At 46.3% G+C, this 230686-nt stretch carries 179 protein-coding genes and 3 tRNA genes (1 of these 182 only partly in view); 81 read left to right on the forward strand and 101 right to left on the reverse strand.

The genetic code is table 11. The features are described from left to right. Positions 1-54 precede the first annotated feature (54 nt). Positions 55-128: transfer RNA gene (locus BMZ54_RS17495), tRNA-Arg, on the reverse strand. Between the two features lie 163 nt (positions 129-291). On the opposite strand from BMZ54_RS17495, the gene ung reads away from it, so the two are divergent. Both ung and BMZ54_RS17505 read left to right on the forward strand, forming a co-directional pair. Beyond that, positions 292-966, forward strand: a complete 675-nt coding sequence (ung, locus tag BMZ54_RS17500) for a uracil-DNA glycosylase (protein ID WP_089914610.1) — start codon at positions 292-294, stop codon at positions 964-966. 141 nt (positions 967-1107) lie between these two features. Continuing rightward, on the forward strand, positions 1108-1863 hold the full coding sequence (locus BMZ54_RS17505; protein ID WP_089914613.1) for a lysophospholipid acyltransferase family protein: 756 nt from the start codon (positions 1108-1110) through the stop codon (positions 1861-1863). 31 nt (positions 1864-1894) lie between these two features. Here the strand turns inward: BMZ54_RS17505 and BMZ54_RS17510 are convergent, their stop codons facing one another. Next, positions 1895-4516, reverse strand: coding sequence for a putative LPS assembly protein LptD (locus BMZ54_RS17510; RefSeq protein WP_143081048.1), 2622 nt, complete (start codon positions 4514-4516; stop codon positions 1895-1897). Positions 4517-4938: 422 nt separating this feature from the next. Here BMZ54_RS17510 and BMZ54_RS17515 point away from each other — a divergent pair, with 422 nt between their 5' ends. From BMZ54_RS17515 to BMZ54_RS17555, 9 genes are all read left to right on the forward strand, one after another. After that, on the forward strand, positions 4939-6210 hold the full coding sequence (locus BMZ54_RS17515) for an N-acetylmuramoyl-L-alanine amidase family protein (protein WP_089914619.1): 1272 nt from the start codon (positions 4939-4941) through the stop codon (positions 6208-6210). A gap of 164 nt (positions 6211-6374) precedes the next feature. After that, a complete protein-coding gene (locus BMZ54_RS17520; RefSeq protein ID WP_089914622.1) occupies positions 6375-7373 on the forward strand; it encodes an MlaD family protein in 999 nt (332 codons plus the stop codon). 11 nt (positions 7374-7384) lie between these two features. Further along, positions 7385-9274: an OstA-like protein gene (locus BMZ54_RS17525; RefSeq protein ID WP_162277582.1), complete on the forward strand. Its 1890-nt coding sequence runs from the start codon at positions 7385-7387 to the stop codon at positions 9272-9274. Between the two features lie 39 nt (positions 9275-9313). After that, the gene (gene nhaA, locus BMZ54_RS17530; RefSeq protein ID WP_089914627.1) at positions 9314-10495 is read left to right on the forward strand and encodes a Na+/H+ antiporter NhaA; all 1182 of its coding nucleotides are present in this window, start codon (positions 9314-9316) and stop codon (positions 10493-10495) included. A gap of 170 nt (positions 10496-10665) precedes the next feature. Further along, on the forward strand, positions 10666-11091 hold the full coding sequence (locus BMZ54_RS17535; protein ID WP_143081049.1) for a hypothetical protein: 426 nt from the start codon (positions 10666-10668) through the stop codon (positions 11089-11091). Positions 11092-11134: 43 nt separating this feature from the next. Further along, positions 11135-11662, forward strand: a complete 528-nt coding sequence (locus tag BMZ54_RS17540) for a hypothetical protein (protein WP_089914633.1) — start codon at positions 11135-11137, stop codon at positions 11660-11662. A 102-nt stretch (positions 11663-11764) separates the two neighbouring features. Then, entirely contained in the window at positions 11765-13291 is a 1527-nt protein-coding gene (locus BMZ54_RS17545; RefSeq protein WP_089914636.1) for an NAD(P)H-hydrate dehydratase, read from the forward strand. A gap of 140 nt (positions 13292-13431) precedes the next feature. Next, complete coding sequence (locus BMZ54_RS17550; RefSeq protein WP_089914640.1) at positions 13432-15630, forward strand: sodium-translocating pyrophosphatase; 2199 nt, start codon at positions 13432-13434, stop codon at positions 15628-15630. A 115-nt stretch (positions 15631-15745) separates the two neighbouring features. Further along, entirely contained in the window at positions 15746-16168 is a 423-nt protein-coding gene (locus BMZ54_RS17555; protein WP_089915746.1) for an RrF2 family transcriptional regulator, read from the forward strand. 202 nt (positions 16169-16370) lie between these two features. Here the strand turns inward: BMZ54_RS17555 and BMZ54_RS17560 are convergent, their stop codons facing one another. Beyond that, positions 16371-17381, reverse strand: a complete 1011-nt coding sequence (locus BMZ54_RS17560; protein WP_162277583.1) for a helix-turn-helix transcriptional regulator — start codon at positions 17379-17381, stop codon at positions 16371-16373. 105 nt (positions 17382-17486) lie between these two features. On the opposite strand from BMZ54_RS17560, the gene BMZ54_RS17565 reads away from it, so the two are divergent. The 8 genes from BMZ54_RS17565 (at position 17487) to BMZ54_RS17600 (ending at position 27836) form a co-directional block, all read left to right on the forward strand. Next, positions 17487-17696, forward strand: coding sequence for a hypothetical protein (locus tag BMZ54_RS17565; RefSeq protein ID WP_089915749.1), 210 nt, complete (start codon positions 17487-17489; stop codon positions 17694-17696). Positions 17697-18044: 348 nt separating this feature from the next. Further along, positions 18045-20420 carry a TonB-dependent receptor gene (locus BMZ54_RS17570; RefSeq protein WP_089914646.1) on the forward strand — a complete coding sequence of 792 codons (2376 nt, stop codon included), beginning with the start codon at positions 18045-18047 and terminating at the stop codon, positions 20418-20420. A 65-nt stretch (positions 20421-20485) separates the two neighbouring features. After that, the gene (locus BMZ54_RS17575; protein WP_162277584.1) at positions 20486-21406 is read left to right on the forward strand and encodes a DUF4249 domain-containing protein; all 921 of its coding nucleotides are present in this window, start codon (positions 20486-20488) and stop codon (positions 21404-21406) included. Positions 21407-21558: 152 nt separating this feature from the next. Beyond that, positions 21559-22203 carry a hypothetical protein gene (locus BMZ54_RS17580; RefSeq protein WP_089914652.1) on the forward strand — a complete coding sequence of 215 codons (645 nt, stop codon included), beginning with the start codon at positions 21559-21561 and terminating at the stop codon, positions 22201-22203. 517 nt (positions 22204-22720) lie between these two features. Then, the gene (locus BMZ54_RS17585) at positions 22721-23590 is read left to right on the forward strand and encodes a sterol desaturase family protein (protein ID WP_089914655.1); all 870 of its coding nucleotides are present in this window, start codon (positions 22721-22723) and stop codon (positions 23588-23590) included. Between the two features lie 405 nt (positions 23591-23995). Beyond that, the gene (locus BMZ54_RS17590; RefSeq protein ID WP_089914658.1) at positions 23996-24388 is read left to right on the forward strand and encodes a BlaI/MecI/CopY family transcriptional regulator; all 393 of its coding nucleotides are present in this window, start codon (positions 23996-23998) and stop codon (positions 24386-24388) included. Between the two features lie 38 nt (positions 24389-24426). After that, on the forward strand, positions 24427-26490 hold the full coding sequence (locus BMZ54_RS17595) for a M56 family metallopeptidase (protein WP_162277585.1): 2064 nt from the start codon (positions 24427-24429) through the stop codon (positions 26488-26490). A gap of 224 nt (positions 26491-26714) precedes the next feature. Next, the gene (locus BMZ54_RS17600; RefSeq protein WP_089914664.1) at positions 26715-27836 is read left to right on the forward strand and encodes a C1 family peptidase; all 1122 of its coding nucleotides are present in this window, start codon (positions 26715-26717) and stop codon (positions 27834-27836) included. 81 nt (positions 27837-27917) lie between these two features. On the opposite strand, the gene BMZ54_RS17605 is transcribed toward BMZ54_RS17600, so the two are convergent. The 14 genes from BMZ54_RS17605 to BMZ54_RS17670 form a co-directional block, all read right to left on the reverse strand. Then, complete coding sequence (locus BMZ54_RS17605) at positions 27918-28193, reverse strand: acylphosphatase (protein WP_089914667.1); 276 nt, start codon at positions 28191-28193, stop codon at positions 27918-27920. A 697-nt stretch (positions 28194-28890) separates the two neighbouring features. Continuing rightward, a complete protein-coding gene (locus tag BMZ54_RS17610; RefSeq protein ID WP_089914670.1) occupies positions 28891-29496 on the reverse strand; it encodes a 2'-5' RNA ligase family protein in 606 nt (201 codons plus the stop codon). A 141-nt stretch (positions 29497-29637) separates the two neighbouring features. Continuing rightward, a complete protein-coding gene (gene tpiA, locus BMZ54_RS17615) occupies positions 29638-30399 on the reverse strand; it encodes a triose-phosphate isomerase (protein WP_089914673.1) in 762 nt (253 codons plus the stop codon). A gap of 72 nt (positions 30400-30471) precedes the next feature. Beyond that, positions 30472-31647, reverse strand: a complete 1176-nt coding sequence (locus BMZ54_RS17620) for a putative sugar nucleotidyl transferase (protein ID WP_089914676.1) — start codon at positions 31645-31647, stop codon at positions 30472-30474. Positions 31648-31715: 68 nt separating this feature from the next. After that, positions 31716-31970: a type B 50S ribosomal protein L31 gene (locus BMZ54_RS17625; RefSeq protein ID WP_089914679.1), complete on the reverse strand. Its 255-nt coding sequence runs from the start codon at positions 31968-31970 to the stop codon at positions 31716-31718. A gap of 116 nt (positions 31971-32086) precedes the next feature. Further along, entirely contained in the window at positions 32087-32578 is a 492-nt protein-coding gene (locus BMZ54_RS17630; protein ID WP_089914682.1) for a YajQ family cyclic di-GMP-binding protein, read from the reverse strand. Between the two features lie 137 nt (positions 32579-32715). Next, a complete protein-coding gene (locus BMZ54_RS17635) occupies positions 32716-33450 on the reverse strand; it encodes a head GIN domain-containing protein (RefSeq protein WP_089914685.1) in 735 nt (244 codons plus the stop codon). 74 nt (positions 33451-33524) lie between these two features. Continuing rightward, the gene (locus tag BMZ54_RS17640) at positions 33525-34607 is read right to left on the reverse strand and encodes a DUF4097 family beta strand repeat-containing protein (protein WP_089914687.1); all 1083 of its coding nucleotides are present in this window, start codon (positions 34605-34607) and stop codon (positions 33525-33527) included. Beyond that, entirely contained in the window at positions 34591-35151 is a 561-nt protein-coding gene (locus BMZ54_RS17645; RefSeq protein WP_089914690.1) for a hypothetical protein, read from the reverse strand. Before BMZ54_RS17645 ends, BMZ54_RS17640 begins: the two co-directional genes overlap by 17 nt. 13 nt (positions 35152-35164) lie before the next feature. Further along, on the reverse strand, positions 35165-35722 hold the full coding sequence (locus tag BMZ54_RS17650) for an RNA polymerase sigma factor (protein ID WP_162277586.1): 558 nt from the start codon (positions 35720-35722) through the stop codon (positions 35165-35167). A gap of 260 nt (positions 35723-35982) precedes the next feature. Continuing rightward, positions 35983-38451 carry a TonB-dependent receptor gene (locus tag BMZ54_RS17655; protein WP_089914696.1) on the reverse strand — a complete coding sequence of 823 codons (2469 nt, stop codon included), beginning with the start codon at positions 38449-38451 and terminating at the stop codon, positions 35983-35985. Positions 38452-38851: 400 nt separating this feature from the next. Continuing rightward, positions 38852-39283, reverse strand: coding sequence for a hemerythrin domain-containing protein (locus tag BMZ54_RS17660; RefSeq protein WP_089914698.1), 432 nt, complete (start codon positions 39281-39283; stop codon positions 38852-38854). 7 nt (positions 39284-39290) lie between these two features. After that, positions 39291-40454 (reverse strand): prolipoprotein diacylglyceryl transferase, encoded by a 1164-nt coding sequence (locus BMZ54_RS17665; protein WP_089914702.1) that lies wholly within the window; start codon positions 40452-40454, stop codon positions 39291-39293. Between the two features lie 138 nt (positions 40455-40592). After that, on the reverse strand, positions 40593-41006 hold the full coding sequence (locus BMZ54_RS17670) for a BrxA/BrxB family bacilliredoxin (protein WP_089914705.1): 414 nt from the start codon (positions 41004-41006) through the stop codon (positions 40593-40595). A 254-nt stretch (positions 41007-41260) separates the two neighbouring features. Between BMZ54_RS17670 and BMZ54_RS17675 the strand changes: the two genes are divergently transcribed. From BMZ54_RS17675 to BMZ54_RS17685, 3 genes are all read left to right on the forward strand, one after another. Further along, a complete protein-coding gene (locus BMZ54_RS17675) occupies positions 41261-41710 on the forward strand; it encodes an Hsp20/alpha crystallin family protein (RefSeq protein ID WP_089914707.1) in 450 nt (149 codons plus the stop codon). A 164-nt stretch (positions 41711-41874) separates the two neighbouring features. Then, entirely contained in the window at positions 41875-42741 is an 867-nt protein-coding gene (locus BMZ54_RS17680) for a hypothetical protein (RefSeq protein ID WP_089914710.1), read from the forward strand. A gap of 378 nt (positions 42742-43119) precedes the next feature. Next, positions 43120-43524, forward strand: coding sequence for a nuclear transport factor 2 family protein (locus BMZ54_RS17685; RefSeq protein WP_202909279.1), 405 nt, complete (start codon positions 43120-43122; stop codon positions 43522-43524). 107 nt (positions 43525-43631) lie between these two features. Here the strand turns inward: BMZ54_RS17685 and BMZ54_RS17690 are convergent, their stop codons facing one another. Both BMZ54_RS17690 and BMZ54_RS17695 read right to left on the reverse strand, forming a co-directional pair. Next, complete coding sequence (locus BMZ54_RS17690) at positions 43632-45029, reverse strand: type III PLP-dependent enzyme domain-containing protein (RefSeq protein ID WP_089914715.1); 1398 nt, start codon at positions 45027-45029, stop codon at positions 43632-43634. Positions 45030-45598: 569 nt separating this feature from the next. Then, complete coding sequence (locus tag BMZ54_RS17695) at positions 45599-46255, reverse strand: WbqC family protein (protein ID WP_089914718.1); 657 nt, start codon at positions 46253-46255, stop codon at positions 45599-45601. Positions 46256-46506: 251 nt separating this feature from the next. Between BMZ54_RS17695 and BMZ54_RS17700 the strand changes: the two genes are divergently transcribed. Together BMZ54_RS17700 and BMZ54_RS17705 are read left to right on the forward strand one after the other, a co-directional pair. Then, positions 46507-46728, forward strand: coding sequence for a hypothetical protein (locus BMZ54_RS17700; protein ID WP_089914721.1), 222 nt, complete (start codon positions 46507-46509; stop codon positions 46726-46728). A 481-nt stretch (positions 46729-47209) separates the two neighbouring features. Beyond that, a complete protein-coding gene (locus tag BMZ54_RS17705; protein ID WP_089914723.1) occupies positions 47210-47686 on the forward strand; it encodes an LEA/WHy family protein in 477 nt (158 codons plus the stop codon). A gap of 12 nt (positions 47687-47698) precedes the next feature. Here the strand turns inward: BMZ54_RS17705 and BMZ54_RS17710 are convergent, their stop codons facing one another. The 3 genes from BMZ54_RS17710 to pyrE form a co-directional block, all read right to left on the reverse strand. After that, positions 47699-48256: a hypothetical protein gene (locus BMZ54_RS17710; RefSeq protein ID WP_089914726.1), complete on the reverse strand. Its 558-nt coding sequence runs from the start codon at positions 48254-48256 to the stop codon at positions 47699-47701. Positions 48257-48319: 63 nt separating this feature from the next. Then, complete coding sequence (locus BMZ54_RS17715; RefSeq protein WP_089914728.1) at positions 48320-48697, reverse strand: heavy-metal-associated domain-containing protein; 378 nt, start codon at positions 48695-48697, stop codon at positions 48320-48322. Positions 48698-48779: 82 nt separating this feature from the next. Beyond that, a complete protein-coding gene (gene pyrE, locus BMZ54_RS17720) occupies positions 48780-49415 on the reverse strand; it encodes an orotate phosphoribosyltransferase (RefSeq protein ID WP_089914731.1) in 636 nt (211 codons plus the stop codon). 313 nt (positions 49416-49728) lie between these two features. Here pyrE and BMZ54_RS17725 point away from each other — a divergent pair, with 313 nt between their 5' ends. Continuing rightward, on the forward strand, positions 49729-50361 hold the full coding sequence (locus BMZ54_RS17725) for an NUDIX hydrolase (protein ID WP_162277587.1): 633 nt from the start codon (positions 49729-49731) through the stop codon (positions 50359-50361). 83 nt (positions 50362-50444) lie between these two features. Here BMZ54_RS17725 and BMZ54_RS17730 read toward each other — a convergent pair whose 3' ends face one another. From BMZ54_RS17730 to BMZ54_RS17770, 9 genes are all read right to left on the reverse strand, one after another. After that, complete coding sequence (locus tag BMZ54_RS17730) at positions 50445-50882, reverse strand: hotdog fold thioesterase (protein WP_089914737.1); 438 nt, start codon at positions 50880-50882, stop codon at positions 50445-50447. An 80-nt stretch (positions 50883-50962) separates the two neighbouring features. Continuing rightward, entirely contained in the window at positions 50963-51451 is a 489-nt protein-coding gene (coaD, locus tag BMZ54_RS17735) for a pantetheine-phosphate adenylyltransferase (protein ID WP_089914739.1), read from the reverse strand. A 39-nt stretch (positions 51452-51490) separates the two neighbouring features. Further along, entirely contained in the window at positions 51491-52051 is a 561-nt protein-coding gene (locus tag BMZ54_RS17740) for an RsmD family RNA methyltransferase (RefSeq protein WP_089914742.1), read from the reverse strand. Then, positions 52042-52920 carry a DUF3822 family protein gene (locus BMZ54_RS17745; protein WP_089914744.1) on the reverse strand — a complete coding sequence of 293 codons (879 nt, stop codon included), beginning with the start codon at positions 52918-52920 and terminating at the stop codon, positions 52042-52044. The genes BMZ54_RS17740 and BMZ54_RS17745 overlap by 10 nt, the downstream gene beginning before the upstream one ends. A gap of 127 nt (positions 52921-53047) precedes the next feature. Continuing rightward, complete coding sequence (locus tag BMZ54_RS17750; protein ID WP_089914747.1) at positions 53048-53806, reverse strand: tetratricopeptide repeat protein; 759 nt, start codon at positions 53804-53806, stop codon at positions 53048-53050. A gap of 215 nt (positions 53807-54021) precedes the next feature. Next, entirely contained in the window at positions 54022-54372 is a 351-nt protein-coding gene (locus tag BMZ54_RS17755; protein ID WP_162277588.1) for a dihydroneopterin aldolase, read from the reverse strand. 131 nt (positions 54373-54503) lie between these two features. Continuing rightward, complete coding sequence (trxB, locus tag BMZ54_RS17760; protein WP_089914752.1) at positions 54504-55487, reverse strand: thioredoxin-disulfide reductase; 984 nt, start codon at positions 55485-55487, stop codon at positions 54504-54506. A gap of 27 nt (positions 55488-55514) precedes the next feature. Further along, a complete protein-coding gene (locus BMZ54_RS17765; RefSeq protein ID WP_089914755.1) occupies positions 55515-56387 on the reverse strand; it encodes a DUF4249 domain-containing protein in 873 nt (290 codons plus the stop codon). A 165-nt stretch (positions 56388-56552) separates the two neighbouring features. Next, on the reverse strand, positions 56553-57410 hold the full coding sequence (locus tag BMZ54_RS17770) for a sigma-70 family RNA polymerase sigma factor (protein ID WP_089914758.1): 858 nt from the start codon (positions 57408-57410) through the stop codon (positions 56553-56555). Between the two features lie 314 nt (positions 57411-57724). Here BMZ54_RS17770 and BMZ54_RS17775 point away from each other — a divergent pair, with 314 nt between their 5' ends. After that, the gene (locus BMZ54_RS17775; protein WP_089914760.1) at positions 57725-58744 is read left to right on the forward strand and encodes a threonine aldolase family protein; all 1020 of its coding nucleotides are present in this window, start codon (positions 57725-57727) and stop codon (positions 58742-58744) included. 470 nt (positions 58745-59214) lie between these two features. Here BMZ54_RS17775 and BMZ54_RS17780 read toward each other — a convergent pair whose 3' ends face one another. Together BMZ54_RS17780 and BMZ54_RS17785 are read right to left on the reverse strand one after the other, a co-directional pair. Continuing rightward, positions 59215-61329 carry a M64 family metallopeptidase gene (locus BMZ54_RS17780; protein ID WP_089914763.1) on the reverse strand — a complete coding sequence of 705 codons (2115 nt, stop codon included), beginning with the start codon at positions 61327-61329 and terminating at the stop codon, positions 59215-59217. 37 nt (positions 61330-61366) lie between these two features. Beyond that, positions 61367-62491: a hypothetical protein gene (locus BMZ54_RS17785; protein WP_143081050.1), complete on the reverse strand. Its 1125-nt coding sequence runs from the start codon at positions 62489-62491 to the stop codon at positions 61367-61369. Positions 62492-62783: 292 nt separating this feature from the next. Here BMZ54_RS17785 and BMZ54_RS17790 point away from each other — a divergent pair, with 292 nt between their 5' ends. Then, positions 62784-65441 (forward strand): valine--tRNA ligase, encoded by a 2658-nt coding sequence (locus BMZ54_RS17790; RefSeq protein ID WP_089914770.1) that lies wholly within the window; start codon positions 62784-62786, stop codon positions 65439-65441. A gap of 247 nt (positions 65442-65688) precedes the next feature. Here the strand turns inward: BMZ54_RS17790 and BMZ54_RS17795 are convergent, their stop codons facing one another. After that, complete coding sequence (locus BMZ54_RS17795; RefSeq protein WP_089914772.1) at positions 65689-67209, reverse strand: MFS transporter; 1521 nt, start codon at positions 67207-67209, stop codon at positions 65689-65691. Between the two features lie 60 nt (positions 67210-67269). Here BMZ54_RS17795 and BMZ54_RS17800 point away from each other — a divergent pair, with 60 nt between their 5' ends. The 3 genes from BMZ54_RS17800 to BMZ54_RS17810 all read left to right on the forward strand — a co-directional run bounded on the left by BMZ54_RS17800 (position 67270) and on the right by BMZ54_RS17810 (position 69647). Continuing rightward, positions 67270-68136, forward strand: a complete 867-nt coding sequence (locus BMZ54_RS17800) for an AraC family transcriptional regulator (RefSeq protein WP_202909280.1) — start codon at positions 67270-67272, stop codon at positions 68134-68136. Between the two features lie 258 nt (positions 68137-68394). Further along, positions 68395-68895, forward strand: a complete 501-nt coding sequence (locus tag BMZ54_RS17805; protein WP_089914778.1) for a hypothetical protein — start codon at positions 68395-68397, stop codon at positions 68893-68895. Between the two features lie 35 nt (positions 68896-68930). After that, positions 68931-69647, forward strand: coding sequence for a hypothetical protein (locus BMZ54_RS17810; RefSeq protein WP_143081051.1), 717 nt, complete (start codon positions 68931-68933; stop codon positions 69645-69647). 13 nt (positions 69648-69660) lie between these two features. Here the strand turns inward: BMZ54_RS17810 and BMZ54_RS17815 are convergent, their stop codons facing one another. The 5 genes from BMZ54_RS17815 to BMZ54_RS17835 all read right to left on the reverse strand — a co-directional run bounded on the left by BMZ54_RS17815 (position 69661) and on the right by BMZ54_RS17835 (position 76925). Further along, a complete protein-coding gene (locus BMZ54_RS17815) occupies positions 69661-72531 on the reverse strand; it encodes a TolB-like translocation protein (RefSeq protein WP_089914782.1) in 2871 nt (956 codons plus the stop codon). 113 nt (positions 72532-72644) lie between these two features. Next, positions 72645-74144, reverse strand: a complete 1500-nt coding sequence (locus BMZ54_RS17820) for an L-serine ammonia-lyase (RefSeq protein ID WP_238386607.1) — start codon at positions 74142-74144, stop codon at positions 72645-72647. Between the two features lie 134 nt (positions 74145-74278). Further along, positions 74279-74773, reverse strand: a complete 495-nt coding sequence (locus tag BMZ54_RS17825) for an FKBP-type peptidyl-prolyl cis-trans isomerase (protein WP_162277589.1) — start codon at positions 74771-74773, stop codon at positions 74279-74281. A gap of 118 nt (positions 74774-74891) precedes the next feature. Further along, a complete protein-coding gene (groL, locus tag BMZ54_RS17830) occupies positions 74892-76526 on the reverse strand; it encodes a chaperonin GroEL (RefSeq protein ID WP_089914807.1) in 1635 nt (544 codons plus the stop codon). Positions 76527-76643: 117 nt separating this feature from the next. Then, positions 76644-76925: a co-chaperone GroES gene (locus BMZ54_RS17835; RefSeq protein ID WP_089915754.1), complete on the reverse strand. Its 282-nt coding sequence runs from the start codon at positions 76923-76925 to the stop codon at positions 76644-76646. Between the two features lie 385 nt (positions 76926-77310). Between BMZ54_RS17835 and nusB the strand changes: the two genes are divergently transcribed. From nusB to BMZ54_RS17865, 6 genes are all read left to right on the forward strand, one after another. After that, positions 77311-78240: a transcription antitermination factor NusB gene (gene nusB / locus BMZ54_RS17840; protein ID WP_089914810.1), complete on the forward strand. Its 930-nt coding sequence runs from the start codon at positions 77311-77313 to the stop codon at positions 78238-78240. A 102-nt stretch (positions 78241-78342) separates the two neighbouring features. Then, positions 78343-78792, forward strand: coding sequence for a DUF1573 domain-containing protein (locus BMZ54_RS17845; protein WP_089914813.1), 450 nt, complete (start codon positions 78343-78345; stop codon positions 78790-78792). A 125-nt stretch (positions 78793-78917) separates the two neighbouring features. After that, positions 78918-79268 carry a preprotein translocase subunit YajC gene (yajC, locus tag BMZ54_RS17850; RefSeq protein ID WP_238386608.1) on the forward strand — a complete coding sequence of 117 codons (351 nt, stop codon included), beginning with the start codon at positions 78918-78920 and terminating at the stop codon, positions 79266-79268. Positions 79269-79549: 281 nt separating this feature from the next. Beyond that, the gene (coaE, locus tag BMZ54_RS17855) at positions 79550-80137 is read left to right on the forward strand and encodes a dephospho-CoA kinase (protein WP_089914816.1); all 588 of its coding nucleotides are present in this window, start codon (positions 79550-79552) and stop codon (positions 80135-80137) included. 172 nt (positions 80138-80309) lie between these two features. Next, positions 80310-83204 carry a DEAD/DEAH box helicase gene (locus BMZ54_RS17860; RefSeq protein WP_089914819.1) on the forward strand — a complete coding sequence of 965 codons (2895 nt, stop codon included), beginning with the start codon at positions 80310-80312 and terminating at the stop codon, positions 83202-83204. Between the two features lie 62 nt (positions 83205-83266). Then, on the forward strand, positions 83267-84373 hold the full coding sequence (locus BMZ54_RS17865) for a glycoside hydrolase family 5 protein (RefSeq protein WP_089914822.1): 1107 nt from the start codon (positions 83267-83269) through the stop codon (positions 84371-84373). A gap of 64 nt (positions 84374-84437) precedes the next feature. On the opposite strand, the gene BMZ54_RS17870 is transcribed toward BMZ54_RS17865, so the two are convergent. The 6 genes from BMZ54_RS17870 to secDF form a co-directional block, all read right to left on the reverse strand. Continuing rightward, the gene (locus BMZ54_RS17870) at positions 84438-84854 is read right to left on the reverse strand and encodes a hypothetical protein (RefSeq protein ID WP_089914826.1); all 417 of its coding nucleotides are present in this window, start codon (positions 84852-84854) and stop codon (positions 84438-84440) included. 60 nt (positions 84855-84914) lie between these two features. Further along, positions 84915-85637, reverse strand: a complete 723-nt coding sequence (locus BMZ54_RS17875; protein WP_143081052.1) for a hypothetical protein — start codon at positions 85635-85637, stop codon at positions 84915-84917. Positions 85638-85658: 21 nt separating this feature from the next. Next, the gene (locus BMZ54_RS17880; RefSeq protein ID WP_089914831.1) at positions 85659-86498 is read right to left on the reverse strand and encodes a sterol desaturase family protein; all 840 of its coding nucleotides are present in this window, start codon (positions 86496-86498) and stop codon (positions 85659-85661) included. A 94-nt stretch (positions 86499-86592) separates the two neighbouring features. Then, entirely contained in the window at positions 86593-87360 is a 768-nt protein-coding gene (locus BMZ54_RS17885; RefSeq protein ID WP_089914834.1) for a LytR/AlgR family response regulator transcription factor, read from the reverse strand. 7 nt (positions 87361-87367) lie between these two features. Then, positions 87368-88399 carry a sensor histidine kinase gene (locus BMZ54_RS17890; RefSeq protein ID WP_162277590.1) on the reverse strand — a complete coding sequence of 344 codons (1032 nt, stop codon included), beginning with the start codon at positions 88397-88399 and terminating at the stop codon, positions 87368-87370. A gap of 279 nt (positions 88400-88678) precedes the next feature. Next, a complete protein-coding gene (gene secDF, locus BMZ54_RS17900) occupies positions 88679-91888 on the reverse strand; it encodes a protein translocase subunit SecDF (protein WP_089914843.1) in 3210 nt (1069 codons plus the stop codon). Positions 91889-92066: 178 nt separating this feature from the next. On the opposite strand from secDF, the gene BMZ54_RS17905 reads away from it, so the two are divergent. The 4 genes from BMZ54_RS17905 (at position 92067) to BMZ54_RS33175 (ending at position 96049) form a co-directional block, all read left to right on the forward strand. After that, positions 92067-93260: a serine hydrolase gene (locus BMZ54_RS17905; protein ID WP_162277591.1), complete on the forward strand. Its 1194-nt coding sequence runs from the start codon at positions 92067-92069 to the stop codon at positions 93258-93260. A gap of 57 nt (positions 93261-93317) precedes the next feature. After that, on the forward strand, positions 93318-94031 hold the full coding sequence (locus BMZ54_RS17910) for a DUF4397 domain-containing protein (RefSeq protein ID WP_089914849.1): 714 nt from the start codon (positions 93318-93320) through the stop codon (positions 94029-94031). A gap of 152 nt (positions 94032-94183) precedes the next feature. Next, positions 94184-95377 (forward strand): pyridoxal phosphate-dependent aminotransferase, encoded by a 1194-nt coding sequence (locus BMZ54_RS17915; protein WP_089914852.1) that lies wholly within the window; start codon positions 94184-94186, stop codon positions 95375-95377. A 150-nt stretch (positions 95378-95527) separates the two neighbouring features. Continuing rightward, positions 95528-96049: a DUF7935 family protein gene (locus BMZ54_RS33175; protein ID WP_202909281.1), complete on the forward strand. Its 522-nt coding sequence runs from the start codon at positions 95528-95530 to the stop codon at positions 96047-96049. An 18-nt stretch (positions 96050-96067) separates the two neighbouring features. On the opposite strand, the gene BMZ54_RS17925 is transcribed toward BMZ54_RS33175, so the two are convergent. Then, positions 96068-96943, reverse strand: a complete 876-nt coding sequence (locus BMZ54_RS17925; protein WP_162277594.1) for a M23 family metallopeptidase — start codon at positions 96941-96943, stop codon at positions 96068-96070. Positions 96944-97112: 169 nt separating this feature from the next. Between BMZ54_RS17925 and BMZ54_RS17930 the strand changes: the two genes are divergently transcribed. Beyond that, positions 97113-98660: an acyl-CoA mutase large subunit family protein gene (locus BMZ54_RS17930; RefSeq protein ID WP_089914861.1), complete on the forward strand. Its 1548-nt coding sequence runs from the start codon at positions 97113-97115 to the stop codon at positions 98658-98660. A gap of 188 nt (positions 98661-98848) precedes the next feature. Further along, positions 98849-99748 carry a class I SAM-dependent methyltransferase gene (locus BMZ54_RS17935; RefSeq protein WP_089914864.1) on the forward strand — a complete coding sequence of 300 codons (900 nt, stop codon included), beginning with the start codon at positions 98849-98851 and terminating at the stop codon, positions 99746-99748. Positions 99749-99965: 217 nt separating this feature from the next. On the opposite strand, the gene BMZ54_RS17940 is transcribed toward BMZ54_RS17935, so the two are convergent. After that, positions 99966-100790, reverse strand: coding sequence for a M57 family metalloprotease (locus tag BMZ54_RS17940; RefSeq protein ID WP_202909282.1), 825 nt, complete (start codon positions 100788-100790; stop codon positions 99966-99968). A 451-nt stretch (positions 100791-101241) separates the two neighbouring features. Between BMZ54_RS17940 and BMZ54_RS17945 the strand changes: the two genes are divergently transcribed. Further along, positions 101242-104064 carry a S8 family serine peptidase gene (locus BMZ54_RS17945; protein WP_162277595.1) on the forward strand — a complete coding sequence of 941 codons (2823 nt, stop codon included), beginning with the start codon at positions 101242-101244 and terminating at the stop codon, positions 104062-104064. 165 nt (positions 104065-104229) lie between these two features. Here the strand turns inward: BMZ54_RS17945 and lpdA are convergent, their stop codons facing one another. The 7 genes from lpdA to BMZ54_RS17980 all read right to left on the reverse strand — a co-directional run bounded on the left by lpdA (position 104230) and on the right by BMZ54_RS17980 (position 112726). Next, the gene (lpdA, locus tag BMZ54_RS17950; RefSeq protein ID WP_089914873.1) at positions 104230-105636 is read right to left on the reverse strand and encodes a dihydrolipoyl dehydrogenase; all 1407 of its coding nucleotides are present in this window, start codon (positions 105634-105636) and stop codon (positions 104230-104232) included. A gap of 180 nt (positions 105637-105816) precedes the next feature. Then, the gene (locus tag BMZ54_RS17955) at positions 105817-106488 is read right to left on the reverse strand and encodes an outer membrane lipoprotein periplasmic chaperone LolA1 (protein ID WP_089914876.1); all 672 of its coding nucleotides are present in this window, start codon (positions 106486-106488) and stop codon (positions 105817-105819) included. Positions 106489-106589: 101 nt separating this feature from the next. After that, positions 106590-109190: an FtsK/SpoIIIE family DNA translocase gene (locus tag BMZ54_RS17960; protein ID WP_089914879.1), complete on the reverse strand. Its 2601-nt coding sequence runs from the start codon at positions 109188-109190 to the stop codon at positions 106590-106592. Positions 109191-109441: 251 nt separating this feature from the next. Next, positions 109442-110875 carry an alpha/beta hydrolase family protein gene (locus BMZ54_RS17965; protein WP_089914882.1) on the reverse strand — a complete coding sequence of 478 codons (1434 nt, stop codon included), beginning with the start codon at positions 110873-110875 and terminating at the stop codon, positions 109442-109444. A 149-nt stretch (positions 110876-111024) separates the two neighbouring features. After that, the gene (locus BMZ54_RS17970; protein WP_238386609.1) at positions 111025-111414 is read right to left on the reverse strand and encodes a DUF423 domain-containing protein; all 390 of its coding nucleotides are present in this window, start codon (positions 111412-111414) and stop codon (positions 111025-111027) included. Continuing rightward, entirely contained in the window at positions 111404-111913 is a 510-nt protein-coding gene (locus tag BMZ54_RS17975; protein WP_089914885.1) for a shikimate kinase, read from the reverse strand. Before BMZ54_RS17975 ends, BMZ54_RS17970 begins: the two co-directional genes overlap by 11 nt. Positions 111914-112042: 129 nt before the next feature. After that, the gene (locus BMZ54_RS17980; protein WP_089914887.1) at positions 112043-112726 is read right to left on the reverse strand and encodes a 4'-phosphopantetheinyl transferase family protein; all 684 of its coding nucleotides are present in this window, start codon (positions 112724-112726) and stop codon (positions 112043-112045) included. Between the two features lie 124 nt (positions 112727-112850). On the opposite strand from BMZ54_RS17980, the gene dcd reads away from it, so the two are divergent. Continuing rightward, a complete protein-coding gene (gene dcd / locus BMZ54_RS17985; protein ID WP_089914891.1) occupies positions 112851-113387 on the forward strand; it encodes a dCTP deaminase in 537 nt (178 codons plus the stop codon). 373 nt (positions 113388-113760) lie between these two features. On the opposite strand, the gene BMZ54_RS17990 is transcribed toward dcd, so the two are convergent. From BMZ54_RS17990 to xseA, 3 genes are all read right to left on the reverse strand, one after another. Beyond that, positions 113761-114195, reverse strand: coding sequence for a hypothetical protein (locus BMZ54_RS17990; protein ID WP_089914894.1), 435 nt, complete (start codon positions 114193-114195; stop codon positions 113761-113763). Between the two features lie 84 nt (positions 114196-114279). Beyond that, on the reverse strand, positions 114280-114495 hold the full coding sequence (gene xseB / locus BMZ54_RS17995; protein ID WP_089914897.1) for an exodeoxyribonuclease VII small subunit: 216 nt from the start codon (positions 114493-114495) through the stop codon (positions 114280-114282). Further along, the gene (gene xseA / locus BMZ54_RS18000) at positions 114473-115912 is read right to left on the reverse strand and encodes an exodeoxyribonuclease VII large subunit (RefSeq protein WP_089914900.1); all 1440 of its coding nucleotides are present in this window, start codon (positions 115910-115912) and stop codon (positions 114473-114475) included. The genes xseB and xseA overlap by 23 nt, the downstream gene beginning before the upstream one ends. A gap of 188 nt (positions 115913-116100) precedes the next feature. Here xseA and BMZ54_RS18005 point away from each other — a divergent pair, with 188 nt between their 5' ends. From BMZ54_RS18005 to BMZ54_RS18020, 4 genes are all read left to right on the forward strand, one after another. Next, positions 116101-117447, forward strand: coding sequence for an SH3 domain-containing protein (locus BMZ54_RS18005; protein ID WP_143081055.1), 1347 nt, complete (start codon positions 116101-116103; stop codon positions 117445-117447). Between the two features lie 50 nt (positions 117448-117497). Further along, entirely contained in the window at positions 117498-117740 is a 243-nt protein-coding gene (locus BMZ54_RS18010) for a hypothetical protein (protein WP_089914908.1), read from the forward strand. 627 nt (positions 117741-118367) lie between these two features. Continuing rightward, positions 118368-118712: a hypothetical protein gene (locus tag BMZ54_RS18015; protein WP_089914912.1), complete on the forward strand. Its 345-nt coding sequence runs from the start codon at positions 118368-118370 to the stop codon at positions 118710-118712. A 456-nt stretch (positions 118713-119168) separates the two neighbouring features. Further along, positions 119169-120170, forward strand: coding sequence for a helix-turn-helix transcriptional regulator (locus BMZ54_RS18020; RefSeq protein ID WP_089914915.1), 1002 nt, complete (start codon positions 119169-119171; stop codon positions 120168-120170). Positions 120171-120188: 18 nt separating this feature from the next. Here the strand turns inward: BMZ54_RS18020 and BMZ54_RS18025 are convergent, their stop codons facing one another. After that, complete coding sequence (locus BMZ54_RS18025; protein WP_162277596.1) at positions 120189-123410, reverse strand: SusC/RagA family TonB-linked outer membrane protein; 3222 nt, start codon at positions 123408-123410, stop codon at positions 120189-120191. Between the two features lie 902 nt (positions 123411-124312). On the opposite strand from BMZ54_RS18025, the gene BMZ54_RS18030 reads away from it, so the two are divergent. The 4 genes from BMZ54_RS18030 to BMZ54_RS18045 all read left to right on the forward strand — a co-directional run bounded on the left by BMZ54_RS18030 (position 124313) and on the right by BMZ54_RS18045 (position 127227). Continuing rightward, positions 124313-124861 (forward strand): RNA polymerase sigma factor, encoded by a 549-nt coding sequence (locus tag BMZ54_RS18030; protein ID WP_089914922.1) that lies wholly within the window; start codon positions 124313-124315, stop codon positions 124859-124861. A gap of 33 nt (positions 124862-124894) precedes the next feature. Further along, positions 124895-126040: a FecR family protein gene (locus BMZ54_RS18035; RefSeq protein ID WP_162277597.1), complete on the forward strand. Its 1146-nt coding sequence runs from the start codon at positions 124895-124897 to the stop codon at positions 126038-126040. Between the two features lie 279 nt (positions 126041-126319). Continuing rightward, entirely contained in the window at positions 126320-126589 is a 270-nt protein-coding gene (locus BMZ54_RS18040) for a hypothetical protein (protein ID WP_143081056.1), read from the forward strand. Positions 126590-126624: 35 nt separating this feature from the next. After that, positions 126625-127227 carry a FecR family protein gene (locus BMZ54_RS18045; RefSeq protein WP_089914932.1) on the forward strand — a complete coding sequence of 201 codons (603 nt, stop codon included), beginning with the start codon at positions 126625-126627 and terminating at the stop codon, positions 127225-127227. 404 nt (positions 127228-127631) lie between these two features. Here the strand turns inward: BMZ54_RS18045 and BMZ54_RS18050 are convergent, their stop codons facing one another. Next, positions 127632-130331, reverse strand: a complete 2700-nt coding sequence (locus BMZ54_RS18050; protein ID WP_089914935.1) for an outer membrane beta-barrel protein — start codon at positions 130329-130331, stop codon at positions 127632-127634. 271 nt (positions 130332-130602) lie between these two features. On the opposite strand from BMZ54_RS18050, the gene BMZ54_RS18055 reads away from it, so the two are divergent. The 4 genes from BMZ54_RS18055 to BMZ54_RS18070 all read left to right on the forward strand — a co-directional run bounded on the left by BMZ54_RS18055 (position 130603) and on the right by BMZ54_RS18070 (position 137113). Continuing rightward, positions 130603-131571 carry an AraC family transcriptional regulator gene (locus tag BMZ54_RS18055; protein ID WP_089914938.1) on the forward strand — a complete coding sequence of 323 codons (969 nt, stop codon included), beginning with the start codon at positions 130603-130605 and terminating at the stop codon, positions 131569-131571. A gap of 434 nt (positions 131572-132005) precedes the next feature. Then, the gene (locus tag BMZ54_RS18060) at positions 132006-135152 is read left to right on the forward strand and encodes an NAD(P)/FAD-dependent oxidoreductase (protein WP_089914941.1); all 3147 of its coding nucleotides are present in this window, start codon (positions 132006-132008) and stop codon (positions 135150-135152) included. A gap of 10 nt (positions 135153-135162) precedes the next feature. Further along, positions 135163-136686 carry a hypothetical protein gene (locus tag BMZ54_RS18065; protein ID WP_089914944.1) on the forward strand — a complete coding sequence of 508 codons (1524 nt, stop codon included), beginning with the start codon at positions 135163-135165 and terminating at the stop codon, positions 136684-136686. Positions 136687-136855: 169 nt separating this feature from the next. After that, positions 136856-137113: a hypothetical protein gene (locus BMZ54_RS18070; RefSeq protein ID WP_089914947.1), complete on the forward strand. Its 258-nt coding sequence runs from the start codon at positions 136856-136858 to the stop codon at positions 137111-137113. A gap of 546 nt (positions 137114-137659) precedes the next feature. On the opposite strand, the gene BMZ54_RS18080 is transcribed toward BMZ54_RS18070, so the two are convergent. From BMZ54_RS18080 to BMZ54_RS18100, 5 genes are all read right to left on the reverse strand, one after another. Continuing rightward, complete coding sequence (locus tag BMZ54_RS18080; protein WP_089914953.1) at positions 137660-140335, reverse strand: alpha/beta hydrolase family protein; 2676 nt, start codon at positions 140333-140335, stop codon at positions 137660-137662. An 82-nt stretch (positions 140336-140417) separates the two neighbouring features. Continuing rightward, positions 140418-142823: a glycoside hydrolase family 2 protein gene (locus BMZ54_RS18085; RefSeq protein ID WP_238386610.1), complete on the reverse strand. Its 2406-nt coding sequence runs from the start codon at positions 142821-142823 to the stop codon at positions 140418-140420. 71 nt (positions 142824-142894) lie between these two features. Beyond that, the gene (locus BMZ54_RS18090; RefSeq protein ID WP_089914959.1) at positions 142895-143839 is read right to left on the reverse strand and encodes a tetratricopeptide repeat protein; all 945 of its coding nucleotides are present in this window, start codon (positions 143837-143839) and stop codon (positions 142895-142897) included. Positions 143840-143859: 20 nt separating this feature from the next. Beyond that, positions 143860-145350: a RagB/SusD family nutrient uptake outer membrane protein gene (locus BMZ54_RS18095; RefSeq protein WP_089914962.1), complete on the reverse strand. Its 1491-nt coding sequence runs from the start codon at positions 145348-145350 to the stop codon at positions 143860-143862. Between the two features lie 45 nt (positions 145351-145395). Beyond that, positions 145396-148731 carry a SusC/RagA family TonB-linked outer membrane protein gene (locus tag BMZ54_RS18100; RefSeq protein ID WP_162277598.1) on the reverse strand — a complete coding sequence of 1112 codons (3336 nt, stop codon included), beginning with the start codon at positions 148729-148731 and terminating at the stop codon, positions 145396-145398. Between the two features lie 466 nt (positions 148732-149197). On the opposite strand from BMZ54_RS18100, the gene BMZ54_RS18105 reads away from it, so the two are divergent. The 7 genes from BMZ54_RS18105 (at position 149198) to BMZ54_RS18135 (ending at position 157932) form a co-directional block, all read left to right on the forward strand. After that, positions 149198-149755, forward strand: a complete 558-nt coding sequence (locus BMZ54_RS18105; RefSeq protein WP_089914967.1) for an RNA polymerase sigma factor — start codon at positions 149198-149200, stop codon at positions 149753-149755. Between the two features lie 28 nt (positions 149756-149783). Further along, positions 149784-150959: a FecR family protein gene (locus tag BMZ54_RS18110; protein ID WP_089914970.1), complete on the forward strand. Its 1176-nt coding sequence runs from the start codon at positions 149784-149786 to the stop codon at positions 150957-150959. A gap of 338 nt (positions 150960-151297) precedes the next feature. Continuing rightward, the gene (locus BMZ54_RS18115) at positions 151298-152404 is read left to right on the forward strand and encodes a FecR family protein (protein ID WP_089914973.1); all 1107 of its coding nucleotides are present in this window, start codon (positions 151298-151300) and stop codon (positions 152402-152404) included. 68 nt (positions 152405-152472) lie between these two features. After that, positions 152473-152928: a MauE/DoxX family redox-associated membrane protein gene (locus BMZ54_RS18120; protein WP_143081057.1), complete on the forward strand. Its 456-nt coding sequence runs from the start codon at positions 152473-152475 to the stop codon at positions 152926-152928. 196 nt (positions 152929-153124) lie between these two features. Beyond that, positions 153125-153823, forward strand: a complete 699-nt coding sequence (locus BMZ54_RS18125) for a hypothetical protein (protein ID WP_089914979.1) — start codon at positions 153125-153127, stop codon at positions 153821-153823. A 226-nt stretch (positions 153824-154049) separates the two neighbouring features. Beyond that, on the forward strand, positions 154050-156011 hold the full coding sequence (locus BMZ54_RS18130; RefSeq protein ID WP_089914982.1) for a glycoside hydrolase family 97 protein: 1962 nt from the start codon (positions 154050-154052) through the stop codon (positions 156009-156011). Between the two features lie 160 nt (positions 156012-156171). Next, a complete protein-coding gene (locus tag BMZ54_RS18135; RefSeq protein WP_089914984.1) occupies positions 156172-157932 on the forward strand; it encodes a DUF885 domain-containing protein in 1761 nt (586 codons plus the stop codon). 266 nt (positions 157933-158198) lie between these two features. Here the strand turns inward: BMZ54_RS18135 and BMZ54_RS18140 are convergent, their stop codons facing one another. Further along, on the reverse strand, positions 158199-159065 hold the full coding sequence (locus tag BMZ54_RS18140) for a 3-keto-disaccharide hydrolase (RefSeq protein ID WP_089914986.1): 867 nt from the start codon (positions 159063-159065) through the stop codon (positions 158199-158201). Positions 159066-159478: 413 nt separating this feature from the next. Beyond that, on the reverse strand, positions 159479-159877 hold the full coding sequence (locus BMZ54_RS18145; protein ID WP_089914990.1) for a VOC family protein: 399 nt from the start codon (positions 159875-159877) through the stop codon (positions 159479-159481). Positions 159878-160129: 252 nt separating this feature from the next. Here BMZ54_RS18145 and BMZ54_RS18150 point away from each other — a divergent pair, with 252 nt between their 5' ends. Both BMZ54_RS18150 and BMZ54_RS18155 read left to right on the forward strand, forming a co-directional pair. Next, positions 160130-160870, forward strand: a complete 741-nt coding sequence (locus BMZ54_RS18150) for an SRPBCC family protein (RefSeq protein ID WP_089914993.1) — start codon at positions 160130-160132, stop codon at positions 160868-160870. 5 nt (positions 160871-160875) lie between these two features. Next, complete coding sequence (locus tag BMZ54_RS18155; protein ID WP_089914996.1) at positions 160876-161493, forward strand: hypothetical protein; 618 nt, start codon at positions 160876-160878, stop codon at positions 161491-161493. Positions 161494-161723: 230 nt separating this feature from the next. On the opposite strand, the gene BMZ54_RS18160 is transcribed toward BMZ54_RS18155, so the two are convergent. From BMZ54_RS18160 to BMZ54_RS18180, 5 genes are all read right to left on the reverse strand, one after another. After that, positions 161724-162029: a YtxH domain-containing protein gene (locus BMZ54_RS18160; protein WP_089914999.1), complete on the reverse strand. Its 306-nt coding sequence runs from the start codon at positions 162027-162029 to the stop codon at positions 161724-161726. Between the two features lie 130 nt (positions 162030-162159). Then, positions 162160-163434: a serine hydrolase domain-containing protein gene (locus tag BMZ54_RS18165; RefSeq protein WP_089915002.1), complete on the reverse strand. Its 1275-nt coding sequence runs from the start codon at positions 163432-163434 to the stop codon at positions 162160-162162. Between the two features lie 31 nt (positions 163435-163465). Further along, a complete protein-coding gene (locus tag BMZ54_RS18170; RefSeq protein WP_089915005.1) occupies positions 163466-164713 on the reverse strand; it encodes a TlpA disulfide reductase family protein in 1248 nt (415 codons plus the stop codon). Positions 164714-164841: 128 nt separating this feature from the next. After that, entirely contained in the window at positions 164842-165561 is a 720-nt protein-coding gene (locus BMZ54_RS18175; RefSeq protein ID WP_238386611.1) for a YggS family pyridoxal phosphate-dependent enzyme, read from the reverse strand. 161 nt (positions 165562-165722) lie between these two features. After that, the gene (locus tag BMZ54_RS18180) at positions 165723-166865 is read right to left on the reverse strand and encodes an acyl-CoA dehydrogenase (protein WP_089915008.1); all 1143 of its coding nucleotides are present in this window, start codon (positions 166863-166865) and stop codon (positions 165723-165725) included. Positions 166866-167147: 282 nt separating this feature from the next. Here BMZ54_RS18180 and BMZ54_RS18185 point away from each other — a divergent pair, with 282 nt between their 5' ends. Then, positions 167148-168095 (forward strand): arginase, encoded by a 948-nt coding sequence (locus tag BMZ54_RS18185; RefSeq protein WP_089915012.1) that lies wholly within the window; start codon positions 167148-167150, stop codon positions 168093-168095. Here BMZ54_RS18185 and BMZ54_RS18190 read toward each other — a convergent pair whose 3' ends face one another. Then, a complete protein-coding gene (locus BMZ54_RS18190) occupies positions 168096-169190 on the reverse strand; it encodes a DUF3810 domain-containing protein (RefSeq protein ID WP_089915016.1) in 1095 nt (364 codons plus the stop codon). Between the two features lie 19 nt (positions 169191-169209). On the opposite strand from BMZ54_RS18190, the gene BMZ54_RS18195 reads away from it, so the two are divergent. Next, positions 169210-170094, forward strand: a complete 885-nt coding sequence (locus tag BMZ54_RS18195) for a fructosamine kinase family protein (RefSeq protein ID WP_089915019.1) — start codon at positions 169210-169212, stop codon at positions 170092-170094. 146 nt (positions 170095-170240) lie between these two features. Here BMZ54_RS18195 and BMZ54_RS18200 read toward each other — a convergent pair whose 3' ends face one another. Beyond that, complete coding sequence (locus BMZ54_RS18200) at positions 170241-172301, reverse strand: response regulator (RefSeq protein ID WP_089915022.1); 2061 nt, start codon at positions 172299-172301, stop codon at positions 170241-170243. A gap of 236 nt (positions 172302-172537) precedes the next feature. On the opposite strand from BMZ54_RS18200, the gene BMZ54_RS18205 reads away from it, so the two are divergent. The 3 genes from BMZ54_RS18205 to plsX all read left to right on the forward strand — a co-directional run bounded on the left by BMZ54_RS18205 (position 172538) and on the right by plsX (position 174528). Then, positions 172538-173074 carry a YceD family protein gene (locus BMZ54_RS18205; protein ID WP_089915025.1) on the forward strand — a complete coding sequence of 179 codons (537 nt, stop codon included), beginning with the start codon at positions 172538-172540 and terminating at the stop codon, positions 173072-173074. Positions 173075-173217: 143 nt separating this feature from the next. After that, positions 173218-173412 (forward strand): 50S ribosomal protein L32, encoded by a 195-nt coding sequence (gene rpmF / locus BMZ54_RS18210; RefSeq protein ID WP_089915028.1) that lies wholly within the window; start codon positions 173218-173220, stop codon positions 173410-173412. A 165-nt stretch (positions 173413-173577) separates the two neighbouring features. Beyond that, complete coding sequence (plsX, locus tag BMZ54_RS18215) at positions 173578-174528, forward strand: phosphate acyltransferase PlsX (RefSeq protein ID WP_089915031.1); 951 nt, start codon at positions 173578-173580, stop codon at positions 174526-174528. A 118-nt stretch (positions 174529-174646) separates the two neighbouring features. On the opposite strand, the gene BMZ54_RS18220 is transcribed toward plsX, so the two are convergent. Continuing rightward, the gene (locus BMZ54_RS18220) at positions 174647-175033 is read right to left on the reverse strand and encodes a DoxX family protein (RefSeq protein WP_089915034.1); all 387 of its coding nucleotides are present in this window, start codon (positions 175031-175033) and stop codon (positions 174647-174649) included. Positions 175034-175154: 121 nt separating this feature from the next. On the opposite strand from BMZ54_RS18220, the gene BMZ54_RS18225 reads away from it, so the two are divergent. Further along, the gene (locus BMZ54_RS18225) at positions 175155-175535 is read left to right on the forward strand and encodes a winged helix-turn-helix transcriptional regulator (RefSeq protein ID WP_089915037.1); all 381 of its coding nucleotides are present in this window, start codon (positions 175155-175157) and stop codon (positions 175533-175535) included. A gap of 73 nt (positions 175536-175608) precedes the next feature. Here BMZ54_RS18225 and BMZ54_RS18230 read toward each other — a convergent pair whose 3' ends face one another. Further along, positions 175609-179385: a sensor histidine kinase gene (locus tag BMZ54_RS18230; protein WP_089915039.1), complete on the reverse strand. Its 3777-nt coding sequence runs from the start codon at positions 179383-179385 to the stop codon at positions 175609-175611. Between the two features lie 151 nt (positions 179386-179536). After that, positions 179537-180307 (reverse strand): nucleoside triphosphate pyrophosphohydrolase, encoded by a 771-nt coding sequence (mazG, locus tag BMZ54_RS18235; RefSeq protein WP_238386612.1) that lies wholly within the window; start codon positions 180305-180307, stop codon positions 179537-179539. A 692-nt stretch (positions 180308-180999) separates the two neighbouring features. On the opposite strand from mazG, the gene BMZ54_RS18245 reads away from it, so the two are divergent. Then, entirely contained in the window at positions 181000-183273 is a 2274-nt protein-coding gene (locus BMZ54_RS18245) for a Tex family protein (protein ID WP_089915047.1), read from the forward strand. A 289-nt stretch (positions 183274-183562) separates the two neighbouring features. On the opposite strand, the gene BMZ54_RS18250 is transcribed toward BMZ54_RS18245, so the two are convergent. The 9 genes from BMZ54_RS18250 to BMZ54_RS18290 form a co-directional block, all read right to left on the reverse strand. Continuing rightward, complete coding sequence (locus BMZ54_RS18250; RefSeq protein ID WP_089915049.1) at positions 183563-184144, reverse strand: chemotaxis protein CheB; 582 nt, start codon at positions 184142-184144, stop codon at positions 183563-183565. Beyond that, the gene (locus tag BMZ54_RS18255; RefSeq protein WP_238386613.1) at positions 184126-184965 is read right to left on the reverse strand and encodes a CheR family methyltransferase; all 840 of its coding nucleotides are present in this window, start codon (positions 184963-184965) and stop codon (positions 184126-184128) included. Before BMZ54_RS18255 ends, BMZ54_RS18250 begins: the two co-directional genes overlap by 19 nt. Then, positions 184949-185314 (reverse strand): response regulator, encoded by a 366-nt coding sequence (locus BMZ54_RS18260; protein WP_089915051.1) that lies wholly within the window; start codon positions 185312-185314, stop codon positions 184949-184951. Before BMZ54_RS18260 ends, BMZ54_RS18255 begins: the two co-directional genes overlap by 17 nt. 23 nt (positions 185315-185337) lie before the next feature. Beyond that, positions 185338-188940: a response regulator gene (locus BMZ54_RS18265; RefSeq protein WP_089915054.1), complete on the reverse strand. Its 3603-nt coding sequence runs from the start codon at positions 188938-188940 to the stop codon at positions 185338-185340. 10 nt (positions 188941-188950) lie between these two features. After that, positions 188951-190153: a sensor histidine kinase gene (locus BMZ54_RS18270; protein ID WP_089915057.1), complete on the reverse strand. Its 1203-nt coding sequence runs from the start codon at positions 190151-190153 to the stop codon at positions 188951-188953. Between the two features lie 34 nt (positions 190154-190187). Beyond that, on the reverse strand, positions 190188-190640 hold the full coding sequence (locus BMZ54_RS18275) for a response regulator (RefSeq protein ID WP_089915059.1): 453 nt from the start codon (positions 190638-190640) through the stop codon (positions 190188-190190). A gap of 191 nt (positions 190641-190831) precedes the next feature. Then, positions 190832-191338 carry a hypothetical protein gene (locus tag BMZ54_RS18280; RefSeq protein WP_089915062.1) on the reverse strand — a complete coding sequence of 169 codons (507 nt, stop codon included), beginning with the start codon at positions 191336-191338 and terminating at the stop codon, positions 190832-190834. Between the two features lie 91 nt (positions 191339-191429). Continuing rightward, the gene (locus BMZ54_RS18285) at positions 191430-192209 is read right to left on the reverse strand and encodes an enoyl-CoA hydratase-related protein (protein WP_089915065.1); all 780 of its coding nucleotides are present in this window, start codon (positions 192207-192209) and stop codon (positions 191430-191432) included. An 8-nt stretch (positions 192210-192217) separates the two neighbouring features. After that, complete coding sequence (locus BMZ54_RS18290; RefSeq protein WP_089915068.1) at positions 192218-193369, reverse strand: DUF3667 domain-containing protein; 1152 nt, start codon at positions 193367-193369, stop codon at positions 192218-192220. Positions 193370-193512: 143 nt separating this feature from the next. On the opposite strand from BMZ54_RS18290, the gene BMZ54_RS18295 reads away from it, so the two are divergent. The 4 genes from BMZ54_RS18295 to BMZ54_RS18310 all read left to right on the forward strand — a co-directional run bounded on the left by BMZ54_RS18295 (position 193513) and on the right by BMZ54_RS18310 (position 198110). Next, positions 193513-194379 carry an RHS repeat domain-containing protein gene (locus BMZ54_RS18295; RefSeq protein WP_089915071.1) on the forward strand — a complete coding sequence of 289 codons (867 nt, stop codon included), beginning with the start codon at positions 193513-193515 and terminating at the stop codon, positions 194377-194379. Positions 194380-194527: 148 nt separating this feature from the next. Further along, positions 194528-197602, forward strand: a complete 3075-nt coding sequence (locus BMZ54_RS18300) for a lantibiotic dehydratase (RefSeq protein WP_089915076.1) — start codon at positions 194528-194530, stop codon at positions 197600-197602. Between the two features lie 54 nt (positions 197603-197656). After that, on the forward strand, positions 197657-197854 hold the full coding sequence (locus BMZ54_RS18305; RefSeq protein ID WP_089915079.1) for a hypothetical protein: 198 nt from the start codon (positions 197657-197659) through the stop codon (positions 197852-197854). 58 nt (positions 197855-197912) lie between these two features. Beyond that, on the forward strand, positions 197913-198110 hold the full coding sequence (locus tag BMZ54_RS18310) for a hypothetical protein (RefSeq protein WP_089915082.1): 198 nt from the start codon (positions 197913-197915) through the stop codon (positions 198108-198110). A gap of 415 nt (positions 198111-198525) precedes the next feature. On the opposite strand, the gene BMZ54_RS18315 is transcribed toward BMZ54_RS18310, so the two are convergent. From BMZ54_RS18315 to BMZ54_RS18330, 4 genes are all read right to left on the reverse strand, one after another. Continuing rightward, positions 198526-200994 (reverse strand): glycosyl hydrolase family 8, encoded by a 2469-nt coding sequence (locus BMZ54_RS18315; RefSeq protein WP_202909283.1) that lies wholly within the window; start codon positions 200992-200994, stop codon positions 198526-198528. A 689-nt stretch (positions 200995-201683) separates the two neighbouring features. After that, positions 201684-201956, reverse strand: a complete 273-nt coding sequence (locus tag BMZ54_RS18320; protein ID WP_089915088.1) for a UBP-type zinc finger domain-containing protein — start codon at positions 201954-201956, stop codon at positions 201684-201686. 138 nt (positions 201957-202094) lie between these two features. Beyond that, complete coding sequence (locus tag BMZ54_RS18325) at positions 202095-203759, reverse strand: FAD-dependent oxidoreductase (protein ID WP_089915091.1); 1665 nt, start codon at positions 203757-203759, stop codon at positions 202095-202097. Positions 203760-203826: 67 nt separating this feature from the next. After that, positions 203827-205227 (reverse strand): sensor histidine kinase, encoded by a 1401-nt coding sequence (locus tag BMZ54_RS18330; RefSeq protein WP_089915094.1) that lies wholly within the window; start codon positions 205225-205227, stop codon positions 203827-203829. A gap of 126 nt (positions 205228-205353) precedes the next feature. Between BMZ54_RS18330 and BMZ54_RS18335 the strand changes: the two genes are divergently transcribed. From BMZ54_RS18335 to BMZ54_RS18355, 5 genes are all read left to right on the forward strand, one after another. Next, positions 205354-206304: a helix-turn-helix domain-containing protein gene (locus BMZ54_RS18335; protein ID WP_089915097.1), complete on the forward strand. Its 951-nt coding sequence runs from the start codon at positions 205354-205356 to the stop codon at positions 206302-206304. 334 nt (positions 206305-206638) lie between these two features. Beyond that, positions 206639-207217, forward strand: a complete 579-nt coding sequence (locus BMZ54_RS18340; RefSeq protein ID WP_089915100.1) for an outer membrane beta-barrel protein — start codon at positions 206639-206641, stop codon at positions 207215-207217. A 261-nt stretch (positions 207218-207478) separates the two neighbouring features. Then, a tRNA-Gly gene (locus BMZ54_RS18345) sits at positions 207479-207551 on the forward strand. A gap of 87 nt (positions 207552-207638) precedes the next feature. Further along, positions 207639-207724, forward strand: a tRNA-Leu gene (locus BMZ54_RS18350). A gap of 451 nt (positions 207725-208175) precedes the next feature. Beyond that, a complete protein-coding gene (locus BMZ54_RS18355) occupies positions 208176-210575 on the forward strand; it encodes a T9SS type A sorting domain-containing protein (protein ID WP_089915103.1) in 2400 nt (799 codons plus the stop codon). Positions 210576-210661: 86 nt separating this feature from the next. Here the strand turns inward: BMZ54_RS18355 and BMZ54_RS18360 are convergent, their stop codons facing one another. The 12 genes from BMZ54_RS18360 to BMZ54_RS18430 form a co-directional block, all read right to left on the reverse strand. Beyond that, positions 210662-214390, reverse strand: a complete 3729-nt coding sequence (locus BMZ54_RS18360) for an endonuclease/exonuclease/phosphatase family protein (RefSeq protein ID WP_143081059.1) — start codon at positions 214388-214390, stop codon at positions 210662-210664. Between the two features lie 31 nt (positions 214391-214421). Continuing rightward, positions 214422-215843 carry an MGH1-like glycoside hydrolase domain-containing protein gene (locus BMZ54_RS18365; RefSeq protein ID WP_089915108.1) on the reverse strand — a complete coding sequence of 474 codons (1422 nt, stop codon included), beginning with the start codon at positions 215841-215843 and terminating at the stop codon, positions 214422-214424. A gap of 31 nt (positions 215844-215874) precedes the next feature. Continuing rightward, a complete protein-coding gene (locus BMZ54_RS18370; RefSeq protein WP_089915111.1) occupies positions 215875-217944 on the reverse strand; it encodes a glycoside hydrolase domain-containing protein in 2070 nt (689 codons plus the stop codon). 76 nt (positions 217945-218020) lie between these two features. Beyond that, complete coding sequence (locus BMZ54_RS18375) at positions 218021-219811, reverse strand: RagB/SusD family nutrient uptake outer membrane protein (RefSeq protein ID WP_238386614.1); 1791 nt, start codon at positions 219809-219811, stop codon at positions 218021-218023. A gap of 18 nt (positions 219812-219829) precedes the next feature. Further along, a complete protein-coding gene (locus BMZ54_RS18380) occupies positions 219830-223135 on the reverse strand; it encodes a SusC/RagA family TonB-linked outer membrane protein (RefSeq protein ID WP_202909284.1) in 3306 nt (1101 codons plus the stop codon). Positions 223136-223524: 389 nt separating this feature from the next. Continuing rightward, a complete protein-coding gene (locus BMZ54_RS18385; RefSeq protein ID WP_089915116.1) occupies positions 223525-224694 on the reverse strand; it encodes a FecR family protein in 1170 nt (389 codons plus the stop codon). 234 nt (positions 224695-224928) lie between these two features. Further along, positions 224929-225489 (reverse strand): RNA polymerase sigma factor, encoded by a 561-nt coding sequence (locus BMZ54_RS18390; RefSeq protein ID WP_089915119.1) that lies wholly within the window; start codon positions 225487-225489, stop codon positions 224929-224931. Positions 225490-225632: 143 nt separating this feature from the next. Continuing rightward, on the reverse strand, positions 225633-226721 hold the full coding sequence (locus BMZ54_RS18395; protein WP_089915122.1) for a type I restriction endonuclease: 1089 nt from the start codon (positions 226719-226721) through the stop codon (positions 225633-225635). Between the two features lie 69 nt (positions 226722-226790). After that, positions 226791-227783 (reverse strand): DUF4407 domain-containing protein, encoded by a 993-nt coding sequence (locus tag BMZ54_RS18400; RefSeq protein ID WP_089915125.1) that lies wholly within the window; start codon positions 227781-227783, stop codon positions 226791-226793. A gap of 12 nt (positions 227784-227795) precedes the next feature. Beyond that, positions 227796-228356 (reverse strand): hypothetical protein, encoded by a 561-nt coding sequence (locus tag BMZ54_RS18405; protein WP_089915127.1) that lies wholly within the window; start codon positions 228354-228356, stop codon positions 227796-227798. A 1019-nt stretch (positions 228357-229375) separates the two neighbouring features. Next, a complete protein-coding gene (locus BMZ54_RS18425) occupies positions 229376-230041 on the reverse strand; it encodes a response regulator (RefSeq protein ID WP_089915139.1) in 666 nt (221 codons plus the stop codon). Further along, positions 230038-230686: the 3' portion of a tetratricopeptide repeat-containing sensor histidine kinase gene (locus BMZ54_RS18430; RefSeq protein WP_089915142.1), read on the reverse strand. It continues 1028 nt past the right edge of the window; the window shows 649 of its 1677 coding nt (coding positions 1029-1677); the start codon falls outside the window, past its right edge — the gene reads right to left on this strand; its stop codon occupies positions 230038-230040. The genes BMZ54_RS18425 and BMZ54_RS18430 overlap by 4 nt, the downstream gene beginning before the upstream one ends.

Raw genomic sequence — 230686 nt, forward strand, 5'->3', positions numbered from 1 at the left:
GGATGCGATATCCAGCCCCAAATAAAAAAGCGAAGCCTTTATGACTTCGCTTCGTGAACCGGATTGGATTCGAACCAATGGCCTGCTGCTTAGAAGGCAGCTGCTCTATCCAGCTGAGCTACCGGTCCATATTTAGTTTTGCGCTATCCCACCAACCTCACACTCCCAATTTTTCCAACACTTTCACCCAAACTAAAATAAACACTATATTTATCTTTCATTTTGGGAGTGCAAATTTATATAAAATTCATCCAATAATTCAAATTTAGCCGTTTTTATAATACAATAGCCATGGACGTACAAATAGAAGCCAGTTGGAAAGAAGTTTTAAAAGACGAATTTGCCAAAGCCTATTTCGGAGAGATCGTCATGTTCCTCAAACATGAAAAAGCCCTCGGCAAAACCATCTATCCCCCCGGTAACCTCATTTTCAACGCATTCAATACCACCCCGTTCGATCAGGTAAAGGTGGTAATACTGGGGCAAGATCCCTACCATGGCCCCCGCCAGGCACACGGCCTCTGCTTTTCCGTGCAGGATGGTGTGCCCCCGCCCCCATCGCTGGTCAATATTTATAAAGAAATGAAAACAGACCTGGGCCTTACGCCACCCACCGGAGGCAACCTCACTAAGTGGGCAGAACATGGCGTACTGCTGCTCAACGCCTTCCTGACCGTACGGGCCGACGAACCCGCCTCCCATAGCAAAATAGGCTGGGAAAACTTTACCGATGCCGTAATCCGTAAGATCTCCGATAAAAAAGAAAATGTGGTGTTCCTGCTCTGGGGTAAGTTTGCCCAGGATAAACAGGTGCTGATAGATGCTACCAAACATCATATCCTGAAAGCAGCCCATCCCTCCCCCTTTAGCGCCGACAAAGGTTTTTTCGGCTGCCGCCATTTTTCAAAGACCAATGAATTATTATCCAAAGCCGGCCTGGAACCGGTTGACTGGCGGCTGGAGTAAGCCATTCTAATTTGAAACCGTCAACCCAATGCCTGAGCATACACATTTTCGTGTTGATATATTAATTAAATTTATCCCTTGATATGAAAATAAACGGCCCTCAAAAGCCGTGTTCTGTGAAATACTGACTGTCAATTGTTTATGAGCAGGTTAAAGAATATTCTTGGCCGGTTATACGCTATTTATGGCTCATTGGTATTTGCCGCCAACATCCTGGTTATGTTCCTGCCAATGTGGGTGATCTCCCGGTTGCCGGAGCCTGAAAGAACACGCCGCTTTTTTCCACTGGTGCGTGCATGGATGAAGGTATTTATGCCCATGCTTTTTTGTCCCGTAAGAAGAAAAGGGCTGGAAAATTTTGAACCCGGCGTTACCTATGTAGTAGTATGTAATCACAACTCTTTAATGGATGTACCGGTCACCACACCCGGTGTACCCGGCTACCATAAAACCCTGGCCAAAATAGAAATGGCCAGCACACCCCTGTTTGGTATTATGTATAAGATAGGCAGTGTGCTGGTAGACCGTAAAGACGAGAACAGCCGCCACCGCAGTTACGAGGAAATGAAACAAGTGCTCAACCAGGGCATGCACATGACCCTATACCCCGAAGGCACCCGCAACAAAACAAACGATCCGCTGAAATCTTTTTACGATGGCGCTTTTGCGCTGGCTATAGATACGCAGCACTCCATTATGCCGGCTGTATTATTCAATACACGTAAGATCCTTCCGCCGGACCGCATCTTTTACGCGCTGCCGCATAGGGTTGATTTTCATTTTCTGCCGCCCATCTCCACAAAAGGATTAACCAAAGATGATCTGCCGGCATTAAAAGAAAGGGTATTTAAAATAATGTGGGACTACATTGAGCAGCATAACAGCAAAAAGAAGTAACACCCACCAACACACCAGCACATTCCTCCTGCTACAGATCATAGAACTGCCGCGTTCGATTTATACGGAGATCACGCAGCAGCCCCGATTTGGGGCTAATGGTAATACTGAACTGCCGGTACGTACCAAAGGGTATCAGGTTAATAGACATTTGCCAGCAGTGCAGATCGCGGGAAATATACATATTCGTATAGGCAATTGCGTGATTAATGAAATCATAACCGCTGTTCAGGCCTATCTTCCACTTGGGTGTTAAGCTGAAATCGCCGTTAAAGTTCACATACTGGTTAAAGTTCACCACCACCCCGCCGGAATCCGGTATAATAGATTTGCTGTAGGTTAAGCTGTAGGAAAGATCAATACGCCAGGGAATATCAAAGTCCACATACTCACCCGGATTATTACGCACCATCTGCATTTGCCGTTGCTGCGCCTGCATAGCAGCATCGCCGGTTTGCTGGTTTTCAAGATCGTCCTTCTGCTTTTCCTTCTCCTTGCTTTTTTTATCGGCCGACTGGAAAGAGGTGCTCATGGTGATATTCGCATTTGTTAACCGGCCCAGGCTCAGCTTACCTGCCTGCCATACATACTGGTCCAGCCGGTGCCCCCGCTTATCTACAACATACGGATCAAGATTACCACTGGCAGAGATGTTCAGCTTCTCAAACAGGTTGGTACGTGCATAAATGCTAAAGGTGCTCAGCTTAAAGGAATCCGCTATCAGGTTATAGCTGCCGTTAATACCAAAACCATCCAGCAGTTTAATTTTCTTTTCTTTATTGGCAGAGGTATCCTTCTTGGAGGCCACCTTCATTTCCAGGTTGTTATCCAAACCAAACGATATTAACCCGGCCCTCCCTTCGCCAGGCACGCCCACTACAGATCCGTCAAAATAAGATACACGGCTTACATCCTCCGGCTGAAAACCATACCGCAGGGAATCATATGCGCTGCGGGCCAGGTTAGGCTGATAGCTTAAGCTCATGGTAGGGCGCATCACATGGCGGATGGCCTTTATCTTGGAAGTCTTTTTAAACACATACATCCCGTACACTGCAGTAGATAATGACACGCTGGCGCTGGCCTGCCGGGCGGCAAAAAAGCCCGTCTGGTAAGTGGTATCTATACCGCCCAAGGTATCGGTAGCCGGGTTAAACCGGTGCGGGTTCCAGCTACGGATCATTTTACGGGTGTACCAGTATTCTGAATAGTTAATGCCGGGCGATAAGGTGAACGTACCCACCGGTATGGAAAAAGAAACAGGAATAGTATGCTGCATACCGGTTTGCAAACGGTCAAACATTTCCTTTTTCAGGAACATGGTATCCTTGAAGTTCACACTGTTACGCAGCACCGTGCTGTAGGAAACCCCTATTTTCTGGTACCACTTGGGCGTACCTACCAGCTCCTTGGGTTGAAAAGGATAAATAGTATTTACGTTAAAAGAGGCGTCCGGGAAAGAGATAAAGATATCCTTGGTGGAAAGGTTCTGCTGGTGGTTCAAACTCATGGTAAAGTTATAGGGCTTGCCCTGCCAGGTTTTTGAAAAGCTGATGGACGATCCTATGTTGTTATTTACCCTGGTATAATAATCAAATACATTGTACTGGTTGTAGGAGGAGGTACCAAAGTTCACGTTGGCGCCAAAGTTCACCCCCGGCCGGGCCTTGCTGTCCATGCTGTGGTTCCAGGTTACACGGAAGTCACGGGAACGGGTAAACTCTGATTTCACGGCCGGGTCGCCAAAACGCGTAGTGGCAAAGCTCAGGTTCAAACCACCATTATAGCGGTATCGTACGCGGTAGGTAGGGCTGGCCGTTAAGCTCCAGCTGCCGTAAGAATATACATCGCCGCGCATGGTCAGGTCAAAATACTCCCCCAGGCCCAGGTAATAACCGCCGTTTTCCAGGCCTACGCCTTTCTGCGCATTCACTACATATTGCGGCGGTAAGATGCCGGAACGCTGCCCCTGTGTGATAGGGAAAATGGCAAATGGTATAAATAAAGGGGTGGGCACCCCTTCAATTTCCAGGTTGGCCGGGCCGGATATAACCAGTTTGTCCGGTATTACCTTTATCTTGCGGGCGCGGAACTGAAAGTGAGGGGTATCCAGGTTACAGGTAGTGTAACCATTCTTCCAGCCGAAAATGCTGTTATCCGCCTCCCTTTTTGTTTGCTGGCTGTGAATAAAGCCTTCGCCATACTGGGAACGGGTATGATAAATTTTAGCTCTTTGCGTATTGAAGTTGTACCGTAAGGTGTCGGAATCAAAATTCTGCTCACCATCTTTCAGCACCGGCCGGCCATAGGCCTTACCGCTGGTATCCTGTGCGGTGGTGGCTTCCAGCACACCGGTAGCCTGGCTAAAGTTCATCCGTTCTGCCGTCAGGTCCACTGTTTTGTACTTGGTGTTGGCCGTACCATATAAATAAAAGCGTTTGGCGGGTACCATCAGTACAATGGAGTCCTTGGCCTTATAGTTCACCGGGGCATCCAGGCTGTCTTTTGATAGTTTGGGCATGTACAGGGTGTCTACCACGGTAGTGTCAGTAGCGGTGCTATCAGTAAGCCGTGGTATGGTATCCCGGCCGGTACGGGCGGTATCTCTTACCCTTGGCCTGGAAAGCGGCACTGTATCTGACTTTCCTGGCACGGTATCTGTGAAACTTTTGTTAAAATTCACATTTCTGTGTGGCCCGGCCCAGGCAAATGCATCTATAATAAGGATAAAAGCAAAGACTGCACCTGCTACGAACAGGTACTGTCTGAAAAACTTTTTATAATTATTTTTGTAGTCAGGGATCATGTGTCAAGCGGGCACAAACCTACATGTTTTTATACAAATTATTATCATTCGTAAAACGAAAAAGAACGCCTGGGGATACACTGGTTTTCTACAATTATAAAAGTATTAACGATTCAGGATGAATTACCAAATTATTAATTACGAATTGTCAATTACGAATTACGAATTTAAAATGCAGCGAAGATCACGATTTGCCGCTCTACCCAATTCGTAATTCGTAATTCCGTAATTCGTAATTAAACTAACTAATGCCCATTAAACTTTGAAACATGCGCTGGAACCGATTTTGGATCTTAGGATGCGGAACGCTATTTATCTTTACCTTATTTATCCGGGCTACGGACAAGCCCTTTAAAAGAAAGCAGGACAAACCTCTCCGTACCATTGTAATTGACGCAGGCCATGGCGGACAGGATATTGGCGCCCGCGGCAGCTACTCCACCGAAAAAGAAGTAACCCTGGATGTTGCTTTAAAACTGGGAAAGATTATAGAAGAGAATATGCCGGATGTAAAGGTGGTGTATACACGTAAAGTGGACCGCTTTGATGATCCCCGCCGCAAAGCAGAAATTGCCAATGACGCCCGGGGCGATCTTTTTATATCCATTCACTGTAACTCTGCCCCTAAAAGCCGCCATGTGACCGGGTACAAAACCGTATACCGTAAAAAGGGAAAACGGAAAATAGCCGTGAAGCAGCCCATTTATGAATACTCCCCCAGCCAGGCACAGGGTACGGAAACGTACGTGTGGGCTACCAGTAAGAACAACGCCAAAATGGAATCCCTGAAAACCAGCTCCGTAATGGTGCTGGATGGCAACTCTGAAGAAGCCAAGGAAGTGATGGATGCTGCCGACCCGGAAACCTTTATTATGCTCAATACCCTGCGTAATGCCTTTTTTGATCAGAGCCTGCGCTTATCTACCATGGTGGAAGATGAATTTACCAAAGTAGGCCGTATTAGCCGGGGCGCCCGCCAGCGTAATGAAAAAGGTATTTGGGTGCTGCAGGCAACCGCCATGCCCAGTGTACTGGTGGAGTTAGGCTTTATCAGCAACCCGGATGAGGAAGAATACCTGAACTCTGCCAACGGTCAGCAGGAAACCGCCCAGTGCATCTATAAAGCTATAAAACGTTATAAAGAAGAGCTGGAACGTTTTGGCAACTTTAAAGAGGAAGCCGCACCACCGCCGCAACCGGTAGTACCGCAACCCGTTGTGCAGCCGGTGATTGAAACCGGTTACAAACAACCCAGGAAAACCTCCGCCACTGCTGCCTCCTCCTCCCTTATGTATAAGGTACAGCTGCTGGTAAGCGATAAAAATTATTCTGCCAAGTCCCCCATTTTCAAAAAAATGGGGGGCCCTATAAAACAGGAGCGGGTGATCATTAACCGGAAAAAATTTAACAAATATATATGGGGCAGCTTCCGAACGGAACCGGAGGCCGGGGCTGCCTTGCGAAAGGCCAAGCGGATGGGCTTTAAAGATGCGTTCATCGTCCCATACAAGAATGGCCTGAAGTTAGAAGCACAGATGTAATGTAATCCCCGACCAGCAAGCACCCCAAGTAATAATTACCCCTATCCTTTTTACCCTATCACCTGATCCTTACTAAATTATAACTGACCACCGGAGCTAAAAATTGGAATTTGGTACCGGGAGTTGGATTTTCGATTACTTTTGCAGCAACGTATACGTATCTCATGATAAAAGTATCTAATGAAACCAAAGTGGGAGTGCTAACTGTAGTCGCTATTGTCCTGCTGGTATTAGGCTTTAATTTATTGAAAGGAAAAAGCCTCTTTTCATCCGACAAAACTATTTACGCTGTATACAAACAGGTGAATGGTTTACAACCCTCTAACTTTGTGCAGGTCAACGGTTTGAAGGTGGGAAGCGTATCAGACCTCAACATCCTGGATAACAATGCCGGCCGCATCCTGGTAACCCTGCGTATCACAAAAGATGTGGAAATACCCCGTAACTCCGTGGCCCGCATTACCGGCGACCTGTTAGGCACTAAAGCCGTACAGATCGACTTTGGTAACGCCAACGATTATCTGAAATCCGGCGATACCATTTATGCCGCTGTAGATGGTTCCATTACAGATGCGCTTAAAGAGCAGCTGAACCCCCTGGTTAAAAAGCTGGAAACCACCCTCTCCGCAGTAGATTCTGTATTACTAACGGTGAATGCTATATTTGATACTACCACAGAAGGCAATCTTCGTGTAGCCGTGGCTCACCTGAAAAATACCATGGGTAATTTTTCTGCCACCTCCAGCTCCCTGAACCGTATGATGGACCCTGAAAAAGGCAATGTACAGGCTACCTTTAATAACCTGGCCGCTATTTCCGAGAATCTGAAAAATAATAATGATAAGATAACCGGCATTCTTACCAATGCTGAAAAAGCCACCGGTACCCTGGCCAACGGGCAGCTGGATTCTTCCCTGCAGGACCTGCAGCATACTGTGGCCAACCTGAACCAGATGACCAGCAAGCTTAATAGCAATGATGGTTCCCTGGGTCTGCTGATGAATGATAAAAAGGTATACAACAACCTGCAAACCTCCCTGGGCAGCCTGAATAAGCTGCTGGAAGATCTGCGCGTAAACCCGAAACGGTATGTACACTTCTCGCTGTTTGGCAAAAAAGATAAAGTAAAGCCCCTCCCTTCTGATACGGTAACGGCTCAATGATGATTTGTAAAATGCAGCACTTTATAAGATATAGCCTTGTTCTCATTGGCATTTACCTGTTGGGAATAATGGGGGCGGCAGCGCAGCAGAAAACCGGGGACAGTACCTCCGTTATTCACATCCTGCATGCTGATACGCTGAACAATATTACCCGCGATTCCGTACAGCTGGCCCGTTTTATCGGGAATGCCTCCTTCCGGCAGGGTAATACCATTATTTCCTGCGACAGCGCTTTTAAGAACAGCCTCTCCAACCAGCTGGATGCCTACGGTCACGTACATATTAACCAGGCCGACAGTGTACAGGTGTATGGCGATTACCTGCATTATGAAGGCAATACCAGGCTGGCTACGCTGAAAGGGAATGCCCGCTTAACAGATGGTAAGGTGAACATCTCCGGCCCTGAGCTGCAATATGATATGAATGCCCGCATTGGTACCTACACACAGGGCGGTAAATTAATTAACGGCACCAGCACGCTTACCAGTAAGGAAGGTTTTTATTATGCAGATACCAAGGATGTATATTTTAAATATAACGTGCTGCTGGTAGATCCCTCCTATACCCTTACCACCGATACCTTATTATATAATACCGATACCAAGATTGCCACCATGGTAGCCCCTACTACCATTAATGATGGTAAAACCATTATGTACACCACCTCCGGTTACTACAACACGGAAACCGGTTATGGCAACTTTGGCAACCGCCCCACTATTGTGGACAGCGCCAGCACCATTACTGCGGATAATATTGAAACCGATAAGGTTACCGGTTACTCCTATGCTACAGGTAACATGGTGTACAGGGATACCGCCAATAAAATGTCGCTGCTTTCCAACTACGGCAAGGTGAACCAGGCTAATAAAACCGTGCTGGCCACCCAGCACCCACTGCTGATACTGGAACGCGATAAGGATACCCTGTATATGGTGGCCGATACTCTTTTTTCCGGAGTAATGAGGGGCGACAGCATTATAACGGCGCCGGTTAAACGCCCGGGTGTAGATAGCCTGGCAGAGGATACCGCCGCACCCAGGAAAATAAAGGCGCCCAAACAATTGCCGCCGCCGGATTCACTGCAGGAATTTGCGCAGATGGATTCAGCACGGCGGGCCATTGCTGATTCACTGACCGCCGTACCGCAGCAGGTGGATACTGCCTTAAAACTTACAAAAGCAGATACGCTCAAAAAAAGCAAGGATACCCTTATCACCGGCAAGCCTTTGTTAAAAAAGGATACTGCATTGGTTGCGCATAACCTCAAAAGGCCGGATTCACTGGCATTGGCGCTTCCTAAGGACACTGTAAAACCGGATACAACGGAAAAGCGCTACATACTGGCCTACCACCATGTACGCATTTATTCTGATTCCCTGCAGGGCGTGGCAGATAGTGTATACTACTCCTCCCGCGATTCTATTTTCCGCTTTTACCGCGATCCCATCTTGTGGGCTAATAATACCCAGCTTACCGGCGATACCATTTACCTGTACACAAAAAATCAGAAGGCAGATAAGCTGGTAATGCAGCCTAACGCATTGATAGTAAATGAAGCAGAGCTTAACAAGCCACTGTACAACCAGATCAAAGGCAATATTATTACCGGCTACTTTGCCGGTGATGCGCTGGACTGGATGCATGTGGATGGCAATGCAGAAAGCATTTACTATGTGAAGGATGATGACGGCGGTTTTATAAGCGTAAATAAATCACTCAGCGCTATTATTAATATTCACTTCACTGCCGGTGAGCTTAATAAAGTTGTGTTCATCAAAGACCCGGAAGGCACTATGTATCCTTTTACACAACGGCCTAAAGACGAGATGCTGCTGGAAAATTTCCGCTGGGATATTAAGCGCAAACCTAAAAGCAAGTATGAGCTAATGGGTAAATAGCCGGCCACAGACCGATCTGTAAACTAAACCTGCTTGTGAATGGCAACTTCTGTAGGACATAAATTAAAAAGGTTCAGGAAAAAACTACTCTCACCCCTGTACGAATTTCTGCAGGATAGCCGTGCAGTGGGCATCGTATTAATGGTATGTACTGTTGTTTCTCTTATAGTAGCCAACTCACCTTATCAAACTACCTATATTAATTTCTGGGAAACAGCCGTGCACATGCCGGACGGCTGGCACCTGCCCCACTCCCTGCTGCACTGGATCAATGATGGATTAATGGTGATGTTCTTTTTCCTGGTAGGTATGGAAATAAAACGGGAGCTTACCGTGGGTGAGCTATCCTCTATTCAAAAGTCCCTTTTACCGGCGCTGGCAGCCCTGGGCGGCATGGTATGCCCCGCATTGATATTCCTGGCTTTTAACGGAGGTACCGCCCACGCACATGGCTGGGGCATTCCCATGGCCACGGATATTGCATTTTCGTTAGGCATCTTATCCCTGCTGGGCAAACGCATCCCCCTTACGCTGAAAATATTCTTAATGGCCCTGGCTATTATCGATGACCTGGGCGCCATACTGGCCATTGCTGTTTTTTATACAGCTACCCTGCAGCTTACCTATTTGTTATGCGGCGCAGGCGTAATGGTTTTGCTTATTATCCTCAACCTGCTAAAGGTACAGCGGCTTATCTTTTACCTGATACCCGGCCTGGTATTATGGTATTGTATTTACAATTCCGGCATTCACGCCACCATTGCAGGTGTGCTGGTAGCCTTTTGTATACCGCTTACCAAAATAGCTGACCTCATTCATCACCTGCACGACCCGGTTAACTTTATAGTGATGCCTGTTTTTGCGCTGGCCAATACCGCTATTATTTTCCCGCAGGATGTTATGCAGGCCTTCACATCGCCGGTGAGTTATGGTATCCTGGCCGGGCTGGTGCTGGGCAAGCCGCTGGGTATTTTCTTATTTTCTTTTATAGCGGCTAAATTAAAATGGGCGGCCCTGCCGCATAAAACCACCTGGGCGCAGCTATTGGGAGCGGGTATGATAGCGGGCATTGGGTTTACGATGTCTATTTTTATTTCAACGCTGGCGTATAAAGAGGCGGAGCTGCAGATCGTTTCTATTATGTCTGTAATGGTGGCTTCCCTGCTGGCCGGCCTTATAGGATTTATTTACCTGAAGCTGTTGAAACCTAATAAGGTATAATAAGCAGGCGCTTCCTTCGTTATTTATAAACTATCTTGGCATTGTTATTGTTAAATCCTCATACCAACATGAAAGCGGGCATAACAACACATGGTTCAGGGGACAAAAAATGGTATCAGCTGCAGGTTTACCAGCGGTTTATATTATTTACCCTGATTTTAACCGGATGTATGTACGATCTCAAAGCACAATCAACAGCATCAAAAGGGCCCCAGGTAGGTATCCGCTTAGGTTTACCGCTGGGCGCTACCGCACGCTATTTCTTCACCGATGCAGATGCCGTGGAAGGCATTGCCGGTATTTATAACGAAACATTTACTGTTACAGGCTTATATGAACGCCATTTTGATCTGTCGGCGCTTACCGTGCAGGGCTTTGCCTGGTATGTAGGCGGCGGGGCGCATATGGGCATACGGAAATATGAGGGCAGTACGAAATTTATAGCAGGAGTGGATGGGATATTGGGATTGGATTATAGCTTTGCAGCTATTCCGCTGAACCTGGGCCTTGACTGGAAACCGGCAGTGCATTTCAGCACACCTTCTGACCTGGCCTCCTTTGCAGTATCGGCCAGGTATATTTTAAACAGGAAATAACCATTTGATCTTTACAACTATAAAACCAAACAATAGTATCAAAATGAAAAGAGCGGCATTAATCCTTGGCCTGGTTGCCCTGCTGGCAGTACAGGCAAATGCACAAAAGTTGAGAAGAGGCGCCGAAGCACCTGCTAATTATGGAACAGCCATCGGTATCCGGATGAACCCCTGGATCGTAGGTTTTACCATTAAACATTTCATTTCCGGCCCTCACGCCATTGAAGGATTGGCTTTCACCAACTTCGACAAAGGCAGCAACGTTACTTTTACAGGTTTGTATGAATATCACTGGAACGTGTTCGATAAGCCCGAATTCCTGATGTACGCCGGTGGCGGTGCACACGTCGGTATTTACGACCGTTTTGACTATGACCGCGACCGCTGGTTCCGCAATGGTGACGGTACGTATGTTACCGCCGGCCTGGACGGCATTTTTGGCGTGGAATACACTTTCAAAAAGATCCCGCTGAGCGTGAGTGCTGATCTGAAACCGTTCTTTAACTTCTCCGGTGGTACCCACTTCATGGGCGAAGAGATTGGCGGCGCATCTGCACGCTATACTTTCTAATAGTGATCACACTATAAATATGAATTGGTTGAAAAGCCCTGGTTAAACACCGGGGCTTTTCTTTTTGATCAAAACTTTCCCGTATTTTTATACACTACGTGTATGAAAATTTTTACGGCTACACAAATACGGGAAGCAGATGCTTATACCATACAGCACGAGCCCATTAGCAGCCTGCAGCTAATGGAACGGGCAGCCACAGCCTGCGCGCAATGGCTGTTCCGCCACTTTGATGCCCGGAAGCCCTTTTACATATTTTGTGGTATGGGCAATAACGGGGGCGATGGGCTGGCCATCACCCGCCTCCTGCTGAATAACGGGTATAAAGCTACGGCCTGCATCGTCCATCATAGCAATAAAGCATCTGCAGACCATACGGCTAACCGGCAGCTGCTGGAGCAGCAGTATCCCCAAAGCATATACGATGTGGCCGCAGTAGCCGACCTGCCTACCCTGCCGCCTAAAAGCATTATTATAGACGCTATTTTTGGCACCGGCCTGCGAAGCGCCATAGAAGGCTGGATGGCAGGCCTTATTCACCAGTTGAATGATCTGCAGACACGGCATACCCTGGTGGCCATTGACCTGCCTTCCGGTATGCTGGCAGATGCTTCCAGCGCGCATATGCCGGTAGTGCACGCCAGTATTACCCTTAGTTTTGAAGTATATAAGCTGGCTTTTCTGCTGCCGGAAAACGCAGCGCGTACCGGCCAGGTGCATATATTACCCATAGGCCTGCATCCGGATTACCTTACGCAAACGCCTACCCGCTTTCATGTAACGGATGCGCATATGATGCGAACCATTTACCAGCCCCGCCAGCCCTTTGCTCACAAAGGCACTTACGGGCATGCGCTGCTGGTAGCCGGCAGCTATGGTAAAATGGGCGCTGCCGTGTTAAGCGCTAAAGCCTGCTTACATGCCGGTGTGGGGCTGCTTACCTGCCATGTGCCGCAGTGCGGGTACCAGATCATCCAGATCAGCGCACCTTCCGCTATGTGCGTAACCGATATACAGGAAACCTACAGCAGCCACTTTCATGAAAGCGCACCGCAAACACGCGGGTTGCAACAGTATAAGACCATTGGTATAGGCCCGGGGCTGGGCACCGCTACGGGCACGGCCAAGGCCCTGGAACAGCTGCTGGAGCAGTACCGGCAGCCAATGGTGCTGGATGCGGATGCGCTGAATATTATCAGCGAATACCCGTTCCTGTTACCCCGCATACCGCATGGCTCCCTGCTAACACCCCACCCCAAAGAGTTTGAGCGTATATTTGGCAGCAGTGATAATGATTTTGCGCGGCTGGAGCTGTTGTCCCGTCAGGCAGTAAGCCTGCAGCTGTATATATTGCTAAAGGGACGGTTTACAGCCATGGCCTGCCCGGATGGCGCTGTATACTTTAACTCCACCGGCAACCCCGGTATGGCTACCGGCGGCAGTGGCGATGTGCTGACCGGCATACTTACTTCCCTGCTGGCGCAGGGTTATGCGCCTAAAGCCGCTATATTGCTGGGCACTTACCTGCATGGGCTGGCGGGCGATATTGCAGCCGCCCGTATGTCGCAGGAAGCTATGACCGCAGAGAGCATTATAGATTGTTTGGGACCCGCCTTCCTCCAGCTATGATGGTGAAAAGTAATACGTTATTCCATGTTTCCCGCTACTGGTACGGCTTTCGGGCAAATGCCGGCACATTAAATTCACATTAGCAAAAGTAGTTTGGAAACATTATTTTTGTCAACCTTGTATATTTTAAAATCGCTTATATGAGTATCGTGTACCTTGTTCCATGTTTTGGATTAATTGCATTACTGTTCACTGCTGTCAGAAGCGCCTGGGTTGTACGCCAGGATGCCGGAAACGAAAGAATGACCGAAATAGCCAAACATATCGCTGAAGGCGCTATGGCATTCCTGAAAGCCGAATACAAAGTTCTTACCTACTTCGTAATAATCGCAGCCTTGTTGCTGGGTTATATGGGAGCTTCGCATGAAAATTCCGACTGGACCATTGCACTGGCATTTATTATGGGGGCCGTGTTCTCTGCTACGGCCGGTTTCATAGGCATGCGCATTGCCACTAAGGCCAATGTACGCACCGCGCAGGCGGCACGTACCAGCCTGGCCAAAGCCCTGCAGGTATCCTTTACCGGCGGCTCTGTAATGGGAATGGGCGTGGCTGGTTTGGCCGTACTGGGCCTGGGTAGCCTGTTCATAATACTCAAAACTTATTTCGGCGCTGAAGCCAACACGCCGGAAATGATCAAAACCATTGAAGTGCTCACCGGCTTTTCACTGGGTGCAGAAAGCATTGCGCTGTTTGCCCGTGTAGGCGGTGGTATTTATACCAAAGCAGCTGACGTAGGCGCTGACCTGGTAGGTAAGGTGGAAGCCGGCATTCCCGAGGATGATCCGCGCAACCCTGCTACTATTGCAGATAACGTGGGTGATAACGTAGGCGACGTAGCCGGTATGGGCGCTGACCTGTTCGGCTCTTATGTAGCCACCGTGCTGGCTACCATGGTGCTGGGCGCTGAAACCCAGTCTGTAGACAACTTTGGCGGTATTGCTCCCATCCTGCTGCCTATGCTCATTGCAGGTATGGGAATTATCTTCTCTATCATCGGTACCTTCTTCGTAAAGATCAGCGACAGCGCCGGTTTAAATACCAGCGCCGTGCAAAGAGCGCTGAACATGGGTAACTGGGGCTCTATAGTGCTTACCGCTATTGTAGTATATTTTATGGTACAATGGCTGCTGCCGGAAAGCATGCTGCTGCGCGGCCATGAATTTACAAAAGGAGGCGTATTTGGCGCTGTGGCCGTGGGTTTGGTAGTAGGTACCCTCATGAGCCTTATTACGGAATATTATACGGCCATGGGTAAACGCCCGGTGCGCTCCATCATCCGCCAGTCAGCTACCGGCCATGCTACCAATATCATTGGCGGTTTATCTGTAGGTATGGAATCTGTTACGCTGCCCATTCTGGTGCTGGCAGGCGGTATTTACGGTTCTTATGCCTTTGCAGGCCTGTATGGCGTAGCCATTGCAGCTGCAGGTATGATGGCCACTACAGCCATGCAGCTGGCCATTGACGCTTTTGGCCCTATTGCCGATAATGCCGGTGGTATAGCTGAAATGAGCGAGCTGCCTAAAGAGGTACGTGAAAAAACGGATATCCTGGATGCAGTAGGTAACACTACCGCCGCTACCGGTAAAGGTTTTGCCATTGCATCTGCTGCGCTTACCGCCCTGGCGCTGTTTGCCGCTTTTGTGGGAATTGCTAAGATCAGCAGCATTGATATTTATAAGGCCAATGTGCTGGCCGGCCTGTTCGTAGGTGGTATGATCCCCTTCATCTTCTCTTCCCTGGCAATTGCAGCCGTAGGCCGTGCAGCCATGGCCATGGTGGAGGAAGTACGCCGCCAGTTCCGCGAAATCCCCGGTATTATGGAAGGCAAAGGCCAGCCGGAGTATGAAAAATGCGTAGCCATTTCCACGCAGGCCTCTATCCGCGAAATGCTGCTGCCGGGTGCTATTGCGTTGATCATGCCGCTGATAATAGGGTTTATTTTTGGCCCTGAGGTGCTGGGCGGTTTCCTGGCCGGTGCAACAGTAAGCGGTGTATTAATGGGTATGTTCCAGAACAATGCCGGCGGCGCCTGGGATAATGCAAAGAAGTCTTTTGAAAAGGGCGTGGAAATAAACGGAGAAATGTACTACAAAAAGTCGGAGCCGCACAAAGCCTCTGTAACCGGCGATACCGTGGGCGATCCTTTTAAAGATACTTCAGGCCCGTCTATGAATATCCTCATTAAGCTAATGTCTATTGTATCCCTGGTAATTGCGCCTACCCTGGCACAGATCCACGGCAATAATGCAGATACTGTAGCTAAAAAGAAAATGCAGCCTACACAACAGGTGGTGAAAACAGATAAAGAAAGTACACTGATCGTGAAAAAATAGTTTGGGCTATAAATATGTAAATGTGCTGGTATATACGTATACACCAGCACATTTGCATATTAGCACATTAACTAATTATCCCCTATCTTTGTACTGTAATTTCATTAATTACAGAATGGTTAAGAGTAAGTTTGCAATATCAGTACACATTTTAAGCCTGCTGAGCACCGGCGGGGAAGAGTGGCTATCATCTGACTACATTGCCGGTTCTATGAATGCCAATCCTGCCCTGGTGCGCAAAGAGCTGAGTGCATTAAGAGCAGCCGGCCTGGTAGAAAGTAAAGAAGGTAAAAGCGGTGGCAGCCGCCTGCGTAAGCCGGCCTCCCAGATCCGCATGTCTGACGTGTTCCAGGCGGTAAAGGAAGATCATGTATTTGGCTTCTCTCCCAACCTGCCTAATCCCGACTGCGCTGTTGGCGCAGGCATTAATGATGCGTTGGATGAATTGTTCACTGAAATAGATCACACTATTTATAACCGCCTTAAACGCATGACCCTGGCGGCTTTCACAAAGCAGGTCATTAACGCACAAGCCTGATTGAATTACGAATTATCAATTACGAAATGCGGAGCATTCACGAATGCCATTGAGAGTAAATTATGATATGAGTAATTACGAATGTGATCGTGTTTTGTTGATGGCATGCACCTTTACGTAATTAAATAACCCTTCATTATTACTTCTTTAATTCTTTGTGCGGCGCGCATCCTTGCATAATTGAACAACCCTTAATTATTAATTACTGGCGGTGGCGCGCCCTTCCCGGGCTGATCCCAAACTTTTTACTGAAGGCATTACTGAAATGCTGGGGAGATGAGTAACCCAGTTCATGGGCAATATCCGTAAGGGGTTTATGCTGTTGTAATAAAAGCTCCCGCGCGTGGTCCAGCCGCTGATCATTCAGGTAACCAAACACCGTAGTATCAAATACCTGTTTGAAACCGGCTTTCAGCTTAAACTCATTCAGCCCTGCCAGCCTTGATAGCTCGCGCAGGGAAGGTGGCTGCTGCATATCGCTCATAAGCAGGTCGCGGGCATAGTACACCTTTTCCCGGTCAGTGGCTGATAAGGCAGTGCTTACAGGTGTGCTCCCACTTTCCGACCTTTCATATTGCTCGCACTGTAAAGCCAGCAGTTCCAGCACTTTAGATTGCAGGAACAGCTTTTTAATACCGCCTATGAACTGGCAGCTGCGTATCTCTTCCAGCACCTTTAACATTTGCAGGGTAATGGGCTGATTATTACGCTGGTTCAGGAATACCAGCTTATTGCCGGCAACCTGCTCTGCCAAACGGTCCATTACGCGGCCATTATTTTCTGCAAACTCCAGGAAACGGTCGCGGGCAAAACTAAGCGATACCATTTCTATAGTATCCTGCTTCTTTATTTGTGCATTTTCTGATAAAGTGGGGTTATACAACAGGTTATGTTCCAGCCGGGAAAAGTTGTAGTTACGCTTACCCGGTAAATTGCTCATAAAATTGCCTTGTAGCACAAAATGCTGGGATACCATGGTGGGCGCATCCGGCGCCAGTTCTACCGCTACATTCAGGTTTTCATATACATGCGCATGGCCAAAAGCAATATGCAGCCCGTCAAAATACATTTCCCGGAAACTGGCGGTCCCAAAAGCAAACTGCATTTTCATCTCCTCTTCTATAATGCGGGGGCTTAATAACTCCTGAGAGGTGAGCAGTTTATCTTCCCTATGCAGCACATTCCGGGAATCGTTCGTAATAACTACGGGCATAAAAAATCCGTTTAGTGTAAATTTTAATCCTTTTAATGCAACAGTTCTAAATAGGCAGTCCCCAAATTTGCACAAAAATATTCCGAATATAAAAATATAATATCCATGATTGGAATATTTAGAACGAATATAGCCACCCAACATGATAAGAAAAGGGTGATCGGGGAAATAGAAGCCAACTTTAACGTAATGGCCTGCAGCATAGATATTGAGGACTGCGACCGGGTGTTACGCATTGTGGGTCAGCAGGTAGTGGAAGATGCCATTATGAGCTTTGTTAAAAGGCTGGGCTACCACTGCGACCTGCTGGACTAAGGGCCGGGAATAATATGGAACCACGCATGAAACGTCATCTACTAAGGTAGGGGGCGTTTTTCAATTTTATGAACCTACGTAATCTTGTTACAACGTACATGCACCTCCTATTCCTCTGCTGTAGTCTGTTATTCGCATTCATAATCAATTTAAAGGGTGCTCATACCCCCGCTTTGGGCGGGGCCGTAATGCGTAATTGACAATTCGTAATTAAAAATTTCCCTTCCAATTTAGGGGTACACTAATTAACTCCCGTCATATATGCAGAAACACAAAATTTAATACGGTGTTCCTAAAATAAAAGGGTAGGTACTGCCGTCTTACAATGCACATATATATAAATCTTATATGAGAAAACACCTGATTCTGCTCATGTCGCTCGCCTGCTTTATACTGCAAGGACTGACACTGCACGCCCAACAACGTTTTACTGTTAGTGGTTACGTAAAAGACCAACAAAACGGCGAAAGCCTCATCGGCATCTCCGTATCCAAAGCAGGCACCAGCCTGGGAACGGTTACCAACGAGTATGGATTCTTTTCGCTCACCCTGCCCGCCGGGGAACATGAGCTGCAATTTTCCTACATTGGTTACACTCCAATTAAACAAACCATTACGCTTAACCGCAACCAGCAGCTGAACATTAAACTGGAAAAATCCAGCAGCCAGTTAAGCGAAATAGTGGTTAACGGTAAACAGGAAAAAGCAGTTAATACACTGAATACCAGTATTAACCGCCTGGATATTGCACAAATGAAAAAGATGCCCACCTTCCTGGGCGAGGTAGATGTGCTGCGCTCCATACAAACCCTGCCTGGTGTAACCACCGTAGGAGAAGGCGCCAATGGTTTTAACGTACGCGGTGGTGCAACAGATGAAAACCTCATCCTGCTGGATGAAGCCCCCCTGTACAACTCCACGCACATGCTGGGCTTTTTCTCCGTGTTTAACCCGGATGCCGTGAAAAGCCTGAACCTGATCAAAGGCGGATTCCCGGCAGAATATGGTGGCCGTACTTCTTCTGTACTGGATATTCGTATGAAGGATGGGGATAACCAGCGCCTGGGCCTTACCGGCGGTATCGGCAACATTTTCAGCCGTCTGGCCGTGGAAGGACCTATCAAAAAAGATGAATCCTCTTTCATAATAGCTGCCCGCCGCTCTTATGTGGATGTGCTGTTCAAACCCTTCCTGAAAGGCGACATGGCAGATACCAAGCTGTATTTCTACGATGTTACCGCCAAAGGCAACTTTAAGCTGAATAAGAACAATACGCTGTTTGTAAGCGGTTACCTGGGCCGCGATGTATTTGGTTTCGGTAAAGATATAAATATGAGCTGGGGTAACACCACCGGTACTGTACGCTGGAATCACGTATTTAACGACCGCCTGTTCCTGAACATGACCACCTTTTACAGTAAGTATGATTACAGCCTGAAGTTCAGTAACGAGGATAAAAAAACGGGCAATGAGCCGGATCAGAATTCCTCCTGGACCTCCAATATCATTAACTACGGCGTAAAACCATCCTTTACCTATTACATTAGCACCAGCAACAGCCTGCACTTTGGGGTACAAGGCATCTATTACACCTTTAAACCCGGTAAAGGCGGCGGCACACAGGACAACCAACAAAGTGAAGTGCTCCTGAAAGACCAGCACGCACTGGAAGCAGCCGTGTACCTGGATCACGAGTATAAGCCCAGTAAGAAGTTCGGTATCCAGTACGGTGTTCGTTTCTCTGCCTACCAATACCTGGGTAAAGGCACTGCGTATTACTACAATGATACTACGCCGGGCGTGCGCAGAAGGTTAATAGGCTCTAAAGACTATGGTAATAATGAGCTGATAAAAGGTTACTACTACTGGGAACCCAGGGCAAGTGCCAAGTACAACATCAACGACAACCATGCCGTAAAAGTGGCTTATGCACGCACTACACAGTTCATGCATCAGCTGTCAAACACCGCTTCCCCTACCCCGCTGGACATTTGGACACCCAGCACCAATAACATAGAGCCGCAAGTAGCCGACCAATATACGTTAGGGTATTTTTATGATGCACCTTCCGGCTTACTGGAGCTGAGTGGTGAACTGTTCTACAAAACCATGAAGCACCAGGTGGATTATATTGACAATGCCAACCTGCAGCTGAACCAATACATTGAAGCAGACCTGTTGCCATCCAAAGGCCGTGCATATGGTTTGGAATTAATGGCTAAAAAAGAAGTAGGCGCCACCACCGGCTGGGTAAGCTATACCTTATCCCGCACAGAGCGTCAAACAAATGGCATCAGCAAAAATGAATGGTTCCTGAACCGTTACGACCGTACACATAACATCAACATAGTTGTATCCCACGAGTTCAACAAACGCAGCTCTCTTTCCGCCAATTGGGTATATGCTTCCGGTACGCCCGGTACGTTTGCAGACAGCCGCCTGGAATACCAGGACTGGGACATCCCGTATAACAGTTCTGATGAGCGTAACAACTATCGTTTGCCCGCCTTCCACCGCCTGGATCTTTCGTTTACCCGTAAAGGTAAGCAGCACAAACGCTGGCAGGGCGAGTGGGTATTTTCACTGTACAACGTATATGCCCGCAGGAATGCCTATACGATCTACTTCCAGCAGAATGCAGATGATCCTTCCAAGAAAGACGCCAAACGCCTGTCTATCATAGGTTCCATACTGCCGGGTATTACGTACAACTTCAAATTCTAAAGCTGAGAAAGCCAAAAGAGATACTCACTGCCGCAAGGCAAATGATAAAGACAAAAAATACGATCATGAAACAACGTTCCATGAGACAAATAACAAAGACAAAAGATACGCTCATGAAAAATATTCGCTTCGTTATATTAATCACCCTCGCAGCAGCCGGTTTTACCGCCTGCGAGGATACCATTGACCTGCAAGTACCTAATGGTAAAACGTATCCCGTGCTGGATGCGTGGATCACTACAGAAGGCGGTCCGCAGTCCATCAGGCTTACCCAGTCCGTTACCTCTTATACCAACAATACACCGGCGCCGGTGCTGTCCGATGCCACCATTACCCTGCAGGATCTCACGGATGCCAAGACGTATAACTTTGCTTTCAGCAATGGTGCGTACACTTACGATCCGGGTGGAGATCTAAGCATTGGTAAAGTAGGTCACGTGTATAAATTAACCGTACTGTATAAAGGTGAAACCTTTGAAGCTACAGACACCATTAAACGCGTACCTGAAATTGACTCCATTACTTACGAGTTCAAAAAAGCAGACGAAGCTGCCAGCGGTGAAGAAGGTTATTATGCCTACATGAATGCAAAGGATATTGCAGGTGGTAATGATTATTACTGGATCCGTTCTTACCGTAACGACCGCCAGCACCGCAATACAGACGTTTATGCTATCAACGGCGCCTTTAATGATGATGTAGCAGATGGCTGGGTATTTATACAGCCCATAAAGGAAGGCATTACAGATGATGATAAGCCTTACCAGAAAGGCGAGAAAGTGATTGCCCGTATCGCCTCTCTCTCCCATCCCAGCTATTATTTTATTCAACAGGTAATTGACCAGTTAAACAGCGGCGGTTTGTTTGCCAAAGTGCTGGAAAACGTAAAGCCCAATATGGTAAATGTTACCAACGGCGGCCAGCAGAAGATGCTGGGCTGGTTTGGCGCCTCTGCAGTAAGCTTTAAAGAAAAAGACATCCAATAATTTTTATAAAGAAGAATGAATAATTAATAATCGCACAACAGACAGGCACAAGGGAATTCAACGCTATCATCCATATACGGCAGGCTTTATTCATTATTAATTATTCATTCTTCACTCTCCTTCCTCCGCTAAAAAATTAAAATCTAAACAAGATGAAAAAAATAGGACTGGCGCTGCTGGTGCTGATTACAGCACAGCAGGCATGGGCGCAGCATGCCCCGATCGAATCACTTTTCGGCAACAATCGTACAGAAAAGAAAAAGGTAACAGTAGGCGCTTACGGCACCGCCATCGGAAAGCTCACTCCCATCAATGGCAAGCTGGGCGTGCTTACTGGCTTACAGGGCGGAGTGCTGCTGAATAATAAATGGATGTTTGGCGCCGGCGGTTATGGTTTAGCCAACAGCATTAAGGCACCTAAGCTGAATGTGGCAAATGAAAAGGATGAATACATACAAATGTGGTATACCGGCCTGATGGCGGAGTACACTCACAATTCCAATAAGCTGATCCACTGGTCTGCCGGTGCATTGTTAGGCGGTGGCGGCGTAGGCCGGGATGAAAGGCACCATGGCTGGCATAATGACGATGATGATCATCACCATGGTTGGAATGGTGGCAGCGGCTTCTTTGTAGCAGAACCTTTTGTTGGCGTGGAACTGAATATTACTTCTTACCTGCGCCTGAATGTAGGTGGCAGCTACCGTTTCATCAGCGGTTCTGAAACACCGGGTTTAAAAGACAGTGATTTAAGTGGCGGTGCTTTCCATGTAGGTATTAAGGCTGGTAAATTCTAAAATTTTTACCCATTATCCTAGCATGCTTAACACTGATGTATGAATGCTTGCTTTTCTGCATCGGATGTTAAGCATGCTTGTTTAAAGCAATAACCTGTAACCTTTCCGGTTTTTTCCGGTGTACTGCATTCCTGCAATAATTCATACAATCACATCGCCCCCTAAATATCCCTAACTCCTTATTGTTTCCGGCTTTCCCAGCATACTACATTCCTGGTATAACCTGCTCAAACACATCCTCCCTTAATATCCCTACCGCCATACTTTTCCGGCTTTTCCCTGTATACTAAATCCCTGCTATAATCCACATAGCCACATCGCTCCCTCAATATCCAGCTCGGCCCCTTTCCAACTTTTCCTGCGTACTAAATCCCTACTATAATCCATACAACCGCATCCCTCCCTCAATATCCTAACTCGCACCCTTTCTAACTTTTCCTTGCATACTGTATTCATGTCCAAGCCCGCTCAAACGCATTAAGCGTTCGGCGTTCAGCGTTTTTCCGTAAATTAGCATATGTCCCCAGACCTTATACACTACGCTATTCCGGGTTTTGTGCTGCTATTACTGGCGGAGGTGATCTTTTCTGCCATTGAAAAAAAGGACTTTTACGAAACCAAAGATGCCGCCAGCAGCATTGCAATGGGGCTGGGCAATGTGTTCCTGGGGTTATTTACCAAAGCGATTATTTTCGGCGTATACACTTTTGTATATCAATACCGGTTGTTTACCCTGGGCTTTGTATGGTGGGCCTGGGTGTTATGCTTTTTTGCAGATGATCTCAGTTATTACTGGTTTCACCGCGTAAGCCATACCGTACGCTTTTTCTGGGCTTCGCATGTCATTCACCACTCCTCCCGCAAATACAATCTGGCTACCGCCCTGCGCCAAAACTGGACCGGTAACTTCACCGGCACCTTCCTGTTCTGGGTGTGGATGCCTTTGCTGGGGTTTCATCCTGCCATGGTAATGACGATGCAGGCTATTAGTTTATTATACCAGTTCTGGATCCATACAGAAGCTATCCATAAGCTGCCCCTGTTTATAGAATGGTTCTTTAACACCCCCTCCCACCACCGTGTGCACCATGCTTCAGATATTAAATATTTAGACCGTAACCATGCCGGTGTGCTCATTATCTGGGACCGCATGTTTGGCACCTTTACTCCGGAAACAGAACGGCCCATTTACGGTCTTACCAAAAACATTTACACCTATAACCCGCTCCGCATTGCTACCCATGAGTGGATAGACATCTGGAAAGATCTGCGCCATAGCCGCTCTTTTAAGGATGCCTGGCATTATTTATTTGATGCCCCCGGCTGGAGCCATGACGGTACCCGCAAAACAACTAAACAGCTGCGCCGGGAGCAACCACTTTCCTAACTACTCATCCCCTTCAACTTTAGGATCCCTGTCTCTTTTCAGGGTTTCATCTTACCTCAACCTGCATTTTTCCAGATTCCCCCACTCACCCCCTTTGACATAAAGATCCCTGTCTCTTTTCAGGGTTTCATCTTACCTCAACCTGCATTTTCCAGACTCACCCCCTCACCCCCTTTGACATAAAGACCCTGCCTCTGTCAGGATTGCATCTTACCCAACCTCAACCTGCATTTTCCAGACTCATCCACTCCCCTAACCGCTCATCCCTTCCTTCCCTCAGATCACCCTTTTTATTTACCATTCCCGCCATCTTTTCAAGATTCCATTTTGCATTTACGAAAACTATCGTACATTTGTTTACGAAGATATTCGTATATTCATTGAAAGTATAGTATTACATTGATTATGAGCGCAGGAAAACAATTAAAACCTACAGAAAGTGAGCTGGAAATTCTGAGGGTACTTTGGGAAAAAGGGCCTAGTACCGTTCGGGAAGTGCATGAGATATTGGAACAAAGTAAAGACGCGGGTTATACCACCACCCTGAAGCTCATGCAGATCATGCATGAAAAGGGGTTGTTACAAAGAGATGCCAGCAGTAAAACACATATTTATGCTGCTGCTGTATCCCAGGAAAATACCCAGCGTCAGTTATTGGATAAAATGATAGATACCGTGTTCAATGGCTCTGCATCCCAGCTGGTGCTGCAGGCTTTGGGCAATCATAAATCATCGAAGGAAGAGCTGGAGAAGATCAAACAGTATCTGAACGAAATTGAAAAGCAACAACGCAAGTAGTTCGCCTTTTGCAATAATCATTTTAAATCATGGCTGCAATGTTCCTCCCTTACACTACAGACCTGGTAACAGCCCTTGGCTGGGCCATTCTGCACTCCACCTGGCAGGCCCTGCTCATATTTGGCTGCCTGCGTATTGTGCTCAAATTATGGCCCACTGCTACGGCCAGCACCAAATATAACCTCTCCTTTATTTCACTGGCAGGTATATTCGGCTGGTTTGTGGTTACCCTGTTCCAGCAGCTGGATGCAGTTACCCAGGTTCATGCTATTGCTAACCCGGCAGCTGCTGCATCGCCCATATTGCTAAATATACCGGTGGTATATCAGAACCAGCAGGAGCTTACCTGGGCTTTTCCTAACCTGGAGTTCTGTTTTCCCATATTGGTAGCGTTGTATATGGCGGGTGTAGGTGTAATGTGCATTAAGCTTTTTGCAGACCTGGCGCAGCTGCAGCAGATCCGCAAACAACAGGGCTTGCCTGCAGATACTGCCTGGGAACAATACCTGCGCAAATTGTCTAAACAGCTGCAAATACCCCGCAAGGTAAAATTGCTGGTATCGCAGCACATACAGGTTCCCGTGATGATGGGTTTTCTGAAACCGGTAATACTGGTACCTATCGCCATGTTCAACAACCTGAGCGCCGAACAGCTGGAAGCAATCCTGCTGCACGAGCTGGCGCACGTAAAACGCAATGATTATATACTGAATATCTTCCAATCCATTGTAGAAACAACCCTTTTCTTTAACCCCTTTGTATGGTGGATCTCTAAGTACATCCGCCTGGAAAGGGAACACTGCTGCGACGATATGGTAATAGCCCATACCGTACAGCCCCTGCACTACGCCAAAGCCCTGGTAGCGTTGGAAGAATACCGGTTCACGACCAACCCGATGGCAATGGCGGCTGCAGACAATAAACAACATTTGTTTTACCGCATTAAACGTATCATGGAAATGAAAACGTCCCATCTCAACTATAGTCAAAAATTAATGGCAGTTTTAATCATTGCCGTTGGCTTAACCGCCATAGCCTGGATCACTCCTTCCGCCCGGCAGGATAACAAAGCAGCAACAACTGCCGGAAAGCCGCTCATGGCAGCTGTTCATACAACCACCCCGGCGAACCAGGATACCGTACCGGCTAAAAGTGGTACGCCTGTCCCTGCCCCCACACCAACCAGCACGTATGACCGGGATAGCAAGGCAGACACTTCTGGTAACTCCGCCGGTCATACAGACTTTGATTATGACAGTGACAAGGACATGAAGGATGCCAAAGAAAAAATGGATGCTGCCCAGGAGCAAATGATCATAGCGCAGAAAGCCATGCAGCAGGCCATGAAGAACATTGATTGGAAAAAGATCAATGAGGAAACAGCAAAGGCAATGAAAAATGTTGACTGGAACCAGATCAATAAGAACGTGAATGAGGCCATGAAGAACGTTGATTGGAAAAAGATCAATGCAGAAATAAATGCTTCCATTAAAGAAAGCCAGCAGTCCTGGGACCCCGAAGTAATTAACCAAAGCGTGCAGCTGGGCTTACAAAGCGCTAAGGAAGCAATGGCTTCCATTAACCTGGAAGAGATCATTAAGAACAGCATGCAGGAAGCCCAGGAGGGTATGAAAAGAAGCTTTAGCCCGGAAGAAAAAGAATCCATGCGTAAAGAAATAGCTGCGGCACGTAAAGAAGCCCGGCAGGCACAGGAAGAAGCGCTGAAAGAAGTACGTAAGAACGCCCGGGAAGCAACTAAAAAAGCGAGGGAGCAAATGGATTATGCCAGGGCAGATGCCAGGCGCAGTGAAACCACCGCCCGTCAGCAGGCAGAACAGGCCCGCCGCCAGGCAGAAGTAGCCAGGCGCAAAGCTGAAGTTACTCATGCCCGGTATAATGAATTAGTTAAAAAGATGGCCGCCGATAACCTGCTGGATCCCAACAAGGCTTATTCCATCGAAAAAAAGAATGGTCAGCTCTATATTAACGGCACACAACAATCCAGCGCAGTAATGGATAAATACCGCTCCTACCTGGAAGAAGGTAACACGATAACTCTCAAGGGGGAAAAGGATAACCTGAACATTAACATACAGGATTAATACCGCTCCATCCTGGAACTAAATGCGGCATTCCATCACCAGGAAACAAAGGTTCCTTTAGCCTGGATTGTGCAGCAACAACATCACTTCTGATTATACCCGCTTATCTGCCTCACCGCCATTCGCAAATAAGCATTTTTTAAACGCTACTGCCGTTCATACAGCAGTAGCGTTTAATTTTACCAGTTACCCTATCTTTAGGATTATTAAACTCTTTTTTTCACATGCGTGTATTAGTGATCATATTAACCGTACTCTGTGCAGTACAGGTGAATGCCCAAACCAATGAAATTATTGTTCAGAAAAAAAATGCGGCTACCGCGGTAAAAAACCAGGCACAAACCGGCACCTGCTGGTGTTTTTCCACCACCTCACTGGTAGAATCAGAGTGTATCCGTAAGGGAGCACCCGGCCCGGACCTCTCGGAAATGTTCACCGTGCGTAATATGTACATGGAAAAAGCGCTGAACTACATCCGGCGCCAGGGCGCTGCCCGCTTTGACGAAGGCGGCCTGGGGCACGATGTGATACATGCCATGGCTACTTATGGCATTATGCCGGAAAGTGCCTACAGTGGGCTTATTAATGGCCAAACGCAACATAACCACACCCAGCTGGTAGGCGAGCTGCGAAGCTACCTGGATAGCCTGTTGAAAATTAAACGCCCTATCCCGGATAACTGGCAGGAGCGCGTTACCGCCATCCTGGATCAATACCTGGGTAAACCGCCGGCCAGCTTTGAATATAATGGCCATACCTATACACCGCTTACCTTTGCCAAAGAAGTAGTAAAATTTGATCCGGCAGACTATGCCTTCTTTACCTCCTTCAGCCACCACCCTTTTTACCAGTCTTTTGTGGTAGAAGTACCTGATAATTTTTCCAACGGCGCCTATTATAATGTGCCCTTAAATGAGCTGATCAGCCTTACCAAAACGGCCATACAAAACGGCTACACGGTAATGTGGGATGCAGATGCCAGCAACCGTGGCTGGATGCCCGGTAAAGGCTATGCCCTGGCCCCTGCAGAAGATGCACCCATTATGGGCAGCACCATAGATCCCGACCAGCAGGAACGGCCTAACTCACAGGAATACCGTCAACGCCTGTACGAAGAGCTGGTTACCCAGGACGATCACCTGATGCATATTACCGGCCTGGGTAAAAGTCCTAAAGGCAAAGACTTCTTCATCGTTAAAAACTCCTGGGGCACCAATGGACCTTTAGGCGGTTACGTAAATGTATCCGAACCCTACTTCGCGATCAATACTATCACGATTATTGTACCTAAAGCCGCGCTGGATAAGTCAATAAAAGAAAAGTTGGCAATGGCTATGAAGAATTAATGGGTCAACTATATTTTGATAAGTGCATATGCGGATATACAACACCCACACTTCTACACCGTTGCATATCCGCATATTCACTTAATGTACTACTTCAAATTTTGTATAGTGTTGTACAGGTGCATCTGTTAACTCCAGGGCGCTCACTACGGCATGAGGTGGCCCCTGCCGGCACCAGGCAATAAAGGCTTCCATAGCTGCAGCCTCACTTTCCGCAGCAATCCACACACTACCATCCGGTAAGTTCTTTACCTGCCCGGTAATACCCAGCAGCTCTGCAGTTTGCTTGGTACTGGCCCTGAAATAAACACCCTGTACCTTTCCTTTTACAATTATCTGCTTGTGTATCTTAGCCATAGATTGCATTTTTTAAGCTAACCATCAACATAGATACCAAAACTACAAATAATCTAAGATCCGGTATGCCCTTGCATCCAATCTTCAGCCTCTTCGTAAAACAACAGGTCATTCACCGGAACCATTATCAGACCCGGTATGCCGTTACATCTATCTACAGTTCTTCCATAAAACAGCAGATCATCCGCCGAAGCCATAACAGGCCATTCCCGGCTCTACCCTTCTATTAAACATTCATCAATCACCGCTTTCGACAATACCTTATTCTTCGCATTTACATCATGCCTGCCGGTCAAACCAGGTAACCCTTCTCCCTCCCTCAACACACATGCACACAAAGCACACAAAAAGAGAAAGAGCATAGCAATACTCCTATCGTAAATTAAATACGATCGTAGTACAACTGGTAACCCATACCCGCGCTGTGCTAGTGCTAAGTGCTACGGGAGCTGCCTCCGGGCAAGAATACAGTGGCGTCAAGAGCCCACGGGCATTCAAGCGCCCACAGATATTCAAGAACCCACAGGCATTATAGAGTTACCTGGTATTGACTGTTACTATCACATGGCAAGCAGGGTTAACAACAACAAAACAGGGTTAACAGGGGACATTAATTTTCCAGTTACATTCATGGTTACTGTTCTTTGTCAAGTCAGGCGTAATCAATATAGATATGGTGAAATAAAAACTTTATAGATCAGGCTGCGTAGTTAAACAAGGTGCGGTGCTGTTGCTCCTCGCCACCAAACGTAAATTCCTTCACCAGCTCGTAAGCGCCACCGGCAGCCGGTTTCCTCAGCAAAGCAAAGCTTCTGCAATTGAAGCTACGTACAAACAGCTGATGATCAAACATCGGATATACCTGGTCAAACTCACGGGTGCTGATAGCCCTGGCCACCGTAATATGAGGTTTGTAATCATTCGGCTTCAGCTCAAACTGCTGCAGGATCTTTTTCCGTAACTCCGTTATGGGCTTGGGATTAGCCACGTTTACATAAATAGTACGTTTTACTGCACCGTGATCAAAGTGATCAAATTTGGAAGTGTACACCGTAAAACCGGATTGTTTGCGGGCAATTTCTTCCAGCAGGTGAATACAATCCTCCTGGAATTTTTCCGGGAATACAGAACGGAATAAAGAAATGTGCGCCCTGGAATAACGGCTGGTAAAAATGCCCAGCTCCCGGGCTATTTTTTCTTTGAAGCTGCGTACTTCACCCGCAGTCCGGGCATCCGGGTTAATCACCACCAGGTAATCATAGAGTGCCGTCTCTTCGGCTGTTAATAGGATCTGTGTTTGCATAACCAACAACTTTAAACCTTCACGATTGTTGACAACACAAATATACAACCTTTTTTTGGTTTTACTAATTTTTTTAGCATTTTCTGCTAATTTTTTGCGCAACTCAGCGGCTGCGCAAAAAATTAGTATTGTTAGTATTGATTAAGCAAGTTTTGATATAATCGCTGTGAAATCAGCCGCCACCAGGGAGGCGCCGCCAATCAGGCCACCGTCTACATCCGGGCACGCAAACAGCTCGCCGGCATTCCCGGGTTTAGCACTGCCGCCATACAGGATGCTCAGTCCTAAAGCAGCTTCTCTACCATACTTTTCTGCAATCTGTGCGCGGATATATGCATGCATATCCTGCGCCTGCTGTGCGCTGGCAGTTAACCCGGTGCCAATCGCCCAGATAGGCTCATAGGCAATCACCACCTGCTTCAGCTGCTCCGCAGTCAGATGATACAGGCTTTCTTCCAGCTGTTTAGCTACATAGGCATTTTGTGTTTCCGCCTTCCGGATCTCTAAAGGCTCCCCGCAGCAGAAAATAGGTTTTATACCATAAGCCAGCGCCACATCGATCTTCTTAGCCAGCATGGCATTGCTTTCCTGGAAATATTCCCTTCTTTCAGAATGGCCCAGTATCACATAATCCACACCGATAGATTGCAGCATTTCTGCAGATACTTCCCCGGTATAAGCGCCGGATTTTTCAGAATAACAGTTTTGTGCAGCTACATAAAAACCCGGGTAGTTCTTCAGCAGGGCCTTGGCTTTTAACAGGTAGGGGAACGGCGTGGCAACCACCACTTCCTGTCCTTCCTGTAATTTAATACCGGCCTGCAGAATATCATTGATCAACTGTTCGCCCTGTGCCAGGGTGAGGTTCATTTTCCAGTTTGCCGCTGCAATTTTTTTTCTCATGATGCTGTATTAAGTTTAAAAAGAGTTACGCTTTTTCAATCGGGGGCGAAAATTATTAATTATTATCCTTAATTACTCATTTTTAACAACCGTTTCATAAACAGCCCCTAATATTTTGCGTTCCGCCTCTGTGATTTGCCTGCCTTTAAAGCCCATCCAGGCCACGGCATCCCGTGTAGCCTCCTGCAAGCGGTACACCGTGGTTCCCTCTCCGCCGCCCCAGGTAAAGGAAGGCATGAACTTGGGCGGAAAACCACCGCCAAAGACGTTACAGGACACGCCAATGACCGTACCGGTATTTAGCATGGTATTAATACCACAGCGGCTGTAATCGCCCATTAAAGTGCCGCATTTGCGTCCGGCAGGCCAGGCTTCTTTGCGGGCCTCCATCCATACCTTTACTTCGCCGGCATTGTTCTTCAGGTTTGAGCAGGTAGTATTGGCGCCCAGGTTACACCACTCACCTATTACCGCATCGCCCAGGTAACCCTCATGCCCCTTATTGGAGTAACCGAACATCATTACATTCTTGATCTCTCCCCCGCCGGTACAGCCGGGGCCCAGGGTAGTAGCACCATACACTTTGGTACCCATCTTTAATACGGCGCCTTCCCCCATAGCCAGCGGCCCTCTTACCAGGCAGCCCTCCATGATGTGAGCGTCTTTACCAATGTAAATAGGGCCGGTAGATGCATTCAGCACGCAATGTTCTACCACGGCGCCTGCTTCTATAAAAATATTTTCCGCTGCAGTTACCTGGTTAGAAGCGGGTATAGGTGCGGAAGTACGCCCGGCGGTCAGCAGGTCAAAATCTTCCCGGATAGCTTTATCATTCAGGCCAAAGATCTGCCAGGGCAGGTCCAGGGTATCTACGGGTCCGTTATAGTTCTTACGGTCCTCTGCAGGCAGGGTAAGGTCATTACCGGGCACTATCTTTACCAGCAGGTGGTTCTTCTTATACAGCTCCTGCCCGGCTTTTAAGGAGGCAATGGTATCAACCAGCGCTTTATCCGGTACAATATGCCCGTTGATCAGCACATGCTCAATATTGGCGGTACCTAACCGCAGGGGATACTTTTCCTGGAGATAAGACATTGTAAAGTGGCATACAGGCGCTTGGAGCCACTGTTCCCACTTTTCCTGAATAGTAAGGATACCGACCCTGCAGGCAGCTACAGGTCTTGTGTAGGTGAAGGGATATAAAAGATCGCGGGCGGGCGTGTCAAAAAGAATATAGTTACGCTCCATACGGGAGCTAAAAATAAAAAAATCCCACTGACAAAAGCCAGTGGGACGGAAAATATTTGTTAAAAAGCTTATTTAGCGCTTTTCGCGTAGCGTTTGTTGAATTTATCGATACGGCCGGCAGTATCAACCAATACGTTCTTACCAGTGTAAAAAGGGTGAGAAGTGTTGGAAATTTCCAGCTTAATCAACGGATACTCATTACCGTCTTCCCATTTAACAGTCTCACGGGAAGGAGCAGTAGAACGGCTTAAAAAGCTGAATCCGTTAGACATGTCTTTGAATACTACGAACCTGTAACTTTCTGGATGGATACCCTGTTTCATTATTTTATTTGTTTTTGCCAGACGAAACGATGGTTTCATCTGATTGTTATTTTTTATTTAATACGGACGGCAAAGGTAAATAGAATATTTTAAATAGCCAATACCGGGCGCCCGATTTACGATTTCATGTTCACATACTGCAGGGGAATACCCAGGTTAGCCTCCTTGCATTTTTGTATAACATCCTGCAGGTCATCTATTTTCTTACCCGTTACGCGTATAATATCGTCCATAATGGCGACCTGTACCTTTAAACCGGAGTCCTTGATCATTTTCACGATCTTCTTGGCATCTTCCTGTTTAATACCGTTACGTACAGGAACCTCCTTCTTATATACTTTCCCGCTCTGGTAAGGTTCCTTACTCTGGTCGTAAATAGTGGCATCCAGCCCCTGGCGCATGGTACGGCTGATGAGCACCTCTATTACCTGGTTCAGCTTCATATCACTTTCCACTTCCAGGTTCAGCACCAGGTCTTTTTTATTCAGCTCAATACTCACGTGGGAGTCCTTAAAGTCAAAACGGGTGGTGATCTCCTTTTTTACCGTGTTAATGGCATTATCCAGCGTTTGCAGATCTATTTTGCTAACAATATCAAAGGATGGCATAATTAAAATACTTTAATAATTGATTCCGGCAAATATAAAAAAAATTCCCGCCCTTGAGATGGACGGGAATAACCGTTAAATATTAAACTTGTTATCCAACTACCTTACCGGTAGAGACCGGCTTAGGTGTAGCGCGTTTAGCCTTCCTTTGAAATTCTGCCCATACCGGAAACCGACTGGGAGATCGCAGGATTGCCTTTATACTTTACGTTCCCCATGCCGGAAACGCCTACTTCTAATTTTTTAGCTGCATTTACACTGGCATTAGCGCTGCCGGAAATCCCAATGTGCACATCATCTGACTGCAGATCAAAAGCGGCAATATCTGCCTTGCCGGAAACACTGTAATTCGCTGCGGTAGAGCTGCCTTTCAGTTTTACATTACCGGCGCCGGAAACCGCTACTTTCAGCTTCTGTGCATCCAGGTCCAGGTCTGTATCAGCAGCGCCGCTCACGGAAATTTCCAGCTCATCGGTCTTCAGCTTGCCTTTGCTGTAAAAACCACCGGAACCGCTGGCTGACAGCTCGTTGATCTGCTCCATAGTTACATATACATTCACCGGTTTGGTGGGTTTAATGGAGTAACCTTTCTTCACCTTGATCTCCAGCTCTTTTCCATCGATCTCTGTTACTATGTAAGGCAGCAGGTTGCTTTCTGCTTCTACCTCTATAGAGTGGGTATTACCCTGTTGTATATATACCTTAAATTCGCCGGAGGTGCCAATATCTTTAAAGGCAGATGCGGTACGTTTTTCCTGCTTTACGTCGCCATTTCCTTTCACACGCTCATGCTCCTGCCGTACCATAAATGAGGAGAACACCATAATAGCAGCCAGCAACGGAAAGCTCAGGAACCATATAGACTTTTTCATGACTAAGAATTTTTTAGATCGGTGAATGTTTTTGGTTTATACAAAGATTTTAGAATGACGTATATACGTTCTCGTTATTGCTCTTTCATGTTCACATCGCTCTGTGAGCCATTGATGTTAAGCATAGGCGATTGTTCGCTACCGCTGGCCGTGGTGGCGCTGTAAGCTAAGTGCGTATTCTTTTTAACAGAGCTTACATTTTTTACCGGAAGCCCGTCTATGCCCAGATCTCCATAGTTTAAATTAACAGTCAGGCGCAACGCTGCTTTAGGTGCAAAGATCAGGTCAATATCACTATAACTAAGCTGAATATCCCCGCCTTTAAAAGTGCTCTGGATCTCTTTTACTTTCAGGTCGCCGTAAGTAAGCCGTGCATCCAGGCTTTCCCGCAGGTTAGAGACAGTGAAATCGCTATAATTGGCAGTAGCATTAAGGGTGCCCACCTGCCGGATCTTATAATCGCTGTAATTAGCTTTTGTGATCAATGTTCCCACACTGCCTAATGTATAGTCAGAGTAGTTGGATTTGGCATCCAGCTTATCGGCAGCATCACAGCGTATATCTGAATAATTGGCTCTGATCTGCAGGTCAGCGGCTTTATCTATTTTACCTTTATTGCAATAGTTCAGATCCATATCCAGCGTTTTGCCGGCTTCCCGGATAGCATAAAAACAATAGTTTAAATTCATCTTGGCAGCAAAAGGCAGCTCGTCGGTGATCACATCGCCAAAATTATTTTCCAGTGTAAGCAGGTTTAGATTTTGTGGCACATACAGTTCGTAGTCAATGTTCACATAATCCTTTGAATCTTTACGGTTGCCCCAGGAGAACCACTTACTTCCCTTGCTGGGGTTGTAGCTGGTTTGCAGGCTCACTGCGCCGGCATCTGCATTGGTTTGTATGTCTACACCATTGGCTATCTCCTGTGCTTCTGACGAGCTTTTACCGTAACCGGTAATAATAACGGTTGCCTTTATCTGGTTTTTAGCCCAGGTGTGTACGATGATCTTGCCGTACTTATTGTGAACATCCAGCTTAGCATTGCTGTTTACGGTAAATTCTTTTGCTACAGTGCGTTTGAACTCAATGTCGCCCTGGTGAGCGCAGGCCCACAACGGCAGTAAAAGAAAGAGTAGAATTTTAGATTTCACGTTCATGATGATTGAATGTTTTGGTTCCAGGCTGTTTGGCCTGCAGTTCTTCCAATATTTTATCTAACAGGTCCAGCTTCATTTGGTAATAGCGGACCATTGCAGAGCGGATGCGTTCATTACCCGGGTTGGCTTCCAGCTCTTTTTCCAGCAGCTGGTAAGTATCATTGCGCAGCTCCAGCTCCTTACGGGCAGTGCTATCCAGGCCCAGTGCCTCCGGGGAGTACTGGCGAATGTCTTCCAGCTTCTGCTCTATCTGGGAGGTATAGTACAATTTTGCTTCCTGCAGCTCCGGTGAAATGGTACCAAGGTCTTGCTGCTGTTTCTTAAACTGCAGGAACTGGTATATCATAACACTGTTCACTATCAATACCAGCACTGCTGCGGCTTTCAGCCAGTGGCGCTTTAACAGCTGCACCACCTTAGGGGTGTGCGTTTGCTGCGCTTTCAGCTGCTGCTCCAGGCCTTTCCACACACGGGCGTTTGGCCCCTGCTCCTCAAAACCGGCCCTGTGCTGCCGGATAAAATCCTCAAAATTGTGTTCTGACATGCATTTCTGATTTTCATAATTTCTGACTCACCATCTGCCTCACTTTCTCTTTTGCCCGCATATACTGGGTTTTTACGGTAGATTCCGATATATCCAGCATGCCGGCAATTTCCTTGTGGGAGTATTCTTCAAACAGGTACAGGTTCAGCACAGTTTTATACCCTACCGGTAAAGCTGCAATGGCCTCTTTTACAGCGTTCACCGTTCCGGTAAAGCCCGCCTCATCCACGGAGGGCTCCTCCTCTACTTCTACCCGGTCTACCTCTTCAAAGTATACCTTCTTACGGCGCAAATGACTCAGACAATGATTCACCACGATCCGTTTAATCCAGGCAGTTACACTACCCGCCTGCTCCAGTTTGCCAATGTTTCCGAATACCTGCATAAAGGCCTCCTGCAGGGTATCTTCCGCATCTGTTATATTACCTGTCATTCTAAGACAGATATTATACATAGCGGCGGAATAAGTGTCGTACAGCTCTTTGAAAGCACGTACGTCGCCCTTTTTACATCGGGCCACTAATTGGTCTGTTGCGGGCGTTGGATTCAAGTTGTCGGTTAATCTTTGCATTATAAAGACGATAAGGTGAGAAAAGGGTTGCATGCCCACCGGAAAAAATTTCGTGAAATAGAAACGCGGCCTACAGGGCCGCGCTTCTTCCATCCTTATATATACCTAAAAACCAGTTGGCAGTAGTAAGTGGGCAGTTTGCAGCTATCAGGTAATTTGGGGGCGGATGAAAACTATTGGTTTGATTACCAATTCTTTACCTGATTTTCAGAATGGCGGCTCTTTTAACTGCCTCCTGCCGGCCTGCTACTGCCAACTGATTAATTACCTCCTCCTTTTACACGGTTCTGCTCATCTTCCAGGCCGGTTTTCCGGTTGCGGGCGGCTTTTACATTGGTGTTACCAAAACGATAGGTGAAGTTGAGGCGTACCTGCTGGCTTTCCCACTTGGAGCTTACCCGTGTATAGTAGCCGGCGTTGTCAAACGTACCCTGGAAACGCTGGTTATTGAAAACGTCGCTCACATTCAGCTTCAAAGTACCTTTCTTATTCAGTACTGATTTGGAGATACCCCAATCCAGCGCATACATGGCTTTCATTTTAAACAGCCCTTCCTGGGATATCTGCGGCGACATGTAGAAGAACACCAGCTCTGTACTGAAGCCTTTGGGCAGGGTAAAGGTGTGCTGGGTGCGGCCAAAGAAGCCGGCAGCATTCACATTCACCAGACTATTGTTCACCACTGTCTGGTATTTGCTGTAGTTGCCGGACAGGTTGGTGAAGCTGGTCCACCATTTTGTAATGGGCATCGGTACAGAAATGTTCAGGTTAAAGTTGTCTGACTTGGCTACGTTCAGATACTTATACTTCATTACAATGGTATCGCCGGTTACTGCATCCCGGTCAGCTTCCAGCATCTGGGTGATCATATCTTTTGTATGGCTGTAACCTACAGAGGTGATCAGGAACTGCTTGAATGTATGGGTGATCTCAAAGTTGTTGGAATACTGAGGCCGCAGGTACGGGTTACCGGATGCCTTGGTATAACGGTCCAGGTAAAATTCAAACGGGTTCAGATCTTCGTAGCTGGGGCGCTGTATGCGGCGGCTATACGAAATGCCCAGCTGGTGATTCTTACCGGCGGCATAACTTACAAACACACTGGGAAACAGGTTAAAGTAAGTGGTATCATTAATGGTGTTCAGTGTTACAGAAGTACCTTTTACATGCGTTTGCTCACCACGCAGGCCTAACTGCACCCCCACCTTTTTAAACTGCTTGTTGAAGTTAATGTAACCGGCATTAATGTTCTCCTTATATATAAAGTGGTTGGAGCGGTTAGCATCATATACCCAATTTGTATTCCGCAGGGAATCAAAGCGGGCATCGTTATCAGATTCCACAAAGCTCACCTTGAAACCTGCTTCCAGCTTGGCCTGGTTCTTCAGCGGGTTTGAATAATCTGCCTTAATAGTTTTAATATCTATAGTAGAAGGCTGCAGGTTGCGGGAAGTATCGCCGCGCAGGTAGCCTTTATTATTACCTTCAAAAGTGGAGGCAAAGATGTTAGCATTTTGCCTAGATGTGTTCCTTGCATAGTCTAGGTCCACATTCAGCTCTTTACCACTGCTGTCCAGTACTCCTTTATAGTTCACGTTATAAGCCCAGCGGTCCCATTTGGAAGCATTTTGCGTACGGGTGATCAGGGTTGAATCCACTCGCTGCCCATTGCCGATCAGGGTAGTTGCCGTACCAGGGCTGCCCCAGGTGTTAAAAGAAGCATCTACCATTACACCAACTGTGTGGTTCTTGCTTACAAAAAAATCTGCACCGGCTTTGGCTGAATGATAGTCGGATTTGTTCTTCATAAAGTTGTACTGGTCAAACACATTAAGCTCTCCTTTATTAGTACCGGTGCGGTACAGGCCCAGGCGCTGGTCGTTTGCACGGTGATTGTAGTTATAGGAGCCGAACAGGTTCACCTTGGCAGCACGGTGATTCAGGTTTAACCCACCGTTGTACTTGGAGCTGCGGCCCTGTGCGAATCCCAGGTTCAGGTTACCGTTAGTACCGTAGCTGCGGTTCTTTTTCAGTTTAATATTAATGATCCCGGCGTTGCCCGCTGCATCATACTTGGCGGAAGGATTGGCAATGAGCTCTATCTGCTCAATATTATTGCTTGGCATATTTTTCAGCAGCTGGGCAACGTCTTGAGGACTCATATTGGTAAGCTTACCATCGATCATGATGATCACACCATTTTTCCCTTTCAGGGAAATGTTATCATCTTTATCAACAGTAATACCCGGTGATTTTTCCAGCACCTCCATGGCGGTACCGCCGGCAGCTACAATGCTGTTTTCCACGTTCACCACCATTTTATCGGCTCTTTGTTCTATAAAGGGCTTCTTGGCAGTTACATTCACCTCTTTCAGATTTTTGGTATCCGCCTCCAGGGTAATGGAACCGAGGTTTACGGGCTCCCCGTTCACTTCAAACGGTTTTCCGTAAGCTCTTGCCATTCCTACATAAGCGGCAGCTACCAGGTAACGGCCCTGTTTAATATTTTCAAATTCATAGCGGCCATTTACATCTGCTATGGCTCCTTTTACCAGGGAGGAGTCTTTTGCTTTTAATAAGGTAATGGTGGCAAACTCTACCGGTTTGCTATCGGCCTTTACTACTTGGCCGTTCAATTTTACGGGGTTGGATGATTGTGCTAAAGCTGGTTTCAGGGTGGCGCTGCCGATGATGCTACTCAAAGTTAACAGCACGATCAAATGTTTCATATAAGGCGGATTTAGATTTATAAACTTTTAATCATTAACGGTTTTTAGAAATGCTATAGTTCCTTTCTTTATCAACTACAGTGTAAAGGTAGGTATTATGCATTGCACAGTACATAGTATTACACAAACGGTTGCTAAATGGGGACGATTGGTAAAAACATTGAAAAGGAACATTACAAAGACGTTGATGCTACTATTTTGTTACAGACGATTTTTAAAACTACAACCTGTTGGTAGGTGGAATAACCCTTTTGTTACAGCTAAGTTTCACTTTTGTGTACTCATAACACATCAAAGGTATTCCTGCTAATGGGTTAGGACAAACCCTTTTAGGTAAAATGAGGTTTTTAACCGGTAAGTGGCAGCCGGTAGATAAGTTGCAGTAAAAAAGGCGGTAAAATTACTTGTTTTCCCAGCGGATGTTGTCCAGCAGGGCGGCCTGGCTTTGCTGCAGCTGCTCAAAGAACACCCGTTCTTCCTTACGGATATGCTCCTCCAGGCCGCGGGCCAGCTGGTCCATCGCGCTTTCCAGGTCGGTTTGCTCCGTAAGGGCGCTGTACATGCGGGAGATCTGCTGGTGCTCCAGCACCAGCTCCTGTATTAAAGCATCCAGGGCCGCATCTTTACCGGCGCAGGCTTCAAACAGGTACTCTTCTTTCTGGATATGCGGTACCATTACCTCCTGGAACACTTTTACTATATACTCCAGTTTAGCAGGTATCTCTAAAGGAAACCCTTCATACGCGGCGGCATCTTTTTTCAGATAACGGCATACAAATAACAGGCGTTTGTGCTCCTGTGATAATGGCACTAAAGCTGCATGACGGATCATAAGGAAATCAGGAAATGGTTTTTGCGGAATAGGCTTTACGACGGCTATACCAGATGAGCAGCGCTCCTCCTATTACCATTAGTGTGGAGATGATCTCTGCCTGTGTAGGATGGAAACCAAAAATGCTATACCGGGTGTTCACCCTTATTTTTTCAATAAAAAATCTTTCAATACCATTCAGTATCAGGTAAATGCCAAATATTACGCCAGGTACGGTAATTTTTTTACGGATGCTCCATAACACCAAAAACAGCAGCAGGCAGGCAATGATCTCATATAACGGTGTAGGATATACGGGAGGTTGCAGCATGTGGCAGTACCGGCCATCACAACCGGGAATAGGAATACCTTCATTCACTACATTGTGCGCGTAGTTAAAAGACCAGGCCCAGTCGGGCAGCCAGGAGAAAGGGTTCGGATGCGTGTTTGCAATACCCCAGTCACCATCGCCGGCAAAGTGGCATCCCATACGGCCCACGCCATAGGCCAGCATCAATGCTGGCGCCGCACTGTCTATTAAATGAAAAGTGTTGATCTGCTTTTTATTAGCATACCTTATTATAACAATAGCAGCTACAATTAATCCTCCATAAAAGGTAAGCCCGCTAAAAGATACCAGGGAACCAATGGGGTCCTGCACAAAATCATTCCAGTTCTCCAGGTTATGAAATATTTTGGCGCCTATTAACCCCGCTATGGCCGCCATCACCGTAAAATCCGGCACCCGCTGGTGCGGCATTACCATTATGGTTTCTTTTTTAGGCGTTGGTAAGGTTTTCTTTTTCCGGTTATTATATTTTAACCACACAAATAGCGCCGCCAGTACAATACCGGCTGCCCAGCTGCCCTGTGCTGAAAAGATAAAACCCTGCAGGTCCTGGGAAACGGCCTCCTTAGAAAGCATGGCCCCTATTACCTTAAAGCCCAGCAGAAAACCCAGTACCCCGTTCCATACCAGCTCACCGATGCTGGCCGGTTTACCCACCTCTATTACATCCGGCACCCCATGCAGCCAGCCAAGCTTTTCCCTTCTTCTTAATTCAATGGTTAATACATAGGCTGCTGCCAGGAAGGCAATGGCCACAAAAAAACCAAATGTTTGAAAGATTTTCAGGAAAGGGAGCTCAACGCCAAACAGGTCCTTAAAAGCGTAATAAAGATTAGGATACATAGTAGCTATAAAAAAAATTTGGTGATCTGAGTTTTCCTATGAACAAAGCCGAATTAATCAAAAGGAAAATCAAACCACCAAAGTAAGTTGGAAAAATCGCAATTTCCAAATTCCCCCCGTTAAGCGGAAGGGAATTTTTTAGCAGTACTGCTCAAAAGCGTCTGCCAGGTTAGCGGCGATCATTTGGGCCGGACGGCCTTCGATCATGTGACGCTCAATGAAATGTACCAGCTCGCCATTCTTAAACAATGCGATGGAAGGAGAAGAAGGCGGGTAAGGTAACAGGTGAGAACGCAGCTGTTGTACAGCAGCCATATCAAAACCTGCAAAACTGGTTGTTAAACGGTCCGGTTTCTTTTCGCTGTGAGCTACTGCCATCAACACACCAGGACGTGCGCTACCGGCTGAACAGCCGCAGACGGAGTTGATCACAACCAGGGTAGTCCCCTCTTTCTTTAAGATCTCGTCTACTGAGCCAGGGGTCAGCAGTTCTTCAAAGCCATTATCTGTTAACTCTGCCTTCATTGGCAATACTAATTCCGCGGGATACATATCACTATAGTTTTTTCTGGTTTTTAAAGATTTATTGCTTCAGCAAAGTTAATTATATAGCATCACTTTTTAAAAATCATTCAAAAAAGACTTTTTGGCACCTAAAGTCATTTTACACAGACAATCTGTCATAACACCTATATCAAAAACTGGCAAAATTGCCTTTTTTAAGGCATGGTATTTCATTTGATTAGGTAAGGGCGTTGAACAAAACAACAAATGGTTAAACTAAAAAAAATTAAAACTTAATAGCTATGACATTCGTAAAATTCAATCAACACCCGGCTCACAGAACTTTAGGCGGTCTTATGGATGAAGTATTTAACAATACCTCCAAATTATGGAAAGATGATATTTTAACCAGCGACTTCTTCGGTACCTATCCCCCGGTGAACATTACTGAAAACAAAGAAGCTTATGTACTGGACATCCTGGTGCCCGGCTGGTCTAAAGAAGATTTTAAGCTCAATTTAGAGAATAACGTGCTGACCATCAGCGCAGAAAAGAAAGCTGAACCGAAGGCTGAAGATCAGAAACAGATCCGCCGCGAATTTAACTTCCGTTCCTTTAAACGTTCCTTTACCCTGGATGAAAGCGTAGACGCTGATAAGATCCAGGCTAAATACGAAAATGGCGTACTAAACCTGCAGCTGCCTAAGAAAGAGCAGGCACAGCCTAAAACCAAATCCATTACCGTTGCATAAGTGTTGAGGATGAATAGATTTTAGTGGATTTTGCATAGTCCCGGGGCCTTACCGCCCCGGGATTTTTTATTTTATGTAACACGAAATAGTAGTCACAATTCACACAAACGTTTAACAGGTATGCTATTTTAATATGATAATTTGCCCTCTGAACCGAAAATTCTATGGCACCTAAAGCCAAATATAGGTGGGCAGTACCCGGAAAACTCTATGTTACAGTTGAAAAAGCTGTAATAGGTATAGCGTTGAGAAAGACCCTCGACAGCCGGGAGCACTATAATATTAAACTCATATTCGATTACCTTTTCTTTCATATTTTGTTGATAGTACCGGAAGTGTTCTTTACGCTGTACTTCCAGAATACAACCCAGCTGATATTATATCCCTTTTTCCTGGCTATGTGCCTGCTGGGTATGAGCATGCTGAAGAGAAGAGTAGCTACCCAGTCCGTTGGTACACTGGTATCATTTACCACCCTGGTATTTGCCATGTTATCCTCTTTCCTGAACAACCAGGATATCTCAGTAACTTATGGCACCATCTGGATATTAAGTATCCTGTTCTGCTACCTCACCACTAACCTGCCCACCACTCTGCTGCTGGGCAGCCTGTTGTGCGGATACCTGGGGCTGGCCGCATATATAAAGGTGCATCATGTAATCTCTTTTGCGGCGCCCGGCTATTCCATTGAAAATTCTTATGGCACCGCCCCGATCACCTGCGCCCTGTATATTCTATTTATTATACGGGTCATTGGCCGGCACTATAATAATATTATGATCCTGGAGCAGCGCTTAACGCTGCAAAAGCAAAAACAACATGCGGCCCTCATCCGCCAGAACCTGACCAAACAGTTTATACTGGTAAAAGGCCTGTCACGCTCAGGCAAAACAAAATACCTGGAAGGAAACCTGGAACTCCTGGAAGCCTGCCTTACCGAGATTGAAAAGCAGTGCGAAACAGCTATTGACCTGCTGCAGCATACCCATAAAACATTGGAAGTGGAATCCAATAAAAAAGCTCCTCATTAACTGAGGAGCTACTCCAAGGCATAGGCTAAGAAATTCATTTCATAGATAGAGCGGAAAAAAAGTTCCATTCCATAGGATAGATAAACTTGCAATTTCACCAGGTATAAGGGAAAATAGCATTTCAAAAGGTACAAGGAAATAGCAGAACTTCAATCGGTACAAGGAAAATAGCAAACTTCACAAGGCATACAGGAAAATAAGACGGGATATTCGGTTAGAGATACAAAGATAGGGAACCCCATAAACCCTGGTAATACCAAAAAGTTGTAATTTTTAACATTCCTTTCACTCCTCATTTATAATAATATGATGTTATTCAATGTTTATCGCCTCCTGATAATTTTACTGGCGTGCATACCACCAGGCCATTCAAATGCAGTGCTACCGCAGGAAAGCGAGGAAGCTGCCGTGAAAACCACTATCGGGCAACTGTTTGAGGGCATGCGTAAAGGTGATAGCACGATGGTAAAGGGCGCTTTTGCCCCGGGAGCTATTTTGCAGACCATTGCATCTCCTGCCGGGGGCGGTACCCGGCTACGCACGGAGTCCCTGCAGGGTTTCCTGGAAGCAGTTGGAAAGCCTCACACGGACGTGTGGGATGAGCGGATCACCTATGGCCATATTGCTATTGACGACAAGCTGGCCGCCGTGTGGACGCCCTACGAGTTTTACCTGGGCGGGCAGTTCAGCCACTGCGGGGTAAACTCTTTTCAGCTGGTTAAGCTGGATGGCCAGTGGAAGATCGTGTACCTGGTAGATACCAGGCGTAAAACGTGTAAGTAATGGAAATGAACGTGTTAGAATGCTGATATTCCCTGAAATGAGTAGGGAGCAAAAAATAAACCCCTCGAAGAATCGAGGGGTTTTCAGTGGATTACTAACCCATTTTTTTAATAACCCAAAATCTTTAACATACTCTGGGCAGTTTGCTCCTTGGCATACAACCAATCTTTGAGCTGCCCGTTTTTGTCGTATCCTACAATAACATGTTTCGGTGAAGGGATCAGGCAGTGTTTAATACCGCCGTAACCGCTCAGCTGATCCTGGTAAGCCCCTGTATGGAAGAAGCCAATATATAATGGCTCCCCGTTACTGAGCTTTGGCAGGAACACCGCGTTAATATGCTCTTCCGAAGTGTAAAAGTCATATCCATCGCAGGTAAGCCCTCCCAGGTGCACCTCCTGGTACTCCTGGTCCCATTTGTTAATGGGCAGCATCAGGAACTTTTCTCCTATGCCCCAGGTATCCGGTAAGGTAGTAATAAAAGAGCTGTCTATCATATACCAGTTCTCACGGTCGTTCTGCATCTTCTCTCCTACTACACTATATATAACCGCGCCGCTTTCGCCTACGGTATATGAACCAAATTCTGTGTAGATGTCCGGTACGGGCACCTTGTTCTTTTTACATACACTTTTAATAGAGGCTACGATCTCATTTACAATGTAATTATAGTCGTAGTCAAAACCCAGCGAATGTTTAATAGGGAATCCTCCCCCTATATTAATACTATCCAGCTCCGGGCAGATCTTCTTTAACTGGCAGTACAGGTTCAGCACCCGGTTAAACTGGCTCCAGTAGTAAATATCGTCTTTAATACCTTTATTCATGAAGAAGTGCAGCATTTTCAGCTCAAACTTCTCATTACCCTTTAGCTTGTCAACGTAAAACTCCAGTATATCACGGGAGCGTATGCCCAAACGGGAGGTATAAAAGTCAAAGGTAGGCTCTTCTTCAGCGGCAATACGCAGTCCCAGCTTCACGGGTTCTTTGGTGCGTATATGCTTCTGATACTCTTCCAGCTCCTCCTTATTATCCAGCACAGGTATCACATTTTTGAAACCGCTGTTGGCGAGGCGGGAAATAGCCCGGGTATATGCTTTGGTTTTATAACCGTTGCAAATTATGAAGGTTTCTTTATTGATCTTCTTCCGTTCGTATAATTTATTGATTATATCAATATCATATGCGAAAGAAGTTTCGATATGCACCCCATGCTTCAGGGTCTCCTCCATAATAAAGGAGAAATGGGAGCTTTTGGTGCAGTAGCAATAATAATAGTTTCCGTCGTACCGGTTCTTTTTAATGGCATCCTGGAACATCTTTTTAGCCTTATTTACCTGCATCCCGATCTTGGGCAGATAAGTTAGCTTGAAAGGCGTACCATATTTATCGATCAACGCCTTGATGTTCAAACCATTAAATTCCAGATAATTGTCGTTCACCTCAAATCCTTCCTGCGGAAACTCAAAGGTTTGATTCACGAGATCTGTGTAGGTGTTGTTCATCTAAATCTGTGAATGAATTTTAGGTTAGTAATAAAATTTAAACTCAGGTTTAGCTGGAGAAACTCCTGGTTTACACACCTACGTCAGTTCGAAACCCAGCAAAATTGGTTGCAAAGCTAAATATTTTGTTCTATTGCAGAAGCAAAAAATTTGGCCCTTTTTACAGGGAAACGTCATATCAAAGTAAATAATTACGAATCAATTATTTAAGGGGTATGTTAATTTTTGAGAGTGGGATGGGAATCAGGCTGGTGTTAGTCCAGGCAGCACACTAATATTATGTAAATCAATTAATTAAATAGCTTTGCCTTTCCTATGGCCCGTTTGGCCAGCCCAATTTATTAAAATATTAATAACCAGTTAGTTATATTTTTATCGGCAGCCAACTTCCGGCTAATATACCCCACCGGATGCTACTTAAATAAGTAACTTATTGTTGTGGTGAGGTCTGAGAATCAAAAAACGTATTGATATACAACCACTTATTATACATACAGGCTTTTAAAGAGGCATTACAAGCCCCACAGTATTAGCCCGTGTTTATGGCTGTCGGCCCGGGTCATTCTCTCCTACTGCTCAGCCTGCCCAGAGCTCTTCAATAGTGTTAAGCTGCGTTTGCCTTCATTAAAAAGCAGGTCCAGTATACTGAGGTTAGTCAGGAAACCGGTGCGGTCCTGGAACACCTGAGTGTACTCCGGTCCTTCCCAATTTTGCTCCCGCTCACCCGGCTTAAGCTGGTCCCGGGCATCGGTGATCTCCGAGGCGGGATCAACCTGTTTTTCAAACCGGTCGGTAAAGGTGGGTGTACAATCATACCCCATTACCCGGTTAGCCCATTCAAAACAAGCCATGTTCCAATCCAGCAAAAATTGGTGGGGTTGCTCAAATAATCCCTGAAGGTCTTCCTCATAATATTCAAACCATGGGGAACGGCGGTAAGCGGACACCAATGTCTTCCAATGCAGGGCCTGCCACTTCTCCTCATTACTGATCCGCACATCCTTCATAATGGTACGCTGATTTTTTCCTTTGGTTAAAGGTACACTGAGCAGGATGGTTCCATTAGGCCCGGCAATGTAACAGCGGTTACGATAACTGAGCTTTTGGTAGTGTTCATATCTCTCTATCTGTAATATGGAGTGATTAATTAAAGTTTTATAGTAGGAAATCGATGGAAAGTATTGTGATTCAATCAATAAAATTTCATTTTTTGGTATTGCTGTCATAATGTCAAAATTTGGTGCCTGCTATGTAAAAACCTATGATGTCAGGTGTTGAAGTAATTACCATTTGCTACTTAACAATTAATTGCAACTACCTCTAAAACAGTTCATAGAAAAATAAAAAATATGCTATTGTAATTAGCATTTTGCCTTTTAAAGCAAAATTTTAGTTACATGTAAAAATACTAAAGTAATTAGTAGTTTTTCTGTTCATTTTCAAGGCTTTTTTGGCTGAAGTAAAATGTAAAGCAGAAATGGCTGAACTGCCACTTATACCCCACCGTCTTTGGGGCGGAAGGTTGAAAAATGGAAAGGCCATAAATGAAAAAAGGAATAAAATGGATGGGGCTGCAGGTAGAAAGCCTATTAAAAAAGAAGATTTAAAAAAGATGGTTAATTACAAAAATCAAACATTTTTGATGTGCTCTATTTTAGGAAACCGGGAGGATAAAGTGCAGGTTTGGACGTGCGGATGAACTTTATGAAATGGCAGGTTCAGGTAAAAATGGGATTTAATGATGGGGGCGCTTCAGGTTCAATTTTTAAGAAAACGGCTTTTTTGAACTAACCCTGATCCCGGAAAACGAAAACTTCGTAGATTGGAATTTTTAGAAAAGTAAATTCCCCGGTAGGTCAAAAACCGGAAAACCGGACGCCTGAAAAAGTCATTTTTTGGAGTAATTGGTGATGAGCTTTTTCCCTGAAAAACGATCGTTAAAACAACCAAATCACTAAATGGCAAAAATGGATTTGGCTTTTTGAGGATAACTGTTGAGGCGCTGTTTATATAAAAACACTCAAAAATGCAGGCCGGTTCCGGCGCTCAAAACTGAAGCCAGGTATCGGGGGGATAAGCACATTTTTTACTACTTAAAATAGTAATATCCAATTTGTTTAGATTTTGTGAATTTATTAGCCGGCTTACCCCGGAAAAATGTATTTCGCTAATTTTGCCTCATGCAACAAATGACCCGTTTTACTCAATATATACGCCTCACCGTTTTAGTGCTGCTTACCTGGGGCATGGCCAGCTCCTGCGAAAAAATGAAGGACCTGGAATTTATCCGGGTAGCCGGCGTTAGCATTGACGAACTGGGTATGAGCACCAGCATTGTCCGCATGACCCTCGCCTATTATAACCCTAATAACTTTAACCTGCAGCTGAAAGATGCCAATTTTGACCTGTTCTTTGACGATACCCAGGTAGGCCATTCCGTGCAGGATACCCTCATCCGCATACCGGCTAAAGACACTTTTTACTTTCCTGTAAAGCTGGAGGTAAGCATGGCCAATGTGCTCAAAAATGCCTGGAGCGCTTTTGCCAATAAAGAGGTAACTATTAAGGCTACGGGTAATTGCAAGGTGGGTAAAGGCGGGTTATATTTCCCTTTCCCTATTAAGTGCGAGACCAAACAACCATTGAAATTCTTCTAAAAGACGGGCCGCCTACCAGCTGCCGGTTACTAATTCCATAATGGTTAAAATGTGCCGGCTTTCGGAAAGGTCTTTTATGGGTGGCAGCTCCACCACAGCAGCGCGTACCTGATTCAGGGCCTGCAGATCGATTTCTTTTATTAATCCATGCTTATAATAGCTGGCCAGGGCTATAGCGGTTTTTAATACCGTGGCTTTTACCCGTACGGAGTGCGGGGAATAACGGCCGGGGTGGAGGTGAATGTATTTGCCGGTTTCCTCCTGCCCCATTCTTAAGATCCAGGTGGATTGATCGGATAATGTAAGGGATTGGTAACCCTCCTCTTGATCCAGCCAGCGGGCGTATTCCGGCAAGGTATTAATGTCCCGCTCCCACAGGGCATCCAGGGTTTCCTGGCCAATTTCTGCTATTTGCAGGTGGCCCAGGTATAGGTCCATCTGGGAATTCCCCAGCACCTTCAGGTGTTGGGAAAGCTCAGCTACCGGGCAGGTAGCTATAAAATTACCTATGGCGCCCAGGTGGTGCTTGAGCGCGTTGAAATGTATATTATGTAATCCGGCGGCTGACATCTAAAAAAAGTCCCGTTCCGGAGGACCGGAACGGGAGCTATTCAATTTACAGTTACAAGAAATTTAGTGTTTTTTGTCGGGATGCCCGCCACCATCTTCAGGTTTCTTGCAGCAGGTGGGCAGCTTGGCGTATGTTTCCGGGTTAGCGGTTACATTATCCGCATCATAGCCTGCGTTGGCAATGGCTGTTTTCACATTTTCAATATTGGTACGGTCCGTGAAGAACTTTACCGTAGTAATGTGCTTTTTAACATCCACTTTGGTAGAGGCGATGCCTTCTTCCTGCAGCATGTATTTTTCAATCCTGTCCTTACATTGTTCGCATTGTACGGTCGGTGTGCTGATCTTTGCCGTTACGAGAGTGCCTTTTTTGGATTGCGCCATGGTAGCAGTGCCTACAGCAACCAGCAGCATTACCATTACGAGCTTGATGATACGCATAAAAAATTGTTTTGATACCCGAATGTAAGAAAAATTATGAATGTGCTGATGTACTAATATGGTGCATATTAGCACCTTGCAATTATTTACCCCATTGATCCGGAGCGCTGCGCCAGGATTGCAGGGTAGATTGTTCTGCGGCAGATACCATCCCTTTTTCAACCGCCAGCTCTATTAATGCATTATAATTACTGAGTGAGCGATAGGGTACACCGGCTGCTTCAAATGCCTGCACTGCTATATCAAAACCATAATTAAAGATAGATACCATGCCTATTACCTCCCCGCCTGCCTGGCGAATGGCCTGCACGGCTTCCAGGCTGCTTTTGCCGGTAGAGATCAGGTCTTCTATCACCACTACAGGCTGGCCTTCCTGCAGCACGCCTTCGATCTGGTTGCCCATACCATGTTCCTTGGGTTTGGAGCGTACATAAATGAAGGGCAGCTTTAGCTGATCGGCTACCAGGGCACCATGCGGTATGCCTGCGGTAGCTACTCCGGCTATTACAGCTGCTTCCGGGAAGTCGCTGAACACCATGTTGGAGAGCTCTGATTTAATATAGTCGCGCACGTAAGGAAAGGATAACAGCTTACGGTTATCGCAATAAATGGGCGATTTCCAGCCGGAAGCCCAGGTAAAGGGCTCGGCGGGGCGCAGCTTTACGGCCTGCACCTGCAGCAGCTTTTCGGCTACTTGTTTTTCACTGATGTTACTCATGGCAGCAAAATTAGGGGATCGGTAGTTTTTTGTATAAATTATTATACAAAGCAGCTAAGTTTTTGTACGGTTTTTATACATACCGTATAAATGGATCAAGCGGCTGATGCTTTATTTACAACAGTTTACAATCCCGGTAGCGGATCAAACGGTACCCGTGAATGATTATCAACCCCTACCTGTATATCTACGCATTCCAAACAGTATTTTACACGCAGCTGCTCCATCGCGGATCATACGGAATTTATCACAAGGGCTACGCATTCGTCGGTTACTGTTACCCATTTTGTTCACATATAGCTATTTTTGCCGTATGGAACAGACCCAAACAATATATCTCAACGAGAGACCCCTCATCCTATCTGCCAATCAAAGAGAGATCCCGGCCGGCTTTACCGAAGCGCCGGTGTGCCCTAAACCAGATGCTATTACCATCACCCAAACCCTGCTGGCACTGGAAAAGGGTGAGATACCGGCGGCTGTTTTTGTACAGTCGGATACGCAAAAGCTGCTGGATGCCATCAAAAGCCATTTTAATGTTCTTGTGGCGGCGGGTGGCCTGATCACCAACCCGGCGGGCGAAATATTGCTGATGTTCCGCCGCGGTAAGTGGGACCTGCCCAAAGGCAAGCAGGATGAAGGGGAAAGCCTGGAAGACTGCGCTTTGCGTGAAGTGCAGGAGGAAACCGGCCTGCAGCACATAACCCTGGAGCACAAGCTCACGGAAACGTACCACTACTACCCGTTAAAAGAGAAAAAGGTGCTGAAACATACGTACTGGTACAAAATGCTGTTCACCGGATCAGAGCTTACGGTGCCGCAGATAGAGGAAGATATTATGGATATACAATGGATCAGGCCTGAAAATTTAGGCAAGTACCTGAAGTTTTCCTATCAGAATATTTTGGATGTGTTTGAGAAAGCCGGATATGCGAGTAGCTTTTAGCTGTTGGCTGTTAGCTTTTAGCTGTTGACTATTGACTGCCAGCCTTTAGCTAAAAGCTGATAGCTAAAGGCTAATAGCTTAACTTATTGGTCTCGTTTAGGTAGTATAGCCACTGTTAAACGGCTGATGCATACCAGCTTATGCTGATCATCCGTAATGCGGATGTCCCATACATGAGTAGTAGAACCTAAGTGCAGGGGCCTTGCAATAGCATGCACATAGCCTTCCCGCACGCCTTTTATATGGTTGGCATTGATCTCCAACCCTACGCATATTTGCTTTTGAGAGTCTATCACCAGCCCCGATGCCATACTCCCCACCGTTTCTGCCAGGGCTGCAGAAGCTCCACCGTGTAACAGTCCATAAGGTTGTACGGTACGGTGGTCTACCGGCATCATCATCCGGAGGTAATCCGGGCCTATTTCCGTGAACTCCATACCCAGGCAGCTGCCTATGGTATTATCGCCCCATTCGTTTAGCTGATCCAGTGAAATATCGAGTGAATGCCAGATGGGTTTCATAAATAATTAATAATTAAGAATGAAGAATGAATAGATTGAAGCGAGTGTATCCGCGATCATTAATTTTTAATTATTCATTATTAATTGCGGGGCGGCTCTTTCTCCTGGGCCAGCGTTTTTAAGACCGCTTCCGGCAGGAACTGCGATACATTGCCGTTATTACGGATAATATCCCGCACCAGGGTGGATGCAATACTGGTAAACTGGGGTGTACAGGTAAGGAAGATGGTTTCTATACTGTTGTCCATAGCCCGGTTCACATCTGCAATGGCCTTCTCATATTCAAAGTCGTTCACGTAGCGGATACCCCTTAATATATATTGTGCATTTACCTGCTGGCAGAAATCAACCGTAAGCCCTTTATAAGAGGCTGCCTTGATCTTAGGCTCATCTTTATAGATATCCCTGATCCATTGTAAACGCTGCTCCAGCGCGTACATAGGCACTTTGCTGGAATTCACGCCTATGGCAATGATCAATTCATCAAACAGGTTTATAGCCCGGTCTATTACATCTTTATGGCCTAAGGTGATGGGATCAAAGGTGCCTGGAAATACACATATACGCATGGAAACAATTTAATGGTCAAATAGTTGCATACCGGGCCTTTAGCTGTGCTGCCGCAGCTCTTCCCGGTTAATGAAAATAGAAAATATAGTAGTACCGTAATTGCGTTCCGTACGGTAGTAGTTATAATGCTTGTAATTGTTACGTGGTGTATGTTCCAGCACCAGCCAGCCTTCCGGGTTCAGAAGCTGCCGTTCAAATATTACCAGCGGCAGCTGGTCTATGGTGGTAAGTGCGTAGGGCGGGCCGGCAAAAATAAAGTCGAACTTATCGGTACACTGCTGCAGGAACTTAAATACATCCATGCGGAACAGCTTCAGGGTATGAATATCCAGCGCCTGTGCTGTTTTCTCAATATAGGCGGCCATGTCCGGGTCCTTTTCCACAATGGTTTGATCTGTGGCGCCGCGGGAAGCCAGCTCGTAGCTGATGCTGCCGGTACCGCCAAAGATATCCAGTGTTTTAAGGGAAGGTATATCCAGGTTGTTTTCAATGATATTGAACAAGCCGCCTTTAGCTATATCCGTGGTGGGCCGGGTATGGGGCATGTTGGCAGGCGGCTGAAACCTTCTTCCTCCATATGCCCCTCCTATTATACGCATAGGGCCAGGGCATACAGGTTATGGAAATAGTAACCGGGCATTTCCTGCATTTTGCCAATATACTGGAACTCCGGCAGGCGCTGCACCCACTCCAGGTGGGGTACAAACTTATGCAGCTCCTGGTAAATATCTGAATCCTTGGCCAGCGGGCCACCCAGCTTTACCTTTACCTTTTGCTCATCCAGGCCCAGTACCCGTACGGCATTTACCAGGTGGTATACTATATCCAGCCCGGATTGATAGGGCAGCTCCTGCTGGTTCAGCAGCTTGCCGGCGGCATATATGGTAATGGTGAACCGGTTGCGCTGGGCCATAATATAGGCTACGCCATCGTGGTTACGGAAATCAAAATCATAAGGGTAGGCCTGCAGCAGTGCGGAGTGTGCGTGCACTACACGGTCTGTCGAGAACTCTTTGCGTAAAAAGCCCAGCAGGTCTTTATCAACCGCATACACATTCACTAAGGACATTGGTGGTGGTAAAACATCGGCCAGCACGGCTTCCTGCAGCTTTTCGGGGTATACCATATGCAGGAAATCCTTTTTCAGCTGCGGGCTGTACTGGTTTTCCGGCACCAGGGTGCTTACAGAGGCATCAAAGGCCAGCAATACGGATTTGAAGGCGGTAAAGAGCAGCTTGTCTGCATCAAATACCCGCTCGATCATTTCCAGGTCGGCCACGGCCAGCTTTTGCGGTTGGAAATTATATGACTTCAACGCCAGGAACTTTCCTCCTGCAGGATCAAATACTACGTAGCTGAAAGTGCCCTGGCCTACCAGCACCAGCAGGTGACAGGTGGTAAGGTCCGTTTCCAGCAAAGAGGCATCGTCTACTGCAAATGCCGGCTGCATATTATATGTTACGGACATATTGTACTTGTGAATGAAGCAGCAATTTAAGGCGAAAAGCTGAAAGGTGAAAGCAGAAAGCTGATCACCTTTTGCTGCCAGTGCTTTTTGAAGCCAGCTTTATGCTTTCTGCTTTGCGCTTCAGGCTTTACTGTAGTTCTTCCAGCATTTTCTTGCACTCCGCCTTAATACCGGGATCGTCCTGGGTTACAGGGCGCAGGGTAACGGCTTTGCGCAGCACATCCATAGCCAGGGTTTGCTGATCATTCTTATTATAGGCGCGGGCCAGTTCATAATAGTTCAAAATAAACCCGGGATCCAGCTTGCGGCATTTTTCATAATTGGCAATGGCCTGATCCATAGAACCATCCGGCAGCCCGCCAAATAAGGCTTTGGCAGCATTTTTTTCCAGGAAGCTGAGGTTTGCCACCTCATAGTTCCATTTGCCCAGCACATGGTATGCCTGCCCATAGTTCGGGTTGAACTTAATGGCCAGCTCCGCATACTTCTTTACATCGCGGGAAGCAGCTACTTTTTCCTTGGCGCCGGAAATAAGCGCCAGCCGGCCCATGGCTACGGCCATTGCATAGTTGGCATTGGCATCGTTAGGGGCGGCCTTCAGGGCCTCTGCGGCGTATTCTTTTGCTTCGTTAAAGTAACGGGTTTTATCTTCCTTTTCTTTCTGGCGGTTGCCTTCGCGGGAGCTTAGCTCACTGGCACCTATAAGTGCCTCCAGCTGAGTGGGTTGCGCCTTTAGTACTTCCTTGTATTTAGCCAGGGCCTCTGCCTCTTTCATTTGCTTTTCCAACTGCCTGGCCTGATCTAAGGTTTCATCCACGCTCTGGGCGTATAGGGCGCCGGTGCTAAAAAGCAGGCAAAGGGCGGCCATCATGAACTTTTGTGCCATAGGGTGGGTTAGTTTTTTTTATTTATATAAAAATAATAATAATATTTAATAAAGCGTAAAGCTGAAAGCAGAAAGCCAAAAGCTGCTTTTTTTAGGCTGAAAGCTTAAGGCAGAAGGCATAAAGCTGATTGCTTTTTGCTGCCTATGCCCTGATGAAGGCCCAGGCTTTATGCTTTACCCTTTATGCTTTATGCTTTGTGCTTTATGCTTTGTGCTTAATACTCTTTTTCCAGCGATACCAGGGAGTTCCGTACCTCTGCGCCCATGGGCGGGTTCATTTTGCGGAGGGTTACCACTGTTTTTTTAACCCGGGGGTACCTTTCCCGGATGGTGTGGCTGATGCCGGCCACCACCTGCTCCAGCAGGGGCTGAGGAACGGCCATTACCGCTTTTACAATGGTAAAAATATCCTGGTAGTTAACGGTGTCCGACAGCTCATCTACCGGGATGGTATCTGCAATGGTCACATACACATCCAGGATGAAATCATTCCCGATGATCCGCTCTTCAGGGTAAAAACCATGAAAAGCGCGGAATTTAAGTTGTTCCAGGGCGATTGTTAACATGCGCAAATGTGAAAATATGCAAATGTGCAAATGGTAAGATGCTAACATCTGCTCATTTGTACATTGCATATGAATGGATATACAAAATTGCCGGTGGACCGGGTTTTACACCCGGGTTATCAGCAAAAGACCTAATTACTGTGTTCCAGCTGGCCTGGCTGCAGGGTGCTGTGTTCCAGCGCGGATAAGTATCTTTCTGCATCCAGGGCGGCCATACAACCGCTACCGGCGGCTGTTACTGCCTGGCGGTATATTTTATCCTGTACATCGCCGCAGGCAAATACCCCTTCTACATTGGTGCAGGAGGTGCCGGGGATGGTTTTTATATATCCCTGCTCATCCATCTCCACAAAACCATTAAAAATACCAGAGTTAGGCTGGTGGCCAATGGCTACAAAGAATGCGCTTACGGGAATATCGGTTTCAACATTCGTCTGATTGTTGATCAGCCTTACTGCTTCCACCTTTTTATCGCCCAGCACTTCCTTGGTTTCGGAGTTCCAGTATACAATAATGTTGGAGGTTTTCATTACCCTGTCCTGCATAACCTTGGAGGCACGCATTTCATGGCGGCGCACGATCATATGCACGGTGGTGCACATTTTGGAGAGGTACAGGGCTTCTTCTGCAGCGGTATCGCCCGCGCCTACAATGGCTACCTCTTTACCACGGAAAAAGAAACCATCGCACACGGCGCAGGCGCTTACGCCGCTACCGTTCAGGCGCTGTTCAGAAGGGAGGCCCAGCCACTTGGCGGATGCGCCGGTGGCAATGATCACGGCATCGGCAGTGATCACCTTCTCTTCTTCGATCACCACTCTATAGGGACGAACGGAGAAATCAACGGAGGTGGCCATACCATAACGTATGTCGGCTCCCATGCGGGCTGCCTGTTTTTCAAAATCCACCATCATTTCCGGCCCCTGTATGCCCTGGGGATAACCGGGGTAGTTCTCTACTTCTGTAGTAATAGTTAGTTGTCCGCCGGGCTGAATACCCTGGTACAACACCGGTTTCAGGTTGGCCCTGGCTGCGTAAATAGCAGCGGTGTAACCTGCCGGCCCGGAACCTATGATCAAAACATGTACATGTTCCTGCTGTTGTGTGTTTTCCATACTAAATACTAATCTATATTATGTCTACTATTTCCTGATCCTAATGCTTCTGTAAGTGGTTTCATAACCGCCCCAGTAGCCTAATGCGCCCTGTATATTGCCTCTTACCTGTATGGGCGACGCGAAAACATTCCCGTTACTGGCGTATGCAAAATCCAGCGACCGCCAGAAATCAAAAGTGGCTTTGTCAATGTTGCTGAACTCTATACGTACGCTATCTCCTTTATTAAAATACCCGTAGGTATCATAGTTGATCTCCTGTGTTCTGTCGTGCCCGGCCTCCAGCATTATATTAAAGTGGGTGCCATTCACGATCTGATCATCGATGGTTGAGTTGATTCCTGGCCGGAATACTCCTCCATTCTTTGCGGTTTTATAACGTACATAATTACCACTTTGCGGCGGGTCCGCTATGCGGGCCATTAGCTTAGCTAAATTATCGCCCTGACTGGTACCGGTTGACCAGAGTGAGTCGATAACCATGCCGGTGGCCGGAATGGTGGTAACTGCCTGGTACACAGTATCTGCCACGGCTACACGAAGTGTATAACTGCTACCGTTTATTCCTTTAAAGGCACCTGCCAGTGTGGTGTCTGCAGCATAATAATACCACTTTACCTTATTGGTAGTGTCTTTAGAGAATTCCTTCAGCTGCATGGTGTTAGCACCATCTGATATGGTAATAACGGCGCCGTGCACAAAGGCTGCTTTGAGCTGATCAACTGTAATATGGCTAAAATAACTGAGGCTGCGCGTAAGTATCACTTCGGGATACTTACCGGTGGCTATTGTTCCTTCTATTACCATTTGCGCCTCTCCCTGTGGAAGGTCCACTGTCACGTCTTTTTCACAGGCGGCAAATGCGCAGCAACCAACAAGGAACAAGGTTTGGATACGCATATAGCTTACAAAAGTACGGTTACGCGGGGTAATAAAAAAACACCGGCCATGATATACAGCCGGTGTTTATATTTTAGATTTGAGATTTTAAATTTACGATCTGATAAAAGTAGTTTCCGGCCTTCATCAAATCTAAAATCGTAAATCTACAATCGTAAATCATCTTTATCCTAAATAGGATTTCAATGAGCCACTGTAACGGGCTTTTTGCAGCCGCTTAATGGCGCGTTCCTTGATTTGGCGGATCCTTTCCTTGGTGAGATCGTACTTTTGTCCGATCTGTTCAATTGTTGCTCCGTTTTCACCATCCAGACCAAAATAAGCGTTCACGATCTCTGCTTCCCGCGGGCTCAAGGATTTTAAGACCCGGCGAATTTCTTCGCGCAGTGAATCCCGCATTACATCATCATCGGTAATATCGCCTCCTTCCAGCAAATCGCCCATGGCTACATCTTCTGCCTCGTGTACCGGGGCGTCTAAAGACATATGGCGTGTATTGCTTTGGAAAATGTTGTTTATTTCCGATTCGGACATTTCCAGGATCTCTGCAAGCTCCTCTGTAGAAGGCTCTCTTTCATTCTCCTGTTCAAATGCCATGTAAGCTTTGTTCGCTTTATTATAAGTGCCAATTTTGTTTTGAGGCAAGCGGACTAATCTGCCCTGCTCTGCCAACGCCTGCAAAATGGACTGGCGGATCCACCATACGGCGTATGAGATGAACTTGAAACCTTTTGTTTCATCGAATCTCTGTGCGGCTTTGATCAACCCTAAATTGCCTTCATTAATAAGGTCACTGAGGCTCAGCCCCTGGTGTTGATATTGTTTAGCTACAGAAACTACGAAACGCAAGTTTCCGGTTGTAAGTCTTTCAAGAGCTTTCTGGTCACCCATTTTAATACGTTGTGCCAAAACAGTCTCTTCCTCAGGTGTTAACAAAGGGATCTTTGATATTTCCTGCAGGTATTTTTCTACCGCCTGCGAATCACGGTTGGTGATCTGGGTGGCAATTTTAAGTTGCCTCATATTAAAGTGAATTGGTTTATTAAATAATTAACAGCGTAGCGTTAATTTTGTTGCAATTGAGAAATTTTATATCTTGTAAAATTTCCTATTTCGCTAAAATAGCCTGCAAAGATCGTGCTAATACTCCACTCTACCAAATTCCTTACAGGTGTTACTTTGCTGTTAACAAAATACTCTATTATAACGGATTTTAATAGCCATTTAGTGGGTAATTTTGCCAGTTTATACAATTTTTAACAATTGATAATAAACCACCTTTAAATTAAAATCTTAACTAATTTATACTTAATTCCATTGCAAACCATTTAACGAAAATGACCATAGATTACAGAAGCGATACCTTTACCCGCCCTACTCCTGGTATGTTACAGGCCATGGCGGAAGCAGAAACCGGCGATGATGTATTTGGAGAAGACCCCAGCGTAAACCGGCTGGAAGCCATGATGGCAGAATTTTTTGGCAAAGCGGCAGGCCTGTACTGCCCTTCCGGCACCATGAGCAACCAGGTGGCTATTAAAGCCCATACCCTGCCCGGCGATGAAGTGATCTGCGGCCACCAGGCGCATGTATATATTTATGAAGGCGGTGGCATTGCTTTTAATGCCGGCGCCCAGGTACACCCCATTCATGGGGAGCGCGGCATGATCAATGCTGCCGAAGTAGCGGCTGCCATTAACCCCGATGATGTACATAAGGCCCGTACCTCCCTGGTATGTTTGGAAAATACCTCTAACCGGGGTGGCGGCTGCTGTTATGACTGGGAAGAAATGGTGAAGATCAAAAGCATATGCGAGGAGCATAAGCTGGCCCTGCACCTGGATGGCGCCCGCCTGTTCAATGCCCTGATCGCCACCCGGCAGGATCCTAAAGCTTATGGTGGTGTATTTGATACTATTTCCGTTTGCCTTAACAAAGGCATGGGCTGCCCCATGGGCTCTGTGCTGCTGGGCAGCGAAGCATTCATCCGCGAAGCCCGCCGCATCCGTAAAAAATTTGGCGGTGGATTAAGGCAGGCCGGATATATGGCGGCCACCGGGATCTATGCACTGGAAAACCATTTACAGCGGCTGGAACAGGATCATATACACGCCAAACAGATCGCCAACGCTTTACTGGAAAAAACTTTTACCGGTCATATGCTGCCGGTGGAAACGAACATCCTTATCTTTGAAGTAATTGGCAGCTGGAACCCAATATCTTTTGCAGAACACCTGATAAGGGAGGGTATTAAAGTAATGCCTATTTCCAGCACACAGGTAAGAATGGTAACGCATCTGGATATTACGCCGGAAATGGTAGCCAGGACCTGTGAGGTGATTGAAGGGATGGCTTAAGGCGGCCTTCGGCCGCCGTCCATGGTCCATGGTCCATAGCATAGAGCGCGGGAGTAGTTTATCTTGGATTGGCAGAGCGCCTGAAGTAGTCGATGGTTCATAGCCTGGTTCACGGGAGTAGTAGTGCGTGGTATTCAGTATTCAGTCCACGGACTACATACAACGAACGACGGTCTGGGGAATGAGTAGTGCGGAAAGAGACCTTTATGCGCTTTTACCCTGAATGGTATGCGCCTTTAACAGGGAGTGCATGCGCTTTTAACATGGGATGCACCAGGGATTCACTAGGGAAACACATGGGATCCAGTAGGGAAAGACATGAGAAACACATAGGAAAGACATGGAAAAAGGGAATGAATAATTAATAATGAATAATTAATGATTGTGTTTTATACCAGCTGAATAACCAAATAACAAAATAAAAAGCCGGGTCCTGAGACCCGGCTTTTTATTTTGTAAGAAAGGGCGGCTTACCACCAGCCTAACTTATGATACTTGAAGTTGTGAATGTAATTGGGACTAATGTACACCTGCGATAAGCTGGTGGTATTGGAGCGCAGCATCCCAAACCAGTCGGTATTGTAAATAAACAGATCGTCCCAACCGGAGCCACCATTGAAGTTGGTAACAGCCAGCTTATCTACGCTGCCCAGGTTCCAGCTGCCTATCCAGTCCTTTTGCCAGGTGCCGCTCAAAGTGGTACCGTTAGAGGTGAGGATGCCCAGGTACTCTTTATCCCAGTTGCTGGTATTAAAAATGTACAGGTCCTTTTTACCATCACCGTTGGCATCGGCAACGTATAAACGATCATTGGGGGCCATTTCCCAGCCGGGTATTACGCCATCAAAACGTTTTACGTAAGAAAGGTTGCTGCCGGTAGATTTCAGCATCAGCAGGTATTCCGGGTTCCAGTTGGTACCATTAAATATATACATATCTGCTTTCCCATCTCCATCAAAATCACCCACCAGGTGCTGATCGTTATCGGCCATGGTCCAGCCGGGCAGGGTGTTATTAAACACGCGGATGCAGTTCAGCGTGGCGCCGGTGGATTTCAGCATGCCTACATAATTGGTGGTCCAGTCTTTCAGGTTGGCCATGTACAGGTCGGCTTTTTTATCACCGTCAAAGTCGCCTACGTAGAACTTATCGTTCTTAGCCATGATCCAGTAGCCGGGTGCCCCCAGGTTGTTATCATACCTTTTTATGAAGCTCATTTTGTTGGAGGCGGCTTTCATCATGCCTACATACCTGGTACTCCAGGTGGTGGTGTTCACAATGTAGAAATCTTCTTTGCCGTCGCCATCAAAATCGCCTACATAAAAATCATCGCCTGCTGACATTTGCCAGCCTTCCAGGGTTTTATCGTAGCGTTTTACGCAGTCGAAACCGGTGCCGGTAGAGCGTAACAGGCCAAAGTAAGGGCCGTAGCTGCCCCAGTCGCCGCTGTTGAATACATACAGGTCCTTTTTACCGTCGCCATCAAAATCGGCCACATAAAATTTATCGCCGGGTTTAAACTGCCAGCTGGACCCGCCGGTGTTCACCCTTTCGGTGCCGGTGAATACGTGGTTCATTTTAGTACCATCAGAACTGTACATGGAGATGCTGTTGCCATAATGTACTACCAGGTCGCCCTTACCATCGCCGGTAAAATCACCTGCGTAAGAGTTGTTGAAATTATAGCTGCGGTAAGGTTTTACCCTTGTCTGCATCTGGTTATAACATACGGGGCAAAACAGGGGCGAGTTACCTTTCATACGGCAGTTATAGGCAGGGCGGAACTTGCCAAGGCCGGTGTACTGGGCGCCTTCAAACAGGCCGGCATCTTCATCCGTATCATTACCGGAGGGGTTAGCAGCGCTGCAACCGGAAATGGTGGGTACGGGGCGGGAAGCGGGTACAAAATTCTTCCACTCCCCTTTTAAAGTAGCGCGGTTGGTGTTCTTGGTTACATTTACCTGGGCAGGTTCTTCGCTGGTGTAGTTATCGCAGTTCACGGTATACTCATCTGCCAGCAGGCCTACCATGTGGCCCATTTCATGCGCTGCGGTAGACCATCCCGGATCATTATCATCCGAACCACGGGTAATGGCCAGCTTGCCGCCGCCGGCGCAGCCGCCAAAACCGGTTTCATTCAGAATAATGAATACATAATTGTATTGCGGCACCAGGGTGGTGAGCAGATCATTGAGGCGGGTGGCGGTGTTAGGACCGGGCTCCATCCAGCAGCGGTCCCAGATACCGCTGTAACGGTAATCCAGGGCGGTGTTGCGTGCGGTGGTTACGGTACCGCTGGCATTCACCTTGGTTACGCCGGACTGTGTGGAGTTTACGTTGATGCGGTAAATGTTATACGCATCCATCGTTTCATCGTACAGATCTTTACTAAAAAGGTTCTTTACCAGGTTTGTTACGTGGGTGTTATATGCGGCCTGGTCGGCGGCGGTAAACCCATCGCCTATGATCACCAGGTTTAGCTTGGCGCCATTGGAGCCGTTGCGCAACACTTCTGTTACGGTTTGCGCTTTTAGGGCTGCGCTTATAGTGCAGCATATAAATATGCTGAAAAGGATCTTTTTCATGACTTGTTTTCTTTGGGGTATGTGTGGTGGTTACAGGTTATTTTCTTTGTATCACTTTTTGCAGCGCTTCGGTGCTGATGAGGCCTTTGCGTTGCAGCGTGGTGGCCTGCAGCATTTTTATGTTACGGTTCTCCGGCACTACGTCACCGCGGATGCGGGAAAATTCCAGGGTAGGCGCTGCTACTGCATTCTTGTCCAATACCTGTTTGGGAAGGGTGATGTTAATGTAGGTTTCTTTGGCCTGCAATATTTTGTGGCTGCCATCGGGTGAATAGCTGTGCAGCTCCAGCGGATCATCAATAGCAGCGGTGTATACGTCCCTGCCATTATCCTTTAGCTGGTACACAAAATCGCCGGAGGCGGTGCTATCATTCACCAGGTTGCCCCGCACCTTGGTGTAGCTTACCGGCTCATAGCCATTGGGGGTTACTTTCACGGTTACTTTTACATAATAGTCATCTGTTTGCTGGGGTAAGGCTACCAGCTGTTGTGCGCGTATGCTGGTGGCAGCTACCTGTGTGGGCATATTACCGGCCCGGCTGGCTATGACGGTGGTGCGAGCGGTTCTTTTTTCTGTTACAACCGCTTCGGCCGGTCTAATGCCCATGGCCACGGGTTGTGCTTTCAGCTGCGTTTTAATGGCGGTGGCGCTGGTAATACGTGAACGTACCTGCCGGGCCTCCGGTTTGCGGTCTTCCACTTCCGTGCTCCCGTTCATAAAACGGTAAAAGAAACGGGCGGATGGCGGCAGTGCTTCGCGCAGGGCATCGTCAATGAACTTGTCCTGCACATCACAGGTAACTTTAGTATCCATAGATACTTCCATTACAAACAAGCGGATGTTGTAGGCGGCTTCCAGCTTGCTTACCAGATCTGACAAAGGTGCGTCAGTGGCTTTGATAGACATTTTGCCGCTTTTGCTGTCGTACCGGATGTTCACCTCTGCCCGCAGGTGGTAAGCGGCAGCCGGTGTGGCGTTGTGGTGCGCTGCCGTGGCCGGATAAACCAGGGCGCTGCATAATACGGCCATTAATAATTGTTTGATCCGGTTAGGGGTGGTGTTCGGTGTACGGTTGGTACCGTAGCGCTGACCGATGCTGTTGAAAGGTAGCACAGGGCTACATTTGCCATCAGCAATGGGGCTGTAGAATAGCTGTTTCATGCTTTTTGTTTGGGGTAAATGAAAAAAAATTGAAAAACAGTACATTATCCAGTTTGCAATATGCTTTCTCTTAACAAACCAGGGGTTATTAAACTTGTAAATATATATGCAATATTAGTATGCCTAAGGATATTGAGAAAAGGAAAGTACGCATTTGGCTAGAAAACTTTAATAAGTGGTGGATTTATAATGATAATTGCTAAAAAAGCATTTTTTTAGCTGACGGGGAAGGCGGGGTGATTTCCATCTATGCCTAATCTCCTTTATTTTTGCAGACTTATATTTGAATTGCATGGAAGAATTATCAAAGAATTACCTGCCGGCAGCTACGGAAGAGAAATGGTATCAGCACTGGATGGACAAAGGATATTTCAGGAGCCAGCCGGATGGCCGACCTGCTTTTACCGTGGTAATACCGCCGCCTAACGTAACCGGGGTATTACACATGGGGCATACCCTGAATGAGACTGTACAGGATATACTGGTACGGCGCGCCCGCATGAGCGGGTTTAATGCCTGCTGGGTGCCGGGTTCTGACCATGCCTCTATTGCTACGGAAGCCAAGGTGGTGGATATGCTGAAACGGGAAAAGGGCATCGAGAAATCGCAGCTTACCCGGGAAACATTCCTGCAACATGCTTTTGAGTGGAAGGAAAAATACGGGGGCATCATTTACCAGCAGATCAAAAAGCTGGGCTGCTCCTGTGACTGGGACCGGGTAACCTTTACCATGGACGACCATTATTACCAGGCTGTTATAAAAGTATTTATAGACCTGTACCGGAAAGGACTGATATACCGGGGCGCCCGCATGATCAACTGGGATCCCAAGGCTAAAACGGCCCTGAGCGATGAGGAGGTGGATTATAAGGACCTGCAGGGTAAGCTGTATTATGTGAACTATGCTATTGTAGATAGTGAGAACAACCCTACCGGCGACTATATTACCATTGCCACCCAGCGCCCGGAAACCATTATGGGCGATACTGCTATTTGCGTAAACCCCAATGATGAACGTTATGCGCACCTGAAAGGCCGCTATGCCGTAGTGCCGCTGGTGAACCGTAAAGTGCCGGTAATATTTGATGAATATGTAGACCCGGCTTTTGGTACCGGTGCGCTGAAGGTAACCCCTGCGCATGATATCAATGACTATAACCTGGGCCTGAAACATAACTTAGAGATCGTAGATACGCTGAATGAAGACGGCACACTGAGCGCTGCTGCCGGCGTATTTATTGGTGAAGACCGCTTTGTGGCCCGTAAGAAAACCGTGGCTGCTTTGCAGGAACAGGGCCTGCTGGTAAAAGAGCAGGAATACACAACCCGCCTGGGTTACAGCCAGCGTAACCCTGATACGGTGGTAGAGCCGCGCATTAGCACCCAATGGTTTGTGAAGATGGCTGAAATGGCCAAACCCGCCCTGGATGCAGTGGTGAACGGGGATGTGCGTATACACCCCGGCGACCGTTTCCTGGCTACCTACAAATACTGGATGGAGAATGTGAAGGACTGGTGTATATCCCGCCAGCTGTGGTGGGGCCAGCGCATACCGGCCTTTTACGCACCGGACGGAAACTTTGAAGTAGCGGAAACTGCGGAAGAAGCGCTGGAGAAATTACGGATTACGAATGCCGGATTACGGGTTGAGGACCTGCGGCAAGATGAAGATGTGCTGGATACCTGGTTCTCATCCTGGTTATGGCCTATAGAAGTATTTAACGGCATCAGCCAGCCGGATAATAAAGATATTAACTACTACTACCCTACTTCTGTGCTGGTAACCGGGCAGGATATTATTTTCTTCTGGGTGGCACGTATGATTATGGCCGGGCTGGAATACAAGCAGGTAAAGCCTTTCAGCGATGTATACTTTACCGGTATGGTGCGCGATAAGCAGGGGCGTAAGATGAGTAAGCAGTTGGGCAACTCGCCCGACCTGCTGGAGCTGATCCACCAGTTTGGTGCAGATGCTGTGCGTTTTGGGATCATGATCTCGTCCCCTGCTGGTAATGATCTGCTGTTTGATGATGCCAGCTGTGAGCAGGGCCGTAATTTTTGTAATAAGATATGGAATGCGCTGAAGCTGGTGAAGATGTGGGAAGGCAGACAGTCGGAAGCTGGCAGCGGGCAGTTGGCAGTTGAAGGGAACTTCGCTGTGAAGTGGTTTGAGAGCCGCTTGCTGGAAGTACAGGGCCAGGTGGCAGACCTGTTTAAGGACTTCCGTTTGAGTGAAGCGCTGAAAACCGTTTACAGCCTGATTTGGGACGATTTCTGCAGCTGGTACCTGGAATGGGTGAAACCTGGTTTTGAACAGCCTATTGATGCTGCAGTATTCCGCAAAACACTGGACTTTTTTGACCAGCTGATGCAGCTGCTGCACCCCTTTATGCCGTTTGTAACGGAAGAAATTTACCAGCAGCTGCAAGCACGCAATGCCGGTGATGACCTGATCGTAAAACAATTTGCAACCCCTGCCGCCCCGCATCATGCTACGCTGGTAGAAGGCGCGCTGGCAAAGGAAGTGATCAGCAGCATACGCGATGCGCGTAATAAGCATCAGATAAAACCTAAAGATCCTATTACGCTGCATATTGATACTGTGCACGAAAATGCTTTTAAGCAAATTGAAAGCATTTTGGCCAAGCAGGTGAATGCTAAAGCTGTTGTATATACGAAAACAGCGGTGGCCGGCAGCATTACACTGGTGGTGCAGAAAGATAAATTTTACCTGGAGACAGAACATACCCTGGATACCGGCGCGCAGAAAGAGCAGCTGGAAGCTGACCTGAAATACCAGCAGGGCTTTTTGGAATCAGTAGAAAAGAAGCTGGGGAATGAACGTTTTGTATCGAATGCCAAACCGGAAGTAGTAGCCGCTGAGCGGAAGAAGAAAGCGGATGCTGAAGAGAAGATACGGGCGATCACGGAGAGTTTGAAGACGATGTAGAGGGAGGCTGAACGCTGAACGCCGAAGGCTAAACGCTGTTTGTGTTATGCTGTGGAAGCGGATAGCTGTTGGTGTGAATGAGCTGATTTAGGCTGAACGCTGAACGCTGCTTGCGTTATGCTGTGAGAGCGGAAAGTTGTTGGTGTGAATGAGGAAGTTTCTGATGTACGGATGTACGAATATATTAATGTGCTTTATGTTAAGAAAGCCGCTACAGTCAAATACTGTAGCGGCTTTTTATTTTAGATCAAAATGACTTTTTCCTAAAAATGATAAAGCTTAGTAAAGCTAATATCCATACGCCGATACCTCCATATAGCATAACCCATTCAAAGCCGTGCGTAAAGGCAGCGTGAACGGTAAGTCCTGAAGGATCCAGCGAAGAGAGTTCCGGATATTGACTTTGCAGGCTCTCAAAACCGCCTGCTGCTGTTTTTTGAGACAGGGTATATAAACGGCCCATGGCGAATGCTCCATGGAAAGCGCCTTTCAGATGCGCCGCAATCCCCTCTACCAATATAAACCCCATCACAGCAATATTGATGGCCAGCGTGATCAGGCGGGCGCTTACATCAATGCCAGAGGCCATACCGGCACGGTCCGCCGACACAGATCCTGTTGTGGTATTGGTGACAGGCGTATTGGTTAAACCAATGCCGATGCCCGCCAAAAGAATACCCGGCAGCATAGTCCAGCCATTGGCATGCGCTACACTTCCGCCGAACTTCATGAGTATAAAGCCCAGCCCAATGGTGAACAAGCCCAGAGGAATAACAATCTGCGGCCTGTAACGCAGCAGCAATCGTTCTGCAACAGGCGACATCACAAAGTAGGGTATGGTATAGGCCAGCAGGAACAAGCCGGTGGTAATGCTGTTATAGCCCAGGCCACCCTGAAAATAGACCGGCAGATAGATCATCAGGGGCCAGAAGCTAAAATTCATTCCAATACAGCCAATAATAGCGCCTGAAAACTCCCGGATCCGGAAAACAGAAAAATCAAACATGGGATGAGGGACTTTTTTCTCTACCCATATAAAAAGCAAAAAACTAATGACAGTGGCGGCCAGAATACCCAGGGCAGGCACGCTGCCAAAGCCAAGCTGCGGCCCTTGCGTAATGTAAAACGCCAAGCCAAAAACAGCCAGCGAGAGCGTTACAATACCCCACACATCCAGCTGCTGCGCCAGCGGATCACGGGATTCCTTTACGCCTGCAAATGCAGGGATCAGGGAAAGGGCAGATAAAGGAACAAATACCAGGAAGATCCATTGCCAGTTGGATATGGCAACGATAAAGCCACCTATGACAGGGCCTAGTCCCAGGCCGATGCCACTAACAATGCCCCACATGGCAAAGGCTTTACTGCGCTCCTTTCCTTCTCTGAACTGGTGCGAAAGAATGGCTATGGAGCAAATGAACATAGCGCCGCCAGCCAGGCCCTGGAATAACCTGCTGATGATGAGGCCCAATACCTGCTGCGACAAACCGCAAAACAGGGAGGTGATGCCAAAAGCAATAATGCTGATAATAAATACCTGCTTGCGGCCAAACCTGTCTGCCAGGGTACCGGTGGCCATCAGCACTGTGGTGCATGCAATGGTATAGGCATTCATTACCCATTGCATATCGCTGAATTTGCCATTCAGTACTTTTTCAAGTGTTGGTAATATGACCGGCACGCTGGATATTTCAAGACCAAACATGAGCGATGCCAGGCATACGGCTGCAAGTGCCATTTTGTTGCTGTTGTGAAGAGTTCCATTCATAAGTTTATCAATATTTCACAAAAATAGACTGATAACAGGCCTGTATATCAGTACATTTCTATGATAAAATGGTACATTTACGCCATGGTGAGAGAAAACATGCATCAGCTGGTGGAGGTAGTACGCAAGACCCTGGACGGGCCGCCCATAAAAGAAACGCAGTTCAGCTTTTTCCAGATGGCTTATGTCATTTCAGGAACAGGTATTGTACAGATGAATGACAACCGGGCATTTTATAAGGAGGGCGCTTTTATACTTATGAACCCCAGCGATGCTCATGCCTTTGATATCTCCAGCCCAACCGAACTTTTGCTGATCCGGCTTAACAGCAGTTATGTAAAGGAATACCGGTGGAAAAGCCTGGATTGCCTGGAATGCCTGTTATATTATGCTACGCGTGTATCGGGCTGCGTTATGCAATGCAAATCAGATATGGTGCGTGTGAGAAAGATAGTTGAGCTGCTTTTATTGCAACAGCAGCAGCAAAACGATCCCTATTACCAGGACCTGACCATGCATTTTGTAAATGCGCTGATCGTTATTGCGGCCAGAAATATTTCGATGATGAAACCATCGAACCTTAAACCCAACAGTGATCAGCGTATCCAGGAGATCATCCGTTACATACAGAATAATATTTATGATCCGCAAAAGCTGAAAGCTGCTACCATCGCCAAAGAAGCCAGTTTATCGGAAGCCTACTTGGGCAGTTATTTTAAGAAGCAGTGTGGCGAAACTATTCAGCAGTTCATTGCGCAATACAGGATACGGCTGATCGAACACCGGCTAAAGTTCAGTGATAAACTGATCAATGAAATTGTGGCTGAATTTGGATTTGCGGATGAAAGCCATCTGAATAAGTTCTTTAAAAAGCACCGTAACATGAGCCTGAGCGCGTACAGAAAAACAGTAATGAGCGCAGCATAAATGCTGTATCTTGGGGCGGCAATTCCCTGGCCCGGCAATTATTTTTGAGAGTGAGCGATAAGCGAAAGTTTGAGGGCTATAAAACAGGAAATAAGATGAGGGGGGATGGGCGATAATTGAATGAGCAGCTTATACTTTTTATAACCGGCCAACGTTTTATATAATTAGCGGTTTGCAGGAAACAGCCAGGGTATCGTTCCCGGCAGCCTGCCGTTCCGCCGGTTGAGGCAATAAATGCTGCAACTACACTGATCCATTATGCAGAAAACCTTTTTAATTTTCAGTCTTTTATGCGCGGCGGGTTTGCCGCTGCACGCACAATCTAAAACGGGTAAAAGCAAAACAGTGCCCGGCAAAACGGCTGCTGCCACTACCGGTACAGCGGGCAAAACCAACCTGCGGTTCCGCACCAGCTGGGGCGTATTCCTGAGCGATACCCTGCCCCGGTCCGAGGTGCTGAAACTACTGGATTCTGCACTGGTAGTACGTGATCAGCAGAACCACACTTTCCCTGTGGTATCTTTTGACTTTACCTACGAGAAAAAAGAAGCTTACCTGAATGATACCACCGGCCAGCCGGGTGTGTATTCTGATTTTACCGGCGATAGTTTTAAGGCTGATAAACTTCCTACCCTCTGGAGCACCCGCCTGAAAGAAGTACTGCAACGGAATGAGGTACTCTATTTCGATAACATTATTATTAAGTATACCGGCGATAAGTATTACCGGGTGCCGGAATTAAAGATTGTGGTGAGATGAACGTGTTACCCTATTAAAAATCTAAATCAACTATCTTGACAAAGCCTAGTATTTTGATGGCCCTTTTCATGTTTATTTCCTTTATGGCCGTTGCCCAGGACAATTTCTATGGCAAATGGGTCATGTTCTCCCGCAACAGAGTCATTCAATTCACTTTCAGTAATGATCGGCTTATCACTAATCAATTGAACTGGGATCTGAGTGTACGGGAGCGAAACAAACCTGACACACAAAAAATAGCTGGCACAACCTACGCCCACGGAAATATCTATTTGTATCTGAAAAGTATAAAGGATACTGCAAATCATGTAGGGGTAGCCACTTTAAAAGTGATACATCCGGATAAAGAGATCCTTCTCGTGCTAAATGTAACAGATACCAAATTTACGGACACCACTTCAATAAGACAATATATTACAAAGGACGGTGATAAAAAGTATGGTTTCACCTTGTACAGCGAAAAAGAAATACTAAGGTTAAAACAACAAAAGAATATTTCAGAAATGACTGTGCAGGATTTTAAAAGTTATGCTGAAAAAGTAATGCAGTTTCAAAGTGAAATTGATAGTTTGTCTAAGCTTCCTGATGTGCATAACAGCAGCCTATTATATTATAGTTATTCAATGATAAGAAATGTTTTAGGGCAACTGGGGTATAACCCCTTAGTAACGAACATGGATTATGACGATTTCATGAAGCGGTTTCAAAATATGGCAGAAACAAAATCAATTGTTGATAAAATGATGCAATGACGAATTGATAATTTTAATAACTGAATAATTGCTGCAGCGGCAAGATAAAATCGAACCGGTTGCGGGTAGCCTCCACGGGGTCGGGATCCAGGAGATGACTGAAGCGCACACCGAATGAAAAAGGAATAGTATTGCCTATTTTAGTATCAAAGAAAAGCTCTCCGCCTGTTGAGGCAAAACGCCGGCTGGTTTTAGTGCGGAAGTTGTAGGCCTGGCTGTAATCGTAAAACGCGTTGCCCCGTAAGCGCATCAAATAGATAAGCTGCGCAAAACCCCAGTCCGGATAAGCAATTGGAAAATGATAGTTAGCACCCAGCTTATAAATATGTCCGTAAAACGGCTCATTATACCCCCGCGCATATACGAAGTTATCTGTAAAAGAATACCGCTGCATAGTATCATGCTGCTGGTAAGCGGCCTGTAATACAATGCTGTGATTCGGGAATAATCCCGGCAGGTACAGGTCAAAACGGCCATAGAACTGCTCTGCCGGCACTTCGTCAATGGAGTGGGTGTATTGCAGGTACAGGTATTGCCCGAAATGACTATAAATATTCTGCGGCGCTTTTATGCGCTGGTTGTTAAACACGAGGGTGTTGTTTAAATATTGTATGCCCTCATCCCGGAATTTAAAGCCATCGGGATAGCTGCGCAGATAGTGGTAGTTGGAGCCTACGGATAAGCTCCGGCCATATTTACCGGATGACAGCAGCAAGGGAATGGTAAAACCGCCGTGCCAGTCCAGCTCCTTCCAGTATAAACGGCCAATGTCCTTTACCAGGGCAGAGCGGTTAAAGGTATAATCCACACCGGCCTGCAAATACGGGAACCAGCCACCGAACAGGAAGTTAGCGCCTACAGCGGAACTGCCTTCATTGCGGTTATAAGTATAACCGATAGCGGTAGATGTGGTGTTCAGGATATTGTTACCGTATAACGTTAAGCTATAATCCGGATCATCAAAGGTAGGCACCCAGCTATGCAAGTTAAAGGGCCGTGTAAGCTGGGGATATTTTTTTACCGGGTAATCGTTATGCGGTACAATGGGCAGTATGTTGCCGCTTTCTTCCAGCCGGGGCTTTAACCATGCGCTGTGCGCATCTACTGCGGTGTCAAGAGGCCTCCACTGGCTGGCTTGCAGCGGGGCGCTGTATAATTTATAACCACCAGCGGTAAATTCGCTGAACACTATTTGCTGCTGCTGTGCATCTACTGCACCATGTAATATGCTGTTGGGACGGTCTGTTACCTGGTAGATCTTTTTATCAGCTAACGTGTACGCGTATATGTTATTTACATCTTTCCAGCTGCCGGTAAAATACAGGGTATCCCCTGCTACTACAGGTGCACCAATTACATTAAAGCTAAAAGGGGTAAGCAGGATGCTTTCCCCGCTGCTGATGGATTGCTGCACCAGGGCCATTTGCCCTAAACGGTTGCGTACAGAGCTTATCACGGATTGCCCGTCTGCCGTAAAACGGGGAAAGCTGTAATACCAGTTCTCCGGGTTGGGCAGCACCTGTTTTACCGCGCCGGTATGGGCATCCAGCAGGTGCAGGCCGTATTGCTGTTTGGGTGTGGTAAAGGCTACGATGATGGATTGCCCGTCATTTGTAATGTCCGGGGAAAAGTATTTGGTGCGGTGTGTGATGGTAACGGTGTGGCCGCTGGCACGGTCGTACAGTTTGATGATGGAATAATCTTTCCATACCCAGCGGGCATCGTACCTCGCTTCTGTCCATAAAATGCGGCCGTTATTATAGGTAAAAAAGTCGTCGAAGCTATTACCGGGGCGGGTAAGCAGCTGCTCATGGCCGGTACTGTCTATCAAATAAAAACCAGGTATACGCTGGTAGCTGCTTTTCAATGTAACCCATTGTCCGGGGCCGGCGCTGTACACATACCGGTAATTGGTAACTATGTTTGCCGGTGCGTTTAAGGGCTTTGCGGGCGTAATGGCTGGCCTGTTAGCATACTGCTGCCACTCATGCTCGTACTCCTGCATAGTGGCTTTATAAAAGCCGGTAATGTTATAACCTGTTCTGCGGCGTATGCTTTGTGATAAGGGATAGAACACTCCGCGGAAACGTACGGCATCTGTTGTTACATCGCGCCAGAAGGTTTGCCCGTAATGCGTACGGCCGTATACGCTCATCAGGTAGCCCAGCTCATAATGGTTAGGTACATAATCCCTGTAAGAGCCATTGCGGATCTTCATGTAGGAGTAATGTTTATTGTCCAGCATTAAACCGCGGAAGCCGTCAAAAAAAGCCGGCAGCCGTCCCCTCCCCTGCGGGCTGAGGGCCGTTTCCATGGTTACAGCGTCACCTTCCCAGAACCAATTTGGTACTGCTATATTGGTGATAGCGGCTTGTCCCAGCTCACCCCCCAAATAGGAAAATGCTTTGGAAATGCCCTGGCGGAAATTCATATTCTGCAGCACATGCCGGTATTCATGCAGGGCCAGCTGCTCGTCCCATTGCAGGGATCCCAGCTCCAGGGAAGAGGGTGGCGGGTTCAGATAAAACTCTGAACGGAAAGGGCCCAGCTGCACGTAGCCATTGGATTCCAGGGTTTGGTTCTGTAATACAATGTTCACCTTTTGCTGGCGGTTGCCAATAGAGTTACGGGTATGCTGATTCAGGTAATGTACAATGTTGGCTACACGCTCGCCCTGGGTTTCCAGGCCGGCAGGGAAAATAACGCGTACGGTATCTGTATTGATCTGCCGCCATTTTAAGGAAGGCGGGTTGCCGCCGAAGTTTTGCGCGGATGCGGAGAGTATGCAGATGTGCAGATATGCGAATGTGAAAATTAATGTGCGGATATGCTTATATGCTAATGTGCTGATATTTGAGTGTAGGGCGTTGCAGGCTAATTTCATAATGTGCGGATGTGCTGGTATGCTAATATAATATATTAATGTGCAAATGTATATTTCCAGTTAGATTAACTGGCAGATTTCATCTGCACATATCAACACATCCGCATATTGGATCAGCATTCCGGCAAACTAATGGGAATATTCACGGCCAGGCCGCCATCGGAGGTTTCCTTGTATTTAGAGTTCATATCCAGCGCGGTTTCCCACATAGTTTTTACCACGGCATCCAGCGATACTTTGGCCAGCTCCGGGTTGCTTTGCATAGCCAGCTGGGAGGCGGTAATAGCTTTAATGGCGCCCATGGTATTACGTTCTATACAGGGTACCTGTACCAGCCCGCCAATAGGATCGCAGGTAAGGCCCAGGTGGTGCTCCATGGCTATTTCTGCTGCCATTAATACCTGGCGCTGCGACCCGCCCAAACACTCGGTAAGCGCTGCTGCGGCCATGGCAGATGATACGCCTATCTCGGCCTGGCAGCCACCCATGGCGGCAGAAATGGTAGAACGTTTTTTAAAGATGCTGCCTATTTCTGAAGCGGTGAGCAGGAACTGGATGATCTTTGCGGGGGTATAACCATCGCAGAAGGTAATATAGTATTGCAGTACCGCGGGTATTACCCCTGCGGCGCCATTGGTAGGCGCCGTTACCACGCGGCCGAAGGAGGCATTTTCCTCATTCACCGACAGCGCAAAACAGCTTACCCAGTCGAGCGTATAGGCGAAATGGTTACCGCCGCCGCGGATGGCCTGGATCCAGGTATCGTAATCAGTATAGGTACGGCCCTGTAATAATTTTTTGTTAAGCGCAGCGGCCCTGCGGGCTACGCGCAAACCGCCGGGCAGCTCGCCGGTTACATGGCAACCGCGGTACATGCATTCCTGCATTACCTGCCATATATGCAGCACACCGTCTTTGGTAGCGGCTTCTGAGCGCCAGGCCTGCTCATTTTCCATTACAAGCTCGGAAATGGAGTAACCGGTTTTAATACACCACTGCAACAGCTGCTGCGCAGTATCTATGGGAAAAGGCAGCTCCACCTGGGGGCCACTGCCGCCGGACTTCCCTCCTTCCTTTACCACAAAACCACCGCCAATAGAGTACCAGGTAAATGCCTGCTGCTCCCCACCTATAAAGGTTACCAGGAAGGTAAGCGCATTGGGATGGTAAGGCAGGGTTTCGTCATACAGGAAATCAATATTTTCCAGGGGATCAAAATCAATGTTATACCGGCCGGCGAGCGGCAGCTTTTTGTTGCGCCTTATGTCCGCTATTTTGGTGTGAATATTATTTACATCGAAGGTTACGGGATCATCGCCGCAAAGGCCCAGCTGCACAGCAATATCAGTACCGTGCCCATGACCGGTTTTGGCCAGGGAGCCGTATAACAGCACGCTCACCTGCTCTACTGCCGGCAGGCGGCCGCTGGTTTCCAGTTCGGCTAAAAAAATTAATGCTGCCCGCCAGGGGCCTAAGGTATGAGAGCTGGAGGGGCCAATGCCTATCTTAAAAATATCGAAAACGGAAATGCATTCCTGTGCCACGTTTTGGTGTTTAGTGGCTAAAGATAGTGAAAAGGGGCCATAGTCGATGGTCCATGGTCGATAGTCCATAGTCCATTGCCTACTGCGAGGATAATGTTACTGCAGAGAATTATAAAAGGGAATTATAAATATGAAAACCACGAAGGGCTGCTATACGAAGCGGGCCGTGGACCATGGACTGTGGTCCGTGGACTGTAGCGCAGCTACCTAAAATCCACCAGCTCGGCTTCGCATACCAGGATAGAGTTAGCGGGGATCTTATCAACCGCTATTTTGCCAAAACCCAGGCTGGAGGGAATGATCATGAGTATTTTACCGCCTTTGGTGATCTTTTGTAAACCGATCTGCCAGCCGGCGATGTGGTCTTTGAGCTTGCGGCCGTCAAAATCTGTGGCGCCTATAGAGCCATCAATAAAGGTATTATCCATGAGGCGGCGGGTATAGATCATGTAGGGTACATTCTCCAGGGATATCCGGTGAATGCTGTCGCCATAGTTTATGATCTGGTAATACAGGCCGGAGGGATCTTTCTGTGCTTTAATATTATGGTAAGCAAGGTATTGCTGGATCTGGATGTCTTCACCGGCAGGTTCACCGTTCACAGCGTCGTACAGGGCCGAATTTTCCTTTTTGGCGCAGCCGGCAAACAGGCATAGGAGGATAATGCAATATAGACTGGCTTGTAGATTCCGCTTCATATAATATAAAACGCTATACCGGGCTGGAATGTTACATTCCGGGTGGCTTATAAAAAAGCTCCGTCCCGGAATTCCGGAACGGAGCCTATAAAAAACGGGTGTGTTTTTCTGGAAACTATTAATAGTCCATGCCCATACCATGGCCGCCCGGCATAGCAGGTGCAGCAGATTTAGGCTCGGGTTTGTCAGCTACCACACATTCAGTGGTCAGCAGCATACCGGCAATAGAAGCGGCGTTTTCCAGTGCAATACGGGAAACTTTAGTCGGGTCAATTACACCGGCAGAGATCAGATTCTCATAAGTTTCTGTGCGGGCATTGAAACCGTAATCGGCCTTACCTTCTTTTACTTTCTGAACTACGATAGAACCTTCGATACCGGAGTTAGCGGTGATCTGACGCAGGGGCTCTTCGATAGCGCGTTTGATGATAGCGATACCGGTTTGCTCGTCGTTGTTATCACCTTTCAGGCTATCCAGGGCTTCGATGGCGCGGATGTAAGCTACACCGCCACCAGCTACGATACCTTCTTCTACGGCAGCGCGGGTTGCGTGCAGGGCGTCGTCTACGCGGTCTTTCTTTTCTTTCATTTCCACTTCGGTAGCAGCACCTACGTACAGTACAGCTACACCACCGCTTAATTTAGCCAGGCGTTCCTGTAATTTTTCGCGGTCGTAGTCAGAAGTGGTTACGTCTATTTGTGCACGGATCTGGCTGATGCGGGAAGTGATATCTTCCTTCTTGCCTTTACCGCCTACGATCGTAGTGTTGTCTTTATCGATGGTTACGGATTCTGCTTTACCCAGGTAAGTGAGGTCGGCATTTTCCAGTTTGTAACCCTGATCTTCGCTGATCACGATACCACCGGTAAGGGTAGCAATGTCAGTCAGCATTTCTTTTCTTCTGTCGCCAAAGCCCGGTGCTTTTACTGCAGCTACTTTCAGAGTACCACGCAGTTTGTTCACTACCAGGGTAGCCAGTGCTTCACCTTCCAGATCTTCAGAGATGATCAGCAGGGGAGCGCCTTGCTGGGCTACTTTTTCCAGGATGTGCAGGATATCCTTCATAGCGCTGATCTTTTTGTCGTAGATCAGGATGTAAGGGTTCTGCAGTTCAACCTGCATTTTTTCGCTATTGGTGATAAAGTAAGCGGAGAGGTAACCGCGGTCAAACTGCATACCTTCTACTACTTCTACGGTAGTGTCGGTGCCTTTTGCTTCTTCAACAGTGATAACGCCGTCTTTGGTTACTTTATTCATTGCTTCAGCGATCAGTTTACCGATCTCGGCATCGTTATTAGCGGAGATAGCAGCTACCTGCTCGATCTTTTTATTGTCGCTACCAACTTTTTCAGACTGTTTTTTCAGGCTTTCTACTACGGATTTAACCGCTTTGTCGATACCGCGTTTCAGGTCCATCGGGTTTGCACCTGCAGCTACGTTCTTCAGACCTTCGCCTATGATAGACTGGGCCAGTACGGTGGCAGTGGTAGTACCATCACCTGCAACGTCGGCAGTTTTGGAAGCTACTTCTTTTACCATCTGGGCGCCCATGTTCTCAATAGCGTCTTCCAGTTCAATCTCTTTCGCTACTGTTACACCATCCTTGGTTACGCCGGGTGCGCCGAATTTCTTTTCGATCACCACGTTACGGCCTTTAGGACCCAGGGTTACTTTCACCGCATCGGCCAGGATGTCAACGCCCTTCTTCATTTTGTTACGGGCATCGGTGTTAAAGAATATTTGCTTTGCCATAATTGTTAGAAATTTTTAAAGTTTTAGAGGTGGAATTGGGAAAGCTGTTAGCAGTTGGCTGTTGGCTTTTAGTATTTGCATTGGCTAAAAGCTAAAGGCTAAGAGCTAATAGCTGGTCTAAACAATTGCCAGAATGTCGGATTCACGCATGATTAAGTAATCGTCGCCTTCAAAGCTGATCTCAGTGCCGGAATATTTACCGTACAATACAGTATCGCCCACCTTCACGGTTACAGGCTCGTCCTTTTTACCAGGACCTGCTGCTACTACGGTACCTTTTTGCGGTTTTTCTTTGGCAGTGTCGGGAATGATGATGCCACCGGCGGTTTTTTCTTCAGCGGCTGCAGGTTTCACGATTACCCTGTCAGCTAAAGGTTTAATACTTAAATTCTTAGCCATAATGTGTATATTTTTTAAAAAAGGTAAGATGAATTTTTGTGTCAGTTCCGCCCACCAGAATAATGCCAATGGGTTTTTCGGGTCAAATTTTCAGTCAGTAAGGATCGCAAAGATAAGGAGGACAGACATAAATGTCAATTTTTCAGTTGAAATGTGACAAAATGGGTTGAATGGTTCATAGTCCATGGTCCACAGTCCATGGTTCATTGCCTACTGCATGGGGGTAAGTTTCCCGGGGATATTTGGATAATGGCATGTCAGAAGGGTACCTCCCTATTGTAAAAGGCAATGGACTGTGGACCATGGACCGTGGACTCTTTTTGTGATTATGAACAAATTGCTCTAGCTTTGCGCCCTTATTAGTTCTTGTTATACGATATAAAAGATGATCAGCAGAAGAAACATCCGGGTAAAGGTTATGCAAACCCTTTACGCCCTGGAAACCATGGAACCAGGCACTATTAAACCAGGAACGGCTACCAGCCTGTTAAAAGAAAAGCTGGACCAGACCTGCCAGATCTTTACTTACTTACTTTACTCGCTGGTACGGGTGGCTCAATATGCAGAGATAGATGCGCAGTCCCGTGCTTCCAAACACTTACCTACGGCGGAGGACCTCCGTGTAAGTACCAAAATAACCGGGAACGAATTCATAGATCAGATCTCCAATGATAAAGGTTTCCAGGTGAACCTGGACCAATGGAAAATGAAACACATGCCCGACCAGGAGCTGATCCGCAAACTGTATAACATCCTGGCTGCTACCGATACTTACAAATCCTACATTAATACGCCCGACCGTTCCAAAGCTTCTGAAAAAGAGCTGGTGGAATTTTTGTATAAACAGGTGCTTATTACCAATGAGTCCTTTTTACAGCATATGGAAGACCAGTTCCTGCACTGGGGTGACGACGCGGAGATGATGGGCATCCTGATCAATAATTACATGAATAAACCGCACTTGTTCAACTTCCTGCAGCTCATCAGCCAGGAAAAGCTGGAATATGCGCGGGAGCTGCTGCTGACGGTGATCGATAAAAAAGAATACTGCCTGGAGCTGATAAAGCCTAAATTACAGAACTGGGACCCGGAGCGTATTGCTGCGGTGGATATGCTGCTGATGGAAATGGGCGTATGCGAATTCCTGTTCTTCCCTACTATTCCTACCAAGGTTACCATCAATGAATATATAGACCTGGCCAAAGCCTACAGCACGCCGCAAAGCGGGCAGTTTGTGAACGGCATACTGGATAATATTCTGAAAGACCTGGAACTGGGGAAGCAAATACAGAAAATTGACCGTACAAAAAAATAATTACTTTTGGAGCGAAAAGCGGAAAGCATAAAGCACAAAGGGACGGTATAGTATTCAACGCTTTTTGCTTTTAGCTTTAGGCTTTCAGCTCAAATACAAATCATGAAACAACTGTTCTATACCCTTATCAGTGCCGGTGTACTATTCACCGCCTGCCAGTCAAAGGCTTCTAAAGAAGCGGGTGAGCAAACGGCTGCCAATGTATCCGCTGCGCCCGACAGCATTAAAGCCGGGACTGCAGAAATGACCTTTGAGCAAACCGTGCATAACTTTGGCCAGATCACACAGGGTGAAAAGGTGGAATATGCGTTTAAATTCACCAATACCGGTAAAGAGGACCTGGTGATACAGGATGCTATATCCAGCTGCGGCTGTACCGTACCGGAATGGCCCAAGGAACCGGTAAAACCCGGGCAAAGCGGCTACCTGAAGGTGGTGTTTGATAGTCATGGAAAAGAAGGATATACCGAAAAAGAGATCAGTATAAAAGCAAATACCAATCCTCCTTTTATACAGGGTCCCAAGATCCAGTGTACGATTGTGAAGAACTGATCCGGTGTGCAGATAGCATCTGCTGGTGGATAGGTTTTATGAATGGAAAGAATGCGTGAATGGAGGGAATGAGTGAACTGAGAATGATACAATTAAACTACTAAACAAATAATACGATTTACAACATGAACAACATGCTGAACATTTTGTTGATGGCATCACCGCAGGGCGGCCAGGGTGGCGGCTCTCCCATGGTGTCTTTACTGTTCTTTGCGGGTATGATAGTGGTAATGTGGCTATTTATGATCCGTCCGCAAACTAAAAAAGCCAAATTACAGAAACAATTTGGCGAAGGATTACGCGAAGGTGATAAGATTGTAACCATTGCCGGTATACATGGTAAAATAAAGAAGATCAACGATAACAATACGATCCAGATGGAAGTAAGTCCCGGCACTTTCTTTACCATTGAGCGTTCTGCTGTTAGTATGGAGTACACCACTGCGCATAACAAGCCTGCAGAGGAAAAGAAGTAAGAGATTGGCTGTGAGAAACGTGTATTAATGACTGACTGACAACATTGTTATGATCTGTTTTTAATTTATGCAAATCATTATAAGATTATAGGGATCCTGTTCCGGCTGCGGAACGGGATCTTTTGTTTTTAGCCCTTTTGCAGTGTATAAAATAACTGCCGGCGTGCGTATACCTGCTAAAATTGCGGCCATTCCGCCGGCAACGTAAGCAGCACCCGGTGGTGCTGTCTCCTATCTTTCCTATCTTTCCTATCTTTCCTATTTTTCCCTAACTTGCCCGGATGTTAAAGATCGGCATAACAGGCGGTATTGGTTCCGGCAAAAGCACCGTGGCAAAAATATTTGAGCTACTGGGCATTCCCGTATATTATGCGGATGCGGCTGCCAAAGATATTATGAACCGTGACCCGGAACTGAAAGCCCAGGTGCAGCAGCATTTTGGCGCGGATGTGTATGACAGCAACGGGCAGCTGGACCGTAAACGCCTGGGCAACATTGTTTTCAATGACCAGGAAAAACTGCAGCTGCTGAATTCCCTGGTGCACCCGGCTACCATCCGTGATTCTGAGCAATGGTCCCTGCGGCAAAAATCGCCTTATGTGCTGAAAGAAGCAGCCCTGCTGTTTGAATCGGAATCTTTTCATTACCTGGATAAGGTCATCGGTGTATCTGCCCCGCAGCCTTTGCGTATATTACGCGTAATGCAGCGGGATAAAGTTAGCCGCAATGAAGTTTTTGCCCGTATGCATAAACAAATGGATGAAACCATTAAAATGCGTTTATGCGATTACGTGATCTATAATGATGAACAGCAGATGGTAATACCGCAGGTGCTGAAGTTACATGAGGAGCTGTTGGCTAGCTGTTAGCTATTGGCTGTTAGCAGTTAGCTGTTGGGTGTTGGCTGTTTGGAGGTACTTCAGATTGTAAATTGCTCACTAAAGTGTGAGTTAAACCAACCACTTGAAAAGCTTCTCCATACTGCCAACTGCCCACTGCAAACTGCCAACTTAAACATTAAACGTGAAGTACTGAACAGATATGGCTGAGAAAAAAGATCCTACAGGAAAAACCATTATTATTACAGAGGGCGCCGGCAAACAAACGGTTACACCGGTGCTGCTGCTGGAGCTGGATAACGATGTTAGCCCGGCAGTAAAGATCAGCGCGGGCCTGCTGAAAACCGTGCAGGAAGAGCGTAAATGCCAGCGCATGCCGCTGCAGGACAAAAAATCACTGGCCATTTTCAATAAACTTCCCCCCGGCGTGCAGCACCTGCTGCTGCCCTGCACACAGGAAGCCATGGTGCACAGGGAGCTGCAGCTTAAAGAAAAGTTCCTGGCCAACCCCGTAAAAGAGCAAACCTTACAGCAGTATATACAGGAAGGCATGCTGCAATACCTGTATCATACCCTGCAGCAATTGCGGCCCCTGGCCCCTCTCCTGCCCTGGTACTGCCAGGTGGTGGAACACTCTCTTGAAAAAAAGATACGGCCGGTAGCCGTTAATAACTATAATCCTTTACTATCATTTGAGCTGGTGCGCACCAACAGCGGCGCGCTGCGGCTGCTGGCATTTGTAACGGTGAACGGGCAGTCGTACCCGCTTTCTGAGTTTGAGCAATATGGTTTTTTACTGCGCAGCCGTGGCGAGCTGTTTATACTGCCGCCGGCAGACGGGCAAACACTGGAGCAGTTCAAACAGGGTTTTATGGAAGTTCCACGCGGGCAGGAAGGCCCTTTCCTGCAGCATACCCTGCCGGCGCTGGAAGCCCGCTACCCGGTTAACAAAAACATACTGTTACAAAAAGAGGAAGTGGATGTGCCGCCGCAATGCAACATATGGCTTAGTGAGCTGAATAACAGTTTCCTGATGCTGCGTATTCAATGGCAGTACGACCGCTTTACGCTGGACGCTGCCGCCAAAGATCCCGTGGTATGGATCACAGAGGGCGATGTGCAGTATGAAATTAAACGGCACCCGGAGGCGGAAAAAGAGGTTACCGCTTTTGTAAGGGGCCTGCATGCCCGCTTTGCCCAGCAGAACAACGGTTATTTTTACCTGCCCTTTGCAGAGGCAGAAAAAAGCCAGTGGCTGGTAAAATGTTACCGTAAGCTAATGGACCGTAACATTGGCGTGTATGGCATGGACGAGCTGAAACATTTCCGCTACAATACCCATATACCGGTAATGGATATACGCTGGTCGGGCAGTAACAAAGACTGGTTTGACCTGGAAGTGAAAGTGCACTACGGCGACCAGCCGGTGGCCCTGGCAGATATACAAAAAGCCCTGCTGCACCGGCAACCGCACCTGCTGCTGAAAGACGGCACCATAGGCGTTATCCCGGACGACTGGCAGCATAAATATGACCTGTTATGGAAGCTGGGCCAGCTGCAGAAAGACCAGCTGCGCCTTTCCAACCTGCACTTTACCGTGCTGCAGGAAATACTGGAAACGCCTGTTACTGCGCAGGAAAGCATTAAACAGAAATGGGAACGCCTGCAACAACAGCACTTTCCCGTACCTGCTGAAGTGCAGGCGCAGCTGCGCGATTACCAGAAAGCCGGCTTTGAATGGATGTGCCTTTTGGATGAAATGCGCTGGGGTGGCTGCCTGGCAGATGATATGGGTTTGGGTAAAACCCTGCAGACCATCACCTTTTTACAGCACCTGTGCACCAAATATCCCGGCGAAACGCACCTGGTGGTATGTCCTACCTCGCTGATCTATAACTGGGAACATGAGCTGCAAAAGTTTGCGCCTGGTTTAAAGTATGCCATCTACCACGGCGCCAACCGTACGTTTGATGAAGCGCAGTGGCGCCAGCAGCAGCTTATTATTACCAGCTACGGCACTGTGCGCGGCGATATGGATACTTTCTCCAAATATGTATTTGGTTATGTGGTGCTGGATGAAAGCCAGGTGATCAAAAATCCGACCTCGCAAACCACGCGCGCCTTACAGGTGCTGCAATGCCGTAACCGCCTGATCCTGAGCGGTACGCCCATCCAGAATAATACCATGGACCTGTATGCGCAAATGAACTTTGCCAACCCGGGCCTGCTGGGTAACCAGAACTTTTTCAAAACAGAATTTGCCTTACCGATCGATAAATTTTCCGACGGCAGCAAAGCCGCCGATCTGCGTAAGCTCATCTACCCCTTCCTGCTACGCCGCACCAAGGAGCAGATTGCCAAAGACCTGCCGGATAAAACAGAGATCATTATGTGGTGTGAAATGGGGGATGAACAGCGCCAGGTATATAACCAGGTAAAAGCCCTGTTCAAAGAAAAGCTCATGAGCCGCATTCAGGAAGAAGGGGTAGCTGCCAGCGCTATTTACATCCTGGAAGGTTTAACCCGCCTGCGGCAGATCTGTAATGCGCCGCAGCTGGTACCGGAGCAGGCCGGCGGTATTACCAGCTCTGTAAAACTGGATGAGCTGATGCGGGAAATTGTTGAGAACACCGGCACGCATAAAGTGCTGGTATTTTCCCAGTTCACCGGCATGCTGCAGCTGATATCGCAAGCCATGGAAACACAAGGTATCCCCTTCCTGTACCTGGATGGCAGCACCAAGGCAGAAAACCGCCAGCAGCTGGTAGCACAGTTCCAGCAGGATGAAAGCCAGCGCGTATTTCTCATTAGCCTTAAAGCCGGTGGTGTGGGCCTTACGCTTACGGCCGCAGACTATGTGTACCTGGTAGATCCCTGGTGGAACCCGGCCGCAGAGCAGCAGGCCATTGACCGTACGCACCGTATTGGCCAGCAGAACAAAGTATTTGCCTACAAAATGATCTGTAAGGATACCGTGGAAGAAAAAATACTGGCCCTGCAGCAACGTAAAAAGATGATTGCCGATGACCTGATCAGCGAGGAAACCGGGTTTATGAAAAAGCTAAGCGAGGAAGATGTAGCTTTCTTATTTAGTTAATTTTAATATAACTTGGGGAGAAAATCCACAATAATGGTCTGATATTTGCCAAAATTTGTCCTATGTTCCCAAGAAAAGTAATAATATACATCACGCTACTGATTGCCAACGTGCTGTTTCCTAATGCTTTATGGGCACAGGATAAAGCGGACAACGGCCCATTAGTGCTGCAGCGCGGCACCAACATCAGCCACTGGCTATCCCAAAGCCGCTTACGGGGTAAGGACCGGGCTGCCTTTTTTACTGAAAAGGATGTGACCTTTATTAAAGATCATGGTTTTGACCACATACGCCTGCCGGTAGATGAAGAACAACTCTGGTCAGAAGATTATACCAAGAACAAAGAGGCTTTTGAACTGCTGCACCAGGCCATGCAATGGTGTTACCTGCACCACCTGAATGCAGTAGTAGATCTGCATATTTTACGCAGCCATTATTTTGATGCCCGTGAAAAACCGCTGTGGACGCAGCCTGAAGCGCAGGAACGTTTTCTGCAATGCTGGCGTGAGCTGAGTGATGAGCTGAAAAGATACCCGGTATCCATGCTGGCCTACGAGCTGCTGAATGAGCCGGTGGCCGACAGCGCAGATCAATGGAATGAGCTGCTGGCGCGCGGTGTAGCGCTCATACGCGCTAAAGAGCCCAAACGTGTGATCGTGATCGGCAGTAACCGCTGGCAATCTACCAGTACTTTCCCGCAGTTAAAAGTACCTGAAAACGATCCTAATATTATTCTCAGCTTTCACTTCTATAACCCGTTTGTGCTTACGCACCATATGGCCAAATGGACGAAGATCCGCGACTATGACGGACCGGTGCATTACCCCGGCGCAACCATCACCCAAAAAGAAATGAATGCGCTGCCGGCCACTATCAGCAACCTGCTATACGGCGGGGAAAAGGTGTATAACCGCGATACCATGCAGGCGCAGCTGCAACCGGCCATCCAGCTATCCAAACGCCTGAAGCTGCCGCTGTACTGCGGGGAATGGGGCTGCCTGAATACTGTACCACGCAAAGACCGCCTGAACTGGTATAAGGACCTGCGCAAAGTACTGGAGCAGAACAACATTGCCTGGAGCAACTGGGATTACAAAAGCAACAGCTTTGGTATTATAGGGGATGATGGAGAGGCGGATAAGACGTTGTTAAAGACGCTCACGAAGTAAGCTTATAAAAAACAAATGCAGCGACCACACATCGCTGCATTTTTGATTCAACCTATACCTGTTACTACTGAAGATCGTTGCCGCTGTTCTGTTTTCTTTCCTGCATCTTCTCCTTCATTTTATCTTTCATTTCTTCTTTTACGGTCTGGTACTTTTCAAACTGCTCCTTACTAAGCACCTCACGGTATTCAGCCTCTTTCTGCGAGTTTATTTTTTTGGCTGTACGCAGCTTGGATAGCTTGCTGCCATTGCCTTTTAGCACAGGATCCATTTGCTGGGCGTACTTCAGGTTGATGGCGCCTATTTTTTGTGTTTGCGCATCATCCAGCTGCAGCTGGGTTTTTAAATAGTCAGTTTGCATTTGCGCACGTTTTTCTGGCGTGCTTTGTTTCATAGCATCCTGGGCCAGCAATGTGGCAGGGGCTAAAGCCAGGCAGCAGGCAAATAAGGCCGCTTGCAGTAAGAATAGTGTTCTTTTCATATGTTCTTGCTTTTGTGTTATAAAGTATGTTCCGCACCCTGAATGGTGCGGAACAATATTTTACCATTGAATATTATAAGTAGCGCCGCTGGCAAAAGTAAGCGTAGCGGTTTTGTTACCGGTGAATACCAGGGTGCCGGCGTACTGGAAGCTGCGGCCACCGCTGGTAGCCCCGCTGATAGTTACACTGGCGGTACCGGATTGTACCAGGTAGGTAGTTTTGCTCACTGCGATGTTTGTTCCGGTTACAATAATAGTGCTCGTAAAGCTATGTTTACGCAATATTTTGGATGCCTGGCTGCCTTTGCGGGTAAGGCTCATATTCATTGTATAATTGGGGGCAGCGGGTTCCAGGCCGGTAACTGCCAGCGTAGCTGACAAAGAATCGTTGGAGGACATACGCGGTGCATCGTACGAGAGATGGCTTGTTAATGCAAAGTCAAAACGTGCAGCCGGAGCGCAGGTCAGCATCCAGTGCCATTGAGCATCAGCATGGTAGGTTACTACGGCGCCGGCTATACTGCTGTGTGCAATGGCTGTATCTTTTGACATACCGCACATAGCGCTGTAATTGGTGGTCATGATAGCCGCATCAGATGCTGTTACCGCTACACCGCCGCTGTTGGCTGATACGGCCTGGGTTACAGCTTCTGCTACCTCTTCTTCGTCCACTGCATCAACCGGGGCTGCGTCATTGTTCTTAGCGCAGGAAAATAAAAAGGTAGTTCCAATCAGCAGGATACCTGCTGCCAATAAAATAGATGGTGTTGTTCTCTGTTTCATAGTGTTAGTATTGTTTTGTGCTTATTGGATGGGCTGCAGGGCGCCGGGTTGTGAAAGGGAGGGTGAAGCTGAAAAATCAGCGGGTGAGCTTGCGGGCTTATTTCCCTTGCTAAACAGTTTCTTAAACCCATATATCATTAGTATCAAAGGATTATGGCTAATAAAGCCATCTGTAATACCATACTGCACTTTTTCTGTTTCCGGCTGGTAGGTTTTAAACAGGCGGTCCCAGATCATGAACACTCCGCCAAAGTTCTTATCAATGTACAGCGGGTTACAGCCGTGGTGCACGCGGTGGGCGGAGGGGGTATCCAGGATCCCTTCTACCGGGCCTAATTTGCCTACCGCTTCTGTATGCATAAAAAACTGGTACAGCAAATTGAGCACATGCGCTATTACGATCATGGATGGCGGAAAACCCAGCAGCGCTGCGGGTACAAAGAATAATGGGCTGATGAGGGCATTAAACCAATTGAGCCGGTAGGCCGTGGTAAGGTTCATAAGCGGGCTGCTATGGTGAATGAGATGAAAGGCCCACAGCGGTTTCCAGCTATGCGATATGCGGTGAAACCAGTAGAACAGAAAATCGGCTACAATAAAACAGGCCAGGAACACCCAGCCGTTAGCCGGCAGGTGAAAAGGCGCCAGGCCGGAAAACCAGTCCAGCAGGGCTAACTGGTAGCCGGTAAATAATAGTTTAGAAAGCTGAAAGCCTATGAGTATGCCTATGTTGGCCAGGGTTTCTTTTAGCTGGTATGCCTTTTTATTTTCCCGCCAGCTCCAGATGATCTCTGCTATTACCAGCAGCACCACAAATATCAGTACGCCGGCCCGGTAATGTCCTATTCCTGCATGTTGCATAAAAGTAGTTTTAAATTACTACTGCAAGTTGCGCCGGAATGCTTTTTTTAAATGGCCTAAAACGGGTGAAACGGTAAAGAAAGGGGTTGAGCTATCAGGCATTCATCCATGCCTTAAAAGCGGGTACACGGGCTTTGCTGATGAGGATCTTTTCCGTGGCCTCCGGGATAGTTTTTACCAGCAGGCGGCCATTGAAAAAGAAGTCCACTTCCTGTATGGCTTTGCGCTGCACAATAAACTGACGGTTTGCGCGGAAGAAAATGTGCGGGTCCAGCTGCTGCTGCAGCTGCTCCAGGGTAAAGTCGATGGTGTATTGTTTATGGTCCAGGGTGCAGGCCTGCACTACTTCATTTGTGGTGTAGAACCAGGCTATGTGCGCGGCTTCCAGCGGCAGCATTTTTTCCCGGTAGTGTACTAAAAAGGATTGTTTGTATACCGGCTGCTCCTGCATACTTTTTAACAGCCGTACCATTTGCTCCTGCGCACCGGTATTCAAACCTTCGCCGGTAAGCTTGCGGTATTTTTGCAGGGCGCGGCTGATCTCCTCCATGTCATAGGGTTTCAGCACATAGTCAATACCATTGGACTTAAAGGCCTGCAATGCATAATCATTATATGCGGTTACAAAGATCACGGGCTGCTCTACTTTCGTTTTCTCAAAGATCTCAAATGATAAACCGTCGGCCAGGCGTATGTCCATGAAGATGAGGTTACAGGCGTTGCTGTTTTGCTGCAGCCAGCTTACAGATGCCGCTACGCCGGGTAAAATGGCGGCTACGTTAATAGCGGGATCAATGTCCTGCAGCATGTGTTGCAGGTTACGCGCGGTAACGGGTTCGTCTTCGATGATAAGGATATTCATGGTGCTGTTAATTATTAGTAAGCGGCAGCTTCACCAGGAAACTATCTGCCGTTCGTATAATACTGATCTCTTTTTTCAGCAGGATCTTAAACCGTTCATTCAGGTTGGCCAAACCCAGGCCGGTGCCTGATTGCGGGAAGTGTACCGGTTGCAGGTTATTCTTTACACACAGCTCATCCCCTTCCACATATACCTGTACCATTAAGGGCTGCGCAGCTATGGCGCGGTTATGTTTGGCTGCATTTTCTACAAGCAGCTGTAAAGATAAATGCGGCAGCTGCTGATGATGATATTGTGCCGGCACCTCTACCGTAATTACAATGCCTTCTTCAAAACGCATTTTTAATAATTCGGTAAAAGAATGCAGGTGCTGCAGCTCATCTTTTAAAGGGATCAGCTGTTGCTGCTCCTGCAACAGGTTCCGGAAGGTACGCGACAGGTGCCCGATGAACTGCTGCGCCTTCACCGGGTTTTCCCTTACAATGCCGGAGAGTGTGCTGAGTGAATTAAAAAAGAAGTGCGGGTTCAGCTGCTGTTTCATCAGCTCCAGCTCCGAACGTAAATAACGGCTTTTGATCTGCTCTGTTTCCAGCTCCTTGGCCTGTGCTTCGCGCAGCAGGTATATGATCCGGATCACCAGCATTTCCACTACCATACATAAGGCCAGCCGGGCCAGGTAAGTAGCCCGGAAAAACCGTACCGGCAAATGATTGGTGTCTACCGACAAGCGCCGTTGTACACCTATGCCTATAATGCAGAAGATCATGAGCAGCAGAAAGTTCCAGAGGGGGTAAATGGCGTAGGTATTGGCCAGCTTATTTTTGCGCAGTTTGGGAAACCAGTGCAGGTTCAGCTCAAATATCAGCCAGCAGAAGAGGAAGGTCCAGGCAAACTGAAAAGTGAACTCCCAGGGGTTGAAGGTCGTGAATTGATTTATCCAGCTGTCATTGCGCACCTGCCAGATCTTGGGCAGGTTCACCAGTAAGGTCACCAGCAGGGTGCTATAGAACACAATCTTTTTTTCAACGGCCAGTTTCATCATTCAAAAATGAGGAAAAACGGGGAGATTGTTGCTTGTTTGGGCGGTGAAGCGGCTTTTTGTGCGGGTGAAATGTGGTTCGCGGCGCTTTGCCGCCGTCCATGGTCCATGGTCCACAGTCCATGGCCTGGTGCGAGGAGAATGTTACTGCGGGAAATGGCAGGAGCAGTAAGGACCTTCATTCACGGACGGTGGACCGTGGTCTGTGGTCCGTGGACTGCAAAAGAAAAGGTCCGGTACTAGCCCGGACCTCTTGTATCAAACATTCAAGCTGAATTCTTATTTCTTTACTTCTGCAGGTGCAGCTACTTTTTTGTTGGTAGTGGGTACTACATCGCTTTCATTTGCCAGCTCGTTCTTACGGTCAAAATCAACCAGTACGGGAGCAGCTACAAAGATAGAGGAGTAAGTACCGGTGATCACACCGATCAGCATAGCAAAGGCAAAACCGCGGGTTACTTCACCACCAAAGATAAACAGGATCAGGATGGTGAGGAACACCGTGAGGGAGGTCATTACCGTACGGCTCAATGTATCATTGATAGCGCGGTTAATGATGGTATTGCGGTCGCCGCCTTTCTTTTCACGGAAGTACTCACGGATACGGTCAAATACGATCACCGTATCGTTCATGGAGAAGCCGATCACCGTTAGGATAGCTGCAATAAAGTGCTGGTCTATTTCCAGGGTGAAGGGTACAATATCTTTACAGAAAGAGAATACTGCTAATGTTACCAATACGTCGTGCAGCAGGGAGAAGATAGTACCGATAGAATACTGCCATTTGCTAAAACGCAGCAGTATATACAGGAATATCACTACCAGTGACAATACCGTGGCCTTGACAGCGCCGGCACGCAGATCGTCCGAAATGGTGGGCGATACGGTTTGTGAACCTACGATATAACGGTTAGAGGTAAACGCTTCATAGCTAACACCGGCATCGTAGTATTTCTTCAGGCCCTGGTACAGCTTCTGAGTTACTTCCTTATCTACCGCTAAGCCTTGTTCTTCTATTTTATAGGAAGTAGTGATGTTTAGCTGGTTATTGCTGCCGCCTATGGTTTTCACGTAAGGTTCTGCACCAAATACTCCCTTCAGATCGCTGCGTATATCATTTTCATTCACCGCCTTATCAAAACGTACGGTAAAGCTACGGCCACCTTCAAAATCAATGCCCTTGTCAAAACCATGGAAGAAGGATGCAACGCCCATCACCATTACAACCGCAGAGATGATGTATGCATACTTTCTTTTTCCTACAAAGTCAAAGCTGGCATGCTTGAAGATCTTACGGGAAACCGGTGTAAAGTATTCAAAGTGTCTTTTCTTGTTAGTCCACCAGTCGGTTACGATACGTGATACCAGGATACCGCAGAACAGGGACAATAACAGACCAATGATCTGTGTAGTGGCAAAACCCAGTACCGGGCCTAAACCAAAGTAGAACAGGATAACAGCTGTAAGCAAAGAGGTGATGTGACCATCCAGCACCGGCGCATAAGAACGTTTATAGCCGTCCTCGATGGCCTGCTGGTAGGTTTTACCACGGCTTAGCTCATCCTTTATCCTTTCAAAGATAATTACGTTCGTATCCACAGCCATACCAATGGTAAGTACCAGACCGGCAATACCAGGCATAGTGAGCGTAGCGCCCAGGGAAGCCAGGATACCTACGGTGAACAGCAGGTTCAGGATCAGGGCTATGTTAGCTACCCAGCCACCGGTGTTGTAATACACCAGCATGAGGGTGAATATAATTATAAAGGAGATGATGAAAGATTTTGCACCTGCTGCAATGGATTCTGCACCCAGGGTAGGCCCAACCACCACTTCAGATACGATCTGCGCGGGAGCCGGCATTTTACCTGATTTCAGGATGTTGGCCATATCCTTTGCTTCTTCTACGGTAAAGCTACCGGTAATGGATGAACGGCCACCGGCAATCTCACCCAGGATAGAAGGAGCGGAATATACAATACCATCCAGTACAATGGCTACATAATTAAAGGTAGAGCGGTCGTCCGGGTTGGTAGGGGCCAGCTGGCCGGTCAGTTTTTTCCAGTCGCGGGCGCCGGTGTTGTCCATGGTCATGCTGATCTCAGGACTGCCGTTCTGGTCAAAGTCCTGGCGTGCATCTACTACCCTTTCACCACTTACCGGGGGCGCAGGGTTAGCAGGGTTCACTTTCAGCGCATATACTTCCATAGCGCCATTGCGGTCTGCTTTATTTTCCTGTCCGTATACAAATACCAGGTCTTTGGGAACCAGGCTCTTTACAGCGGGCATTTGCAGGTAACGGCGGAAGGTAGCGGTATCTTTAGGCAGGATCATACCTACTATGGGACCGGGTACGATCTGTCCGTCCTGGGAAATATAAGGACGCATTACAGAGAACAGCGGGTTTGTTTTAGCAAAATCGCGTTCCAGCTGCGCCTGGGTCTGGGCAGAATCGGCTTTTTTACCTTTACCTTTACCGCTGCTGTCTTTAGCCAGGTAGCTATCCAGGCTGGCGGTTTTGGTGGTATCATCTTTACCGGCTGCAGCGCCTTTTACGGTATCGCTGGATGCCAGTAAGGCAGAATCATTTTTAGCGGCAGTGGTATCAGCGGCGCTCTTACCACCCAGGGCGGCTTTCAGCGCATCGTTAACCGGCTGCAGCACACCTACTACAAATTCCTGGTTGTTCTTGTAAGTTTCGCGGAATTCCAGGTTGGCGCTGGCCTGTAAGTATCTTCTTACACGGTCAGGGTTGTCAACCCCAGCCAGTTCCACGGAGATAATGCCTTTATTTTCATCCAGGCTGATGTTAGGCTGTGCTACCCCGAATTTATCGATACGTTTTTGCAGTACCAGGTAAGTATTCTTGATAGCAGCATTGGCCTCGCGACGGATCACGTTCAGCACCTGCTGGTTGGTAGAGTTGAAAGTAAGATCTTTTTCGTAGGCATTGGCGAAGATACTGGCCAGGCGTCCGCTGGGCTGTACTTCTTCATATGCAGTACCGAAGAGGGATACGAAATCAGACTGGCTGGCTTTTTTGCGCTGACGGGCTAACTCCAGGGCTTTATTAAAAGCGGGATCTTTGGATTGGCCGCTCAGGGAACGGATCACATCTTCCACACTTACATCCAGCACCACGTTCATACCGCCCTGCAGGTCAAGACCCAGGTTCAGCTCTCTTTCTTTTGCTTTGGTATAGGTTACATACCACGGAAAACCTACGATCTGCTTGTTGCTCACGCTGTCCAGGATTTCCTGTCTGCGGAGTTTAACCAGGTCGTTCAGGCTATCCTGGTAAAAAGCCTGTTGCTCTTTGCTACCCGGATATTTCTGTTCAGGTGTAGGATACAGCTTGGTCACATCGTTCTTGGCCTGCGTTACTACTTTCTTTTCGTAGTTACGCACCAGGAACGTAAAGGACAATTGGTACAGCGATATAAGGATCAGCGCCGCCGCAAAAATTCTAACCAGTCCCTTTAGTTGCATATTCTTTCGGGTTTATAAATTTTTTTTAAGAGTTGCAAAGATAGAATTTAAATTGATATATTAAAGTCATGTCCAGCATGGGCCTTTCGTGCTATTTTTTGTAGATCCAATCTGTTGAGCTATGCGTTGTTTCTGTATCCTTTTAATGATTCTGGCTGCCTGCAACACTGACAAATATATGCAAACCCGCCATTATCCTGCAACAGATAATTTTTTAGATACCCTTTTACAGGCCAATGCGCAGCGGCTGGGACCGGTATTTGCGTACCCCGACAGCTTTCAGCTGCAGATCATTTACACCCGAATAGACCGGGATGCACATAACCGCCCCCATTTCCGGGACTATTACTACCATGTTGATACCAGCCGGTATTTTTACCCTGCTTCTACCGTAAAGCTGCCCGGGGCAGCGCTGGCCCTGGAAAAGCTGAACGACTTGCATATTCCCGGCCTGGACCGCAACACACCTATGTATATAGACAGCCTGCCCGGCGTAAGTACGGCGGTGTATGAGGACCCTACTTCCGCCAACGGCCAGGCCAGCATTGCCCATTACATTAAAAAGATATTCCTGGTAAGTGATAATGACGCCTTTAACCGCCTGTATGAGTTTGTGGGTATGGAGACCATGAATGAGCGCCTGTGGCAGATGGGGTACACGCATGCGCAGCTGCGTACCCGCACAGGTGTGGGTTTTCTGCCACCCGATAGTAACCGGCATACCAATGCCATGTATTTTATACACGAGGGGCAGGAAGTGTACCGGCAGCCGGACCAGTACAGCCAGCTGGCCTTTAGCCCCCGGCATGACAGTGCGGGCAGGGCATTTTATGACCGTAATAAAGTGCTGGTACCCCGGCCCATGAACTTTTCCAAAAGGAACCGCCTTTCCCTGCCGGATGTACATATGATCCTGAGGAGCTTAATTTTTCCGGAATCTGTAACAAAAAGCCGCCGTTTCCGTTTAACGGAAGATGATTACCGGTTTTTGTACCGCTGCATGTCGCAGTACCCAACGGAAACAGCCTACCCGGCTTATGATTCCACGGAGTTTTACCCGGCCAAAGTAAAGTTCCTGTTGTATGGCGGCGACCGGCGGCTGCAAATACCACCCTACATCCGTATATTCAACAAGCCAGGATGGGCTTATGGATATTTAACAGATGTGGCCTATATTGCGGACTTTTCCCACCAGGTGGAATTTATGGTGGCAGCCACGGTATATGTAAATAAAGACGGCATCATTGGCAGCAACTATCAGTTTAACAAAACAGGAAAACCATTTATGGAGGCTTTAGGCCAGGTACTTTATCAGCATGAACTACAACGGAAAAGAAAATACCTGCCGGATCTTTCGCGTTATAAATATTAAGACTATCAACTATTATAAACTGCTAACACTTAAAAATCAATAAAAACAATCAGTGTGATGAGGACTAAAAAGTATCGTTTATGGGCAATAGCCGCCCTCGTTGTGACCGTAACCGGATTTACCGCCTGTTTAAAATCAGACCCTGTGCAGCCGCAACGGCCGCAAGCCTACTTCTGGTTCATTGGCGCTTACAGCACCAGCTTAACCCTGGATGTATTTGACAATGGCACTAAGCTGAATTCAACAGCGCTGGCTTTTGATTTTGTTGCACCTTACAGTGCAGTGGGAGGCCCGCACGTATTTACTTTCAAGAAAAGTGGCGTGGATAGTATCATAAAAGAAAATACAAACCTGTATGATTCCCTGCAAAGCTATACCCTGCTGCTGCATGGAGATGCTACTACCGGCGCGTCACTGACTGCAGTGCATGATGATTACTCTGCCACCAGCACCTCTAAAGTGAATTACCGTTTTTATAACCTGAGCCCCAGCATAGGCCCCGTAGACCTGTTCATTAACGACACTAAGCTGACCAGCAATGTGAACTACGCAGGCCAGGGCGGTTTTTACAGTGCCTTTACCACTACAGATGCTACCGGCAGCGGTAACGTATCTATTAAAATAAAAGCACCCGGTAAAGATTCTGTAATTGCACAGAAAGATAACGTACCCCTGAGCGTAGGTTACCCTTACACTATTTACCTGAAGGGCGAAAAAAATGCGCCTACCGATGCACGCAAGCTGAGCGTAGGTATCATACAGCATAGCTAATGCAGCATTGCAACCAGTATAGACAAATTTAATTGATGGCAATAATGGGCTGAACAAATGTTCGGCCCATTTTCATTTATGCCATCTACTAATATTGTGCTGCTTTCACTTTTTTGCTGTAGGTTTGCCGGGGTCAATCTATCATTTATTCTATGACACAACTCGCAGAAAGATTATCCCGGATATCCGAGCCTGAGACCATTAAGATGGCCAAATTGAGCCGTGAGCTTAAAGCACAGGGTATAGACATTGTAGACCTGAGCATAGGCGAGCCGGATTTTGAAACGCCTGTACATATCAGGGATGCAGCCAAAAAGGCTATTGACGAAGGTTTTACCCACTACACACCGGTAGCCGGTTATGCGGATCTGCGCCAGGCTGTGGCACACAAATTAAAAAGGGATAACGGGCTTGAATATACGCCGGAGCAGATCGTGGTATCTACCGGCGCTAAACAAAGTATTGCCAATGCAGTACTGAGTATTGTAAACCCGGGCGACGAAGTGATCATTCCCACCCCTTACTGGGTTACCTATTCAGAACTGGTAAAGCTTTGCCAGGGCGTAGTAAAATTTGTGCCCTGCAGCATTGAGAATAAATATAAGATCACGCCGGAGCAGCTGGAAGCCGCTATAACGCCTGCCACCAGGCTGTTTATGTTCTCCAGCCCCTGCAACCCAACCGGAGCGGTGTATTCCAAAGCAGAGCTGGCGGCCCTGGCCGAAGTATTTGCCCGGCACCCGGAGGTGTTCATTATTGCCGATGAGATCTATGAATACATTAACTATGTAGGCAAACATGAAAGCATAGCGCAGTTCGGCGACCTGAAGGACCGCACCATTATCATTAATGGTTTAAGCAAAGGTTTTGCCATGACGGGCTGGCGCCTGGGTTACCTGGCCGCACCTCCTGCTATAGCCAAGGCTGCGGATAAGATCCAAAGCCAGTTCACCTCTGCTACCTGCTCTATTACCCAGCGGGCAGCCATTACCGCCCTTACCGGCGAGCTAACATCTGCCATGGCCATGGTAGCAAAGTTTAAGGAAAGGCGCGCATTCATTTACAAAGCACTGTCTGATATTCCCGGCCTGAAAGTGATTGAACCGGAAGGCGCTTTTTATATGTTCCCGGATGTGACCGCCTTTTTTGGCACTTCTTACGACGGAACTACCGTGAAGAATGCGGATGACCTCTGCATGTACCTCCTGCATAAATTCCATATTTCTGTAGTAACCGGCGCTGCCTTTCAGCAGCCGGGCTGTATCCGTATCTCCTATGCCAACAGCATGGAAAAGCTGGCAGAAGGGGTGAAAAGGATGGCTGAAGGATTGGGAAAATTGAAGTAATGGGGAATGTGCAGATCTGCAAAGGTGCAGATGGATTGATGATTTGGTGGGATTGAATGCTGTATCATTTGAGCTATTTCATTGCAGACCTGCATATTTGCACATTTGCAAATTAATTATATATATTTGCGTGAAAATTATTGCTGCTACATGCCTTCTACTCAAACGTTGCTATATATTGTAATTACCATTGGCGCTATTGCGCTGATCTATATGACCATCAAAGACCTGATCAAACCTAAGAAGGATGAACCGGCTGCGGCCCCTAACCCGGGCGCCAGCGCTGCCGTACTGCCTTTACAGTTACAGGCCTATGAGCGCCTGGTATTGCTGGTAGAGCGTATTAACCCGCAAAGCCTCATCAGCCGCCTGTATATGCAGGAAATGACGGTGGTAGATATGCAGATAGCACTGATACAAACTATTAAAGCTGAATTTGATCATAACATTTCCCAGCAGATCTATGTATCGCCCGCTGCCTGGGAAACCGTGAAAACATTGAAAGAGCAAACCATTACGCTCATTAACCAGATCTCGGCCCAGTTACCGGCCGATGCGCCGGCCAAAGAGCTGAACCGCCCTATACTGGAAGCTTTCCTGCAGGCCGGAGAGTCGCCTTCAGAGCTGGCCAGCCAGATATTGAACGGAGAGGCGAAGAAGATCATGAGATGATCTTCTGATTACGAATTACTATTTCTTCACCATATTCACCCGTTTCGGGCGTATCACTTCATACAACAGGTATCCTCTTCCGTTAAAGGAAATATATAAAGGCTCGCCCATGTACCAGGGCGTATCCTTGCTGGTTTTGGCATGCGCCTGAATATGCAGGTGCGGTTCAGAGCTGAAGCCGGAATTACCTACGCAGCCCAGCGCCTGCCCCTGCTGCACCCATTCATTCTCATGTACCACCACGCTGCCCTTTTTCATATGTGCCAGGAAAATGTAGCTGGAATCAGTTTCCAGGAGCACCTGGTTGGTATTTTGCGGACCGCGGTCCATGTTAGGCGGAATGTTATCCGGGTTATCGCTGTAGGCCCGCAGCACACGGCCGCTGCAGGGCGCATAAATAGTGTCGTTGAATATTTCATAATCCTCCAGCCGGCTGCTGAACACTTTGTTGGCGCGGCCGCCCCAGCTGTTGAGCTTTACAATGTCCATTGCATAAATGGCGCCCCGCAGGCTGAAGTGGAACAGGTTGGTAGGCAGGCCTTTACCTCCCTGTAATACAAAATAGCGGCCTGTTTTCAGCGGAAAAGCCAGCTCTACGCGCTTTTGCTTTAAACCGGTGGTGCCGGTGAAATAGGTGATACAGAGGAATCCAAGAATACCCACCCATAATAAAGACATAGCTCTTTTCCAGGCACGCGGCGGCCTGGCTTTTGTGCTTTTGCTGCGTACCAGTGCGGATAACAGGCATAATAACAGCAGCACACCAAACACATATTTGGCATGTACCGTCAGGTACACCCAGGTGCCATACAGGTAAATGAACAAACCAAGGGAGAGTGCCAGCAGCCCCTGGGACCAGCCATAACGGAAGGGTTTTCCGGTGGCCCTAAACATGAAATACAGGCTTAATAACGCTAATGCCAGACTAAGTGACAGGATTCCGTAAATGAACATATAAATATAATGTGCTAAGGTGCCAATAGCTTATGTGCTGACAAAGGTATGAACCAATTGCCGATGTATTGACATATCAGCACATCAGTAAAATTATGTAACATTGTTTATGGAAAAACACGTTACAGATGCCGGTATCACCATACAACCGGTATATACGCAACCGGTAGCTATGCAGGAATTACCGGGCGAGTTCCCTTTCACACGCGGCATACACGCCTCCATGTACCGCGACAAGCTCTGGACCATGCGGCAGTACGCAGGTTTCAGCACCGCAGAAGCATCCAACCAAAGATATCATTATCTCCTGCAACAAGGTGTTATGGGTTTAAGCGTGGCCTTTGACCTGCCTACCCAGATAGGATACGATTCCGACCATCCGATGGCGGAAGGCGAAGTAGGTAAAGTAGGCGTGGCTATTGACTCCCTGGAAGACATGGAGCGTTTGTTCAAAGACATTACACTGGAACAGATCTCGACCTCCATGACCATCAATGCCACCGGTTTTATCTTATTAGCGCTCTATATAGCCCTGGCAAAAAAACAGGGCGCAGACCTGAAAAAAATATCCGGCACCATACAGAATGATATACTCAAAGAGTATGCCGCGAGAGGTACTTTTATTTATCCGCCCCAGCCTTCTATGCGGCTGATCACTGATATTTTTGCCTATTGCAGCAAAGAGGTGCCCAAATGGAACACCATTTCCATCAGCGGGTACCACATACGTGAAGCCGGCGCCAATGCCGTGCAGGAGCTGGCCTTTACCCTTTCTAACGGCAAGGCCTATCTGAAAGCCGCGCTGGATAAGGGGCTGGATATAAATGTATTTGCCCAGCGCCTTTCCTTCTTTTTTAATGCGCACAACCATTTGTTTGAGGAAGTGGCCAAATTCCGGGCAGCCCGCCGTATGTGGGCCAACATCACCCTGTCACTGGGCGCAACAGATACAAAGGCGCAAATGCTGCGCTTCCATACCCAAACCGGGGGCAGCACCTTAACGGCGCAGCAGCCGCATAATAATATTGTACGGGTAGCCGTGCAAACGCTGGCCGCCACACTGGGCGGCACCCAATCCCTGCATACCAATGGTTTTGACGAAGCCCTTTCCCTGCCCACCGAGGAAGCAGCCCGTATTGCGCTGCGCACCCAACAGATCATAGGCTATGAAAGCGGCGTAGCTGATACGGTGGACCCGCTGGCCGGATCGTACTACGTGGAAGCGCTGACCAATGAAATAGAAACCCGCGCCTGGGAGCTGATAGGGAAGATAGATGCCATGGGCGGCGCCGTAAGCGCCATAGAGCAGGGTTTTGTGCAGGAAGAAATAGCCCGCAGCGCCTACCAGTACCAGCAGCAGATAGAAAGGGGCGAAAAGGTGATTGTGGGAATGAATAAGTTCACCATGGAGGATACCGGCTCGCCGGATATATTCCGGATAGATGACAGCATCCGCAAAGTGCAGAGCGACCGCCTGGCGGCGCTGCGTGCCAAGCGGGACAACGGACAGGTACAGCTTTTGCTACAACAACTGGAAACCGCCGCCCGCAGCAGCGATAACCTGATGCCGCTGGTAGTAACGGCTGTGGAGAACTACTGCACCCTGGGAGAGATTGCGGATACGCTGAGAAAGGTGTGGGGGGAATACCGGAGTTAAAAATTAAAAGTAAAAAAGTAAAAATTAAAAATTGGAATGCAGCGGAGATTGGAATCGTTGGGATGCAGATTTGGATAGGCTTGTATGTGAAGAGATTGGAAACAGGCCTTTTTACTTTTACTTTTACTTTTACTTTTTGCCTTTTACTTTTTTACTTTTGCCTTTTTACTTTTGCTTTATTTTAGCGCATGAGTTTAATCTACTATAACAGCTGCCCGCTTTGCGGGTCGCCCAACATCAGAGAGGTACTTACCGCACAGGATTATACCGTATCGGGGGAAAAGTTTGAAGTATGGCAATGCGGCCAGTGTACCGGGCGTTTTACACAAAATGTACCAACCAGCAGCCGTATTGGCCGCTATTACCAGTCGCAGGAATATATCAGCCACTCAGAAACCCGCAAGGGCCTGATCAATCGTTTATACCACAGCGTTAGAAAGATCACCTTACGCTCTAAAGCCAACTGGGTAAAAGCCGCTACCGGCCTTAAACAGGGCGAGCTGCTGGATATTGGCTCCGGCACGGGCGCTTTTCTGCACTATATGCAGCAGAACGGCTGGAAGGCCAGCGGCCTGGAACCGGATGAACAGGCCAGGAAGAATGCACAAAAGATCTATAAGGTAACGGCGCAACCGGTGGAGCAGCTGTTTTCCCTGCCGCCGGCCAGCTTTGACGCCATTACCATGTGGCATGTGCTGGAGCATGTGCACGAGGTACATGCCTACCTGCAGCAGATCGGTACTTTATTAAAGCCGGAAGGCGCTGCGCTGATAGCAGTGCCCAACTATACCTCCCCCGATGCAGCCCATTATGGCCCGGCCTGGGCAGCATATGATGTACCGCGCCACCTGTACCACTTCTCCCCTGCTGCCATGCAGCAATTACTGGAACAGCATAACCTGAAGATCGTGAAAAAACACCCCATGGTGTTTGATGCGTTCTATGTAAGCCTGCTAAGCGAAAAATACAAAACAGGCCACGGCCGCCTGATAGCCGGGGGCTGGAACGGATTTCTTTCTTACCGCAAAGCGCTGAAGGAGACGGATAGGTGTAGTTCGATTGTGTACGAGTGCAGGCTGAAAGCGTAAAGCATAAAGCTGATTGGAGCGTATGGATACGAGGCAGTCAGCTTTATGCTTTTAGCTTTTAGCTTTCTGCTAAAGCAAAAACGCTGATTGACCGGAATATTTCCGCAATCAGCGTTTTGCTTTATAAACTATGCATATTGTGTTTACATGTTACGCATTCAGCTTTATGCTTTATGCTTTCTGCTTTGCGCTTTTTGCTTTCTGCTTTCTGCTGCAATTAATACAAGTAATTCAACGCAATTATATCATTTGAATTAAAAGTACGGTTGCCGCCGTTAGAGCAGGCCAGCATCCAGGAACCTGCATCCGGACCAGTGGGAGTGCCGGGAATGTGGATAGCGCCTACACCGGCAGAACCTTCGTTACCACCGCTGCCGCAGCTGTAAGCACGGTTCATATAATCAGTATGACGGAAGCCAATGCAATGGCCTAATTCATGCTGTATTACGGAGCCAACATAGTTTACATTCGGGTTAGAGCCATATGCAGCTGCATTGGTGTTCATGCTGATAGAGTTATACGGATTGCCGCTATTGGTGGGAAAACCGGAAGAACCCAGTGTAATGAAACCACCGCTGGGACCCTGATTAAAACCACTGATGGTGATGTTGGCAGAACCGCTGGTAACGCGGCGGAAAGTGAGCTGCAAGCCCTGTGCGTTGTAACGGGAAATGGCCAGGTCAGTGCCATCAATAAAGGGCTGGGTTAAACCGGTTACGCGGATAGTGATCACGCGGGGTAAGCCGGTTACAAGATTGTTGGTGCGGTACTGTTCTACCTCTGCAATGCGCAGGTTAGGAGAAGAGGATACAGATGCCAGCTCCTGTTCGCTCAGCAGAATGTCGCCTTCTACCAGGTAACCGCCTGTTACTTTGTGTACATCAGCTGTGCTGAAACCTTTGTTGCTGATCTTTTGCAGCACATCCTGGGAGATCTTTTGATTTTGTTGTTGTTCTGTGCCCGCATTGTCCTTCTGACAGGAAATAAACAATGCGCCTGCCATCAGGCAGCCCATGAGGCTACGGGTTACTTGTTTGAACATAAATGTGGATTTTGGGTTTTGGATAATTGGATTGATTTGCTCATGCATAGTATATCTTATTTAATAGCATAGCCATAGCGGCTGCAAATATGCAGGCACTAACGGGTTCGGATAAATGTAAAACCTGTGAATAATGAAAGATAAAAAGTGAAGGAAAAACGGTTCCTGCACTTACAGTTAAGTTTCAATTTTCACCAATAAAAATTCCGGAAATTAATGCTCCGGGTTTAACAGATCTTGCTCTAATAAAATTTGTGCTAAAACGCTCTGGTTCAGATTTTGCTTGTTTTCAATTTAGATCCTGGTTGTGCCGGTTCGTTCTTTTTTCTGCTTTCAATATTACAACATTAGCATAATTTAAAAAAACATTTTCAGCCCTGTTTATAAAAAATTGGGATGCTGCTTTAATTGCATTAGTTTTATTATGCACACTGCAATTATATTCCGTTACATGACACACATCATTGCCAGATCACTATGGGTGCTGCTGTTCCTCTATGCTTCCCAATCATTACAGGCCCGGCAAGCCACTGGTAATGATACCTTATTGCAACGGTATGGGGTTTTACCAGCTGCTAAAACCGTACAAGACAGCAGTCATAAATCCGTTTTTTACCTGGTAAAGTTTCGCGTATATCCCGGTGTTTCTTCTTTGCAGTCATATGGTATTGTAAAAACCATTAACCGCTTTTATTACATCCTGCAACAACCGGTCAGGGACACCGCTTTATTGCGCAATGTAGTGTACACTTATGTGGCCAATGATAACTGGAAATGCAGTGAAGGATTGTTACAAAGGCTGGAAAAACTGCGTGCCGCTGATAGCCTGGCCCTGCAGGTACAGCTGGACAGCAGCGGGCAGCAACCTGCCTTTTGCAGCGTGCAGCGGGTACTGGCCGGCCGCTTTGCTGTGGTAAAGGTAAAACAGGCCGACTGGCCACGCTTTATATCGCAACCTGTGATCCGCTTTGCAGATGCCTTGCGCAAGCCTAAAACAGAGATCATTATTCCCAGTAATGATATGACCCTGAACCGGGTAAGCACCGTGCAGCAATTGTACCCTAACCTGCAGGGGCAAAACATGACAGTATCCCTCAAAGAAAATATTTTTGATACTACAGATACAGACCTTACCGGCCGTTACACAGATGGGGGTATAGCAGCTACCCAGGTTGATATACATGCCACTATTATGGCTACCATTATTGCCGGAGCAGGCAATACCGGCCCGGAAGGCAGGGGTGCAGCTGTGCGGGCGCGTTTAACATCCTCTGATTTCAATACCTCGCTTTTACCGGATGATGCGGCCCTTTACGGGCAGCTACATGTGCGTGTGCAAAACCATTCCTATGGTACCGGCATAGAAAACTATTATGGCGCAGAAGCCGTAGCATACGATCAGCAAGCCCTTAGCATGGACACGCTGCTGCATGTATTTTCTTCCGGTAATGACGGGAACCAGGCGCCCACAGATGGCATGTACAGTGGTATAGCAGGCGTAGCCAATCTTTCCGGCACTTACAAACAGGCCAAGAATGTGCTGGTTGCCGGCGGTACGGACGGAGAAAATAACCTGCCTGCGCTCAGCGCCAAAGGCCCGGCTTACGATGGGCGTGTAAAACCAGAGCTGGTAGCATATGGGCTGGATGGCACTTCCAACGCAGCGGCGCTTACCAGCGGCATAGCCACCCTGGTGCAGGACGCCTATATACAGCAATATGGCAGAACGCCTGCAGCCGCTTTGCTGAAAACCATATTGATCAACAGCGCTGATGATATTGGTACTCCGCAGGTGGATTACCAGACCGGCTTTGGGGCCATTAATGCGCTAAAGGCCATCAATACAGTAAAAGAGCAGCGGGCTGCCAGCGGCGTGGTAGCTACCGGCGCTACCCAGGACTTTTTTATTAATGTGCCGGCCGGCATGCAGCAGCTAAAGGTAACCTTAGGCTGGGCTGATCCTGCTGCGGCAGTAAATGCGCCCAAAGCGCTGGTAAATGACCTGGACCTTTGGGTAACCGATAATTCCAATATCCGTTATGATCCCTGGGTGCTGAGCACCTATCCTGCTGCAGACTCCCTGCTGGCGCAGGCCCGCCGCGGACGCGATACACTGAATAATACGGAGCAGGTAACCGTGGATAATCCTTCCGGCGGGGTATTTATACATGTTAATGGCCGGGCGGTGCCCCGCGGGCCGCAAACCTTTTACATTGCATATGAATTTATTCCCCGGCAATATTTCCGCTGGGATAACCCAGCCCCGCAAAGCAATCTTAGCGCGGGCACTAATGTGCCGCTGCGCTGGGCTACGAACCTTAGCGGCAGCGGTGATCTTTCGTATAGCCGGGATAGTATTACCTGGCAGCCTATTGCCCTAAACCAGCTTTTGGCAACCGGTACCTATAACTGGCAAACGCCCGGCACTTTTTCCAAAGCCTGGCTGCGTATGCAAACTACCGATACCACTTATACCAGCGCGGCTTTTTATATTTCCCCTGCTCCGGAGCTGCATGTAGGTTTTGATTGTGCTGATTCTACCCTGCTATACTGGCCGGCTGTACCGGGTGCAGATGAATACGAGGTATATGCGCTGGGCGCACAGTTCCTGGAAACGTACCTGCGTACCCGTGATACCTTTGTTTTAATTCCCAAACAAAGTGTAAGCGCTACCTGGTTTGCCGTAAGCGCCATTCACCCCGATGGGTGGACCGGCATAAAAAGCTACGGCCTTGATTACCGCAACCAGGGGCTGAGCTGCTATGTATCCAGCCTGCTGGCAGACCCGCAGGATAATGCGCAGGTGCGGCTTACGCTTAGTCTGGGCAGCCTGTATAACCTGAAAACCATCTGGTGGGAACGGCTGAGCGGCAATACATTTATGCAGCTGCAATCCACTCCTGTTAGCGGCAGCAATGATTATACGATCTCCGATACCTCGCCGCAGGAAGGTGTCAACTATTACCGCGTACGGCTGGAAACCCAGGATGGGCGCATGTTGTATTCGGATACCGTACAGGCTCTTATCATTGGGCCGGCCAATGCATTCTTATTATTCCCGAACCCTGCTACTACCAGCCTGCAGCTGGTAAGCCGGGAGCCGCTGGAGCGTACCTGCCAGATCGTGGACATGAGCGGGCGGCTGGTGCGCAGGCTCATTGTGGATAACCTGCAGGAAAGTATTGATGTGAGCGCGCTGGCGCCGGGCGGGTATGTGCTGGCGGTTTATGAGGGTGGGAAGAGGGTGTTTGTGAGGCGGTTCGTGAAGCTGTAGTTCGCAGTTGGAATTACGAATTATTCAATTACGAATTACGAATTATAATGCATCGGAGATTGGAGCGGATGAATTGAGAATAGTATAAAAAAAATTACGAATTACAAATACGGATCCGTTTCGATCCAATTCGTAATTCGTAATTGAATAATTCGTAATTAACTCTTATAGGTGTATTGCTTCGCCGTAAGCCACTTCTATAGCGTCTTTTACAGATTCGCTCATAGTGGGGTGCGGGTGAATGGAATCCAGCACTTCCTGGTAGGTGGTTTCCAGCTTGCGGGCGGTTACAGATTGTACAATGATCTCTGTTACGTTCGCACCGATCATGTGAGTACCCAGCCACTCGCCGTATTTAGCATCAAACACCACTTTAATGAAACCTTCTGTTGCACCGGCAGCAGTTGCTTTACCAGAGGCAGTGAAGGGGAATTTGCCTACTTTAACTTCGTAACCTGCTTCTTTGGCTGCTTTCTCTGTATAACCTACAGATGCAATTTCAGGTGAGCAGTAGGTACAACCCGGTACATTGTTATAGTCAATGGGTTCCGGTTTGTGTGCGTATTTCTTTTCGTTGTAGGCAATGGCTTCCACGCAAATGATACCTTCTTTGGAGGCTACGTGCGCCAGGGCCTGGCCAGGTACCATATCGCCAATGGCGTATACGCCCGGGATGTTGGTCTGGTAGTATTTATCAACTAATACTTTTCCTTTGTCGGTTTTAATGCCCAGGGCTTCCAGGCCTAAGTTCTCGATGTTGGCCGTAATACCTACCGCGCTGAGTACCACATCTGCTTCCAGGGTTACTTCGCCGGTCTGGGTTTTTACTTTGGCTTTTACGCCGTTACCGCTGGCTTCTACTGCTTCTACAGAAGCGTTGGTCATTATTTCAATGCCTTTCTTCTTGTAGATCTTTTCCAGCTCTTTGGAGATGTCTTCGTCCTCTACCGGTACTATGCGGGGCATGAACTCAACGATGGTTACTTTAGTGCCCATGGTGTGATAGAAGTAGGCAAATTCTACGCCGATAGCGCCGGAACCTACTACGATCATGGATTTAGGCATCTGGGGCAGCACCATTGCTTCACGGTAGCCGATCACCTTTTTGCCGTCTATTTTCAGGTTGGGCAGCTCACGGGCGCGGGCGCCGGTAGCCAGTATAATATGCTTTGCTTCGTGGGTTGCAGTTTTGCCGTCCTTGTCCTTCACTTCGATCTGGCCTTTACCTTTTACGGTGGCAGTGCCCATGATCACATCTATCTTATTCTTCTTCATCAGGAACTGAACGCCCTTGCTCATTTTGTCTGCGGAGCCGCGGCTACGCTTAACTACAGCGTCAAAATCCGCCTGTGCACTACCTACGGTAATGCCGTAATCTTTGGAGTGTTGTATATATTCAAAAACCTGTGCTGATTTCAGTAATGCTTTGGTTGGGATACATCCCCAGTTCAAACAGATACCGCCTAAGCTTTCCCGCTCAACTATAGCCGTTTTAAATCCCAGCTGTGAAGCCCGGATAGCAGCCACATATCCGCCGGGGCCGCTACCTATTACGATTACGTCGTATGCCATAATGCTTAATTTTAAGTCAAAAACTTGCCAAAGATAGCAAAAAGCTGAAAGGATAAAGCAAAAAGCTGATCAACGGGAATATTTATAAAGTGTAACCCGCTTAGCCAGAAACGAAAAAGCTGATTGCCAGACGAATGTCCTATGCAATCAGCTTTTTGCTTTATGCTTTGAGCTATATGCTTATCGCAGGTCTACTACTTCTACGCCGGGATACTTTTTAGGATCGAAGGTGAAAGTAGCGTCTGTAACGGCGGTGTTGGGTGTAAAGCTGGTAATTTCGTAAGTATACTGGTTACCGTTCTTTTCAAACACCTTCATTTTGGCTATGTTCTGGTTCTTTTTATCAACAGACAGCACCACTTTAAAGATGTTCTTGGATTTGTCGGTGGGCGTCATTTCTATATTCTGGAGGGTTTTACCTTTTTCGGTGCTCTCCCCTTCCAGGCGATACAGGAAATCCTTGTCGTAGAAATTGGTGAACAGTTTTGCCGGTGTAATGGTAGTGGCTGACTGGTCTACGTTATTGATGGTTACTTCGTTCACATCTTTCGCGTAAGTCCAGGAGGTTTTATTATCGCTGATAATTTCCTGGCCTTCCATGCTCACTTTATATTTAGATCCTTTCAGGTACACGGTACCTTTCTTGGAATCGCTTACGCTGTTGTTGCCGCCCTGTACTTTCAGCACAAAGTTGGCTACGACGGTTTTAAGGGTTTGAAATTTCTTGCTCACATTATCCAGCACCGTCTTTGCTTTCGGATCATTTTGCCCCAGGCTGCCGCGGGTTTGGGCCATACCGCTTAATACCACGCCTCCCATCAACATACCTACTAATACAATTTTCTTCATCATTATCTTATTTAATGTAATGTTTCTAAGTCAAATGTTATGCCATCAGCAGCTGCTGGCTGGCGGCGACCGCGAAATTAGCTGTTAGCGTCCTTAAAATTATGTTAAAAGCTGTTCAGGATCTCTTCCAGGTCGGCTTCCGTCTTTACCAGCACGTCTCTTGCTTTTGAACCCATATTGGGGCCTACGATGCCGGCGGCTTCCAGCTGGTCCATTAAACGGCCGGCGCGGTTGTAGCCCAGCTTCATGCGGCGCTGTAACAGCGAGGTGGAGCCCTGCTGGTTCTGTACTATAACGCGGGCAGCTTCCTCGAACAGTGTGTCGCGGTCCTGCAGGTTGAATTCTTTACCTTCCAGCTCTTTTTCATCCACATACTCCGGCAGCATAAAGGCTTCCGGGTAACCGCGCTGCCCGCCAATGAACTCTGCCACTTTCTCTACCTCCGGCGTATCTACAAAGGCGCATTGCAGGCGCACCAGCTCCCCGTTAAAGGACACCAGCATATCACCCTGCCCTATCAGCTGCTCTGCCCCGCCAATATCCAGGATGGTGCGGCTATCTATTTTAGAGGATACCTTAAAGGCAATACGGGCCGGGAAGTTGGCCTTAATGGTACCGGTAATAATATTCACGGACGGGCGCTGTGTGGCAATGATCAGGTGAATACCTACGGCACGGGCCAGCTGGGCCAAACGGGCTATGGGCATTTCCACTTCCTTACCGGCGGTCATGATCAGATCCGCAAACTCATCTATCACCAGCACTATGAAAGGCAGGTAACGGTGACCTTTCTGCGGGTTCAGGCGGCGCTGCACGAACTTAGCGTTATACTCGCGGATGTTACGGGTGCCTGCTTCTTTGAGCAGATCGTACCGCACATCCATCTCAATACATAATGCATTGAGGGTATGGATCACCTTTTTGGTATCGGTGATAATGGCATCTTCCTCACCCGGCAGCTTGGCCAGGAAATGTTTTTCAATGAGCTTGTACAGGCTTAGCTCCACTTTCTTGGGATCTACCAGTACAAACTTCAGCTGGGAGGGATGTTTTTTATATAACAGGGATACCAGCAGGGTGTTAATGCCCACGGATTTACCCTGACCCGTAGCACCGGCCATGAGCAGGTGCGGCATTTTGGCCAGGTCGGCAATGAAGTTTTCGTTATCGATCTTTTTACCAATGGCAATGGGCAGGTCCATATTGTTCTGCTGGAACTTTTCAGAGGCCAACAGCGCTTTGAGGGACACAATGCTCTTTTTCACATTCGGCACCTCAATACCAATGGTGCCTTTACCGGGTATTGGCGCAATAATGCGGATGCCTAGTGCGGAAAGGCTTAATGCAATATCATCTTCCAGGTTCTTGATACGGGAAATGCGCACACCTGCGGCGGGCACAATCTCATACAGCGTAACGGTAGGCCCTACTGTGGCGCTGATCTTCTGGATAGAGATATCGTAGTTCTTAAGCGTGTCAATGATCTGGTTCTTGTTCTTATCCAGCTCCGTGGCATCCTGCACAATCTTTTCATTGGCGTGGGTATCCAGCAGGTCCAGGGCGGGATACAGGTAATCGCGCAGGTCCAGCAGGGGATCATAGGGATCGGCGTGTACAGGTTCCCGTTGGATCTCTACCTCCTCGTCTATTTCTTCTTCCGCGTCACTGAATCCTTTTATTTCAAAGGCCACTTCTTCGGGCGGGGTGCGTTTCTTTTTAGGTGTGGGCTCTACGGTTTCCTCTATGTATAAGAGCGGCCCCGGATCTTCTTCTTCCTCCTCCTCTTCTTCTTCCAGCTCTTCCTCCTCTTCTTCCATCACCGGGGGTATGGTTGCTGCGGGGGGAATGTAGGTGATACCGGATTTCACATCGGCCCTTTCTACCAGCTGCATTTCCTCTGCTTCGGCATCTGTTTCTGCTGCAGGCGGGATCACCATTACACCGGCATCGCCCTTCACACCATTTTTACGCTTGCCTTTGCCATTGATCACCGGCGCTTCTTCCATTACAGGTTCCGGCTGAGGTATGGGCACGGCTGCTTTTTCAGGGCGGGGCTTACGCTCCGGCCATTTGAAATCGAAGTTGAACTTCCATACCAGCCAGGAAAGACCGGCCACCAACAGCATGAGCGCTGTACCGGTTTTGCCGATGAAGCCAATGCTCCAGCGGTTAATGGCATCGCCTACGGCGCCTCCCCAGGGGAAACCGTCGTGGATGGCTATGAAGGCCATTACACTGCTGATGAACAGCAGGCCGAATAAGATATGCTTGATATTGCGCCATACGCGGAATACGCGGCGGCCTACAATAAAGTTAATCCCTAATATAAAAGTGAGGTAGCAGAAAAAGTAAGAGGCTACGCCAAACCCGCCGTAGAAGAACCAGTGGGATACAAAGGCGCCCAGCCTGCCCAGCAGGTTATCGACCTTTACATCGTTCATAAACAGCACATTGGCTGCATAGCGGAACACTTTGTCCTGGTCTTCTTCCCAGGTGAACAGGTAGGAGGTGAAAGCGATGAAAAAGTACACGGACAGCAGCAGGCATATCATTCCCAATACCTTATGTGTGCGTTCATCTTTGACCAGCTCTTTGACCTTTACATCGGCCTCTTTGTCTTTTTTGAGCACATTCACATCCGGTTGTTCCTTGCGCGGCGGCTTTTTACTGTCAGGTTTTTCCGTTTTTAATTTATTTTTTGACATAATACGAGGTCAAAAATAGGAAGAAATTTTAATGTGCAGTGTGCAGATGTGCACATGTGCAAATCTGCGGATAAGTACCAATGCTAATGTGTTGATGTACTAATGTGCTGGTATACAGGCATGAATGTGCCGACGTGTTGGTATGCTGATGTGCTGGTTGCTCTTAAAATGGCTATCATCCCCCTAAAACGGCTATATAATTAATATAGTATCCCCACAAGGATATTAACCCGTTAACAAATGCCAATACCTTAATTCAGGTTCACCACGGCCTGCACCCAGCGGGTAATGAAGTCCAGTACGGCCGGGTCCATGGTTTGATCCAGGGTAACGTATTCGGAGGTGGTGCAGGTTTTACATTGCTGGAAGAGGTGGTTCAGGCCATCCAGGCTATGGGCGGTGATCTGCTGGTTGCCACCCGTAAGCACTGCTTTTTCAATGGCGGGCAGCTGCAGGTTGGCATCCATTACAATATCCCGGCTGCCATTGAGCGCCAGCACCGGGCATTTGATCTTTTGCAGGTAAGTGAGCGGATCAAAGCGTACGGCAGATAAGCTGTGCGGCGTGGTTTGCAGGGCAATGAGCCGCTCAATGTACTTCTCCTCCTCTGCCGGCATGGGATTACCTACCAGCTTGCGGTACATATCCTTTAACAGCTCCCGGCTTTTTTGCTGGGCTACATCCGGATCGGTTTCCGTAGCCAGCATTTTGAACCAGGGCTGGGTATATTTTATATAACGGGTAATAGCCGAATCGCCTTTTTGCGGCATGGAGGCGCGGAGCACCTGTGCCATTTGCACTTCCTGCAGCTGGCGGGCTGGTAAGCCAGCGCCTGCCAGGGAAATTACAAATGCAATGCTGTCTTCCGGCCGGCTGGCTGCCATGGCGGCAATGGAGGCGCCTTCCCCGTGGCCTAAGATGCCAATTTTGCCGGGGTCTACATCTTTCCGCTGACGCAGGTAGGCAATGGCGGCGCGTACATCGGCTGCCAGGTCCTCAAAGGTAGCATCATCATAATCCCCTTTGCTGCCGCCGGTACCGCGATCGTCCCAGCGCAGCACGGCAATGCCCCTGCGGGTAAGGTAATCGGCCAGTACGCCAAAAGTTTTATGGCCTACCATTTCTTCATTGCGGTTCTGCGGGCCTGCATCGCTTAGCAGGATCACCACGGGATATTGCCGGGAGCTATCCGGACGGGTAAAGGTTCCTGACAGGGCAATGCCTTCCTCTTCCTGGCTGGTGAACATCACTCCTTCCTCCCGGTAACCTAAGGGCCCCTGCGGATCCTGTGGGCGGCGGTATACATCGGCTGCTTTGATCTGGTCCTGCGACAGGTTTAACGGCGCCTGCTGTCCGCCCTGGGTAAGTATGCCGCCAAAGCGGTGGTTAGCGGCGTCCCATCCTCCCTTGAAGCTGATGTCGACCACGTTTACCCGGAACCGTAGTGTACCGGCGGTATAGTCTACGCTATCCATGGGCAGTGAAACATCTGTTCTGTCGGGGCTTTTGAGCTGGCCTTTGTAGCCATGCCTGGTCTTTTCCAGCACTATCATGAGGCGTTGTTTTTCGCCCATGGTGTTGCCGGTCATGCCGTACCAGGAACCTGAAATGTTGTGTTCATTTTCCTGGGCGGAGGCGATTAGTGCAAACGCGCAAAAGAATATGAGGAAGGAGTATTTGAGCATGATTTAGTGTGCTGGTGTATGCTAATAATGCTTTAATGACGTATGGTATGCTAATGTGTTGAGAATTATATGGAGATGAAATAACATTCATCAAATATACCAGCACATTAGCATATTAGCACATCAGCAAATTAACATTAACATTAACATTACTTTTTCAGTACTGCCAGTAACAGGGAGATCCATCCGGCAATGAATACCAGTCCGCCGATAGGCGTAATGAGACCAAAGCTGCGGAGACCTACATTATTGGTCATTTTCAGGATGGTAAATAAATACAGCGAACCTGAAAACAGGATGATACCGATAATGAAGCAACGCCCGGCCCAGATAAGCTGTGGTGTGGGGATGTGTGCGTATAATATTCCTACTGCCAGTAAGGCAAATACGTGATAGAACTGGTAAGTAACACCTGTCTGGAAGGTGCTTACGGTTTCCGGCGGTACCAGCTCTTTAAGCTTGTGCGCACCGAATGCGCCCAATATAACGGCCAGGGCGCCTAACGCTGCTGCCCACACTAAAAAACCCTTATGCATCATGCTTTAATTCTTTTTCAAATGTATCCAGTGATATATGATCCGATTCTATGATGTGCTTTGACTGCTGGTAGAAGGGCTGCCGCTCTGCCAGCTTTTTTTCGATGAAGTCGGTGAGGTCTTCATCCGGCAGGTCCTGTATAAGAGGACGTTTATACTTTTTACGCTGCAGGCGCTCAACCATAACGGGTACGGAGGGATTAAGCCATACGGTGGTGCCATTATTATTCATGAAGTCCATGTTATCCTGGAAGCAGGGTGTGCCCCCTCCGCAGGATACCAGGAAGGCCTCTTCCCGTTGTACCAGCCCACGCAGGGTGGCGCTTTCGCGTTCGCGGAAATAGTCTTCTCCTTTGGTGGCGAAGATATCGCTGATGGCCATTTCTTCTTCTGCCACAATAATTTCGTCCAGGTCGTAATAGGGTAGGCTCCAATGCTCTGCTAATTGTTTGCCCCAATAAGATTTTCCGGCGCCCATGAAGCCGATTAGAAATATTTTCAAGTTAATAGAATTTAGTAAATAGTTGCCAGTTGGCAGTTTCCAGTTTGCAGTCGCCTGCGTTATGTTCAATTGACTGTTTTATTGTAGTAGTTGTTCGCTGACTGCCAACTGCCCACTGCGGACTGCCAGTTAGCCGTTCGATGCAGTAGTTGTTCCCTGACTGCTAACTGCCAACTGCGGACTGCCAACTTCTTCCTCTTTAGCCGTCCAGGCCAGGCACAACTCCCCTTCCACTACATATTGCAAATATAACCGTGCATTTTTATCTGTCCTGTTAAAATTAGCGGTAATGAATCCAGCGGGGCGGAAATCGAAGGGTTCCAGCTGCATATGTTCTTTAAAATCAACGCTTCCCAGGCCATACCATTTATAGATGGCCTCTTTGGCGCTCCAGCAAACCGTTTGATGGGCCAGGGTATGTTCCCGGTCTATGAACGCCTGTTCTGCCGGCCCCAGGAACTTGTGCGCTATCTTGCCCACCTTGGGCTGCATAGCTTCTATATCGATGCCTACGGCGTACTTTTTACTGACGATGACGGCCACATGATCCCTGCAGTGGGATATGGAAAAGTGAAAGCTATCATCCGGCAGGTAAGGCTTCCGGCTTTTCATGAGCCGGATGTGCTGCACGGGAAATTCCGGGAACAGCTCCAGCAGCAGGTAACGGCCGGCAAAGTGCTGCAGGCGTTTATGCGGGTGGTGTATTTCCGGGGAAATATTGACGCGGGTCCGGAAGAATGCCTCTTGTTCACCAATTTTCCACACTCCCAGCCGGGTAGCCTGATCCATTTGTATGGTACGTATTAATGGCATATCTTGGCAAATTAAAGCAGAAAGCTGAAAGCAAAAAGCGAAAGCTGATTATGTTTTGCACCAGGCTTTACCTTTATGCTTTTAGCTTTACGCTTTCTGCTCAATTCAAACTAACCACTCACTTATGATCCTGTCTGATACACGTATCCTCGAAGAAATTGAAAAGGGCACTATTGTTATTTCGCCTTACGACCGGAAATTCCTGGGCACAAATTCTTATGATGTGCACCTGGGGAAATACCTTGCTACCTATAAGGACCGGGTGCTGGATGCGCGGGCGCATAATGAAATTGAGCATTTTGAGATACCGGCAGAAGGATTTGTGCTGCAGCCGGGTACGTTGTATTTAGGCGTTACGGAGGAGTATACGGAAACGCATGCGCATGTGCCTTTCCTGGAGGGTAAGAGCAGCACCGGGCGCTTAGGGATCGATATTCATGCTACAGCCGGTAAAGGGGATGTGGGTTTCTGTAATACCTGGACGCTGGAGATCTCCTGCGCACAGCCGGTGAGGATCTATGCAGGCATGCCGATCGGGCAGCTGATCTATTTTGTGGTGGAGGGAGAAGTAAAGACGTTTTATAATAAGAAGGGGAATGCGAAGTATAATGGGAGAACGGTGAGGCCGGTGGAGAGTATGATGTGGAAGAATGAGTTTTAAAGGTTCTTCATCTTTCTTTTTTCCCGCAGGTTCGAAGACGAACTGCGCCCGCCTGTTTGGATGGCTATTGGGCGTTTGGTTGTCGTGGGGGCTGCGGGAATTTTTTTGGGCGGTATCAAGCGTGGCGCGCCGGGCAAAGGTTCGTCTTTCGAAACCTGCGGGAGGCGGAGGATGAAGACCTTTGTGGTGGGGGTGCGGAGGAGTAGGTTGGAGGCCTTTGTGTTGGGGGTGCGGAGGAGGAGGTTGGAGGCCTTTTTTACTACACTATTGCTTTATTACGCTACCTCTTGACAACACATTTCTTTACTGCATACTTTTCTTTACTGCATACTTTCTTGTATTACATTTATTCCTTTACTACGCTTAGGCTGCTTTACTGTGCCATTACTTCCTGCCATTGGGTTTCGAGTTCGGGGTTGTTGGGCCAGCCGCCGCTTTCTTTCATAGCGATGATGAGGTAACGTTTGGCTTCTTCGAGGGAGGCTGCGCTTCCGCGTACGGTTGCGCCGGGCCAGGGGGCCTTTTCGGAGGGCATCAGGTATTCAAAGTAGATCTCTTTTTGTCCCAGGCAGCTGATGATGACCCACCAGGTGGAATAGGCATCGTCGTTGGTTAAGAGTACCAGGCGGTCGTGCGAGGTAAGGCCCCAGAGTGGTGTTCCGGGGAAGGTTTTGTTGATCAGCTCCAGGAAGGCTAACATCGTGTAGCCGATCTCGGCCCATACCGGGCTGTTGGCATCATTCACCAATGCTGAATATACGGCTTCCAGGGATTGCTGTTTTTGTAGTGAGCATCTCGTTATAGGCATCAAATAGGATTTGGTTGGTTCTTAATGGTTGATTTACACAAAATAGTATTTCTTGGGTTGGTTTTAAAATTTGAAGCAGGTTTTTTATTTACTGCCGGCATTATGCTGCTCCATTTGTTTAATGATGTTGGTTACCTCTGCCTCTGTTGAGCGTAACTTTTGCTGGCAAAATTCAATGAGCACGGCGGCCCGTTTTACTTTCTCGGCCAAAATATCAACAGGTACGGATCCGGTTTCGATATCGGCGGCGATGGCCCTTAATTCATTGTAGGCAGCTTCATATGTCAAATGCTGTTCCATTGGTTTCATTTTTTGCGGTGACAGTGGCGTTGAGCGTGGCGCTGTTCAATACTACCTGGATGTTGCTGCCGGGCTTGATGGTATCCGGATTAGCCGTTACTTTACCATCCTGGTACACCAGGGCAAAACCCCGTTTTAAAATGCTGGCAGGGCTCATTAAGCGGAAAACGGTTTTGTGATGTTCCAGCTCACTGCGTTTGTTTTGAAAATACATCCGGTTGAAGGATGTAATATTAGCTGTTATATTTTCCAGCTCATTCCGTTTATGCGCTACCATGATGGTAGGTTTTGACAGTACCTGGCCGGATACTGTCAGCAGCTCCCTGTGTTTGCTTAACAGGATGGATTGCGTGGTATTGATGACGGTTTGGTTATAACCCTGCAGCTGATCCTTATGCCTAGACAACATGGTGCGGGCCTGGTTCACGATCATGCTATTGAGGGCTGATAAAGACTGGGAGCGGGCAGAGAACAATTGCTGCGACTTTATCAGGATAGTCTTTTGCAGATTGATCACTTCATCTTCAAATGCCTTATTGTGGGCAATAATGAACTCTGCTGCTTTGGTAGGCGTTTTGGTAGGGCTGTGCGCCATAAGGTCTACCACGGTTTCATTTTTCTGGTGGCCGATACCGGTAATAATGGGTATTGGAAACCGGGCCACTGTTTTACCTAAACGGTAGGTATCAAAAATGAGGAAATCTGTTTGGGCGCCTCCTCCCCTGATGATCACTACTGCATCGTAAGGCGTGCCTGTATTAAAAATATCTATGAGGCGCTGTTGCAGCAGCTCCGCTTTTTCTTCACCCTGTACCGCCGTGAAGTATGGATGAATGATAAACCGGTATCCGAAACGGTTATTGTCCAGCGTATGCTTAAAATCCTGGTAACCGGCGGAGTTGCCGGAGGATACTACAGCTACCTGCTGGATGACGCAGTTTAATGCCAACCGGTTATTGCGGGTAATGTATTGGTCGCCGGCTTTCTGAATGAATTCAGGGTTTTCTGTCAGCAGCCTGGCTAATACCGCCTGTTTCTGCTGTTCCAGTAAACCGATGGTGAAATTGGCGTCTATATCCAGTACCGTTATCTGCAGGCCATATTGGTTGTGATAGTTCACGGATACCTTTACCAATACATTGATACCGTTCTGAAATACCTGGCCGGTGATACGCTCAAAATCTTTGATCTTATCGGCGCCGGCGCCCCAGGCTACAGCGGCTACTTTTGCAATGATGCCGGCAGTGCCTTCCTGTTTTTCTACCAGGTCAAAGTAGTGATAGCCTTTTTGCTGGTAGTAAGAGTAGTTGGTAATGTCTGCAATGATCCAATACGTTTGCCCGGCAAACACATTGTTGATGGCTTGCTGGATCCTGTTGGTAAGGTCAGATAATCTGATGGGCGGTGTATTGGACATGTACTCTAAAGGTTGTTGGCATTCTGCGAGTACAAATAAAAGCGTTTTTATTGGAAGTATGGGGATCAGTTTGATATGATATAGGATGCCAGCATGGTAGCTATTTATTTTTTTCTTATATTTAAATCGATTTTGACCAATTTAGATTGAAGGCCCCTATTCTTATTTACCCTAAAATATTAATCCCTATGAATTGGTCATTTAGAAAATCCACGAATGCAATATCCTCCTTTGAAATGACTCATCCCGGCACTAATAAAAAAGATACGCGTACCTACGTTAATTTGCGTGCTGATGGTATTTACTACAGAAAAAAGATTACGGGTGATATTTCCTACACACCATCACAGCCCCATACTTATTATCAACAGGGAGATGATAATATAACACAACACACTATTACATCTGCTCCGGTTGATCAATTAACAGATATTGATTCTAAAGATTTTATTGATGAATTAAATATCAAGTCTAGCCGATCTTCATATTTAAATTGGTTCGGCATTTTACCAGCGATTCTCTTCTGTATTTTTCTTATTGCACATTATAACCGAATTGCTAAAGTCACTTATGACAAAAAATATATTGTTACCATTAAAGAAGCTAAGACAGGCATAAATATCAGGTTAAATCCAGACAAAAAGAGTGCTGTTGTAGGAGGCGCCCTCGAAGGTGATAAATTTGATCTCGTTGATTCCACAAATACAAACTGGTATGAAATAAATCATGGGGGAATGAATGCGTATGTTTCCAGGGAATTTGCGGCCATAGATTCTTTAAACATCAATAAACGCACCTATTCTGGCTTTGAGGTAGAATCAGATAGCTTCATAAAGTGGTTCTTAGCTGGCATGTTATTCTTCTCTTTGCTTTGTTATCAATTAAAAAAAATTGATAAAAAGAGAATGCTAACTGAGATATACTACGATATGGATGAAAGTATTGCGGAAGTATATGAAAAGTTTATAGTGCATTTTAGCGAACTTACCCAAAGTAAAAGAGTATGGCAATATTTACACTCGCAATATTCGAACAGTTATAAATACAATGCAGGTGCGGGAAAATTGATTACCCGGATAGGGGTAAAAAGCGTATATAATGACAAAAAACCGTCCTCCACATTTATCACAAACGTAAAGATTCCCAATATTAATCTCCGGAACACACAGCTGTATTTTTTCCCTGAACGTTTAATCATCAAGAGAAACAACCATTTTGCTGCGGTATTTTATAAATCTTTAACGATTGATTCCAAAATCACACGTTTTATTGAAGAAGAACCCCTTTCCCCGGATGCAATAGTTGTTGGGCATACCTGGAAATACCTGAATAAGAATGGCACTCCTGACAGACGATTCAATGATAACCGGCAGCTTCCGATTTGTTCATATTCTGAGTATACCATACGATCAAATTCCGGTGTACATGAAATAATCACGACTTCTAAACGCGGAGCATTTGATAGTTTCACACACTTTATTGCGGCAATAGGAAAGTTCCAAAACAGGATAGCGAATGCTTTAAGCGAATCCTAATGATAAGCAACCAGCTTTAAAAATCGGCACTTCATCATTTAAATATAATCATGACAAATATTGAATATTTACAAGACTTTATTGGAACAGCTATCAAAAGCCTGGAAGGTGTTCAAGCTAAGGGGGCAAATGAATATTCCTTCGACATTAACTGTTCAGATCTTGAGGATTTCAACTTTATAGATATCAGACAAGCTGAAAAATTTAAGAAAATTTTTGACAGATTAAAAGAAAGAATGGCCCTGCATTATACTGGTTTGAAATCATATCAGATACTGAAGGTTTACGGATAATTGAAGCTTTAAATAGCTACAAGGCATCTACTGAGAGAAAGGCTACTCCCGCCCTAAAATCTAAAATAGATCATAGTTCAAAAGTTCTGTATGTTGGTAAAGTAAAAGGGGTTTTCTGGGGCCGGCTTATACAGCACCTGGGCTTCTTTAAAGTGAAGGCTACACAAGGCCTTCAATTATTTTACTGGACCAAAGGCCTACCGCTACATTTAAGGGTTAACGTATTAGAATTTGATAGCAACATGGCTGAGCTTATGTGTGTACTTGAATACTCACTTGCCCAAAGCTTAACCCGTTAATCGGCAAACATAAATAACATTATTAATAAAGCTTATTCATTCACATGAGTACGAATTAACTACATTCGACTAGGGCTCACTAAGGAAAAACATGGCATTCAGGCTCCCTCCATTCCGTTTGGGAAGGGCATTTAAGATGGAATTTTTTGAATAGATAAAGACCAGGCTGATCTAAGGGGTCTTGTATCGTCTGTCTAGGAATTATTTCTTTACTAATATTTTTAGTATATTTACTAAAAAAACCATTGAACGAGAGGCCTATGGCCTTCTCAGATGATGCTATTGTGCCAAAAGCCGTAAAAGTTAATACCTACTAAAAATTGTTGCCATGTTGAATTTTGCCATTGTAAAAGATCTGATCACAAAACACGTGGAAGTTAGAGAACAACTCAATTTGCTGGCCATTGCCGGTGTTCAGATCGATGCATTTGATCAGCTAAACTTATTTGATATTGCTTTAGATGTTATTGGCTTTCCAAAAGACAATACCCAGGGAATAGATTTTGAAGAACTCCATGAAATACATTCCAACGGCACTGCATTTAGCAGGGATAAATGGGACTTTATTGTTTTTGAATTACAAAAGGAGGATATAGATGCTTTTGTAAAACAGTTGTATGCGGAGTATGATGAGCTGATATTGGAGCGGCCGCATTTATTTGTGAGAGAGTGATGTGGATATGGCTATTGTTAACCGCTGATTAATCTTATATAGCTAAAGAAGGTTTTACTAATGCTTATGAAAACAATGGAGACCAGAGATCCCGCATCAGAAAAATCCTGTTATTATATAAAGCAGCATTGAGTTCACACCGCTGGTCATGATATCTGATGATTATGTAAATTCCTGCTTCCCAATACGAGTGCTTGCTATGAAGGTGACCAGGGCCGGGATATTAATGAATGCCAGGATGGGAATGTGTGCTTGGCGGCAACGGCATCACCCGTACACGAACCCGGCAGCAAACAATAATTGTCTGAAACAGCTTTAATATAAATATCCTACCCCTGCCGTCCTATTGCAGCGCCATGGCTTAATTTGTACTATCAGAGCCAATATCTTTTGTGACCGGATTTTTTTAATGCGCTGCTGTTCCCTCAAGCCGTAGCGCAGCCAATTTTAACACTTATGCAAATATCGAATACCCCTCAGCAGGTGCATGATACTGGTGAAGCCGTACCGGTACCCAAAGTGCTTAAAGAACGCCTGGTATCCTGGGCTACTATCATTTGTAAAGAATACGACTTTGGTAACATCATTATACAAGAATTAAAAACAGCAGACTATAATATTTACATTACTGTTTTTAATATTACCAAACCGGTAAAGCTTTACGTTTGCTGGGAAAAGCCTACCGTGGCCCTGCAGTACACCCGGGAAGGTGAGATCATATGCCGGTTAAACAACCGGGATAAGGTACTGCTGGAAGCATCCCGCTACCACCTCTTTTACCTGACCAACGGCTCCTATTCCCTGCACCCTCCCTGTGGTATCAGTGAGTCTATGCATATAGAAATAGGGCCTGCTTACCTGAAAGACCTGCTCTCCGCACACACCCCACTGCAAAAAATGATGCAGAACTTGTACGATGCCAACACCACCGGCGGCGTATTATTCCCCGCCCGGATGAACGGGAAAGTTAAAAACATACTGCATGAGATATACCAGAGCAATAAAACCGGCCATTCCCTGTACCTGGAAATGAAGGCTCACATCTACCGGCTGTTAAGCGCCTACGACGAGGAAATTACCCTCACCCATTACTTAGACAGTATACAAGCCTCCAAAACTGCCAAAACCATCCTGGCCGTTAAACATTATATTATTGAGTATCCTCATATCCATGAGTGCAGCCTGGATAGCCTGGCGAAACGGTTTACCATCAGCCCTTCAGCCTTAAAGGTGAATTTTAAAAAGCAATGCGATATATCCCTGGGTGATTTTGTACAGCAGCAGTGCATTTTAAAAGCCCTGCAATTAGTGCTGCTGGACATAGATGCCATACGAGATATTGCCCTGCAGTTAGGCTATACGGATGTGTCTAACTTCTCCCGGGCTTTCCGCAATTACATGGGCTGCTCCCCTAACGAAATGCGGCTGTACCCGGAAAGGTATAAGAACGGGGTTTAACCTGAATGATCCATTATTTTAAAAAGCGAGGTTAGCACCCAGTGAGATCATCTTTAACGGGGGCAGCGACACTGCGCTTTTTGTTTCTGGATCCAGCCCCTTATAACGCGTAACAGTTAACAGGTTTTGCGCATGTATAAAGCAGGTAAGCTTTGCGTCATAACCTCCCGGTTTATTGAAAGTATATGACAGTGAAAGGTTCTTTAACCTTATATAAGAAGCATCGCCATAAACAGCAGTGCTGAACATGCCATTTATATAAGACGCGTTAGTTTCTTTAGTCCAGACGCTACTTGCCTTGGATATGCTGGTAATATCACCTGTTTTATGCCATGCATTCAGCACAGCTGCCGGCTGGTTGCCGGTATTGGCTATGCTGCTGAATTGCCCGGGCTGATCTCCCCAATTATACAACGGGCCTTGCTGCTTAACGAACTGAAAAAATACATCCAGCGCAAACGTCTTATAGGTAATCTGGTTATGTAGCCCCCCGTAAAAACGCGGGCCCAGATCTATGTTAACCACCCGGTCTTCCGGTTCTCCTAAAGTACCCGCCGCAAGTATTTCACCTTTCCGGTTAAATATGCGGTTTAGTCCTGTTTCCGGATCAACACCGGCAAACTGATACGCACGCACCAGATTAACCGGCTGCCTTACTGCATAGTCATATTTAAAGGAGCTATTCTCCAGATCATTAAAGGCCAGCAACCTGGTTTGGGGAATAGTTAAACTAACCTCAGCGCTCCATTTACATTTGCCAACAGGTATTTCTGTTGCCTGTATCTCCAGCTCCCAGCCCGTATTCTGCACCAGGGCGCTAAGGCTGCGCGGAAATGCCGGCTGCCCGGTTACCGTAGATTCCGTATAATCCAGTAGGCGGTTTGAAGAACGGTTATGATAGTAGGTTACTCCTATCAGCAGCCTGTCAGCCCAGAAGCCCAGATCCAGCCCGGGTGAAAACTTGCTGATCTCTTCCCATTGCTGTTGCGGCCTGTTGCCAAGAAGCGTACTGGACGCAAAGGTTTCCTCTTCCAATACTCCATCATTACCGGTGAAGCAATAAGCAGCTCTTAATTTGCCAAAGCTCAAAAAAGGCAGCATACGCTGCACCGGCTTTTCTTTCGTAAAAATCCAGGCAGCGGCAGCTGACCCGAAGATATGGGAGCGGTTTGTTTTCCCCATCCGGGAACTACGATCCTGCCTTAGGGAAAGCGATACAATATACCGATCGCTCCATTTGCCGTTAAAAGCGCCGTATATGGCGCTAAAGCGGTAATAGGCATTATTGTTGCCTGTGTCCTTACTCATTGCAGCAGCAATGTCCGTCATCTGATCTTCCATGGCAAAACCTTTTCCTTCAATAGCAGTACGAGTGGCATTCTGCTCCTGGAAAGTGTAGCCTATAGCTGCGCTATATGTACTGTTAGGGGTTGTAGTATGAAAGCTAAGCTGTGGGTCCATAGTCCAGGTATGTAAGCTTGCTGCAGCTACCTGTAGTGTGCTTTGCCGGGAAAAACGTTCCTGCGGCGTATAAGCGCTTAGCGGCATGGCCAGCTTATCATTTGCCTGCAGGCGGTTGTAGCCGAATGCGCTGCTGATGTTCACACGCGGAAGAAGCTCATAGCTAAGCGTAGCTGCGGTAAGCAGGTTGCTGGTGGTGTTATGGTAACGCTGCTTTAGATACGCCAGGGGATTTGTCCATCCGGCATCCCCGTTGGGCAAGGTATCCCAGTTTAGCGTCCCATCCGCACTCTTTACTGCCGGCGCATTAGGCGCCAGCGACATTGCATCTTTTGTGAGGTCTTCTGCGATCAATGTTGTGTTTCCCTGCAGGTAATCGGTTGTCAATAACATCTTAAACCTTGTATTTTCAGATCCATGTTCTAGATTAACATGCAGCGATGTTTTACTATCGCCGAGGTCACCGGGGAAAACCGTAGTTTGACGGTGATGGCCCAGACTTGCGTAGTATTTTGCAAAGCTACCGCCACCGGAAACAGCGGCATGCAGGTTACGGTATTGTGCCGTTCCGCCTATCAGCTCCTTCTGCCAGTCAGTATAACGTGTGGAATCATAATGGCTAAGGTCCAGATTATTCTGGTCAGCAGAAGTGCTGGCGCCGGGTACCGGCTTGCCATCATTGCCATAAGCGTCAGCACGTAATTTAAGGTATTGAGTGGTGTTCAACAGCCGCATTTTCCGCGCCACTACACCCCATCCACTTTCTGCAGTGATGTAATATCTAGGCTTACCTGTTTTACCTTTTTTAGTAGTTATTATAATAGCTCCATTTGCCGCCCGGCTTCCATATAATGCCGCTGCAGCGGCATCTTTCAGCACAATCATAGTTTCAATATCTGCCGGGTTAATATATTCCAGCGGGCTTCCTGCCCCGGGCTGCACACCGGCAACATTCAACCCATTACTCCCCGACCCTCCCTGTATAATTGCGAGGGTGTAAGGCAACCGCGCCGTGAAAACCACACCATCTACTATATAAAGCGGATCATTACTCTTCTGCAAACTATTCAGTCCCTGTATGCTCACCTTTTGGCCGCTGCCCGGCGAACCCGTCACTTGCTGAATAAACACACCCGACACCCTGCCTGCGAGCGCCTGCAGGGGATTGGTGACCGGCTGCATGGTAATGTTCTTTGCTTTCACCACAGACAAGTTATAGGTAGAAAAGCGCTGAGAAGTAGGAGCATAGGCTATGACCACGGTTTCGTCTAAGATGCTTACTGAAGGCTCCAGGGATATAACGATGCTTTTACCGGCGGCCAATACCTCCTTTCTTCTAAAGCCCAAAAGAGCAACGGTTAACGTATCTGCCGGTTTCACATTGTACAACCTGAACATACCTTTTGCATTCGACACAGCACCCGCCGGCGTTCCTTTTACCTCCACATTAGCCCCCTGTAACACGTTACCATCTGTGTCTTTTACTACTCCTTCCAATAGTCCGCCTGCAGCGGAGGCATTAGCCCTGTTCATCGGCTGCTGCACCACCGGCGCACCTTTCATAATAAGAATAGAGCCGCCCTGAATTTTAAAAGTGAGACTCGTTTGTTCAAACAGCCGCTGTAATGCCCCCCTCACCTCTTCATTGTTGACTACTAAATTTGCCTTTTTATCAAGATCTTTTTCCAGGTCTTTTGAGTAGAGCAGCCTTAATCCTGTCTGCTCTTCAATTTCAGCGAGTATACTGGTGACTGACTGTTGTTTAAAGTTTAGCGTCACCTTTATCGTTTTATTCACATTCACATCCTTATTTTGAGCGAAAACCGGTGTATGTGTAAAAGCACAGAGACAGCATACAGGGATCATTAAAAGCCGGCATAGGCTTCTGGTTATGACTTTGGCCATTTTACATTTTTTTACGGGCGCACGTTGTTTGGCCGGTGACAATCGGCATTCCAATATGCATTCTCTATATATTATGATGCAGAAATGTGAGAAATGTACCAATGGTCAACCAAGATTTACATAAAAAAGCAGGTTATTAACGATAAATTTTATAATGTCTAAAATGACCATAAAAAAAATTCCAAATTGATAATTAGCTATCGCAACCTGTTTACTACTTTTAACCGACAATAACCAGACACAAGGAAAGAGCATATCAGCTTAGCATTCCTGCAAACAGGAATCTTAAAGGGACAGTATTTCATACCTTTAAATTTACCTCCATGAAACGCGCCAGATTTCTATTGGCGGCTATTGCTATAATGGCAATTGCGGCCGGTCTACTTGCTTTTGAGGCCAACAAACGTTCCGTATGTTATTGCCGGATAGGAAGCCCCGGCGTTTGTACCACTATTTATTTAAACGCATCTTTTGTACCCACTACAACCGGTAGCACTTATTGCACCTGGGCCCTGGGCGCCCCCTGCGACCAGAGAGTAATTACCTTTCGGGAACCTTGAACAGCTTCTATAGCTTTAGCGCCGGCAGCAGCTGCCGGCGCTAAGCTTTTACGTACCCACGAAATATTTTTTTCGTTAACATCTTATTAATATTATTTTGAATCAATTATTCTAATTTTGATCCGATTGTCAACAGAGTAAATCTATTATACCTATAATTCCCCCTGGAGATTTCACGTTCATGGTAATGCGCACAACTAAACACTCATTAATATTATGTTTAAAAAAGACGACCAATCTTTATGGACTGCATTAAGAGCAGGCAGCGAGAAAGCGTTTGTGGAAATCTGGACACGTTATTACATTCGATTTTGTTTGGATGCCCAGTCCCGGTTAGGGAATTCGCACGATGCCGAGGATGTAGTACAGGAGGTTTTTAAAGGGATTTGGCATAAAGCTATTAAAAAACACTTGCCGGAGGAAGTGGATATGGATGCTTACCTGCATACCATTTTATACAATGCGTGTAACTTCCATTTCAGAAATAAAAAGAAGAACCCTGTGGAATACAGGCCGGAAGACGAGTTGCCGGTGGAGGGGGTGCTGCACGATCCGTTTAGTAGCAAGGAAATAATACGGATAATCAATGATACTATTGCCGGTCTTACACCCGCTCAGCGCAGCGCATTTGAGTTAAAGATCCTGAACGTACGTAATAAAGATATTGCCAGGCAAACAGGCAAATCGCCCCGTACCATTACTAATCAGCTGGCAGCCGCCCGCAAAATACTTCGTAATAAACTACCTTTTTTACTGGGAGATTAGTATCTTTTCTTCTCAGAGACGTTAATATTGATGATGGAAGCGCAACCTGACAGCATTTATATCCTTACATTAAAGGAGATAGAAGGAACTATTTCCCCGCAGGAACAGGAGTACCTGTATGGAATAATTGCAGATAATGAGGAAGCTTTCAAGCGCTGGCAATCATTACACCAACAGCTAGGACCGGAACACCTGCAGGCTGCCCGTGAAAGTATGCAGCGGCATTCCCCGTGGGATATTATTACAGTTGTTAAGAGACAACGCAGAAATGCCACTATCCAAAAACTGTCCGTAGCAGCTATCTTATTGCTACTAATAAGCAGCGGGCTTTATATATTCCTTATAAAAGAGCCGCAAACCGCTATACCGGTTATTGAAACGTCCCTCCTGATCAATGAAAAACAGCTGCAGCTTACCACCCCTGATGGAAAGATCCTCAACCTGCCATATAATTCAGATACTATTCTACAAACCGACGGCGTTACATTTAACCTTACCGGCAATGTACTCCACTTTGTAACCCAGAAACAGCAGCCGGGGCTATATACCTTGAACGTACCTTATGGAAAGGATTATTCCATGATATTAGCGGACGGCAGTAAAGTACGGCTGAATGCTGGTACAATGATTACCTTCCCGCTTCAATTCCCGGGTAAAAAACGGGAAATAGGAATTAAAGGAGAAGCTTTTCTGGAAATAGCTCAAAATGCATCCCAGGCTTTTATTGTACATCTACCTGGTAGCAGCACGGAAGTGCTGGGCACCTCTTTTAATGTAAGTGCATACAACAGCAACCTGGTACAAGTAGGGCTTGTGGAAGGCTCGGTAAGATTTCACTATGGCACAACTGTTATCTTGCTAACCCCTGGCAAGCAGGTAATAGCCGCTGCCGGCAAACGACCATATACACAACCGTTTGACAAGGAAACTGAGCTAAGCTGGCTACAGGGTGTTTATAGATTTGATAGTAACGCATCCCTGCTGGATGTTTTCGGGATAGCCCCCCGCTGGTACGGCATAACGGTACAGCTGGGAGATACCGCAGCCCTTAAGCAAAAACGATTTAAAATAACCTTAGACCGTAAGCAGCCGCTGGATTCCCTGCTTAAAAATCTGCAAACCCTGGACCATACCTTCAAATACAACTTTGAAGACAAAAAAACCTTATACATTCAATAGTTATTTTACCTGTACAAAAAAAGTTTGCTTCCTCTTAGTATATTTCTCCAAAATCTGCATCATATATATACAAGCTGCTTTGATTATTAAACTGATGCCGGCTACCTCAGTTTAATTGCTGCTATTTCATTTATTATTTAAAAAGATGTCATGGACTCGTTTAACGATCAACCAATGGAAACTTTATTGCTTAAAAAAATCCTGGCCATATGCATTAGTGAGCTAGCGCGTATTATCCGCACAATAGGAACAGTTGTACGGCGGCAAGTTTTACCGGACATGAGCCAACGCCGGAAATTGCTGTTCCCTGTTGTATTCTATCCGGTCATCGTAACTGGCCTGGCGCTGCTGCTTATAACCTGGGACAAAAAAATACATCCGCTTATTTATCCCGTATCTGCAAAGAGCGAGATCACGCTAACGCTGCACAACGGACAAGTAATTCCCATCCGTGCATCACCCGCCGGGAATGTGGCCTATGTATATATTAATGTGGACAGCATTTTATATGCGGCTAAACGCGCAACAGGTATGAAAATACGGGTATAACGGTATTAAATGTACCGGCGGGAAAGCCGCCGGTATTGATTCAGCTATCAGACGGAACATTAGTTCACCTGAACGTATCATCCCGGCTATGCTTTCCGGCCTGCTTTAATGCCGGGCAACGGGTAGTAGAGCTAACGGGTGAAGCCTATTTTGAAGTGACACAATATGAGCAACAGCTTTTTGTTGTACGCACGAAAGGGCTTGAGGTGAAGTTTTTGGGCAAATTAAATATATCCAACTACCCCGATAGTAAGAAAGCGGAGGTATCGGTGCTGAAAGGGAGGATATTATTCTGTATTAAAAATGAAGAAAGCAGCATGCAGGGCGGACAGGCACTTATAGTGGATCTTGAAAATGGGAAGGCAAACATTGGCGCCCTTGATAAACGAACAATCGAGTGGCGTAACGGTACTTACTTTTTTAATGATGAAGCCTTAAGCACCATCTGTACAAATGCCTACCGGTTATACGGAGTTCATATAATCATTGAAGGCCCGCTGGCCAACCGGCATTTTACCGGCTCCATAAACCGGAAGCAGCCGCTGGAAGATCTTCTTGATTATCTCAGGGATACCGGAAATGTAGCGTATTATAAGGATGCCGAAGGGCAGATACATCTCCGATGTCCCAATAATTAAGCGTTAAAAGTACAAGGCCGCTTTCCAGCGGCCTTATTTTTATACCTTATGTACATACTCAGTATTCAAAATGACCGCAAAAAAAACTTCTAAACTGATAATTAATTATTTGCAAGTCATCCTACATTTGACTCAACAACGAATCATACAACAGAGAACACACATTACATCCATATTGAAACCTCTAAAATAACTGCTATGCCAAAAGAAAGATGTACTGCTTTCTAAAATGAAACGACCGGAAACTACTCATTACTAACATATAATCCTCAAATAACAGGCATTTTCGTTATTAGATGACATAACTGATGAAACCAGCTACCGGCATGGCGACTACTTCCTTTCTACTGAGCCTGTACGGGAGTTTATTGGAGACATGAGCGGCCGCCAAAGCGGTCCTTTATTTAATCCTTTACTAGCGGCTTTAGATAATATGTAAAGCTTAATAAAAAGAAACGCTGTAATATCTGGCTGCGAACATCTTCAATATAATTCACGTCCATACTTCTCCGGAGGCTGACATTCTGCTTCAGAAGATCGAATCCCTGCAACCGAACAACAGCCTGTTTATGGCTGAGTAAGGTTTTCCCAATATACGCATTCAGGATAGTAATGTTTAAATTATAACCAGCCTGCCGCCCTGTGTTCAATAGATAGTCAATATCTGCACCCAACACTAAACCCAATGGAAGATTGAGATTACCGTTCAGTGACAACGTATAGGTAAAGTAGCTGGTGTTAAGTTGTTTTTGTAAGTCATAGGTTGTAATATTATATTGCACACTGCCTGAAGCGCCAATATCACCTCTTTCCTTAAATGAAAAATTTGTGGTAAATAATTGTCTAAACTGGAGATCAATTGTACGTGATTTGCTACCATTATTGTAGGAAATATCCCTTCGCCTATTAAATGCTGTAGTTGTATTTAAGGTTGCCTGTCTTTTAAATATTGATACACTATTCGTTATCTCTCCATACATGTACCAGGTACCATTTGTATTTACATACTGATTCATCTGACGGCCTACAGAATCTATCCAGCTAGTATTAATGATCTTATTGCCTGTAATAGTAGCCGCCATGTTTATGAACAATGTATGTGTTGTGCGAGGATTGAATGATTTATAATTCAACGTAAAATTATTGTTAAGCGCCGCTTTTAAATCAGGATTGCCTATTTTAATATATAGTGGATTTGTATTATCCGGAACCGGTTGCAATTGTGCTACTGTTGGTTGTTCGCTCATAGCTCCGTATGTAAAAATCAGGTTTTTATCTTCCGAAATATTCCAATTAAAAAGTGCGAACGGAAATAAAAACAAAGAATTTTTCCTATAAACATTCTGTAGCCTCAAATCGTGATTATATAAGGCATTTAACTGTGCATATAATCCCAAGCTGTAACCAAACTTTTCCTTTATTGAGTTAAGCTTAATATTTACCTCCTGAATCTGAAAATCATACCGTAGATCATTGCTTAAACTGTCATTATATATATCATATCCACCCTTACTTGCATTATAGTTAAATGATTGCTTTTGTGAATGACTAAAATTTGGAAAGTAAGTATAATTAAACTCAAGGAATTCATGTTTTGTGATAGGCTCAGAATAACTTAACCTAAGTACGTAAGCATAGGAAAAATCCCGGTTATCAATAAGCTGATCTATACTATCTTTTTTCTCCGTTCCCGACGGCTCCATAAACAGGTTATCAGACTTGTTAAATATTTTCTGACTATTATCATCTGACCGGTAATTAAGGTAGGCACTGAATGTTCTACCCGGTTTTTTAAATTTCTTATCGAATTGCAAATCTAAAAAAAATGAAGGTATTCTTCCGGCTATATTATTATTTAAGCTACCACTATTAATTGGTAGTCCCTTACTATTGTATGTTTTATATTGATTCCCCAGTATACTATTGGTATTACTATAATTAGCACGTGAGGATACAGTTAACGCCGTCAAAGAGTCTATCTGATACTCCAGCCGTAGATTCAAACTATGATAAGTACTCTTATTCTTGTTAGAGGAATTTTGTTCATAATAATAAATGGAATCAGGAAGTATATTTTGACGTACACTACTTTGCATGTTCTCAAAACTCCTATTGCTGAGATAATAATTAGCACTGACCCTTATTTTCTCATTTATCTCATCATTATAATTAATTCCCGCATTCCAGTTATTGCTCACACCTACGCTTCCGTTTGGTTCAAAACCATACACTCCTGTTCCAGGTTCTCCTATGCCTATATTATTAGTATTATTTCCATCTCCAATAAAAGATATTTGTTGTTTTTTCCCAATCCGGTTTAAACCAGCACTTGTAACAAAACGCCCATTTGTTCCATAGGCTGCTACCACTCTACCTGTAACGTGGTTAAGGTGCTCCTTTTTAATGGTAACATTAATTACCTTTTCTGTTTCCTCACCAAGGCCTCCAGTTAATCCATGTTTATCTGGCTTTCTGTCGATTAACTGTACTTTATCAATCATTTCCGCGGAAATATTGTGCGAGGCCATTTTAGTATCGTCACCAAAAAAAGACTTACCCTCCACCAGTATTTTGCTTATTATTTTTCCCTGAGCCCTAATTGTACCATCTTTGTCTATCGTAACCCCCGGCAATTGTTTTAAAAGACTTTCCATTAACGCATTTTCTCTTAGTTTAAATGCTGCAGCATTATACTCTACTGTGTCCTTTTTGAGTGTAATAACACGCTTAATTTCCTTTATTTCCACTTCTTTTAAGGTAAATCCAGTTTTTTTTAGCCATATCGTACCTATAAGCAATGCTGAAGTATCCCTAGTTACCTGCAAAGTGAGCATTCGTGATTGATATCCCATATAGGTAATATAGAGCCTGTATTCGCCAAAGGCTATATTATTAAATTCAAAAAAACCACCCGGACCTGAAAATGAATTAGCGATTAAAGATGAATCATTTGACGACAGCAGGGCTACCGTGGCGTCAGCTATTGGCAGATTAGTTAATGTATCTTTGAGCTGTCCGCTTATCTTACCGGGCTGTTTTATCTGGGCAAATGTTGTTATTCCAGTAATGATAAGTAACAACCATAGGGTTAAGAATGCTTTCATTTTGAGGATTTACAGCAGTATGTAAGTTTAGATAATTTGCCTGCAATAAAATGACAGTAAATAATTATTGCTCAATTAAAAAAATCTGTCCAAATTAGTTATATAATTATTCTGCTGTAAAGCTGCAGGCACCATACTTTATTTTGCAATAGGTTAATCCACCAATAAACTTATCGGAGAATATTCCATATCAGAAAATCTGACAAACACTATATAGCCTATCAATCCAGTTATCTTGAAATGATACTAAAATCCTCATGAACCATAGAATATGAATAAATTAATTTATCAATCCCTCAAAATAAGCCCTGGCAAGCCGGTACCCATTCCCCAAGCACTTTATTCAAATATTGCCTCCTGGGCAGATGCAGAGTATCAGGAATATAACTTCGGACATGTACTCACGCAAACATTATTGTACAAATTGTTCCGCATCTATATTCTGCGATTCCGCATGAAACAGCCGGCTACCGTTCCATTATATAGCCAGCAGCCAGCTATTTGTATGCTTTATTGCCTAAATGGTGCTGCTGAAGTCATAATAGGCGATACCACATTTATAGTAAAAAGAGATCAGTTCGGGTTCATCTACATACCGAAGGGCACTCATTTACTGCAACCAGAGGAAGAAACAGAATTATTTATCATTGACCTGGAAGCTAGCTTCCTTGAGGAGCTGGCTGCCAGCATAGGAGAAATTAAGTCGTTAGTTGCACTTAGCGCCACCCAAAGTGATGTAGATAGTGTGCCTAAGCTTTTTACCATGAATTACGTTGTGCGATATATTCTGGAGGACATGCGCCGATGCCGTGAAACCGAAGGAGGATTACTAATGGAGCTCAGAACCGCCAATGTTCAACTGATGAATCTGTACAGGAAAGCATATAATGAAGATGCTGATCTGAAGAAATTACCTACACAGGCCAACCTGGATATTATTGATCAGATTTACGGAGAGATTAAACAGAACCCAAATATACAACAGCATACGGTCAGTTACTTTACCAGGAAATATAGTATCAGCGAGTCTACTTTAGGAAGATTTTTTTCAGCAGCTTTTAAAAAAGGACTGCATGAATTTGTGGCAGAAGAGTGTATAAAAAAAGCAGACTGGCTGTTATCTACTTACTCCATAAGCACAGAAGATGTTGCACAAGAGCTAGGATATGCGGATAAGTCAGGATTTATAAAAGCATATAAGCGTTATCGTGGCATCACCCCCAAACAGCTTAAAATTTGATGGAAATGTCTACCAAATTTGATGGAAATGTCTACCATACTTCTCAATAAAAATCCGGAACTTTAATTTAAACAACATCTGTTATGAAAATGCCCTGTTTAAAGCGCAAATGTTAAACCACCAGCTACGAATATCTTTTATTGATACCCTAAGACCATTATTACAGGAAAATTCAGGCGATATGCTCTACTTATTTAAGACTGCTTCTAACAGTCATTCTCAAAATACATACACACAGGTGTGACCGGACCTTCTTTATTACCTTTTGGCATAAGACCATAAACACCGGCCTACCTCCGACTCATTACCTTAACCATGCTATCCTGTGCAATGATTTGCATTGCCAGCTATCGCATGTCCATTATTTACTGTTTGCCCGCTACTGTCATTTTTAAGTATGGGCAGTTATGTCTTAGCATCTTAAACTCTCTGCCATGTCAACAAAGAAAGCGATCATTATTGGTGCAGGCCCCGCAGGTCTTACAGCTGCATATGAATTACTGCAGCGTACAGATATTATACCTATTATACTCGAGAAATCCGGAGATATAGGCGGTATTTCAAAGACTGTTAACTATAAAGGGAACCGCATTGATATTGGCGGACACCGGTTCTTCAGCAAATCAGACCGGGTAATGCAATGGTGGCTTAATATCATGCCTTTACCGGAGGAACAACAGGACCAGTTTACCATTACTTATCAACAACAATCCAGAAGAGTAGATGCGGATAACTACAGTCAGCCAGAAAGGACTAACGATCCCGACAAAGTAATGTTAGTACGCCAAAGGCTCTCCCGTATCTACTTTCTCCGCAAATTCTTCACCTACCCTATTCAGCTATCCCTGGATACGCTCACAAAACTGGGCGTAACAAGAACCATCGCCATCATGTTCTCTTACCTGGCAGCGCAACTATTCCCACGCAAACCTGAAAAGAACCTGGAAGACTTTATGATTAACCGGTTTGGCAAAACACTGTACAAATTATTCTTTAAGGATTATACGGAGAAAGTATGGGGCATACCATGTAATGTTATCAGCGCTGAATGGGGCGCACAGCGAATCAAGGGCGTAAGTATCAGCAAGGCTATCCAACACGCTGTACAATCAGCTACTGCGAAAAAGAAAAACACCGGCGATCTCTCTCAAAAAGGCACAGAAACCAGTCTTATAGAACAGTTCCTTTATCCAAAATTCGGTCCGGGACAGCTCTGGGAAGAAGTGGCCAGGCAAATAGAGGAAAAAGGTGGTACTATACTGATGCAGCATGATGTAAAACGTATTTATACTTCTTCAGCACAGAATAACATTACAGCCATTGCAGCTGTGAACCAGATTACCGGTGAAACCAGCTACCTGGAAGGCGACTATTTTTTTTCCACCATGCCGGTGCAGGAGCTGATTGGAGGCATGGACGGCTCCATACCAGACGACGTGAAGCATGTAGCGTCCGGCCTCCAATACCGGGATTTTATTACGGTGGGTATATTACTCAAGCAACTTTCCTTCCAGGATAAGAAAACAGGAGAATGGAAACCACTGGGATTAAAAGATACCTGGATCTATATACAGGAAAAGGATGTAACAGTTGGACGCTTGCAGATATTTAATAACTGGAGCCCCTATCTAGTAAAGGATCCGTGTACTAGCTGGGTAGGCATGGAGTTTTTCACCAATACAGATGAAGCATTCTGGAAAAAGACAGACGAAGAGATTAAACAGTTAGCTATTTATGAACTGGAAAAAATAGGGCTGGCAACATCTGCAAATGTATTGGACAGCACTGTGCTGAGAGTCGAAAAAACTTACCCTGCTTACTTTGGAACGTATGATCGGTTTCATGTAATACGCGACTTTATTAATAAGTTTCAGAATCTTTTCCTGGTAGGCAGGAATGGAATGCATAAGTATAATAACAGTGACCACAGTATGCTAACCGCGATGGTCGCGGTAGATAATATTGTGGCGGGGGTTACGGAGAAGGAAAATATATGGAGTATTAATACGGAGCAGGAGTATCATGAGGAGAAGGAGAAAGGCTCGGAAACTATTGCTCAAGAAAATTCAATTAAGCAGGAATTCGGCTTACAGCGATCAGTAAACTCGACCTTGAAAGACTATATCTTCAAAAACCCCGCTAATAAATGGTATATGTGGGTAGCTATATTAGGGATATTATGCCAATGGATTGTCTTCAAATTCTTTTATCCATATGCAGGGTTTATAGATGGAGATTCATATGTATATCTTGAGACTGCCTTTATTAATCAGGATATCAATACCTATCCTATTGGCTATCCAAGATTCCTAAGGCTCTTTAGTGTATTTAGCCGTTCGGATACCGCTTTGGTTACCTTTCAGTACTTATTGCTTCAATTGAGTAGCCTTGCGTTTACTTTCACTTTGTTCTACTACTTCAAACCCAGTAAACCGGTAAAAATACTTTTATTCACCTTTATGTTATTTAATCCTATATATCTGTACTTGAGTAATTATGTATCCAGTGATGCAATGTTTTTGTCCCTTAGCCTTATCTGGTTTACACAATTATTCTGGATTATTTACAAACCCACAAAGAGGCTAGTTATTTTTCATGCTGTTGTATTATTTCTGGCATTCACTGTCCGTTATAATGCCTTATATTATCCATTCATAGCTATTATTGCGTTCCTCTTATCTAAGCAAAACATAAAACTTAAGCTGGCCGGACTAACTGTTATAGTTATTCTCATAGGAGGTTTTATACAATTTACGAGTAACAGGTATGAAGAGGTATCTGGAAAAAAACAATTCTCTCCCTTTTCAGGATGGCAACTGGCAAATAATGCAATGTATGCCTATCGCTATGTAAGCAATAAAGAAGTTAAAAAAGTACCCCATAAGTTCCAGAAGCTTGACAAAATGGTACGCGATTATTTTGACAGTACTAAAAACCCATTAACACATCCAGAAGAGTTGGTACAGGCAAGTACTTATTATATGTGGACATCGAATGCACCACTACAACTTTACATGGAGCAACAATTGAAGAAAGACTCTACTAAGGATTGGGTTTATAAATGGGCATCAGTAGCTCCATTGTACAAAGAATATGGTTCTTATCTTATACAAAGATATCCTTTAACCTTTGCACAGTACTATCTATTGCCAAATGCTATTAAATATTATGCGCCGCCGGTAGAATTTTTGGACTCTTATAATACAGGAAGGGATTCTGTCAATGTAATTGCACAACACTGGTTCGGTTTTAAAAGCAATAAAATAAAAACGCACTTTAAAGATTTAAAAGTAAACACATTAGACTACTACCCAATATTGGTAGGGATAATGAATGTGGTTTTTATACTAGGGGTTATCAGTTTTCTTATGCTTAAGGGCCATAGACAATCAGGCGTTTTTACAATTGGCATTGGAATGGCTGCTACCCTATGGTTAATTAACTTCTCTTTCAGTGTATTTGCATCTCCAATTGCACTGAGATTTCAATTATTTCCTGCACTTGTTATAACCTGCTTCGGTTGCCTGCTAGTAGAATACATATGGAAAGCGGCTAATGAGAAAACACCGGCAAGTCACTAATCAGTTGAATATGAAAGAGAATAATAATAACACATTAGGCTTAAACTTTACGCAATGGCTCTGGCAGCAACCAGGCAATCGAAAGCTCTTGTTGCTTTCAATCGCCATCATAATAGCCCAGTTCATTATTTTCAAACTGCTTTATCCATATCCTAATTTTCTACCGGATTCATATTCTTATCTGGATGCAGCATTCTATAATAAACAGATTAATATATGGCCTATTGGATATTCTAAGTTTCTTCGACTGTTCAGCTGCATAACGCATTCTGATACCGCTTTAATATGCTTTCAATTTATCTTCTTACACTTTAGTGTGTTATTCTTTGCATTTTCAATTGGTTATATAATATCCATCTCACGTCTAACCCTATATATTATCATTCTTTCTCAGCTGTTGAATCCATTATCGCTGTATTTAAGCAATTTCATTTCCAGTGATGCCATTTTTACTGGTTTGAGCTTGATATGGTTTACTCAAATGGCCTGGATTATTCATCGACCTACAAACAGGTTGATTGCTGCTCATATAGCAGTGTTATTAGCTGTATTTATGTTTAGATATAATGCATTATACTATCCGATTATTAGTATCACAACAATAACGCTTTCCGGATTAAGATTCCAGCAAAAAATATTAGGTATAGGTGCGCTTATAATATTCATGGGTATATTCGTATTCTTAACTATTCAAGGTTATAGAGATACTACAGGCAGAAATCAGTTTTCAGCATTTGGGGGTTGGCAATTATCTAGTAATGCATTATTTGCGTATTCACGCTTACCCAAAGACAGTAATGAGACCATACCTCTCAAGTACCAAAAGCTGCAGCAAATAGTAGATAAGCATATTGATTCCTTACGAACTATCAAAAACAGACCCGATAACGAGCTTGGCATTTACTATTTATGGGATGAACATGCACCGCTTAAAGCCTATATGAACCTTGTTTATCAAAGAGACAGCACAACAGATGGTTTCAAAAGATGGGCTTCTATGGCTCCCCTATATTCAGATTATGGGAAGCTACTAATATTAAATCATCCGTTGGCATTCACAAGGTACTTTATTGGTCCCAACCTTGTTAACTATTATGTACCCAATGCAGAATTTTTGGCACTCTATAATATGGGTAGTGATACTATTGAAGACATAGCAAAAGTATGGTTTCAATATAAATCTAATAAAGTGGTTTCGATCACCCAAAAAAATAGAATTAAGGTGATGGAATATTTCCCTGTTTTTGTTGCCATTACTAATCTTCTTTTTCTGCTATCTTTTATTGGCTTCATACTACTAAATAACGTCCAAGCAATAAACACGCAACTGAAACAACTATTACTCCTTACAATTTTTGTTTGGTTGTTTAACATTGGATTTAGCGTTCTGGCGGCGCCAATCGTTTTAAGATACCAGGTTTTTCCAACAATACTGGCATTTAGCTTTCTGGTCATTTTACTAAGTTATATTGTCCGGGAAGCATTAATATCTGGAAATAGAGTGAATGAAATCGAAAATTGTCCTCAAGGATAAAAATGTCAAAGGTCAGCTATGATATTTTATATAACAAACTCATTAATAAACTTACCCGGGTTGCTTCTTACAAGGTTAACGCTTGCCACCTTTATGAAGTTTAATTTTTTGTGCAAGCTAATTATTTACAAAAAAAATTTAGCTTTTTAAATTAAAAAGCACTCATTTTATGAAAAAAGCAAAAGTAATGCTCACAGCTATAGCTGTATTCGCTGTTGTTGGCGGTGCCCTGGCTTTTAAAGCAAAGAAGTTTGGTGGTTCTACTTACTATGTAAGCACCACAACGACTTTAAGCGCAACGGCTACTTATAGCCCTGCTCTGATTACTGCTAACACCGCTCCTGTTCCTGTTTATTATGTTACAAGAGTATTTGGTGCTCCTCTCACAAGCAGTACTCAAACCGCTAAGCTGACAATTGTACCTTGATTGTAAATTATCTCAGGTATTAATATCTGCAGATGATTTACAGACCTTTATAAGGAGCTAACATAAGTTAGCTCCTTATTGATATATATATTTATTCACGAAGGGATTAATTTATATCCGCCAATCCCATTTTATATGTAATCCTTACATCAGACCTAAAACACAGTTCTATGAAAAAAGCAAAAATTTTACTAGCCCTTATGGTGATGTTTACCATAGCCGGATCTATCCTCGCTTTTAAAGCAGAAAATTTTGGCGGATCCACGTACTATGTGAGTACAACTATCACATCCTGTGCTATAATCACCTATTCGCCAGCCATTTTTACAGCTCCTAGTACCCGTTATTTATATTTATATTATACCAGAATATATTGCTTTCCTGCAACTACCAGGGCTTATTTTATTACGATACCCTAACTCAATAAAGTTTGGTAGTGGTTGAATGCTTCTCATCCTAGCCACAATGGGGCCAACATGCAGAATAACTAACCAATATTTAATGAGAAGTAACCCCATAAGAGCTTGTTTTTCTATTCATAAGAATCTACTTCAACCCCTTTTCCTGAGCAATGACTCCACCTACCATCCAGGCAGGAGCTGGTTGTCCTTTTAAATAATGGTTAAAAAACTGAGTAACCCTTTTTGTGAAATCAGCCTGAGCTTTAATATCAACCAGTGAATGCCCTTCCCCATCATATTGAAGCATCCATGCTTTTTTTTCCAATCTGCGCAAGGCAGAAAAGAACTCTACACCTTGCTGAAATGGAACAGTACTATCATTTATATTATTCATTAGTAAAATAGGCGTTGTAATATTTGGGACACTAAACAGGGGCGAATTTTCCAGGTATGATTGCGGTATTTTCCAAAGTGGTTCACGCAGTTCGGGTTGCCCAAACTCAAAATAGTCATATCTATTGTCTCCCTCAGGTGTTAATGTCCCATAATAACTAATCATATTAGAATAACCCGCTGAGGAGCAAGCCGCAGCAAACATATCACAATGAGTTACTATGTAACTTGTTTGATACCCGCCAAAACTATGACCCTGAACACCTATTTTTGTAGAGTCAATATACTGTTTGAAAGAAAGGACTTTGGCTGCTGAGACAACCGTATTAAGCGCACTTTTCCCCGGCTGACCCGGTGTATACTGAATATCTGGCGTAAACACTAAATACCCATTGCTGACAAACCAGGGAATATTAATTGGCCCATCTGTAAAACCCGGCGGCAAAAAGACATGCAATCTATCTGCCATTTTTTGGTAGTAATGTATGATCAACGGATATCTATGATTTGGATCAAAATTCTCGGGTTTATATAATACTCCCTGTGTTTTCTTTCCATCGAGTGTTAAAAAATTCACTAGTTCCGTTGTCAACCAATTATAATTAGCTTCAGGATTCACCTTACTAATTTGCCTAAAAGATTTAAAATCGGTTGTAAAGTAGTAGTTAGGCGATTCTTTTTCGCTCATCCTTTTAACAAGGTAAGCATCAGTATAGAATGCTTTTATAGGTGCATCCTCTACAATCCATTGATGTTCTGGAATGTCATAAACAAATGGCCCCATACTTAACCTTATAAGATCCATTGCACCGTCTAACCTTATGGAGTAAAAGCCATTCTCCTTTGTTATTAAATTAAAAGCAGTTAGTATAATTTTCTGCTGCTTGTTGAATATTCCGCCTCTGTTCAAGGAAACTTTAAAATCAATATTATTTTTTTTGCCATATCCATTAGTTAAATTAATCGGTTCTTTATTACATGAAGGATCAACAAGCCACAAATCATTTTCAAAGGCGACGATAATAGCCTCATCCTCCTCTAACCAACCTTGTACATCATTCAATGCAATACCAGTTAACCCTTGGCTATCTATTGCATCTTCTTTCCGACCAAAATTGTTGGATTTAATTTTTTTTATATTATTTTTTGTTATGGAATAGCTATAGTACGCCTTATCCACAGGATCAATATATATTATATATTTTCCACCTGGGGACATATACCAGAAAACACATTTTAAGATCGCTTTGTTAAGGCATTGCTCCTCATGCAAGCGTCTAATGCATAACTGCTCAATGGGCGAGTCACCTTCAATGTAACTTTCTGATGGACCTTTTGATGTCTTAGAAGTAATTAAAATTGTATCTCCTATTCGCTGAACCAAACGCTCACCCTCTGACTCTAGTCTTGTTATCTGTCCGGAAATAAGACTATAAACCAAAAGGAAATCTGTTTGATCAAGTAAGGATGGTTGAGAAAGGTTTCTTAGTTGATGTGATTGTAAAATAACGTCTGTATAACTCCAAACATCGACATTAACAGCTCTAGCGGCCGATGCTTTAAGACCTTCCCTAGGCCGCACCCTTAAAAAAACTGATCTTCCATCTTTACTAAATCTCTCAATATTTTCAGTATAGAGACTATCTTTCCCGATAATAATTGAGGAAATATTTAGCCTCTTGGCTGCAATATTTCCAAATTTGAAATACCAAATATCTATTGCTGTATTATTATTTGAATCTGGGGTACCCAAAAAAGAGATTTGTTCTCCTCTTTCATCAAAAACCAAATTGTTCAGCTTATATCCCTTCCAAATAGATTGGGCTTCCCCAGTACCTAAATTCAAAATAAATAAATTCTTTCTTCCGCCGTTATTACCTTCCTCCTGGATTATACACATTTTTTCTTTCAATGGAAGAAAAAAATAATCTGCAACCTCATTAAATGAAAATTTCTTACCGGTATACAAGTTTAATAAAACAAGTTTTGGGTACGGCAGATTTTGCTTAAACGCTAGCCATTGGTGTTTTTTATTTTCAGACAACTTGAAGGAGACTATATTGGAAAAGAAAATAGCTGAGTTCCTACTTAAAGTGGTAATACCCAAACTATCACTTATTGTACGCCATAAGAAATAGCGACTATCTCCCGTAAAAACGTGGTCCGCTACATTTGAAAATTTTCGTTCCCAATTTTCTTTAGTAGCCGTTAGGTAACAGCTTCTTACCACTCCTGAATCATTATTAACTAAATAATAAGCATACTTCCCATTAGGGCTAATGGCAGCCTCGCCTATTGATGCCCACTTTCCAAAAACACTTGTATCTAAAACAGGTTTAGTTATGGTGTTTTTTGTGGTTGACAGTTGAGCATTGCCTGATTGAAAATCACAGATGAAAATAAGTATGCTAAATAAAATACTTTTCATATTTTTAGCGATGGATATAGCGATCAGTTATAACGAAAATAACTTTAACAACTGAGGTATATCTGCAGTAAAATTAATTATGCTATTTGTTTGCCATAGCACTTTCAAATACTTTTTTCTCTTGTTCAATTATATTCTTTCCATATTTCGACAGGTAAATGGCTGCAACAGGTGCATAATTTTTCCAATCCGTCTTATTATAGTAGTAAATTGTTTTGGCACGTAAGAAGATTTCTTCACCAGCATTTCCGAATTCTTTTATACTTTTCTCAATATCATTCCAATCTACATCAACGGTGGTATCCTTTAAGAAGGGCTCTATACTGTCAGTGAAAATGGAATTCATTAACTTCATAGTTACAGTCCTTTGCTCCAGCAAAGAAGCAGTATCTTTAAGTTGTGCTTGAAGAATTTTGAATCCGGGGTCTTTTGTACTGAAAGTATTTTCCATTATAAATTCTAGCTTTTCCTTAGAGTAAGGCCTGCTCAATTTTGCTATATACTCATTTGATATCCGATGTACGCCTGGCTTGTCTGATACCTGCCGGGCAGCTACTGCCAGCTTATATAAAAACACTGTATCATTGCGACCTTGGATATATTCATCCATCATTTTGCTATAGATAATCGCAGGGTCCGAAAGGTCTGCATTCATTGCAGTAACAGCAGGAACTTTCCCAATTTCAACCAGGTGTTCATTCAATGACCGAATTTCCTCAAAAGGAATTTTAATGATTTCCCTATCATAGGTTATTAAACCATTTTGCTCAGATTCTACATCGAAGGGCTGTGTATAAATTGAACCGCTTAATCCTTCTCTTTCCAACAATCTTAATGTATTTGTCATAATTGCATACTTGCCTTTTAGGGAGGAGGCCGTAACCTGCGCATATCCCCAGGCATTAGATGGATTCCATTGGTGGTCCGGAACAAATACGCCGATTCCACCAAACTCGCCCAGTACCATTACTTTACCGTCTATATTTGGAGGATTCGTGGGATCTGGATACGAGTGAATATCCGTCATATCGCTGGAAATCCAATTATTTTTTCCCGTTTTGGTCTCCTTTCCATCAATGAAAATATATTCACCCGAATGTCCGTTAACTAAACGGGATGGATCCTGTGCTTTCACCCATTCTGTCAATCTTTGTTGATCATATGATCCCCACTGCTCATTAAATAATACCCAAGTAATAATAGAAGGATAGTTATGTAACTGATCTAGTGTTTCTTTTGTCTGTACTTCAAATGCAGTTTTTGCTCCTTCTGGCAGTGCCTGATTTGGGTTAACGAAGTCCTGCCATACTAACATGCCTAGTTTATCAGCATGATAATACCATCTGGCCGGTTCAATTTTAATATGTTTCCGTATCGTATTAAATCCCATTGCCTTTATAGCTTTAATATCAAAAGCTAATGCCTCATCAGTAGGTGCTGTCATAAGGCCATCAGGCCAAAATCCCTGATCAAGTGTTCCCAGGTTATAGGTATACTGATTATTCAAAAATATACGTTCAAATCCTGCTTTATCCTTATGAATAGCAATCTTTCTCATACCAAAGTAGCTAGAGATCTCATCGACTATCTTCCCATCTTTAATTAACCGTATTTTAAGGTCATATAAGAACGGATCCACAGGTGACCATAAGTGAACTTCTGAAGGATCTGCTATCTTTAATTCTATCAAACTATCAGCCGGAGAAAACCTACTATTGGAGACCATTCTTCCATCTGCATATGCAATAGCCTCGATATTACAATCACCAATTATCCCATTTATATTTACCTGTAAATTCAATATACCTTTGTCTATATCAGGTGTAAATCTGACTTTTGAAATATGGCTATCAGGCACAGACTCCAGCCATACCGTTTGCCATATTCCGGAGCTGGGTGTATAGTAAATATTCTCCGGATGTAACACCTGTTTCCCGTGAGGAAAAACACCCTGCTCAGTTGCATCAGATACCTTTACGAGAATTTCGTTCGAACCATCCTTTAACGCATCCGTTATGTCAATGGAAAAGTTAGTATATCCGCCTTCATGGCCACCAATCTTTTCTCCATTAACATACACTATTGCATTATTATCTATCGCACCAAAATTTAACAGTACCCTTTTCTGAGCTTGCCTTTTGATGATAATATCCTTATGGTACCATAAACACTCCTCAGGCAACAATGCCCTTTTTACCCCTGAAAGAGATGATTCTAAAGGAAAAGGAACCAATATTTTTCCCTGGTAGGCCTTTGGCATCTGTACATCTTTTCCAACAATTGCATAATCCCACAGGCCATTTAGATTTGTCCATCCTTTACGTACCATCTGGGGACGCGGATATTCTTTTAACGCATTAGTTGGTGAAACCTCTTGGGCCCAGCGTGTTTTGATATTTGAGGGCTGAGGGGACCAATCTTTTTGAGCGTCACTCTTTACACTTGCCCCCAGGATAAAGATCAGAATGATATACTTTTTTAAATACACTTTCCCTAATTATTAGTTTATGATAATGAAATCTTTCAAATACAGATAGAAAGTTCAGATAAAGCTAATGTCTAGTTATCACTTAAGTCCTTTTTTGATGGCCATGTTGGCTCATCTCTCTTCATCTTCTCCCATGCGAACAGAGTCTCTCGATTATGCGGATCTAAAGAAAGGGACTTACGTTCCCATGCCAGAGCTTCCTGTTTTCGGCCTAATTTATACAACAGATTTGCATATGTATCCATATAGGCTGCATTATCTGGCTCTCCCTTAATTAACAACTTCATCCATTCTACACTTTTATTTAAAACAACTTTATCACTGCTATGACGGAAAATCATATAGTAAATCATATTATTTAGTCCATCCTTACCAAATCCAAGCGTATCTAATCCATATAAATCAATTTTTTTAAGATTATATTTTATCAGACTTAATGTATCTTTCATGAACCCATACCATCTTAGTTGCGCTTCGATTATATTTCTATCTGCGTAATCCGGGTTGTATTTATGTGCAATAGTCTTGTGCATCTTGTCCCAATCTGGCTCTCCTTTTATAGGTTTATTATCAACAATAAGCTTAGGGTCAATTTCCTCAAATGCAATAATGTAGTCAACGTAACTCTGCGCATATCCTTTTATATCCATAACCTGATCTATCTTATCCTTATTATTATAGAAAAATGAAAATAATTTACTTCGTGAAGATTGGTTGTATTTTCTTATGTTCTCTATGTTTTCCCTTGTCAATAAATCTTGTTCCTCAAGTTTACATAAATAATTATTTATATAGTCTTCGGTAATTTTCTTTGTAATGTCATCTTTCTGCAAATTTTTAGACTCCATAATCAATATAGGCATTTCCTTATAGCTCATACTGCCATCCTGGTAGATTTTTAGTAAATCTTCAAACTTCCGCACAACAGAATCTGTATTGCTGTGAGATTCCAATTGTGAGATTTGGCCTTTTAAGAACACTGGAATAAATACAAGTAATATCACAGATCTTAACATAAAGTATAATTTTTATAATTTTAATAACCCAAATTTTGTTTGAGGTTTATCCCATTTTGGATTTCGCCTAGAGAAATAGGATACAACTGCTTGTAATTACTCCAAACGGCTTCTTTTTGAGATGCTTCATTTGCCATCACGGCATCAATAGTATTTGTTCTTTTTAAATCCAGCCAGCGATGTCCCCATTCGGTAAATAATTCAACTCTCCTCTCGTGATATATTTTATTTAGTATAATCTCCTTTGTGGTTACCTGGATTGGAATCAATCCTGCCCTCAACCGGATTAAATTTAAGTCGGATACTGCTCCTTGGATATTGCCCTGCTGAGCCCTCGCTTCCGCGCGAATCAAATATTGTTCGCTTAACCGCAGTATCGTTTCGTACTCTGTAACTGGTTGATCCAACCCAGATATTTTATACTTATGTGGATAGTAAAAACTGTCTATGCCACCAGTATTCACGGCTCCTATCCAGTTTTCCCGGCGCCGGTCTGAATTTTCAAAACTATTTAAAAGGCTTCGGCTTAGATATACTGGGTGATCGTTATCTGGTCCTGTATCCGGAAGAACGAAAAATCTTCCATCGGGCGTATTCTGCCCCAGGTTAACCGGTTGAATTTGCCAGATAGTTTCGTTACTATTAGCGTTGAACACACTATTTAAATCTCCCAGTAGTTGGAACCTTCCGGTTTCATTAATAACATCCGTTGCGTTTAGTGATGCAGAATCCCATTTTTTTGTATACAAATAAGCTCGTGCAAGTAAGCCTATGGCGGCCCATTTTGTTGGTCTTACACGCTCTCCTGAAACATTAAGGAGCGTTATATCAACAAAATCAGCGCTTAAAACCTTCTTGGCATCATTAAGGTCGGCAATTATTTGAGCCCATACATCTGTCTGTGGCGTTCTTCCAAGGGAAGCCGTCACTGAATAGTCTGTACTTAAAACAAGAGGAACATCTCCATATAGATTCACTAAATAGAAATAACAAAATGCCCGCACAAACTTTGCTTCACCAAGTAGTTGCTGTTTCACAGATGGCGTTAGCGCTGCAGATGTATTTAATCCATTAATAGCAGCATTACAAATAAAAATGATGGGGTAACAAGCACTCCAATAATCAGCCCCTCCCATATTCAAACTTGTCAAATTATTAGTGTAAAATGCCCTGTACTGCTCATACCCAGGCATTGTTAGCCCTTTATGCAACGTAAGTTCATCTGAAGACAAGCCTGGAAATAAAGAAAGAGAGCTCAGCCCCCCATTTCCAAATGAAGCACTGCTTATTCTTGCATAAATGTTAGTCATAACAGCAATTGCTGTTGGATCGCTTTGATATACATTAGGACCACTGGTACTGGTGACAGGGGCATTTACCTCAACCAGCTTGGCACAGGCTGTTAAAAAAACCGATCCCATTATGCAATATATAATCCACAACAAAATAGCTTTCGCAGAAACTATTTGTTTTAAATGTGCAAAGATCTCTTTTATCTTATGTCGCCTCATAATTCTATCTGTTTTGAAGATATTTAGATTGTCTTAATTCAGGTATTAAAGGCCCAGCTTTATTCCCAATGTTATAACTCTCATTGGGGGTAATGTTCTTGAACTGAGCGTTTCAGGATCAAGCCCTTTGTAATTGGTAAGGGTGAGTAAATTTTGGCCCAAAACATATACACTTGAAGTTTGTAGATGCAGCTTGCTTACAAGATGTTGGGGCAAACTCCAAGAGACAGAAGCATTTTTTAACCTGATGTAGGACGCATCAGAATAAGCTGCATTACTAAAAGTGGCAAGCCCATATTGTCCACCCAAAGCACCGGAACCATCAAATCGCTGAATATTGGCATTATCACCTGGCTTCTGCCAACGATCCATGACATAATGGGGTTGGTTTCCACTCCAAAAGGTACCTGCGTTATTACCAAATGCGTAATTGGATCCCAATTGCTTAACAAACTGAAAAAGGAAATCCAATTGTATACCCTTATATTTAAGGGAATTCTGAAAACCGCCAAAAAATTTAGGCATACCGACTGTTACCGGAATAGCATCATCAGAAAATGATGGATTATATGTACGCTTACCCTGTTTATCATAGAATTCATACATTCCTGTCTCTTGATTTACTCCCGCATAATTAAAGACTTTTTGAATTGTAATAGGTTGATCAATTATTAACCGGTAACTATAGGTAGAAGTGGCAAGATTTGGAAAGGATACTAACTTGTTATGAGGGATGGTAAGATTCAAATTTGTTTCCCATGTAAAGTCATGTGTACTTATATTTTTCGTATTAATTGAAAATTCCCATCCCGAATTCTGAACAGTTGCCGGGAAGTTACGCGTCACGGAACCAAACCCAGTAAAAATTGGTAAGGTATATGCTAGTAACTGATTAGATGACCGATTTAGAAAATAACTTGCGGTAAATAAGATTTTTTCCTTAAAAAAAACTGTTTCTAATCCAAACTCCGTCTTTTTTGTTTCTTCCCATTGCAGGTATGGATTATTAAAACGATTAGGTTCTAACGCAGTCCCGCCTTGGTAGGGTATTCCTACATTTACAGGTTGATATAAGTCCAGAAAAAGGTAATTGGGAATTTGGTCACTACCTGTTGTACCATAGCTCGCTCTTAATTTCCCAAAACTTAGAAAATCGATATTATTCTTAATAAAATTTTCTTCTGAAAATATCCAAGCAATACCTGTAGAACCGAAATTATGAAATCTATTCGCCTGACCAAACCGGCTGCTACCATCTCTTCTGCCTGTTAAATTAATAATATACCTGTTCCTCCATACATAATTCAATTTTCCAAAAAGTGCGTTATACTTATATAATTCAGTAAGTGTAGATTGAACAAGAACATTACTTGCAGATCTTATATCTTCCAAAGTCATATCGCTATTATAGCCATATGCTAGTAACTGCTGGCCTTTGGAGTTGGTTTGTTGCAAACTTGTGCCTAACAGCGCTTCTAATCTACCATTAGCAACAGGACGTTTGAAAGAAATTTGTGGTTCTATAATCCAGGAAGTAATAGCGTTATTTCCAAATGTTGCATCCCTTCCGGAGAAGGGTCGGTTCTCCGGAGCAACTATGGATAATGGATGACCTGCGAATTCATCAGATTGAAGATCTGAATATCCGAAAGTGCACAAAATGTCCAGACCTTCTAACACCTTATAGCTAAGACTACCATTACTGATTAAATTTTTTGTTTTTACTTTATATATACTTTGCAGTCCTGCTAACGGGTTGGGGAATGTTGATCTTCCAGAAGAATTTGGAGCCCAATTTAAGCTTCCATCCACATTGTACAGGGTCGGCGCATCAGGCCATAAATAGGTAGCTAAATAGGTAGGGTCTACATTAGGAATATTATTATTATCTACAAGGTAGTTTGCTCCAAGTTGAAGCTTAAACCGGTCATTTGCAGATCGGCTATTAATATTAAAATTAACACTTCCCTTCCGATCCGAGAATTCCCCGGGAAATACAGTGGTTTCTCGATGGTAGGTTGCTCCTACCACGTACTGTGTGATACTGTTGCCACCAGATACAGAAGCATTAAGGTTAGTATACTGAGTAGTTTTACCAATTAATTCCTTTTGCCAGTCTGTGTATCGTGTTGTGTCCCATGATCCGTTAATATCATAATCCTCCGGACCAACGGTTAAGTTATCATTATTTAGCGCTTCATGCCTCATAATTAGGTATTGCCGTGTGTCCAGAAGATTCAATTTTCTTGCAACCTTTCCCCATCCTTGCTGTAAATTGATATCGACCCTGGTTTGACCTGACTTTCCTCTTTTTGTTGTGATTAAAATTACACCGTTGGCCGCGCGAGATCCATAGATAGCGGTGGCATCTGCATCTTTCAGTACTGTTATGCTTTCTATTGCATCCGGATTCAAAAAACTCAAAGGACTTCCTGACTGTCCTCCATTTGAGCTTGAAAAGCCTAGTATTTGTCCTCCAATATTAGGAAGCAGCTGTGATGAATAAGGTACTCCATCAATAACATAGAAAGGATCGTTACCATTTACTATGCTGTTTTGTCCCCGAATCTGCACGTTCATAGTTCCGCCGGAAACCCCTGTAGATTGAGTTATAAACAACCCCGGCACTCTTCCTTGCAAAGCCAAAAGAGGATTATTAACAGGTTGTTTAGCTATCTCATCTCCTTTAACCACGCTAATATTACCTGTATTCAGCCGTTTGGTAGTAGTACTATAAGCTACCACCACCGTTTCATCCAAATCATTTACGGCTACGTTCAACTTCGTCAAAATCGACTGGCCTTTTACACCTACTGCTCTTGTCTCATAACCCAATGAACTAATCAACAGGATATCCTTCTTCGACACCCTGGGTAAAGTAAAATTTCCATTTACATCCGTTGTTGTTCCCTCCCCTGAACCTTTGATTTGTACCGTGGCGCCGATCAACGGATTGCCATTAGCATCCGTCACTCTACCTGCCACAGACTGTATAGTTGAGGAAGTATCGCCCATCAAACTGGTATGCTTCTCGGCAGTAATTTCTTTTACAGGTTTAGGCTTAATAGTTACATAATTGCCGTTATAGACCCATATATAGCCCTTTTTGCCTACAATAAATTCCAATACTTCGTCCAACCGTGTGTTTTGAAAATTAACATCCACAGTAACCTGGTCATCCAGTAAAGTTTTGGCATAAAAAACGCCCACTTTTGTCTGTTTGTAAATAGCCTTAAAAACAGTTGCAAGTGTTATGTTTGTACCTTTTAGTGTTACGGTTGCATCGCCCTGATGGCTGGCCTGGGCTTTTAATGAGGAGAAACAGGCATAGGTGATTAATAGAACGGTTAGGAACACGCCGGCGCGCCCCTGTGTAGACATCCCCTTCATACATTGGTTAGTTTATAAGTAAGCGTTAGATTTGGTATGAATTTCCTTTTTCATCATAGGCAGCAAGAGGCGCAATCTTCCTTTGGCATTGTTACTTGGCAATCTAACCTTCAACAATAGATCCACATGACATTGAGTATATTAGTATACATTCTCCCTTGTAAAAAATGACCAATAGTGAACGGGCAGAAAAGTGCGTTCAAGTATAAAGACAGGAAATTTAAAAAATGGACTATGCCTTAACCAAATTTTAAAGATAATTTCATACAGGGTTTACAGAAACATAAAATACATTCTTCAAACGTAGCTTTTTCTGTATATTTACAGCACCTATAACTGGTTAATACTAAGGGGACAGTTACTTTTCCATCTCAATAATAACCTATACTAAAAGCAAAGGGCTGATATTGTCATGGGCACCCGAACAATTATATGAGCGGGGACTAAAGTAGAATGCATGCAATCCATTAATGAGGATATTATCTTACTACAAAGGTTAAAAGAAGGCGACGAGCAGGCGCTGCAGGAGTGCTTTTATAAGTACAGACAACAACTAGTAACCCTGGCCTTTGCCATACTGCGTAATGAAGAGGAAGCCAGGGACCTGGTACAGGATCTTTTTATGGACTTCTGGGAAAAACAAAGATTCCTTAATATTAAACAATCCCTCTCCTCTTTTCTGTTTATAAGTACCAAAAACCGCTGCCTGTTAAAAATTGAAAAAGATAAAACCCGCCGTAAACATTTTGAACAGATGATTGTCCCTGACAGCATACTTCCCATTAGTCCTATGGAAGAAGCTGAAATAGAACAGGAGTTGAAACGGCGCTATTTTGAACTCTCTCAGGTAATGGAAAAACTATCTCCCCAAACCTCCCGGGTATTAAAACTGGCGGTACTTGAAGGCAAGAAATACAAAGATATTGCCACAGAGTTAGGTACCAGTCCCAACACGGTGCGTAACCAGATTGTATCTGCACTGAAAATTCTCCGATCAAATTTAAAACAGCAATAGTCCAATTTTTAAAAAACCTGTCTTTATCATGAGTGAAACAGATATGAGCCTTTATCCTGATCCGGACTTATTGCTTCAACGAATGGTTGAAAAAATTACTGGTACTATCAGTGAAAGGGATAACTATGTATTAGAGGAATTGATTGAAAAAAATGAGGACGTAAAAAATGCATGGACAGCATTCTCATCGAGTTTCAGCCAGGAAGATAGGGACACACAAATGGCCAGGTTGGGAACAGATGTGTTTTGGAAAGGTAGCGCTTTAAATAGAAATGTAATTGCCCAAAACAAAGTATATATAATAAAACGGTGGTTGTGGGCCGCAGTATTTACTGGCATACTAGCGGGCAGTTATCTTTTGTACACGCAATTGAGGGGGGTTAAAAGAAATTTATTCCTTACCGGCAATCCCACACAGGCAACTAATAGCATCCAGTTACAACTGGCCGAAGGCCAGACTATTGATCTCTCTGCTACTCAAGGCACTGTACAGGCAGGCAACACTACATTGGTTAACCAGCAAAAAAGCCTGCATTTTACAGACGCAGGTACGGGAGATGGAGTAGGAGGATTAAACACTTTAAAAGTACCTGTTGGTCAGGATTATAATATCGTACTAGCAGATGGCACCAAAGTACAGATGAATAGCGCTACGGAAATGCGTTTCCCTTTCAGGTTCAACGGTGCTACCCGTGATATCTATATTAACGGGGAAGCTTACCTGGAAGTAGCCCGAGACGCAAAACATCCGCTTATTGTGCATTCTGCCGGCAGCGCAGTACAAGTATTAGGTACTTCTTTTAATATAAATACTTATGAAGCGGACCAATTAACAGTATCATTAGTAAACGGATCTGTAAAAGTGAAGAACCGGGGTAAAGAGACGATAATACGGCCAGGCGAACAAGCTGTAGTGCAGCAAACGGCCGGTAATATACAGGTACTGGCATTTGACAGGGAGGAAGTACTTAGCTGGCGCGAGGGCATCCGAATTTTTGATAATGCCACCGTACAGGAAATTTCCAGCGTGTTACCGAGGTGGTATGGGGTACAAATTCAAATAGATAATCCATCCTTAGCTGATAGACGCTTTTCCGGTGTACTGGACCGTAAAATGCCTATACAAGATTTTTTGAACGCTCTCAAAGCAACCATTGCACTCGACTATTATGAAGATAAAAAGGGCGTCCTGCATCTGAAATAACAATTAAAATTTTGATGGTTTTGAGGAACTAGAAACTAAACATTTTCTGTGATGTCATTAAAATGTGAAATGTTAATCAGATTTAAAGGAGCTATGAAATCATTATTTTTTTCACCAATAGATTCAATAGCTTCATAGGCCGCTTTCCAGCGGCCTTTTTAACTAATTATCAGCTTGAGTAGTACACACTCAATTTTGCAACGGTATCGTTACTAACGGACGACTTATTGTTGCCTCCTTCAAGGCAAGGCAATCTGTTGTCACGTAAACGCCTGGCACCTTAGCTAAAAGCAAGTCATAAGATCCCAAGGTAATCTTCGAAATTTAAAGTATTAATTATGGTTGATTGGAACAACGTATGTTCAACTATCTTAGCCATACTTAACCGTATGCTGGGAAAAGCGCAGGATACCGCAGTAGAAGAAACGGTCAAAAATCCGCATAAGATCCGTTCTTACTTCAGGCGTTTAAAAAAGTATATCCCGTTATTTAAAAAACTACAACCATTGTTTTATCTGTTAGTGCCAATTTTACTTTTCACACCATTATATAACAGACCACTGCATATTTCTCCCGAAACTCTACCTGGAGCTAACTCTAACAATGCAGAGAATAGTATACGGATTGACTTGCCTGATGAAAGTACTGTTATTATTAATGATTCTTTAGGCCCGGTTGATGTAACAGTGGACGTAGATAGTTTGGCACATGCTATTACCGTGAGGCACAAAAACAATAAAAAGAAACCGATAAGGATCACTATTCCAAAGGGTAAAAGCATGCGTATACGGCTACGTGATGGATCAAAGGTTCATCTTAATTCATCAACAACGTTTGAATATCCGGTTGCCTGGGAGGAGCATAGGGACGTATACCTGAATGGGGAAGGGTACTTTGAGGTCACTAAAAATGAAAAGCAAGCCTTTATTGTGTATTCCAAGAACATGGATATAACAGTTTTAGGTACTTCCTTTAATGTTAACAATTATCCCGATATGGAAAACAGCGAGGTGACTGTTGTAGAAGGACGCGTATTAATTAAATCAAAACAGGACAGTACCGTCCTTTCTGGAGGTAAAAATGCAATTATAAACCAGTTATCAGGAAAAATATTAGTAGAACGGTCAAGGCAAACACCTGAATCAGGTTGGAACAAGGGGTTATATATATATTACAACAAGCCATTAAAAATGATTTGCAAAGATCTTACCAGGTTATACAATACAAATATTATTATTGATGACCCTACAATTGCAAGTTTGCGTTTTACAGGTATTTGCAATTTTCGTGACCCTATTATAGAATTTCTTTCCGGGTTAGTTGATATCACTGATGAGGTATACTATTACAGGGATTATATTGGCCAATGGCATGTTCAAAAAAAATCATCACATGTTTTCAATCCACTGGGCTATATGACAGGTAGTGGTCATAACGCCAACTAAGCTAAAATGACCTCCTAAATGGCCCAAAATGATAACGATCATTTACGGACAATATCTTACATTCGGTTATGCTCAAAAGAACCATTCCTTCTATTATAGCGTTGCTATTAATAGTGTTGTTCTTATACACCGGTATTAGCAAACTAATGGAGTACACCGTGTTTAAAGAACAAATAGGCGCCTCCCCTATTTTGCATCCTATTGCACCTTTTATTGCCTGGGCACTACCGCTGGCAGAATTTGCGGTAGCAGTACTACTATTTATACCAGCCTGGCGATTATGGGGATTATATGCGTCCTTTGTATTAATGATAGCTTTCACCGGTTATGTAATTGCAATCGTGAGTTTCAGTAAAGAGCTACCCTGTAGCTGTGGTGGCGTATTACAGGAAATGAGTTGGAACCAGCATATCATCTTTAATATTATAATGACAATACTGGCACTGATAGGCGCCATCCTGGAAAGAAAGCGTCCCAAAGTACAGGACCTAGACAATGCCAAACATCACATTGCCCCCCTGTAAGACCTTTCCGTTTAATACCATCCCCTACTGAAAAATACATGTATGGCGGTGCTGTACAATTGCAGCTCCTTTTTTTAATTTACAATAGATTAATCCCCACCAATAAACCCAGCAGGTATTATATTTAAAACTGCGTAGGTCATACATCTGCCTGCTGTAGGCCATGCTTTAATTGGATCCTCAACAACTATTGATTATGCAAAAAACCACTAACCCATCCCTCAAAATAAGCTCCCTTGGTGAGCCGGTGGTTATCCCCCAAAAGTTGAAACGCTCTATTGCTACCTGGGCAAACGTAGAATACCACCGATACAATTTTGGACATATTCTTACACAAACACTTTTATATAAACTGTTCCGCATTTACATCCTCCGCTTCCGTATGAAACAGGCTGCTTTTGTGCAGTTATACCGCCGCCGGGGAGCCATTTGTATGTTTTGCTGTTTAAATGGTTCCCTGCAGATCATGCTGCCTGAAATACCCGCGCTTTCCATCCAAAAAGATCAATTCGGGTTTGCATATTTGCCGGAGGGTGCCCGTCTTTTACAGCCAGTAGCCGAAACAGAGCTCTTTATCGTTGAACTGGAAGCCCCGATGCTGGAAGAACTGGCAGCCAGCAGGAAAGAATTTAAGGAACTGGTAGACCTGGCAACGGTGAATGATTCTACAGCCAGGATACTTCCCTTATTACCTATGAATCACATGATTCATCATATACTGGAAGACATGCGGCTATGCAAACAATCCAGGGGAAACTTATTAATGGAACTAAAGACGGCCAACCTTCAACTCATAAACCTATACCGGAAAGTACTGAACGAAAACGAAAATTTCAAAAAGCTGCCTACCCAGTCGAACCTGGAAGGTTTACCGGGAGATCAGGCAACAGCCTGATATACCGTATACGGTTAGCTATTTTGTCAAAAAGGATGATATTGACCAAGGTGCCTTCGAGACTAACTTCCAAACTGTTTTTAAGAAGCGTTTACACGACTTTATGAAAGAGGCCTGTATTAAAAAGCTCCTCCCCCCTGCTAATTCCCGTCTACCCTTTATCAAAACAATGCTACCTTTTTTCCCGATCCCTTCCTATTTTGCACCCCATTAAACTTCCGCATGCATGAATAAACTCCTCCCAGGCATTTGCCTGCTATTAGCACCCGTCATCAGCCGTGCTACCGATTACAACCTCACCTCACCGGATAAAAAGATAGCCGTTAAGGTACAGGTCACCAACACCCTGCAATGGTCTGTAACGTATAACAATGAAACCCTGCTGCTGCCCAGCACCATTAGTATGGAGCTGGCCAATGGCCCGGTATTAGGACAAACACCCGTGCTGAAAAAACAGCAGCGCAATACGGTAAATAGCGTGATAGACGCCGTTGTGCCCGTAAAACAAGCACACATACCGGAACAGTATAATGAGCTGCGCCTGAACTTCAAAGGCAATTATACCGTATGTTTCCGCGCCTATAATGATGGTGTGGCTTACCGTTTTGAAACGGCCCTGGGTATGGAGATCACCGTAAAAAATGAGCCGATCCAATACCAGCTGCCGGAAGATGACCGGAGCTGGTGGCCCATTGATGGCCACGTGTCCCCCACCTTCCAGAGCCATTATGAATATGGATTTAAAGATACCAGCATAGCCCGGATCTCCGATAAGCTGTATGCCGGCCTGCCCATTTACCTGAGCACCACCAAAGGCACCAAGGTAATGATCACGGAAGCTGACCTGCACGACTATCCCAACCAGTTCCTGTTCGGTACCAATGGCAATGCGCTGAAAGCACAGTTTCCGCCGGTGATATTGAAAGAAGAGCTACATGGCGACCGAAGCACCAAAATCCTGCAAAATGCTGATTATATTGTAAAAACCAGCGGTACCCGCACCTTTCCCTGGCGCACGCTAATCATTAGCCCGGATGATAAAGGCATGCTGGAAAATGAGCTGGTATACAAGCTCTCCACCCCCAATGCTTTACAAAATACCAGCTGGATAAAGCCCGGCAAAGTATCCTGGGACTGGTGGAATGCCAACAATATTTATAACGTGGACTTCCGCGCCGGCATTAACACCGCTACCTATAAATACTATGTAGATTTTGCCGCTAAATACGGCCTGGAATATATTATACTGGATGAAGGCTGGACCCGCACCACGCTGGACATCCTCCACTCCACCCCGCAGCTGGATATGCCGGAGCTGCTCAGCTATGCCAAAAGCAAGAATGTAGGCATTATACTCTGGGTACTGTGGAACGCTCTGGATGAGCATATGACCGATGCCCTCGACCTGTACGCCTCTTGGGGTGTTAAAGGTATTAAAGTAGACTTTATGCAACGTGGCGACCAATGGATGGTGAACTTTTACGAACGTACCGCACAGGAATGCGCCAAACGGCAAATGCTGGTGGACTTTCACGGCGCCTACAAACCATCTGGCCTGAACCGCAAATACCCTAACGTGATCAACTACGAAGGCGTGAAGGGATTGGAGAACAGTAAAGGCGGTGATGAAATAACACCCGGCCATGATGTAACCCTGCCCTTTACCCGTATGGTGGCTGGCCCGATAGATTATACGCCCGGCGCTATGATCAATGCCAATAAGGATAACTTTCGCCATGTATTCTCTGAGCCCATGAGCCAGGGCACCCGCTGCCACCAGGCTGCTATGTACGTGGTGTATGACGCTCCATTGCAGATGCTGTGCGACAATCCTTCCAACTACCTGAAGGATCCGGAATACACGCAATTCATTGCGCAGGTGCCCACCACCTGGGATACAACCATCGCCCTGCAGGGCAAGGCCGGTGAATATGTAGCCATTGCCCGTAAAAAGGGCGATACCTGGTACATTGGCGCCATGACCAACTGGGATGCCCGCAAACTGGACCTGAACCTCAGTTTCCTGGGCAGCGGCAGCTACCAGCTGGAAGCCGTTCAGGATGGCATAAATGCCGACGAACATGCTGCTGACTACCGGTTCCATAAACAAACCGTAACTTCCGCCGATAAGCTAACCGTGCAAATGAGCAAAGGCGGGGGATGGCTAGGGAAGCTTAAAAAGAGCTGAAAGCGCAAAGCTAAAAGCATAAAGCTGGAGGCTAAACGTTGAACGCGCAAAGCTAAAAGCACCAAACAGAAGCACTGCAGACCATGGGGCAACTTAAACTGCGTGCTACTTCCCGGCTTTATGCTTTATCCTTTCTGCTTTCCGCTAAAAACAAATACATATGTACAAACACCTGATTTATTCCCTGTCCCTGGCCGGCCTGCTGGCTGCCTGTAACCAGGGACAAAAAGAGCCTGGCACAGGCGATAGTAGCAAGGACACTACGCAAAGTGCTGCCTTTCGCCAGTATGAGGATCATTTCATTGAGGCCTTATGGAAAATATCGCCCGACTGGGCTACCAGTGTAGGTTATCACAAATACGACAGTGTGCTGGTGATACCAGATAGCGCCTCCCAGCAACAAGAGCTGGCCTTTTTACAGCAACAACAGGATTCCCTGCAAACCTATGATACCAGTAAGCTAAGCAGCGCGCTGCTGATAGACTATTACCTGATCCGCAACCAGCTGGCGCAGCGTAAATGGGATCTTACAACGGCTAAAACACAGGAATGGGATCCTTCCAACTATAATGTAAGCAACACTTTTGCCACCATACTCAATGAAACCTATGCACCGCTGGATACCCGCCTGCGCAGCTTTTACAGCCGCTTAAACAATGTACCGGCTTACTATGCAGCGGCCAAACAACAGATCAAAGACCCGGTACCGGAGCTTACCAGCCTGGCGCAGGACCAGAACCTGGGCGGGCTTTCCATCTTTGAAAAAGACCTGGCCGATTCCCTGCAAAAAAGCGGTTTGGCTGCTGATGAAAAAAAGCAGCTGTTAGCACGTGCGAAAACGGCAGCTACTGCTATGAAGGATTTTGCCGCCTGGCTGAAAGCCCTGAAAGTGGAGCATCCGCGCAGCTTTCGTTTAGGAAAAGATCTGTACGAGGATAAATTTAAATTCAACATACAATCCATGTACAGCGCTGAGCAGATCTATGATTCTGCCATGGTGCGCAAAGCCTGGGTGCATGGTGAAATGGCCCGCATTAGCCGGCAGCTGTGGCCCAAATATTTTGGCAGCGCCCCTGTGCCAACAGATTCCCTGGTGCTGATAAAACGTATGATAGATACACTTTCTGTACAGCATGCAAAACCGGCGGAATTTCAGCAGTCTATTGAAAAGCAGCTGCCCACGCTTACGGCTTTCATCAAGGAAAAAGATCTGCTGTACATGGACCCCAGCAAACCGCTGAAAGTGCGTAAAGAACCTGGTTACATGGCAGGCGTGGCAGGCGCCTCTATCAGCGCACCCGGCCCCTATGATAAAGGCGGCAACACCTATTATAATGTAGGCAGCCTGGAAGGATGGCCTGCCCCCAAAGCAGAAAGCTTTTTGCGGGAATACAACCAATACATACTACAGATCCTGAACATACATGAAGCCATTCCCGGCCATTACACGCAGCTGGTACACGCCAACAAATCCCCCAGCCTGATCAAATCATTACTGTCTAACGGTGCTATGATAGAAGGATGGGCCGTGTATACCGAACAGATGATGCTGGAAAATGGTTATGGCAACAACGCGCCTGAAATGTGGCTGATGTGGTATAAATGGAACCTGCGTACGGTTTGCAACACCATACTGGATTACAGCGTGCACGTAAAAGACATGAGTAAGGAAGATGCCATACAGCTGCTTACCCGGCAGGCCTTTCAGCAGCAGGCAGAAGCAGAGGGTAAATGGAAACGGGTGAGTGTGACCAGTGTACAGCTGACCAGCTATTATACCGGCTTTAAAGAGATCATTGACCTGCGCCATGCTTACCAGGAAAAACTGGGCAGCAAATTTAACCTGAAGGAGTTTAATGAAAAGTTCCTGAGCTATGGTAATGCTCCGGTGAAGTACATACGCCAGCTGATGCTGGATTAAATCACTGAAACGAATATAAAAAAGGGGAATGCAGCCGTATGGATTGCATTCCCCTTTTTATATACCAGCCTTATCTGTGGCCCTTTACCTTGGTACCGTATTTGTATTATCAGAGGAAACGATGAGTATGAAACGGCATATTTTTTCACTGCTGCTGTTTGCACCGCTTATTATAGCCAGTTGTGCAACGCCGCCTAAACCACCTCGTCCGCCAAGGCCTCCGCATCCACCACGCCCGCCGCATGGTATGATACAACCAGCACCGGTTACTCCTGTTTCTTCGTGGTGGGCTTAGTGCTTTCCTGCAGCATATGTATCACCTGGTTCAGTTTTACCGGGTCGTTCATATAAGGCTCCAGGTCAAACACGGCTATCTTGCGGAAATCTGTAGGTGCGCTTTCGCCCTGTAAGGCGATGTAACCTTCTTTTAACAGCTTTCCATCCTGTTTAATAGCAGGATCATAATTGCTTACCTGACCACCGCCGATCTGGGGCTGCGTATAGGTAAGCACAGTATCGCCTTCTACGATATGTTTGATCACAGAATCGCGGAGCACCAGCGCCGATACGGTTACCCACTGCTCGCCATGATAGGTTTTAGAGGTAGAGGTGATACAGTGATCGGTGATAAGCTTACCATTCATAACAACGTTGGTACCGGGTGTACACAGGTTGCCTGTGCTTCGCGGATCAGTACCATTACCGCCTAACAGCTGCACTTCTAAAGAAATAGGAAAATCCTGGTCCTTACCCATAGTGGCAGCTGCCTGAGAATGTATCATAGCGCCATTATTCCGGATGGCCCATCCCGGCCCGCCGGGCACCTGTTTTTCTACAAAACGGTACTCCATCACCAACAGGTATGCACTGAATTTCTTCTTATAAAAGATATGCCCGAACTGGTCATCGAAATTGCTGTAGCCGTCATAACGCACTTTCAGTAAGCCATTTTCTACCCGGAACGTTTTCCCGAAATTATCGTTCAGCTCATGTTTGGCGATCTTAATATCCCAATCTTTTAAGTCTTTGCCATTAAACAGCTGGATCCATTTACCAGGCAGCTTAGTTGCTTTTTGTTGTGCCTGACAACCGAAACCAAGAAGAATAAAAAGCGCGAGGAAGAGTTTTTGCATAAGTTAGTTAATTACGAATTATCAATTACGATCCCGCGAAAAACGGGGAATACTGTTGAAATAATTACGAGTGATTGAATGCTTCCACTTTCATTGCCTGCCCTGAAAACCAGAGGATAAGCACCCATTAAATGTCATGGATACAACTAATCAATAAGTGGAATTTTCGTTTACAATATACTCATCCCCTCTGGATATTTTTCAAAGGTTAGAGAATAATTATGAAGGGGGTAAGCCGCGTGCTTTCGCGGGCCCGGATCCCGGACCTTTGTCCGGCGTGACACGACCGGTACCGCTTAATCCCACCTGCAACGCCCATCCGCTTGACACAGCTAAACAGGCATCCACACAGGCGGGCGCAGTCCGGGGTTGGGCCTGCAAAGCACAAACTAAAATGACAAACGTAACAGGAATTACATCTCCTGCATCTTGCCCGTATAGGTTGCAATGTACCAGTTGTTACCCCAGGCATCACGAACGGCGCTGCTGCGCTCACCATAAGGCTGATCCACCGGCTCCGCAGTAGCGGTGGCTCCGGCGGCAATGGCCTGTTCATGGGTGGCATCTACATCCGGTACATACAGGTGAAAAGAAGTAGGCATGGACGGATACTCCGGGCGCGCTTCCGCAAACTCCAGGATAGCATCATCAATATAAATATGTGCATGCATCACCCGTCCTTCATCGTCTTTATACACCTGTTCACGGCCGGCGTTAAAGGCTGCTTTGAGGAAGATCACAAACTGCTCAGATTCTTTAACAGACAAATACGTGGTCAGGGCACTGAAACCAGCAGGTTTATAAGTGGACATAAAAGCGGTTTTACTAAAGTTAATGAAACACCGGAAGACGAAGGCAGGCAAAAAGATGAGCGGCTACAGGCATAGTTGACAGGAATATCCGGAGGAAGATGGTTTGCATTTTTTTCTACACTGGGTATGTTTAATTCCACAACAGCGGACCATTTTATCCATACAATTCATTGATATACAATTCTTTAAATTCTCAGTTCTAAAACAGCAAGGTTTTAGCTGTAAGGTATTCATAATCAAAATGTTCTTACCATGAATTCTTATAACACATTACTGAACGGCAATAGCCAGCATGAGGCTCCCAGCGCAGGGCCTTTATACGACCACAGTAACATACTCAATGTAAGCAAGGAAGGACGGATAGCATCTATTGTTGCAGGTTCACTGATTGCCAGCGCCGCTATCGGCAGCATGGGCAAGCACCCCATAAAAAGTTTAGCCCGGTTAGCAGTAGGCGGTTACCTGCTGTACCGCGGTTTATCCGGTAACTGTCCGGTTACTGCAGCCATTGAACAGCGCAGCGCCCGGCATAGCACCGCCATTAATATCCGCAGCTCCATGATCATCAATAAACCCCGGGAAGAAGTATATGCTTTCTGGCGCCAGCTGGGCAACCTGCCCCTGTTTATGCGTCACCTTGAGCAGGTGGATGAAAGAGACAGTACTCATTCCCGCTGGATAGCCCGCGGCCCTGGTGGTGTGGGTACCCTGGAATGGGAAGCGGAAATTGTTAAGGAAGAACCGGGCACTTTACTGGGCTGGCGTTCCATTACAGGATCGCAGGTAGCTACTGCAGGACGTGTAACTTTTGAAGATACCCCTAACGGCGGCACTGCTATGAAGATCATGATCACCTACCGCCCGCCTGCCGGCCATGTAGGTACCGGCCTGGCCTGGCTGCTGAACTCCGCTTTTGAACGTATTGTACAGGAAGATATTCAACGTTTTAAACATTTCATGGAAACCGGTGTGGTGGTAAATGATGAAAAATAACCTTTATGAAACAAGTGGAAGCCGGTAACAGAACAGTTCCGCCGCAGCATACCGGCAGCAAGCATAATACGGAATATGCCATTACATGCCCAACTGTGGAAGCATGTATACAACGCTTTAATATTGCAAAAGAACGATTACTGGAAGTGAACCACTGGCATCAGCTGGGAGGTTCACTTTCTGCTAACTTTACATTAACCGACCGCCAGGGGCGTGTGCTGTATCATAAAGCGGAGGAAGGCGATCATATACGCATAGACCTTCCCGGGCCTGGCAGCAAGAACGGGAACGGATATGACTGGGTAGAGATCGAAAAGATAGAAGACCGCAGCACCCGCTCCGGCAATTGTGCTTACGTGGCCCTTCGTGTAAGGCCTTCCGGTAATCCCAGGCAGCTGCAGGGTAAGGTAGCGCATTTTTATGACCCCGAAGCTACCAGCTCCTTTGTGATCGAACGTGTTGGCAACAGCATTAAAGCCAGTGTATACGGGCGCAATGAAAAACCCAATGAACAACCGGATGATCTTTTAGATAAGGTAAGGAACTGGATGGTAGCTTTAACAGCAGCTGTGGGGTTCTCAAAACCGCAGTGGAAGGCACTTGTAAAGGGTCTGCTAAAGTAATGAAGTATTGCAATAACAAAAGCCCTGACAGGTTAAACCTGCCAGGACTTTTTGCATAAAATATTCTACACCCTGCAAGACCACGGTATGCTAATGGAAAAATTGTTTTGGTATATGACGTGTGTTATTGGGAGGATATAATATTTAACGTGGATGCTCCCTGATCATTCCAGGAGATACACCCGATCTCCCGGAATAACGAAGGAATCATTTAACAGTGCTGCTTGCCATCAGCTATTTTCTACTTCGCTCTTGAAGTCATCGTAAGAGGTTCTGCTTTCGTCTATCAGTCGTAAGATCCGTTCACGTACATCATCTTTTAAACCGGTTACTTCATGCTCAAACACTTTTTTTAACTCAGCCAGATCCTTAGACCCCTTTCCCACTATACGGCCAAACTTATTACGCAAGTTACTGGTCTTATAACGGATCTTTTTCCGGGTTTCTTCTCCGCTGTCTGGAGCTATTAGCAATCCTACCAATACACCTGTGGCTAAACCGGCCAGCGCGCCTGATAAGAATTTTGTAGTGCTCATATGAATTTATTTTAAGGTTTAACGAATAACACCAAATAGATGGTGATCCTGTGCAGATCGTTGTCTGTACAGGATTTTTCAAATATCAGGCCAAGTTAAAAACCTTCTTAGCTCCTGTTCCTCCCTTCATTTAATCGATTGCCTGGTAAGTGAGGATCCTGAATTTGCGCACAAACTCGCCGTAGTAAGCATAGGGCAATACATTGGTATACACCAGCAGGATAAGGTTTTCCTTAGGATCGATCGTGTATTCAGAACAATAAGCACCGCCCCAGGTGAGGGATCCGGGAGAGGCCTGGTCGCCATAATGGGTATCTGCTGTAATGATCTGTAAACCCAGGCCAAACTTGTCATTGCGGTCCCATACCAGGTTATTGCCGATCTGGTTACGGGTCATTAAATCCACAGTTTTGCGGCTTAAAAGACGCACACCGTTGAATGTACCGCCATTTAAGATCAATTGGCACACCTTTGCATAATCCGCAATAGTGCCTACCAATCCTGCTCCGCCCAGGTACAGGGTTTGTACGCCGCTGGTGGCAAATGTTCTGTTGGAAAGATTATCGCTTAGCTTTAAGGCGCTATCCAGCGAAGGCAATGCATACAGCTCCACCAGCCGGTTAGCTTTGGCAGGCGGCAGGTAAAAATAGGAATCCTCCATGCCCAGCGGTTTGAAGATGCGTTGTTGAAAAAAATCAGACAGGCTCATACCGGAAAAGATCTCCACCAGCCGGCCGGCAACATCTATACTCATACCATAAGTAAACTGCGCGCCGGGATCGTGCAGCAGCGGACGGCGGGCTATTTTCTTCACCACGTCTTCCAGCTTGTCATTATTCAAAGAGTTAAGGCCCGGCAACCGTCCGCCAAACAACAGGCTATCCAGCGGATGCTCATAAGGGATACCGGCGGTATGTGATAATAAATTACGTATAGTCGGAGGGGCTACAGCAGGCCGCGTTTCATAGGTGCTCTTTTCCCTGTTATAGCTTACCAGCACTTTTGCATCTTTAAACTCCGGGATGTATTTTGACAGCGGATCATCCAGGAAGAACTTACCTTCCTCATACAACATCATCAGCGCAATGGTAGTGATCAATTTTGTTTGGGAAGCAATGCGAAAAATGGCGTCTTTGTGCAGCAGCTTATGCCGCTCCAGGTTGCTGTAGCCAAATGCCTTATAATGCACGATCTGCCCGTTGCGGGCAATGAAAGTAACCGCATTGGGCGCCAGCCCTTTGCTAACAGTGGCCTGCAAAAAACTATCTATTCTTTTTAAACGGTCTGCGGAGAAACCTGCTGCATGGGCATTGGCAGCTGTTATAAATTTCCGGGGATGGCTTTGCGCAAAGGACAGTAACGTTAGCCACCCGCAGGCGGCTAACAGGAGCAATCGTTTCTTCATCCGTGTAACGTTTAGTATTACACGGAATATACTACTCTTTCAACATTTTATTTATGAGGTTATTGAAATCCTCCTTAAACTGTTCGTAATGTTCGCCGGTACCGGGGCCTGAAAAACCAGTATGCACTTCTTTTACACGGCCCTGCTTATCTACAAAAATAGTAGTCGGAAAACCTTTAATGGCAGTAAGCTGCGGCAGTGTTTTCTCAGTTCTTTGCGGGTCGGAGGTGGTAACGCCGGTAATAAGCACCGGGTACTGCACATCAAAACGTTTCAGGAAACCGGACAATGCTTTTTTGGACTTTTCAAAATCCGTAGTACGCTCATAGGCCAGGCCTATTACCTCTACCCCGCGTTGTTTATTTTCCTCATACCATTTGGAAAGAAAACCTGTTTCGTCCATACAGTTAGGACACCAGGAGCCCATGATGGTAATAACCACCACTTTGTTCTTAAAGCGGGCATCGTTAATGCTTACGGGTTTGCTATTGAGATCGGGAAAAGAAAAATTCAGTTTTGACTGCCCGGGCTTTACAGTTGCCAGCTTAGTTTCGTCCGGCAGGGCTGCTGCAGCGTCTTTACGGGCGGACCAGGTTTCTTTGCCGCTGCCAATGCCTGCGTAAAACACGCCCTGCTCCAGGGTATTTTGATCTGTAAGACGGGCAGTGAAATAATAGGCATGGGAACCATCAAAGGTGGAGAGCTTTAAGGTATCCCCATCCAGGATGCCTTCCAGGAAACGGTAATCGCCGGTAGGCGTTAAGAAGGTGCCGGTCACTTTATTGCCATCCTGCTTAAACTCCCCTACTGCAAAGGAGCTGTCGCTTTTACCGGGTACCAGGAAATTAGTGGCCCAACGCCCGCTTACATTGCCTTTGGCCGGCTGATGCTGGGTAAAGCGCTCTTTTACGCCGGGAATGGCGGTAAAGGGAATGCTTACGTCCTGGTTGGCCAGGTGACGGATCCACCGTCCTTTTAGTTCTCCGTTTGGCTGGTGGGCGGCCCGGAACTCAGAATCGAAAAACGGCATTTGGATAATGATAGAATCCTGCTGTACCTGGATATCATCTACGAGTAAACGATCGCCGGCATTAAGCACATACAGCACCTTGCGGCCGTCTTTTTCGGCTGCTTCCACGTTAAATACAATGTCGGCCCCATCGGCCCGGTGCAGGCGTGCCTGCCAGGTACCGTCAGCAAAAGACTGCTGTGCGTGAGCGGATAATACAGTGACCAGGGTGCAGCATAGGCAAGCGAAGAAGGATGGTAACTTTATCATAGCCAGTTATTCTATCAAATTAGTAGACAAATGTAAGAAAATGTGCGGATTTTCAGATATAGATATGGTGAATGGACTGGTAAAGAGATGTGCGGATATGCAGATGTGCAGATGGAATGGGAATGTTATTACCCCCTTGCTCCAAACAGTAAACTCCCGATGCGCACCAAAGTGCTGCCAGCCTGCAGGGCCAGCAGGTAATCACCGCTCATGCCGATGGATAGTTCCCGGAAATAATCCTGGTCCGGGAAGTATTGTTCTTTTATGCGGGTGTGTAATTCTTTCAGCTGCTGAAATTCTTTGAGGATCTGGGCTTCATTATCCGTGTTGGTGGCCATGCCCATCAGGCCGGTTATGCGGATATTGGGTAATGCCTGCTGCTGCCATTGTTGTAACAGGGCTTCCAGCTCTGCGGCATCCAGCCCGAACTTGGTTTCTTCTTCCGCAATGTGCATCTGTAATAAACAATCAATACTGCGGTTATTTTTAGCGGCCTGTTTACTGATCTCCTGCAGCAGTTTAAAACTATCCACTGCATGGATCATACTTACAAAAGGCGCAATGTATTTCACCTTGTTGCTTTGCAGGTGACCAATGAAATGCCATTCTATGTCTGAGGGAAGCTCCGGCTGCTTTTGCACCAGCTCCTGTACGTAATTCTCACCAAAGGCACGCTGACCGGCATTGTACAGCGCCTGGATATCTGCTACGGGCTTGATCTTTGAAACGGCTACCAGCCGGGCACCATATGGCTGCAAAGTGGCCTGCACCTGTTGATAAGCGGGTAAATTGATGGACATGGGTGCAAAGGTAAAAAAAAAGTCCATGGTCCATGGTCGATGGTCCATAGCCTGGTGCGTGGAAGTCCATAGTCCATGGTCGATGGTCCATGGCCTGGTGCGTGAAAAAATGATGGTTCGTGGAAAAGTAAAAGAGCATGGCTCATAGCGCATGCTCTTTTACATATAGTTGCAGTACTGAAAAAACGTACTATGCAATGAACCATCGACTACGCATTCAATATCGATCTGCTGATCACGATCCGCTGCACTTCGGAAGTACCTTCATAGATCTGGGTGATCTTGGCATCGCGCATCAGGCGCTCCACATGGTATTCCTTTACATACCCGTAGCCGCCGTGCACCTGCACTGCTTCGGTGGTTACCCACATAGCGGTTTCAGAAGCAAATACCTTGGCCATGGAAGCGCTGAGCGTGTAGTCCTGATGGTTATCTTTTTGCCAGGCGGCCTTCAGGCATAACAGGCGGGCCGCTTCTATCTGGGTGGCCATATCTGCCAGCTTAAACTGGATGGCCTGGTGCTGGGAAATCTCTTTCCCGAAAGCTTTTCTTTCCCTGGAATATTTTAAGGCCAGCTCAAATGCGCCGCTGGCAATGCCCAATGCCTGGGATGCAATACCAATGCGGCCGCCGGACAGCGTTTTCATGGCAAACTTAAACCCAAAACCATCTTCGCCAATACGGTTTTCCTTGGGCACCTTTACATCCTGGAACATAATGCTGTGCGTATCGCTACCGCGGATCCCCAGCTTATTCTCTTTAGCGCCGATGGTTACCCCGGGCCAGCTTTTTTCTACGATCAGCACATTAATGCCTTTGCTGCCTTTTTCAGGATGGGTTTGGGCTATAACCAGGTAGGTACTGGCGGAGTTACCATTCGTGATCCAGTTCTTGGTACCGTTCAGCAGATAGTGGTCGCCCTTATCTTCTGCAGTAGTGCGCTGGGAAGTAGCGTCGGAACCGGCTTCCGGCTCACTCAGTAAAAAAGCGCCTATTACTTCGCCTTTAGCCAGTGGTACCAGGTATTTTTGTTTTTGTTCTTCATTGGCGAAAGTTTCCAGTCCCCAGCATACCAGGGAGTTGTTTACACTCATACAAACAGAAGTGGATGCATCTATCTTGGAGATCTCTTCCATTGCCAGCACATAAGAAATGGTATCCAGGCCGGCCCCCCCGTATTTGGGGTCTATCATCATGCCTAAAAATCCCAGCTCTCCCAGCTTTTTAATCTGTTCGGCCGGGAATTTCTGTTTTTCGTCGCGCTCTATTACCCCTGGTAACAGCTCGTTCACGGCAAAATCCCGGGCGGCCTTTTGTATCATTAAATGCTCTTCTGTTAATTCGTAATTCATAAGTAATGCGTGGTTTTGATGTATGTAATATGCTCATGGAAGGGATGCCTTTTTTGGTACATCTATCCCATCAGGGCTAATTAGCAAATATACTGATGTATGCCCTTCGCCCGCTCATCTGCAAAGAATTCAATGTTATCCATTATTCATCCGCAAACGTTGAAGAAATTCTTATAAGCATGCATTCTTATTGGAATTGGTTCAGTTTTTCAGCCTGCTTGCTATAAAGTATAACAAATAATTGATAATCGTGATCGGTTAAAAACCTGTAGATTGCCGCATATGAAGAACATCAAGATCATTGAGGTTAAATCGGAAATAGGTGCTGGTACACGTGGCGCCAGCCTGGGAATAGATGCTATCAAGATTGCGGCACTGGACTTCATGAGCAATTTCTTTGTACACTTTCCGTCCGAAATAATAGAAACTGAGAACAAGCTGTTATTTGAGCCGATAGAGTCCCCCTTTGCCAAAAGGATCAAAGGGATCTACAACATGTATGAGCGCATCAGCAAAAGCGTGTTTGATACGGTAAAATCCAACTGGTTCCCGGTAGTATTATCCGGCGACCATAGCACAGCCGGCGCCACCATTGCAGGCCTTAAAATGGCTCATCCCAAAGCCAAGCTGGGGGTAATATGGATCGATGCCCATGCCGACCTGCATACCCCCTACACTACCCCTTCCGGCAACATGCACGGGATGCCCCTGGCTGCCTCCATTGCGGAAGACAACCTGGAATTTAAAGCCCATGAGCTGGACGACAACACCGCCAAAATGTGGAATGCCCTTAAGAATATTGGTAAAATATCGCCCAAGGTAATGCCGGAAGATATTGTGTTCATTTCCCTGCGGGATTATGAAAAGGAAGAAGACCACCTGATCAAAAAATACGGTATGAAGGTGATCACTACCAGCGAGGTAAGGCGCAAAGGCCCGGAGAACATTTCCCGCTCTGTATTCCGCTACCTGAGCGATTGTGATTACATCTACATTTCTTTTGACGTTGACAGCCTGGATGCTTCTATTTCCAAGGGCACGGGCACCCCGGTGAGCAACGGCCTGCGGGAAAGGGAAGCCGAAGATCTGATCGCCAAATTTATGCAGCACCGCAAGATCTGCTGTTTTGAAATAACGGAAGTGAACCCCACCCTGGACCGTGAGAACCTGATGGCGGAGATTGCATTTAATATACTTCAGCGGAGTGTGAATGTGCTGATGGTTAATTAATTATTCGGGTATCCTGAAATACGCAACCAGCCAGCCTACCACCTCACTGTAGCTGTAAATGCCTTTTTCCTGTTTGTTGGCTTTCAGGTACTGATCATACAAGAGCTGGGAATAATCGTCCAGCGGACCGCGGAAGGAGCGGTAAAAATCAACTACATATTTATAATCTGCCTTTATGCCGGGTACGGCGCGGCTCCATACCTGGCGGGCCAGTGCAGTATCGCGCCGGGCCAGCTGGCCGGTGCTGTACAGGAACATTTCCAGGTTGGCGGCATAACGGAAACGTATATCCGGTGAATGGTCAGCTACCAGGTAACCTACAAAATTGGCAGTTTCCTCCGGCGCATAGCCCAGCTGGTGGGCTATTTCATGGCAGGTGGTAAAAGGCTGGGTAAACCCGGGTGTGGTGGTATTCACCTGCGCCTCGTTGGTAAAGGGATTTAAATAACCCGTTACGCCCATATAATTAAGCCAATGGCTGTAAATTGGCTTTTTTATGGAAGGACGCTTATACTGCAGCAACGGCCATTTTACAGCGGCCTGTTCATACGCCAGGGTTGCACGCTGGAACAGCCGGGCGCTGTCGGGGTCAGGAGCGGCAATACCGCTGGTATCGCCCAAAGCGGCCTTTTGCTGGTTCACCTGCTGTAATAATGTATCGGCCAGCTTATATAACTGGTTGGTATTGTAGGGTTTTACCTGCATGTGCAGCCCCATATCTGCGGCCAGCGAGTGCCGGCGATAGTTGTAACCCCATAGCAGCAGGAAGGCGAAATATACGCCCAGTATGAATCCCAGGGCGTTCAGCAATAGCAGGCCGGCGTGCTGCCAGCGGCCACGGAAGATATTATAACATAATTTTAACAAAAAAATGACCCCACCTATAACCCAGCCTGTATATATTAGATCGCCAACACTAAAAGGTATTGATCCTATGAGCCGTCTGAAGAATGTACTGATCCAAACATATAACCTATGAAAGTAGAATGAAGTAAAACCAGTACTGGTCGAGAACAGCAGCTTAAATAACAAAAGGCAGAATACGGTCATACCTATACGCGTAACCGATCTTTTAATCGCAGCTTTTATTTCCATAATAACCTATAACCGAAAAATGAAGGCAGATGCACTTTTTCTAAACGAACTGTCTATACAACTATCTGCAAAACTGGCGGTGAAAATACAGATTAATCACGCAGAAAGGATCAATGGCGGAGATATTAATGAAACCTACCGCCTGGATACCAATGAAGGCAACTGGTTCCTGAAAATTAACGATGGCCGCCGCTATCCTGATATGTTTGCCAAAGAGTACAGCGGGCTGGATACCCTGCGCAAAACCAATACTTTTACGCTGCCGGAACCGCTATGCTACGGCAATATTCACAGCCGTGGCTTCCTGGTGACCAGCTTTATGAAAAAGGGCGGGGTTACCCACGATTTCTGGGAGCAGTTCGCAGGCTCCCTCTGCAAGCTGCATCGCAATACACAATCCTACTTCGGATTTCCTGAATCCAACTACATAGGTACGCTTAAACAGTTTAACACACCGTACACTACCTGGCCGGTGTTCTATGCCTTTAACCGCCTGATGCCCCTGGTAAAACAGGCCTACGACCGTTGTGTGCTGGAAAAGGCTACGGTTAAGCAGCTGGAGAAGCTCTGTAAACGACTGCCTGCTATTTTCCCCGAAGAGCCGCCTGCCCTGCTGCATGGCGATCTGTGGTCCGGCAATTTTATGGTAGGCCCGGATGGCAAAGCCTGTATCTATGACCCGGCCGTGTATTACGGCCACCGGGAAATGGACCTGGCCATGACCCGCCTGTTCGGTGGTTTTGATACCCGCTTTTATTATGCCTACGAACACATTTATCCCCTGGCCAATGGCTGGCAGCAACGTATAGGCATTTGCCAGCTGTATCCCATGCTGGTACATGCGCTGTTATTTGGCGGCAACTATGTGGATAGTATTAAAGGGGTGCTGAAAGAGTGGGAGTGAATAGTCCATGGTCAATGGTCCATAGTCCATAGCATTGTACCATGAGGACATAGTGCGAGCATCAGACATAAGGTTTGGCAGAAAGTTTAAGGATTATCAAAGCGCAGCAGGCCATGGACCATCGACTATGGACCATGGGCCCCAAACTACCTCCTCACCCCATGCTCTTTAATAAACAGCAGCATTTTTACAAACTCATCTTCAATGATCGGGAAGTATTTGTTCATGTCGGCAGAGATGTCGGCATAAAGGGTTTCTATTTTTTCGAGTGTATTGTCGGGATCTTCGCGGAGGGCATCTTCCATCTCCTGGATCTTATCTGTTAGCCAGGTAAGGCCTACCATGGCAAAGTTGGGTTTTAGCTTATGTACCTGGTTCTTCAGGCTTTCCAGGTCTTTTTCATGCACATAGTTTTCCAGCTTACGTACTTCCGTACGGATGGTTTTGATAAAGATCTCAAACAGGTCTGCTGCGTAAGCAATGTTGTTTTCATACAAAGTACGCAGGTACCTCGCATTCAGCTCCTGGTGGAACTCGTAACCATTAATGTGCAGTTCTTCTGCTTCCTCCATTATTAAGGCAGTTTCTTCTTCGTTCAGGTATTTGTTGAGTATTTGTAATAACTGATCCGGCGTATAAGGCTTTGTCAGGATATCTGTTATTCCAATAGTACGGGCCATGGTGGCGGTGCTTTCCATAGTTACTGCGGTGGTAGCTACAATAGGAGTGGCTACATTTGGCAGCTTTTCGTCGGCGCGTATCCGTTTGGTCAGCTCAAATCCATCCATACCGGGTATGCGGATGTCCATCAGGATCAGGTCATATTGCCGGTTGTCCAGGAAATAAATAGCGTCGGGAGCATTGGTGGCCAGCTGGCAATGGATATGGTATTTTTCCAGCAGGCTAATGATGTAACGGAGGTTCATAGGATTATCCTCAATGACCAGCAACCTGGCCCCCCCGAAATCAATATGCCTGCGCCGCGGGCCGTACCGCACGCCGGATATTGCCGGTTTATTGGTGTCAATGAACGGAAGGTTGAATGAGAAACAGGTACTGTAGCCGGGATGTTCTTCTACCAGTATATTGCCGCCCTGCCTTTCTACCAGCTGTTTTGCAATGGCCAGCCCTAAACCGGTACCACCGTAAATTTCACGGATCTCTTTTTCTGCCTGCTTATAATTCTGAAAAACCAGCTCCAGTTTGTCCTTCCGGATGCCGATGCCGGTATCACAAACCCGGAACCGCACCCATAATTTATTGTCCTGCCAGCTTTCCAGCGTGGCGGTTAGTATTATTTCCCCTTCTTTTGTAAACTTATCTGCATTCCCCAACAAATTCATTAAGATCTGGTTCAGCAGGAGGTCGTCTCCTACCAGCAGGTGTTGTAGCTGGGCATCTACCGTGGCTGATATCTTAACCGGCCGCTGACCAATTTTCAGCTCAAAGGTATGCTTTAATGACTGGATTAGCTCACCCAGGTTAAATTCCCGCTGGTTCACCTGCAGCTCCCCTGCTTCTATACGGGAAATGTCCAGTATATCGGTTATAAGGCCCAGCAGGATCCCGGAGGAATGCTTAAGCGTTTTTACATATTCCAGCTGCCGCAGGTCCAGGTGGGTTTCTTCCAGCAGGTGGGCCATGCCAATGATCACATTCAGGGGGGTGCGTATTTCATGGCTCATATTGGCCAGGAACTCTTTCTGGTATTTCTGGGCTTCTTCCGCATCCTGCCGGGCCCGTTCCAGCTCCCGCTGCATAAGGCGGCGCCGGGTTACATCCACAATTTGCCACATGCTGCCTTTATACTGGCCATTTTCTGCCAGGGGCAGGTAGCTGATCTCTATGGCGCGCCCGTCTATAAAGGTCACCGGCCAGCCATAATAGGGTTTCTGGCGCAGGCGCAGCTCCTTCATTTTCTCTTCAAACCCCTCGGGGTCAATAATATATGGGCGGAAAAAGCTGATAATTTCCTGGTAGGATTTATGCAGGATAGATTCGCCTGCGGGCCCAATATCAAACGAACTGATCACAACAGGATTGACCCAGATCAGGTAATTTTGCGCATTGGTGATCAATACCCCGGCGCTGGTATTATGCAGAAATTCTGAGATGGGTAGGGAAAAGATAGCCTGTTCCTCCGAATTTGGCATATTGGCGGTTACAAAAGGTGTATTTCGGTGTCCCAGTCTAACTTTGGCCTTCATGGTTCATTTTTCACGGGATAGAGTATACAGGAAAATGTTTTCACAGACAGCAGCACAGGCTCGACGCATTGATAATCAACAAATTTAGGAAATTTTTACATTTACAATAATTTTGCTACCTTTGCATCCCTCTAAAAGTGGAGGACTGTTTTATAGGAAACGAGCCCTAGTTCTTTTCTTAAAAGTAAATAACTTTGCGCACGTTCCATCTGACTTTGACATCAAATTTTAATCAGATGAAATCACTCCGTGAATTTGATATAGCCTTTGTAGGACTGAAACCCGGAGTGCATGCCTTTCAGTACCAAATTACGGATAGTTTTTTTGAAAATTACGGTCCGCAGGATTTTAGTAACTGCAATGCAACGGTAAAGCTGCAATTTGATAAAAAAAGCAGCTTTTTCATGCTAAAATTCGAAATAGGCGGCACAATAACGGTAATTTGTGACAGATGCGGGGCACCGTTTGAATTACAGCTTTGGGATGATTTTGACCAGGTGGTGAAGCTGGTAGAGAACCCGGACGAATTGGAAAGCGATGAAGATCCGGATGTGACCTACATCTCAAAAACAGAATCGCACTTTAGTGTGGCTGATCTGATCTATGAGTTCATTAACCTCAGCATTCCCATGCAGCGCATCCATCCGGATGATGCCAGCGGGAAAAGCGGTTGTGATCCAAAGGTGCTGGATATGCTGAATAAAATGAACCAGCCGGAAGGGGATGATAAGAATCCCATCTGGAAAGACCTGGACAAGTTCCGGGAGAACTGAGGATGATCTTAGATTTACGATTTTAGATTTTAGATTTAAATCGGATCGTAAGTCAAGGAAAATAAAATATACGATTTTAGATTGATCGGAATAGTAGATCTGGATCGTAAAATCTAAACTCTGAAATCTTAAATTGATATACAATGCCAAATCCTAAACGCAGACACTCTCAGCAAAGATCAGCTAAGAGAAGAACGCATTACAAGGCTGTTGCGGATACTTTAAGCACTGATAGCGCAACCGGAGAAGTGCACCTGAGACATCGTGCTCATTGGGTAGAAGACAAATTATACTACAAAGGAAAGGTAGTGCTGGAGAAACAGAACAGCGCTAAATAATTTTACTTTCGTACCAGCGGGTATTAAGTTAATTACGAATTGTCAATTACGAATTACGAATTGGGATTACGCGGATGATTATCTTCGTTGTATTTTGATTCGTAATTTGTAATGCAATAATTCGTAATTTTTGTGTATTCTACCTTAAGACAAACTAACGTTACAATGCGAATTGGGCTTGATATGATGGGAGGCGACTATGCCCCCCAGGAAGCAGTAAAAGGAGTAAAATTATTTTTAGAAACTGTTGCCACCAAAGCGCACCTGGTACTCTTAGGGGATGAACAAGCCATCGCTCCCCTGCTTGCAGCAGCGCAGATCCCTGCATCAGACTATACTATCGTACATGCCCCGCAGGTAATTGGCATGCATGAGCACCCTACCAAAGCACTCAAAGAAAAGCAACAATCCTCTATTGCCATCGGATTTCACCTTTTACAGAACGGGAAAATAGATGCCTTCATCAGCGCAGGCAATACCGGCGCCATGATGGTGGGTACCTTTTATTCCATTAAATCCATAGAAGGCGTACAAAGGCCTACCATCAGCACCCCCGTTCCCCGGGAAGACGGTTCTTTTGGTTTGCTGCTGGATGTGGGCATTAATTCGGACTGTAAACCGGAAAACCTGGTACAATTTGCCATACTGGGCTCCCTGTATGCCAAGCATATCCTGAAAAGGGATAACCCTACTGTGGGTTTACTGAACATCGGGGAAGAGGAAGGCAAGGGGAACCTGCTGGCACAGGCCACCTATCCCCTGCTGAAAGAACATCCGCAGCTGAACTTTACCGGCAATATAGAAGGCCGCCATATTTTCAGCAACAAGGCAGATGTGATCGTATGTGAAGGATTTACCGGCAATGTAGTGCTGAAAATGGCAGAATCGTTCCATGAGATCGCGGTAAAACGCAACATCAGGGATGAATACCTGGACCGTTTTAATTTTGAGACCTATGGCGGTACCCCGGTACTGGGTGTATCCCAGCCGGTGATCATTGGCCACGGCATTTCAGAAGCAGCAGCCTTTAAGAACATGATCACACTGGCGCAGCAGATGATAGAGAGCAAGCTGCTGGAAAAGATCAAAGAAAGCTTTAACGGAAAGCAGAGCTAACCACTCCCTGCTAACGGCAAATAAGAAAAGAGCGTATATCCGTATGGGTACACGCTCTTTTTTATTGGGCCGCAACGCAATAGCGATTATTTGAACAAAAGCCTTGTTTAACAGACTGTTAATGCGCCGGCACCGCTTTTTGCACGCCCTTCTGCAGCTTGTGGTATTGCAGGTAAGACACGGCCAGTATGCCCAGGAACACCAGGGGCATAACACGGTTGGCCACCGGATCACCGGCTGCGGTATGCGCCATGAAGGCGGCAATAAAGGTGAAGGTGAACCCGGCATAGGTCCACTCCTTAATGCGGGGGCCTACAGGCGCCAGCAGTAAAATGGCCCCTATGAGCTTGGCAATGGCCAGCTCTACCCGGAAATGGTCCGGGTAGCCCAGGTGGTGGAAAGCTTCTGTAAGGGCCGGCTGTGTAAAATAAGAATAGGCTGAGAAGGCCATCATTAACGCTACAATTGCAGTGGTTATCCAGTAAATGATCTTTGTTGCTTTCATATTTCAGTAGATTTTCTGTTCCATTAGTTTAAGAATGCAAAACTAGGTACATTTGCTAACCATTTATTAGTACTATACGATAGGTTAGTAGTAACCTTTTGGTTAGTTAAAACTGCGAGATATGCCATATGATACTTTAGAGGAACAGCCCTTCACTGAAACCGTAACACCAGCAGCATGCAGCAATCACCTGCGGGCCGTGGGCGATGCGCTATACGTGATCGGCGGGAAATGGAAACTGCGCGTTATTATTGCCCTGGGGCATGGCCATAAACGTTTTAATGAGCTGCAACGCGCCATTGAGGGCATTTCTGCCCGGGTGCTTTCCAATGAGCTGAAAGAGCTGGAGCTGAACGGGTTTATAACGCGTACCGTGCATACGCAAACACCGGTGGTGGTGGAATACACGCTTACTCCCTACAGCGCTACATTGAAGAACGTGATGGGCGCGCTGGCGGAATGGGGCTACATGCACCGGGAAAAGATCATTAACGGGAAATGATCCGCGTATAATTAATGCTCAACAATATGCTTTGCCATTACGGCTATGGCCATATGGGAATGACCCGCGCGTACTAATGCTGCTCAACTAATGGCAGCTTTACAAAAAAGGTGGTACCCATATTGATGCGGGTTTCAAACCATATTTCCCCACGGGCCTGTTCTACAATATTCTTACACATAGCCAGTCCCAGGCCGGTACCTGAGTTTTTCGTAGTGAAGTTGGGTACAAAAATGCGGGACTGTATTTCCGGGGAAATGCCTTCGCCATTATCCTGCACGCTTACAATTACCCACTGACGGTCGTCTGTGGCTTTCATATGCATTACTATATTACCGCTCCTGCTTTCGGGGATAGCCTGTATGGCGTTTTGCAGCAGGTTGGTGAACAGGCGGTTCATCTGTGTTTTATCTGCATACACATAATAAGGCTGCGTGGGCTCATCATAGTGGATCTCACAGCCGGGCTGCCCCTGGTACAGCGCATGCAGGGAGTGCAGCGTTTCATTGAGCAGCAATACCTCGTTAACGGCTTCGCCTATACGGGAAAACGCAGAGAAGTCGGAGGCAATGTTGGAGAGGTGCTCTATCTGCTCCACCAGCGTATGGGCTACATTATTGGTAAGCTCCTTTACATTAGGGCTATCATTTCCTACGGCCCGCTGTAAATACTGGATGCTCAGCTTCATGGGGGTAAGTGGGTTCTTGATCTCGTGGGCCACCTGCCGGGCCATTTCGCGCCAGGCCCCTTCCCTTTCGCTCTTGGCCAGCTTTACAGCGCTCACTTCCAGCTTGCGCACCATTTTATTGTATTCCTTTACCAAGGCGCCTATTTCATCGTCTTTCTCCCACTCTATCTCATCATTACGCTGGCCCAGGTTCACATGGCGCAGCTTTTCCGTTACCAGTGAGAATGACTTGGTAATTGAATTGGTGATAAGCAGCGCCAGCATACCGGCTATTAAAAAGATGAATGCATTAAAATTGATCAGCGCTACCAGGAAGTTGGAGATCTGCTGGTTCAGCTCTGTTTGCGTGGCAAAATAAGGTACGTTGAGGTAGGCAAACACCTCTCCTTCCGGGTTGCGCAGGGGCACATAACCGGAAAGATAGCGCATGCTGCCTATTTGTTCTTCCTGTATGAATTGTATACGGTTCAGGCGGAACATATGGAAATAGGCTGCCGGGTGCATTTTGCGGGATAACAGGCCCTTCTCCGTCATTAAAGGCTGGGTGCTTACTTCCAGGTTGCCATCCCGGTCATAAATGTTAATGTCCAGCGCGCGGTCTTCCGCAATATCACTAACAGATGATTGCAGGCCGGATTGGAATACCGGGTCGTACAGGTCCTCCAGCTCATCAAACATACGCTGGGTGTAAAACTCCTTTTCCACATCATGGGCTACTTCGTTCATGGTTTTGCTAAGGCGCTCCCGGTTCTCTGTTTCCGAACGGTTAATGAAGAACAGGATGGTAGTGCCCCCCAGAATGATGAATGCAAATACCACCACAAAGATCACCGTGCCATGCACCTTGCGGCGGATGCTTACATCCACCAGCGCCCTTAGCTGCCCTATGCGCATCCGCGCTTTTACCAGCAGATCCAGCAGCCTGTAAATAACAATAATGAGCAGGAACAGGCAGAACATGTAGGCAAACAGCGTTATGAACTCAATAAAGCTGCGGCTTTCCTTTACCACCATCACCACCTTATCCCGCGAGGCTTTGTAAATGAGTACAGAATGGCCGTTCACTGTTTTCTCCGATACATCTGTTAAGGGTATATCGCTGTTATACAGCTTTATGGGAAAAGGGAAATCGTTGTTATTGCTTACCAGGATGTTCTTATCATAAATAGCGTAGGAATAGGCAGCGGCTGATTCTTTCTCCGGATCGCTCAGCTCCCCGTCTACCAGCAGCTCAGGATACAGCTTTTGCGGGTTTACCACAGCGGGTGTAAGCTCGTACACCATAGAGCCAATGATCACACTATCCCGGTAGAATACCTGTTTGCCAATATAGCTGTAATCATTAAAGCTGCGCTCATTATAATACAGGTCATTATCATTGCCTACCTGGTCTGACTGCTGCAGGATGCGCGGGTTCAGCGAATACAGGCTGGCGGTATCGGAAGGATAGATGGGATAGCCGTTTTCATCAAAGAAGTAAAAAGTAAGATTAAAACGGCTCAGATAACCTTTGAAATACTTCTGCTTCAGCTCATTTTCCAGCATTTCCCGTGGCAGCTGGCTGGAGCTGCGGCGGTCCTGGAAGAACAGCTGCATCAGCTCATCATCGCCGGCATTGCGGTTCACATCATTCAGCAGCATTTCCAGGTAAGGATCGCGCTGTTTGGAAAGGTTAATGGCCAGGCGTTCCCGCTGGCTTAATTCCTTTTTGTTATTGTAATATACCAGTACAGCGGAGGTAGTAACGGTAAGCAGCACCAGCCAGAATACGAATGCTACGGTTGCCAGGCTGTTCTGAAAACGGGAAGAGAACATGTCCAGCAGCATTACATAGAACAGCAGCCATAGCACCATTACCGTGAAGTACGGTATCTCCGGATTATGAATGCGGAACAGCAGCCACAAAATGCCTACTGCGCCTAAGAATATGTATTTAGTGCGGTGCCGCGACTGTGTAAGCTCATTCAGCAAAAAGTTAATGATCTGCGAAAAGAATAAAAAGCTAAAGGCTATAAAACCCAGTATGATGAAGCCTATAAGGCTGTATTCATTGAGGCTGAAAGGGTTGGTTACGTCAAAGGAGATCTTGGAATCTATTACCAGGCTTTGGATCAGCTCTGACAGGAACTGCCCTACAATGAACATTACCAGGCTGGCCAGGGCAATCACTAACCACGACTGCCATTTGTACCTGAGCGCCGGCGCGTTAATGGTTTTTACGTGCTCCCGGAAGAACAGCAGCATCCAGAAAGTGAGCAATACGTTCAGCAACAGATCGCCCAGGGAATGGAAGATCTCATCCTTGGCGTATATATAGGGCATGAAGATATTGAGGGCCCGCAGGTTGAACGGGAAGGGATATACGTAGCTAAGTACCCGCAGCGTGCCTACCATGAACAGCAGGTACAGAAATCCCATGAGGGGGTTCTTTTGCCGGGCCAGCAGCGTGGCAAAAAGGTTCAGGAATATAAGCACGCAAATACAGCCCAGCACCCGCAGTATAACGCTGAGCAGGTTGGGCGGGCTTGCATCCAGCGCAGGATCGTAGTACAGGTAAAATAAAATGATGTTCCTGTTATTGAGCACCGGTATGCCGGGCGGGCGCATTTGTATGCTGTATTCCTTGCCCAGGGCCGGCTTATCAAAAAAGTGATCTACCAGGTAGTCATTACTGATGCTGTATTCCATGGCTACCGGCAGCAGCCCTACCAGGTAGCGGCTATGCCCGGGTGTGCCGGGTAATTTGCGGCACAACACTTCGTAATAACCGTTCTTGAGCTTTGCAAAACCGGAGCCTTGTTTCAAAGGCTGCAGGTCATCCGGCTGCACCAGGTTGGTGCTCCAGAACAGCAGCCAGCGGCCGGTGGCCGTACTGTCGTATGCATATACGTAATAATCGCGGTTGTGCAGCGCTTTCAGCTCCTGTTCATTATAATTACGCTGAAAGAGGTGCCTCATGGTGAGCGTATCGGCTGCCAGCTGCTCAAAGGAAAGCTCCCGGTTATGCAGGCTTCTTTCCAGGCTGCGCTTTACTCCCTGCGGGGATGAATAGTACGACCAGTAATTGCTGAACAAAAAAGCAAAGGTGAATAACCATGCGGCTATGATCAGCAGGTAACCATGCCGCAGGAAAAAAAGGCGTATTTCTTTAATGTCTAACAAAGGCTGTAGTTATGTGCTGATATGATAATGTGCCGGGTAAATGTGCCAACATGCGGGTATTATTTGTGCCGGTTATTGCCTATTGTCCCGTTCATAACAGCCTGCAATATACGGCAGCACCTTAGCACATCGGCATATTAGCACATCAACATTATTCCGTTTTTTTAATATCGTTCCATAGCCCGTCCATTTCAGTGAGGGTCATATCAGAGAGCTGGCGCCCCTGTTCTGCGGCCAGGGTTTCCATTTGCTGAAAGCGGCGTATGAACTTTTTATTGGTGCGCTCCAGCGCATTTTCTGCATCTATTTTCAAAAAGCGGGAGTAGTTGACCAGGGAAAACAGCAGATCGCCAAATTCATCTTCCACCTCCTGCTGGTTGCCGGTTTGCAGGGCTTCCTGCAGCTCCTGCAGCTCTTCCTGCACTTTATCCATTACCTGTTGGGTATTATCCCATTCAAAGCCTACCTGTTTGGCTTTTTCCTGCAGGCGCATGGCTTTTACCAGGGCCGGCAGGGATACGGGTACGCCGCTGAGGGTAGATTTTTTTCCTTCTTTCAGCTTCAGCTTTTCCCAGTTCTGCTTTACCTGCTCTTCATTTTCCACCTGCACATCGCCATAAATATGCGGGTGCCGGTGAATGAGCTTGTTGCAGATACCGGTAATAACATCGTCTATGGTGAACTGTTGCTGCTCTGTTCCTATTTTAGCATAGAACACAATGTGCAGGAGGAGGTCGCCCAGCTCCTCTTTTATTGATTGCCAGTCGTTTTCAGTGATGGCATCGGCCAGCTCGTACATTTCTTCAATGGTAAGCTGCCGGAGTGATTGCAGGGTTTGTTTCCGGTCCCAGGGGCATTTTTCCCGGAGATCGTCCATAATGTTGAGCAGCTGCTGAAAGGAGGCGGTTTTTAGCATTTCCATTGGATAAAAATAGTAAAAATAGTCCACGGACTACAGGCGGTGCGGGGAGTCCATGGTCCATAGTCGATGGTCCATGGCCGTGTGCGCAGGGGAAGCGCTGAGAGGTGGGGTCGATGGTTGATAGCCTGGTGGTGGGGTGAGGAGTCCATGGTTATGGTTGATGGCCGGGTGCGTGGGGGAAAGATGGTGAAAGATGATGGCGGGTCCATGGTTGATGGCATAGTGTGTGCGGGAAGTGAGGGAGGAAGGTGGTTGGGTGTAACTGGTTGGCAGTGAGGCGGTGTTTATTTGCATTGAGAGTTGGGTGTTGGGCAGATGTGCCGGAATACAGGCAGCGCCAGCGGTTGTGGGCGGGCTAAACGGCATTTAAAAGATCATTATTTAACATACCGAGGGTTAGCAGCTATACGTTATAAGACCGGGATACTCATGAATTGTTACCACCGCGGACCTGTAGTAGACCATCGACTGGGGGGTAGTCTGCGAACTTTGAGCTGTGGGAATGTGGACCCATCGATACACGAACCACCGCCTCCGCGCACTCTGCTATGGACTATCGACCATGGACCGTGGACACAGGCGCCTCCGGCGCCTGTTAACAACTTTCGATTGCCGGAAAAGCCAATTTAGTTACATTTGCGACCGGTTTTTACAAAAGCCTTACTTTTTAATTATTCTTTATTAGTTAATTCATGAATACCAAACACATCGCACTCATTTCAGCGGAATTAGGTATTGCTGCCAGGCAGGCAGAAAATACCATGAACTTGTTGGCAGAAGGCGCTACGGTACCTTTTATCAGCCGCTACCGGAAAGAGGTAACCGGCAGCCTGGATGAAGTGCAGATCGCCCGTATTGAAGATCTGAAAAAACGCTACCAGGAAGTGGATGAACGCCGTGAGTTTATCATTAAAACCATCACGGAGCAGGAAAAAATGACCCCGGAGCTGCTGGGCAAGCTGGAAGCTAGCTGGAACCTTACGGAACTGGAGGACATGTACCTGCCTTACAAGCCCAAACGTAAAACCCGCGCTACCACGGCCATTGAAAAAGGACTGGAGCCGCTGGCCAAAATTATCTTTGAGCAGGAAGATATTGCGCTGGATACCCTGGCCGCCCAATATGTAAATGATAAAGTTGCTTCTGCAGACGAAGCCCTGAAAGGCGCCCGCGATATTATTGCCGAATGGATCAATGAGAACGCAGAGCTGCGTGATAAGCTGCGTAAGCTGTTTACCCACACGGCGGTGCTTACCTCCAAAGTAATAGAAGGTAAAGAAGAAGAAGGACAGAAATACAAAGACTACTTTGATTTCCAGGAAGAGCTGCCCGCCATCCCCTCCCACCGTGTGCTGGCTATCCTGCGCGGGGAAACAGAAGGTTTCCTGTACGCTACCGTAATGCCGGTGGAAGATGAAGCCCTGGAGATCATCCAGAAACAATTTGTGAAAGGCAGCGCTGCGGCCCGGGAACAAATGAACAAAGCTATAACGGACGCGTATAAACGCCTGCTGCGCCCCTCGCTGGAAAACGAGTTCCGCGCACTGGCCAAAGAAAAAGCTGATACCGAAGCTATTGACGTATTTGCTGAAAACCTGCGCCAGCTGCTGCTGGCAGCCCCGCTGGGCCCCAAAGGCGTAATAGCCATTGACCCCGGTTACCGTACCGGCTGTAAAGTAGTAGTGCTGGATGAGCAGGGCAATATGCAGGATAATGATGTAATATATCCCCTGGAAAAGAACTACAAACGCGATGAGGCAGAAGCCCTGCTGAAAAAATGGGCCAAACAATATAACACCCTGGCCATTGCCGTAGGTAATGGTACTGCCGGCCGTGAAACAGAAGAGTTTGTGAAGAAGATAGACTTTGGCACCAAGATCAATGTATTTATGGTGAACGAAAGCGGCGCTTCCGTATACTCCGCTTCTGAAGTGGCCCGTGAGGAATTCCCGGACCATGATGTTACCGTACGTGGCGCAGTATCCATCGGCCGCAGGCTCATAGACCCGCTGGCAGAGCTGGTGAAAATAGATCCCAAATCAATTGGTGTGGGACAGTACCAGCACGATGTGAACCAGTCGCACCTGAAACAAAGCCTGGACCGCGTGGTGGTAAGCTGCGTGAACAATGTGGGCGTGAACCTGAACACCGCTTCCAAACACCTGCTGGCCTATATCTCCGGCCTGGGCCCTTCCCTGGCGGAAAACATTGTGAAGTACCGTAAAGAGAACGGCGCTTTCAAGAGCCGCGCATCACTCAAGAAAGTACCCCGCCTGGGCGAAAAAGCTTTTGAACAGTGCGCGGGCTTCCTACGCATTGAAAACGGCGACAACCCGCTGGATAACTCTGCCGTGCACCCGGAACGTTATGGCCTGATAGAAGCCATGGCCGCCAAACAACAGTGCACCGTGCAGGAGCTGATGGCCAAGGAAGAACTGCGTAAAAAGATAAACCCGAAAGAATATGTGAGCGAAGAAGTAGGCTTATTGACGCTAGAAGACATTCTGAAAGAACTGGATAAACCCAGCCGCGACCCGCGCGATGAAATAGCCATCTTTGAATATGCAGAAGGCATCCATAAGATAGAAGATGTAAAACCCGGTATGACGCTGCCCGGCGTAGTAACCAATATCACCGCCTTTGGCGCCTTCGTAGATATTGGCGTTAAGCAGGATGGGCTGGTGCACATTTCCCACCTTTCCAACAAATTTGTGGGCAACCCTAACGAGGTGGTGAAGCTGAATCAGAAAGTAACGGTAACGGTGCTGGAGGTAGATGCCTCCCGCAAACGCATTTCCTTATCTATGAAAGATAATGAAGTGCCGGCGGCGGGTGGTGGCAGCAGCGGTGCACCGCGGAAGGAACGTAAGGATAACGGCAACAAGCCTGCTGGTAAGCAGGCGGCAGCAGCGCCGCTGAATGATTTTCAGGCTAAATTACAGGAGCTAAAGAAAAAATTTAATTAAGTTTCTTTTTTCTTGTTCCTTTTTGCTTCCCCAAAAAGGAACCAAAAAGGGGACCGCAACCGGTTACCGCCCGGTTGCGGGGTGGTACCTTGATTGAGCTTTTTTGCTACTGTGGTGCCGGGCTTTGGGGCCTTGATGATTGATGATTGATGATTGATGATTGATGATATTGGAGATATTGGAGAATAGAATTTAAAATGTAAAAGGGAATGCAGCAATCATGTACTGCATTCCCTTTTGCATTTAAGATTTTAGATTTGGTATCTTATTTTAATTTTATTTGGTATTCTTATTTCAGGAGGGTTTTTAGGAATATGCCAATGTCTTCGCCTTCGAGGATTACGCTTACTTTGGTTAGGTTAATGGCTTGCTGGGGCATGTAGCCTACTTCTGCGGTGGCAGGTTGTTGTGCAATGGTGAAGCCTCCGGCATCGGCAATGTTCTTGAGGCCTACAGCGCCATCGGCGTTTGCGCCGGATAATAATACGCCTACTAACGCGGGACCATATACGAGAGCGGCCGATTCGAAAGTTACATCGATACTGGGGCGGCTATAGTGCACTTTTTCAGAGGCATCCAGTGAAAAAGTATATTCGTTTTCCAGTAGTAAATGATAGTCCGGCGGGGCAATGTAAATGGTGCCTGGTAAAATGAGCTCCTTATCCTCTACTTCCTTTACTACCAGCTTTGTTTGGGAGGAAAGCAGATCTGTCAGAATGGAATCGCCGCTTTTGCCGCGGTGCACTACCACTACAAATGCAACATCTACTGCTTCCTGCACGGCAGCAACGATCTTCAGGATGCTATCCAGGCTGCCGGCCGAGCCGCCGATCACCACCATCCGGTATTTACTTACATCACCTTCCGCCATATTCTTTCCCTGTTTTCAAGTTGCTTAAACTTACGGGCGATGGGACTAAAACGCAGGTTCTCTTTAGAACCCAGCACCAGGAAACCCAGCTTTTCCAGGCTGTCGTCAAATAATGTGAGCACATTATCCTGCAGGTACTTATCAAAATAAATAAGCACGTTGCGGCAAAAGATCAATACAAATTCATTGAATGAGCGGTCGGAGACCAGGTTGTGCGTGGCTACGATCATCTTGGCCTTTAAGCGGTCGTCGAATTTGGCCCAGTTGTATTTGGCGGTGTAGTACTTTGAAAAATCATGCTTACCGCCGGAAAGAATATAGTTCTCTGAATATTGTTTCATTTCACTGATGGGGAACACGCCTTTGCGGATGTTCTCAATGGCTGTTGGGTTCAGGTCTGTTGCATATAGCAGTGATTTATGCAGCAGGTTAGCCTCATCCAGCAGGATGGCCATGGAATATACCTCCTCCCCTGTGGCACAGCCGGCATGCCAGATGCGGATAAAGGGATGCGTGGCCAGTATAGGCAGCACCTCTTCCCGGATGGTCTTAAACACCTGGGGATCGCGGAACATTTCCGTTACATTCACCGTTAGCTCCTCTACCATGCGGGTAAGGTAGGCAGGATCCTGGCGTACACGGTATAACAGCTCTGCAAAACTGGGGAAGCGGTCTATGATCATCAGGCGGCTCACCCTTCTTTTTAAAGAAGCGCGGGCGTAGTTGGTGAAGTCGTAGCCGTAGCTGCGGAACAATTCGTCCAGCAGCAGGTCCAGCTCTTCATCCTTCACACTATTTTCCATTTTATCGAACATATTCATCCAGCAGCTGCTGCAGTTTATCTATGTCTACCGGTTTTGAGATATAACCATCGGCCCCGGCGGCCAGGCATTTATCCCTGTCGCCTGCCATGGCCTGTGCGGTAACGGCTATTACCGGTATGTGCTGCCATTGGGGCGATGCTTTGAGTATGGGGATGGCCTCATACCCATCCATGTCCGGCATCATCATATCCATCAAAATGATGCCAATCGTATTTCCGGCTGCCAGCAGCTCAAACGCTTCCTGCATACCGGTGGCCGTTTCACAGTGAAAACCCCTGGCTTTCAGCACGGCGGTGAGGGCAAAAATATTCCTGCTGTCGTCGTCTATTATCAATATGCTACCCATTCCCTTATATATTGCTTTTGGAGTTATTCATATAGCCATACCCGTAACAGGGACACCAGCTGGTCTACATCCACCGGTTTGGTAATGTAGTCGGATGCGCCGGCATTGATACACTTCTCACGGTCGCCGGTCATGGCTTTGGCAGTTACCGCTATTACCGGCAGGTTGCGGTACTTATGCATTTGCCTGATGCGGCGCGTGGCTTCATACCCATCCATTTCCGGCATCATCATGTCCATCAGCACCAGGTCTACGTTGGGCGTTTCATCCAGCTGCTTAAGGGCTTCCCTGCCATCTATGGCGGAGATCACCTTCATACCATAGGCTTCCAGCGACTTGGTGAGGGAGAAGATGTTGCGCACATCATCATCCGCCACCAGCACTACCTTACCTTTCAGTACCTCGCTTAAAGCGCCCATACGTTTATAGCGGGTTACGCCGCGGTCTTTGGTATTCTCCTCTACCAGGTGCAGGAAAAGGGATACCTCGTCCAGGATGCGCTGGTAAGAGTGCGCTGTTTTTACTACGATCGAATCTGCATATTGCTTAATGCGCATTTCCTCCACATGTGAAAGGTTGCGGCCCGTGAATACAATAATGGGCAGGTTCTCGTACCCCGGCGATTTCTTTACTTCCTCCAATACATCGTACGAGTGCTGTGCGGGCACGCCCATGTCCAGGATCACACAATCCACCTCACTGCGGTTAAGGGCTGTAATGCCATCTCCTACTGTGGTCCGGATCTGTGTATGCACGTTAAATCCATCCAGGTAATAGGCCAGGGCCTGTGCATGTTTCTGGTTCTCTTCCACGATCAGCACTTTTTTCGGGTGACGGCTCAGCGCCTGCTCTATGCGCTGGAACACATCGCTCAGCTTATCTATATCTACCGGCTTATTTATAAAGTCTACTGCACCGCGCGACAGGCTGCGGGTTTTAGCCTGGTAAGACGACATCATGTGCACGGGAATGGGGCGGGTGGCGGCATCGGCTTTCAATTCCTCCATTACTTCCCAACCGGTTTTTACGGGCAGCTGTATATCCAGTAAAATGCCCAGTGGCCGGAACCGGCGGGCCAGCTCCACTCCTTCATCGCCCCTTACGGCTACAATCCCCTTATACCCTTTCTGCCGGGTATAGTCCAGCAGCGAGCGGGCAAAGGCGGTATCATCTTCTATGATCAGAATCACCTTTTCACCTGCGGTGATAGTATCACGGTCGTCCGGAACAGCGGGCGGGATATGCGCTGACAGGAACTGTGGATCTTTCATCAGCTCATCTTCCTTCGGTTTTTCCTGCTGTGAGGCGGTGATCTCTTCCTGCACCGGGGCCGGGATAATGGGTTTGGCGGGATGAATGGAGGCGCCTTTTTGCAGCGGCAGCGTAAGCGTAAAGGTGCTGCCCTTGCCTTCCTCACTCTCCAAACTGATCTCGCCTCCCAGCAGCTTGGCCAGCTCCCGGCTAATGGACAAGCCCAGGCCGGAGCCGCCGTACTTTCTGCGGGTAGAGCCATCTGCCTGCTGAAAGGCTTCAAATACAGTTTGCTGCTTATCTGCCGGTATACCAATGCCGGTATCCTGTACGGCAAAGGAAATGGTATGAGCGTCTTTAGAAATGTGCAGGGTAACGGCGCCGCGGGCGGTGAATTTCAGCGCATTGGAAATAAGGTTGCGCAGGATCTGCTGCAGGCGCAGGCGGTCTGTTTCCAGCATTTTAGGCAGATCGTCTGCTGCTGCTATGCGGAAGGTAATGTTCTTATCTTTTGCAATGGGGCCGAACAGGGAGCTCATTTCCCCTGTTACACTTTCAATGTCCACAAACTCATATTCCAGCTCCATTTTACCGGATTCTATCTTGGACAGGTCCAGTATTTCATCTATCAGCGTTAGCAGGCCATTACCGGAGCTGCGGATCACCGTAGCATATTCTATCTGGTCGCTGAGCAGATTACCGGCATGGTTCTCTGACAGGAGGCGGGAAAGCAGCAGGATGGAGTTGAGCGGCGTACGCAGCTCATGCGACATATTGGCCAGGAACTCTGATTTGTACTTAGTGGTTTGGGCCAGCTCTTCTGCCTTGGCCTGGATCTCAAAATTGCGTTCCAGGATCAGCTCGTTCTTTTCTTCCAGCAGGCGGCTGCGTTCTTCCAGCTCCTGGTTGGCCTGCTGCAGCTCTTCCTGCTGTACGCGCAGCTCTTCTTCAGAGGCCTGCAGCTTCTGCGACTGGGCTTCCAGCTCTGTATTAATATTTTCCAGCTCACTGTGCTGCGACTGCAATTCTTCTGACTGGGCCTGTGTTTCGGCCAGCAGGTCCTGCAGGCGCTGATGGTCTTTCGCGCTGTGAATGGCCTGGCCTATATTGTAGGATGCTATTTTCAGGAATTCGCGTACCACGGGGCTGTAAGTGCCCAGGGTAGCCAGCTCTATTACCCCTTTTAAACGGCGCTCATAAATGATGGGGACTGCAATAATACTTTGCGGCTTAATACTACCGGCAGTATGGTTCACTACCAGCGCTGCATCCGTTATATTTTCCAGCAACAGGTCTTTACGGGATAAGGCAGCCTGCCCGGCCAGCTCCTCACCCAGAAACAATGTTTTTTTAACGCTGTCCTTATTTAATCCATAGCTGGCAGTTAGTCCCAGGGTTTCCTCATCCTTCATCAAATAAACAGCGCCTACCTGGGAGCTGGTATAGTCTGTGATAAATTCAATAATGTTATAGGTCAATACATCCAGCTGTTTTTCACCGATCATTTTCTCATTCAGGCTGGCAATACCGGTTTGTGTCCATTCCTTGTGCGACAGGGTAGCGAAGGAATAGTCCAGCGATTGTGCCATCTTGTTCAGTGCCACACCCAGGGAGCCCAATACATCCTTCCCTTCATCACTTACCCTTACCTGGTAGTCACCGCCGGAGATCTTATCTGCAATACCCTGGATAATAGCCAGGCGGTTAGAGGTATCAATATCTTTTTGCTCCAGGGCGCGCTGCAGCACTACCCTTCTGTCATAATCAGCATTCACCCGCAGGAAGGACACAATGGCTACCAGCAGGGATAGCAGGGAGGCTATGACAATAAGCACCGGCGTATATGCTGCAAAACGGTTGGTTTTTTCGGTACGTTGTGTAAGCAGCGCCTGTTCCCGGTCCTGCATGGTTGTTACCAGGCGGCGTATTTCATCCATCTGCACTTTACCCAGTGTAAGGTCCTGCTCATTATTTGCAACGCCTCTTTTTTTAGCATCAATAATATCCCGTAACAGGGCAAAGCGCCGCACTACCAGGTCACGCAGCTGCTGCAGGGATTGTTGCTGCGAAGCATTATCGAGCGTAAGCTTTTCTACTTCATTCAGTGCAGTAAGGGCGCGGTCGCGGGCGCCATTATAAGGATCTAAAAACTCCGTTTTTCCGGTGAGCAGGTATCCCCGCTGCCCGGTTTCCCCATCTTTTAAAGCAGATGAGATCTGCTCCAGCTTCATGATCACATTATTGGTATGGTCTACCAACCCCTGCCCTTCCAGCAAATTATGGATGCTCATGTAAGATGCGACAGAGCTTATGATCACCAGGAAAAGGGACAGGCCGTAAGTGATTATTAAATTCCTTTTGAATGATTCGTTCATGTATATACGTTTATAGTCCCTGCGTTTCTGTTTCTAATATGGCGGTTTGTTTCAGCGGCAGCACCAGCATAAAAGTGGCGCCCTGGCCTTCCCTGCTTTCTGCGGAGATAAGGCCGTTATGTTTCTGGATGATCTTTTTTACGATGGTTAAGCCGATGCCGGTACCATGATATTCATCTTTGCCATGCAGGCGCTGGAACATGTGGAATATTTTATCGAGGTACATTTCATTAAACCCTATACCGTTGTCGGAAATATAGATGCGGCACCAGGCGCCTTTGCCGGAAATGCCGGCGGTGAGGGAGCGCTGGTCTATCAGCTCACTCCAGATCTTAATAACAGGCGGGGTATCTTTTTTAGCGAATTTAAGCGCATTGCTGACCAGGTTCTGGAACAGCTGCCGCATTTGGTCCGGGATGGCTTCAATGGAGGGCAGGTGGCTGATGTGCAGCACAGCTTCTTTTTCCTTAATGGCTACTTCCAGGTCGGCCATGGTTTCCTGTACCAGCTGGTTCAGGTTGCAGATATTGAACCGGGGCGGCTCTGCCAGATGGGAATAGCTAAGCAGGTCATTAATAAGGCTGCGCATGCGCTCTGAAGATGAGATGACCTTGTTCATGTACTGCAGGGCTTCCGGATCGCCGCCCAGGAACCGTTCTATTACCAGGCGGCTGAAGGTAATGATCTTGCGCAGGGGCTCCTGCAGGTCGTGGGAGGCTATGAAGGCATACTGCTGCAGCTCTGCATTGCTAAGCTCCAGCTCTTTATTGGCCTGCACCAGGGCTTTGGTACGCTCTTCCACCTTCTGCTCCAGCGTTTCTTTAATATCATTCAGCTCTTTTGTTTGCCGGTACAGGCGGGTAAAGGTTTTTACCTTTAGCAGCAGAATGTCGGCATCAAAGGGTTTGGTAATATAATCCACTCCGCCGGAGGCATATCCTTTGGTTACAAAACGTTTATCAATATTTACTGCGGACAGGAAAATGATGGGAATGTCCTTAGAGCGGCTGTAACCGGTAATGGTTTCTGCTACTTCATAGCCGTCCATACCGGGCATTTGCACATCGAGGATAATGAGCTCATATTCATTCCTGAGTATCCTTTTCAGGGCTTCTTCGCCGGAGGTGGCAGTGTCTACCTCATACAGATTGAGGCGGAGCAAAGCTTTTAACGAGTAAAGATTTTCCTGTTTGTCGTCAACGATCAAGATCATACTGGATGACTGAAATACATTAATAAAACCAGCTTCAGCAAATTACGCAGGCGGGTACGGTCTGGCGCAGGGTTTTGAGGGCCGCGTGCAGGTCAAGATGCACATTACCTGCAATGGCTTCCAGTATCTCCTGCAGCTCTTTGAGGCTGGTGGGCTTGGTAATAAAGCTCACCGCGCCCTTCTGCATGGCCTGTTCTACATCCTTTGGCTGTGAGGAGGTGGTGTACATGATCACCGGTATCTGTTTAAGGGTATCGTCCTCTTTAAGGGCTGCCAGGCACTGGCGGCCATCCATACGGGGCATGTTCAGGTCCAGGAAAATAACATCCGGCCGGGTAGTACCTTCCCGTAATGCGGCCAGCGCTTCGTGCCCATTGGCGGCGGAAGCGAACACCACTGCGGGGTCTACCTGCTGCAATACTTCTTCAAATAATGACGTGTCATCTAAATCATCATCAACCAGCAAAAATGTAGTTGGATTCTTCATATAATCGATCTATAGTTCGCGCAAAATTAACTCAATCTGAGGAGTATCAGTGTTTTCCCATAACAGTCCCCTCCGCGTAATGCGGCATTTTTGGACGTGTGTCCCTCCCCGTGTTGTGGTGTACGGCGGATCTTACAATTGAATAGAGGTATAAACGAATATTAAATATAAAAACATTTTACTGCATCCGGCTATTTTGCCTGGAATTTTTGTTTCCATTCCCGCAGGCGCTGGGGGTAGGCGGTATCCTTTTTCTCTGCAAAGATCTTTACCCGTCCTTTTACGGCTATGCCGGCATAAATAATATCGCGGTTCATATCTATAACCAGGGCGGCTTCGTCCATACCGCAGTTATGTGGCTGGCAGCCTTCGTTATAGAAGATGTTGCCTTCTATTTCTATGGGCGGGGCTACCTGGAAGCGCTGGAAGAACAGCAGGCTATCCCGGTTCAGCAGGCGGTGAAAACGTTCTTTCAGCGGCTCTTTATCCAGCAGGTCCACCTCGCCGGCATAGCGGCCGATATAATCCTCAAAACGGCTCCAGGAGGTGATCTCATCGGCCATAATGGTATCCGGTACGGGTATCATGGTGTCGGCGGAGGGTATCATAGTGGTATCCGGCCGGCGTTGTTCCGGTTTTTTGGGTATAACAGGCTTGCATGCACACAGCTGTATGCAAAACAGTGAAGGCAACAGCATTCTCATAGTTATGGTAGCGATTCTCATTAATTCAATTACAATTTTTGGGTGCTGCCGGGGTTCAGGTGTGTGTTGCTTTTACCAATAGTTATTATTTACCTGTAAAGCGCGGCGCCCGTTTTTCTATAAACGCCTGCATACCTTCTTTCTGATCGTCTGATGCGAACAGCAGGTAAAAATTCTTACGTTCAAAGTGCAACCCTTCCTCCAGGCTGCTGTCAAATGCTTTGAGCACTGCTTCCTTGGCCATTTTAGTGGCCAGGGGGCTCATACCGGCTATTTCTTTTGCCAGTTTTATAGCTTCTTCCAGGTATAGCTCTACAGGCGTTATACGGTTAACCAACCCGGCCTGCAGGGCTTCTGCGGCGGTGATAAAACGTCCTGTAAGCACCATTTCCATGGCCAGGGCTTTACCTACGGCCCTGGTAAGGCGCTGGGTGCCCCCTGCGCCGGGCATTACGCCTAGCTTAATCTCCGGCTGTCCGAAACGGGCGGTTTCACTGGCTACGATCATATCGCACAGCATGGCCAGCTCGCACCCCCCACCCAGTGCAAAACCGCTTACGGCTGCTATGATGGGTTTCTTTGTTTTTTTGATGGCGTCCCAGGTGCTGAACTGATCGGTGTTATACATGTCTATGGCGCTTTTACCTGCCATTTGTGTAATATCGGCCCCGGCTGCAAATGCTTTTTCATTGCCACTGATGATGATTGCGCGAACCTGGTCGTCGGCGTCCAGTGTTTGCAGGGCTGTTTTCAGCTCTGTCATCAGTTGCAGGTTCAGCGCATTGAGTGCATTGGGACGGTTCAGCTGTATGTGTGCAACGTGGGTTGCTACCTGTTGGTGTACGATTATAAATTCCGGTTGCATCTATAAAATTACAGAATTACCGCAAATATGATCAGGATAAAGAATACGCCTACAAAAGCAAAGCTGATACCATACCCGAATAAGAGCAGCAACGATTTCCCGAACGACCGCATAAAGCTTTGATGATAGGTATTCCGTAGCGCCAGCACCAGGTACCCGAATATAAGCCATACGCTCCAGCCTATGAAGCCGTCCACACCCGTGAGCTTTTCCAGGATATAGGCCAGCAGCAGTACCGTGTACGCAAAGCAGTGCACATGCAGGGCAAAAATGGCATGATCCGTATAATACCAGCGCTTCCAGTTGTAAATGAGCTTTAACCAAAGGGCAAATAAGGGCAGCAGCACAAACATCATTTTAGGGAAATGGTGCTTGAGGGATTCTGAGAGGTTTTCCTGCAGGCGGTCATCTCCCGGGTTCAAACGCATCCACTTATGGGTAAAGTACCGTTTAAGCCAGCCGTCCCTTTGTGCTTTTGGCATGGCTGCCTGCGCGGAATCGTAGGCTTCCTCATTCCCATATTTATTGCGCGGATCGTCCTCACTGTCGGTTAATCTCAGGTCGTCGTCTTCCTCAGCTTTTGCGGCGGTATGCCTGGCGGCGGCCGTATCATGGCTGCCGGCAGCTACCGGCGCCACGGCGTTATGACTCCTGGCGGAATCGTACCGGTAGCGGTATGCCAGGGAATCCACTGCCCGGGCAAGTTCCTTATTATTTTTGAGCGAATCCTTTACGGCGCCCAGGATCCCGGTAATGGAGGGTATCTTTTGACTTTCATCTTCCTCATGCTGCTTTGCAGCTGCTTCCTTTTCGGCGGAGCGTTTTTCGTTCTTTTCATGGGAATCATGGGAAAGCATGGCCCAGGTGAGGAAAAACACAAAGGATACAAAAATGTACAGCTTAATGGGGTTTACAAAGGCTACCCGGCGGCCGGCCATGTATTCTTTGGTTAAACGCCCCGGCCTGAATAACAGGTAACTGATCGTTTGCAGAAACTGGGAATCATAATGCAGCACATCGCCTACAAAATGTTTTACCAGGTGACCAAAAGATTCATGGGGAACGGCATTTTCCTGGCCGCAGTGCGTACAATACCTTTCCGGAACTTCCGTTCCGCAATTCAGGCAGTGTTTATCCTCCCGTAATGGTTGTGTTTTCAAGTAATTGCTAGGTTAGGCGCCTCAAAATAGCAAATCTTTACCGCAAATTTCCAAAGGACAGAAAATCTTATATATCTAAAAAATTTTCAAATGATTTCAACGTTAGTATTTTTGTCACCGATTAGCATTTACGCGTTCAAACTATGATGCACATTAAAAAGTACTGTTTATTAGCGGGTTGCCTGCTGCTGTTCACTGCCCGTAGCATGGCCCAATATTATTACCAGGATATTTACAATACGCGCCAGACCAGCAGTAATATGGCGCAGCTGAAGGAAAACAACGTAAGGGTACAGGAGGTACAAAGCCTGGATGCCAGTATGGAAACCGACAATGATTTCAGGTGCCAGCGCATCCTTTCGCCCAATTTCCGGCAAATGCGGGCCATTACGCAGTCGCGGGGTACGGGACTGAGTATTATGACCTCTACCTTCTCTGCCAAAGGCACGCTTATGAAAACCACGGACAGTACGGAGAGCAGCATTACTACCATCCAGTACAAATACGATACGGCGGGGCGGCTTACGGACATTCATACCAGCTCCCTTTCAGAGGCGGGCAGCAGCAAGTTCCGTGTTACAGAAACCCGTACTTACCTGTATGATGAAAAGGGCCACCTGGCCAGCATGATCCATAAAAAGAGCCTGGGCGGCAATGACTCTACCACCGTGCTGTTTAAAACGGATGAACAAGGGCATGTAATAGAGGAGCAGGAATATGGCAAGAACATGCGCAGCCCGCGCATTTATTATAACTATGATGCACAGGGCCGGTTAACGGATGTGCTGCGGTACCATACCGGTAAAAAACGCATGCTGCCGGATTATATGTTTGAGTATGATGCGCAGCAACGCCTTTCACAAATGACCACTGTAAATGCTGAAACGGCTGATTACACTGTTTGGAAATATAAGTATGATGAAAAAGGATTGCCGCTGCGGGAAGAGTGTTATGGTAAAGAGAAAGCGCTGCTGGGCATTGTGAAATATAATTACGAGTTCCTTAAATAAACATCTTATCTAGCGCCATAGCGGGTAACAGGGCTTTATGATATTTTTATGACATAACACCGTTCCTTGTTAACGGTAATCAATGTATATTTAGAGATATGCTTATGTCAATGTAGTGACCCATTTTTAAAGCCCTGTTATTTGCTGTATGGAAACTCCGTTCACTTTTTGTGACAACCTGGTCATAAGGGTTCCGCGTTTGCCTTTTCAACCACATTTTGAAGCAGCTACAGTACAGCAATTGCTTACAGATGCCGCCTTCCTGGAATCAGTGTACATTGCCTCACCGGTTTTATATGATGAGGCAGTGCGTTTACGCGAAGGGCAGCTGCATACGGCAAAAGAACAGGCTAAGGTTACGGATGCGCTGGTTAAATATTATACCCGCTCCTACAGCCGCTGCACTCCTTTTGGATTATTTTCTTCTTGCACTACTTTACCCTGGGCGCAAACACCCTCCCCTGCTGACTTTAAAGCCATGCCCCTGCAAAGGCGCACACGGCTGGATATGTATTACCTGGGTGCATTAGCCCAGGAGCTGCTGCAGCTGCCCTCCATACGGGAACGGCTATTGTTTTTTCCGAACAACAGCCGGTATGTAATGGGGAACGAGCTGCGGTACATGGAATACGAGTATGTGGAAAACAAACGGTTTTACCGCATTAGCGCAGTGGAGCACCAGCCAGCTTTGCAGACGGTGCTGGCTGCTGCAGAAAAAGGGGCTACGCTGTTTGAGCTATGTGCTTTATTAACGGTTCCCGGGCCTGATGCGCTGGACTATATTAATTCCCTTGTAACTGCACAGGTACTGGTAAGCGAGCTGGAACCAGCCATTACCGGCCCTGCTTTTTTAACACAGCTGCTAACTGTGCTGCAGCGGTTACAGGCGCCTGCCGCACCCGTATTGGAGCAGGTGCAGGCTGCCCTGCAAGCGCTGGATGCGCAGGATACCAACCCCATTGCTGCTTACGAACATATTATACAACTGATCACACAGCTGCAAATACCTTTTGAAGCGGGCAAGCTGCTGCAGGTAGATGCATTCCGCCCGGCAGCTGCCGGCGGTGGTGTGCCTGCCAGCTTACAGGCGGATCTGTCAGGCGCGCTGGACATTTTACATACCCTGCACCAATATAAAGGAGGTAATATACCTGCCTTACAAACCTTTATTGAAAAATTTTATGCGCGGTATGCGGATGAAGCCATTCCGCTGGTACAGGCGCTGGATGCGGAATCCGGCATAGGCTACCCGGCCGGGACGGCTGCGTCATTTGCACCGCTGGTAGACGGGCTGCCCATACCGGCACAAACGGACACGCCTGCACGTACCTTAACGGCTACAGATGAATGGCTGCTGGCACAGCTAACGCGCTGCCTGCATACCGGGCAGCAGGAGCTGGTGCTGGACGATGCTGTTATTCCGCGCAGCGCAGATCATACGGAGACCTTCCCTCCTTCCCTTTCTGCCGTGTTCCGACTGCTGGATGCAGCTAGCGGCCACCTGCAGCTGGAAGGCTTTTTTGGCCCCAGCGCAGCAGGTATGTTAGGCCGCTTTGCCTATGGCGATAGCCAGCTACATGACCTGACACTGCATATTACGCAGGAAGAACAACGGCTGAATGAAGGGGTGATCTTTGCAGAGATCATTCACCTGCCGGATAACCGGACAGGCAACGTGATCCTGCACCCGGCTTTCAGGGAATATGAGATCCCTTACCTGGCACAATCCTCCCTGCCTGCGGAGCGGCAAATACCTATACAGGACCTGTACCTGCGCGTGGTGGACCAGCAGCTGCAGCTATTTTCCAAAAAGCTGGATAAACAAATTATACCGCGGTTAAGCAACATGCATAACTATGCGCTGCATGCATTACCCATCTATTACTTTTTATGCGACCTGCAAAAGCAAGGTTTGCACACTGCTTATTTGTTTGAGTGGAAGACCCAGCCTTTCCGCTTTACTTTTTTGCCGCGGGTACGGTATAAGAATATTGTATTAAGCGTGGCGCAATGGCAGCTGGAACAGGCAGACATCAGCGATTTGCAGCAAAGCACCATGGAGGCCCTGCCGGCCGCCGTGCAGCGCTTCCGGGAGCAGTGGCAGCTACCGCAGCTGCTGGTGCTGGCAGACGGAGATCATGAGCTGCTGATAGACCTGGATAATTTATATACGGTACAGGCCTGGTTACGCACGGTGAAACAACGGACCACGTTTACTCTTAAAGAATTTTTACCTGGTACCGGCGACTATGTACAGCAATGCGTGGCGCCCATGATCAAAACCACGGCTACGTATAACCCTGTACGTGAGCCGGTGGAAACTATTATTACACCGGGCATACAACGCAGCTTTCCCGTGGGATCGGAATGGCTGTATTATAAGCTGTATTGCGGGCCTTCGCTGGCGGACAATATACTTACAGAACAGGTACGGCCTGTAATAGAAACATTAACGGCAGCCGGTATTATAGACCAGTGGTTCTTTATCCGCTACCTGGACCCTGACTTTCACCTGCGTATACGCTTTCACTTAACGGACAGCAGGCTGGCAGGGGAAGCAATTGCCCTGCTAAGCCAGGCCCTGGCGCCTTTGCAGGCATCGCACATGATCTGGAAAACACGCCTGGATACTTATAAACGGGAGCTGGAAAGATACGGCGGCGCTGCTGCCATGGCACTGTCTGAAAAGCTGTTCTTTTACGACAGCCAGACCACCCTGGAACTGTTAGCCATGCTGAGTGGCGATGAGCAGGAAAAAATAAAATGGTTATGGGCACTGAAAGGCATGGATACCTGGCTGAATGATCTTCAGCTGGATGCTACGGAGAAGAGAGCCTTCATTCTGCAGCAGAAGACAGCCTTTGCACAGGAAATGCAGGTGGATAAACCCATGCGGCAGCGGCTGAACCAGCAGTATGAGCAGCATGCCGCCTACATCCATGAAATTATGGAAGCTATTACCCCGCAGAACCGTTTTTACCCGGTGCTGCAGCTGCTGGAAGCACGCAGCCAACAGGTTGCGCCCCTTGCGCAGCAGCTCATTCAGCTACGGCAACAGGGGCGGCTTAATGTTAACTGGTTCCATTTAACGGGCAGCTATGTGCACATGATGATAAACCGGATCATGACCAGTAAACCGCGGCAATATGAAATGGCGCTATATGATATCCTGGACCGGTATGAAGCACGGAAGTATTATTTGGCCAATATACAAAAGGGGTAGCCGAAACACCTTTAAAAGAGTAGGCATTTATTGTTCACCTAAAAAATCTAAACCATGAGTGTAAAGTCTCAGCAAACCAAGTTTTCCCTGGACGTGTTAGCCAACTGGGATAAACAAAGCCACGAAAAACTGGCTATGCACAAAAGAACCATTGCTAATGTAAGCGAAACTGCTGTAACAGGACGTAAAGGCAAACAGACGGATTCTATCCTGCACCAGCCTACTACTACTGTTATCAGCACCTCTCACTAAGCATTTGTAACGAGCAGTAAGTAAAAACATTTAGTATTCACCTGAAAAAATCTAAACCATGAGTGTAAAGTCTCAGCAAACGAAGTTTTCCCTGGATGTATTAGCCAACTGGGATAAACAGAGCCATGAAAAACTGGCTATGCACAAACGCACCATTGCCAATGTGACTGAAAATGTTGTAACAGGCCGTAAGGACCGCCAGGCGCAAGCACTTCATACGTCGCCGACCACTACGGTGATCAGCACTTCGCACTAATATTTGTATCGAGCAGTAAATATAAAGGCCGTTCCGGGATGGAACGGCCTTTGTTTTATGAGGATGGAAGGATGTGCTGGTTTGGATGGAGGATGTGAGAATATACCGATGTGTAAATGGGAGGATGTGTTGGTTTGGGTGGGAGATGCTGGAATGAACAGATGTGCAATGGAAGGATGGGCTGGTTTGGGTGAGGGAGATGCTGGATATACGGATGTGTAATGGAAGGATGGCCTGGTTTGGGTGAGGAATGCTGGAATGTACAGATGTGCAAATGGAAGGATGGGCTGGTTTGGGTGAGGATGCGGGAATATACGGATGTGCAAATGAGAGGATGTGCGGGTTTGGTGGAGATGTAAAAAAGGGTGTACCAATATGATACACCCTTCTGGAATTATATGAATGTAAATGTTTATTACTGTTTCACCAGCTTGACAGTGCTTACCTTACCGTTGTGCACCAGCTTCAGCACGTACAAACCACCGGGCATATTACCGGGTGCAAATGTGCGGGTATGGCGGCCAGCGGGCAATTGCTCATTGGCCAGCACCTTTACTACCTCGCCATTCGTATTATATACTGCCAGGTGCACCGGGCCTGCCTGCTGCAGGGTAAATGCTACGGTAGCATTGCTGCTTAAGGGGTTCGGGAACACGCTTACCTGCTGCAGCTTATCGCCATGCGTATCTGAAGGCGACGCTACAAATGCCTGCCTGGCGGCTGTTTTAGCGGTGCTGGTAGTGGTGATCACCAGCTGCGGGGCATTACTGCCGGTTTCTTTGGAGTTCCAAAGTGTGCGCGGGTTGGCCATTAAACCATTCAGCAATGCCAGGGAAATGGCCGAACGGCCGGCTGCCTTTTCACTTTGTACATACGCCGTAATATCCCAGCTGTAGTAACGGCCAATAGAATCCGTTACCGTGGCGGTGGCCAGCGCAGTGGCGCCTGGTGCGGGCTTGTTGTTCCAGGTAATGCCGGCTTCTGTCCAGGTAGTGTTGGCTACCGGGTACGCCCCTACGGGAACATTGGTTACGCGGTTATCGTCCTGGTGGCCGTACACTTTCAATACGGCGGATGTGATAGTGCCGCTTACACTGCTGAGATCAAATCCCAGGTAAGCCTGGCGGTCGTTACCTGTTGTTGTGGTGGAGTTCAGCTTAGAGATCAGGTTCACCGGGTCCAGTGCACCGTAGGCGCTATCAGCATAAACACCATTACGTACATAGGCATCTTTTGCAGCGCTTAATGTTACCTGCTGGCCGCTCTGCGTACCTGTTCTCACCTTTACTTCCGTGTAGCTGTTCCAGGCGCTTACATTATTGCCATGGCCTAAGATGCGTACATACTTAGCGGTTTTTGCAGCAAACGTAAAACTTTCCAATGCCAGCGAGGTACCGCTGCTTTGCAGGCCGGTAGCGGCATTGGTAAACGTAAGACCATCTGTGCTGGTTTGCACATCAAACAGCGCACGGCGGGTATTACCCTGGTAAAAAGCAATATCCACCCCGGTTACTGAAACAGGATTATCTAAACAAAGCTGGATCCATTGCCCATCCCCACTGGCAGACCAGCGGGTATTGAGGTCATTATCCAGCACATTGGTGGCCACATTTCCATCATCGCTGCTGGCGCTGGCAGGAACACATGCCGGCGGCGGTGTAGTGCCTGCTTCCGGCTTCCACCAGTTACCGGAAATAAACAGCTGGCATAACAGGCTGTAAGAATCACTGTAATAACCGGACTTTTTAGTTTTCAGGAAGTTCCAGCCACTGTTCACAAAAGCCTGGTTAGCGCTGTTGGCCACTGCGGCTGCCACAAAAGGCGCTACAAATACTGCTTCAGGATCAGTACCGCTGGTGGTACCATTCAGCTGGTAGCCATCGCGGATGCTGGCCGGGTTGCCGCCGCTTTTCTGGATGATCCAGGTGGCTATTTTATTGGAAATTGTTTGCGCGCTTGTGGAGCCGTATAATGCATAATCCATTACCACGCGCAGGGGTACACGACAAGCGTTGTAGTTATATTCATTGGTTTGCGGTCCTTCATCAATAAAGTTCTTGGGAGCAGGCTCCGGCGGATTCTTTACCACGAAGTCGGAGATTAAACCGGTGGAGGGTGAATAAGTGGCGCTGAACTGGTTGTACACGCTGTACAGATTATTGATCAGATTCAACCAGGCGGCGTCATTTGTTTCCTGGTAAAAGGCGCGCATATGGCTTAACATCCAGTCGGAAGGGCGGGTATTCAGCGCACTTTTGCTGTCCCAGTCGCCCAGGTTCAGGCGGTTAGTGGTGGTCACATTGGCGGCTTTAATACCATTGGTGATCATTTTCTTAGCTTCATTCAGGTAATTGATAGCGCCATCTGATCCCCACTGGTAGTGCGCCAGAATGAGGGAGTAGGCGATATCAATATCACCATCTGTTGCGGAATCGAAATGCCCTTGTGCGCTGGCATTATCTGCTACTACCCAGCCCATAATATTGCTGTTGATAGAGCTGCGGTATGCCCGCGCTGTTTTAAACAGTCCGTCGTAAATAGTGCGGGCATTGGCATCATGACCGGCCATCAGCACAGTAATAACCATGCCATAGCCTTGTCCTTCAGAGGAGCCTAACGGCGTATAGCCGTCCGCGTCACCGCTGATCTCTCCTTTAATGTAATAACCGCCGGGCAATGAAGCCAGGTTGTTCTTCAGGTACTTTGATTTCCAGTAATCATAAAAGCTTGCTACACTGGTGTTCATGTCGGCCTGTGTAACGTTGTTTGGTTTGATACAGCCAGGATAGCTTACAGCTTGTGGAAATGGCTTTTTTTGTGCTTGTACGATCAGGCCTGCGATGCATAGCATGCCGGTTGCCAGTATGGCATAGGGTTTTCTCATAGACATTGATTTTAAGGGTGATTCAGGTTTTTCTTTATAGGTTTTCGTTACTGCTTTGACGTGGTTACAATGGTAAAGGTAGGGGATAAAATTGTGAAATCATTTACCGGATGAATGTATGAGACTTCGTAGGTATAACCGCCCGATGCTTTTTCGATCTGGTGTGTTTTGTCTGGTGTTTGAGAAGGCGTTCTTTCCCGTAGGTCCGGCTCCGGCCTGCACCCGCCTGTTTAGTTCTTTATTGGGCGTAGGGAGGTCGTAGCGGCATTGGGGGATGACGGGGCGGTATCAAGCGGGGCACGCCGGGCAAAGGGCCGTCACCTGGACCTACGGGTGCAAACGATGAAGACCTTTTTGGTAATGCCCTTTTTGATGATGGTTTATGTTGATGACCTTATGGATGATATCCTTTTTGAACGTACGGGAGGCAAACGATGAGGGTCTTTTTGATGGTGGCGTTTGATGTTTGATGTACCTGTCCTGATTTACCTTTATACCTGCTGGTTTTGCCTGCAGATAGCCGGGAGCTTCAATGTTTCTTAAACATTTTTAGCGCTTATTAATGCGCATCTTTCTTTATTACTCTTTATCACCCTCTACCAACTTCCATTAGCTTTCATTAGCCTTTATTAGCCTCTATTATCCCTTACTACTTTATTATCTATTATCCTTTGCTACTCCTTAATGCTCTAATATTCTGCAAAGGCATCATCTTTATAGCACCAAAGCCATCTTTCGCCCGGTTCTGCGGAGGAGATAACGGGGTGGCCGGTTTCGTGCTGGTGATGGCTCATGTGCTGGCTGGGGGAATCGTCGCAGCAGAGCGTGACGCCGCAGGTTTGGCAGGTGCGCAGGTGTACCCATTGGCCGCCATGTTTTACGCATTCAGCGCATTCATATTTTTCTGCGGTTTTTATTTCTTCTATGCTTTGCAGGTGCTTACAGAGTTCGGGCTGTGACATGGGCGTTAATTGATGAATGATATTTGATGTATAATGTATAATGTAAGACGAACAAAGTATAAAGTATAAAGCCGGCTACTACTTGTTGTTTGCCATTTCATACTTTATACTTCGTTCAGCCTATTAATTACTAATTCTTTACTTCACCTCTGCCAGATACTTATGTACAAAACTAATGGCCATGGAGCCCTCTCCTACGGCGGCGGCTACACGGTTCATGGCGCTGGCGCGAACGTCGCCGGCGGCAAAGATGCCAGGACAGCTGGTTTCCAGCAGATAAGGATCGCGCTGCTGCTTCCAGATCTTGCCGAAAGCGTCATACTTTTTCAGCTCACGGCCGGTTTCAATAAATCCCTTGTCATCCTTGATGATGTTGAGAGCTATCCAGTCGGTGAAGGGCTTGGCGCCTATGAAAATGTACAGTGCGTCGGCGGCTTCTGTGCAGGTTTCGCCGGTTTCCACGTTCTTTATTACCAGCTTTTCCAGCTTGTCGGTGCCAATGGCCTCTGCAATTTCTGTACGCGGGCGGATCTTAATATTGCTGGCGCCTTTGATCTGCTCTATCAGATATGCGGACATCGTGCTGCTCAGATCATCCTTACGGATCAGGATGTACACGTTCTTCGCAAACTTCGATAAGTACATGGCAGCCTGCCCGGCGGAGTTGCCGCCGCCTACAATGTATACTTCCTTATCCTTGCAGGCCGTGGCTTCTGTCATGGCGGCGCCGTAGTAAATGCCTGCGCCGGTGAACTGATCCACTCCCTGGGTGTCCAGCTTGCGGTAATCTACCCCGGTGGTAATGATCACGCTGCGGGTGTTGATCACGCTATCATCTTCCAGGATGATCTTATTATAACCATCCTTTTGCTGAATATCTTTTACAGATTGCGGTGTAATAAACTCCGTACCCAAACGGGTGGCCTGCGCTATGGCCCGGCGGGTAAGCTCTGCCCCGCTTAAACCGGTGGGAAAACCCAGGTAGTTCTCGATACGGGAGCTGGTACCTGCCTGTCCGCCCGGTGCGCGGCGTTCTATCAGCAGGGTCTTTAATCCTTCTGATGCACCGTATACACCGGCTGCCAGCCCTGCGGGGCCTGCGCCAATGATCACCACATCATATACATCATGTTTTACGTGCGGGTTCAGCCCTACCTTACCGGCAATTTCCATAATGGTAGGCGTTACCAGGTAGCTACCGTCTTCAAAGAATACCACGGGCAGCTCTTTCAGGCTTAAGTTGTTCAGCTCCAGCAGGCGGTTTGCATCGCTGGTGGTTTGCACATCCAGCCACTGGTAAGGTATGAGGTTGCCTGCCAGGAAATCCTTTACGGCATGTGATTGCTGGGAGAACTGGTAGCCCACTACTTTAATGCCTTTGAAAACCGGATGGTAAATGTGCTGCCAGTCATCCAGCAGCTCATCGATCACCGGGTATAGCTTTTCTTCCGGCGGACCCCAAGGTTTTACCAGGTAATAATCCAGCTGTACGGAGTTAATCGCTTTAATGGCGGCATCTGTATCAGAATAAGCGGTGAGCAGCACCCGGCGGGCTTCCGGGTAGAATTGCATGGCCTTTTCCAGGAAATCTACCCCTTCCATTACGGGCATGCGCTGGTCTGAGATGAACATGGCAATGGTTTCGCCCTTGTTCTTCAGCTCCAGCAGGCTGTCCAGCGCTTCATTCACTGTGGTGGTGCTGATAATTTTATAATTCTTACGGTATTGACTTTTGAGGTCGCGTACAATAGCACGCAATACCTGCTCATCATCATCTATACAGAAAATTAAAGGTTGTTCCATGGCTTTTTTTAGACGGTATGTGTTGACATAATTTCCGCGGCGTTAAATATACAATTTAAAAGAATGATTACCCTTGTATGGGCAGCGACACCTTAAACTCCGTTCTTCCGGGTTCTGAGATTACCTTTACGTTACCGTTATGCTGGCGGACGATCTGCATAACAATATCCAGGCCCATACCGGTGCCCTTGCCAATGCCTTTGGTGGTGAAGAAGGGATCAAAAACGCGGCTTCTGATCTCTTCCGGGATACCGGGGCCATTGTCGATGATGGACACGTATACGCAGTGGCGGTCCTTCGAGGTTTGTATTTCCAGCACACCTTTTTTATTGGGCTCCATGGCATCCAGGGCATTGTCAATGAGGTTGGTCCATACCTGGTTCATTTCGCCAATAAGGGCTTTGATCTGCGGAAGCGTATTATCAAAATTCTCCACCAGCTCCACATTGCCCTTACGCAGGCGGTGCTGCAGTATGACCAGGGTATTACGGATGCCGCTGTGAATGTCTGTCAGCTCCTTATCATGCCCCTGGTCCATGTGGGTGAACACCTTTACGGATCCTACCAGGGTGGCAATACGTTTGGAGGCTTCTTCGATATCCAGCACCATTCTTTCTTTCACCAGGTTACTGTTGATCCAGTTAAATACGGGCGAAAGGTCCTTTTCCTGAATATGCTGCTTAAATTCCTCCAGGTTCTCAAGCGTAAAACCAAACTCCACCATGTTCTCTGCCACTTCCTGACTGTTGGCTACATTGTGATCATCCAGCCAGTCCAGCAGCTCATCTTCCTTATCTGAACGCTGCATGAGGGTAAGCACCGGTTTTTCTGTTCCATGCAGAATGGAGAATAGTAGCTTGCTCACCATATCTACCTGCTCCGGCGTTGCCTTGATAGCCATGATCTCCCGGAAGGTGGTGGGTTCCAGCTGCAGATGTTTTTTCAATGATTCCGCACCCCGTACAATTGCGGCAGCGGGGTTATTAAGCTCATGCGCCAGGCCGGCGGAGAGCTTGCCCAGGGCCATCATTTTTTCGTTCTGCTGCTGGAAGGAGGTGAATTCCCGCACACGGTCCGTCATCATATGCACCAGGGCCTGTGTAAGCTCAAAATGGGTGCGGATCAGCTCCGGTGATTTCTCGATGGGAAGGCTCATGATCTGAACATCTTCCAGGGCTTCGCCAAAAGCGGCAGCCACCTTGCCTCTTGAAAAAGGTAAGTAACCGGCTATGGACCGGGCCGGCCATATTGCCAGCTCCCGCGCTTCATTATTCTGCAGTCGGTATACGCGAATGCGGCCGGTTACAATAAAATGGGTAGCCCAGATGGCCGTTTCCGGCTCAAACAGGAATCCTCCCGGAGGGATAATATAATGCTGGCTGTTATCGATCATCCATTGCAGCTGTTCTGCCGGAACATCCTTAATGGCCTCTATGGTCCGGAGCCATTCTACAGTAACCTGGTTCATCTTAAATTATTGGTTTAGAAGTGGGAAGGCATGCCGCAGGGAGATCATCCGTGCTTGCAAACTTAAAGTTACTTAAATTTGCCCTGTTTTAGGAAGGATCAGATAAGTACAAAGTTTTAAGGAATCATGAGCAAGGATGCAATCAGGTTGGATATTTCCACTACGGTCAAACATTATTTAGCGGCTGATAACAATGCCCCGCAAGGCTTCGGGATTGAAAAATACACGGACCTGCAGGCGGGCGATTTTGCGATACTAAGCAATGAAGGCGGCCGGCATAACGGCCCACCGGTGAAAACCGATCATTTTGCCCTGGTGCTGTGCATGCGCGGGCACGGCGTTAAAACCATCGGGCACCATACGTTTGAGGTAACGCCACAATCCATACACATCGTCTCTCCCCGCGACCTGCACTCTTTTGAAAATGCTTCTGACGATCTGCTGCTATACATGATCCTGTTCAGGCATGAGTTTGTGGCCCATACTTTTATCAAAGAACAGATCCTGGATCAGCTGTTAGAGCTGCCGCCGGAGCTCCCTCCCATTTACCACCTGGATGAACGTGAGTTCACCTCTATCCGCGATCTTTTCATCAAAATTGAACGGGAATACCGGGAGGCGCCTGCCTATTTTTTGCAGATGGTGCGGCTGCTGGTAGTAGAGCTATTATATGAAATTAACCGCGCGCATGAAAGGGCCCTGCAGCAACCCACTAAACCGGCAGGCCGGCCTTTACAGCTGGTAGCCGCGTTTAAGAAACTGGTGGAAGCGCACTTTTTAACCATCCGTACCGTACAGCAGTATGCCGACCTGCTGCATGTATCTGCCAAGCACCTGAGCGAGCAGGTGAAACATGCTACCGGCGAAAATGCCCTGACGATCATTCACCAGCGGATATTCCGGGAGGCGGAGTATTTATTACATACCTCCGATTTCAGTATCAAGGAAATTGCGGATCAGTTGAACTTTGACACCAGCTCGCACTTTAGCCGGTTCTTTAAGCATTTTGCGGGGGTGAACCCTTCAGAGTTCATGGTGAAAAAGGATACCGGGAACAGGCGTATCAGCAATAAATGATAGCCGGGACATGAACCACACCTGAAGAGGACCAGAAGGGAGAACGCTTTTACCCATGGGGTTACCCCGGAATTTTCTAGGGATGCACACGGGAAGTAAGCCAGTACCGGATTATGACCGGCGAAGGCATTACCCTGTTAAAGGCCTGCGAGAGCGGTGTCTGAGATACAGTCGCGGTTGATGACGGTGTACCTGACCGGCAGTTAGGCTCTTTCCGGAAAATTGGTTCTATTATCCTCCTTATTGGCATTGTGCAGTCTTCCAAGCCGTCCTAATTTTGTCCTATCAAACGATCAACTAATACACGTTTCGTAAGTATTAAAACCAATAGAAGATGAAAAAGACAATCAAGACAGGCATTATGGGACTGCTCCTTTTAACAGGTTTAACCCTTTCTTCCAAAGCACAGGATGCCTCCAAAAAAGTAACTGCTGAAAGACCTGCTTTTCTTTTAAGTGTAGGCCCCGAAGCTAATTTACCCTTAGGTGATTTTAAAGATGCTTATGACTGGTCTATCGGTGGTTCTGTACAGGGCGATTATGCCATTCTGAAAAGGGACCTGTACGTTACGCTGAATGCCGGTTTTTCTGATTTTATGGCCAAAGACATTGCCGGTTTTTCTGCCAAAGACCTGCAGTTAATTCCGGTAAAAGCGGGTTTGAAATATTACCCGGTAAGTAACTTTTATGTACAGGCACAGGCGGGCGCTGTTTTCATAGCCAATAAGAGCGATGTGCTGGCTGATAAATCTGCAGCTTTTGCTTACTCTCCGCAAGTGGGCTACCTGTTCCATTTAGGCAATGGCAGCTACCTGGATGCAGGTGTGAAGTTTGAAGGTTACAGCAAATTTGCTGACGGCGGTTCTTCCAATAATGTATTAGGACTGCGTGTGGCTTATGCCTTCGGTTTATAAGTATTTCATAGGGGTTTTAAAAAATAGGTTAAGGAAAAAGAAATGCCCCCGGTGCTTGCCTCCGGGGGTGTTTTTTTTGGGTGGGATGAATGACTTTTATCTATAGGATCTTTCAGTGGAATTTAGCCACCGGTAAGGGCTTTTGACTGGCAGGCAGGACAGATTTTGCAGCTTTTAAATTTTCCGAATAGAAAAACTTGGTGAATTCCAAAGAATAGCTATCTTTGCAATCCCAAGAAAAAATAGCTCTTAAAAAATTATGCGGAAGTAGCTCATTTGGTAGAGCACGACCTTGCCAAGGTCGGGGTGGCCGGTTCGAGCCCGGTCTTCCGCTCAGAGATAGGGTTCCAAATTGCGCAAGCGGTTTGGAATTTTTATTTACAATTCTTTTGGTTTGATTATCTTTAATTAAATCGAAGATACCCTGGTGGTGGAATTGGTAGACACGCGGGACTTAAAATCCCGTTCGCAGCAATGCGAGTGTGGGTTCAACTCCCATCTGGGGTACAAAAGCGCTGGCGCGCTGAGAAATTGAAAAGGCATCGCAGAAGCGGTGCCTTTTGTTTTTGTAACTTGTCTGTTCCATATGACAAAATGGTTAGCTTATTTTATAAGGTAATGACTAAGGCTTGGAATGATTACCCAAAGTATTCCCGGAGAAATGGATAAGCATTAGTTACATAAAGATGCTACCTGCATTAAATTGAAATATTCTCAACAACATTTCTCATGTATTGATAAAACCGGGAATTAGGCGCATAGATGCTGCCATCAAATAAATTAACCATCGAAAATACTTTTTTTGGCGTAATTTACTATGCCGGCTTGTTTAAGGCCCCCTATTGCCACTACATTACTGATAGCTTTTCCTGTTTTCTTAAAACCCTGTGATTGTGTTTACTGGCGCGTATTTCCGTGTTCATAAAAATTATCAGACCAAATCTTTAATGCTTTACTTATGAGAAAAATCTACCCCCTTCTATTGCTGCTGTTATGCTGCACATTATCTTCCTTTGCGCAAAACCGTTTTCTGTGGCCGTATTTTAAAGCGCCCGACAGCTCTATTATAGTGGATTATGACGGCCAGTATCTGCTGTCTTATAAGCAAGTGGGGGATTATTACACTTACTACCTGAGTAATATCGCCTCTGGTACTATGCAGATAATTCCCTACCATAAAGGATTTAACCGTGGCCGTAGAGAGGGTTTAATTGATGAACACCCGCATATATGGGTAGCACCTTCATCCGGCGCAGTGATAGAAGGTGAGCCCCTGGATTCTGCCACTGATCTGTCGCCATTATACGAATGGGATGGGCGTGTGCTGACCAAGATCGCGGATTCTGTTAATCATGTAGACGTTGGCTGGCTGACCGTGATCTACTACAAGCAGGATGGTCCCAATTCAGGATTGAGAACCTGGAGCCTGGGCGGCGCCGGCGCCGGATTAGTGCTTACAAAAGAACCCGTTTACGGCGCTGCTATTTCTACGTTTGTATATGCTGCATATTCAACAGGCAAAGATTTTTATCGCTATAGATTCTACAACAATAAATACCTGTCCGACCACTTGACGCCATCTAATGGCGATACTACCCAGCCGGGCTACTTTTATGGTATTTCGATGAGCTGGGACGGAATCGCTTATTACCTGAGCCACCGGGAAGGCCGCGCAACCAGGGTACATGCAAGCTATTCTGATACGGATTCAAGCCGGGTGCTATTTACACAGGGCGATGTTGACGGACATTCCGATTTTTCAATGGAAATTACCAGCCCCGTAATGAACAAACGTTATGGCACCATAGGAGGTGTTAACCTCACTTCTACCTACCGGAATAACACGCAGGGTTATGTATATACTACGGCAGGGTTTCATAATGTGCTGCCTATACAAACAGGTACCGATATTGAATTTGCAAGGGTGGTTTCGGTAAATCAGGATGGCGACATTGCTGTAAAAACAAAAGGAAAGGGAAAGGAGGCACTTTACCTTATAAGCCGTGATGGAAGCTACAATAAAAAAGTGGTGGACAGCAGCACCTATTGGAGCTGGTATAATACCGGTACCTGGACCACCGCCATTGGCTCCACCCTGTATATAATAAGACCAGATACCGCAGTTGTTCACTATGCAAATCCTATTTCCAGGAAAGGGTATACCCGTAACAAAACCCCAATAACAGCCCAGGACTTTGCGCGCAGTATTGGCACTATTAATACAGATACCAGCAAAACCTACTCATTGCAATTTGTAGAGATCATAAAACGCCCGTCGCAGGGCGTATTGCTGGATAAGAACAACAAGCCTATTTACAACCATACCATTATTGCCCGGAAGGATCTGGATACCCTTAAATACAGCGCAGGCAATTTCCCTGTAAAGGATACTTTCATCTACCGCGCGTTTGACAGTGTGGCCTGGACCAACGAAGCCTATATATATATGAATGTTGTGCAGGCGCCCGATACCCTTAAACCTTTTGAACGCAATACACTGGAGGGTACGCCGATCCGCTTTTGGGCCAGCCAGTTCAAACAACACTATGTAGGTAAGCTAAAAGCCATCAGAATAAACCGGGTGCCGGCATACGGTAAGCTAACCATAAAAGGTAAGCAGGTGTTTTTTGAAAGAAGCCGTGATGTTTCACTGGAAGAAATTGACAGTATGTATTATACACCCAACGCCAATGTGGTAGGGGTAGATACCCTGCAATGGATGGCCTATAATGACACCGCTCTTTCAAAAAATGATACACCGGTAGTACTGCGTGTTTATCCACGGCTAAACACACTGCCTAATTTAAGAACGCTCAAAGCCAGCTACAGCCAATCAGACCCGCCCGAAAGCATTCTTATAGTCAACTACCCCAGGCCCGAGGCGCATACCGATGTGTGGGTGTGGGTGGATGGTACTATGCTACCCATTTCCGCCAACAAAACCTTTGTACTGTCGCCCTCCGGCTACAGTGCAGGTACGCATCTGCTGAAAGTTACCTTTAAGCATAAGCTGGATAGTGTTAGTCTTATACGCAGCTTTAAGATAACCGGTACACAGGCGCCATTAATGGTGGGCAGCAACCAGCATAGTATTACAGCAGATGTAGCCGGTGAATTGGTGGTCTTACCCAATCCTTTCCAACAGCAGCTCACCATTAACGGCCTGCTATGGAACCGGAACTACCTGCTACGGTTATACGATGCGCAGGGGAAACTGGTACTTACAGACCGTTCTTTCAATCAAAGCAGGAAAGTGCTGGAAACAGGTACCAGCACCGCCAAGGGAGTTTATTATTTGCAGGTGTATGATATACAAAGCAAGGTTGTGATAAAGACGATCAAGCTGCTTCGTTTATAAAAATTGTTTCAAATGCCGGTACCTGTTACCCATTGAACATAGCAGGTACCGGCATTTTAATTACCACCATGGCCATACAACCATGCCTATAGCACTATTTTCCTGCTGATCACTTCCGCTCTGCCAAAAAATATGGTGCCTGTGAAAATGCCCGGAGGCACATTTACCGTTTCTGTAAAAACATTTCTGCCTTTATTCAACCGCAGCTGCCTTCTGAAGATCGTACGGCCCATGATATCCCTCAGGAAAAAATCGCCCCGGCATTCGGTGTCTGAAAAAATGAATATAGTAAGCTGGTTATTCGTGGCGGAGAGCAAAAGGTTATTATTGTTTTCCCTGACGGCCAGCTTAACTTTTTCCGACAGTATTTCGTGATCCTTCCAGTCCATTGTTCTGATCTGGTAGCTGCTGGTTCCGGATAAAGGTCTGAGATCAACAAAATCATATGTCTTCCCGGGGGAGCCTGCAGTATCAGTGCTTACCTGCCCAATGACAGATGGCATGTGCGTTCCTTCAAACCGGAGCACCTCGAAATGCGAATCAGGGTTTTCATTAACAGCCTGCCATTTCAAGATCACTTGTCTACGACCCACATTTGCCTTCAGGGCCGTAATTTGGGTTCCGGCAACCGGAACCACACCCGATGCTAATAGTGCACCCTCGCTTTCTGATGACCCGCTTACCCATAATATATCCTCTGTTGTAGCTGTGGTGGAACGGCCTATGGCTGTAGAGCCGGTTGTTGTGTTTGAGCCATTCGTGTATAATCTGAATGTGACCGTGGTACCGCCGGGAAGGTTTTGCAGCTCCGTAATCCCTGAAAGATCCACGTGTGGCATGAATTCACCTTCAGTATTGACCGTGATCGCTAAAGTAAACGGGTTGTCGGCTTTGTAAAAATCAGTACCATTGAGACTATATCTCCAATAATAAACTTTAGCTCCGCCACCTGTAGCCCGGATCTTAAAGTCCAGGCCATTTAAACTTATTTTGTGCCCGGTTTTCGCAGTCAGGCTAAAACCGAAATACATATTATTGGCAATGGCTATAGCCGTATCTGCCAGATTGGAACTTGACGGTATTGTTGTTAAGGAAGCAAATGCTCTTGCAAGCCCGGTGGGGTTTAAACCGGCGCCACGAACCAAAGGCGTGGCCGTAACAGCACTATTTATTGTGGTTGGTGTTACATCCGTCTCATTTCCTGCTTTTGCCGGCATAGCTAACTGCCAGGCTACTAATTTTTCAGGTGCAATGACCGCTGTGGAATTTCCATTCACTGTCAGCACATAATCTGTAGTACTGGATGCAGCCGATCGCCCAAATGCTGTAGTGCCGGTGGTTGTGTTAGAACCGTTTGTATACATCCGGAAATAAACTGTTTTCCCTGCAGGTAGATCCTGTAAAACCCCGATGCCTGATAGATCGACCGGCGGTTGTATATCCCCTTCATCAGCGGTGGCGGCTGACAGTACCCGCGGATTGGCAATCTTTTCAAAATTGATCCCGTCAAGGCTGTACTTCCAGTAAAAAACCTTTGCACCGCCGGGCGTTACCCTTAACTTATAATTTATGTCACTAAGGGAGACTTTATATCCGGGTTTAATTCCAATATTAAAGGCATAATACATCTCCTGCGAAATTGCCGTTGCAGTATCCGTAACAGCCGAGGTAGTTGGTACGCTTGTTAAAGAAACAAAGGTACGGTGGAGAACAAATGGCGCTCCCATGGAATCGGTGGCCCTTAGGCCGGCACCCCGCTGTAAAAGACCAACATTTAAAGAAGAATCAATAAGAGAAGCCGCAGCTGAAGCTTCACCTCCGGTTCTTAAGGGTGTAGCAAACTGCCATGCCGCCAGCGCCTTCGTGATAACCGTGTCCTCAACAATACCACCTACAGAAAGTGCATAATCATCTGCTGTACCAGGGCTTGAGACACCAATACCCACCATGTCTGAACTATTATCCATCCCATTAACGTATAGCCTGAAATAGATCGTCTTATCCGAACCTATATGCTGCAATTCGGGATAAGCTGACAGATCGATCGTTGCCTGTGAGGTTGATTGAGCAGCATTAAATAAATAGGATTTTGCCAGGTATTTGAAATTTACGCCATCAAGGCTATATTTCCAGTACCACAGTTTCAAGGTTGGTCCGGTGGACATTAGCTTTGCATCAATCGTTGACAATGAGATCTTTTGTGATGCCTTTGGCTTTACTGTAAACTGAAAGTACAGGTTATTATTGATTGCCACAGTGGTGTCAGAGGCATAGAGCGTTGATGCAACCGAGGCGGCAGCGCCAAAGCCGCCTGGCAGCGATATATTCCCTGAAGATCCGCTCACCGTTTTGAAACCGGTTCCCCTGGTTAATGAAGAAATGTTCACGGCCGGATTGTTCATACTGGAATTGGCAGAAACTTCCGCACCTGTACTGGCAGGACTTCCAAATTGCCAGCCCAGCAACGGTACGGTTTTTTCAGGAGCGCCTGCGTTTCTGCGTTTATAAATGGTAAGATCATCGATATCTAACCGCCCATTGTTGGTTGTTCCTAATCCAAATTTATTGATCCTGAAACGTACGTTCCCGGGAATGTCCATTATAAAAGTGGCTTGCTGCTTATTCAGCTGGTGAGTTGAAATTACCGGCCCTATGGCTACCCAGGTAAGGCCCTGGTTCGTTGAATATTCCAGCTGCCATTTCGATACGCTATCTGTAGCATAGCTACTATGCTGCAGTGTTACCTTTGAAACGCCTTCCGTTACATCGAAGTTCATTTGTAAATAGGCCGGTGCGGTGTTACGATCAATGATCCTTACCCCATAGGTCCCGCTCGTGGGTTTATCATTCGCCGAGCTTCCGCCGATAATTGCGTTGTTCAATGTCCAGGTTCCTGTCCTGAAAACAACATCACCACTTGCGTAAGAAGATTTTACCGGATCAGGGTTTTCAAAGTCTTCCGGAAATTGCCTGTACAGATCTCCCAAATCATTTTCCTTTTGGCCAAGTATCGTCATCACGGCATAATGATCTGAAGCGGTATGGCCATTAAAAAGATCCAGCAATACATCGTGCTCATAGGCCTTCCACGTGCTGGTCACAAAAACATGATCGACTATCGTTCTGTCCCTTCTGTCAATATTAAAACCATTTCCGGTTCCCCGTTCTTTCTCATGATCAATCACTGCAAGGTTCTTCGTATCCTTTAATAATACAGAGTTGTTTAAGGTAATATAATTCGGATCCCATTGGGTGGTATTAAGATCGCCCATAAACAAAGTGGGAGTAGTACCGGCAATTTCATTGATCTTTTGTAAGATCAATTGAACACTATTCGTCCGGGCAACAGTTCCGACATGATCAAAATGTGAACAAAAGACATAAAAATCCAGATCCGTTACCTGGTCAGTGAATTTAGCCCATACGCACATACGCGCAAATTTGGCATCCCATCCTTTCCCGGGAACATCCGGCGTTTCTGATAAATAGAAATGTCCATGTGACTGAAGCGTTAACCGTTGTGTATTATAGAGCAGGCCCACTTGAATAGCAGCGTCAAAACCGATGCTGTCAAATCTCGGCAGCGTATCGATCAGGTAGCCGGCCATAGATGGCAATGTTTCCTGAAGTCCGATAAGATCCGGTTTGTACTTTTCAAACTGGGAAACGACCATTAATTTCCGGTCAGCCCATAAATTTCCAACGTCTGTAGCGTTATCACCTCTTAAATTGTAAGTTATGACATTAAGATGCTGAGCTTTTGCTGCAGCTCCCCATAAGGAAGTCAGCAAAAGAATTGAGATTAAATACTTCATGGTTTAGTGATTTAAAACAAGGGAAATATTCTTAATCCAGGTTTACTACAATATTTTGATCACCGGTTGCGGTCCCGCGTATCTTAAGATCCTTTTGTTTTACACCGTTGATCGTAAAAGATGACACGTGGCTTCCTTTTCCCTTAACGGTTATGTTGATCATGGCTTTCCGGTAGGGAATGGATGTAATGCTTAAAGAGTGAATGCTGTCAGGCAGATACGGCCTTATATATAGATCATCCTTTGTGAATTTAAATCCTAACAGGCCATTGAACACCATACGCAGATAAGCCGTAGCCGACCATGTTTGATTTTTAAATGATGTCCAGTGAATGTCTTTCTCTGTTTTCCGGCGTTGCCAGCCACCATCAGGTACGCCTGAATCAGCATTATAAATTTCACGGAAGTTATAATTACCCTTGTCTTCATCCAGGGCCAGATGGATCAAATTGTTTAACTCGGCAGTGAAGATGTCATAGTTTTTTGTGGTGAGGGCTGCATCAGCAAAAAAACCGTTCACCATGGGCCAGATCACTACATTATGCCTGCCGGGCTTTTTTGCATCATACCGCGCGAAAGCAGGTGAAATGGAAGGAATACCATGAGCTGAAGTAGTTGCTGCTTTTATCATACCGGCCGCTTGCTGTGTATCAACAATGCCGGATAATACAGCAAGGGAGATACCCAGGGCTTCCTGCGAACGGTCAACATTTCCCTGGCTATCTATCAGATAGTAAAATTTATTCTCCTGAGCATTGTAAAGATATTTCAGCACCTGTGTTTTCAGTGCCAATGCTTTCTGATCGTAAGTATTCTCCTGTCCATCTTTCAGCAGTCCGCTCATTTCTGAAAGGGCCTTATAAGCACCAAAATAAACTGCGTTGGTGCTTAAACACCTGATGGTCTTTGATCCTTTATGGTCAAGCACAAAAGACGAATTGTTCAGGCTATCATATACAGATCCGGGGTAGCCGGCTATCCCGTCATTAAACACGGAGGGCCCGGTAAACAATCCATAGGCATGATCATAAGCGCTTTGCTCCAGCTCTTTCATCGTGTTCCCGGCGCAGCGGTAGGCTTCTTTTAAGAATAACTGGTCTCCGGTTACCTTATAGTGGTTTAGGGCTGCCAGGGTCCAGATGATCTTATCCCAGTACTGGTGCCCGATCGAATCCTTTTTCACCGTAACGCTCCATAATGAATTCTCAGCTACGCGGGGCCTTAATAAACTTGCACAGTTCCATGAATTAATTGCAATATCCCTTGTCCATTCACCACCATAATCACCTCCGGCAGCAAGTACTCCCCGCCTGACATTAATGTCTATGGTGTTCAAAGCAAGGTTAAAAGCATCAACCAGCGCTGCGTTACCGGAGCTGATCTTTTGAGCATTTAACTTAAGCGGCGCCGCGATGGTTATGAATAAAACCAAAGCGGAAAGTATGTTTCGCATTATATGGTATGTTACAGATCCTTTTTAAAAATTATTGAACGGTTTCAATGCTGCTTATCCAGCCTTCTAAAGGTTTTTTTGTTTCCGGCTGAGCGGAGGCGATGATTTCGAGCTTGCCGCCCGCATTGATCTCCTCCTGGGTAATGTAGATACGGTTGAGCACTTTGCCATTCAGTATTACTTTTTCAATGTACTTATTGTGGGGTCCGTAATTTTTAACTTCGATCTCAAATGGCTTCTTACCAATAGGGTTCAGCTTCACAGTCTTCATCAACGGTACATTTAAATAGTAGACCGGCCAGCCCGGGCAAGCCGGCGAAAAGCCACAGGCTGCAAGAACATACCAGGCCGACATAGCACCGGCATCATCATCCATTGTTCGGATATAGGCTTTAGGCTCATTTTTGTAAACTTTATCTACAAAGGGATCGATGCCTTTACTATTGTCATTAAAGTAATATTGGATCACAGTGTCTGCAGCAAAGCGGTGCATTAACTCCTGCGACTTCCATGGCTGACCAGCCGCGTTGTATATTAATGGCGCCTGCAGATCTGGCTCATTGGCATGATTATACAGATCTTCGTTAAAGAATTGATCAAGCTGGGTGATGAACGCAGTAGTTCCTCCTGCGAGATTAATGAGCCCTTTGATATCAAATGGTACAAACCACCGGTACTGCCAGATAGTACCCTGATAAAGATTCCGCGCCTGAACTTTATCAACATCCCCGGCGTTCAGGTTCTTAAAATCCTTCTCCCAGTATTTTTTATAATCGCGGGCTTTTTGCAGGTATCTTTCACTCAGCTCATCCTTTTTAAGGATCTTTAAAATTTCTGCAAATGCCCAGGTATCATAACTTGATTCCAGCGCTTTATCCGGTTTGGAAAAATCAAGATGATCTATTTCCCTGGCCAGCGAATCGATGATCAGATCAAATCTAACCGGATAACCCTTTCTGTAAGCATCCAGCAGCACTACTATAGCATGCTCCGTCCGCACAGTATTGGTCGGTTCCGTCTGGGTAGCATAATCCTGTTTGCCTGCTGTATAGAGATTGGCCAGAGAGGTTACCATTCCCCTGTATTTTTCGGGCCAGCAAACGGAAAGCAGGGGAAGCTGCGTACGGTAGTTGTCCCAAATGGCCCAGCCATTGAACATTGTTTCCGTACTTTTTTTTTCGATACCATCTGTGCCGCGGTAAGTGCCATCCTTTTCAGAGATCTGATAAGGAGATTGCAAGGTCCGGTACAGCAGGGAATAGAACAATTTCTTCTGAGCAATATCTCCCGTCACTTCGATCCTGCTTAATACCCGGTTCCAGGCGTCGTGGCCTTCCTTGCAAAGCTGATCAAATGTGCCGTGAAAGATAGATGATCTTGCATAATCCGTACTTACGGACGACATACCAACTCTGATCTCAACAGGATCATTTACGGTACTGAATACGCCCGTCAGCTTGTGTCCGGGCTTTTCCGTCCAGGTTACCGGCTGGCTAAATTCAAAGCAGTAATATAATTTATACGTTCCGGCATTACAGGTAGTACGGGCTTCTACCCAGCCTGTTAGTGTGCGGCCGGTAGTGACATGCTCCTCAGCTACGAATTTATTCGCCAGCGTATGAGCAAGGTCAATGAAGTAACCGTTATTTCCGGCCGGAAAGTGGTAACGGTGCATTCCGTTCTTCTGACCTGCAGCTAATTCAGCTACAATTTTGTTGGTGAAGGCAACTTTATAATAGCCCGGTGTACCTGACTGATTAATTTTGATCAGTTCCTTATCTTCTCCACCAATGAATGGCCTGATTAAAATATTCCCGCCGCTTCCGCGGCAGCCTACGCCCTCAAAACGGTTATGCGTAAATCCCAGAAAACGCCTGGCCTCGTATTCATAGCCCGTATGGGTTGCCGGGTAGGTTTGCGGCCCGATACTCAGCATACTGAACGGATAGGATGCCGCCGGTGACAGCTGACCATGATCGCCCGATGTTCCTAAAAACACATTCACATTTGCTGCGGGATCCGTAACTATTGTGCGCTGAGCACCGGCCATATTTAAACCTAAGGATAAAAATATGGCCAGATAATATTTGGTATATCTCATATGCCGGTTCAGTAATTATATGATCCATAACTTAGCGGCCGGCTAATTGCCTGCCGGCCGCCTAAGCTATGGTTGATCACCAGCCTGGATTCTGGCCCAATTTAGGGTTAACCTGCCGGTCGTTCTCAGGTATAGGGAATAGATAGAATTTATCATCCCAGGTGCGTTTTACATTTGTAAGCCAGGTCAGCTCACCGGAAGTATTGCCGGATAGCCTTTGCGGATTTGCACCATTCTTAATTGTTTCAGCAACATTAACGTAAGTCACGCCGGGAATTGTGGCAGCCGGTTTTTCCTGATAAAAAAGAACATCCAATACACCATCCTCATTAAGGTCCATTGCCTGGTCCAAAGCAGGTACATAAAATCCATTCCAAACCTGTTCCATTAAAGGCCCGCGTTTCCACCTTACGATATCATAAAACCGGAAGCCTTCCAAAGCCAGCTCAATCCCCCTTTCCCGCCGGATCTCCAGCAGAACGGGATCGCTGATATCCGGAAAATAGTTAGCCTTCAGATAAGGGTCGGCCACCAAAGGTTTCGTACTGGTATTGCCCGTTATACCCGCCCTTCTTCTCAGCGCGCCTATGGTGTTGTTCCAATCCTCATCAGTCAGTGTCCCAAGTTCTCCCTTAGCTTCTGCGTAATTCAATAAAACCTCTGCATAGCGGATCAACGGCAATGAATTGGTATTCCGGGAACCGCCATCCATTGATGCATCATCCATGGTTAATTTAATGGGCTGATAGCCTGTGTACGTGTAAGAAAATACAGGTGGGGCAGCTTGTTGTACGCCACCATTAGCGCGTGTATAATTACCCATCCTTATTGTTTGCTGCAGGCGCATGTCACGGTTTTTCACTTCCTGGGGAAACGTCATGGTGCTATAACCGGCTTCATTCGTGAATGGTGTGCCGTCTATATTCAGATAGGTATTTATGAAGGTACGTGTAAAGCTCAACCTGTCGCCATAAGTGGAACTTGTCAGGTACCAGTTGGCATCATTATAAATAGCCAGGGTTGGATCAACCAGGTTTGCCAGTATTATTTCAGCAGGAATGATCGCCTGGCTGTTAAACAAATTCCGGTAGGCCTTATCCGTGCCACCTGCAGTGTTTAAAGCAAACCCGCCGTTAGTCATTACCTGTTCTGCAGCTTCCGCAGCCGCTGTCAGCAACGTATCGGCTGAGCCTTGCAGGTTATATTCAGTATGATATTTCCTGAAAGTACCTTCGAACAAACACACCCTGGATTTAAAGGCAAGCGCGGTATATCTGGTGATAAGGCTCCGGCTGTTATCGGTGGTCGTAATATGCGATGCTGCATAATCCAGATCCGCCATAATAGAATCAACGATCAGGGTTCTTGGATCACGGCCGGCATACAAACCCGGATCATCTACATCGAATGGCCTGTTGATCCAGGGTACATCTCCAAAACGCTTTAACTTCTCAAAATAAAACCAGCCGCGGAAGAATCGCGCGAGTCCGATATAATTTTCCCGAACGGGTTGAGAGACGGCGGGATCTGTACAGTTTTGTATAAAGTAGTTAATATTACGCAGATCGCTCCATGACCATCCTGAGCTTTGCTGAGGGCTAAAGGCGCCCGGGCGGATGAAATCAGGAACCGTGGTCCGCGCCAGATAATCGCTCATTGCATCACCTCTTATGATTGCGCTTGTGGTAGGTAAAATATTATAAAATGAATTGGTATACAGATCAAGACCGGCTTTACTACCGAATACTGCAGCTTTATTGGCAGTGGCCTGCGGTTGCTGGTCCAGTTTTTTACAGCCAATGCTCATGCTGCCTGCGAAGAAAATAAACAGTAATGGCCTGAACAATTTTTCACTGAGGATCGTCATATCAAATGTCTTTAATTGTTAAAATGTTGCGGATAGCCCAAAAGTGATTGACTTCAATATTGGATAGTTGTTGCCATTACCGACCGACCCATCGGATACGATCCTGTCCGAACCGCCGATACTTTCGGGATCAATGTCATGTGTATTTTTGAAGACCGGTGACCAGGTCCATAGATTTTCCCCCGACACATACATTCGTGCATCATTGAGACCGATCTTTTTAATGAGGTTGATGGGTAAGTGATAACCAAGCTGAATGTTCTTCAACCGTACGTAAGCGGCATTTTGAAGATACTTGGTCTGACTCTGAGCAAGCTCATTGCTGCCTGCGGCTTTATATCCTGCAAACCTTGGGAAATAGGCATCCGGGTTTTCCGGGGACCACATTTTGTCTAACTGATTTACGGTTGCTTTAAAATAAGGGGAGGCATACTGGCCCCAAAAGGTTCCGGTGGAGCCGATCGGATACCAATCGCGTTTACCTACTCCTTGTATAAACGCCCCGATGAAAAAGCCTTTCCAGTCGGCATCCATACTAAATCCAAAGGTATAGTGAGGAAGGGCGTTGCCTATGATCCGCCGGTCGCCGGGATTTCCTACCGTATTATTGCCGGCATCTATTACGCCATCTCCGTTCAGATCTGCGAATTTGATGTCGCCGGGAGCAAGCGTTCCTGTATTAGATGCCTTTACAAGGATCTGTTTGGGAGACTTAGCGATATCCTCTGCCGATGTAAAATAACCAGCATTCTGATATCCCCATATCTCGCCAATCTGTTCACCCACGTAATGATCAGACAACCTTTTATCGGGGTTATTGTATTTGGTGACCACTGCATTATAATCAGCAAGCGTAGCTCTTAAACCATAGTTAAACGGGGAACCGGAAACAGTAAGCCTGTCGCGCCAGGTAACCGACAATTCCCAACCCTTTGTTTTCAGATCGGCATAATTACCTTTGGGAGATGCTGTTCCAAAAACGGTTGGCAGTGATGGACCTAATGTGAACATGTTAAGGGTCTTCCGTGTGTAAAGGTCTCCTGAAACAGATAGTTTTCCGTCCAGCACACTTAGATCCATACCAATGTTCTGGGTTCTTGAAGTTTCCCAGGTCAAGCCATCCGGCAATACACCTGGCGAGCTTGTGGCCTGCGGACGGACGCCATTTAAAATACGTCCCAGCTGGCTGATATTGAATTGCTCCTGAAACACATAGGAGTTGATACTACCATTACCTAATGAACCGTAAGAGCCGCGGAATTTAAGGTCCGTGATGATCTTCGGCGAAATATGCCAGAAAGGCTCTCCGGACACCCGCCAGCCAGCAGATAAAGAAGGGAAAAAAGCATAGCGCTGATTGGAAGGAAATTTGGAGGATCCATCATAACGCCCATTGCCTTCCAGCAGATAACGTCCCTTATAATCATAGTTTAAACGGTAAAAACCTCCTATTACTTTCCATCTGTCCCAATCTCCTGAAGTAACTATAGACTGACCTAATGCTAAATTGATGTTGTTTGCATCCGGATAGGCCAGGCCGTTACGCTGAACGGCTGTACTTTGAAACGTAGATTGCTCGTAATTGAAACCGGCTAATACCTTTGCATGGTGCCCACCGCTCAACTTAGGTTCAAACTCGCCGTAAATATTTGTTACAAGGTACCGGGTAGGCTGGAACGTAAGGGTAATATCATTAAAGGCCGAACCCACATATTCGATCACTCCCGGTTTCCGGCTATATGGCACAGGTACCCTTTTTACAAAGGTGTTATTATCTGTGTTCTGAAAAGTAAGGTCACCTTTTATCCTGAACTGATCGTCAAGAAAGCGTGCCTCAAAGCCGGTAGTATTGCGAAATACCTTTTTATCAAAATCATAGCCGTTCTTACCATAGACAAAATCACCAACGGTATAAGCGGCTGAATAGGTTAATGTTCCGTCAGGATTATACAGCGGCGCTACCGTATGCGCTTCTGCCGACATATTTATCCAGATACCGCCGCCTTCACCAACATTTAACGGGTTATGATACTTCATCGAAGAATAATCGGCATTGTTATATACTTTCAACCATGGGAAAACCTGCAGTGATCCCTTAGCCCTAAAGTTGTAAATATTATAGTCGTCAGAATTATATCTGAACAGGCCATCCTGCTGGTATATCCGCCCTGTTACCAGGAAGTCGGCTTTGCCGCTGCTACCGGAAAGGGATAAGTTGTGGTCTGTTGCCGTAGTATGATCCTTGTAAAGCAGCTTGTACCAGTCTGTGTTTGCGTAATATACATACTCGCCTGCACCATTTACATCAACTTTTGGCAAGCTGGGGTCTGCGTCTCTTCTTTGCAGCTCAGCCAGATATTCTGCTGAAAACTTTACGGTTTTATTGATATTCTGTGCGGTTTGGGAGCTTCCATACCAGGCAGTATAAGCTTCACTAAAAAGCCTGGCGAACTGATAGCCGTTAGTAACTAACTCAGGTACAGTGGTGGGGCTTTTGAATGACTGATTATAGGAGTATGTAACGCTTATCTTATCCTTTGACGGGCTTTTAGTTGTGATCAACACTACCCCAAAAGCTGCCCGGGCTCCATAGATAGCCGCTGATGCTGCATCTTTTAAAACGGTAACACTTGCTACATCATTGGGATTTATACGACTGGGATCGCCTTCAACGCCATCGATCAAAACCAGCGCATTACCTCCCTGGCCTATGGAGGTGGTGCCGCGGATGTTATAGCCGGGTGATTGTATGGGCTTACCGTCCGCAGGCACCAGGTTTAAATTCGGTAGTAAACCCTGCAGGCCCTGGGTTAGGTTTGGCAGCGAGCGATTTTCCAGTGCTTTGGCAGATACCTGATCAACAGCGCCGGTAAGGTTTACTTTTTTCTGCGTACCATATCCTACCACAACAACCGCTGACAGATCGGATGCCGCCGGGTTTAGCGTTAGCAATGCGGGCACTTTACCTGCAGGATATTCCTGTGTCTGATAACCGACGAAACTAAAAACAATGATGGCAGCTGCATCAGGGACCGTGATGGAGTAATTGCCTTCCTGGGTGGAGGACACACCATCCATCGTTCCTTTCACCCTTATGCTAACGCCGGTTAGCGGTTCACCTTTCTCATTCTGCACTTTTCCATTAATCGTCAGGGTAACGTTTACCGAAGCAGCCTTTGTCAATTCCTTTTCCTTAACTAAAATGAGCTTTCCTTGGATCTCGTAACTTAAGGGCTGATCCCTGAGATAAGTATCTAACACCTCTGTGATGGTGGCATCCTTAAAATTAACATCCTTAGGGGAAATGTCTTTTATCTTGTTCACCGAGACTAATACATTGTAGCCGGTTTGCTTCCTTAGTTCCCGGACGATTTGCTCAAAGGTTGTCTTCTTATGGACAAAATTCACCCGCTGAGCAAATGTTTCCGCCCGCAACTGGAACAAGGCTGCGAGGATTAAAATGGCAGTAAGCTTCATAAATAATAGGAATTTATTAGTGCCACCGAAAGACGCACAAAAAAAACGTGGATAAATATTATACATTTGTGTTACTGGTTAATATTGAAAATTTTTGTTCGCAGCAAATATCATCAGTAGCCAGTCATCTAGCGGGGGTGCTCCAACACCTCCGCTTAATTTTTGGCCGCTTGTCAGAGAGCTGATCAGATCTTGTTTTCTTATCTCATAGTTGGCTTAATTTATTGGGTGATCATTTATATATTATTTCTTTTTTTTTGCATGACCCTGATGGTTTTTCCATCTATCTCAAATCTGACCTCGCCGGTTATCTCCAACATCTTTAATACTTGTGATACATTCGAGTAGCGCGTAAGTCCCCCTAAATAAGATTCCTTTAAATTAAATCCCTTCTGATATTGAATGTCTACATCATACCAACGCGAGATCTTTCGCATGATACTTTCGAGTGGTTCGTTATTAAACAAAAAATTATCGTTCTTCCAGGCCAAAGCATCTTCAATATCCACGGCAACAACATTTGTAACTGGATTTCCGGTTGAATTAACCGCTTGCTGGCCAGGTTTTAAAATTATATACTGGGATGATGTTTTAAGGCCAATGCTGCCTTCCACGAGCGTTGTTCTAATGACAGGCTCGTCATCGTATGCATTAATATTGAATTTAGTACCCAGATCTTCTATCACCTGACCTTTAACACTCACTTTGAAAGGCCTGCGTGCATCGTGTACGACTTCAAAATAAACCTGCCCTGTTATTTGAACGCTGCGTTGATCACCATTAAATGCTACCGGGTAATGAATAGATGAGGCAGCGTCCAGTATGGCAATTGTTCCATCGGCAAGTGTTAATTGATATTTTCCACCCCGCGGCGTCTCCACGGTATTGAATAATTCACCGCTGGCAGCTGCGGCCTGGCCGCCGGTATAACTCAGCTGGCCATCTTCCCGTTTTGCGATAGTAACGCCACCTTGTTGGGCTATGAAACCATTTTTAGTTCCATTTAACTGGACTTTTTCCCCGTTAGCGAGGGTTAGAATGGCTTTATTGCCTCCCGGAGCTATATCCTGGATCGCGTGGGCCGCTTGCTTTTTAACCGGTTTGCCCGGGAAAAGCAAAAAAGCCCCGTATGAAAGGATTATTATAACTGAAGCTGCCGCTGCTATTCTGGGCCAAAGCCATCTTCTCCTTGCTTCCTGCCGAACAATACCGGCCTCCGAATGGATACGCGCAAGCATCAGCCTTTTATGCTCGAGTGGTGTCAGGCCTATTTCTAAAATTGTCTCTTCTGCATCTTCGCTTAAAAACCACTCGTCGAACTCCTGTTGTTCGGATACAGTAAGTTTTCCTTTCAGATAATTCCTGGCCAGCTTTTGAAGCCGGTTCCTGTTTGAAGGAACAGTCATGCTGTGTTTAATTTTGGTTACTTTATTATAAGTACCCGCCGCCGGTCAAAACCCGCAAAAAAAAATAAAAAATTTGAGGGAAGAAGGATTAAAGCAAAAGCCCAAAAACCACCAGGTTCTATTCCTATAGAGGGGAATAGTCATAACATATCCATTTGGGTCACTTTATTATAAGTACCCCTGGTTGGCTAAAACCCGCAAAAAAAAAAATGAAAAATTTGGGGGAGAGAAGGATTAAAGCAAAAAGCCGCCCAAAAAACTGCCAAGTTCTATTCGCAGTTTTCGCCGGGCGCGCAATAAATGGGCATCTACGGCTTTTTCCGATAAGTTTAGCGCAGCAGCAATTTCCTTGTAGGACTTATCCTCGTTTTTCAATTGATAAACCAACCGGCTCTTTTCCGGCAATTTGCTAACAATCATTTCCAGGCGTTCGCGGATCTCCTCAAATTCCAGGTATTCCTGGGGGGAATCGCCCAGCAGACCGCTGACCTGTTCTAAATCAACCGAGCGTGAAGAAGCTCTTTTAGCAAGCACTTTAAGTACCCTGTACTTTATAGAAATAAAAAGATAATTGGCAAAATCACCGTTTATTTTAAGGCTTTCCCGCCTTTTCCAGAGCGAAACAAAAACATCCTGCACGATATTCTCGGCTTCCATAAGGTCACCGGTTTTTCGATAAGCCAGACTTAATACCCTGTCCCAATAACGATTATAAAGCACGTCGAATGCGCTGGCATTACCGTTTTGCAGTAAGCTGAGTAATTTCAGATCATCAAAAGTATGCAGCCCGCCCATGTTTATAATCGTTGAATAAAGCTATAAATAATTCCCCGAAATAAACAATTGATTGTAAACTGTATGTTAACTGTTGTTCATATTAAGTTCATTTTCTGAAATTACCTGCTGCAGCCTATGGAAATATTGGATTAAAGGTAGCATCAACCTGCCGGAACCTTTTCTGCATCATACCAATCAACGGTCTTATGAAGTATTTCTTCAAATTTAAAAATGTCATCAACCGTTAAAATTTCTGTCCGCGTCTCCTTTTTCTGTTCATCAAAGGTGCCAATATATCTTCTGGAACCATTCAAATACAATCTACATATCGTTTTTCTATTATTGTCATCCAGCAGTATTGCAAAATAAGATTGCGCATCCCGGTATACTATCCTGGCGGGCTTTATCTTCTGCCGGAGAATTGTCTTTACGATCAGGTAGCCTTCTTTTTCCTCTTCCGTAGTTTCGATCAACGAGCCTTTTTCTTCGGCCTTTGTTACTGCTAATTCCTTTTCAGCATCGGGTTGTTCCGCATCGTTTTCCTTTTTCAATGCAGATGTAAGCCGTTCAGTGATTAGATCGTTTATGTACTGTTGTATCGACTTCTTTGTAAGCGCACTAAATTGGTCAACTAGCTTTGATGTGAGCATTCCCCGGTATATCTGTTTTGCAAACAGTTTAACAAACCCTTCAGAGGGATTTTGAAATTCAACACTTATCAGCGTTTTGAGCTCATTCATATATTTTAGCTCGCTCGCAGTGGTTTGAATATTTTCTATGTTGAAATATGACTTATGGAACTTCTTTAATTCTTCGATCTGGTTGTCTTTTATATCCGTAACATTGAATTCAAAGAATGGCTTTTCGTCCATTTTGTTCGGTTCAACAAGATCTGTATAAAACCGGTAAATTATTCCATTAGATAACAGGCCGAACTTAGCGGCTGTAGTATGAAAATACCGGAAAAGCTGAGAGTTATGCGGATCCAGGCTCTCTCCCCAATGTTTACATTCGATCAATATAGCAGGCTGGCCTTCTTTCAGGATCGCATAGTCAACTTTTTCGCCCTTCTTGATCCCGATATCCGCAATGAATTCCGGCATTACCTCAAACGGGTCAAATACATCGTAACCCAGGGCCTTAATGAAAGGCATAATAAAAGCATTTTTAGTAGCCTCCTCTGTTTGGATCTGGCTTTTAAGCTTTTCGACCTTATCGCCGAAGAGCTTAATTTCGTCTTTAAAATCCATGTTAATTTTTTTTTGTATTTACTTTATCAGAACTTGTTATAGAAACATATCACTCTACGATCCTCCTCACTACTCAAACCCCTTCTCAAGCACATTCAATCGCCGGATCTGCAAGTTCATATGATGTAATACTGCCTTCTCGTAATCATTAGACTGGTCTCCCATCTTACTGAATAATACGAGCATTTCTATAAAAAAGAAGAACAGGATCCAAAGAAGCCAGAAATACAATGCAACACGGGATCCCGACATCAATCGCACCATCACTTTCAACTCATCCAGAAATCCGATACTTGCTTCCATTTTCGTCTCAATCGTAGGTTTTATGTCGCGTAATTCCTTTTCCTCCAGGATCTTTTGTTGCCGCAAAGCACCGATGGTAGAATCGAGGGATGGTATGAATGCCGCTTTAGGATTTGGCACTGTGCTAGTCGCAGTAATAGAAGTATTTTCTCTTTTAAAAATGATCGTATCCTGTCCTAAAGATGTTTTGCCAGGAATAGGTACCATCTTTGACTGTGTCTGAGTATTCAGGATTGTTTGATTGGGATGTTTGCTGATATCATCCATGTACTTTCCCCTCTCCTCTTCTTTTTTCTCAATTGTCGTGTCCAGCGCAGCAATCTGCTTTCTTAATTCTTCCGTTTTCGAGGGCAAAATCACATCTACTTTCTCTGAGATGTAGGATATCTTTTCGATCTCAATATCCTTCTCAAACAATATCTGGTCGATGATCACCGCCCCTAAAACAGACATCATTAAAGCCAGACAGCCTCTGAATATAAGCAGCATCCGGCCTGGATTGATGGATAAGACGATCTGTTTTTCAACCTGCACAATGATCACTGTTGCCAGTATACCTGCCAGCATACAACCTGGAAGGCTGAGCCCCAGGTAACGCTGCGCAAAGGTAAATCCGATAAAAAACCAAAGAATACAAACGATCAGCATGGCTGCCGTGTACTTTTTCACCGATTTAAAAGCTGCTTCGCTACAGTTCCTTAAAATGTTGTAGTTGTAACCGGTCATGAAGCAGCCGAAACGGATCCATAGGTGTTTCATAATGCTCTGATTTTAAAAGTTCTTATTCAGGATAATGTGACCGGAAATTGCAGCAAGCCCATTCCTGAACCCCCGGGTATAGCTAATAATGATGCCGTGCCCCACACCCTCGTTAAGTTTTGCCTGCTCTTCAATCTCTATGACCTGCTTAATATGACTTTCGGCGGTTTCTTTCTTGACGGTGAGTTCTTCCACGGTATCTATCATTCCGCTTCTGCTTCTACTGGTTATGTGAAAATTGATCTGCCTGATAAAGTCTTCATAGAACGTTTTTACCTTTCGTATAGACCTCTCCAGGTCATTCTTTAAAGCGATCACATTTTGATCCAGATGGGTTGTGTCAGGATTCATCAACGCGTCGTTATACCCTTTGGATTCATAATTCTTGTCAAGAAAATCATACAGAAGATGTATTCCGCCATTGAAGGCCGGAATAACCTTTTCTTCCGGCTGTTCCGGTTTTGCCTTTTCTATAAAAGTGGTTTCCGGAATATCGGGTATGGCGGCTTCAACAGCCATAGTGTGGTCATGCCCATTTTGGCGCTGACGGTTGAAAATATCAAATAAGCCCATACATATTTTATTAAATGGTGATTGTTGGTACTTTGTATTTATTATGTCCCTTGTTATGACAGGACTCACAAAGCGTAATGAGTAAATGGTCAGGGTAGTCCCAGGGAAGACGGAATTTTTGCTGACTTGCCATGAAGTGGTATTGCCGGTGATGTACCTGCAGATCTGTATTGTTTTTACAATGCACACAACGATTCAGGTCACGGCTCAGTATTTCTTTTCGTTTAGCCTTCCAGTTAGGGTGCAATAAAAGTGCACCATAACTGCCGTGAGATTGAACGTTCAGGGGAACATTTTCCGGAGGCGTTCCAGGAGGGGATTGTTTGGGCATCTCCTCCTGAATATATCTGCGGTAAGATCCGGGTTCCTTAAATTGCAGATACTTGTACAATGGATCATTCGGAGTATTCATAATAACACAGGTAAGAGATTATTGAAATGTAATTCTTGTTGCAGTCATTCATTGCTCCCATTTACAAAGGGTCCTGTCTTTCATCGCTTTCTCAACCGGCATGCTGATGATCCGGTGCTTACAATTGCTTAGACCACGGCAGTCCGATTTGTAGTGGTACCTCGTGGCGCTCTTGCTGTCGCAGACATACACCCTGATCTGGTTGCAGTTAATGTAGCTTACAAGCAGCCAGGCATATAGGATTTTCATGGCCAATCGATTCAAATAATAAGGGTTAACAAAGAAGAGCACTCCTGATCATCTCGTATGGCAAGGCGTACAACATACAATACAGCCATTCGCCGTAGAATAACGTCTTTTTGCTACGCGAACAGCTTCCTGGCATGAGTCAAATTCTCCCAGGTCAGTTTTACTACGCATAAGATGATAAAATCTGCAGCTTGTAACGTGCACCTCATGATCGCCATTGGATTGGGGATGGTCGTTTACATAATACTGTTGTTTCATAGTGATGTTTTTTTATGAACCAAAAGTATATTTCAAAAAAGTACTTTTTTTACGGGAAACCGTAATGGGTGGTTTGTAGCGGGATTTTTTCTGAAGATGTTTATATCGCGCCCAGATCCTTGCAATAAGCTACCAGCTGTTCATTCTTGGAAAAACCAAGCGCCTCTTTCATTTGGTTGAGCCTTTTCTCTATGCTGCTTAAGCCGGATGGCTTTATTCCGTTCTGTTGAAGGTGGTCAGGTATGTCTTTCTGCAGCATTCCCTGTGCAAGCAATGTAATAATCCTGATATCAAATTCCGAAAAGGCGTAAACATTCCTCTTCTCGATCAGCTGCCTGATATGCCGGGGAAAATAACGGCGATGCTTGGCTATTTCGTTGATCGCTTCTTTAAGCTCTCTGGCGTCATTCCTGGCTTTACGTACAAAACCATCGATATCAAGCTGGCTGTAGAGCAGGTCAATGGTAGCGGGTCTATTTTCCGCCGAAAAAACGAGGATCTTCAGATCGGGCTGTATTTTCCTGGCGGCAGCAATCAGCTCCATTCCTCCGGAGAGGGTCTGTTTGCAAGCATCCGGCTCGAAATACAGATCGGTAATAAGCAGATCGAATGAGCTGCCGGCCTTAAGCGCTATCGCTACCTTGTTCAGGGCGTCATCGCAATAATAAGCATGCGCTGTATCGGCGATGGCCAGGTCTTCCAGCGTTTTCTGCAAGGAAATATTAGCACTTTCGTGATCTTCGGCTATCAATACCTTTGTAATCATGATGGTTGAGCTATTGGGAAGGAAATGTGCATCTTTAATCCCTTATCGGGATGTTCAAATTTATACTGGCCGCCAATTCTTTTAATACGGTTTTCCGTATTCCTCAGTCCATTTCCATACTTAAATTGCGGTGGAAGACCAATGCCATCGTCGGTGTAGTGTATATGGAGCTGGTTGTTTTGACGTTCGAACTTTATCACTACTGAATGTCCCTGGCTGTGCTTTTTCATGTTGATCATCAATTCCTGCAGGATATGTTCAACTTCAATCTGCACCTGTGCATTGGCATGGTTCCAGAGAGTGGGGCCGTTTCCAAAGATCAGCACCCTGGTATCGTCGGACCCGAAGGAACTCAACAGATCTTCAATTCTTTCATGAAAAGGAAGCCTTGAGATCGTGGGCTCCTCGTACGAGATATCACGTGACCGCTCATACAGTATCTCGATCTTATCGACCAATGATTCCTTGTCAACAGGTCCTTTATACTCAAGATCTGTCATGATACGGTATAGGCCATTTGCCACCACGTCGTGCACTTTTTGGGAGGTCTTAAGCTGATGTTCCTGTATCGCCTGCCGGGATGCTATCTCTATCTGCTGGCGGCGCCGCCGGTACCGCTGAATCATGAAAATCCCGATGGAAATA

Origin of the sequence: Chitinophaga rupis, assembly GCF_900109685.1 — a bacterium.
GTDB lineage: Bacteria > Bacteroidota > Bacteroidia > Chitinophagales > Chitinophagaceae > Chitinophaga > Chitinophaga rupis.

Bases quoted from the DNA above. Each gene is read 5' to 3' on its own strand.
- ung (WP_089914610.1), top strand. From the start codon at position 292: ATGGACGTACAAATAGAAGCCAGTTGGAAAGAAGTTTTAAAAGACGAA.
- BMZ54_RS17505 (WP_089914613.1), top strand. From the start codon at position 1,108: ATGAGCAGGTTAAAGAATATTCTTGGCCGGTTATACGCTATTTATGGC.
- BMZ54_RS17515 (WP_089914619.1), top strand. From the start codon at position 4,939: ATGCGCTGGAACCGATTTTGGATCTTAGGATGCGGAACGCTATTTATC.
- BMZ54_RS17520 (WP_089914622.1), top strand. From the start codon at position 6,375: ATGATAAAAGTATCTAATGAAACCAAAGTGGGAGTGCTAACTGTAGTC.
- BMZ54_RS17525 (WP_162277582.1), top strand. From the start codon at position 7,385: ATGCAGCACTTTATAAGATATAGCCTTGTTCTCATTGGCATTTACCTG.
- nhaA (WP_089914627.1), top strand. From the start codon at position 9,314: ATGGCAACTTCTGTAGGACATAAATTAAAAAGGTTCAGGAAAAAACTA.
- BMZ54_RS17535 (WP_143081049.1), top strand. From the start codon at position 10,666: ATGTACGATCTCAAAGCACAATCAACAGCATCAAAAGGGCCCCAGGTA.
- BMZ54_RS17540 (WP_089914633.1), top strand. From the start codon at position 11,135: ATGAAAAGAGCGGCATTAATCCTTGGCCTGGTTGCCCTGCTGGCAGTA.
- BMZ54_RS17545 (WP_089914636.1), top strand. From the start codon at position 11,765: ATGAAAATTTTTACGGCTACACAAATACGGGAAGCAGATGCTTATACC.
- BMZ54_RS17550 (WP_089914640.1), top strand. From the start codon at position 13,432: ATGAGTATCGTGTACCTTGTTCCATGTTTTGGATTAATTGCATTACTG.
- BMZ54_RS17555 (WP_089915746.1), top strand. From the start codon at position 15,746: ATGGTTAAGAGTAAGTTTGCAATATCAGTACACATTTTAAGCCTGCTG.
- BMZ54_RS17560 (WP_162277583.1), bottom strand. From the start codon at position 17,381: ATGCCCGTAGTTATTACGAACGATTCCCGGAATGTGCTGCATAGGGAA.
- BMZ54_RS17565 (WP_089915749.1), top strand. From the start codon at position 17,487: ATGATTGGAATATTTAGAACGAATATAGCCACCCAACATGATAAGAAA.
- BMZ54_RS17570 (WP_089914646.1), top strand. From the start codon at position 18,045: ATGAGAAAACACCTGATTCTGCTCATGTCGCTCGCCTGCTTTATACTG.
- BMZ54_RS17575 (WP_162277584.1), top strand. From the start codon at position 20,486: ATGAAACAACGTTCCATGAGACAAATAACAAAGACAAAAGATACGCTC.
- BMZ54_RS17580 (WP_089914652.1), top strand. From the start codon at position 21,559: ATGAAAAAAATAGGACTGGCGCTGCTGGTGCTGATTACAGCACAGCAG.
- BMZ54_RS17585 (WP_089914655.1), top strand. From the start codon at position 22,721: ATGTCCCCAGACCTTATACACTACGCTATTCCGGGTTTTGTGCTGCTA.
- BMZ54_RS17590 (WP_089914658.1), top strand. From the start codon at position 23,996: ATGAGCGCAGGAAAACAATTAAAACCTACAGAAAGTGAGCTGGAAATT.
- BMZ54_RS17595 (WP_162277585.1), top strand. From the start codon at position 24,427: ATGTTCCTCCCTTACACTACAGACCTGGTAACAGCCCTTGGCTGGGCC.
- BMZ54_RS17600 (WP_089914664.1), top strand. From the start codon at position 26,715: ATGCGTGTATTAGTGATCATATTAACCGTACTCTGTGCAGTACAGGTG.
- BMZ54_RS17605 (WP_089914667.1), bottom strand. From the start codon at position 28,193: ATGGCTAAGATACACAAGCAGATAATTGTAAAAGGAAAGGTACAGGGT.
- BMZ54_RS17610 (WP_089914670.1), bottom strand. From the start codon at position 29,496: ATGCAAACACAGATCCTATTAACAGCCGAAGAGACGGCACTCTATGAT.
- tpiA (WP_089914673.1), bottom strand. From the start codon at position 30,399: ATGAGAAAAAAAATTGCAGCGGCAAACTGGAAAATGAACCTCACCCTG.
- BMZ54_RS17620 (WP_089914676.1), bottom strand. From the start codon at position 31,647: ATGGAGCGTAACTATATTCTTTTTGACACGCCCGCCCGCGATCTTTTA.
- BMZ54_RS17625 (WP_089914679.1), bottom strand. From the start codon at position 31,970: ATGAAACAGGGTATCCATCCAGAAAGTTACAGGTTCGTAGTATTCAAA.
- BMZ54_RS17630 (WP_089914682.1), bottom strand. From the start codon at position 32,578: ATGCCATCCTTTGATATTGTTAGCAAAATAGATCTGCAAACGCTGGAT.
- BMZ54_RS17635 (WP_089914685.1), bottom strand. From the start codon at position 33,450: ATGAAAAAGTCTATATGGTTCCTGAGCTTTCCGTTGCTGGCTGCTATT.
- BMZ54_RS17640 (WP_089914687.1), bottom strand. From the start codon at position 34,607: ATGAACGTGAAATCTAAAATTCTACTCTTTCTTTTACTGCCGTTGTGG.
- BMZ54_RS17645 (WP_089914690.1), bottom strand. From the start codon at position 35,151: ATGTCAGAACACAATTTTGAGGATTTTATCCGGCAGCACAGGGCCGGT.
- BMZ54_RS17650 (WP_162277586.1), bottom strand. From the start codon at position 35,722: ATGCAAAGATTAACCGACAACTTGAATCCAACGCCCGCAACAGACCAA.
- BMZ54_RS17655 (WP_089914696.1), bottom strand. From the start codon at position 38,451: ATGAAACATTTGATCGTGCTGTTAACTTTGAGTAGCATCATCGGCAGC.
- BMZ54_RS17660 (WP_089914698.1), bottom strand. From the start codon at position 39,283: ATGATCCGTCATGCAGCTTTAGTGCCATTATCACAGGAGCACAAACGC.
- BMZ54_RS17665 (WP_089914702.1), bottom strand. From the start codon at position 40,454: ATGTATCCTAATCTTTATTACGCTTTTAAGGACCTGTTTGGCGTTGAG.
- BMZ54_RS17670 (WP_089914705.1), bottom strand. From the start codon at position 41,006: ATGTATCCCGCGGAATTAGTATTGCCAATGAAGGCAGAGTTAACAGAT.
- BMZ54_RS17675 (WP_089914707.1), top strand. From the start codon at position 41,261: ATGACATTCGTAAAATTCAATCAACACCCGGCTCACAGAACTTTAGGC.
- BMZ54_RS17680 (WP_089914710.1), top strand. From the start codon at position 41,875: ATGGCACCTAAAGCCAAATATAGGTGGGCAGTACCCGGAAAACTCTAT.
- BMZ54_RS17690 (WP_089914715.1), bottom strand. From the start codon at position 45,029: ATGAACAACACCTACACAGATCTCGTGAATCAAACCTTTGAGTTTCCG.
- BMZ54_RS17695 (WP_089914718.1), bottom strand. From the start codon at position 46,255: ATGACAGCAATACCAAAAAATGAAATTTTATTGATTGAATCACAATAC.
- BMZ54_RS17700 (WP_089914721.1), top strand. From the start codon at position 46,507: ATGGCTGAACTGCCACTTATACCCCACCGTCTTTGGGGCGGAAGGTTG.
- BMZ54_RS17705 (WP_089914723.1), top strand. From the start codon at position 47,210: ATGCAACAAATGACCCGTTTTACTCAATATATACGCCTCACCGTTTTA.
- BMZ54_RS17710 (WP_089914726.1), bottom strand. From the start codon at position 48,256: ATGTCAGCCGCCGGATTACATAATATACATTTCAACGCGCTCAAGCAC.
- BMZ54_RS17715 (WP_089914728.1), bottom strand. From the start codon at position 48,697: ATGCGTATCATCAAGCTCGTAATGGTAATGCTGCTGGTTGCTGTAGGC.
- pyrE (WP_089914731.1), bottom strand. From the start codon at position 49,415: ATGAGTAACATCAGTGAAAAACAAGTAGCCGAAAAGCTGCTGCAGGTG.
- BMZ54_RS17725 (WP_162277587.1), top strand. From the start codon at position 49,729: ATGGAACAGACCCAAACAATATATCTCAACGAGAGACCCCTCATCCTA.
- BMZ54_RS17730 (WP_089914737.1), bottom strand. From the start codon at position 50,882: ATGAAACCCATCTGGCATTCACTCGATATTTCACTGGATCAGCTAAAC.
- coaD (WP_089914739.1), bottom strand. From the start codon at position 51,451: ATGCGTATATGTGTATTTCCAGGCACCTTTGATCCCATCACCTTAGGC.
- BMZ54_RS17740 (WP_089914742.1), bottom strand. From the start codon at position 52,051: ATGCGTATAATAGGAGGGGCATATGGAGGAAGAAGGTTTCAGCCGCCT.
- BMZ54_RS17745 (WP_089914744.1), bottom strand. From the start codon at position 52,920: ATGTCCGTAACATATAATATGCAGCCGGCATTTGCAGTAGACGATGCC.
- BMZ54_RS17750 (WP_089914747.1), bottom strand. From the start codon at position 53,806: ATGGCACAAAAGTTCATGATGGCCGCCCTTTGCCTGCTTTTTAGCACC.
- BMZ54_RS17755 (WP_162277588.1), bottom strand. From the start codon at position 54,372: ATGTTAACAATCGCCCTGGAACAACTTAAATTCCGCGCTTTTCATGGT.
- trxB (WP_089914752.1), bottom strand. From the start codon at position 55,487: ATGGAAAACACACAACAGCAGGAACATGTACATGTTTTGATCATAGGT.
- BMZ54_RS17765 (WP_089914755.1), bottom strand. From the start codon at position 56,387: ATGCGTATCCAAACCTTGTTCCTTGTTGGTTGCTGCGCATTTGCCGCC.
- BMZ54_RS17770 (WP_089914758.1), bottom strand. From the start codon at position 57,410: ATGAGGCAACTTAAAATTGCCACCCAGATCACCAACCGTGATTCGCAG.
- BMZ54_RS17775 (WP_089914760.1), top strand. From the start codon at position 57,725: ATGACCATAGATTACAGAAGCGATACCTTTACCCGCCCTACTCCTGGT.
- BMZ54_RS17780 (WP_089914763.1), bottom strand. From the start codon at position 61,329: ATGAAAAAGATCCTTTTCAGCATATTTATATGCTGCACTATAAGCGCA.
- BMZ54_RS17785 (WP_143081050.1), bottom strand. From the start codon at position 62,491: ATGAAACAGCTATTCTACAGCCCCATTGCTGATGGCAAATGTAGCCCT.
- BMZ54_RS17790 (WP_089914770.1), top strand. From the start codon at position 62,784: ATGGAAGAATTATCAAAGAATTACCTGCCGGCAGCTACGGAAGAGAAA.
- BMZ54_RS17795 (WP_089914772.1), bottom strand. From the start codon at position 67,209: ATGAATGGAACTCTTCACAACAGCAACAAAATGGCACTTGCAGCCGTA.
- BMZ54_RS17800 (WP_202909280.1), top strand. From the start codon at position 67,270: ATGATAAAATGGTACATTTACGCCATGGTGAGAGAAAACATGCATCAG.
- BMZ54_RS17805 (WP_089914778.1), top strand. From the start codon at position 68,395: ATGCAGAAAACCTTTTTAATTTTCAGTCTTTTATGCGCGGCGGGTTTG.
- BMZ54_RS17815 (WP_089914782.1), bottom strand. From the start codon at position 72,531: ATGAAATTAGCCTGCAACGCCCTACACTCAAATATCAGCACATTAGCA.
- BMZ54_RS17820 (WP_238386607.1), bottom strand. From the start codon at position 74,144: ATGGACTATCGACCATGGACCATCGACTATGGCCCCTTTTCACTATCT.
- BMZ54_RS17825 (WP_162277589.1), bottom strand. From the start codon at position 74,773: ATGAAGCGGAATCTACAAGCCAGTCTATATTGCATTATCCTCCTATGC.
- groL (WP_089914807.1), bottom strand. From the start codon at position 76,526: ATGGCAAAGCAAATATTCTTTAACACCGATGCCCGTAACAAAATGAAG.
- BMZ54_RS17835 (WP_089915754.1), bottom strand. From the start codon at position 76,925: ATGGCTAAGAATTTAAGTATTAAACCTTTAGCTGACAGGGTAATCGTG.
- nusB (WP_089914810.1), top strand. From the start codon at position 77,311: ATGATCAGCAGAAGAAACATCCGGGTAAAGGTTATGCAAACCCTTTAC.
- BMZ54_RS17845 (WP_089914813.1), top strand. From the start codon at position 78,343: ATGAAACAACTGTTCTATACCCTTATCAGTGCCGGTGTACTATTCACC.
- yajC (WP_238386608.1), top strand. From the start codon at position 78,918: ATGAACAACATGCTGAACATTTTGTTGATGGCATCACCGCAGGGCGGC.
- coaE (WP_089914816.1), top strand. From the start codon at position 79,550: ATGTTAAAGATCGGCATAACAGGCGGTATTGGTTCCGGCAAAAGCACC.
- BMZ54_RS17860 (WP_089914819.1), top strand. From the start codon at position 80,310: ATGGCTGAGAAAAAAGATCCTACAGGAAAAACCATTATTATTACAGAG.
- BMZ54_RS17865 (WP_089914822.1), top strand. From the start codon at position 83,267: ATGTTCCCAAGAAAAGTAATAATATACATCACGCTACTGATTGCCAAC.
- BMZ54_RS17870 (WP_089914826.1), bottom strand. From the start codon at position 84,854: ATGAAAAGAACACTATTCTTACTGCAAGCGGCCTTATTTGCCTGCTGC.
- BMZ54_RS17875 (WP_143081052.1), bottom strand. From the start codon at position 85,637: ATGAAACAGAGAACAACACCATCTATTTTATTGGCAGCAGGTATCCTG.
- BMZ54_RS17880 (WP_089914831.1), bottom strand. From the start codon at position 86,498: ATGCAACATGCAGGAATAGGACATTACCGGGCCGGCGTACTGATATTT.
- BMZ54_RS17885 (WP_089914834.1), bottom strand. From the start codon at position 87,360: ATGAATATCCTTATCATCGAAGACGAACCCGTTACCGCGCGTAACCTG.
- BMZ54_RS17890 (WP_162277590.1), bottom strand. From the start codon at position 88,399: ATGAAACTGGCCGTTGAAAAAAAGATTGTGTTCTATAGCACCCTGCTG.
- secDF (WP_089914843.1), bottom strand. From the start codon at position 91,888: ATGCAACTAAAGGGACTGGTTAGAATTTTTGCGGCGGCGCTGATCCTT.
- BMZ54_RS17905 (WP_162277591.1), top strand. From the start codon at position 92,067: ATGCAAACCCGCCATTATCCTGCAACAGATAATTTTTTAGATACCCTT.
- BMZ54_RS17910 (WP_089914849.1), top strand. From the start codon at position 93,318: ATGAGGACTAAAAAGTATCGTTTATGGGCAATAGCCGCCCTCGTTGTG.
- BMZ54_RS17915 (WP_089914852.1), top strand. From the start codon at position 94,184: ATGACACAACTCGCAGAAAGATTATCCCGGATATCCGAGCCTGAGACC.
- BMZ54_RS33175 (WP_202909281.1), top strand. From the start codon at position 95,528: ATGCCTTCTACTCAAACGTTGCTATATATTGTAATTACCATTGGCGCT.
- BMZ54_RS17925 (WP_162277594.1), bottom strand. From the start codon at position 96,943: ATGTTTAGGGCCACCGGAAAACCCTTCCGTTATGGCTGGTCCCAGGGG.
- BMZ54_RS17930 (WP_089914861.1), top strand. From the start codon at position 97,113: ATGGAAAAACACGTTACAGATGCCGGTATCACCATACAACCGGTATAT.
- BMZ54_RS17935 (WP_089914864.1), top strand. From the start codon at position 98,849: ATGAGTTTAATCTACTATAACAGCTGCCCGCTTTGCGGGTCGCCCAAC.
- BMZ54_RS17940 (WP_202909282.1), bottom strand. From the start codon at position 100,790: ATGTTCAAACAAGTAACCCGTAGCCTCATGGGCTGCCTGATGGCAGGC.
- BMZ54_RS17945 (WP_162277595.1), top strand. From the start codon at position 101,242: ATGACACACATCATTGCCAGATCACTATGGGTGCTGCTGTTCCTCTAT.
- lpdA (WP_089914873.1), bottom strand. From the start codon at position 105,636: ATGGCATACGACGTAATCGTAATAGGTAGCGGCCCCGGCGGATATGTG.
- BMZ54_RS17955 (WP_089914876.1), bottom strand. From the start codon at position 106,488: ATGATGAAGAAAATTGTATTAGTAGGTATGTTGATGGGAGGCGTGGTA.
- BMZ54_RS17960 (WP_089914879.1), bottom strand. From the start codon at position 109,190: ATGTCAAAAAATAAATTAAAAACGGAAAAACCTGACAGTAAAAAGCCG.
- BMZ54_RS17965 (WP_089914882.1), bottom strand. From the start codon at position 110,875: ATGCTCAAATACTCCTTCCTCATATTCTTTTGCGCGTTTGCACTAATC.
- BMZ54_RS17970 (WP_238386609.1), bottom strand. From the start codon at position 111,414: ATGATGCATAAGGGTTTTTTAGTGTGGGCAGCAGCGTTAGGCGCCCTG.
- BMZ54_RS17980 (WP_089914887.1), bottom strand. From the start codon at position 112,726: ATGCCATTAATACGTACCATACAAATGGATCAGGCTACCCGGCTGGGA.
- dcd (WP_089914891.1), top strand. From the start codon at position 112,851: ATGATCCTGTCTGATACACGTATCCTCGAAGAAATTGAAAAGGGCACT.
- BMZ54_RS17990 (WP_089914894.1), bottom strand. From the start codon at position 114,195: ATGCCTATAACGAGATGCTCACTACAAAAACAGCAATCCCTGGAAGCC.
- xseB (WP_089914897.1), bottom strand. From the start codon at position 114,495: ATGGAACAGCATTTGACATATGAAGCTGCCTACAATGAATTAAGGGCC.
- xseA (WP_089914900.1), bottom strand. From the start codon at position 115,912: ATGTCCAATACACCGCCCATCAGATTATCTGACCTTACCAACAGGATC.
- BMZ54_RS18005 (WP_143081055.1), top strand. From the start codon at position 116,101: ATGAATTGGTCATTTAGAAAATCCACGAATGCAATATCCTCCTTTGAA.
- BMZ54_RS18010 (WP_089914908.1), top strand. From the start codon at position 117,498: ATGACAAATATTGAATATTTACAAGACTTTATTGGAACAGCTATCAAA.
- BMZ54_RS18015 (WP_089914912.1), top strand. From the start codon at position 118,368: ATGTTGAATTTTGCCATTGTAAAAGATCTGATCACAAAACACGTGGAA.
- BMZ54_RS18020 (WP_089914915.1), top strand. From the start codon at position 119,169: ATGCAAATATCGAATACCCCTCAGCAGGTGCATGATACTGGTGAAGCC.
- BMZ54_RS18030 (WP_089914922.1), top strand. From the start codon at position 124,313: ATGTTTAAAAAAGACGACCAATCTTTATGGACTGCATTAAGAGCAGGC.
- BMZ54_RS18035 (WP_162277597.1), top strand. From the start codon at position 124,895: ATGGAAGCGCAACCTGACAGCATTTATATCCTTACATTAAAGGAGATA.
- BMZ54_RS18040 (WP_143081056.1), top strand. From the start codon at position 126,320: ATGAGCCAACGCCGGAAATTGCTGTTCCCTGTTGTATTCTATCCGGTC.
- BMZ54_RS18050 (WP_089914935.1), bottom strand. From the start codon at position 130,331: ATGAAAGCATTCTTAACCCTATGGTTGTTACTTATCATTACTGGAATA.
- BMZ54_RS18055 (WP_089914938.1), top strand. From the start codon at position 130,603: ATGAATAAATTAATTTATCAATCCCTCAAAATAAGCCCTGGCAAGCCG.
- BMZ54_RS18060 (WP_089914941.1), top strand. From the start codon at position 132,006: ATGTCAACAAAGAAAGCGATCATTATTGGTGCAGGCCCCGCAGGTCTT.
- BMZ54_RS18065 (WP_089914944.1), top strand. From the start codon at position 135,163: ATGAAAGAGAATAATAATAACACATTAGGCTTAAACTTTACGCAATGG.
- BMZ54_RS18070 (WP_089914947.1), top strand. From the start codon at position 136,856: ATGAAAAAAGCAAAAGTAATGCTCACAGCTATAGCTGTATTCGCTGTT.
- BMZ54_RS18080 (WP_089914953.1), bottom strand. From the start codon at position 140,335: ATGAAAAGTATTTTATTTAGCATACTTATTTTCATCTGTGATTTTCAA.
- BMZ54_RS18090 (WP_089914959.1), bottom strand. From the start codon at position 143,839: ATGTTAAGATCTGTGATATTACTTGTATTTATTCCAGTGTTCTTAAAA.
- BMZ54_RS18095 (WP_089914962.1), bottom strand. From the start codon at position 145,350: ATGAGGCGACATAAGATAAAAGAGATCTTTGCACATTTAAAACAAATA.
- BMZ54_RS18100 (WP_162277598.1), bottom strand. From the start codon at position 148,731: ATGTCTACACAGGGGCGCGCCGGCGTGTTCCTAACCGTTCTATTAATC.
- BMZ54_RS18105 (WP_089914967.1), top strand. From the start codon at position 149,198: ATGCAATCCATTAATGAGGATATTATCTTACTACAAAGGTTAAAAGAA.
- BMZ54_RS18110 (WP_089914970.1), top strand. From the start codon at position 149,784: ATGAGTGAAACAGATATGAGCCTTTATCCTGATCCGGACTTATTGCTT.
- BMZ54_RS18115 (WP_089914973.1), top strand. From the start codon at position 151,298: ATGGTTGATTGGAACAACGTATGTTCAACTATCTTAGCCATACTTAAC.
- BMZ54_RS18120 (WP_143081057.1), top strand. From the start codon at position 152,473: ATGCTCAAAAGAACCATTCCTTCTATTATAGCGTTGCTATTAATAGTG.
- BMZ54_RS18125 (WP_089914979.1), top strand. From the start codon at position 153,125: ATGCAAAAAACCACTAACCCATCCCTCAAAATAAGCTCCCTTGGTGAG.
- BMZ54_RS18130 (WP_089914982.1), top strand. From the start codon at position 154,050: ATGAATAAACTCCTCCCAGGCATTTGCCTGCTATTAGCACCCGTCATC.
- BMZ54_RS18135 (WP_089914984.1), top strand. From the start codon at position 156,172: ATGTACAAACACCTGATTTATTCCCTGTCCCTGGCCGGCCTGCTGGCT.
- BMZ54_RS18140 (WP_089914986.1), bottom strand. From the start codon at position 159,065: ATGCAAAAACTCTTCCTCGCGCTTTTTATTCTTCTTGGTTTCGGTTGT.
- BMZ54_RS18145 (WP_089914990.1), bottom strand. From the start codon at position 159,877: ATGTCCACTTATAAACCTGCTGGTTTCAGTGCCCTGACCACGTATTTG.
- BMZ54_RS18150 (WP_089914993.1), top strand. From the start codon at position 160,130: ATGAATTCTTATAACACATTACTGAACGGCAATAGCCAGCATGAGGCT.
- BMZ54_RS18155 (WP_089914996.1), top strand. From the start codon at position 160,876: ATGAAACAAGTGGAAGCCGGTAACAGAACAGTTCCGCCGCAGCATACC.
- BMZ54_RS18160 (WP_089914999.1), bottom strand. From the start codon at position 162,029: ATGAGCACTACAAAATTCTTATCAGGCGCGCTGGCCGGTTTAGCCACA.
- BMZ54_RS18165 (WP_089915002.1), bottom strand. From the start codon at position 163,434: ATGAAGAAACGATTGCTCCTGTTAGCCGCCTGCGGGTGGCTAACGTTA.
- BMZ54_RS18170 (WP_089915005.1), bottom strand. From the start codon at position 164,713: ATGATAAAGTTACCATCCTTCTTCGCTTGCCTATGCTGCACCCTGGTC.
- BMZ54_RS18175 (WP_238386611.1), bottom strand. From the start codon at position 165,561: ATGGACCATCGACCATGGACCATGGACTTTTTTTTTACCTTTGCACCC.
- BMZ54_RS18180 (WP_089915008.1), bottom strand. From the start codon at position 166,865: ATGAATTACGAATTAACAGAAGAGCATTTAATGATACAAAAGGCCGCC.
- BMZ54_RS18185 (WP_089915012.1), top strand. From the start codon at position 167,148: ATGAAGAACATCAAGATCATTGAGGTTAAATCGGAAATAGGTGCTGGT.
- BMZ54_RS18190 (WP_089915016.1), bottom strand. From the start codon at position 169,190: ATGGAAATAAAAGCTGCGATTAAAAGATCGGTTACGCGTATAGGTATG.
- BMZ54_RS18195 (WP_089915019.1), top strand. From the start codon at position 169,210: ATGAAGGCAGATGCACTTTTTCTAAACGAACTGTCTATACAACTATCT.
- BMZ54_RS18200 (WP_089915022.1), bottom strand. From the start codon at position 172,301: ATGAAGGCCAAAGTTAGACTGGGACACCGAAATACACCTTTTGTAACC.
- BMZ54_RS18205 (WP_089915025.1), top strand. From the start codon at position 172,538: ATGAAATCACTCCGTGAATTTGATATAGCCTTTGTAGGACTGAAACCC.
- rpmF (WP_089915028.1), top strand. From the start codon at position 173,218: ATGCCAAATCCTAAACGCAGACACTCTCAGCAAAGATCAGCTAAGAGA.
- plsX (WP_089915031.1), top strand. From the start codon at position 173,578: ATGCGAATTGGGCTTGATATGATGGGAGGCGACTATGCCCCCCAGGAA.
- BMZ54_RS18220 (WP_089915034.1), bottom strand. From the start codon at position 175,033: ATGAAAGCAACAAAGATCATTTACTGGATAACCACTGCAATTGTAGCG.
- BMZ54_RS18225 (WP_089915037.1), top strand. From the start codon at position 175,155: ATGCCATATGATACTTTAGAGGAACAGCCCTTCACTGAAACCGTAACA.
- mazG (WP_238386612.1), bottom strand. From the start codon at position 180,307: ATGGAAATGCTAAAAACCGCCTCCTTTCAGCAGCTGCTCAACATTATG.
- BMZ54_RS18245 (WP_089915047.1), top strand. From the start codon at position 181,000: ATGAATACCAAACACATCGCACTCATTTCAGCGGAATTAGGTATTGCT.
- BMZ54_RS18250 (WP_089915049.1), bottom strand. From the start codon at position 184,144: ATGGCGGAAGGTGATGTAAGTAAATACCGGATGGTGGTGATCGGCGGC.
- BMZ54_RS18255 (WP_238386613.1), bottom strand. From the start codon at position 184,965: ATGAATATGTTCGATAAAATGGAAAATAGTGTGAAGGATGAAGAGCTG.
- BMZ54_RS18260 (WP_089915051.1), bottom strand. From the start codon at position 185,314: ATGGGTAGCATATTGATAATAGACGACGACAGCAGGAATATTTTTGCC.
- BMZ54_RS18265 (WP_089915054.1), bottom strand. From the start codon at position 188,940: ATGAACGAATCATTCAAAAGGAATTTAATAATCACTTACGGCCTGTCC.
- BMZ54_RS18270 (WP_089915057.1), bottom strand. From the start codon at position 190,153: ATGATCTTGATCGTTGACGACAAACAGGAAAATCTTTACTCGTTAAAA.
- BMZ54_RS18275 (WP_089915059.1), bottom strand. From the start codon at position 190,640: ATGAAGAATCCAACTACATTTTTGCTGGTTGATGATGATTTAGATGAC.
- BMZ54_RS18280 (WP_089915062.1), bottom strand. From the start codon at position 191,338: ATGCTGTTGCCTTCACTGTTTTGCATACAGCTGTGTGCATGCAAGCCT.
- BMZ54_RS18285 (WP_089915065.1), bottom strand. From the start codon at position 192,209: ATGCAACCGGAATTTATAATCGTACACCAACAGGTAGCAACCCACGTT.
- BMZ54_RS18295 (WP_089915071.1), top strand. From the start codon at position 193,513: ATGATGCACATTAAAAAGTACTGTTTATTAGCGGGTTGCCTGCTGCTG.
- BMZ54_RS18300 (WP_089915076.1), top strand. From the start codon at position 194,528: ATGGAAACTCCGTTCACTTTTTGTGACAACCTGGTCATAAGGGTTCCG.
- BMZ54_RS18305 (WP_089915079.1), top strand. From the start codon at position 197,657: ATGAGTGTAAAGTCTCAGCAAACCAAGTTTTCCCTGGACGTGTTAGCC.
- BMZ54_RS18310 (WP_089915082.1), top strand. From the start codon at position 197,913: ATGAGTGTAAAGTCTCAGCAAACGAAGTTTTCCCTGGATGTATTAGCC.
- BMZ54_RS18315 (WP_202909283.1), bottom strand. From the start codon at position 200,994: ATGAGAAAACCCTATGCCATACTGGCAACCGGCATGCTATGCATCGCA.
- BMZ54_RS18320 (WP_089915088.1), bottom strand. From the start codon at position 201,956: ATGTCACAGCCCGAACTCTGTAAGCACCTGCAAAGCATAGAAGAAATA.
- BMZ54_RS18325 (WP_089915091.1), bottom strand. From the start codon at position 203,759: ATGGAACAACCTTTAATTTTCTGTATAGATGATGATGAGCAGGTATTG.
- BMZ54_RS18330 (WP_089915094.1), bottom strand. From the start codon at position 205,227: ATGAACCAGGTTACTGTAGAATGGCTCCGGACCATAGAGGCCATTAAG.
- BMZ54_RS18335 (WP_089915097.1), top strand. From the start codon at position 205,354: ATGAGCAAGGATGCAATCAGGTTGGATATTTCCACTACGGTCAAACAT.
- BMZ54_RS18340 (WP_089915100.1), top strand. From the start codon at position 206,639: ATGAAAAAGACAATCAAGACAGGCATTATGGGACTGCTCCTTTTAACA.
- BMZ54_RS18355 (WP_089915103.1), top strand. From the start codon at position 208,176: ATGAGAAAAATCTACCCCCTTCTATTGCTGCTGTTATGCTGCACATTA.
- BMZ54_RS18360 (WP_143081059.1), bottom strand. From the start codon at position 214,390: ATGAAGTATTTAATCTCAATTCTTTTGCTGACTTCCTTATGGGGAGCT.
- BMZ54_RS18365 (WP_089915108.1), bottom strand. From the start codon at position 215,843: ATGCGAAACATACTTTCCGCTTTGGTTTTATTCATAACCATCGCGGCG.
- BMZ54_RS18370 (WP_089915111.1), bottom strand. From the start codon at position 217,944: ATGAGATATACCAAATATTATCTGGCCATATTTTTATCCTTAGGTTTA.
- BMZ54_RS18375 (WP_238386614.1), bottom strand. From the start codon at position 219,811: ATGACGATCCTCAGTGAAAAATTGTTCAGGCCATTACTGTTTATTTTC.
- BMZ54_RS18385 (WP_089915116.1), bottom strand. From the start codon at position 224,694: ATGACTGTTCCTTCAAACAGGAACCGGCTTCAAAAGCTGGCCAGGAAT.
- BMZ54_RS18390 (WP_089915119.1), bottom strand. From the start codon at position 225,489: ATGGGCGGGCTGCATACTTTTGATGATCTGAAATTACTCAGCTTACTG.
- BMZ54_RS18395 (WP_089915122.1), bottom strand. From the start codon at position 226,721: ATGGATTTTAAAGACGAAATTAAGCTCTTCGGCGATAAGGTCGAAAAG.
- BMZ54_RS18400 (WP_089915125.1), bottom strand. From the start codon at position 227,783: ATGAAACACCTATGGATCCGTTTCGGCTGCTTCATGACCGGTTACAAC.
- BMZ54_RS18405 (WP_089915127.1), bottom strand. From the start codon at position 228,356: ATGGGCTTATTTGATATTTTCAACCGTCAGCGCCAAAATGGGCATGAC.
- BMZ54_RS18425 (WP_089915139.1), bottom strand. From the start codon at position 230,041: ATGATTACAAAGGTATTGATAGCCGAAGATCACGAAAGTGCTAATATT.